Source organism: Thioalkalivibrio sp. ALMg11, assembly GCF_000377905.1.
Lineage (GTDB): Bacteria > Pseudomonadota > Gammaproteobacteria > Ectothiorhodospirales > Ectothiorhodospiraceae > Thioalkalivibrio.
The window spans coordinates 229,245-441,133 of record NZ_KB898874.1 but is presented as its reverse complement, the minus strand read 5'-3'; the positions used below and the strand labels follow the sequence as shown (position 1 = coordinate 441,133).

The 211,889-nt window shown below is 65.2% G+C and carries 190 protein-coding genes, 3 tRNA genes, 1 other RNA gene and 7 pseudogenes (1 of these 201 only partly in view); 147 read left to right on the top strand and 54 right to left on the bottom strand.

Annotated features, from left to right (window positions below):
- Positions 1-165 (bottom strand): annotated as a pseudogene (locus D578_RS15920) (IS256 family transposase); the annotation flags it as partial.
- Between the two features lie 108 nt (positions 166-273).
- Here D578_RS15920 and D578_RS0109575 point away from each other — a divergent pair.
- The 31 genes and pseudogenes from D578_RS0109575 to D578_RS0109440 all read left to right on the top strand — a co-directional run.
- Positions 274-576: pseudogene (locus D578_RS0109575) on the top strand (PIN domain-containing protein); the annotation flags it as partial.
- A gap of 249 nt (positions 577-825) precedes the next feature.
- Positions 826-1,080, top strand: a complete 255-nt coding sequence (locus tag D578_RS0109570; RefSeq protein ID WP_081617358.1) for a DUF4258 domain-containing protein — start codon at positions 826-828, stop codon at positions 1,078-1,080.
- Between the two features lie 2 nt (positions 1,081-1,082).
- Complete coding sequence (locus D578_RS0109565; RefSeq protein ID WP_018949743.1) at positions 1,083-1,274, top strand: DUF2283 domain-containing protein; 192 nt, start codon at positions 1,083-1,085, stop codon at positions 1,272-1,274.
- 717 nt (positions 1,275-1,991) lie between these two features.
- Positions 1,992-2,216 (top strand): DUF6290 family protein, encoded by a 225-nt coding sequence (locus tag D578_RS0109560; protein WP_018949742.1) that lies wholly within the window; start codon positions 1,992-1,994, stop codon positions 2,214-2,216.
- Positions 2,212-2,478 carry a type II toxin-antitoxin system RelE/ParE family toxin gene (locus D578_RS15520; RefSeq protein ID WP_081617357.1) on the top strand — a complete coding sequence of 89 codons (267 nt, stop codon included), beginning with the start codon at positions 2,212-2,214 and terminating at the stop codon, positions 2,476-2,478. Before D578_RS0109560 ends, D578_RS15520 begins: the two co-directional genes overlap by 5 nt.
- A 399-nt stretch (positions 2,479-2,877) precedes the next feature.
- Entirely contained in the window at positions 2,878-3,114 is a 237-nt protein-coding gene (locus D578_RS0109555; RefSeq protein WP_026289285.1) for an antitoxin, read from the top strand.
- Positions 3,115-3,117: 3 nt separating this feature from the next.
- Positions 3,118-3,525, top strand: coding sequence for a type II toxin-antitoxin system VapC family toxin (locus tag D578_RS0109550; protein WP_018938978.1), 408 nt, complete (start codon positions 3,118-3,120; stop codon positions 3,523-3,525).
- Positions 3,526-4,148: 623 nt separating this feature from the next.
- Entirely contained in the window at positions 4,149-4,499 is a 351-nt protein-coding gene (locus tag D578_RS0109545) for a MarR family EPS-associated transcriptional regulator (protein WP_018949740.1), read from the top strand.
- A 732-nt stretch (positions 4,500-5,231) separates the two neighbouring features.
- A pseudogene (locus tag D578_RS15915) lies at positions 5,232-5,369 on the top strand (capsular biosynthesis protein CpsI); the annotation flags it as partial.
- A 166-nt stretch (positions 5,370-5,535) separates the two neighbouring features.
- A complete protein-coding gene (locus tag D578_RS0109535) occupies positions 5,536-7,332 on the top strand; it encodes an ABC transporter ATP-binding protein (protein WP_018949738.1) in 1,797 nt (598 codons plus the stop codon).
- Positions 7,333-7,359: 27 nt separating this feature from the next.
- The gene (locus tag D578_RS15125; RefSeq protein ID WP_018949737.1) at positions 7,360-7,635 is read left to right on the top strand and encodes a polysaccharide biosynthesis protein; all 276 of its coding nucleotides are present in this window, start codon (positions 7,360-7,362) and stop codon (positions 7,633-7,635) included.
- Positions 7,636-7,864: 229 nt separating this feature from the next.
- Complete coding sequence (gene galE, locus D578_RS15505) at positions 7,865-8,857, top strand: UDP-glucose 4-epimerase GalE (RefSeq protein ID WP_081617355.1); 993 nt, start codon at positions 7,865-7,867, stop codon at positions 8,855-8,857.
- A gap of 36 nt (positions 8,858-8,893) precedes the next feature.
- Positions 8,894-9,997 carry a polysaccharide pyruvyl transferase family protein gene (locus tag D578_RS15500; RefSeq protein ID WP_081617354.1) on the top strand — a complete coding sequence of 368 codons (1,104 nt, stop codon included), beginning with the start codon at positions 8,894-8,896 and terminating at the stop codon, positions 9,995-9,997.
- On the top strand, positions 9,994-10,965 hold the full coding sequence (locus tag D578_RS15910) for a hypothetical protein (RefSeq protein ID WP_155996779.1): 972 nt from the start codon (positions 9,994-9,996) through the stop codon (positions 10,963-10,965). The genes D578_RS15500 and D578_RS15910 overlap by 4 nt, the downstream gene beginning before the upstream one ends.
- Positions 10,962-12,068: an N-acetylneuraminate synthase family protein gene (locus D578_RS15495; protein ID WP_081617353.1), complete on the top strand. Its 1,107-nt coding sequence runs from the start codon at positions 10,962-10,964 to the stop codon at positions 12,066-12,068. Before D578_RS15910 ends, D578_RS15495 begins: the two co-directional genes overlap by 4 nt.
- 3 nt (positions 12,069-12,071) lie before the next feature.
- Complete coding sequence (locus D578_RS15120; protein WP_081617352.1) at positions 12,072-12,752, top strand: cytidylyltransferase domain-containing protein; 681 nt, start codon at positions 12,072-12,074, stop codon at positions 12,750-12,752.
- 184 nt (positions 12,753-12,936) lie between these two features.
- Positions 12,937-14,346: a hypothetical protein gene (locus tag D578_RS0109505; protein WP_018949732.1), complete on the top strand. Its 1,410-nt coding sequence runs from the start codon at positions 12,937-12,939 to the stop codon at positions 14,344-14,346.
- A 68-nt stretch (positions 14,347-14,414) separates the two neighbouring features.
- Positions 14,415-15,100: pseudogene (locus tag D578_RS14900) on the top strand (transposase).
- Between the two features lie 414 nt (positions 15,101-15,514).
- Complete coding sequence (locus D578_RS15490) at positions 15,515-16,741, top strand: glycosyltransferase family 4 protein (protein ID WP_081617351.1); 1,227 nt, start codon at positions 15,515-15,517, stop codon at positions 16,739-16,741.
- A gap of 223 nt (positions 16,742-16,964) precedes the next feature.
- Positions 16,965-18,299, top strand: a complete 1,335-nt coding sequence (locus tag D578_RS0109495) for a hypothetical protein (RefSeq protein WP_155996778.1) — start codon at positions 16,965-16,967, stop codon at positions 18,297-18,299.
- Positions 18,300-18,840: 541 nt separating this feature from the next.
- On the top strand, positions 18,841-19,434 hold the full coding sequence (locus tag D578_RS16060; protein WP_196800680.1) for a glycosyltransferase: 594 nt from the start codon (positions 18,841-18,843) through the stop codon (positions 19,432-19,434).
- On the top strand, positions 19,434-20,606 hold the full coding sequence (locus D578_RS14890) for a glycosyltransferase family 4 protein (protein WP_018949729.1): 1,173 nt from the start codon (positions 19,434-19,436) through the stop codon (positions 20,604-20,606). Before D578_RS16060 ends, D578_RS14890 begins: the two co-directional genes overlap by 1 nt.
- 3 nt (positions 20,607-20,609) lie before the next feature.
- The gene (locus tag D578_RS0109480) at positions 20,610-21,665 is read left to right on the top strand and encodes an SDR family NAD(P)-dependent oxidoreductase (RefSeq protein ID WP_051076335.1); all 1,056 of its coding nucleotides are present in this window, start codon (positions 20,610-20,612) and stop codon (positions 21,663-21,665) included.
- The gene (locus tag D578_RS0109475; RefSeq protein ID WP_018949727.1) at positions 21,665-22,801 is read left to right on the top strand and encodes an NAD-dependent epimerase/dehydratase family protein; all 1,137 of its coding nucleotides are present in this window, start codon (positions 21,665-21,667) and stop codon (positions 22,799-22,801) included. Before D578_RS0109480 ends, D578_RS0109475 begins: the two co-directional genes overlap by 1 nt.
- The gene (wecB, locus tag D578_RS0109470) at positions 22,798-23,946 is read left to right on the top strand and encodes a non-hydrolyzing UDP-N-acetylglucosamine 2-epimerase (protein WP_018949726.1); all 1,149 of its coding nucleotides are present in this window, start codon (positions 22,798-22,800) and stop codon (positions 23,944-23,946) included. Before D578_RS0109475 ends, wecB begins: the two co-directional genes overlap by 4 nt.
- On the top strand, positions 23,918-25,168 hold the full coding sequence (locus D578_RS0109465; protein ID WP_026289282.1) for a glycosyltransferase family 4 protein: 1,251 nt from the start codon (positions 23,918-23,920) through the stop codon (positions 25,166-25,168). The genes wecB and D578_RS0109465 overlap by 29 nt, the downstream gene beginning before the upstream one ends.
- 120 nt (positions 25,169-25,288) lie before the next feature.
- Positions 25,289-25,715 (top strand): annotated as a pseudogene (locus D578_RS14885) (NAD-dependent epimerase/dehydratase family protein); the annotation flags it as partial.
- Positions 25,716-25,955: 240 nt separating this feature from the next.
- Positions 25,956-26,564 (top strand): sugar transferase, encoded by a 609-nt coding sequence (locus D578_RS0109455; RefSeq protein ID WP_018949723.1) that lies wholly within the window; start codon positions 25,956-25,958, stop codon positions 26,562-26,564.
- A gap of 254 nt (positions 26,565-26,818) precedes the next feature.
- Positions 26,819-27,127, top strand: coding sequence for a DUF1778 domain-containing protein (locus D578_RS0109450; protein WP_026289281.1), 309 nt, complete (start codon positions 26,819-26,821; stop codon positions 27,125-27,127).
- Positions 27,127-27,678, top strand: a complete 552-nt coding sequence (locus tag D578_RS0109445; protein ID WP_018949721.1) for a hypothetical protein — start codon at positions 27,127-27,129, stop codon at positions 27,676-27,678. The genes D578_RS0109450 and D578_RS0109445 overlap by 1 nt, the downstream gene beginning before the upstream one ends.
- Before the next feature lie 40 nt (positions 27,679-27,718).
- Positions 27,719-28,900 (top strand): DegT/DnrJ/EryC1/StrS aminotransferase family protein, encoded by a 1,182-nt coding sequence (locus tag D578_RS0109440; protein WP_018949720.1) that lies wholly within the window; start codon positions 27,719-27,721, stop codon positions 28,898-28,900.
- A gap of 483 nt (positions 28,901-29,383) precedes the next feature.
- Here D578_RS0109440 and nadS read toward each other — a convergent pair whose 3' ends face one another.
- Together nadS and D578_RS14880 are read right to left on the bottom strand one after the other, a co-directional pair.
- Entirely contained in the window at positions 29,384-29,668 is a 285-nt protein-coding gene (nadS, locus tag D578_RS0109435; protein WP_018143862.1) for a NadS family protein, read from the bottom strand.
- Positions 29,668-29,895: pseudogene (locus D578_RS14880) on the bottom strand (type II toxin-antitoxin system RelE/ParE family toxin); the annotation flags it as partial. The pseudogene D578_RS14880 and the gene nadS, both read right to left, overlap by 1 nt.
- Positions 29,896-30,323: 428 nt before the next feature.
- On the opposite strand from D578_RS14880, the pseudogene D578_RS14870 reads away from it, so the two are divergent.
- A pseudogene (locus D578_RS14870) lies at positions 30,324-30,644 on the top strand (sugar transferase); the annotation flags it as partial.
- 891 nt (positions 30,645-31,535) lie between these two features.
- On the opposite strand, the gene D578_RS0109420 reads toward D578_RS14870, so the two are convergent.
- The gene (locus D578_RS0109420) at positions 31,536-31,946 is read right to left on the bottom strand and encodes a DUF86 domain-containing protein (RefSeq protein WP_018949716.1); all 411 of its coding nucleotides are present in this window, start codon (positions 31,944-31,946) and stop codon (positions 31,536-31,538) included.
- Positions 31,931-32,329, bottom strand: coding sequence for a nucleotidyltransferase domain-containing protein (locus D578_RS0109415; RefSeq protein ID WP_018949715.1), 399 nt, complete (start codon positions 32,327-32,329; stop codon positions 31,931-31,933). The genes D578_RS0109420 and D578_RS0109415 overlap by 16 nt, the downstream gene beginning before the upstream one ends.
- 562 nt (positions 32,330-32,891) lie before the next feature.
- On the opposite strand from D578_RS0109415, the gene D578_RS0109410 reads away from it, so the two are divergent.
- Complete coding sequence (locus D578_RS0109410; RefSeq protein ID WP_018949714.1) at positions 32,892-33,098, top strand: AbrB/MazE/SpoVT family DNA-binding domain-containing protein; 207 nt, start codon at positions 32,892-32,894, stop codon at positions 33,096-33,098.
- The gene (locus tag D578_RS0109405; protein WP_018949713.1) at positions 33,095-33,466 is read left to right on the top strand and encodes a type II toxin-antitoxin system VapC family toxin; all 372 of its coding nucleotides are present in this window, start codon (positions 33,095-33,097) and stop codon (positions 33,464-33,466) included. The genes D578_RS0109410 and D578_RS0109405 overlap by 4 nt, the downstream gene beginning before the upstream one ends.
- A gap of 470 nt (positions 33,467-33,936) precedes the next feature.
- Here the strand turns inward: D578_RS0109405 and D578_RS0109400 are convergent, their stop codons facing one another.
- The gene (locus tag D578_RS0109400; RefSeq protein WP_018145905.1) at positions 33,937-34,251 is read right to left on the bottom strand and encodes a CcdB family protein; all 315 of its coding nucleotides are present in this window, start codon (positions 34,249-34,251) and stop codon (positions 33,937-33,939) included.
- Positions 34,251-34,499 carry a type II toxin-antitoxin system CcdA family antitoxin gene (locus tag D578_RS0109395; RefSeq protein ID WP_018949712.1) on the bottom strand — a complete coding sequence of 83 codons (249 nt, stop codon included), beginning with the start codon at positions 34,497-34,499 and terminating at the stop codon, positions 34,251-34,253. The genes D578_RS0109400 and D578_RS0109395 overlap by 1 nt, the downstream gene beginning before the upstream one ends.
- Before the next feature lie 409 nt (positions 34,500-34,908).
- Between D578_RS0109395 and D578_RS0109390 the strand changes: the two genes are divergently transcribed.
- Both D578_RS0109390 and D578_RS0109385 read left to right on the top strand, forming a co-directional pair.
- The gene (locus tag D578_RS0109390; protein ID WP_026289280.1) at positions 34,909-35,328 is read left to right on the top strand and encodes a nucleotidyltransferase substrate binding protein; all 420 of its coding nucleotides are present in this window, start codon (positions 34,909-34,911) and stop codon (positions 35,326-35,328) included.
- Positions 35,328-35,663, top strand: coding sequence for a nucleotidyltransferase domain-containing protein (locus tag D578_RS0109385; RefSeq protein ID WP_018949710.1), 336 nt, complete (start codon positions 35,328-35,330; stop codon positions 35,661-35,663). The genes D578_RS0109390 and D578_RS0109385 overlap by 1 nt, the downstream gene beginning before the upstream one ends.
- 469 nt (positions 35,664-36,132) lie before the next feature.
- Here D578_RS0109385 and D578_RS0109380 read toward each other — a convergent pair whose 3' ends face one another.
- From D578_RS0109380 to D578_RS0109360, 4 genes are all read right to left on the bottom strand, one after another.
- A complete protein-coding gene (locus D578_RS0109380) occupies positions 36,133-36,531 on the bottom strand; it encodes a type II toxin-antitoxin system VapC family toxin (protein WP_018949709.1) in 399 nt (132 codons plus the stop codon).
- Positions 36,528-36,755: a hypothetical protein gene (locus D578_RS0109375; protein ID WP_018949708.1), complete on the bottom strand. Its 228-nt coding sequence runs from the start codon at positions 36,753-36,755 to the stop codon at positions 36,528-36,530. Before D578_RS0109375 ends, D578_RS0109380 begins: the two co-directional genes overlap by 4 nt.
- Before the next feature lie 1,812 nt (positions 36,756-38,567).
- The gene (locus D578_RS0109365) at positions 38,568-38,774 is read right to left on the bottom strand and encodes a hypothetical protein (protein WP_018949706.1); all 207 of its coding nucleotides are present in this window, start codon (positions 38,772-38,774) and stop codon (positions 38,568-38,570) included.
- A gap of 54 nt (positions 38,775-38,828) precedes the next feature.
- On the bottom strand, positions 38,829-39,053 hold the full coding sequence (locus D578_RS0109360) for a hypothetical protein (protein ID WP_018949705.1): 225 nt from the start codon (positions 39,051-39,053) through the stop codon (positions 38,829-38,831).
- Between the two features lie 211 nt (positions 39,054-39,264).
- Between D578_RS0109360 and D578_RS0109355 the strand changes: the two genes are divergently transcribed.
- From D578_RS0109355 to D578_RS0109325, 7 genes are all read left to right on the top strand, one after another.
- Positions 39,265-39,762 (top strand): DUF302 domain-containing protein, encoded by a 498-nt coding sequence (locus D578_RS0109355; RefSeq protein ID WP_018949704.1) that lies wholly within the window; start codon positions 39,265-39,267, stop codon positions 39,760-39,762.
- Between the two features lie 309 nt (positions 39,763-40,071).
- Positions 40,072-43,392: an EAL domain-containing protein gene (locus D578_RS0109350; protein ID WP_026289278.1), complete on the top strand. Its 3,321-nt coding sequence runs from the start codon at positions 40,072-40,074 to the stop codon at positions 43,390-43,392.
- A 182-nt stretch (positions 43,393-43,574) separates the two neighbouring features.
- Positions 43,575-47,072, top strand: coding sequence for an exodeoxyribonuclease V subunit gamma (recC, locus tag D578_RS0109345; RefSeq protein ID WP_042798409.1), 3,498 nt, complete (start codon positions 43,575-43,577; stop codon positions 47,070-47,072).
- Positions 47,072-50,764, top strand: a complete 3,693-nt coding sequence (recB, locus tag D578_RS0109340) for an exodeoxyribonuclease V subunit beta (RefSeq protein ID WP_018949701.1) — start codon at positions 47,072-47,074, stop codon at positions 50,762-50,764. The genes recC and recB overlap by 1 nt, the downstream gene beginning before the upstream one ends.
- Positions 50,761-52,851 (top strand): exodeoxyribonuclease V subunit alpha, encoded by a 2,091-nt coding sequence (gene recD / locus D578_RS0109335; RefSeq protein WP_018949700.1) that lies wholly within the window; start codon positions 50,761-50,763, stop codon positions 52,849-52,851. Before recB ends, recD begins: the two co-directional genes overlap by 4 nt.
- Before the next feature lie 331 nt (positions 52,852-53,182).
- Entirely contained in the window at positions 53,183-53,449 is a 267-nt protein-coding gene (locus tag D578_RS0109330; protein WP_018949699.1) for a type II toxin-antitoxin system Phd/YefM family antitoxin, read from the top strand.
- Positions 53,433-53,819: a type II toxin-antitoxin system VapC family toxin gene (locus tag D578_RS0109325; RefSeq protein WP_018949698.1), complete on the top strand. Its 387-nt coding sequence runs from the start codon at positions 53,433-53,435 to the stop codon at positions 53,817-53,819. Before D578_RS0109330 ends, D578_RS0109325 begins: the two co-directional genes overlap by 17 nt.
- A gap of 142 nt (positions 53,820-53,961) precedes the next feature.
- Here D578_RS0109325 and D578_RS0109320 read toward each other — a convergent pair whose 3' ends face one another.
- A complete protein-coding gene (locus D578_RS0109320; RefSeq protein WP_018949697.1) occupies positions 53,962-54,609 on the bottom strand; it encodes an ERCC4 domain-containing protein in 648 nt (215 codons plus the stop codon).
- 205 nt (positions 54,610-54,814) lie between these two features.
- On the opposite strand from D578_RS0109320, the gene D578_RS0109315 reads away from it, so the two are divergent.
- The gene (locus D578_RS0109315; protein ID WP_018949696.1) at positions 54,815-55,186 is read left to right on the top strand and encodes a hypothetical protein; all 372 of its coding nucleotides are present in this window, start codon (positions 54,815-54,817) and stop codon (positions 55,184-55,186) included.
- A gap of 385 nt (positions 55,187-55,571) precedes the next feature.
- Here the strand turns inward: D578_RS0109315 and D578_RS0109310 are convergent, their stop codons facing one another.
- Together D578_RS0109310 and D578_RS0109305 are read right to left on the bottom strand one after the other, a co-directional pair.
- Complete coding sequence (locus D578_RS0109310; RefSeq protein ID WP_018949695.1) at positions 55,572-58,097, bottom strand: EAL domain-containing protein; 2,526 nt, start codon at positions 58,095-58,097, stop codon at positions 55,572-55,574.
- Between the two features lie 15 nt (positions 58,098-58,112).
- Entirely contained in the window at positions 58,113-59,696 is a 1,584-nt protein-coding gene (locus D578_RS0109305) for a PAS domain-containing methyl-accepting chemotaxis protein (protein ID WP_018949694.1), read from the bottom strand.
- Positions 59,697-60,007: 311 nt separating this feature from the next.
- Here D578_RS0109305 and D578_RS0109300 point away from each other — a divergent pair, with 311 nt between their 5' ends.
- Positions 60,008-61,327 (top strand): DEAD/DEAH box helicase, encoded by a 1,320-nt coding sequence (locus tag D578_RS0109300; RefSeq protein ID WP_026289276.1) that lies wholly within the window; start codon positions 60,008-60,010, stop codon positions 61,325-61,327.
- 210 nt (positions 61,328-61,537) lie between these two features.
- On the opposite strand, the gene D578_RS15900 is transcribed toward D578_RS0109300, so the two are convergent.
- Positions 61,538-61,723, bottom strand: a complete 186-nt coding sequence (locus D578_RS15900; protein ID WP_155996777.1) for a hypothetical protein — start codon at positions 61,721-61,723, stop codon at positions 61,538-61,540.
- Between the two features lie 85 nt (positions 61,724-61,808).
- On the opposite strand from D578_RS15900, the gene D578_RS0109295 reads away from it, so the two are divergent.
- Positions 61,809-63,038 (top strand): methyl-accepting chemotaxis protein, encoded by a 1,230-nt coding sequence (locus tag D578_RS0109295; protein WP_018949692.1) that lies wholly within the window; start codon positions 61,809-61,811, stop codon positions 63,036-63,038.
- A 124-nt stretch (positions 63,039-63,162) separates the two neighbouring features.
- Here D578_RS0109295 and D578_RS0109290 read toward each other — a convergent pair whose 3' ends face one another.
- The gene (locus D578_RS0109290; protein ID WP_018949691.1) at positions 63,163-64,716 is read right to left on the bottom strand and encodes a DUF255 domain-containing protein; all 1,554 of its coding nucleotides are present in this window, start codon (positions 64,714-64,716) and stop codon (positions 63,163-63,165) included.
- Positions 64,717-64,831: 115 nt separating this feature from the next.
- Here D578_RS0109290 and D578_RS0109285 point away from each other — a divergent pair, with 115 nt between their 5' ends.
- From D578_RS0109285 to lysS, 4 genes are all read left to right on the top strand, one after another.
- Positions 64,832-65,296, top strand: coding sequence for a phosphate-starvation-inducible protein PsiE (locus D578_RS0109285; protein ID WP_018949690.1), 465 nt, complete (start codon positions 64,832-64,834; stop codon positions 65,294-65,296).
- A gap of 170 nt (positions 65,297-65,466) precedes the next feature.
- The gene (locus tag D578_RS0109280) at positions 65,467-66,261 is read left to right on the top strand and encodes a hypothetical protein (protein ID WP_018949689.1); all 795 of its coding nucleotides are present in this window, start codon (positions 65,467-65,469) and stop codon (positions 66,259-66,261) included.
- A gap of 87 nt (positions 66,262-66,348) precedes the next feature.
- Positions 66,349-67,447, top strand: a protein-coding gene (prfB, locus tag D578_RS0109275) for a peptide chain release factor 2 (protein ID WP_155996776.1) whose coding sequence is annotated in 2 segments (ribosomal slippage) — positions 66,349-66,420 and positions 66,422-67,447 — 1,098 coding nt in all. Because the reading frame shifts where the segments join, the coding sequence is not laid out codon by codon here.
- A gap of 24 nt (positions 67,448-67,471) precedes the next feature.
- Entirely contained in the window at positions 67,472-68,962 is a 1,491-nt protein-coding gene (lysS, locus tag D578_RS0109270; RefSeq protein WP_018949687.1) for a lysine--tRNA ligase, read from the top strand.
- A gap of 104 nt (positions 68,963-69,066) precedes the next feature.
- Here lysS and D578_RS0109265 read toward each other — a convergent pair whose 3' ends face one another.
- Entirely contained in the window at positions 69,067-69,537 is a 471-nt protein-coding gene (locus D578_RS0109265) for a PepSY domain-containing protein (RefSeq protein ID WP_018949686.1), read from the bottom strand.
- A 552-nt stretch (positions 69,538-70,089) separates the two neighbouring features.
- Positions 70,090-72,303 (bottom strand): 1,4-alpha-glucan branching protein GlgB, encoded by a 2,214-nt coding sequence (gene glgB, locus D578_RS0109260; RefSeq protein WP_081617346.1) that lies wholly within the window; start codon positions 72,301-72,303, stop codon positions 70,090-70,092.
- Positions 72,304-72,391: 88 nt separating this feature from the next.
- Here glgB and glgC point away from each other — a divergent pair, with 88 nt between their 5' ends.
- From glgC to malQ, 3 genes are read left to right on the top strand one after another with little or no spacing between them, the layout of a single operon-like run.
- Positions 72,392-73,657 carry a glucose-1-phosphate adenylyltransferase gene (gene glgC, locus D578_RS0109255; protein ID WP_018949684.1) on the top strand — a complete coding sequence of 422 codons (1,266 nt, stop codon included), beginning with the start codon at positions 72,392-72,394 and terminating at the stop codon, positions 73,655-73,657.
- On the top strand, positions 73,647-75,395 hold the full coding sequence (locus D578_RS0109250) for a glycoside hydrolase family 57 protein (RefSeq protein ID WP_018949683.1): 1,749 nt from the start codon (positions 73,647-73,649) through the stop codon (positions 75,393-75,395). Before glgC ends, D578_RS0109250 begins: the two co-directional genes overlap by 11 nt.
- Before the next feature lie 3 nt (positions 75,396-75,398).
- Positions 75,399-76,874 carry a 4-alpha-glucanotransferase gene (malQ, locus tag D578_RS0109245; protein ID WP_026289274.1) on the top strand — a complete coding sequence of 492 codons (1,476 nt, stop codon included), beginning with the start codon at positions 75,399-75,401 and terminating at the stop codon, positions 76,872-76,874.
- A gap of 87 nt (positions 76,875-76,961) precedes the next feature.
- Here the strand turns inward: malQ and D578_RS0109240 are convergent, their stop codons facing one another.
- The 6 genes from D578_RS0109240 to mtgA all read right to left on the bottom strand — a co-directional run bounded on the left by D578_RS0109240 (position 76,962) and on the right by mtgA (position 82,793).
- Positions 76,962-77,552, bottom strand: a complete 591-nt coding sequence (locus D578_RS0109240; RefSeq protein ID WP_018949681.1) for a hypothetical protein — start codon at positions 77,550-77,552, stop codon at positions 76,962-76,964.
- 73 nt (positions 77,553-77,625) lie between these two features.
- Positions 77,626-78,141: an MOSC domain-containing protein gene (locus D578_RS0109235; protein ID WP_018949680.1), complete on the bottom strand. Its 516-nt coding sequence runs from the start codon at positions 78,139-78,141 to the stop codon at positions 77,626-77,628.
- Positions 78,138-78,788 carry a class I SAM-dependent methyltransferase gene (locus D578_RS0109230; protein ID WP_018949679.1) on the bottom strand — a complete coding sequence of 217 codons (651 nt, stop codon included), beginning with the start codon at positions 78,786-78,788 and terminating at the stop codon, positions 78,138-78,140. Before D578_RS0109230 ends, D578_RS0109235 begins: the two co-directional genes overlap by 4 nt.
- Positions 78,789-78,814: 26 nt before the next feature.
- The gene (locus tag D578_RS0109225; protein ID WP_018949678.1) at positions 78,815-79,501 is read right to left on the bottom strand and encodes a zinc metallopeptidase; all 687 of its coding nucleotides are present in this window, start codon (positions 79,499-79,501) and stop codon (positions 78,815-78,817) included.
- A 141-nt stretch (positions 79,502-79,642) separates the two neighbouring features.
- Positions 79,643-81,955, bottom strand: coding sequence for a mechanosensitive ion channel domain-containing protein (locus D578_RS0109220; RefSeq protein WP_018949677.1), 2,313 nt, complete (start codon positions 81,953-81,955; stop codon positions 79,643-79,645).
- Positions 81,956-82,070: 115 nt separating this feature from the next.
- Positions 82,071-82,793 carry a monofunctional biosynthetic peptidoglycan transglycosylase gene (mtgA, locus tag D578_RS0109215; protein ID WP_018949676.1) on the bottom strand — a complete coding sequence of 241 codons (723 nt, stop codon included), beginning with the start codon at positions 82,791-82,793 and terminating at the stop codon, positions 82,071-82,073.
- Between the two features lie 230 nt (positions 82,794-83,023).
- On the opposite strand from mtgA, the gene D578_RS0109210 reads away from it, so the two are divergent.
- From D578_RS0109210 to D578_RS0109200, 4 genes are read left to right on the top strand one after another with little or no spacing between them, the layout of a single operon-like run.
- Positions 83,024-83,353, top strand: a complete 330-nt coding sequence (locus D578_RS0109210; RefSeq protein ID WP_018949675.1) for a hypothetical protein — start codon at positions 83,024-83,026, stop codon at positions 83,351-83,353.
- Positions 83,346-83,759 carry a thiol-disulfide oxidoreductase DCC family protein gene (locus tag D578_RS0109205; protein WP_026289273.1) on the top strand — a complete coding sequence of 138 codons (414 nt, stop codon included), beginning with the start codon at positions 83,346-83,348 and terminating at the stop codon, positions 83,757-83,759. Before D578_RS0109210 ends, D578_RS0109205 begins: the two co-directional genes overlap by 8 nt.
- Position 83,760: 1 nt before the next feature.
- Positions 83,761-83,913 carry a DUF2256 domain-containing protein gene (locus tag D578_RS16305; protein ID WP_081617345.1) on the top strand — a complete coding sequence of 51 codons (153 nt, stop codon included), beginning with the start codon at positions 83,761-83,763 and terminating at the stop codon, positions 83,911-83,913.
- Complete coding sequence (locus D578_RS0109200) at positions 83,910-84,485, top strand: histidine phosphatase family protein (RefSeq protein ID WP_018949673.1); 576 nt, start codon at positions 83,910-83,912, stop codon at positions 84,483-84,485. The genes D578_RS16305 and D578_RS0109200 overlap by 4 nt, the downstream gene beginning before the upstream one ends.
- A 26-nt stretch (positions 84,486-84,511) precedes the next feature.
- On the opposite strand, the gene D578_RS0109195 is transcribed toward D578_RS0109200, so the two are convergent.
- From D578_RS0109195 to D578_RS0109180, 4 genes are all read right to left on the bottom strand, one after another.
- A complete protein-coding gene (locus D578_RS0109195; RefSeq protein WP_026289272.1) occupies positions 84,512-86,077 on the bottom strand; it encodes a TolC family protein in 1,566 nt (521 codons plus the stop codon).
- A 98-nt stretch (positions 86,078-86,175) separates the two neighbouring features.
- Positions 86,176-87,264 carry a transposase gene (locus D578_RS0109190; protein WP_231364109.1) on the bottom strand — a complete coding sequence of 363 codons (1,089 nt, stop codon included), beginning with the start codon at positions 87,262-87,264 and terminating at the stop codon, positions 86,176-86,178.
- Positions 87,265-87,281: 17 nt separating this feature from the next.
- Entirely contained in the window at positions 87,282-87,725 is a 444-nt protein-coding gene (gene tnpA / locus D578_RS0109185) for an IS200/IS605 family transposase (protein WP_018949670.1), read from the bottom strand.
- A 120-nt stretch (positions 87,726-87,845) separates the two neighbouring features.
- Positions 87,846-89,075 (bottom strand): efflux RND transporter periplasmic adaptor subunit, encoded by a 1,230-nt coding sequence (locus tag D578_RS0109180; protein WP_018949669.1) that lies wholly within the window; start codon positions 89,073-89,075, stop codon positions 87,846-87,848.
- 194 nt (positions 89,076-89,269) lie between these two features.
- Here D578_RS0109180 and D578_RS0109175 point away from each other — a divergent pair, with 194 nt between their 5' ends.
- The 3 genes from D578_RS0109175 to arsJ all read left to right on the top strand — a co-directional run bounded on the left by D578_RS0109175 (position 89,270) and on the right by arsJ (position 92,287).
- Positions 89,270-89,728: a TspO/MBR family protein gene (locus D578_RS0109175; RefSeq protein WP_042798407.1), complete on the top strand. Its 459-nt coding sequence runs from the start codon at positions 89,270-89,272 to the stop codon at positions 89,726-89,728.
- 302 nt (positions 89,729-90,030) lie between these two features.
- Positions 90,031-91,044 carry an ArsJ-associated glyceraldehyde-3-phosphate dehydrogenase gene (locus tag D578_RS0109170; protein WP_026289270.1) on the top strand — a complete coding sequence of 338 codons (1,014 nt, stop codon included), beginning with the start codon at positions 90,031-90,033 and terminating at the stop codon, positions 91,042-91,044.
- A 7-nt stretch (positions 91,045-91,051) separates the two neighbouring features.
- Entirely contained in the window at positions 91,052-92,287 is a 1,236-nt protein-coding gene (gene arsJ / locus D578_RS0109165) for an organoarsenical effux MFS transporter ArsJ (protein ID WP_018949666.1), read from the top strand.
- Positions 92,288-92,320: 33 nt separating this feature from the next.
- On the opposite strand, the gene D578_RS0109160 is transcribed toward arsJ, so the two are convergent.
- Complete coding sequence (locus D578_RS0109160; RefSeq protein ID WP_018949665.1) at positions 92,321-93,202, bottom strand: LysR family transcriptional regulator; 882 nt, start codon at positions 93,200-93,202, stop codon at positions 92,321-92,323.
- A 492-nt stretch (positions 93,203-93,694) separates the two neighbouring features.
- Between D578_RS0109160 and leuC the strand changes: the two genes are divergently transcribed.
- The 17 genes from leuC (at position 93,695) to iscR (ending at position 112,158) form a co-directional block, all read left to right on the top strand.
- Entirely contained in the window at positions 93,695-95,107 is a 1,413-nt protein-coding gene (gene leuC, locus D578_RS0109155) for a 3-isopropylmalate dehydratase large subunit (protein WP_018949664.1), read from the top strand.
- A 3-nt stretch (positions 95,108-95,110) separates the two neighbouring features.
- Positions 95,111-95,749 carry a 3-isopropylmalate dehydratase small subunit gene (gene leuD, locus D578_RS0109150; protein WP_018949663.1) on the top strand — a complete coding sequence of 213 codons (639 nt, stop codon included), beginning with the start codon at positions 95,111-95,113 and terminating at the stop codon, positions 95,747-95,749.
- 225 nt (positions 95,750-95,974) lie between these two features.
- Positions 95,975-97,048, top strand: a complete 1,074-nt coding sequence (gene leuB, locus D578_RS0109145; RefSeq protein WP_196800676.1) for a 3-isopropylmalate dehydrogenase — start codon at positions 95,975-95,977, stop codon at positions 97,046-97,048.
- Positions 97,049-97,094: 46 nt separating this feature from the next.
- Positions 97,095-98,120, top strand: a complete 1,026-nt coding sequence (locus tag D578_RS0109140) for an aspartate-semialdehyde dehydrogenase (protein WP_018145859.1) — start codon at positions 97,095-97,097, stop codon at positions 98,118-98,120.
- A 109-nt stretch (positions 98,121-98,229) separates the two neighbouring features.
- Positions 98,230-100,689 carry a FimV/HubP family polar landmark protein gene (locus D578_RS0109135; protein ID WP_018949661.1) on the top strand — a complete coding sequence of 820 codons (2,460 nt, stop codon included), beginning with the start codon at positions 98,230-98,232 and terminating at the stop codon, positions 100,687-100,689.
- Between the two features lie 195 nt (positions 100,690-100,884).
- Positions 100,885-101,553, top strand: a complete 669-nt coding sequence (locus tag D578_RS0109130) for a hypothetical protein (protein WP_018949660.1) — start codon at positions 100,885-100,887, stop codon at positions 101,551-101,553.
- 11 nt (positions 101,554-101,564) lie between these two features.
- Positions 101,565-102,416: a tRNA pseudouridine(38-40) synthase TruA gene (gene truA / locus D578_RS0109125; protein ID WP_018949659.1), complete on the top strand. Its 852-nt coding sequence runs from the start codon at positions 101,565-101,567 to the stop codon at positions 102,414-102,416.
- 71 nt (positions 102,417-102,487) lie between these two features.
- A complete protein-coding gene (locus D578_RS0109120) occupies positions 102,488-103,129 on the top strand; it encodes a phosphoribosylanthranilate isomerase (RefSeq protein ID WP_018949658.1) in 642 nt (213 codons plus the stop codon).
- Entirely contained in the window at positions 103,116-104,324 is a 1,209-nt protein-coding gene (gene trpB, locus D578_RS0109115) for a tryptophan synthase subunit beta (protein WP_018949657.1), read from the top strand. The genes D578_RS0109120 and trpB overlap by 14 nt, the downstream gene beginning before the upstream one ends.
- The gene (gene trpA, locus D578_RS0109110) at positions 104,321-105,154 is read left to right on the top strand and encodes a tryptophan synthase subunit alpha (RefSeq protein WP_018949656.1); all 834 of its coding nucleotides are present in this window, start codon (positions 104,321-104,323) and stop codon (positions 105,152-105,154) included. The genes trpB and trpA overlap by 4 nt, the downstream gene beginning before the upstream one ends.
- Before the next feature lie 36 nt (positions 105,155-105,190).
- Positions 105,191-106,156, top strand: a complete 966-nt coding sequence (gene accD / locus D578_RS0109105; RefSeq protein WP_018949655.1) for an acetyl-CoA carboxylase, carboxyltransferase subunit beta — start codon at positions 105,191-105,193, stop codon at positions 106,154-106,156.
- Positions 106,157-106,164: 8 nt separating this feature from the next.
- Positions 106,165-107,502 carry a folylpolyglutamate synthase/dihydrofolate synthase family protein gene (locus tag D578_RS0109100; RefSeq protein WP_018949654.1) on the top strand — a complete coding sequence of 446 codons (1,338 nt, stop codon included), beginning with the start codon at positions 106,165-106,167 and terminating at the stop codon, positions 107,500-107,502.
- 111 nt (positions 107,503-107,613) lie between these two features.
- Complete coding sequence (locus D578_RS0109095; RefSeq protein ID WP_018949653.1) at positions 107,614-108,213, top strand: SPOR domain-containing protein; 600 nt, start codon at positions 107,614-107,616, stop codon at positions 108,211-108,213.
- 79 nt (positions 108,214-108,292) lie between these two features.
- Positions 108,293-108,844 (top strand): CvpA family protein, encoded by a 552-nt coding sequence (locus tag D578_RS0109090; protein WP_018949652.1) that lies wholly within the window; start codon positions 108,293-108,295, stop codon positions 108,842-108,844.
- A gap of 360 nt (positions 108,845-109,204) precedes the next feature.
- Positions 109,205-110,713, top strand: coding sequence for an amidophosphoribosyltransferase (purF, locus tag D578_RS0109085; RefSeq protein ID WP_018949651.1), 1,509 nt, complete (start codon positions 109,205-109,207; stop codon positions 110,711-110,713).
- Between the two features lie 13 nt (positions 110,714-110,726).
- Entirely contained in the window at positions 110,727-111,314 is a 588-nt protein-coding gene (locus tag D578_RS0109080; protein WP_018949650.1) for a L,D-transpeptidase, read from the top strand.
- A gap of 364 nt (positions 111,315-111,678) precedes the next feature.
- Complete coding sequence (iscR, locus tag D578_RS0109075; RefSeq protein ID WP_018145846.1) at positions 111,679-112,158, top strand: Fe-S cluster assembly transcriptional regulator IscR; 480 nt, start codon at positions 111,679-111,681, stop codon at positions 112,156-112,158.
- 114 nt (positions 112,159-112,272) lie between these two features.
- On the opposite strand, the gene D578_RS0109070 is transcribed toward iscR, so the two are convergent.
- The 3 genes from D578_RS0109070 to D578_RS0109060 are packed head-to-tail and all read right to left on the bottom strand — an operon-like array spanning position 112,273 to position 116,266.
- The gene (locus tag D578_RS0109070) at positions 112,273-114,327 is read right to left on the bottom strand and encodes a DUF3488 and transglutaminase-like domain-containing protein (RefSeq protein WP_051076334.1); all 2,055 of its coding nucleotides are present in this window, start codon (positions 114,325-114,327) and stop codon (positions 112,273-112,275) included.
- Positions 114,324-115,346 carry a DUF58 domain-containing protein gene (locus D578_RS0109065; protein WP_018949648.1) on the bottom strand — a complete coding sequence of 341 codons (1,023 nt, stop codon included), beginning with the start codon at positions 115,344-115,346 and terminating at the stop codon, positions 114,324-114,326. Before D578_RS0109065 ends, D578_RS0109070 begins: the two co-directional genes overlap by 4 nt.
- Positions 115,328-116,266, bottom strand: a complete 939-nt coding sequence (locus D578_RS0109060) for a MoxR family ATPase (protein ID WP_018949647.1) — start codon at positions 116,264-116,266, stop codon at positions 115,328-115,330. Before D578_RS0109060 ends, D578_RS0109065 begins: the two co-directional genes overlap by 19 nt.
- Before the next feature lie 124 nt (positions 116,267-116,390).
- Between D578_RS0109060 and D578_RS0109055 the strand changes: the two genes are divergently transcribed.
- The 7 genes from D578_RS0109055 to D578_RS0109025 all read left to right on the top strand — a co-directional run bounded on the left by D578_RS0109055 (position 116,391) and on the right by D578_RS0109025 (position 121,671).
- On the top strand, positions 116,391-117,539 hold the full coding sequence (locus D578_RS0109055) for an MlaE family lipid ABC transporter permease subunit (protein ID WP_018949646.1): 1,149 nt from the start codon (positions 116,391-116,393) through the stop codon (positions 117,537-117,539).
- A gap of 3 nt (positions 117,540-117,542) precedes the next feature.
- Positions 117,543-118,346, top strand: coding sequence for an ATP-binding cassette domain-containing protein (locus D578_RS0109050; RefSeq protein WP_018949645.1), 804 nt, complete (start codon positions 117,543-117,545; stop codon positions 118,344-118,346).
- Positions 118,343-119,356: an MlaD family protein gene (locus tag D578_RS0109045; RefSeq protein ID WP_018949644.1), complete on the top strand. Its 1,014-nt coding sequence runs from the start codon at positions 118,343-118,345 to the stop codon at positions 119,354-119,356. Before D578_RS0109050 ends, D578_RS0109045 begins: the two co-directional genes overlap by 4 nt.
- Positions 119,357-119,360: 4 nt before the next feature.
- Positions 119,361-120,032, top strand: a complete 672-nt coding sequence (locus tag D578_RS0109040) for a membrane integrity-associated transporter subunit PqiC (protein ID WP_018949643.1) — start codon at positions 119,361-119,363, stop codon at positions 120,030-120,032.
- Positions 120,029-120,538: a glutathione peroxidase gene (locus D578_RS0109035; RefSeq protein ID WP_018949642.1), complete on the top strand. Its 510-nt coding sequence runs from the start codon at positions 120,029-120,031 to the stop codon at positions 120,536-120,538. The genes D578_RS0109040 and D578_RS0109035 overlap by 4 nt, the downstream gene beginning before the upstream one ends.
- A complete protein-coding gene (gene tadA / locus D578_RS0109030) occupies positions 120,528-121,022 on the top strand; it encodes a tRNA adenosine(34) deaminase TadA (RefSeq protein WP_018949641.1) in 495 nt (164 codons plus the stop codon). Before D578_RS0109035 ends, tadA begins: the two co-directional genes overlap by 11 nt.
- Before the next feature lie 85 nt (positions 121,023-121,107).
- Complete coding sequence (locus D578_RS0109025; RefSeq protein WP_018949640.1) at positions 121,108-121,671, top strand: RDD family protein; 564 nt, start codon at positions 121,108-121,110, stop codon at positions 121,669-121,671.
- A gap of 51 nt (positions 121,672-121,722) precedes the next feature.
- Here the strand turns inward: D578_RS0109025 and D578_RS0109020 are convergent.
- Positions 121,723-121,798: transfer RNA gene (locus D578_RS0109020), tRNA-Thr, on the bottom strand.
- 68 nt (positions 121,799-121,866) lie between these two features.
- Positions 121,867-121,953: transfer RNA gene (locus D578_RS0109015), tRNA-Leu, on the bottom strand.
- A gap of 104 nt (positions 121,954-122,057) precedes the next feature.
- Between D578_RS0109015 and queA the strand changes: the two genes are divergently transcribed.
- The 5 genes from queA to secF all read left to right on the top strand — a co-directional run bounded on the left by queA (position 122,058) and on the right by secF (position 127,505).
- On the top strand, positions 122,058-123,134 hold the full coding sequence (gene queA / locus D578_RS0109010) for a tRNA preQ1(34) S-adenosylmethionine ribosyltransferase-isomerase QueA (protein WP_018949639.1): 1,077 nt from the start codon (positions 122,058-122,060) through the stop codon (positions 123,132-123,134).
- Complete coding sequence (gene tgt / locus D578_RS0109005; RefSeq protein WP_018949638.1) at positions 123,124-124,239, top strand: tRNA guanosine(34) transglycosylase Tgt; 1,116 nt, start codon at positions 123,124-123,126, stop codon at positions 124,237-124,239. Before queA ends, tgt begins: the two co-directional genes overlap by 11 nt.
- Positions 124,240-124,323: 84 nt before the next feature.
- A complete protein-coding gene (gene yajC / locus D578_RS0109000) occupies positions 124,324-124,653 on the top strand; it encodes a preprotein translocase subunit YajC (RefSeq protein ID WP_018949637.1) in 330 nt (109 codons plus the stop codon).
- Between the two features lie 21 nt (positions 124,654-124,674).
- A complete protein-coding gene (gene secD / locus D578_RS0108995) occupies positions 124,675-126,543 on the top strand; it encodes a protein translocase subunit SecD (RefSeq protein WP_018949636.1) in 1,869 nt (622 codons plus the stop codon).
- Between the two features lie 14 nt (positions 126,544-126,557).
- Positions 126,558-127,505 carry a protein translocase subunit SecF gene (gene secF / locus D578_RS0108990; protein ID WP_018949635.1) on the top strand — a complete coding sequence of 316 codons (948 nt, stop codon included), beginning with the start codon at positions 126,558-126,560 and terminating at the stop codon, positions 127,503-127,505.
- 115 nt (positions 127,506-127,620) lie between these two features.
- Here secF and D578_RS0108985 read toward each other — a convergent pair whose 3' ends face one another.
- The 4 genes from D578_RS0108985 to D578_RS0108970 all read right to left on the bottom strand — a co-directional run bounded on the left by D578_RS0108985 (position 127,621) and on the right by D578_RS0108970 (position 131,254).
- Positions 127,621-128,139 (bottom strand): DUF302 domain-containing protein, encoded by a 519-nt coding sequence (locus tag D578_RS0108985; protein ID WP_018949634.1) that lies wholly within the window; start codon positions 128,137-128,139, stop codon positions 127,621-127,623.
- Between the two features lie 105 nt (positions 128,140-128,244).
- Positions 128,245-128,796, bottom strand: coding sequence for a C40 family peptidase (locus D578_RS0108980; RefSeq protein WP_231364108.1), 552 nt, complete (start codon positions 128,794-128,796; stop codon positions 128,245-128,247).
- On the bottom strand, positions 128,774-129,574 hold the full coding sequence (locus D578_RS0108975) for a hypothetical protein (RefSeq protein ID WP_018949632.1): 801 nt from the start codon (positions 129,572-129,574) through the stop codon (positions 128,774-128,776). Before D578_RS0108975 ends, D578_RS0108980 begins: the two co-directional genes overlap by 23 nt.
- A gap of 117 nt (positions 129,575-129,691) precedes the next feature.
- The gene (locus D578_RS0108970; protein WP_018949631.1) at positions 129,692-131,254 is read right to left on the bottom strand and encodes an AAA family ATPase; all 1,563 of its coding nucleotides are present in this window, start codon (positions 131,252-131,254) and stop codon (positions 129,692-129,694) included.
- 139 nt (positions 131,255-131,393) lie between these two features.
- Here D578_RS0108970 and mrcB point away from each other — a divergent pair, with 139 nt between their 5' ends.
- The 5 genes from mrcB to truD are packed head-to-tail and all read left to right on the top strand — an operon-like array spanning position 131,394 to position 138,042.
- The gene (gene mrcB, locus D578_RS0108965) at positions 131,394-133,748 is read left to right on the top strand and encodes a penicillin-binding protein 1B (RefSeq protein ID WP_155996775.1); all 2,355 of its coding nucleotides are present in this window, start codon (positions 131,394-131,396) and stop codon (positions 133,746-133,748) included.
- Complete coding sequence (locus tag D578_RS0108960; RefSeq protein ID WP_018949629.1) at positions 133,745-134,317, top strand: tetratricopeptide repeat protein; 573 nt, start codon at positions 133,745-133,747, stop codon at positions 134,315-134,317. Before mrcB ends, D578_RS0108960 begins: the two co-directional genes overlap by 4 nt.
- Before the next feature lie 19 nt (positions 134,318-134,336).
- Entirely contained in the window at positions 134,337-136,298 is a 1,962-nt protein-coding gene (locus D578_RS0108955) for an ATP-dependent DNA helicase (protein ID WP_018949628.1), read from the top strand.
- Positions 136,289-136,972 (top strand): tRNA (adenosine(37)-N6)-threonylcarbamoyltransferase complex dimerization subunit type 1 TsaB, encoded by a 684-nt coding sequence (tsaB, locus tag D578_RS0108950; RefSeq protein WP_018949627.1) that lies wholly within the window; start codon positions 136,289-136,291, stop codon positions 136,970-136,972. Before D578_RS0108955 ends, tsaB begins: the two co-directional genes overlap by 10 nt.
- 14 nt (positions 136,973-136,986) lie before the next feature.
- Positions 136,987-138,042 (top strand): tRNA pseudouridine(13) synthase TruD, encoded by a 1,056-nt coding sequence (gene truD, locus D578_RS0108945; protein WP_018949626.1) that lies wholly within the window; start codon positions 136,987-136,989, stop codon positions 138,040-138,042.
- A gap of 6 nt (positions 138,043-138,048) precedes the next feature.
- Here the strand turns inward: truD and D578_RS0108940 are convergent, their stop codons facing one another.
- From D578_RS0108940 to D578_RS0108930, 3 genes are all read right to left on the bottom strand, one after another.
- Positions 138,049-138,480 (bottom strand): PAS sensor domain-containing protein, encoded by a 432-nt coding sequence (locus tag D578_RS0108940; protein WP_018949625.1) that lies wholly within the window; start codon positions 138,478-138,480, stop codon positions 138,049-138,051.
- A gap of 223 nt (positions 138,481-138,703) precedes the next feature.
- Positions 138,704-139,312, bottom strand: a complete 609-nt coding sequence (locus tag D578_RS0108935) for a DUF3365 domain-containing protein (RefSeq protein ID WP_018949624.1) — start codon at positions 139,310-139,312, stop codon at positions 138,704-138,706.
- A 252-nt stretch (positions 139,313-139,564) separates the two neighbouring features.
- On the bottom strand, positions 139,565-140,122 hold the full coding sequence (locus D578_RS0108930; RefSeq protein ID WP_018949623.1) for a Smr/MutS family protein: 558 nt from the start codon (positions 140,120-140,122) through the stop codon (positions 139,565-139,567).
- 110 nt (positions 140,123-140,232) lie between these two features.
- Here D578_RS0108930 and surE point away from each other — a divergent pair, with 110 nt between their 5' ends.
- The 5 genes from surE to rpoS are packed head-to-tail and all read left to right on the top strand — an operon-like array spanning position 140,233 to position 144,180.
- Entirely contained in the window at positions 140,233-141,003 is a 771-nt protein-coding gene (gene surE / locus D578_RS0108925) for a 5'/3'-nucleotidase SurE (RefSeq protein WP_018949622.1), read from the top strand.
- Complete coding sequence (locus D578_RS0108920; RefSeq protein ID WP_018169643.1) at positions 140,993-141,658, top strand: protein-L-isoaspartate(D-aspartate) O-methyltransferase; 666 nt, start codon at positions 140,993-140,995, stop codon at positions 141,656-141,658. The genes surE and D578_RS0108920 overlap by 11 nt, the downstream gene beginning before the upstream one ends.
- Before the next feature lie 59 nt (positions 141,659-141,717).
- Complete coding sequence (locus D578_RS0108915; RefSeq protein ID WP_018949621.1) at positions 141,718-142,302, top strand: YqaA family protein; 585 nt, start codon at positions 141,718-141,720, stop codon at positions 142,300-142,302.
- 1 nt (position 142,303) lies between these two features.
- A complete protein-coding gene (locus D578_RS0108910) occupies positions 142,304-143,080 on the top strand; it encodes a peptidoglycan DD-metalloendopeptidase family protein (protein WP_018949620.1) in 777 nt (258 codons plus the stop codon).
- Positions 143,081-143,103: 23 nt separating this feature from the next.
- Entirely contained in the window at positions 143,104-144,180 is a 1,077-nt protein-coding gene (gene rpoS / locus D578_RS0108905) for an RNA polymerase sigma factor RpoS (RefSeq protein WP_018949619.1), read from the top strand.
- A gap of 21 nt (positions 144,181-144,201) precedes the next feature.
- Here rpoS and D578_RS0108900 read toward each other — a convergent pair whose 3' ends face one another.
- Complete coding sequence (locus tag D578_RS0108900) at positions 144,202-144,576, bottom strand: Mth938-like domain-containing protein (RefSeq protein ID WP_018949618.1); 375 nt, start codon at positions 144,574-144,576, stop codon at positions 144,202-144,204.
- A 470-nt stretch (positions 144,577-145,046) separates the two neighbouring features.
- Between D578_RS0108900 and alaC the strand changes: the two genes are divergently transcribed.
- From alaC to thrC, 3 genes are all read left to right on the top strand, one after another.
- Positions 145,047-146,270, top strand: a complete 1,224-nt coding sequence (alaC, locus tag D578_RS0108895) for an alanine transaminase (protein WP_018949617.1) — start codon at positions 145,047-145,049, stop codon at positions 146,268-146,270.
- A 74-nt stretch (positions 146,271-146,344) separates the two neighbouring features.
- Positions 146,345-147,658 carry a homoserine dehydrogenase gene (locus tag D578_RS0108890; RefSeq protein ID WP_018949616.1) on the top strand — a complete coding sequence of 438 codons (1,314 nt, stop codon included), beginning with the start codon at positions 146,345-146,347 and terminating at the stop codon, positions 147,656-147,658.
- A gap of 39 nt (positions 147,659-147,697) precedes the next feature.
- Complete coding sequence (thrC, locus tag D578_RS0108885) at positions 147,698-148,840, top strand: threonine synthase (protein ID WP_018949615.1); 1,143 nt, start codon at positions 147,698-147,700, stop codon at positions 148,838-148,840.
- A gap of 52 nt (positions 148,841-148,892) precedes the next feature.
- Here the strand turns inward: thrC and D578_RS0108880 are convergent, their stop codons facing one another.
- Positions 148,893-149,678: a RibD family protein gene (locus D578_RS0108880; protein ID WP_018949614.1), complete on the bottom strand. Its 786-nt coding sequence runs from the start codon at positions 149,676-149,678 to the stop codon at positions 148,893-148,895.
- A 149-nt stretch (positions 149,679-149,827) separates the two neighbouring features.
- On the opposite strand from D578_RS0108880, the gene ribA reads away from it, so the two are divergent.
- Positions 149,828-150,973, top strand: a complete 1,146-nt coding sequence (ribA, locus tag D578_RS0108875) for a GTP cyclohydrolase II RibA (protein ID WP_018949613.1) — start codon at positions 149,828-149,830, stop codon at positions 150,971-150,973.
- Positions 150,974-150,993: 20 nt separating this feature from the next.
- Here the strand turns inward: ribA and D578_RS0108870 are convergent, their stop codons facing one another.
- Complete coding sequence (locus D578_RS0108870) at positions 150,994-151,797, bottom strand: creatininase family protein (protein ID WP_018949612.1); 804 nt, start codon at positions 151,795-151,797, stop codon at positions 150,994-150,996.
- A gap of 45 nt (positions 151,798-151,842) precedes the next feature.
- On the bottom strand, positions 151,843-152,613 hold the full coding sequence (locus D578_RS0108865; RefSeq protein ID WP_018949611.1) for an FkbM family methyltransferase: 771 nt from the start codon (positions 152,611-152,613) through the stop codon (positions 151,843-151,845).
- 159 nt (positions 152,614-152,772) lie between these two features.
- On the opposite strand from D578_RS0108865, the gene D578_RS0108860 reads away from it, so the two are divergent.
- From D578_RS0108860 to D578_RS0108850, 3 genes are read left to right on the top strand one after another with little or no spacing between them, the layout of a single operon-like run.
- Positions 152,773-153,930: a ChaN family lipoprotein gene (locus D578_RS0108860; RefSeq protein ID WP_026289267.1), complete on the top strand. Its 1,158-nt coding sequence runs from the start codon at positions 152,773-152,775 to the stop codon at positions 153,928-153,930.
- Positions 153,931-153,935: 5 nt separating this feature from the next.
- Positions 153,936-155,900 carry a M1 family metallopeptidase gene (locus tag D578_RS0108855; RefSeq protein WP_018949609.1) on the top strand — a complete coding sequence of 655 codons (1,965 nt, stop codon included), beginning with the start codon at positions 153,936-153,938 and terminating at the stop codon, positions 155,898-155,900.
- A complete protein-coding gene (locus D578_RS0108850; RefSeq protein ID WP_018949608.1) occupies positions 155,890-156,312 on the top strand; it encodes an HIT domain-containing protein in 423 nt (140 codons plus the stop codon). Before D578_RS0108855 ends, D578_RS0108850 begins: the two co-directional genes overlap by 11 nt.
- A 27-nt stretch (positions 156,313-156,339) precedes the next feature.
- Here D578_RS0108850 and D578_RS0108845 read toward each other — a convergent pair whose 3' ends face one another.
- Positions 156,340-157,002, bottom strand: coding sequence for an OmpW family protein (locus tag D578_RS0108845; protein WP_018949607.1), 663 nt, complete (start codon positions 157,000-157,002; stop codon positions 156,340-156,342).
- A 94-nt stretch (positions 157,003-157,096) separates the two neighbouring features.
- Entirely contained in the window at positions 157,097-157,801 is a 705-nt protein-coding gene (locus D578_RS0108840) for an SDR family NAD(P)-dependent oxidoreductase (RefSeq protein WP_018949606.1), read from the bottom strand.
- 60 nt (positions 157,802-157,861) lie between these two features.
- On the opposite strand from D578_RS0108840, the gene D578_RS0108835 reads away from it, so the two are divergent.
- The 4 genes from D578_RS0108835 (at position 157,862) to D578_RS0108820 (ending at position 161,487) form a co-directional block, all read left to right on the top strand.
- The gene (locus D578_RS0108835; protein WP_018949605.1) at positions 157,862-159,373 is read left to right on the top strand and encodes a DUF1538 domain-containing protein; all 1,512 of its coding nucleotides are present in this window, start codon (positions 157,862-157,864) and stop codon (positions 159,371-159,373) included.
- Between the two features lie 3 nt (positions 159,374-159,376).
- Positions 159,377-159,724 (top strand): hypothetical protein, encoded by a 348-nt coding sequence (locus D578_RS0108830; RefSeq protein WP_018949604.1) that lies wholly within the window; start codon positions 159,377-159,379, stop codon positions 159,722-159,724.
- A gap of 11 nt (positions 159,725-159,735) precedes the next feature.
- The gene (locus D578_RS0108825) at positions 159,736-160,128 is read left to right on the top strand and encodes a CBS domain-containing protein (protein WP_018949603.1); all 393 of its coding nucleotides are present in this window, start codon (positions 159,736-159,738) and stop codon (positions 160,126-160,128) included.
- Between the two features lie 84 nt (positions 160,129-160,212).
- The gene (locus D578_RS0108820) at positions 160,213-161,487 is read left to right on the top strand and encodes a diguanylate cyclase (RefSeq protein WP_018949602.1); all 1,275 of its coding nucleotides are present in this window, start codon (positions 160,213-160,215) and stop codon (positions 161,485-161,487) included.
- Between the two features lie 108 nt (positions 161,488-161,595).
- On the opposite strand, the gene D578_RS0108815 is transcribed toward D578_RS0108820, so the two are convergent.
- Positions 161,596-162,357: a class I SAM-dependent methyltransferase gene (locus D578_RS0108815; protein ID WP_018949601.1), complete on the bottom strand. Its 762-nt coding sequence runs from the start codon at positions 162,355-162,357 to the stop codon at positions 161,596-161,598.
- A gap of 183 nt (positions 162,358-162,540) precedes the next feature.
- Here D578_RS0108815 and D578_RS0108810 point away from each other — a divergent pair, with 183 nt between their 5' ends.
- Both D578_RS0108810 and D578_RS0108805 read left to right on the top strand, forming a co-directional pair.
- Positions 162,541-163,884, top strand: coding sequence for a phosphomannomutase/phosphoglucomutase (locus D578_RS0108810; protein ID WP_018949600.1), 1,344 nt, complete (start codon positions 162,541-162,543; stop codon positions 163,882-163,884).
- 5 nt (positions 163,885-163,889) lie between these two features.
- Positions 163,890-165,320, top strand: coding sequence for a mannose-1-phosphate guanylyltransferase/mannose-6-phosphate isomerase (locus tag D578_RS0108805; RefSeq protein WP_018949599.1), 1,431 nt, complete (start codon positions 163,890-163,892; stop codon positions 165,318-165,320).
- A gap of 39 nt (positions 165,321-165,359) precedes the next feature.
- On the opposite strand, the gene D578_RS0108800 is transcribed toward D578_RS0108805, so the two are convergent.
- On the bottom strand, positions 165,360-168,518 hold the full coding sequence (locus tag D578_RS0108800; RefSeq protein ID WP_018949598.1) for an error-prone DNA polymerase: 3,159 nt from the start codon (positions 168,516-168,518) through the stop codon (positions 165,360-165,362).
- Between the two features lie 217 nt (positions 168,519-168,735).
- Here D578_RS0108800 and D578_RS0108790 point away from each other — a divergent pair, with 217 nt between their 5' ends.
- Together D578_RS0108790 and D578_RS0108785 are read left to right on the top strand one after the other, a co-directional pair.
- Positions 168,736-170,004 carry a phosphatidylserine/phosphatidylglycerophosphate/cardiolipin synthase family protein gene (locus D578_RS0108790; RefSeq protein WP_018949596.1) on the top strand — a complete coding sequence of 423 codons (1,269 nt, stop codon included), beginning with the start codon at positions 168,736-168,738 and terminating at the stop codon, positions 170,002-170,004.
- Positions 170,005-170,041: 37 nt separating this feature from the next.
- Positions 170,042-170,587 carry a cyclin-dependent kinase inhibitor 3 family protein gene (locus tag D578_RS0108785; protein ID WP_026289266.1) on the top strand — a complete coding sequence of 182 codons (546 nt, stop codon included), beginning with the start codon at positions 170,042-170,044 and terminating at the stop codon, positions 170,585-170,587.
- Between the two features lie 82 nt (positions 170,588-170,669).
- Here the strand turns inward: D578_RS0108785 and D578_RS0108780 are convergent, their stop codons facing one another.
- Positions 170,670-171,299, bottom strand: a complete 630-nt coding sequence (locus D578_RS0108780) for an SPOR domain-containing protein (RefSeq protein WP_018949594.1) — start codon at positions 171,297-171,299, stop codon at positions 170,670-170,672.
- A gap of 244 nt (positions 171,300-171,543) precedes the next feature.
- Here D578_RS0108780 and D578_RS0108775 point away from each other — a divergent pair, with 244 nt between their 5' ends.
- The 14 genes from D578_RS0108775 (at position 171,544) to rlmM (ending at position 189,354) form a co-directional block, all read left to right on the top strand.
- The gene (locus D578_RS0108775; protein WP_018949593.1) at positions 171,544-172,167 is read left to right on the top strand and encodes a class I SAM-dependent methyltransferase; all 624 of its coding nucleotides are present in this window, start codon (positions 171,544-171,546) and stop codon (positions 172,165-172,167) included.
- Between the two features lie 40 nt (positions 172,168-172,207).
- Entirely contained in the window at positions 172,208-172,840 is a 633-nt protein-coding gene (locus tag D578_RS0108770; protein ID WP_026289265.1) for a DUF429 domain-containing protein, read from the top strand.
- Between the two features lie 127 nt (positions 172,841-172,967).
- Positions 172,968-173,117 (top strand): hypothetical protein, encoded by a 150-nt coding sequence (locus D578_RS15895; RefSeq protein ID WP_155996774.1) that lies wholly within the window; start codon positions 172,968-172,970, stop codon positions 173,115-173,117.
- Positions 173,118-173,143: 26 nt separating this feature from the next.
- Positions 173,144-175,804 (top strand): AMP-binding protein, encoded by a 2,661-nt coding sequence (locus D578_RS0108760; RefSeq protein ID WP_018949590.1) that lies wholly within the window; start codon positions 173,144-173,146, stop codon positions 175,802-175,804.
- An 881-nt stretch (positions 175,805-176,685) separates the two neighbouring features.
- Entirely contained in the window at positions 176,686-178,011 is a 1,326-nt protein-coding gene (locus tag D578_RS0108750; RefSeq protein WP_018949589.1) for an acetyl-CoA carboxylase biotin carboxylase subunit family protein, read from the top strand.
- Between the two features lie 500 nt (positions 178,012-178,511).
- Entirely contained in the window at positions 178,512-179,642 is a 1,131-nt protein-coding gene (gene cfa, locus D578_RS0108745; protein ID WP_018949588.1) for a cyclopropane fatty acyl phospholipid synthase, read from the top strand.
- On the top strand, positions 179,639-180,976 hold the full coding sequence (locus D578_RS0108740; protein ID WP_018949587.1) for an FAD-binding oxidoreductase: 1,338 nt from the start codon (positions 179,639-179,641) through the stop codon (positions 180,974-180,976). Before cfa ends, D578_RS0108740 begins: the two co-directional genes overlap by 4 nt.
- Positions 180,977-181,192: 216 nt before the next feature.
- Positions 181,193-181,269 (top strand) — tRNA-Val (locus tag D578_RS0108735).
- A gap of 159 nt (positions 181,270-181,428) precedes the next feature.
- The gene (locus tag D578_RS0108730) at positions 181,429-182,991 is read left to right on the top strand and encodes a phospholipase D family protein (protein WP_018949586.1); all 1,563 of its coding nucleotides are present in this window, start codon (positions 181,429-181,431) and stop codon (positions 182,989-182,991) included.
- A gap of 49 nt (positions 182,992-183,040) precedes the next feature.
- Positions 183,041-183,589, top strand: coding sequence for an RDD family protein (locus tag D578_RS0108725; protein ID WP_018949585.1), 549 nt, complete (start codon positions 183,041-183,043; stop codon positions 183,587-183,589).
- Positions 183,590-183,638: 49 nt separating this feature from the next.
- Positions 183,639-184,826, top strand: a complete 1,188-nt coding sequence (locus tag D578_RS0108720; RefSeq protein WP_018949584.1) for an NAD(P)/FAD-dependent oxidoreductase — start codon at positions 183,639-183,641, stop codon at positions 184,824-184,826.
- Between the two features lie 153 nt (positions 184,827-184,979).
- Positions 184,980-185,984: a class I fructose-bisphosphate aldolase gene (locus D578_RS0108715; RefSeq protein ID WP_018949583.1), complete on the top strand. Its 1,005-nt coding sequence runs from the start codon at positions 184,980-184,982 to the stop codon at positions 185,982-185,984.
- Positions 185,985-186,442: 458 nt separating this feature from the next.
- Positions 186,443-188,176, top strand: coding sequence for a thiosulfohydrolase SoxB (gene soxB / locus D578_RS0108710; protein WP_018949582.1), 1,734 nt, complete (start codon positions 186,443-186,445; stop codon positions 188,174-188,176).
- Positions 188,177-188,277: 101 nt separating this feature from the next.
- Positions 188,278-189,354, top strand: coding sequence for a 23S rRNA (cytidine(2498)-2'-O)-methyltransferase RlmM (gene rlmM, locus D578_RS0108705; protein WP_018949581.1), 1,077 nt, complete (start codon positions 188,278-188,280; stop codon positions 189,352-189,354).
- A gap of 382 nt (positions 189,355-189,736) precedes the next feature.
- Here rlmM and D578_RS0108695 read toward each other — a convergent pair whose 3' ends face one another.
- The 4 genes from D578_RS0108695 to ssrA all read right to left on the bottom strand — a co-directional run bounded on the left by D578_RS0108695 (position 189,737) and on the right by ssrA (position 192,498).
- Positions 189,737-190,702 (bottom strand): YihY/virulence factor BrkB family protein, encoded by a 966-nt coding sequence (locus D578_RS0108695; RefSeq protein WP_018949579.1) that lies wholly within the window; start codon positions 190,700-190,702, stop codon positions 189,737-189,739.
- Positions 190,703-191,203: 501 nt separating this feature from the next.
- The gene (locus tag D578_RS0108690; RefSeq protein WP_018949578.1) at positions 191,204-191,422 is read right to left on the bottom strand and encodes a hypothetical protein; all 219 of its coding nucleotides are present in this window, start codon (positions 191,420-191,422) and stop codon (positions 191,204-191,206) included.
- A gap of 236 nt (positions 191,423-191,658) precedes the next feature.
- Positions 191,659-192,078 carry a secondary thiamine-phosphate synthase enzyme YjbQ gene (locus D578_RS0108685; protein ID WP_018949577.1) on the bottom strand — a complete coding sequence of 140 codons (420 nt, stop codon included), beginning with the start codon at positions 192,076-192,078 and terminating at the stop codon, positions 191,659-191,661.
- Positions 192,079-192,137: 59 nt separating this feature from the next.
- Positions 192,138-192,498, bottom strand: a transfer-messenger RNA (tmRNA) gene (gene ssrA / locus D578_RS15435).
- Positions 192,499-192,631: 133 nt separating this feature from the next.
- Here ssrA and purL point away from each other — a divergent pair.
- From purL to flhB, 19 genes are all read left to right on the top strand, one after another.
- Positions 192,632-196,507, top strand: coding sequence for a phosphoribosylformylglycinamidine synthase (purL, locus tag D578_RS0108680; RefSeq protein ID WP_018949576.1), 3,876 nt, complete (start codon positions 192,632-192,634; stop codon positions 196,505-196,507).
- A 59-nt stretch (positions 196,508-196,566) separates the two neighbouring features.
- Positions 196,567-197,103: a PilZ domain-containing protein gene (locus D578_RS0108675; protein ID WP_018949575.1), complete on the top strand. Its 537-nt coding sequence runs from the start codon at positions 196,567-196,569 to the stop codon at positions 197,101-197,103.
- A 93-nt stretch (positions 197,104-197,196) separates the two neighbouring features.
- Positions 197,197-198,576, top strand: a complete 1,380-nt coding sequence (locus D578_RS0108670) for a sigma-54-dependent Fis family transcriptional regulator (RefSeq protein ID WP_018949574.1) — start codon at positions 197,197-197,199, stop codon at positions 198,574-198,576.
- A gap of 211 nt (positions 198,577-198,787) precedes the next feature.
- On the top strand, positions 198,788-200,146 hold the full coding sequence (locus D578_RS0108665) for a sigma-54-dependent Fis family transcriptional regulator (RefSeq protein ID WP_018949573.1): 1,359 nt from the start codon (positions 198,788-198,790) through the stop codon (positions 200,144-200,146).
- 113 nt (positions 200,147-200,259) lie between these two features.
- On the top strand, positions 200,260-200,598 hold the full coding sequence (fliE, locus tag D578_RS0108660; protein WP_018949572.1) for a flagellar hook-basal body complex protein FliE: 339 nt from the start codon (positions 200,260-200,262) through the stop codon (positions 200,596-200,598).
- A 32-nt stretch (positions 200,599-200,630) separates the two neighbouring features.
- Complete coding sequence (gene fliF, locus D578_RS0108655; RefSeq protein WP_018949571.1) at positions 200,631-202,304, top strand: flagellar basal-body MS-ring/collar protein FliF; 1,674 nt, start codon at positions 200,631-200,633, stop codon at positions 202,302-202,304.
- Positions 202,294-203,304 carry a flagellar motor switch protein FliG gene (gene fliG / locus D578_RS0108650; protein ID WP_018949570.1) on the top strand — a complete coding sequence of 337 codons (1,011 nt, stop codon included), beginning with the start codon at positions 202,294-202,296 and terminating at the stop codon, positions 203,302-203,304. The genes fliF and fliG overlap by 11 nt, the downstream gene beginning before the upstream one ends.
- Positions 203,301-204,023, top strand: a complete 723-nt coding sequence (locus D578_RS0108645; RefSeq protein ID WP_018949569.1) for a FliH/SctL family protein — start codon at positions 203,301-203,303, stop codon at positions 204,021-204,023. The genes fliG and D578_RS0108645 overlap by 4 nt, the downstream gene beginning before the upstream one ends.
- Positions 204,020-205,399, top strand: a complete 1,380-nt coding sequence (locus tag D578_RS0108640; RefSeq protein WP_018949568.1) for a FliI/YscN family ATPase — start codon at positions 204,020-204,022, stop codon at positions 205,397-205,399. The genes D578_RS0108645 and D578_RS0108640 overlap by 4 nt, the downstream gene beginning before the upstream one ends.
- Complete coding sequence (gene fliJ, locus D578_RS0108635) at positions 205,396-205,842, top strand: flagellar export protein FliJ (RefSeq protein WP_018949567.1); 447 nt, start codon at positions 205,396-205,398, stop codon at positions 205,840-205,842. The genes D578_RS0108640 and fliJ overlap by 4 nt, the downstream gene beginning before the upstream one ends.
- 65 nt (positions 205,843-205,907) lie before the next feature.
- The gene (locus tag D578_RS0108630; RefSeq protein WP_018949566.1) at positions 205,908-206,996 is read left to right on the top strand and encodes a flagellar hook-length control protein FliK; all 1,089 of its coding nucleotides are present in this window, start codon (positions 205,908-205,910) and stop codon (positions 206,994-206,996) included.
- Between the two features lie 308 nt (positions 206,997-207,304).
- Entirely contained in the window at positions 207,305-207,802 is a 498-nt protein-coding gene (gene fliL / locus D578_RS0108625; RefSeq protein WP_018949565.1) for a flagellar basal body-associated protein FliL, read from the top strand.
- 10 nt (positions 207,803-207,812) lie between these two features.
- Positions 207,813-208,787: a flagellar motor switch protein FliM gene (gene fliM, locus D578_RS0108620; RefSeq protein ID WP_018949564.1), complete on the top strand. Its 975-nt coding sequence runs from the start codon at positions 207,813-207,815 to the stop codon at positions 208,785-208,787.
- Between the two features lie 10 nt (positions 208,788-208,797).
- Entirely contained in the window at positions 208,798-209,400 is a 603-nt protein-coding gene (fliN, locus tag D578_RS0108615) for a flagellar motor switch protein FliN (RefSeq protein WP_018949563.1), read from the top strand.
- Between the two features lie 2 nt (positions 209,401-209,402).
- Positions 209,403-209,849, top strand: coding sequence for a flagellar biosynthetic protein FliO (gene fliO / locus D578_RS0108610; RefSeq protein WP_026289262.1), 447 nt, complete (start codon positions 209,403-209,405; stop codon positions 209,847-209,849).
- Positions 209,849-210,601, top strand: a complete 753-nt coding sequence (fliP, locus tag D578_RS0108605; RefSeq protein WP_018949561.1) for a flagellar type III secretion system pore protein FliP — start codon at positions 209,849-209,851, stop codon at positions 210,599-210,601. Before fliO ends, fliP begins: the two co-directional genes overlap by 1 nt.
- 9 nt (positions 210,602-210,610) lie before the next feature.
- Entirely contained in the window at positions 210,611-210,880 is a 270-nt protein-coding gene (fliQ, locus tag D578_RS0108600) for a flagellar biosynthesis protein FliQ (RefSeq protein ID WP_018145748.1), read from the top strand.
- 4 nt (positions 210,881-210,884) lie between these two features.
- Positions 210,885-211,658, top strand: coding sequence for a flagellar biosynthetic protein FliR (gene fliR, locus D578_RS0108595; RefSeq protein WP_018949560.1), 774 nt, complete (start codon positions 210,885-210,887; stop codon positions 211,656-211,658).
- Position 211,659: 1 nt separating this feature from the next.
- A protein-coding gene (gene flhB, locus D578_RS0108590; protein ID WP_018949559.1) for a flagellar biosynthesis protein FlhB crosses the window boundary here: on the top strand, positions 211,660-211,889 show its beginning. It continues 922 nt past the right edge of the window; the window shows 230 of its 1,152 coding nt (coding positions 1-230); it begins with the start codon at positions 211,660-211,662; its stop codon lies beyond the right edge, outside the window.

The window sequence follows — 211,889 nt, the reverse complement described above, 5'->3', positions numbered from 1 at the left end:
ACCATCCGGCAAGCGATCCGCCGCGTAGGTCTCCATGAACGTCTGCAACTCCGCCTCCACCGCTTGCTTGATCAGGTCCCGCGCCCCGCGGCGCAGGAGCGCGGTCAACGGGTCATCGGGCGTGTCCGCTGGCCCGTTCGAAATCTCTGTCGTATCGTAGGTCATGGTGGCGTATCCCCCTTGGCTGGTTGGTTGCTGGTACTTCCATTCCAGCCGGATACGCCGCCTTTCTCAATCCCTCCCGTACACCACTTTTGACAGTAACTCCCCATGCTGGATGGCGGCTGCGTCTCGACCGTGAACTGGTCCGAAGTGATGCAGAAATCGCTCCAACGCAAGGTGAACATCCAGGGAATGCAGCAGGAATTTGCCGATGTCGGGCTCCTTTTCGAGCCCTTCACTGCGGAACAAGCCGCGTTGGCCGCACAGCTCTGGGAGCCATCCCGGCGGCACGGACTGTCGATGGCCGACCGGGCTTGTATTGCCCTGGCGATGGACAAGGCCCTCCCTGTGCTGACTGCCGACCGAGCCTGGGGTCAGCTGGACCTGGGGATCGCGATTCAGGTTTTGAGGTAAATCCCGCAAGCTCGTCGGGCCACTCGGTTTGATCGTTATCGCACATGCCGCCTCGCGTGGCGTCGCGCCGCCCAGGCTGGCCATGCTCGCTCCGGGCCTAGGCGTGAGAAAACATCTGTCCCCGGATTCTGCGGCTCCTACAGGGGCCACAGCGTGCGACGAGCCCAGCCCCTTGAGCGATGGGGTGCTGGCAATGCCCCAAAACGCTCAGAGATCTGACCACCGGAACTCGGACAAAAGGGGAATGGAATGCACTCCTCCCGATTTGATCGGCCGATCAACGTCACCCGCCATGCTCGAGAACGCATGGCGCAGCGCGAAATCTCGGAAAGTGAGTTGGCGGAATTGCTGGAAAATGGTGAGCTACGCTACAAGGATGACCGTCGGTTGTGGGCCGCGAAGCACTTTGAAGGCCGTTGTGACAACCTGATTTGTGCCGCTTTGGCGCTTGAAGAACAATTGGTGGTCAAAACCGTCATGCACCACTTTGACTGGGGAGAGTGACGATGCGCACGACCTATGACGAAGCCGACGACATTCTCGTCCTGCATCTGTCGGACAAGCCGATTGCGCGCGAGTGCTCACAGGACTGGAACACCCATGTGAGCTATGCCGAAGACGGAACGATTGTGGAAGTCGTGATTCTCGAAGCGTCCAAGCAAGGCGCCTGGCCGCTCCTGCGGTCGGAAGCTGCCTGAGCCCACCGGAACGCTTCAGCGGCATGCCAAGAGACAGTGGCCAGGGGCGCGGCTCGTATTCCCGGACCCCACACGGTGTAGGAGCCCAGCCTCTGGGCGATGGGCCCAACCAGCGCCCCAATCGCCGAGAGGCTCGGCTCCTACAACTCAAAGGCCCAAAGCCGTCGCCGCCCTGCGCTGCACGTCATCCCGGCCGCAGCGTCCTCCCACCCCGTCATCCCGGCCGCAGCGAAGCGAAGAGCCGGGATCTCCACCGGTGGGGCCGCCCGGGCGCACGAGATCCCGGATAACCGCTCCGCGGTTTCCGGGATGACAATGGGGTGGCACGGTTTCCGGGACGACGAAGAACACGCCCCGTCACCCGGCGCAGCGCTACCCCCACCCCGTCATCCCGGCCGTACGTCCTCCCACCCCGTCATTTCGGCCGTACGTCCTCCCACCCCGTCATCCCGGCCGTAGCGAAGCGAAGAGCCGGGATCTCCGGCGGTGGGGGCTGCCCGAGCGTGGGAGATCCCGGATAACCGCTTCGCGGTTTCCGGGATGACGGGCGTGGGGGTTTAGCGGTTCCCCGAATGACGAACCGTAGGGGCTGCGTGACTCCCCGGAGGAGAGGGCGCATGGCCGGTGCCGGTGAGATGATGTCGCTGGCATGGCCGCCGAGTTTGGGAAGCCCACCGCAGTGCTATACTTGTATAGCAAATTCTCGGAGGAGATCTCATGCTGGCTTTGCGTCTACCTGAAGATGTGGAAGAACGCCTGGCTGCCTTGGCCAAGGCCACAGGCCGCAGCAAGAGCTACTATGCGCGCGAGGCAATCGTGCAGCATCTGGAAGACCTTGAAGACATCTACCTGGCCGAACAGCGCCTGATTGACCACCGCAAGGGAAGCGGCGAGACAGTCTCCATGGATGAAATGAGACGTCACCTCGAGCTGGACGATTGAGTTCGACAAGCGCGTAGAGAAGGATCTCCGCGCACTGGACAAGCAGGCGGCCAGACGGATTCTGAAATACCTGAACGAGCGCGTTGCACCGCTGGACGATCCACGAAGGTTGGGCAAATCGCTTTCGGGGGATCTGGGCGACTACTGGCGTTACCGCGTTGGTCCGTACCGTGTCATTGCATCGATTGAGGATGACCGGCTACGGGTGCTTGTCGTCCGCGTGGCTCACCGCAATACGGTCTATCGCCAGGGGATGGTATAAGCGCCGCATAGCCATGGGCTCCGTCCTGTAGGAGCCCAGCCTCTGGGCGATGGGGCCCAACCACCACCCCGATCGCCGAGAGGCTCGGCTCCTACGGATCGAAGGCCCACGGGCTTCGATCTGCTTCGTCAGCCGTCATCCCGGCCGTAGCGAAGCGAAGAGCCGGGATCTCCACCGCTGGGGGCCGCCCCGAGGCAAGGGATCCCGGATAACCGCTTTGCGGTTTCCGGGATGACGGAGGGGGGCGGTTTCCGGGATGACGGAGTGGGACGAGCGGTGGTGGGGATGACGGAGGGCCGCGCTGGTTGTATGAGCCGAACCCACTGGGCGATGAGGCCTGGAAACACGCCGCTGGCTGGGATATGCTTTAGGCATATGCAGCCATTTTGGGGCTAGATAATGAAGCGACGCACGGCGAGTTTGTTTCGGAATGGGCGCAGTCAGGCCGTTCGGCTGCCGAAGGGATTTACGTTCGATTCAGATGAGGTGGTCATCGAAAAGCGCGGGGATGCATTGATCCTGCGGGCCAAGCCGCGGTCCTGGGATGATTATTTCCTGGGTCCTGCCGAGACCCTGCCCGACGACTTTCCCGATTCGATCGAGGATCGAATGGCCCAGGATCGCGAGGCGTTGTGATCCATGCGCTATATGCTGGACACGAACATCTGTATCTACATCATGAAACGCCGGCCGCCCGAGGTGCACGAACGGTTACGCCACGTGCCGGTGGGGGAGGTCGGCCTATCCGCCGTCGTCCTGGCGGAATTGCGTTACGGCGTTTGCCGGTCGAATCAGAAAGAGCGTAGCGAGGCCGCATTGGAGCGTTTTCTGGCTTTCACGCAGGTGTGCGACTGGCCGGAAGAAGCAGCCGATCATTACGGAGACATCCGGGCTGAGCTGGAACACGCTGGCGCCCCCATTGGCGCAAACGACCTTCTGATAGCGGCGCACGCACGGGCAACAGGAACCGTACTAGTGACGAACAATGGGCGCGAGTTTGAGCGTGTGCCCGGGCTGCAGGTGCAAAACTGGGTGTCTGCACATTGACCGCGCGCCGGTATCCCCGCGCCGACACGCGGCAGCGTTAGTCCGCGGCCGGAACGCTACACCCACCCCGTCATTCCGGCCGTAACCGCACGCCCGCCTCCTCATCCCGGCCGTAACCGCACCCCGTCATCCCGGCCGTAGCGAAGCGAAGAGCCGGGATCTCCACCGGTGGGGGCTGCCCAGACGCACGAGATCCCGGATAACCGCTACGCGGTTTCCGGGATGACGGGGTGAGAGGCGCGGCTGCCGGGATGACAGGGTGAGAGGCGCGGTTGCCGGGAAGAAACATACAAGCCCAGCCCCCTGGGCGATGGGGCCCAACCAATGCCCCAATCGCCGAGAGGGTTCGGCTCTTACAGTCAAAGGCCGCCTGCGCCAACGCCTTTCGCTACACGTCATGCCGACCACCGTCGCGGCGGGTGTGAACAATCAATCTGTCCCGTTTCCCTTTCTTGCACGCCCGTCCCATTGTCATGCGACCGGCCGATATGCTCTACTTTCGCCCTTCGTTCACCCCGTGAACGCACAGTCAGCAGCTTTTTCCAGGGCGGGCCCGCGAAAACTCCGGGTGCACCGTCCCGGCGGTAGCGTGCCCAAACGCTCCCCATGATCCAGATAACCCATTGATTGAAGACGACCTTCATCTGGAAGTGCTCCGCCTGCTAGAGCGCGAGCCGGACATGAGCCAGCGCCAGCTGGCCCGTGCCCTGGGCCTGTCAGTGGGCAAGACGCACTACGCGCTCAAGGCCATCCTCGACCGCGGCTGGGTCAAGGCGCAGAACTTCCGTCGCTCGGATAACCGCTCGGCCTACCTGTACAAGCTCACGCCGAACGGCCTGCAGGAAAAGGCCCGCCTGGCGTACGGCCTGCTCCAGCGCAAACGCGCCGAGCACGAAGCCCTGATGACCGAGATCGAACAACTCCGCACCGAGCTCCAGGGCACAGAGCCCGCGAAAGAGCCCCCGACCCCGTAGGACGGGGGAAGGAATGCCGAGCAGAGCGAAATCGACACCCGGGAGCCGGTTGTGGGAGCCGGTTGTGGGAGCGGGCCTGCCCGCGAAGCCCCAGCCAAAGCCGGACGGACTCATGCCATTCCTCCAGCCTGTCAGCCGGACCGCGACCCGGGCTCGTCACCCCAGCCGCGGCGCTACTCCGGCGCGTCACGTCGTCCGTCGTGCTACCCCGACCCCATTATCTGCGGCCGCAGCGCTACCCCACCCCGTCATCCCGGCCGAAGCGTGCCCCCACCTCGTCATCCCGGCCGAAGCGTGCCCCCACCCCGTCATCCCGGCCGCAGCGTGCCCCCACCTCGTCATCCCGGCCGTAGCGAAGCGAAGAGCCGGGATCTCCACCGGTGGGGCCGCCCGGACGCACGAGATCCCGGATAACCGCTCCGCGGTTTCCGGGATGACGGTCGGGTGGGGTAGTTTCCGGGATGATGGAGGGGCAGGGCGGTTTCCAGGATGACGGGCCTTGGGGCTTCGCGGTTTCCGGGCTGACGAAGAACACACCCCCGTCACCCGGCGCAGCGCTACCCCATCCCGTCATCCCGGCCGTAGCGAAGCGAAGAGCCGGGATCTCCACCGGTGGGGCCAGCCCGGACGCACGAGATCCCGGATAACCGCTTCGCGGTTTCCGGGATGACGGAGGAGCGGGCCCGCCCGCGAACAACCCATCGATCAACACACACCAGCACAAAGCACAAAATGAAAATTCTCATAGCCGGCTCGGCCGGCTTCATTGGCAGCGCCTCGAGCCTGCGCCGGCTAGAGCGCGGCGACCAGGTGATCGGCGGTGACACCCTGAACGGCGACTACGACGTTTCGCAGAAAGAGGCGAAGGTGCCGGGTATCTACCAGGCCGGGATCCTCGCCGTACCGCATCGAGAATTCGTGGCGGCGGTGGTGGACATCCGCGCCTTGGGCGCTGAGAACAGCGCACTGCCTGATGTGACATCTATGCTGCCCAACCAAGCGGGCGCAATGCGGCTCTAAGCCGCGAAAGATTCCCATGCTCCAGCGCCTCAGAGTCTTTTTCAGCCTCCTTACCCGCGAACAACGCGCGCGCCTGCTTCGCCTCCAGATCCTGGTCGTGCTGATGGCGTTCGCGGAAGTCGGTGGCGTGGTCGCCATCGGCCCGTTCATGGCCCTGGTCGGCGATATGAGCCGACTGGAAGGCGACGGAACGCTGGCACAGCTCTACGAGGCAAGCGGCTTCACAGACCCCGCCGATTTTCTGTTCTGGCTGGGCATCGCTGTCCTCATGGCGTTGGCAGCCGGGGCGGTCCTTGCCATGATCACCACATGGCGCTTGGCCCTGTACGCGAACCAGGTCGGCGCCGAATTGAGCTCCCGGCTCTACAAGCACTACATGCATCAGCCGTGGCTCTTTCACGCCGACGGCAGCAGCAGCCAGCTCACCAACAAGATCGCGCAGGAATGCCAGCGCATCACAAACACCATCCTCCGACCCTTGATGATGATGAATGCGAAAGTGGTGCTGGCCCTCTTCATGGCCATCGTCATCTTCGTCTACAACCCCATGGTGGCGCTGACCGGCTTGCTGATCTTTGCCGCTGCTTACCTGATTCTCTACCGTGTGGTGCGCGGACGCCTCGTAAGTAATGGGGCCACCATTACGCAGACCAATCAGCAACGCTTCAAGCTGATGAACGAAGGCTTCGGCGGGATCAAGGACACCCTTTTGCTGGGGCGGCAGGCCGATTTCAACCAGCGTTTCGAGGCCGCCAGCCGCCGTTTTGGACGGGCGCAGGGAACGACCCAGGCGCTCTCGCAGGTGCCTCGTTATGCCATGGAACTGATCGCCTATGGCTCGGTCATCTTCCTGGTGCTCTACCTGCTGGCCGCCCATGAAGGGAATCTGGGCGAGATCCTGCCCATGCTGGCGATCTATGCCCTGGCAGGTTTCAAGCTGCTGCCAGCATTCCAGCAGATATTCACCAGCGTCGCCCAGATACGGGGCAACCTGGCCGCGTTCGACAATCTAGAAGCGGATCTCAGAGACAGTCAGGATGCAAGCATCGGCGTCTCGGCAGAGCGATTCGGGCACTGGCGTCCAAAGGAAGAAATCCGTCTGGATGAGGTGACCTTCACCTATCCCGGTAAGGAAGAGCCAGCACTACAGGGCCTGGATCTAAGCCTGCCAGTAAACCACGTGGTCGGCCTGGTCGGGGCGTCCGGCTCCGGGAAGTCGACGGCCATCGATATCCTGCTTGGGCTGATTGAACCGCAAGAGGGGCGCCTCACCATTGATGGGCAGCCACTACAGCCCGAACAGAAGCGAGCCTGGCAGAACAGCATGGGCTTTGTGCCCCAGTCGATCTTCCTAGCCGACGCCAGTATCCGGGAAAATATCGCCTTTGGCTTGCCACCGGAACAGATCGACGAGGAGAGCGTTCGCCGTGCAGCCCGGATGGCCCACCTGGACCAACTCCTGGTCGATCTCCCGGAAGGCCTCGATACCCGTGTTGGCGAGCGCGGAATACAACTCTCTGGCGGTCAGCGGCAACGCATTGGCATCGCCCGCGCCCTCTACGACGATGCCGATGTGCTGGTGCTGGATGAGGCGACCAGCGCGCTGGATGGGATCACCGAGAAATTGGTCATGGATGCCATCCACGATTTTTCTGGGAAGAAGACCATCATCATGATCGCCCACCGACTGGCTACCGTGAAGCAGTGCGACAGCATCTACCTGCTGTCCGAAGGAAAGGTGGCGGATCACGGTTCCTATTCTCAGTTGGTCGCGCGGAACCCCACCTTCCGGCGTATGGCCGACCACGCATAACGATCGTCGAAAAGGAAAAGTCGACTCATGTTCAATGACTCATCCATCTTGGTAACCGGCGGCACGGGCTCGTTCGGTCATACCTTTATCCCCATGCTCCTGGAGCGATACAACCCCAGGCGAGTGATGATCTTCTCGCGCGACGAGATGAAGCAGTGGGAGATGGCCAACAAGTTCGAAGGCGATCCGCGCGTGCGTTTCTTCCTTGGCGACGTGCGCTCCCGCGAAAGTGTCTACTGCGCACTTGACGGAGGCGGCTACGTGACCCACGCAGCCGCCTCTAAGATCGTCGCGTCCGGCTAATACAACTCCTTTGAGTGTGTGAAGCCCAAGGTCCATGGCGCCCAAGACGTCATACACGCAGCGTTGGGCAAGGGGCGTTCAGATGATGATTGCGCTTTCCGCCGGCAAGGCGGCTAGGCCCATCAACCGGTAAGGTGGCACCAAGCTAGCGACGGACACGCGATTCGTCGTTGCGAACCGAGTGTCCGTAGGCCTCGATAGATTCTAGCTATGAGAAGGGAAACATGCCATGAGTATCCTTGTTACCGGTGGAGCGGGTTATATAGGAAGTCACATAGCCCTGGCACTTTTAGACGACGGTAGCGACGTTGTCGTTGCTGACAACCTGAGTACCGGATTGCGCGCGCTCGTCCCAGCAGGCGCAGCGTTTGAGCGGGTGGATTTGCGTGATCGAGAAAAACTGGCGGACCTTATGGTGGAGTACGGTGTTGAGGCTGTCATTCATTGCGCCGCATCTACCGTGGTACCGGATTCTGTGATGGATCCGCTAGGTTATTACGAAAACAATATTCTCGGTACGTTAACGCTCTTGCAAGCAATGCAGGCTGGCAAGGTGCGTCGCCTCATCTTTTCATCTACCGCGGCCGTCTACAACCCAGAAGGTCGCTCTCTGATTTCCGAGCACGAAAATCCGGATCCTGTATCACCGTATGGGGCCTCCAAACTAATGGCCGAAAGAATGGTGCGCGACATGGCGGTGGCGGGCGATGTCGACTTTACAATCTTACGGTACTTTAACGTTGCCGGCGCCGATCCGATGGGTCGTTCTGGCCAATCGACACCGGCGGCCACACATCTTATCAAGGTTGCCGCGGAGGTTGCTTGTGGCGCGAGATCGACGCTGACGATCTTTGGAACGGAATGGCCTACCCCTGACGGTACCGGCGTTCGTGACTACGTTCATGTTAGCGATTTGGCTCAGGCACATATTTCGGCGCTGAAAAGCTTAGATGGCCCTGCGCATAATTCCACTTTGAATTGTGGATACGGACGTGGAAGTAGTGTCCGTGACGTAATCCATGCCGTAGAGCGCGCTACGGGGGAGGTGTTGCCAGTAAACGTCGCCCCGGCGAGGCCCGGAGATTTGGCCGAAGTTGTTGCGGATGCCCGTGCTTTGCGGCGTGCGCTTAACTGGAAACCTCAGTACGACGACCTAGATGTTATTGTTAGACATAGTCTGGAGTGGGAATCTAAAAGGATGCTCAGCCAGTTGGAAAACTAGAGAGGCGTTGCTGTAAATGTTCCTGAAGGAGAGTAAATGTACACGATCGTGAATATTCGCCCGCTGGGGTATAATGTTGGAAATAACGCTATTCATTTTGCCCTCAGGCACATGCTGTATGAGGTGTTCGGTAGGCTTGTTTCTGTAATTGAATATCCGGCAACATCCAAACACGAAAGCACGGCCAAGGCCGGCCTTACGTCTGCTACAGTGCATGATATAAATCGTTTTGCGGACGGCGTAATTGTCGGCGGCGGCAATCTCTACGAAAATGACGAGATTGACGTCGATGCGCGCGCGTTGCGAGCGCTGAATCCGCCTCTAATGTTGTTCTCTAATTCACGTGGCCGAATATATGATCGGTATGGTCGGCTGACTGAGCGTTCGGATGTAATAGACGATAGTAAGCTGAAAGCATTGCTGTCTCGGGCAGATATGTCCCTTTCGCGTGATAGCGCGACACACCATTATCTCCGGTCCATTGATGCTCGTGATCGGCTGGGGTGGTGCCCCACCATCAACGTGAATCGTTATGCCGACAGGTTGCCCGTTCTTCCTGAAACCGAGGATGTGGGCACGCTAATTTCCGTGCGAACCCCAGGATTGATGAACGTTCCTTACCGCTTTCAGGCTCGCATCCAAGACCATATTGAGGCGGTGATTGACCGATTGAGAAAGGCAGGTCACAAGCGAATTCGTATTCTTTGCAATGACAGCCGAGATCTCGATTTTGCGGCATCGTTTCGTTACACAAAAAACGTCGATTCGATTTATACAAACGATGTTTATCTGTATCTTGCTTTATTGCGGCAGGCCAAGATGGTAGTCAGTTACCGGTTACATGCGACTTTGCCAGCTATCTCGTTTGGAACGCCAACAATAAATGTCGTATACGATGAGCGTGCCCAATCATTATTCGACGATCTGGGGATTTCGGGGGCTTACCTGGATATGGTTCAGATGGGTCACAATTTTAGTGAAGAGATGATGGCTCAGGTTCAAAACGGTGGTTATACGAAAAACGATCATGCGGTCTTGGACCAAGAGTGGGGCCGGATCGAAAAAAGCCAATTTGAGAGTTTCGCCGACTTTAAGGTGATGATGGAGCAGTACCTGATGAAAGGCGTACGTGGAGGGTGAATAACAAGGCCTCCATCCTGTCCGCGCCACCCAATCCCGTCACCTTTTATGTCCAGGCCGGATCGCACGTCGGGTTAGGGCATCTGTTCCGGAGTGCCGCGGTGATACGCGGACTGGCAGAGAAAGGGATTTCTGCTCGTGTTCGTCTTGACGCCGATACCCTTGGACAGGAGGAAGCCGCAGCATTGGGATTGGGTGGCGATTCCTTCTTTCATTCGGGTCCTGGCCCTGTAGTAATTGATGCAGTGTCTATCCCCGATGCCGCCGCTACTTGGCTAGCTGACTTTTCACTTCGTATTCTAATTTCGCCGGTCTGCGACAGGGCCGATCTTGCTACGCATGCGCTGGTGCGCGAGGCACCCGAAAAACTGCGAGGGGATCTGCCGGACCAATCGGAGTTAGTCACCGATTTGGCGTTTGGCTTTATCACGGCCCGGGGGCTTAGGGCGCAGCCGCGGGACTATGCCTCGCTGACTTTGGGTATCTGTCTCTCGGGCGGGGATGACAGGTTTGATTTAAATGGGTTGCTTGGGGAGCTGTCTTGGGTGCGTGGATTGGACGAAATACGCCTGTTGGATCGGCGTATCCCGGAGGTGCTTCCTGATTATGGTCCGAAACTAATGCATACCCAAAGCACCCGCAGACCTTGGGTGTTTTTGGGACCAGCGAATGTGTTTCTAGGCGGCGAGGGAGTGATGTTGGCCGAGGCGGTTGCGCAAGGCATTCCTGCCTTCTCACTTAGTGCGACTAGCGATGGTGGGAAAAATACTGCTTTAGTTGATACGGGATCCGTAAAACTCATTCCGCGTGCTCCTTTTGAGCCCGCGAGTTTGATATCAATGTTGAGTGATCGCAGAAGTTTGGAAGAGATGCACAAATCGGCCTTGCACAACGTCGGTGTCAATTCCGGCGAATCCTTGGTTGGACGCATCGTGGATTTACTGAGCGCAGGAGATTACCCTAAATGACTGATATAGCAATGCCTGAAATTATTGCCGAGGCCGGTAGCAACCACAATGGATCGATCAAGCGTGCGAAAACGTTGGTCGATCTAGCGGCCGACGTTGGGGCTAGTTCGGTTAAATTTCAGTTGATATTTTCTGAAGGGCTGTATCTGCCCCAATTGTTCAACGGGGTTGGCTATGTGGATAATCCGGTTTTTAGGCAGCGGAAGAGTGAAGAGCTATCCGAAGCCGAGTGGTCGGATCTGTGGGGATATGCTCATGAGCGAGGCATCTCGATTTCAGGCTCGGTGTTTTGCGAAAAAGGGGTGGACCTATTGGGCCGGCTTGGCGCGCCATATGTGAAGATCGCCTCGACCGACTTGACCAATCACGAGCTGATTGGTCGAGCCTGTGACGTTTTTGGACAGGTGATTGTCAGCACCGGGATGGCCACGCTCGAGGAGATCGCGGCCATGGTCAATTTTGTGCAATCCACACATCCCGGTACCGAGCTTCGTTTGATGCATTGTGTTTCTGCCTATCCCTGTGCGCTGAGAGATGCCAATGTTCAGCGAGTCGCAATGCTGAGTCGGTGTTTTGGCGTACCAGTAGGCTATTCGGATCATACGAGAGGTGAGGTTTCGGCTGGGATGGCGTTGGCGCACGGCGCTGAATTCTTCGAGAAGCATTTTACAACCGATCGGGATCTGCCCGGATTTGATCATGCGCACGCGCTTGATGGTCCTGAGTTGGCTTCATATGTACAGACCTTGCGTGATGGTGCGGCTAGCCTTGCGCGTCCGGCTAATGAGGGGTCCGCGCAAGAGCAAATTACGAAACTTCGCGCAAGGCGTGGTGTTTACGCCGCCCGCGTGCTGCCCGAAGGGCATGTTCTTAAACGAGAAGATTTGCTTTTTGTGCGACCGAGTACGGAATGTTCTTTCAATGGTCTGGCAGATCTGATTGGGTCACGCCTTCAAACGCCGGTTTCCCGTTATGCGGCCTTGGGTATTGATGCCTCGTCGGCGCGTATCGTGCAGTCGAATTGGGAAGGTGCCCAATCGTACTGGGGCCGGGAGATGGAGGAAAAAGGGATGGGCGATGGCACAGGGTCTGTTTCGGGGTGAGACATGCGTAGGTTTGTTTTTATTTATGCCCGCACCGATTCGCACCGCCTGCCTGGCAAGGTTCTTTTACCGCTTGGTGGGCGTGCGGTCCTGGATATAGTCTGTGATCGCGCCCGCCGAGTTCCAGTTGATGGATGGGCGTTGTTAACAAGCGCTCGACCTGTGGACGATGGGCTGGCTAGCCATGCTAAGGAAAGGGGTCTACGAGTGATCCGAGGTGATGCCAACGATCTAATTACGCGGACTCTACAGGCGATTACTGAAACTGAGGCAACATGCTTTCTTCGGCTGAACGCCGATTCGCCTCTTTTCGAGCCGAGCATGGCCGTTTGGGCGATGCAGCGCATGGGTCGCTATCGTCTTGTGAGTAATCTTTTTGAGCGGCGTTTTCCTTATGGGGTGGCTGTGGAGTGGGTGGACTCGGAACTTTATCGTGAGTTCGCGCGCCACGCGCAGAAAAAAGAAGTGGAGCACGTTACGCAGCATCTCTACCGGTTGGCGTCGGAGATCGAAACACTCTCGATTGAACAACGCCGGGACGATAGTGACTTGCGCCTAACACTAGACAACGCGGAGGACCGGTTGCGGTTGGGACGGTTAGTAGAAAAAGGGAACATTTCTGTTGATCCTTATTGGGCGCTTCTGGATCGGGAAGCGCCAACCTTCACGGCGAGGAAAGTTTAATTAGGCCATTAGGGTGTGTCTAGTAGTAAGTCGCCCTGTGAAGTTCCGTTTACGGTCTGCCAAGAAACTGGCGTAATTGTTTATCTAATGGTGGCAGCGTGCGCGCGGGGGCGTAAGCCTTATGACCGGCGAGCGACGCTAAGCCTGGACACTGTCGTCAGTATAAAGGTCGGCCATTTTCGAGGTGAAGCGTATTAAAGGTATTACGTCGTTCTATGAGGCGCTGGAGAAGTTTGAGCGCATGGAGATAGATCTGGATCTCCCAAGCTGGCAGATCAATGGGGTCTATGTCTGGAAGCTGGTGCGATTTACGCTATTTCGTCAGTTTAGGATGGATCACGGCCTGGCGGGCGATGCGCATCCGGAAGCGAAACGTTTGCGAAAGACAAAGGCCCAGCTGGTCAAGGAATTCCCTGGGCGGTTCATCAAGCGTAATCCCTATCGAGCGAGTCGGGGAAAGACGGACCGTATCATTATCCCACACAGCCGTAAGCACTCGATGGGCGATCGGCTGGTAGATCCGATATCGGCGCGAGCTTGGCTTGGCCAGATCGAAGCGCGAAGTCTTGTGCTTGACCGTACCTCGCCTTTGGATCCCGCTCCGTTGCCCGGGGCTGCGGACTATGACGTGATGGCTAGGCTGGGATGGATTGCTCGGCAATTTCGCCGGGTACGCTTTGATGAGGGCGACAAAACCCGCATTCGCTCTATTCAGCAACGGCTGGGTACAGACTTGGTGACTGATGGTTGGTCGTTGGATGAGCAGGTTCTTCGGGTGGTTCGGGGGTTTTTGGCGGAGCGAGCAATGTATCGTACGCTGTTTTGGAAAACGCAGCCGAGAGCATTGTATGTGGTCGCTGGCTACGGGCTAGAGGGTCCGATTGCGGCAGCCCAGGAGCGATGTATTCCCGTTGCGGAGTTCCAGCACGGCTCAATGGATCGAGGCCACTTGGCATACGATTATCGGGGCTGGGCACAGGTGCCTTATTTTGCCGACCATCTGTTGACTTGGGGTGGCGCTTGGCATCGCGATACGGCGTTGCCGCGGGAATGCATGGTGCACGCGGTGGGGGCACCGTATATAGAAACGTCGATGCGCCACACAGGTCAAGGGTGTGTTCGCCGCGAAAAGAGGCTGCTGGTGCTTTCTCAGGGATCTGTGGCAGCGAAGCTGATGGAGGCCGTCATTGTGTTTTCTCGCTTGCGACCGGATTGGGAAATCGTTGTTCGGCCTCATCCCAGCGAGAGCGTTTCCAGTCTTAGTTCGTACCTGCAGAGTCTCGGCGGCGACATTGGTGGGTTGATTCAATTCGAAAAGGAGACGTCCTTGGGACAGGCCTGCAATCAGGCGAGTGTGGTGTTCGGGGTGTGTTCGACAGCCATGGTGGAGAGTCTCTTGGGTGGGTGCAAGGTTGCGATGCTGCGCTTGCCCAGTGCGGGCTCGTATTTCCAATCGTTGCTGGATGATGGAGATGCACACGCTGTGCAAAGTGGCGAGGAATTGGCGGGTTGTATCGAATCCCTTCCAAAAGGGTCAGCGCGGAGCTATTTTTCCGATCCGGTCGAGGATGTCTGTCGCCTGGTGGAGGCATGATGAATTAACTAACGGGGCGGTTCAGTTCAGGCGGTGGGATGCGGCGGGTGTGATTCAGGAGAGAAGGTATGCCAAGGATGGCGCGAGTGGTGTTGCCGCATATGCCGCACCATGTGGTGCAGCGCGGGCATAATCGGCAGGTGGTGTTTGCCGGGGCCGAGGATTACGAGCGGTACCTGGAGGATCTGCGGGAGCTGAGCAGTGCGCTGGACATCCGGGTGTATGCGTACTGCTTGATGACGAACCACGTGCATCTGTTGTTGTGCCCCGGCGAGGAGGTGGCCGCCATGGGTCGTCTGATGAAGGCGTTAGCGGCCCGTGCGACGCGGTATCGCAATCGCGTCGAGGGGCGTTCGGGAACCTTGTGGGAAGGCCGTTATAAGTCCAGTCCGGTGCAGACTAGAGAGGTACCTGTACGCGGTACATCGAACTGAACCCGGTGCGGGCGCGCATGGTGCCAGTAGCCGGTGACTACGCCTGGTCCAGTTACCGGCAGCGTATCGGCGAGGAGGATCGTTGGATCGATCTGGACCCGGCGTACTTGGACCTGGCAGACAACGAATCCGATCGGCGTGCACGCTATACCCGCTTCGTGGAGCAGGGCGTACCGGAGCAGGAGCTGTCGCTGGTGCGCGAGGCCCTGCAGCGCGGCCAGCTCACGGGCAACCAGCGGTTCGTGGACGCGGTGGAACAGATCATCGGCTGCCGCATTGAGCGCCGCCGACCTGGCCGCCCGTCATCACGCCGGGCGTGAGAAAATAAATCTGTCCCCGTTTTCGATATCAAACCATGTGCACTCGTTGCGGGGCTCGAGCTCAGCGGTTGCCGGAACAGGGGCCGTATAATGAAGGCATTGACCGCCAGGACCCCATGGAAAGGGCGCTACAGGGTCCAGCCCAGTGCAAACGGCGACGTGCCTTCCGGCCTGCATACGGTACATCGAGCTCAGTGCCGTGTGTGCCTAAGAACGTCAATCGGTCCCTGTTTGCTACCGTCTTGGGTTTTAGTGCGGACGCCGCACGCTCCGAACGCTGGGCGGGCGACCTCCGCGGATTCCGACTTCCCGAGTAAGTCCATCTGAATCCGGAGAAAGCAGAGAGTTGTTATAGCCCCCATGCAACTCTCCCCACCGATTTAGTTGGCATGCACCATAACAGATACCGCCTAGATGATTTCAAGCCAAAAAATGGATAAAAATGTAGTCTTGTGTATTGCTTCTTTGTGGCCGAGTCGCAAGAATCAAAATAGTGCGACCCAGTTGGTTCAGCAAATTTCCGCCCGAAGTAAGTTCTGTAAGCTAATTGTTCTCGCTCCTCATAACGCATTCCGATCAAAAAAAATATGGCTAGAAAAGTGTACTCCAAAGCCATTTGCGTTTGTGTCGCCGACATTTCTTGGTGTCCCCATGGGCGGCACAAAATTAATTGTACTCCGCAATCTTTTGAACGAATTACTTTTCGCGGCATTCATGCTCCCAGTGATTCTCTATTATAAAGTAAAATGGAATGTTCAAATCATACATTTCCATGGTGACCGCGGTTATTTAATTCTAGCTCCTGCAGCAAAAAAAATGTTTCGCGTTTCGGTGGTTTTGACGTCGCACGGAATATCGCACAATATTGATTTTCGGAGCTCCGGGGCTACCTTGAACAAGATATCGGCTTCAGCTATGAACAATATTGATCGTATAATTATTGTTGGCGAACCTTTGAGGGAGCACTTATTAAATCTCGGGGTGGAAGGCGCGCGGATTACGAAGATTCAGAACGGTCATGACTCCGACACGGCTGTGCCGTCCATTGTCGCTGAAATTGCCGACCGATATCGTGGCAAATTTATCATTGTATCAGTTGCGAGAATGGTCAATTGGAAAGGGCTGGAGATTAATCTTAAAGCGCTTTCAAGGGTCAATGCAGCGATTGGCAGAGAAAGGTGGGTTTACCTCCATGTGGGCGATGGGCCAGATCGGGCGAAGCTTCAGGCGCTAACTGATAAGTTGGGGCTAGAAAACAATGTTCATTTCTTAGGGCATCTTAGTTACGAGGCGGCGATGTCTGTTGTGGCGAGCGGAGATCTTTTCGTGCTGCCTAGCTGGGGCGAGGCATTCGGAATTGTTTACTTGGAGGCGATGGCGAGAGGTGTGCCTGCTATAGGGTGTAAGGGTGCCGGCGCCGAAGAGTCTGTCGTGCACGCTGAAACGGGGTTTCTGGTGGATGCACAGGACTCCCAGGGGTTGGCGGATCTCATACTTAGGGTAATCGAGAATCCAGCTCTCCGGGAAAGGATTGCGTCGTCAGCGCGGCAGCATGCGGCATTCTTTACTTGGGAGCGTAATGCGGAACGTTATACACAGCTGTACACACAATTGATGCATGGTGGTCATCGGACAAGTTAGGAAGAGGCTGGATTAATAATGTGGTTAGTGGAAATCGTGTTGAGAGTGCGAAAACCGGGAAGCTTCTTCAGTCGTAAGGTGATAAGAGTTTGGCGGTCTAGGTTTTCTGGTCGATTGGATTCGAGCCCGGATAATATGGCTGGAAGCCAACGTGTCTAGGGGAAGAATAGAGGTCCGCAGATTTCCAGATCCTTCGCTTGGTCGAAGGGCGTTGACAGTGTCGATGGTTTTCGTATCGCTCGTAATTTCGTTGCGTTTTTCGGGCGGCCATGCAGCTGACGTAAGTTATATTCTGTTAGCTGGGTATGCTTTTCTCGGTCTGCCGCAGGTAATTCAAGCCCTTGTTTTTTCGTGGATGTTCACGATGATCAACCCCGGTATCACGCTGGGCGATCCTGCGTTCGGTGGGGTTGGGCGTAGTATCGTGGTTCTCTCCGCGTTTGTGTCTGTCATGATTCACACTAGGTTCTGGGAAAGCGCCTATAAAATTAGTCGAATGTCGCTCATTTTGTTTATCTTGGCGCTCTTTCTCGGGTTCCACTCGGCGTTTTTTAGCTCAATTCCAGATGTTTCGTTTCTGAAAGCAACCTTGTGGGTAACTGCCGCTGCTGCGTCATTTTCTGCTTGGATGAATATGTCGATCCTGGAGCGGGAGCAGACCGCTAGATGGGTGTTCGCAGTTCTTGTCACGCTTCTGGTGGTCAGCGTAGCGTTGATGTTTCATCCGGTCGGGTATTTTAGGCACCAGCATGTTTTTCAGGGTGCCATGACCCATTCGCAGACTTTAGGGCCAGTTATGGCGATCTTGGGCGTGTGGGCGGCCTCTCGTATCATTGGACAGGGTGAGGCTCGTGCTTGGCTTGTCTTGGTGGCGCTTTCCGCTATTGGTATGGTCTTCCTGTCCGGCGCGCGAACCGCTGGGGTCGCCATGGTTCTGGGGCTACTTGCTGCTGCCGCTGTTGGACTTGTGTTTAGTCGGTTGACGGCTCGGAGGTTTTTTTTCGGGCTAACGGACGCCCGTGTATTAATAGGGCTTATGAGTTTATTGGTTGGCGGGATTCTCTTCATTCCGATAGTCTCCTCAGTGTGGCAGGAGTTCTTGAATCAATATGCCTCGCAGCAAGGCGGGGTCATAAATCAGTATATGGCCTCTAGGGGGTTCTTGATGGACACAATGATCGAGAATATTCGACAGGGCCCTTTATCGGGGATTGGCTTCGGAATAGCATCGAATCCGGAGCAGATGGGAGTCGACCGTTTAGGGTTTCTTGGAATTCCGGTAAATGCACCAGTTGAAAAGGGTCTGGCGCCGTTAGCCGTTTTGGAGGAGTTGGGGATCGTTGGGGCGGTGCTTGTGGGCATTTGGGTGTTGATGTTGATTATTGGGTCTTCCCATGGAGGTCTAGCGCCGCTTGCGGTTGTGTTGTGTTTTCTCCTGATTAACCTGGGGGAGGCGTTCATGTTCGCTGCTGGTGGTAATGGCTTACTGATGCTGGTGTTGTTTGGCTGGGCATATGCGGCGGGCCGGATTCGGCGAAGGGGCGATTGTTTTGGATGATTCAATTTGGTTTTGGCAAAAAACAATCTCTCCGCATATGGCTGGGCTCGCTAGAGCGTTGGCTCATGAAGGGATATCGGTTACCTATGTGGCGGAGGAGAGCTTGTCAGAGGATCGAAGGGCTCAAGGTTGGATTGTACCCGAGCTTGGGAACGCCCGGTTGTTGCGGGTCCGGAATTCGAACGACGTGGAGCGTGCGGTGGGGAGCGCACCGCCTGGGAGTAGTCATCTGTGTCAGGGATTGCGGGCGAACGGCCTAGTGTCGGTGGCGGAAAGGATGCTGGCGCGGCGTGGCTCCTTTCTAGTGGTGATAATGGAGACGGTGGATGGACGAGGGTGGCGGGGCTTGGTACGCCGAGCTCTCTACCGCACGTTATTCTGGCGTAAACAAGGAGAGATTTCGGCGGTTTTGGCGATCGGCAAAGGGACTCCGGGTTGGATCAGTGCGCGGGGGATGCCACAGAATCGGATATACCCGTTTTCATATTTTTTGCCGTATCGCGTACCGGTACCGGTGAAGCGGCAAGGGGGAGCGGAGGCAGTGTTCCGTTTTATCTATGTAGGTCAACTCATTGAACGAAAACGGGTTGATATTTTGGTATCCGCGGTTGCGATGCTGAGTGATGTGGAATTGATCGTGGTTGGGTCGGGACCCTTGGAATCTTCTCTGAAACGGCAGGCAGAGGAGGAGATTCCGGGTTGTGTCAGGTTCATGGGGACTCGAAGGATGGAGGAAGTGCCAAGCTTTATGGCCGACTCCGACTGCTTGGTTCTTCCTAGCGATCACGACGGTTGGGGGGCGGTGGTATCGGAGGCGTTGATGGTGGGCACGCCGGCCGTTTGTTCGGATGCGTGTGGAGCGTCTGAAGTCGTCGAGGCCAGCGGTGTTGGAGGTGTATTTCGTAAGGGTGATAAAACGGGGCTGGCCGAGGTGTTAGCGAGTGTTAAGGGACAGGGACGGCTGTCTCGCCAGCGCCGTGAGGCTATCGCAAAGTGGGGGGGGGGCTTGGGTGATCGCGCGGGGGCACGCTATTTGATGGAGATCTTGGCGTATCAACGAGAAGGTGGATCTCGGCCGGGACCGCCATGGCAATGGAGCGGTGGAAAATTGGCCGGGATGGATGAGGTCAAGTGATGGACAAGCCGCGGATCCTCGTAGTTACGGGGCATTACCTCCCGGGTTTCAGGGCGGGCGGGCCGCTCCGAAGTGTTCTGAATCTCGTGAATAGCCTCGGGGCGGAGTTTGAATTCTTTATTCTTACGTCAGATCGCGATTTGGGAGACTCGGAATCTTATCCGGATATAAGGAAAGGGAAATGGCAGGATGTCGGCAAAGCGCGTGTGCGTTACCTTGGCCCCGCTGAGCGCGGAATTCGCGATGTCTGCCGAGCCATCGCCGATGTTGAACATGATCTGTTGTACCTCAATAGTTTTTTCTCGCCGTGGGGTTCGATCGCGCCGCTGGTAGGCAGGAGGCTTGGGCTGCTGTCGAAACAGCGGATTCTGATTGCGCCGCGAGGCGAGTTTTCCGAGGGGGCGCTTGCCCTGAAGCGCTTCAAGAAACGTAGCTATGTGCAGGTGGCTAGAGCGGTGGGGATTTTGCCCGGATTATTCTGGCACGCATCCAGCAGTTATGAATCTGGGGATATTCGTCGAGTCATACGGGCGCGTGTGGAGAAGGTGTATGTGGCATCGAATCTTTCAAGTCCGCCCGCGGCGCTTGGTCGGTTTGGGGATCGTAATGAGGATGCAGGGTTTCACGTGGCATTTTTGTCGCGTATATCGCCGAAGAAGAATCTGGAATATGCGTTAGATGTGCTTCGTGAAGTACGCGTTCCGGTGACGTTTAATATATACGGGCCGGCGGAAGATCAGGGATATTGGGTCCGCTGCCAGGAAAAGATCGCTCGTCTGCCTGCACATGTCAGTGCGCACTATCACGGTGCGCTGACACCGCGGCAGGTTCCGGCGGCAATGCGCGCAAACGACCTTTTTTTTCTTCCTACTCGCGGGGAGAATTTCGGGCATGTCATAGCGGAAGCACTTGGGGTGGGGACCCCGGTTCTGATCTCGGATCAGACTCCGTGGCGTGGGCTTCGTGATCAGGGGTTAGGGTTCGACTTTGCGCTAGATCAAAGGGAGCAGTTTGTCGAGGTGATTGAACGCTTTGGCGAGATGCCCCCAGAAGAAAGGACGCAGATTCGGCTGGATACCCATGCCGCTGTAGTGAAGCACTGGAATGATCGAGACGACGTGGCCGCCCATCGGGAGATGTTCCGACGTGTGATCGAAGCGGGAAATGGATAAAGCATGTGCGAGAGAACAGGAGGTAGGTGGGTGGCCGCAAGAAAGGTTTTGATTACGGGTGGAACGGGGTCGTTCGGGAGAACGATGGTTCAGGATCTGCTCGAAAAGCAAGCAGGGGAGGTCCGTATCCTCAGCCGCGACGAGGAGAAGCAGGACGCGCTGCGTAACGAGCTGGGTGATGCGCGTGTGCGGTTTTACTTAGGGGATATCCGCGACCGGGAGAGTGTCGACCGGGCGATGAAGGGGGTCGACAGCGTGTTTCACGCGGCGGCGCTCAAGCAGGTGCCTTCCTGTGAGTTCTTTCCCGTGGAGGCGGTGCGGACGAATATACTTGGGTCGGAGAATGTGGTGCGGTCGGCGGTGGATGCCGGGGTACGCAGCGTCGTGTGCCTGTCGACGGACAAGGCGGTGGCGCCGGTCAATGCCATGGGCATGTCGAAGGCGATGATGGAAAAGGTTGCCCAGAGTGTCGCGCGGTCCATGGATCCGGAAGAAGAGACGACGGTGTCGATGGTGCGGTACGGCAATGTGATGTACTCCCGTGGTTCTGTAATTCCGCTGTTTGTTCGCCAGATCCGTGCAGGCAAGCCGATCACGGTTACGGAGCCGACCATGACGCGCTTCCTGATGCCGCTTTCGGCATCCGTTGATCTGGTCCATTACGCGTTTGATCATGCCGAGCAGGGCGATCTCTTCATCCGTAAGGCACCGGCCTCGACGGTGGCGGACCTGGTACAGGGGCTCAAAGAGCTGTTCGAGGTGCCGGACCATCCGGTGGAGACGATTGGCTGGCGTCACGGCGAGAAGCTGTACGAGACGCTTGCTACGGCGCATGAGCTCGCCTACAGCGAGGACATGGGCGACTACTACCGTATCAGTATGGATCGGCGCGACCTGAACTATCAGGCGTTCTTCAGCGAGGGCGACCAGGAAACGGTGCACCATGAGGATTATCACTCGCACAATACGGAGCGCCTGGATGTTGCGGGGGGGAAGGAGCTTCTGCTTTCGCTGCCGGAGATCCGCGCCGAACTGGATGCCTGGGTGCGGGCGCGGTGATGAAGATCGTTGTTACGGGTGGCGGTGGGCTGCTTGGCTGGCACGCGGCCGCGCGTATCCACGCGCGCAACGCAGCGGCGCGATTTCGTGGCGAGGTGGAGCCATTCGAGCTGGTGGTGCTCAATCGCGCGGGCTTTTCGGATGCGGCACGCCTTCGCGAGGCGGTGCGCGGGGCGGCCGGGGTGCTGCATTTCGCGGGGGTGAACCGAGCACCGGATGACGAGCTCGAGCGGGGGAACCCGGCCATCGCCGAGGCGTTGCTGGATGCCTGCAGGGATGTGGCGGAGGACCCGCATATCGTGTATGCGAACTCGGTGCATGCGGGTGCTGATACGCCTTACGGGCGGTCGAAGCGCCGGGCGGGGGGAATTCTTGCTGCTGGGAGCACGCGGTTTACCGATCTGGTGCTGCCCCACATCTTCGGGGAACGGGCGCGGCCGAACTACAACAATGTGACGGCCACGTTCATCGACGCGGTGATTCGGGGCGAGAGCCCCGAGGTGAACCCCGATGGCGTGGTGGAGCTGCTGCACGCGGGCGAAGCGGTGGAAGCGGCGATTGCCGCAGTGACTGATGGCGTGACCGGGCGTCTGGAGCCTGAAGCGCGGCTAGTGCGGGTTCCCGACCTGCTGGAACGGATCCAGACGTTCCATGCGGGCTGGCAAGCGAACATCTACCCGGACCTGACCGATCCGTTCGACCTCGCACTGTTCAACAGCTACCGTTCGGCACTTTATCCGGATGGTTTTCCGCGTCCGCTGAAGGTCAATGCCGATGCGCGGGGCACCCTGTTCGAGGCGGTCAAGGGTGGGTGCGGCGGACAGACGTTCCTGAGCTGGACCGAACCGGGTGTGAGCCGAGGGGATCACTTTCACCTGCGGAAGGTGGAGCGCTTCCTCGTGCTGGAAGGCGAGGCGGTGATTCGGATGCGTCCTGTGCTAGGCGACGATATCTTGGAATACCGCGTATCCGGCGACGCGCCGGCGGCGGTGGATATGCCGACGCTGCACACTCACAGCATCGAGAACATCGGGGATCGGCCGTTGCTGACCCTGTTCTGGAGCCACGAACTCTTTGACCCGGATAACCCGGACACCTATGCCGATCCGGTACTCGGCGCCAGGGAAGAATCATGAAGGTTATGACCATTCTGGGCACCCGCCCGGAGATTATTCGGCTGTCCCGCGTGATGGCGGCGCTGGATCAGTTTGTTGAACACAAGATCGTCCACACCGGGCAGAATTACGACTACGAGCTGAACGATGTGTTCTTTGACGAGCTCGGCGTGCGGCGACCGGATCATTTTCTTGACGTGGACACGTCGTCGCTGGGGCGCAGCCTTGGGGAGATATTGATCAAGACCGAGGCGGTGCTGCTGGAGGAACGGCCGGATGCGGTGCTGGTTCTGGGCGACACGAACAGCGCGATCGCCACGCTGATGGCCAAGCGGATGAAGACCCCGACCTACCACATGGAGGCCGGGAACCGCTGCTTTGATGCGAACGTACCGGAAGAGATCAACCGCAAGATGGTGGACCATCTGGCGGATTTCAATCTGGTGTACACCGAGCACGCCCGCCGCCATCTGATCAGCGAGGGGCTGTCCCATCGCTTCATCTATTTGACCGGCTCGCCCATGCGCGAGGTGCTGGAGCACATGCTGCCGCGGATCCAGCAGTCGAAGGCGTTGGAAACCCTGGGTCTGGAGGCGGGGCGCTACTTCATCGTGAGTGTTCACCGCGAGGAGAACGTGGACAGTCGCGAGAACTTGAAGGAGGTGGTTGGAGGCCTCCAGGCGCTGCATGACACGTTTGGCTATCCAGTCGTGGTCTCCACGCATCCTCGGACGCGCAATCGCCTGGAAAAGCTCGGGCTTGCCGAGGACAGTGATGCGATCCGGTATCTCAAGCCGTTCGGATTCCTCGATTACAACCACCTGCAGATGAACGCCTTCTGCGCGATTTCCGACAGTGGCACCATTAGCGAGGAATCCTCGATCCTCGGGTTCCCCGCGGTCACGCTGCGGCGATCAATCGAACGCCCGGAGGCACTGGATACGGGCGCCATTGCGCTGACCGGGCTGGACCGGGACGTGCTCGTGGATGGCGTACGCATCGCGACGGCGGCCCGCGAAACGTTTTCGGGTGCTGAGCGCGAGACCCCGGAAGAGTACCTGGTTCGCAACACCTCCGAACGCGTCGTTCGACTGATCACCGGTACGGCCAAGCTGGCAAACCGCTGGCGCAACATGGATGAGTTCAGCCGCTATGACTGGGGCTAACGGGGCTGGCGGAGGAGCCCCCCCCCTCCGCATTCTTGTCGTCCATCGTTATTACTGGCCGGACACTCCTCCCTGCGCTTCGTTGCTTCGGCGAATCGCAGCGCATTTGAGGCAGGAGGGGCACCAGGTCCATGTTTTGTCTTCTCAGCCATCCTACCGGGCCACGGCCTCTAATGAACGACGTCCGAAGCGGGATGTCATTGATGACGTTACCGTTGAGAGGCTGAACCTTCCAACGGAGATCGGCCGTCCGGTCGTCCGGATCCTTAATGCCCTCCGGCTCGGAACGTCGCTGTTATACCGAGTCCTCACGCGACGTTACGACGTGATCGTGATTTCGACCGTGCCGCCTATTCTGGGAGGCTTTTCCGCAGCGCTTGCGGCGAGACTCTCGGGAGCCCGCTTTATTTATCACGCCATGGATATTCATCCGGAGATTGGAAGGATTTCCGGCGAGTTTTCTCAGCCGCTGGTCTTTAAAACGCTCCGAAAACTGGATAGCTGGAGTTGTCGGCAGGCGGATCCGGTCGTGGTGCTCTCCCGCGATATGGAGAAAACACTGCGGGGGAGGGCTGGCGGCGATCGGTTCCGGGTAGAAGTGCTGAATAACTTTCCGCTACCGGATGATGGGGGGGCGGGCAGCCCGGAAGAGATGGGCTCGGACCGGTTAACCGTGATTTACGCCGGAAACCTGGGGCGCTTCCAGGGCTTGCAGACGATTGTCGAGGCCATGGAAAAGTTGACTGAGCGAACGGACATCGAGCTCCTGCTGATGGGCGACGGTGTGGCGAGGAGCGAACTCGAAGCCCAGGCAAAACGGAGTGGGGCGAAGGTGCGTTTTTTGGGTACCCACCCAGTCGAGACCGCGAAGGCCGCGATGCGGCGGGCGGATATTGGGTTCGTGAGTTTGATTCCAGAGATGTACCGTTACGCCTACCCAAGCAAGACCATGGCATACCTTGAGCAAGGCTGCCCCATCATTGCTGCGGTGGAAGACGAGAGTGATCTGGCGAGGCAAATCCGGGACCAGAGATGCGGCTTCAGTGTGCCGCCGGGCGACTCGGACCGGTTGGCAGCGTTGCTTGCGTCCCTCGCCGACGATTCCAAATGGAAGGCGGAGATGAAGAAGAATGCTTCGCGTGTATTCGAGAGCGAGTTCTCGGAGGAGAAAATCTTGCGGCGCTGGTCAGACATGGTCGTCGAGGGGACGAGGAACGCATAGGAAGGTGCGTTCTCGTGGGTTGGCAGCGACGCAGGAGCCGGCTGCCAAGTGGCAGGCTCAAAACATGAACTCTCGAGAGTGGCAATGGGAAAGGTTCTGCTGACAGGTGCGACGGGCTTTGTGGGCGGTGCCGTGGTCGCAAGGCTGGCGAGGAGGGTCGCCGGGTTCCGGTAGCGGACTGTCGTCGTAGTGTCTCGGTGCCGGAGGGTGTGGAGCAGGCAGTGACGCCATCGCTTGGCCCCGACACGCGGACTGGAGCGGCGCGCTGCAGGGCGTGGAGGCGGTGGTGCATGCGGCGGCACGGGTGCATGTGATGGATGAGCCGGAGGGGGATCCGCTGGAGGCGTTCCGGGAGGGTGTGCGAGGCACGCTGCGGCTGGCGCGCCAGGCGGCTGAGGCCGGGGTGCGCCGGTTCGTGTTTGTCAGCTCGGTGAAGGTGAACGGCGAGGAGACTCCGACGGGTCGGCCGTTCCGCGAGGCGGATACGCCGGCGCCGGAGGACCTTTACGGTGTGTCCAAGCGTGAGGCGAAGGATGGGCTGCAGGCCTCGAAGGCGGGCCTGCGGGCGCGCTCGACGATCAGCCGGGATAATCCGGCTTCGTTGCGTTCTCACGAGGCGGTGGCGAAGTTCGAGATCGTGGCGGATCTGCCGAACGATTATCTGCTGATCGAGTTCCCGCCGGGGCGGCCGGAAACGCCGGTGCTGGAGGTGGGGTAGGGCGTCCCCGTGCTTGCAACTGACGGGGTCGAGTCAACCACGGAATTGATTCCAAGGATTGTTTGTTCGATGCAGGAAGGTTTGAGTACCGGGCAGGCCGCGCTGAAGCGCGGCTTTGACGTGTTTGGGGCAGCCGTGGGGCTGGCGCTGACGTTCTGGCTGATTGCGCTGGCGTGGCTGGCGGCGACGGTGGATACGCGCGCGAACGGGTTTTTTACCCAGCAGCGGGTGGGGCGCAACGGGCGGGTGTTCCGGGTAATCAAAATCCGCACCATGCGCGTGGGAACCGGGCTGGATACGACGGTGACGACCGGGCACGATCCGCGCATTACGCCGCTGGGGCGTTTATTTCGGCGGGCCAAGATCGACGAGCTGCCACAGCTGATCAATGTGCTGTTGGGGCAGATGAGCTTTGTCGGGCCGCGGCCGGATGTGCCGGGGTATGCCGATGCACTGGAGGGGGAGGATCGCGTGATCCTGACGGTGCGCCCGGGTATTACCGGGCCGGCCACGCTGAAATACCGTGACGAGGAGACGCTGCTGGCGGGGGTGGACGACCCCGAGCGGTACAACCGGGAGGTGATCTTTCCCGACAAGGTGCGGATCAACCGCGAGTATGTGCAGCAGTGGTCGTTGCGGAAGGATCTTGGGTATATCTGGCGTACCGCGTTCCGGTAGGGGCGTGGCGCCTTTGAGCGATGGGGCTGGTTCGGCTCTGATCGCCCAGGGGGCTGGGCTCCTACGGGGGTGTGGATTCCGGACGTGTAGGAGCCGAGCCTCTTGGCGATGGGCGTTGGAACGGCCCGATCGGCCAGAGGGCTGGCCTCCTACGGGGGTGTGGGGAGGGGGCTGGCCTCTTTGTCGGATGCATTGGTTTGTACGCTTGTCGGGCGTACACTTGAGCCGAGATCAATATGCGCGAGGGAGTCGCGATGAATCCGGTCAATGAGCAGCCTAACGAAGGGGACGAGCGTAATGACGCCCGGATGCACTTCCGGACCCGTCCCCGGATTAAGCAGGCGATCCACCGGGCAGCATCGCTGGCCGGCATGGATGATTCGTCGTTCGTGATCAATGCGGCCTATCACGCGGCTCTGGCGACGATCGCCACCCATGAGCGCACGGTGCTGAGTGCCGAGGACCACGCGGCGTTTTTCGCGGCCCTGGACGAGCCGCCGGAGCCGACGGAAGCGTTGCGCGAGGCCGCTCGGCGCAGTCGCGCGCGGACGGTTTCCGGGTAGTGTCGGGGGCCGTTGAACGGCCCTTCGTCATTGAGCCGTTCGATCCCGAGCGGCACGATCGGAAGGGATTCCGCTGCGGCGTTACCGCCGTCGACAACTATTTCCACCACACTGCGAACAAGCTGGCGAAAGCCGGCAACGTCCGGTTGTATGTCATGGCAGCGCCCGATGGCGCGGTTGCCGGGTTCTACACGCTCAATGCCCACGCCGTGTGCTACGAGGCGCTGCCTGCACACTACGCCCGAACCCGCCCCGCGCACGGTTCGATACCCGCCGCGTTCATTTCGATGATGGGTCGCGACGAGCGTTATCGCGGGAGCGGTTATGGTGGCGATCTGCTTGTCGATGCCCTGACGCGCATCGCCCGCGCGGCCGACCAGATCGGTATTGCGGTCGTGATGCTCGACGTTCTGGATTGTGGTGACCCGGAGCGGGTGGCGCGACGGCAGACGCTATACGAGGGGTATGGGTTTACCCCGCTTCCTTCCAATCCGCGGCGGCTTTTCCTGCCGGTTGGAACTGTGAAGCGGCTTGTGGATGAAGCAGGTTAGAGAAAGGGGCCACTCCCATTTGGATTAAAGGAATACCTCGGTGGTAACAAGTTCTTGGCCGCAACATGAAGACGATGAGCTGGCTGTGGTGCAGGGTGTACTGCGTTCCGGCCGCGTGAACTACTGGAATGGTAGCGAGGGGCGCGAGTTCGAGCGCGAGTTCGCGGCGTTTCATGGGGCGGCGTACGGGATTGCCGTGGCGAACGGCACGCTGGCGCTGGAACTGGCGTTGATGGCGCTGGGTGTGGGCGAGGGCGACGAGGTGGTGGTGACGCCGCGGACGTTCCTGGCCTCGGCTTCGGCGATTGTGATGCGCGGGGCGCGGCCGGTGTTCGCGGAGGTGGACCGCGAGTCGGGCAACATCACGCCGGATACGGTACGCGCGGTGTTGACGCAGCGCACGCGCGCGGTGATCGCCGTGCATCTGGCGGGATGGCCGTGCGATATGCAGGGTCTGCGGGCGCTGGCGGACGAGCAGGGACTGTTCCTGGTCGAGGATTGTGCGCAGGCACACGGGGCGACGCTGGATGGCCAGCCGGTTGGATCGTTCGGGGATGCGGCGGCGTTTTCCTTTTGCACCGACAAGATCATGTCCACGGGTGGCGAGGGCGGCATGCTGCTGGTGCGGGACGAGGCGGTGTGGCGCCGTGCCTGGAGCTACAAGGACCATGGAAAGGCCTGGGATGCGGTGTACAACCGCGAGCATGCGGCGGGGTTTCGCTGGTTGCACGAGTCGTTTGGCACCAACTGGCGGCTGACGGAGATGCAGTCGGCCATTGGCCGGGCGCAGTTGCGCAAGCTGCCGCAGTGGCTGACGCAGCGCAGCGCCAATGCGCAGGTACTGCTTGAGCGGTTGTCCGGGCTACCGGGTCTGCGGGTTCCCGCGGCACCGGCGCGTGCGGGGCACGCCTGGTACAAGTTCTACGCCTATGTGGAGCCGGAGTCCCTGGCCGATGGCTGGGACCGCGACGCCGTGGTGGCGGCCGTCCAGGCCGAGGGCGTGCCGTGCCTGCATGGTGGCTGCAGCGAGGTGTACCTGGAGAAGGCGTTTGACGGCACGGACTACCGGCCGGCGCAGCGTCTGCCCATCGCGCGTGAGCTGGGCGAGACCAGCGTCATGTTCCTGGTGGATCACACGCTGAGCGAGGCGGATATGCACACCGTGGCGGATGCGGTGGGGCGGGTGATGTGGGCCGCCGCCGAAGGCTACAGGGCTGGATAATCGCCGAGAGGGCGCTGCGTCTTGGCCTTCGAGCACCCGCATCACGCCCCCTCGCAGAGTTTCCGCATCCCCCCGGACAGCCAGGTCCCATTCTTCGTCATCCCGGAAACCGCGTCGCGGTTATCCGGGATCTCGTGCGTAGGTGGTAGCGCTGGCGTTTGGTGTGCCTTCGACGTGGGAGATCCCGGCTCTTCGCTGCGCTACGGCCGGGATGACGAGGTGGGGTGGTGCTGCGGCCGGGATGACGTTGTAGTGGTGGCGCTGCGGCCGCGATGATGGATCGGGTGCGAGGGTGGCTCGTGGAGATCGCCGCGTCGCTTTGCTCCTCGCGATGACGGGGGAGGCGAGGCGCTTGCGTTCGCCGTGTGGTGGGCGTCGGAGTGAGACTCGAAACCTATAGGCGTTCCGCCACTACGCGGGCGAAGGTCGGCTTCGTGCGTTGAGAGGTTGGGCGAAGGGGTCGAGCTTTGCCCGTCGCTCGGGTCAGTGCGAGGCGAGTTCGGCGAAGTAGCTCGGGTTGGTCTGGATCGTTGCCAGTACCTTGGCTGCCAGGCCGGTGGGGTTGCGCCGTTTGGCTTCCCAGCTTTTGATGGTGTCGACGCTCGTTCCCATGGCTTTGGCAAATTCCGCCTGGGAAACGTGCAAGCTGGCCCGAATCGCCTTCACGTCCGCCACTTCGTGGCGGGTGACGCGGCTAGCCTTTGCCTTGCCCTGTTTGATATCGACTGCTTCCTGCAGTGATGTCTGGAGTTCGTCGTAGATATTCATCAGGAGGCTTCCTCCCTCAACTGGTCGGTGAGTATTTTTAATGTAGCCCTTTCGGCAGGCGCCAGGTTGTCTTTCGCGCTCTTGGGGTAGGCCAGTATCAGGTAGATGGTCTCTGCGCTGACCAGGAAGTAGATGACGCGAGCGCCGCCACGCTTTCCCTGATGGCCTAACCCCATACGGATCTTGCGCAGCCCACCGGTTCCCTGGATTACGTCGCCTTTATCGGGTTAAGGAGACGCTGATTGAATCGCGCGCTCGCGTTGGTGCCCCCTGTTTCCCGAGACAAGGCGCGTCGTGCAGCGGGTAGTGGTTCTACCCGCAAGCGGCGCAACGTAGGATCGGGGAACAGGGGGCACCAACCCCGAAGGGGCTCGGCCGCTTTTGCGCGCGCACGGCGTTGCGGCTCCCTTGTGCAGAATGACTGCACGGCAGTCACCGCGCCTTGTTCGCACGCAAAAGCGACTCGAGCGCGAGCGCGCGATTCAATCAGCGTCTCCTTAAGCGATGAGCACGCGCTGGAGTTCTTTCAGTTCATCATCTGTGGCGATCGCCTGGAATTGTCGGGTGAAGGTTGGGGTCTCAATGAATTCAATGGCATGGCTTACTTGAGGCATATCCTTATGCCGGTTCTCGTTGGTGTACAGGGTACGCGTGGGGCCACTTCCAGCGCAAGACGCAGCTGGATCAGCTGCCGCAGTTGTGGAATGTGCTGAAGGGCGAGATGAGCCTGGTGGGGCCGCGGCCGGGGCTGTTCAACCAGGAAGAGCTGCTGCAGGAGCGTGCATCGCGTGGGGTGCTGGATGTGCGGCCGGGGATTACCGGGCTGGCACAGGTTCGTGGGATCGATATGTCTACGCCGCGCGAGCTGGCCGAGGTGGACCGGCAGATGCTGGATGCCCTGACGCTTCGGGCGTATTTCCGGTATCTGGTGCTGACGGTGCTGGGGCGCGGATCGGGGGATCGGGTTGGGCCTTAGCGCTGAGTATGGCGGTGGGCATTTTCGGGGCCGGTGGTTGGGGTCAGGCGATTGGGGTGTTGGGTCATGCCCCATCGGCCAGAGGCTGGCCTCCTACAGGTTTGGCCACCGGTGTTGTAGGACGCCAGCCCTCTGGCCGATTCGGCGTTGGCCGGGCCCCTCAAACCGGGCGCTGCGTCCTTTGCTTTCTAGCACCCGGATCACGCCCCTCTCTTCGGCTTCTCGAACCGTCGAAAAGCCATATCTCCATCCTTCGTCATCCCGGAAACCGCGTCGCGGTTATCCGGGATCTTTGGCGTGGGGGTTGTACTGGCGTTTGGTGTTGGTCCGACGTGGGAGATCCCGGCTCTTCGCTGCGCTACGGCCGGGATGACGAGGTGGGGTGGTGCTGCGGCCGGGATGACGTTGTAGTGGTGGCGCTGCGGCCGGGATGACGGGGTGGGGTGGTGCAGCGGCCGCGATGATGGATCGGGTGCGGGGGTGGCTCGTGGAGATCGCCGCGTCGCTTCGCTCCTCGCGATGACGGGGGAGGCGCTTGCGTCCGCCGTGTGGTGGGCATCGGAGTGAGACTCGAAACCTAGGGAAACACTGATTCATGTACACACTCGCGTTGGTACCCCAGGTTTTCCGAGACCAGGCGCGTCGTGCAGCGGGTAGTGGTTCTACCCGCCCGTTTTTGATGGATTCGGGGCGCAACGCAGGATCGGGGAACCTGGGGTACCAACCCCACAACCTATTGAAAGACGCGGCTCGGTCGCCCGTTGTTGACGAAAACGGGCGCGCGCACGGCGTTGCGGCTCCCTTGTGCAGAGTGACTGCACGGCAGTCGCCGCGCCTTGTTCGCACGCAAAAGCGACTCGAGCGCGAGCGTGTACATTGATCAGTGTTTCCCTAGAGGCGTTCCGCCACTACGCGGGCGAAGGTGCGGAAGTCATCCAGGTGGCGTGAGCATACGGCGTGGACGATTTCCCAGTTGATACGCTCGTAGTTGTGGACAGCGATGTTGCGAAAGCCCACGGCCTTCTTGAGTCGGTCGGCCAGGCTGGAATCGATGATCTGGCCTTCGGCGAGTCGGTCGAAGGTTTCGCCCATGGTGCCCGGAGGCGTTAGGTCGAGTGATGTGACGAGATGGGCGCCGATGTCCACGCATTGCTGCACAGCCCGGGAGAGGTTGAGGGCAATGATGTCCTGGCGATCTAAATCTTGAAGCAGGTCGGCAGGCTCCGCGGGACAGCGTTCGGCAACGCGTTGCACGCAGTACCGCAGGGTTTCGAGCTTTTGTTCGATTATCCGCCGATCCATGACTTCCTCCGTTCGGCCAGGATGCGGTCCCGATAGGGAAGAAAGTCGGCCTGTTCGATCAGGTGGCGGGTGAGAAAGCGGGCGTGGGCCTCGTCACTGCCTGTCAGACGCACGCCGCTCGTGACGATTTCACCCAGCAGGGGTTCGCCGGCCCGCGCAAGGTCCACGAGGTCCACGGGACGCCCGGTGGCTGCGGCGAGTTCTTCGATCAGGGTGATCCGTGCGTCCGCGGACAACGGCCCCCTTGCGCTGACCGCGAGGTCCACGTCGCTGTCGGGGCCTGCCGTGCCGCGAGCCAGCGATCCGAACAGGATGGCGAGTTCCAGTTCGTCATGGCGTTGCACAGTGGCGCGTATGCGGTCGATGTCGGTGCTGGCGGTCATGCTGTCTAGTCTACTGGTGAAAGCGTGCGTTGACATGGTCGTGTAGCCGAAGGAAGCGGTTGGGCGGCGCGATCCGCGGTCATGCCTGGCTATGGAGTCGGATTGGGCCGAAGCGGTGTGTTCCAGTGATCGGGGATTGCCCCGGTCCCTGGATCCCGCCGGACTTTATATCCTCACCGGAAAGCGATATCCCCATCCCTCGTCATCCCGGAAACCGTGTAGCGGTTATCCGGGATGACAGGCGTAGATGGTGGCACCGGCGTTTGGTGTTGTTCCGGCGTGGGAGATCCCGGCTCTTCGCTGCGCTACGGCCGGGATGACGTTGTAGTGGTGCGGGATGACGGGGTGGGGTGGTGCTACGGGCGGGATGACGTTGTAGTGGAGGCGCTGCGGTCGGGATGACCGATAGGGGGGGCTGCAGCTGAAGATGGGGTGTTGATGCGGCCGGGATGGTGGCACCCCGGCGCTTTGGGGTATCAGGAAGCGATGTTGTCAGTGCGCCTCGGTGTTTTGATCGATCCTGGGTTGGTAGTACGATTGGTTGATCGATCCGGGAGGCAGCATGGACACATTGACGATTTCTCCGAAGTATCAGGTGGTGATACCCAAGGCCGTTCGGGAGGCGTTGCACCTGCGGGCTGGCCAGCAAGTGCAGGTGATTGCGTACGATGGCCGCATTGAGCTGATCCCCGAGCGCAAGATGCAGGATATGCGCGGATTCCTGGCGGGAATCGACCTCTCGATTCCAAGGGAAGGGGATCGCGTGTGAACGTGGTCGACTCGTCGGCCTGGCTGGAGTATTTCGCGAACGGGCCGAATGCCGATTCCTTTGCGGAGCCGATCGAGGCGACCGGCGAACTGATTGTTCCGGTGATCTCCTTGTATGAGGTCTTCAAGCGCGTTTTGCAGCAGCGCGACGAGGGGGCGGGGTTACAGGCGGTCGCATTAATGCAACAGGGGATGGTCGTGGAGTTGTCGTCGTCGATTGCGCTGTCGGCGGCGCGGATTGGTGCAGAGAAGCGGTTGCCACTGGCGGACAGCATCATTTATGCCACGGCGATGGACCGGGACGCGACGCTCTGGACGCAGGATTCGGATTTCGAGGCACTCCCCGGCGTGCGCTATTTCCCCAAGTAGCAGTCTAGCCCCGGACGATCGGGGTTGCCCTGGCCCGGGTCCCCGGGGATTTTACCTCCACCGGAAAGCCATATCTCCATCCTTCGTCATCCCGGAAACCGCGTCGCGGTTATCCGGGATCTCTGGCGTTGGGGGGTTGTACTGGCGTTTGGCGTTGTTCCGGCGTGGGAGATCCCGGCTCTTCGCTGCGCTACGGCCGGGATGACGGGGTGGGGTGGCTGCGGCCGGGATGACGGGGTGGGGGCTGCGGCCGGGGTGACGGGATGGGGGCGCTGCGGTCGGGATGACGGAAGGTTTGGTCAATATCGAGGCCATGAGGTTCTGGTTCCGGCTGCTTTTGCAGGATCGGCTCTGAGCGAATACAGGGATGCGGAGACGTGCGGGCCTCTCGTGGGAAGGAAACGGACACAGGTGGATTGTCACCTTGAAGAGGCGGGCACAGAACACGATGGGCGGTGCGTGGGCCTCGCTCAGATGCCCGTAAACAGGAAGTCGCAGGCGGCCATGATGGTGTCTCGTTCGCCGCCGAGGGAGAGGACTTCTTCGCCTAACGTGGTCCGGGAGACCCCGGCAAGCTCGGCGGTGGACAATACCACCCGGTGACCTTCGATAGTGAAGGCGGGGTTGAGGATGTGGGCGGGGAGGCCAAATGACTCCGCGTGTATCAGCGGGGCCACGACCACGGTGCTGATCTCCGCGAGCAGGTCGTTCTGGAGTACCAGCAGGTACGGTACCCAGGATGCGGTATCGGCTGATGGGTTGCGGTGGACCGAGAACTGGGCCATCAGAAGCGGCGAGCGCGGTCACCGAAGCTGCCACGCTCGGCAACACGCTGGTTGTATTCGGCCAGGGCCTGGCGGTTCTCGGCGATCCAGGCATCGCGGCGCGCTTCTCGCACGGCCTGGACTAACTGCTGCTCGAAAAGGGCCGAGAGGTTGATGCCCAGTTCACGCGCCTGAGCCAGAAGGTCGGAATTGACGGTGAGGTTGGTGGCCTTGCGCGGGGCGTCGGTGTTGTAGGGCATGAGGTTCATGGTGTCTCCCGGTCTGTTCATATGCGATGCGCATAGAATGTGCGCATTCATCATATGGGTCAATTACGGTCATTTGAGAGCTGGTGATGCGTTCGGGGTTTCGGTTGTAGCGGTTGTCCTGGATCTCAGGTGTAGATGGTGGCACCGGCGTTTGGTGTTGGTCCGGCGTGGGAGATCCCGGCTCTTCGCTGCGCTGCGGCCGGGATGACGTTGTAGTGGTGGCGCTGCGGTCGGGGTAATGGGCTGGCCTTTGGGGTAGTCCGTGGAGATCGCCGCGTCGCTTTGCTCCTCGCGATGACGGGGTGGGCTGGTCCTGCGGTCGGGATGATGGGAGCGGGCCAGGATTTCGCTGCGTGAGGCAGGATGCGTTGTCACGTAGCGTTGAGGCTGGGTGTCGATGGAGTTTCTGATGACGGATGTGGATGTACGCTGGAAACAGCGGCTGGCGAATTTTCGGCGGGCACTGGAGCAGCTGGAAGGAGCGGTCGAGCTGGCTGGCCAGCGCGAGCTTTCGGACCTGGAGTGTCTAGGGCTGATCCAGGCATTCGAGTTCAACCACGAGCTGGCCTGGAATGTGATGAAGGACTATTTCGCCTGGCAGGGGAATACGGCGATTACCGGTTCGCGCGATGCGGTTCGGGAAGCTTTTGGCAAGGGGTTGATTGAGGATGGTGAAGGCTGGATGGAGATGATCCACAGTCGGAATCTCACGGCCCATGCCTACAACGAGAAGGTCGCGCGGGAGATCTCGGATCAGGTGGTCGAGCGCTATTGCGTGCTTTTTCGTGCATTTGCGACGGGCATGGGCGAATTGGAGGCGCGTGCGTGATGGCGGTCGCGGCGGATACGAAATTCGGGCTCCCGCGTCATGTGGTGGCGCGGTTGTGCCAGGTGTTTGACGGCTGGCCGGAGATCTCTGCGGTCTGGTTGTACGGTTCCCGTGCGAAGGGCACGTTTCGAAAAGCGTCCGATATTGATCTGTGCGTGCAGGCAGATGCTCTGGGTGTGACGGATCTGCTGAAGATCGAGGGCAAGATCGACGACTTGTTGTTGCCCTGGAAGGTGGATCTTTCGTTGTGGCACCAGATCGATGCCCCCGACCTGCGCGACCATATTCGCCGAGTCGGGGTGGACTTCTGTCGGGCGGGTGCGGTTAGCGGTTGAGCCGGTCCTGCGCGGTTCGGGGGTCTGCGTGTGAGCGGCGCCATCGTCCCTGTGTGATCCAGCCCGTCGTTTCCCCTTTCTTGTCATCCCGGAAACCGCGTCGCGGTTATCCGGGATCTCTGGCGTGGGTGGTGGTACTGGCGTTTGGTGTTGGTCCGACGTGGGAGATCCCGGCTCTTCGCTGCGCTACGGCCGGGATGACGGGGTGGGGTGGCGCTACGGCCGGGATGACGGTGCGGGGGATGCGCTACGGCCGGGATGACGGGGTGTCGGCAGGATGACGGGCGGCCGGGACAGTCGTGCAATGGCGAGTGCTGGCGGGGGCTTCGCGGGCGAGCCCGCTCCCACAACAGCGGTGGCAAGGTCGGTCGTTGGGGCTGACCGTGGAGATCGCCGCGTCGCTTTGCTCCTCGCGGTGACGGGGTTGTAGAGGGGTTTGGGGGGGGGGCGGCTGGAGGGGCTTTGCGGGTCAGGTGAACCAGTCGGCGAGTGGGAGACTGGGGACGCGTTGGAACTCGGCGATGTTGTGCGTGACGAGGGTGGCGTTGCAGGCGAGGGCGGAGGCGGCGATCAAGGTGTCCATGGGGCCGATGGGTGTGCCCTGCTGTTCGAGGTGGGCGCGGATGCCGGCGGCATGGCTGGCCGTGGGTCGGTCAAACGGGAGGACGGTGACGACGTCGAGTAGCTCGGCCAGCTGCTTTTTGCGCTTTTCGGGCTCGCTGGACTTGGCGATGCCGGTTTCGAGCTCGTACACCACAATGGCGGGAATGAGGACGTCGGAGGGTGCCGTGGCTAACAGCTTTTCGGCGACCTTGCCCTGACCCTTGAAGAAGTAGATGAGGGTGTTGGTGTCCAGGGCGTATTTCACAGTGTCTCCCGGCGGCTGTCCGGGGGCGTGTCGCGCAGTTCCTCGGCGCTGGGGAAGTCTTGCCATTGACCGGCCAGGGTGCGGACGGAGTCGGGCCACACGGTTCGGGTGTTTTCTTCTATTAGCCTTGCGACGTACCGGCTGACGGGGATGCCGGCCGATCGGGCCGCGCGCTTGAGGCGCTGTTCGTGTTCATTGTCGAGGTAGATGGTGACTTGGCCCATACGTTCCTCCTGTTAAGCATATAAGCGGGATTATATGTGTCAGTGCGTTGTCTGGCCAATGGTTCCGTGAACACGGGATGCATCGGGAATGCTCTTGGTGGGGATTCTAGAGCGCGATGCGGCTTGCAGTTTTGCGGGTGCTTCGTCATCCCGGAAACCGCGTAGCGGTTATCCGGAATCTCGTACGTTGGGGTGGCTCACGCGTGGGAGATCCCGGCTCTTCGCTGCGCTACGGCCGGGATGACGGTGTGGGGTGGTGCTGCGGCCGGGATGACGTTGTAGTGGTGGCGCTTCGGCCGGGATGGCAGGGGAGGAGTAGCGCAGTGGCCGGGATGAAGGGGTGGGGGGAGCAACTTGAGGATGTTGCGGGGATTCGTCCCGGCCAGGAGCCGGGCGGGGTAGCGCGTGTGTCACGGCCGGGGCTGGGCGCCCGCAATCCTGGGATGCGGGATAGGGGAAACTGGTAGGGGCGGGACTGTGTGGGCCCCTGAGACCATGAGAATCTACCGCTGACAGGCGGGCATGGACCGCTGGCGAGTTTTCTTCTGCGGGGCTGGAATCCTCTACTTGATGTGCTAGTTTCTGTCGCGGGGACACGGACGTTCCCGAAAGAGCCGCCCGGGCAAGGATGCTGGGGTGGCTCTTTCTCGTTCTGGGTGTTGTGAAGGAAGCCCGCCTTTCGGGCAGGTCGGCCCGCGACGGCTGGCCCTTCGGCGGCTATGCGGGGTCTTCGGCATTGGGGGTGTTCCTGGCGCTGGAGATCCCGGCTCTTCGCTGCGCTGCGGCCGGGATGACAGGGTGGGGGTAGCGCTGCGGCCGGGATGACAGGGTGGGGGTAGCGCTGCGGTCGGGGTGACGGGGGGCTGCGGCCGGGGTGACATTGTAGTGGTGGGGCTGCGGCCGGGATGTCGGGTGGGGGCGCTGCGGTCGCAGGTAATGGGCGGGCGTTGGGGTAGCTCGAGGAGATCGTCACGTCGCTTTGCTCCTCGCGATGACGGGCTAGGGCTGCCCCCGGAGTGACGGGGTAGGGATGCGGTTTCGGGGTGACGGGGTTAAGCCTGGTGCCCTGGCGGCTGACCGGTGGTTCGGGTGGTGCGGTGGGGAAGTGCGCGTGGAAGAGGTGAGTTGCGTCGTAGGTCAGGGGCTGTGACGGGAGCCGAAACTACCGCTCAGGGGTGGAAATCGACCGCTGACGTATTTTCCGGGTGTGTGGATGGAATAATTTTGTCGGTGTGTTAATTTTTGCCGCGGTGACAAGGATGTCGCCGAAAGAGCCGCCTGGGCATGGACGCCGAGGTGGCTCTTTCTCTTTGTGGGGCTGGTGAAGAGCGAGGCTCTCTGGCTGGTGATCGGAGGGTGTGGTTCGGCGGCCCGTTCTTCTGTTCCTCGCCGGGCATGCAGGCTTCGCGCGCGCACTTTGAGGCGGGCGGACGGGCACCAAGTGGAGGGTGCGCGCGATACCTGCGGTGATGCCCGGAATGCGGACCGCGGCCGGGTCCTCAGTGCGAAGCCGGCCGTCTTTGGGTGGCAGGTGGGGATGGTTGGGGCCTTGGCGGGCGAGCATTTCTGCGCGTAATCGGCAATGCGCGGGCTCGTGACGCTTGCCGGGGTGATTGTTTGCTGGCGGGCCCCATAGGGAATCACGGGTATGGGGGTGTTGTCTGGCGCGGGCGGGGGCTTCGCGGCCAGGGCCGCTCCCACAGGGTCTGATCCCACAAGGGCCGTATCCGTTGGGGCGATGCAACTATGCGGTTGCCAGAGGGGGGTCTCCGGCGAGAAGCCGCCCCACGGGGTTGTGGGGCGGCGCTTGGTTTAGTGGTCGGCGGGGGGCATGTATTCGTGGCGGATGTGGTCTTCCGGTTCCGCGAGCTGGACGCCGGCGTTTTCCAGGGCCTCGGTTAGCTCCTCGCATTCGTCGAGGTCGTCGGCGCGCTTCTTGAGCGTGGCCAGGGTGTCGGCGGCCTCGGCTTCGGGCATGGTGATGACGAGTTCCCCGTTTTCCGCTTTTTCCAGGTGCATGTGCTGCTCCTTAGTGTCTTGTTGTGACTCGATGATGCCTTTGCGGCGGCTGGTTCAGTCCTCGATGGAGGGCTGCTTGGGGGCCTGCTCGTCGAAGGCATGCGGCGGCTGGCGGAATTCGTTTTCCAGCTCGTAGATGCCGTCCTGTAGCACGGAGCCCAGTGCCCGTGCGCCGTTGCTGATCTCGCCTTTGAGCTCGGTGATGTTGCCGGCGATGTCCTTCGCGGTCTTCTTGTCGATCTTCAGGGTGACCGTTCCGTCCTTCAGTGTGGCTTCCATGTCGATCTCCTGGTTGGTTGCGATGTTCGTGTCGTCGATTGCACCCGTCTGGAACGGGTCTGATTCGCGTTCGGTTGACCTGCATCAAGAGGGCCGGGTTCGTTTGCCGTTATCCTTCTAAGCAGGTTCTGCCCTAACGTAACCAAGAGGCAGGCCATTACGACGATTCCCGCTTATCGGGAAAGGAGAAACCATGATGCAGTCTAAATTGATGACCATGCGCCACGGCCCGCGGTTCCTCGCGCTGGTGACGATGCTGATGGCGCTGGCGTTCGCCGGTGCGGTGCAGGCCGGTAGCCATGGCGGCGAACAGCCGGACATGGTGAAGGTGACGCCAAGCCCGCATTCGTTCCCGCAGACGCTGGAAGCGTTCGAGCGCGAGGCGTCCGAGGCCGGCTGGAGCATCCTGAACCGCAACAATATGGCCGGAACCCTGTCCGAGCGCGGGTTTACCATTGATCCGGTGGTGATCCTGGATGTGTGCAGCGGGCGCTACAGCGCGCAGATCCTGGAAGAGGATGCGTATCGGCCGGTGTCGGCCTTCATGCCATGCCGGGTGAGCATCTACCAGGACAGCCAGGGTGATGTATTCATCTCGCGGATGAACGTGCCGGGCTTCCTGCCGATGATGCCGGAAGGCGTGGCCGAGGTGATGGAAAAATCCTCGGAAGAGATCGAGGCGATCATCGATCGGGCCATCGCCGAGTAACGCAATCCGGTACAGTCCAGTACCGCAGGCCGGGCGTCAGGCTGGTTTGGATCTGACGTTGCCGGTGCAGTGGGGCCCGCTTCGGCGGGTTCCTTGTTGTTGGGGCCGAGGGGATGGCGGCCCGCCGGTTCCCCTGGAATGTGGATTGATCGCTTGAATGGAGACGGGGTGTCCCCCGATGCAGATGCCGTTGGCATTGACGAGAAACGACGCGACCAGCAGTGATTCGGCCCGATGGGGCGCCGCGCAGACCGGAAACGGGGCGCGGCGCTTTTTTGCGTCCGCGTCGCAGACGAGCGGGGCCGGCCGATGACGCCCCGTCGTCCAGTGTCGCGGCGCTTCGCGGCCGGGTTGGTCGTGGGCGCCTATGTCGTGCTGGGGCTGCTGTGGATTGCCCTGTCCGACGTGGCACTGGCCTGGTGGACGGGGACGGACGTGACGACCGCGCTGGCCCGCGTGAGCCTGGGCAAGGGCTTTGGGTTTGTACTGGTCTCCGGGGTGCTGCTGTATCTCGCGATGCGCTGGCTGCCGGCCTGGCGTGACGAGGCGTCGGGTACGGGTGCGCGCGAGGAGCTGGCGCGTTTCGGCTACTGGCCATGGCTGGTGCTGGCCGTGGCGGTGGCCGCCTCCACCGCAGGCGTAGGGCTGGGGACGTGGCATTTTCAGGGGGCCGCCGCCGAGTCGCAGGCGCGTGAGGATCTGCAACGCGCTGCTTTTTTGAAGGGCGGCGTGATCGACCAATGGCTGGCGGAGCGCACCGGCGACGCGATGGTTCTGGGCGAGGCGCGTGGCTTTAACCTGTTCGCGGTAACGGCCCTGGAGCGGCGTTCGACGCTGGCGCTGGAGCAGGTGCGCGATCGGCTGGAGCTGATGCGCACGGCTTATGATTACGACAGCGTGGCCCTGCTGGATGCCGACCGTCAGCCGGTGATCGAACTGGGCCGCAGTGCCCTCGACGAGGCCGTGATGGACGCGGTGCTGCGCGAGGTGCGTCGCAGTGGCCAGACCAGTGAGCCAATCCTGCACGCGGACTCGGACCGGCGCCCGCGGATCAGCTGGGCGGTGCCGGTGCGCGACCGTGCGGCGCCGCAGGATCCGGTGGTGGGGCTGGTGCTGCTGTCATCGACGCTCGAGAACCTGCATCCGTTGCTGACACTGACCGAGAATCGCAACGGCGTGGATGCCCAGGCGCATATCGTGGTGCGCGAGGGCGACCAGCGTGCCCTGATTGCCCGGATCACCGAGGCGGGGGGCCTGATTATCCCGGCGCCTGCGGCCTTCCCCCGGCTACGCGAGCGGGTCCTGGATCATCCCCGCGCCGAGGTCGTGGTCGAACGCTTTGATGACGCGGCCAGCCCTTTCCTTGCCGGTGTGCAGGGGCTCGCACCCGCTGGCTGGGATCTGGTGCTAAAGCGCGATATCGACGCCCTTCAGGCGCCGCCACGGCAGCAGGCGGCGTGGGCGGCCGGGGCAACGCTGTTCGTGTGGCTGGTCGTGCTCGGGGCGGGGGCGTTGCTGTGGCGTCAGCAGTGGTTGCGGCGCAACCTTGCCCTGGTGCGGGCCCACGCCGATCAGGATCGGCTGCTCGGGATCTTTTTCGATATGCCGTTTGTCGGCATGGCGATTTCCGGGCCGCGGGGTCAGGGCTGGGAACGCGTGAATGCGTGCCTGGCCGACATGCTGGGTTATGCACCGGACGAGCTGGCGGCGATGGACTGGGACCGCCTGGCCATACCCGGGGATCGTGGCTGCGAGGCGGCGCTGGACGCCGAGATGCGCCGCGGCGACCGTTCGGGCTACAGCGTCGTGAAGCGCCTGTTGCGCCGCGATGGCCGAGTGATGGTCGCGGATATCGACGTCAAGTGCAGTCGCACGCCGCAAGGCGAGCTGGACCGGGTGGTGGCGACGGTCGAGGACATCACCGAACAGCGCGAACAGGAAGAGCGCCAGCGCCTGGCCTCGGTGGTGTTCGAGAATACCCGCGAGGGCGTGGTGATTACCGATGCCACCGCCCATATCCTGTCGGTGAATCGCGCCTTTACCCAGCTGATGGGATATACCCAGGACGAGGTGGTGGGACGCACGCCGAAGATGTTCCAGTCCGGGCGCCACGACCAGGTGTTCTACAGCAGCATGTATCACGAGCTTCTGACGAACGGTCACTGGCAGGGCGAGATCTGGAACCGGCGCAAGAACGGCGAGATCTTCCCGGAATTGCAGAGCATTACCGCGGTGCGCGACGAGCAGGGCCACCTTACACACTACGTGTCGGTGTTCGCGGATATCTCGCGGATCAAGGCCTCGGAGGCGGAGCTCGACTTCCTGGCGCATCACGATCCGCTGACCGAGCTGCCCAACCGCCGGCTGCTGCGCGCGCGCTTGACGCACGGCATCTCGCTGATGCGCCGGCGCCAGGGGCACCTGGCGCTGCTGTTCGTGGATATCGACCGCTTCAAGGACATCAACGATAGCCAGGGCCATGCCGCGGGCGACCGCTTGCTCAAGATCGTTGCCGAACGGCTGCAGGTCGGACGGCGCGGGACCGATACCGTGGCGCGCCTGGCGAGCGACGAGTTCGCGGTGCTGGTGGAGAACCTGGGGCATGTGGACGACGCCGCGCTGGTGGCGGAGAACATCATCCGCGAGGTGGGCTACCCCTGCGACCTCGGCAACGGGGTGGAGATGGAGGTTGCCGCGACGATTGGCATCGCGGTCTTCCCCGACCATGCGGCGGATGCCGACACCCTGTTGCAGCAGGCGAGCACCGCGCTGTCGCAGGCCAAGATGGACGGGCGCGGCAGCTACCGTTACTACTCCGACGAGTTTACTCGTGCGGCGCGCGAGCGCATCGACCTGTCGGCGCGCCTGCGTCGCGCCATCGAGGCGGATGCGCTGGAGGTCCACTACCAGCCGCAGTACAACGTCGAGGACGGGCGACTGCTGGGGGCGGAGGCGCTGTTGCGCTGGACCGATCCCGAGCTGGGCCCGATCTCGCCGGGGCGCTTTATCCCGCTGGCCGAGCAGACCGGGCTGATCGTGGAGCTGGGGGGCTGGGTGCTGCGCCGGGTGATCGAGCAGGGCCATCAATGGCGCGCGGCCGGGTACCCGCCGATCCGCCTGGCGGTGAACGTCTCGGCGCTGCAGTTCCAGCGCGTGCCGATCGACCAGCAGGTGGGCCAGTTGCTGGAGGACTTCGAGTTCCCGGCGGATCAGCTGGAACTGGAGATCACCGAGTCCGCACTGATGGCGGACCCAAGCCGTGCCCGGCGCATCCTGCTGCGCCTGCGCGAGCGCGGGGTGCACTTCGCCATCGACGACTTCGGCACCGGGTACTCCTCCATGGCGCAGCTCAAGCGCTTCCCGGTGGATACGCTCAAGATCGACAAGAGCTTCGTCGACGGCCTGGCCGAGGACGATATGGCCGGTAGCGCGGATGACCGCTCGATTGCCCGCTCCATCGTCGGTCTGGGCCACGGCCTTGGGCTGACCGTGCTGGCGGAAGGCGTGGAGACCGCCGAGCAGCTTGCGGTCCTGCGCGAGCTGGGCTGCGACCACTATCAGGGGTTCTACGCCAGCCGCCCTGTGCCGGCGCTCGAGTTCGAGGCCTTGCTGGCTGCGCCTCGGGCCTGAAGCCTGTTGCCTTGAGGATAGCCCGGATTTCACGCCGTAACGGTGAATACCGCGACGGGGATCGTCGCTTGGGGATGGTAGGGTAGGCGCATCTGGACCACGCGGGCCTTGAGGCCTTGCGCGGCATTTCCTGAATGGATCGAGGAGCCGGGTTGGTGGAGTCGCGCGAGTTGCAGCCAGGGATGGTGGTGCTGCATGGCAATCACCTGGAGTCGCTGCGTACGCTGGCGGTGGAATGGATGCGCCGCGCACCGCTGGCGCCGCTGGAGAACGAGACCATCCTGGTGCAGAGCAACGGCATGGCGCAGTGGCTGCGGCATGCGCTGGCCGCGCCGCCGGACGCCGACCCGCCAGGCTGCGGAATCGCGGCCGCGCTGGACATGCAGCTGCCGTCGCGCTTCGTGTGGTCGGCCTATCGCGCGGTCCTCGGGGCCGAGGCGGTCCCGCTGGAATCCCCCTACGCCAAGCGCCCGCTGACCTGGCGCCTGATGCGCCTGCTGCCGGAGTGCCTGGCGCAGGAGGCCTTCGCGCCGCTGCGCCAGTTCCTGCAGGACGACGACCCGGGCCAGGGTGGTGATCTGCGCAAGCGCTTCCAGCTGGCCGAGCGTCTGGCGGACCTGTTCGACCAGTATCAGGTGTACCGTGCCGACTGGTTGACCGATTGGGCGGCCGGGCGCGACATCCTGCGCGACCCTCGTGGTCAGGAGCGCGAGCTGGCGCTCGGGCAGCGCTGGCAGGCCGAGCTGTGGCGCCTGCTGCAGGCGGATATCGGTGTGGCGCGGGAGGCGGTCAGCCGCTCCGCGGTGCATGGGCGCTACATGGACGCGGTGCGCGCGCTGGAGCAGCGCCCGGCCGGTCTGCCCCGGCGGATTATCGTGTTCGGTATCTCCTCGTTGCCGGGGCAAATCCTGGAGGCGTTGGAGGGCCTGGCGCGGTTCTGCCAGGTGCTGGTCTGCGTGCACAACCCCTGCGAGTACTACTGGGCCGACATCGTGGCCGACAAGGACCTGCTGCGCGCCACGCGCCGGCGCCAGGCGCGCAAGGCGGGGATGCCGGAGGCCCTTGACGAGGCGGAGCTGCACAACCATGCCCACCCGCTGCTGGCGGCCTGGGGCAAGCAGGGCCGCGACTACATCGGGCTGCTGGACGAGCACGACGACCCCGAACACTACGGCCGGGTGCTGCGGACGCTGGACTGGGAACGCGTCGATGTCTTCGAGCCGCATGGCGTGCGCGGGCCCGAGGACTGCCTGCTGCACCAGCTGCAGGACGACATCCGCGAGCTGCGCCCGCTGGCGGAGACCCGGGCAGCCTGGCCCGCCGTTGCGGCCGAGGATCACTCCATCCAGTTCCATGTGGCGCACAGCCCGCTGCGCGAGGTGGAGCTGTTGCATGACCGTCTGCTGGACCACTTCGAGCGCGACCCCGCACTGCGCCCGCGCGACGTAATTGTGATGGTGCCGGACATCGATCAGTACGCGCCGCATATCGAGGCGGTGTTCGGTCAGCCGGAGACCGATGATCCCCGGTTTATCCCGTACACGCTGTCCGACCAGGGCCCGCGCGGCCGCGACCCGGTACTGATCGCGCTGGAGCAACTGCTGTCGCTGCCGGAGAGCCGGGTGGGCGTCAGCGAGTTGCTGGACCTGCTGGATGTCCCGGCGGTGCGTCGGCGCTTCGGGATCGCGGAGGAGGACCTGGGGCAGCTGCACCGCTGGGCCGAGGGGTCTGGCGTGCGCTGGGGGCTGGATGCCGCGCAGCGCGCCGGGCTGGGCTTGCCCGAGGGGCTGGAGCAGAACACCTGGCGCTTCGGCCTGCGGCGGATGCTGCTGGGCTACGCGATGGGCGATCAGGGGCCGTGGCAGGGCCTGGAGCCCTACGACGAGATCGGCGGGCTGAGTGCCGCGCTGCTGGGGCCGATGGATGCCCTGATCACCGCCCTGGAGGATGCCTGGGCGTGGCTGCGCCAGGCGCATACGCCGGAGGACTGGGCCGTGCACCTGGGCGGGCTGCTGGAGCAGTTCCTCGCGGCCGAGACCGATGCCGAGCTGTTCACCCTGGAGCAGCTCGGCGAGGCCCTGGATCAGTGGCGCGAGGATTGCGCGGCGGCGGGCCTGGAAGAGGCCCTGCCGCTGGCGGTGGTGCGCGAGCAGTGGCTGGCGAGCCAGGACGATTCCGGGGTTGGTCAGCGCTTCCTGGCCGGGCAGGTGAATTTCTGCACCCTGATGCCGATGCGGGCAATCCCGTTCCAGGTGGTCTGCCTGCTGGGGATGAACGACGGCGACTACCCGCGCAGTCCGACGCCGGTCGACTTCGACTTGATGGCGAACGATTACCGCCCGGGCGATCGTTCGCGCCGCGAGGACGACCGCTACCTGTTCCTGGAGGCGCTGCTCTCCGCGCGGCGCCAGCTGCATGTGAGCTGGGTGGGGCGGCATGTGCGCGACAACGAGCCGCGCCCGCCGTCGGTGCTGGTCGGCCAGCTGCGCGATCACCTGGCCGCGGGCTGGGGACTTGTCGAGACCGACGGGCCGGAGGCTGGCCCGGCCCTGGTGAAACACCTGACCACCTGGCACCCGCTGCAGCCGTTCTCGCCGGTGAACTTCCCGGCGGCGGACGCCGCCGGCGATCGGCACTTTACCTACGCGCGGGAATGGGAGGCGGTGCACGACACGGTGTCGGCCCCTGCGGCGGATGCCGATGGTGGCGCCCCCGCGGCCGTGCCGCTGCTGGAGGCCGAGCGCGAGCCGCGCGCCCTGGGGCCGGAGGCGTTGACGCGTTTTCTGCGCTTTCCGGTGGAGGCCTTCTTCCGCCATCGCCTGGGGGTGTTCTTCGACGAGGAGGAAGAGGCCGGCGACGACCTGGAACCCTTCGGACTGGCCGGGCTGGAGCAGTGGCAGGTGCGCCAGCAGCTGGTCGCGGCGGCACTGGAGACGACCGACGACGCGGAGGCCTGGCCGGCGATCCTGGAGGCGGAGTCGGGTCGATTGCAGCGCGCGGGTCGCCTGCCGCTGGGGGCGGCGGGCGAGCTGGAGCGCGGCGCGATGGTGGAGGAGGCCGCGCGGCTGCTGGAGCGGATCGGGGAGCGCTATGCGCTGTACCCCGAGTGGTTGCCGGCGGCGCGGCCCTTGCGGCTGGAACACGAGCACTGGGGCCTGGAGGGGGTGCCGCCCGCCCTGCGCAGCGACGGGCAGGCGCGGGTGTGCCTCGACTACACCGCGAGCCGCATCGGGGATGGCAAGAAGTGGCGCTTCGACAAGCTGATGGCGCCCTGGGTGATGCATCTGCTGGCGAATGCCGGCGCGGGCGGCGTGGGTTCCGAGCTGGTCGGGCTGGACAAGCGCCTGGAGCTCCCGGGGCTGGAACCGGGGCTGGCCGAGGAGTTGCTGGGCACGTTGCTGGAGGCCTGGGTGGCGGGGCAGGCACGGCCGCTGCCGCTGGCCTGTGGTGCGGCCTTTGCCTGGCTCGCGGCGGAAGACGGATCGAAGGATCCTTATGAAGAGGCCGTGAAGACCCTGCGCGGGAACGACTTCGTCGCGGGCGAGTGGTCGCGCAGCCCGGCGCTGGCGCGCGCCTGGCCCGACCCTGAGACCCTGCTGGACGATCCGGACTTCGCCTTCTGGCGCGACCGGATCTACCGGCCGGTGTACGTCGTCGTGGGCCAGGCGGAGACCTCTTGATGACCGGTTTTGCACACAAGCTGGATCTGCTGGCGCTACCCCTGCACGGCAGCCGCCTGATCGAGGCGAGTGCCGGCACCGGCAAGACTTACACCATTGCCGCGCTGTACCTGCGCCTGGTGCTGGGCCACGGCGAATTGCCGGAGGGCACCGATGCCCTGACGCCGCCGCAGATCTTGGTGATGACCTTTACCGAGGCGGCGACCCAGGAGCTGCGCGAGCGCATCCGCGACGCGCTGGCGACCGCGGCGCGCGTGTTCCGCGCGGAAGACCCGGACGCAGTGCCGGGCGTCCAGGACATCCACAAGCAGTTGCGCAACGAATACACCGAGGCGGAGCGCCCGGGTGCCGCGCGCCGGTTGGAGCTGGCGGCAGAGTGGATGGACGAGGCTGCGGTCTCCACCATCCACGGCTGGTGCTACCGCATGTTGCGCGAGCACGCCTTCGACAGCGGGAGCTTGTTTACCCAGGACCTGGCGAGCGACCAGCAGGAGCTGCTGGCGGACGCGGCACGCGACTACTGGCGCCGCTTTGTCTATCCGCAACCGCCGGAGCCACTCGCGCTGCTGCGCAACGCCTTCGGTGCCGATCCCGACACGCTGCTGCAGAAGATCCGGCCGCTGGTGGGGCATCTCCCGCCCAGCGCGGCGGATGCCGAACTGGAGACGCCGGAAGGGCTGACGGCCGCCCTCGGCCATCGACTGGCGCGGCTGGAGGCCATGAAGCGGCCCTGGCGCGAGGCGTTCGCGGCGGTGGCCGAGCAGTTCGAGACGCTGCGCGACTCGGTGCTGAACAAGCAGAAGTACAGCAACCCGGAAAAGCTGCTGGGGGCGATGCGCGACTGGGCGGAGGACCCCGGCGCGTTACGTCCAAGCGGGGTCTCGGGCGACTCGCCGTTGGTGCGCTTCAGTGCGGCTGGCATGCAGGCGCGGCTGAAGGCCGGGCAGGCGCTTCCGGACGATCTGCATCCGGCCTTTGCGGGGCTGGACGATCATGCCGAGGTCTGCGTGGATGACCGCGAGCGCCTGTTGCAGGCGGCCGCGCGGCAGGTGGACGCGCGGTTCCGTCAGGCGCAGCGGCAGCGCGCGCAGATGGGTTTCAATGACCTGCTGACCCGGCTGCGCGATGCCCTGGACGGACCCGGCGGCGAGCACCTGGCGGCGACCCTGCGCGCCCAGTTCCCGGTGGCGCTGGTCGACGAGTTCCAGGATACCGACCCGGTGCAGTACCGCATTTTCCACCGCGTCTACCGCATCGACGAGAACCCGCGCGATCAGGGCGTGCTGCTGATCGGCGACCCCAAGCAGTCCATCTATCGCTTTCGCGGGGCGGATATCCATACCTATCTCGCCGCGCGCGCGGCCACCGCCGGGCGGCACTACACGCTGGAGCGCAACTTCCGTTCGACCGAGGCCCTAGTGAAGGGCGTGAACCGGCTGTTCCAGCACGCCGAGGGCTGGGCGGACGGGGCCTTCCTGTTCCGCTCGGGCACGGACAACCCGCTGCCGTTTCTGCCGGTGGACGCGAACGGTCGATCGGAGGTCTTCGAGAGTGGCGGGCAGGCGGTGCCGGCCGTCACGCTGTGGAGCTTTGATCCGGGCGAGCCGGTGCCCAAGGGGGCCTACCGCGACCGCATGGCGCAGGCCTGTGCCAGCTACATGGTGGAGCTACTCAACGGCGGGGAATCGGGTACCTGTGGTTTCCGCAAGGGCGAGGCGCTGGCGGCGCTGCGCCCGCGCGACATGGCCGTGCTTGTGCGTGGACGTGGCGAGGCGGATGTGATCCGGGCCGAGCTGCGCCGGCGCGGCGTGCGGAGTGTGTACCTATCAGATCGCGAGTCGGTGTATGCGACCGCTGAGGCCGGGGACCTGCTGCGCTGGTTGCGGGCCTGCGCCGAGCCGACCAGCGAGCGTCTGCTACGCGCGGCGCTGGCGACCGCGACGCTGGGGCAGTCGCTCGCCGAGCTGCACCGGCTGACGGTGGACGAGCTGGCGTGGGAGGTGCGCGTCGAGCAGTTCCGCGACTATCGGCGCCTGTGGCAGTCCCGCGGGGTGTTGCCGATGCTGCGACGGCTGCTGCACGACTTCGAGGTCCCGCGTCGGCTGCGGGCCACGGCCGAGGGCGAGCGTGCCCTGACCAACCTGTTGCATCTGAGTGAGCTGCTGCAGCAGGCGGCCGCCGAGCTGGACGGCGAACAGGCCCTGATCCGGCACCTGACCGAACATCGCGGTGGCGAAGGCGAGACCGGCGAGGAGCAGGTCCTGCGTCTGGAGAGCGACGAGGACCTGGTGAAGGTGGTCACGCTGCACAAGGCGAAGGGGTTGGAGTATCCGCTGGTGTTCCTGCCGTTCGTCTGCAATTTCCGCCAGACGGATACGAAGAAGGACGTGCCCTACCGCGACCATCCGCCGCAGGGCGGGGCGCGCTGGGTGTTCCGCATGGACGACGAGGTGTTCGAGCGGGCCGAGCGCGAGCGCCTGGCCGAGGACCTGCGCCTGCTGTATGTGGGCATGACCCGGGCGCGCCATGCCTGCTGGCTGGGGATTGCGCCGATCGTCTCGGGTACCAGCAAGACCAACCACTTCGACCGCACGGCAGCCGGATATCTGCTGGCCGGAGCCGCGGGGGTGCCGGATGGCGGGCTGGAGGCCGCGCTGCGGGAGGCAGCCGGCGGCGAGACGGCGATCCATGTGGGCCCGTTGCCGGAGGTGCGCGCGGTGGCCGCGCAGATGGGCGGTGCCGCGACCGTTACCGGGCCGGCCCGGGTGCCGCCGTCGCGCCGCTTCGAGCGCTGGTGGGTGGCCAGCTACAGTGCGATTGCCGCGCATGACGAGGGGGTGGCGCCTGTGGCGCCCGACTCGGCGCGCGAGGATGTGCTGCGCGAGGGGGTCGCGGATGCGAGCCGCCCGCTGGTGGAGGTGCCGGAGCCCGAGCCGCGCGTGGCCAACGGGCTGCACGCCTTCCCGCGCGGGCCGGGGCCCGGCACCTTCCTCCATGGCCTGCTGGAGTGGGCGGCGGAGCAGGGACTGGCCGCGCAGGCGGCGTATCCCGAGCGGATGGCGCAGGAGGTAGCGACACGCTGCGAGCGGCGAGGCTGGGGCGAGTGGTCGGCAACGGTCGACGACTGGATGCAGCAATTGCTCGGGGTCGCCTTCCCGCTGGAGGACGGCGAGCACTTCAGTCTGGGTGGCCTGACCACCTATCAGCCGGAGCTGGAGTTCCTGTACCCGACGCTCAATCTATCGGCGGCTGAGCTGGATCAGGGGGTACGCGCGCAGATCCTGCCCGGACAGCCGCGCCCGCCGCTGGGGAACGTGACACTGAACGGGATGTTGAAGGGGTTCGTCGACCTGGTCTTCGAGCACGACGGGCGCTATTACGTGGCGGACTACAAGTCCAACTGGCTGGGGACTTCGGCGCAGGCCTATACCCCGGAACGCCTGCAGGCGGCCGTGCTGGAGCACCGCTACGACCTGCAGTTGGTGCTCTACACCCTGGCGCTGCATCGCCAGCTCGCCGCACGCCTGCCGGGCTACGACTACGACCAGCATATGGGCGGCGGGGTGTACCTGTTCCTGCGTGGCGTGGATGCGCCGGGGCACGGGGTATTCCACCACTGCCCGCCGCGCGCACTGATTGAATGGCTGGATCACCGGATGGCGGTTGGCCCGGACCGGGAGGCGACGGCATGAGCGCGGTGATGACAACGGGCCCTCTGGCCTCGGCGGAGGCCGTGCTCGAGCTGCTGCGCGAGTGGGAAGACGCCGGCTGGCTGCGCGGCGTGGACCGGGCGCTGGTGCGCTTCCTGCACGAACAGGCCCCGGCGGCGTCGCCGCTGGCCCTGCTGCTGGCGGCGCTGGCCAGCCATCAGGTCGGGCGCGGCCATGTGTGTCTGGAACTGGACGCATTGCTGCAGGCCCCCGACGCCACGCTGTCCCTGCCGCCGGAGGGCGAGCCGGGTTCGCGGCCCCCGCCGCGGCCCTCGTCGGTGCTGCAGGGGGTGTCCGCCGCCAAGGTCGCGGAGGCCCTGCAGGGCAGTGGCCTGGCGGGACCGGGCGAGGCGGGCGGAACGCCGCTGGTGTACACGGGGGAGCAGGTCTATCTGCGCCGCTACTGGGAGAGCGAGCGCCGCATCGGGCAGGCGATCCGCGCGCGTCTCGCGGACCGCGAGGCCTGGCAGGGTGCGCTGGACGAGCAGGCAGCGCGGGACTGGCTGGATCATCTATTCGGGCCGCCGGCGGAGGCCACCACCGATCCGGACTGGCAGCGCCTGGCCTGTGCCCTGGCGGCGGGTTCCGGCTTCAGTGTGATTACCGGCGGGCCGGGGACCGGCAAGACCACCACGGTACTGCGGCTGCTCGCGCTGCTGCAGGGGTTGCAGGGTCCGGAGGACCCGTTGCGCATCCGCCTAGCCGCGCCGACCGGCAAGGCGGCGGCGCGCTTGAATGCGTCGGTCAGCGGGGCGCTGGATCGCCTGGGGCTGGACCAGTTGCCCGATGGCGATGCGCTGCGCCGGAACCTGCCGGCCGAGGTGGTGACGGTGCATCGCCTGCTCGGGGCGCGGCCGGATACCCGGCACTTCCGGCACGGGGCGCGCAACCCTCTAGCGGTGGACGTGCTGGTGGTGGATGAGGCCTCGATGATCGACCTGGAGCTGATGGCCAGCCTGGTCGAGGCCGTGCCGCGCACGGCACGCCTGATCCTGCTGGGGGATCGCGATCAGCTCGCCTCGGTGGAGGCCGGCGCGGTGCTGGGCGAGCTGTGCCACCGCGCGGGCGGCGGCCACTACACGCCGTCGACCGCGCAGTGGCTGGAGGCCGTGACCGGGATGGCCGTGCCGGAGGCCATGCAGGATGCGGCCGGCCAGGCCCTGGACCAGCACATCGTGATGCTGCGCGAGAGTCATCGCTTCGGCGCGGACAGCGGGATCGGGCGGCTGGCCGCCGCGGTGAATAGCGGCGAGGCGTTGAATGCGCCGGACGGGGACGATGCCGTCCTGCAAAAGGTGCTCGCGGGGCCCGAGGACCCGGCCCTGGTGACCCTCGCGGTGGACGGGCGCGCCGACACGCTGGAGGGCGAGGCGGTGGGCTATGCTGGGTATCTGGAGGGCCTGCGCGCGGCCCGGCCGGCCCCGGCGGCGCCGCGCGCGGCCTGGGAGGACTGGGCGCGCGACGTGCTGGCGGCGCACGGGCGATTCCAGCTCCTGTGCGCGGTGCGGCGCGGCCCGTGGGGGCTGGAGACGCTGAACCGCCGCATCGCCGCAGCGCTACAGGCGCGCGGGTTGCTGGAGGGCGATGCGGGCCGAATCGACGGGCAATGGGTCGAGGGGCGCCCAGTGATTGTCACGCGCAATGACTACGCGCTGGGGTTGATCAACGGCGATATCGGCATTGCCCTGGCGGTCCCGGCCTGGCTGGCGCGGGGCGAGCCGGAGGCGGGAGCGGACAACGGAGATGCCCCGGTGCTGCGAGTAGCCTTCCTGGCCGCCGGGGACGGCGGTCGTGTGCGCTGGGTGCTGCCCAACCGCCTGGAGGCCATCGAGACCGCCTTTGCCCTGACCGTGCATAAGGCCCAGGGTTCGGAGTTCGAGCATGTGGCCCTGGTCCTGCCGGAGGCGGACAGCCCGATCCTGACCCGCGAGCTGGCCTACACCGCGATCACCCGCGCCAGCCGCTGGTTCAGCCTGCTGGAACCCCGTGCGGGCACGCTGGCCGCGGCCAGCCAGCGCCAGATCCGCCGCAGCGGCGGCTTGCGCCAGTGGCTTCGTGACTCGCCGTAGGGTGCGTTGAGCTTCGCGAAACGCACCGGTCTTGTGGCAGCGCCCACCCCCTGATGCGATTCGCTTCGCTCATCACATCCTACGTCCGTTGTCCGACGTCCGTTGTCCGAGGCCGCTTTCGGCAGCATCGTAGGATGCGATGAGCCCCGCGAATCGCATCACTTCGCCGGATCGCCCGTGAACGATGCGATTCGCAAGGCTCTTCGTATCCTACGGTGCTGGGCGATTCGCCGTAGCTACGTTCTTGCCCTTCGGTGTGCCAGGCAAGTAATGGCGAGTGCGGTCCTTGTGCGTTAGTCTGATCAATCGGACTAACCTTGTCGGGGGCACCATGACCGAGACTGTCAACATTCATGAGGCAAAGACGCACTTCTCCAGGCTGCTGGAGAAGGTCAGTCGGGGCGAGCCGGTAGTGATCGCTCGGGCGGGCAAGCCCATTGCGCGTTTGTCGCGTATTGAGGCGTCGCCAGAGTCCGCTTCGGACCGGATCGGTTTCCTGAAAGGGCAGCTCGAGATCCCGGACGATCTGGATCGGATGGGCGAGGCGGAGATCGCAGCGCTGTTTCAGGGTGATAAGCCGAATGCACCTGCTTCTTGATACGCATCTGCTGCTCTGGGCGGCGGCCGATTCCCCGAAATTGCCCGCCAGTGCTCGCGAGCTCATCCTGAATCCGGAGAACGCAATCGCGTTTAGTGCGGCGAGCTTGTGGGAGATCGTGATCAAGCACGGGCTGGGGCGCAGGGATTTCGTGGTCGAGCCCCATGTCCTTCGTCGCGAGTTGCTGGAGCATGGTTACGAGGAGCTTGCGATCACCGGTCCACACACCCTGGCGGTCACCCATTTGCCCGATATTCACAAGGACCCATTCGACCGCATCCTGATTGCCCAGGCGGAAACGGAGGGGTACACGCTGCTGACCAGTGACGCCCACGTTGGCCGTTACCCAGGTCCCATTCAATTCGTATAGGAAGGCGTGGTGACCGCTGTGCAGTCATTCTGCATAAGGGCGCCGCAACGCCGTTCCCGCGCACGTTTTCGTCAACAACGGGCGGCCGAGCCCCTCCGGGGTACCAACTCGAGTGTGTCCATTACTCAGTGTTTCCCTAGGTTCAGCTGGTGCGGCTGCCGTAGGTGACGACGGATTCGATGCGTTCGGCGCGTTCTGCGTCGAGGCCGTCGGCTTGGGCGAGGGTGGCGGCGTCGGCGTTGATGATGTCGCGCACGCTGCCGATGTCGCGGAGCAGGTCGCGGGCCTGGTCGGCCTCGACGCCGGGCAGGCCGCTAACGATGAATTCGGCGGCCTTGCGCCGGGTGTCCGGCTTGGTCGGGCGGTCAGACGGGTCCGGCTCGATCTGTGCGTTCAGGCCCAGCAGGTAGATCAGCATGCCGCTGTTGTCGGCATCGGAGCTGGGCAGGACGCTGATGCCGAGGGCGATTGTCAGGTGGGCCAGGGCGCGGTGGATGTCCAGCGCCTGCTGGTGGAAACGCGGTTCGTAGAGGTCCCCCTCCACGATGTAGACGACCTGCTGGTAGTTGGCCTTCAGCTTGGCGGCGCTCTCCCACAGGGTCTTGTCGACGACGCTGAGCACCATGTCGGTGGCGGATTTGCGTTCGACCACGACGCCGTTCGGCAGCAGGTAGTCACCTACGTCGAGGTCGGTGAATTCCAGTTCGACTCCCTCCAGGCGTTCGATGCGCTGAATGATCTTGCCCTGTTCGCGGCGGTCTGCGCGGATTGGCAGGTGAACGTTTTCCATGGGGGCTCCGGTTGGTTGGCAAACTCAGGGCACTCTAGGGCGTGCCGCGGGCCGCTCCAAATGGCCGGATGGCGGGCGGGGCGAGCCGGGCGTACGGGTTGGCGTGCGTGGACGCCGCACATGGCCTACAGTCGGGGAGCGTGCCCGGCGGTGGCAACCGTGGGCATGCAGGGAAACAACAAAAATAGAAAAGGATGGAGTGCATATGTCGATTCAGATTGCAGTGGTGGGGCTTGGCCGGGTGGGCGGCCGTTTCCTGGAGATGTTGCTGGAGACCGGCCTGCCGGGGATGACGATCTGCGCGGCCTCGGAGCAGGGCGAGACCGAGGGCCGCCGGCTGGCCGAGGCGAAGGGGATCCCGCTGGAGTCAGTCGCGGATCTCGTGGCACGCGGGGATCAGGTGGATGTGATCTTCGATCTGACCGGGCAGCCGCAGGTCCGCCAGGAGCTGCGCGAGGGGATGCAGAACAGCGGTAACCGGCATACCGTGGTGGCGCCGGAGGTGATGGCGCACATGACCTGGGCCATGCTGACCCGCGAGGCCCCGCCGGACGTGCACGGCAGCACCGGCTACTAGCAAGGCGACGCGTCGCCGACTTGATGGCGGCGCGAACGGTTCGCTGCTTCAGCAAAGGCCGCCTTCGGGCGGCCTTTCTGTTTCTGGTTGGGACGTTTGCTTTGGACCCGATGAGGAGCGCGACTCGGGAACTGATCCCCTGGGCGTCAGCGATGGTGGCTGGCATTTGGCGGGATGGATGCGTGACTACCCCACATGTCGTCATCCGGGCCGAAGCGTAGCGCAGAGCCGGGATCTCCGGCGTTGGGGGTTCCCCGGCCTGGGAGATCCCGGATCACCGCTACGCGCTGTCCGGGATGACGGGGTGGGGTTGGGCGGTGTGCGGGATGACGGGGTGGAGTTGGGCGGTGTGCGGGGTGACGGGGTGGTGTGGGGCTAACCTGCTTCAGACCCGAGTTGTCTGCAGGCAGTCGGACAGTGCGAGGGGTGGCATGGCCCTGGAGTGGAGCCAGCCCTGATAGACGTCGCAGCCGATTTCGTGCAGGAAATCGCGCTGTGCCGGGGTTTCCACGCCCTCGGCGACCAGGGTCAGGCCCAGGCTGTGGCCGAGGTGGACGATGGAGCGCAGGATCATGTCGGATTCCGAATCCTGGCCGATGTCGGCGATGAACGAGCGGTCGATCTTCAGCTTGTCGATCGGCAGCGACTTCAGGTAGGCGAGCGAGGAGTAGCCGGTGCCGAAGTCGTCCAGTGCGACCCGGATGCCCAGGGCCTTCAGGCCGCGCAGCTGATCGCGGGTCAGCGCGACGTCCGCCATGGCCACGGTCTCGGTGACCTCGATCTCGAGACGCTCGGGCGGGGCGCCGGTGGCCTTGAGTGTCGCGTCCAGGCGTTGGACGAGGTCGTGCTGGCGGAACTGCATCGCGGAGACGTTGATGGCGACGCGGAGCTCGAGACCCGCACGGGACCACTGGGCGAGCTGCTCGCAGGCCTCGCATATGACCCAGTCGCCCAGTGGCAGGATCAGGCCGTTGCCTTCGGCGCTGGCGATAAAGCGGGCTGGGGCGACCGGGCCGAGTTCGGCGTCCGTCCAGCGGGCGAGGGCCTCGACGCCGATGATGCCATTCGACGCGACATCGAGCAGGGGCTGGTAGTGCAGCTCGAGTTCGTGGTTCTCGAGGGCCTGCTGGAGGCGTTGCTGCAGGCGCTGTTCCTCATGCACCTGGGCGTCCAGGCGCTGCGAGAAGAAGGCGTAGGTGTTGCGTCCGGAGTGCTTGGCCTCGTACATCGCCATGTCGGCGTAACGCACCAGGGTGCGTTCGTCGCAGGCATCGCGCGGGAACAGGGCGATACCGATGCTCCCGGTGGAGGCGAGGTTGCGCGCGTGTTCGGTCTGGAACGGGCTGTCGAAGATGCCGAGGATGCGCTGGGCGACCTGGCCGATGGCCTGTTCGTCCTTGACGTTGGTCAGCAGGATCATGAACTCGTCGCCGCCGAAACGCCCGATCGTGGCCTCCTGATCCAGTGCGCCCTGCAGGCGCGCGGCCACGGCCTTCAGCAGCTGGTCGCCCTCGTGATGGCCGAAGGTGTCGTTGACCATCTTGAAGTTGTCGAGATCCAGCAGCATCACCGCGATCGGGTGGCCGTGACGTTCGGCCTGGGCGATCCCCTGGGTCAGGCGGTCGTGCAGCAGCCAGCGGTTGGGCAGTTCGGTCAGGCTGTCGTGGGTGGCCTGGTGCTGGATGCGCGCCTCGCGGCGCTGACGGTCGGTGATGTCGCGGATGAAGGCGGTAATGCGGCGGCCTTCGGTGCCGTCGAAGACGTTCAGGTTGATGTCGACCGGAAACTCGGTGCCGTCGATGCGTCGGCCGCGCAGGTGGGGCACCTGGCCCATGGTGCGGCGGTTGATGGTGTGGGCATGCGTTCGCCGGTGCATGCGGTGGCATTCACGCAGCCGCTCCGGGACCAGGCGTTCCACCGGTTGGCCAATCAATTGCTGGCGTGGATATCCGAACAGGCGTTCGATGTTGCGGTTGGCCATCACGATGCGGCCTTCCATGTCGGTGACCAGCACGCCGTCGGGGGCCGTCTCTACCAGTTGCTGGTAACGCTGCTCGCGCATCTCGATATCGCGGTGGGCCTCGTGTAGGCGCTGCAGTGGCGAGCGCACGCTCTCCAGGAACAGGCCCTGGTAAATCAGGAGGTAGGCCGCGAGCTTGTACAGATGTCCCAGGACGAAGGGTGTGTCGGTCAGGTCTTCGTAAAACATGAAGAACATCCCGCTGCCCATGCTGATGACCAGGGCGGCGGCGACCAGCGGCATGCCCGGTCGTTGCAGCAGCTCGGGTCGCAGGGCGAGCAGGGCCAGGGTGACCAGGTGCAGTGCGATTACCAGGGCCTCGAACCCCACCTTGATGGGCGTGAGGCCGCTGACCGGGTCGAACAGGGGCGGGATGATCCCCGCATGCCACAGCCCGACCCACGTCAGCAGGGCGACCAGAAGCAGGCTCCCGATCAGGTAGGCATGGCGTGGCGGTCCGTCGGTATGCGAGACCATGGGCAACGCCACGTAGGCCAGCAATGCCGCAGCCGCGACCAGACGCGCGGCCAGCCAGAAAAATAACGTCTGCTGTGGTGAGTTGGGGGTGATGAAGTCCGGCATCGCCGGATAGGTCATCAAGTGCAGGAAGTCCAGTGCCGCGACGGTAAGGAATGCGCAGGCCAGCAGGAGAGAGGCGACGACGCGACGGCGATCGATGACGTGGTAACCGACCGCGAACACGAGAGAGGCGACCACCACGGCGAACAGCTCGGCCCCGGTGTGAAAGGCGGTCAGGTGCTCGCGCGGGACGATGCGCGGGAGCTCCAGGCCAAGCATCCAGATCACTATGGGTGCCAGCAGCAACGCCAGTAACACGCCGATGGCGAGGGTCGCGTGTCGGCGCAGCAGCTTGTCGGAGTCGGAGATCATGGCAGTGCAGCCCCGTCAGCGATGGTGCGCCCAGAATTGCTGCGCGAGGCTTTGCAGGCGGGTCGCCAGGCGTGCGACATCGCGTGCCGCGGCCTCGCTCTGATCGGCCCGGTTCGCGGTGGTATCAGCTGCGCTGCGTATGGAGTCGACGCCGCGGCGAATCTCCTCGCCGGCCGTCCCCTGTTGTTCCACGGCCGCCGCGATCCGGGTGCTCATGTCGCGGATCTGGCCGACGCCCGAGGTGATGTTCTCCAGCGCCGAGGCGGCTTGGCGCGCCTGCTCGACGCTGGCTTCGGCCTGGTTCCGGCTTTGCTCCATGGTGTCCACGGCGGCTCGCGCCCGGTCCTGAAGGCGCTCGATCATTTGCTGAATCTCGGCGGTGGAATCCTGCGTGCGGCTGGCGAGAGTGCGCACCTCGTCCGCGACCACGGCGAAGCCACGCCCCTGTTCGCCGGCACGCGCGGCCTCGATCGCCGCATTCAGGGCGAGCAGGTTGGTCTGCTCGGCGATCCCGCGGATCACGTCCAGTACGCTGCTGATGTCCTGGCTGTGCCGGTCCAGTTCGGTCATCACCCCGGATCCGTGGCGAATGCGTTGCCCCAGGTCTTCGATCGCCCGTGTGCTGTCGCGGACGACGTCGCCCCCGGAACGGGCCTCGTGGTCGCTCCGGTCCGCCGCGTCGGCGGCCCCCTGGGCGTTCCGCGCGACTTCCTGCACGCTGTTCACCATCTGCTGGGTGGCACCTGCCACCTGCTCGGTCTCGGTCTGTTGATGATTGCAGGCGTTGCGGCTTTCGCCGACCGCCGTGACGAGTGCGTCGGCGGTCCCGGTTAGGTGATCGGCCGCATCCCCCATGCGCCCCACGAGCGCGCCAGCCTCTGCCTCTAGCATTTGCATCGCGAAGGCGATCTCGCCAGCCTCGTCGGTGCGCCCGGTATAAATGTACTGGCTCACCGGATTGGTCGCGATACGACGGGCATGGGCGACCGCTCGGCACAGCGGCGTGAGGCTGGTCCAGATGAACAGACTGCCGACCAGCAGGGTGGTCAGGACGAACACCAACGCGCTGCCCCAGGCGATGGTCGTCAACGCCGCACTGGCGATCAGGCCAGCCAGGACGCCGCCGGCGATCGAGGCGATGGCCTTGGTCTTGATGCCAATCGGTGGCAGGCGCAGGGCGAGGGGTTTGCGGCCCCGGAGAAGGGCGGCGTAGACCGATTCGGCCATCTCCACATGTTCGCGACGGGGTTTGGTGCGAACGGACTGATACTCGACGGTCTGTCCGCCTTCGGTGACCGGCGTTACGTATGCGCTGACCCAGTAGTGGTCGCCGTTCTTGCAGCGGTTCTTGACCATGCCCATCCAGGACTGCCCTCCCTGGACAGTCTGCCAGAGCTCGCCGAACGCGGCGGGCGGCATCTCCGGATGGCGGACGATGTTGTGGTTCTTGCCCAGAAGCTCCTGTTCCTCGAATCCGCTGATTTCGACGAAGTCCGGGTTGACGTAGGTAATGGCACCCTTGAGGTCGGTGGTGGAGAGGATGTTGGCGCTCTCCGGATACTCCGCCTCATTCCCTGTGACGGGCAGATTGCATTTCATGTTGTAACCCCTGTAGGCCGATCGTGGTTGTTGCGGGTCGCGTCGGCCCCACCGGCGCTCCTTGGGCGCCGGCTTGTCTTGTTTGGGTGAAGCTAGCGGATATTCCCCCACAAAACAAATATATATCCGATCGGGTATGGAGCGGTGTCTTTTCATTGACAAAAGGCGTATAGTGCCCGGATCGAACGCCCCGCCCGTCAGCGTCCGTTCATTTGATCCTGAGCCTTCCGGCTCGCAGTGATCCCCCTGATTTCGTTTCCCCCGATGGGTGCTCTGTGTTGAACGAGTGGCGGGTGGCGTTGGAGCATTCCATGACTGATACGACCTTTGCCGACCTCGGGTTGGCCGATACCCTTTTGCGTGCGCTGGAAACCTCCGGGTACCAGCACCCGACCCCGATCCAGGCCCAGGCCATCCCGGAAGTCCTGAAGGGAGGCGACCTGCTGGCCGCCGCCCAGACCGGCACCGGCAAGACCGCCGGCTTCACCCTGCCGATCCTGCAACGCCTTTCCACCTCGGATGCGCCGCAGGCCGGCAATGGCCGCCCGCGCTGCCTGGTGCTGACCCCGACCCGCGAGCTGGCCGCGCAGGTTCACGAATCCGTGAAGACCTACGGGCGCAATCTGAAAATGCGCTCGATGACGATCTTCGGTGGCGTGAACATGAACCCGCAGATCAAGGCGCTGCGTGACCGCATGGACATCGTGGTGGCAACACCGGGACGTCTGCTGGATCACGCCAACCAGAAGACCATCGACCTGTCCGGTGTGGAGATCCTGGTCCTCGACGAGGCCGATCGCATGCTCGACATGGGCTTTATCCGCGACATCAAGAAGTTGATCGCGATGATGCCGAAGAACCGCCAGAACCTGATGTTCTCGGCGACCTTCTCCGACGAGATCCGCAAGCTCGCCAACGGCCTGCTGACCAACCCCGCGGAGATCGACATTGCCCCGCGCAACACGGCCGCCGAGGGCGTGGAGCAAAGTGTGCACCTGGTCGAGACGAGCCAGAAGCGCGAATTGCTGAGCCACCTGATCCGTACCAACAACTGGGAACAGGTGCTGGTGTTTACCCGTACCAAGCACGGCGCCAATCGCCTGGCCGAGAAGCTGTCGAAGGACGGCGTGCGCTCCGAGGCGATTCACGGCAACAAGAGCCAGGCGGCCCGTACCAAGGCGCTGAAGCAGTTCAAGTCCGGTCAGGTGCCGGTCCTGGTGGCCACCGATATCGCCGCGCGCGGGCTGGACATTGACCAGCTGCCGCAGGTGGTCAACTTCGAGCTGCCGAACGTGCCGGAGGATTACGTGCATCGCATCGGTCGCACCGGGCGTGCCGGCTCCGCCGGTGCCGCGCTGTCGCTGGTGGATGGCGAGGAGATCAAGCTGCTGAAGGGCATCGAGCGCCTGATCAAGCGTCCGATCGACCGCATCGAGACCGAGGGTTTCGCCACGCCGAAGCCCGCCGCCAATGACGGCAACGCGAATGGCCGTGGCGGTCCGGGTGGCAAGCCGGGCGGTGGTGCCCGCAGCGGCGCCCCGCGCAACGGTCGCGGCGGCAAGCCCGGTGGTGGTCGCGGCGGCAACGGTCGCCCGTCCGCCAACGGCAACCGCGCGGCTCGCAGCCGGTAAACCGACCCGCTAACGCAGTACCGCGAACCCGCGGTCCCGAGTTTCGGGGCCGCGGGTTTTTTGTGTCTGGGTATCGGGGGTGAGGCGAGCGCCCGCTCAAGGGCTTTATTCACCACGAACCGCACGAAGGCACGAAGAAGTTCAAGGGCAGCAACCATTCACACGAAGATCAAAAAGCGGGTAGGCACATGGTGTTGCACGCCGGGTGGATCACGGGCGGCGCGATGCCGGTTTCGGCGCATCGGCTGCCCGGGCGCCCCACAAAAAGCTTTTCTGACGTCGCGTCTTCGTGCGCTTCGTGGTGAACCTGTCGTTTTTCCTCTTGGTGCCCTCGGCGCTCTCTGTGGTGCAACGCTTTTGAACTTGCAGCCAGGGGTTCGGATTGAGCTTGATCATGATGTAGCTGCGAGGGCTGACGGATACTGCGCCGGACTCAAGGCCGGGGCCTGGTGGTCGTTAACGATCCCAAAGGAGGACGTCGATGAAGATAGGGAATCTGGGGGGGCTGCGGCTAAAGCTCATTATCCTGGTGATCGTGGTCAGCACGGTGCCGTTGTCCATCATGGGCGGGGTGACCTTCCACACCATGAAAGGCGATCTCGCCGCGGGTGTGGACGCGGCGCTGGTGACCCAGTTGTGGTGGCTGCTATGGGCGCTATGGATCATCGCGTTCGTGGTGGCGCTGGGTATTGGCTGGTTCTACGCCAATGTGCTGACGCGCCCCATGGAGCGCCTGGCCGAGGGTCTGGAGGCGATCGGCGAGGGCCGCGCGGATCTCGGGCACCGGGTGGAGGTGACGACCGACGACGAGATCGGGCGCACCGGCGCGGCCTTCAACACGGTGATGGGCCGGCTCTCGGGGCTCATTCGCCAGGTTGCGGACGCGGCGGACGGGATTGCCGCCTCGGCGCGGCAATTGGATGGGCGCAGCAATGAAATGACGCGTGCCACCCACGAGCAGCGCGGTGATGTGGAGCAGGTGGTCACGGCGATGAACCAGATGTCTGCCACGGTGCAGGAAGTCGCCAACAATACGCAGAGCACGGCCGAGAGCGCGGGGCAAGCGACCCGTGCGGCGGAAGGCGGGCGCACCGTGGTGCAGGCGACCCAGGGTGCGATCAACACGCTGGCCGGCGAGATTCGTCAGGCGAACAATGTGATCGTCGAGCTGAAGGGTGACAGCGACAACATCGGCACGATCCTGCAGGTGATCGAGGAGATCGCCGAGAAAACCAACTTGCTGGCGCTGAACGCGGCCATCGAGGCGGCGCGGGCCGGCGAGGCCGGACGGGGCTTTGCAGTGGTGGCGGACGAAGTACGTCACCTGGCACAACGCACCAACAACTCGACCGGGGAGATCCGCGAGATCATCCAGCGCCTGCAGGGCGGGGCCACCCGCGCGGTGCAGGCGATGGAGGTCAGCCAGCAGCATGCCGAGACCTCGGTGGCGAAGGCGGGCGAGGCCGGTGAGACCCTGGAGTACATCCACGACTCGGTGACCGCCATCGACGATATGACCCGCCAGGTGGCCAGCGCGACCGAGGAGCAAAGCCAAGTGGCGGAAGAGATCAACCGCAACATCCACCACATCAACGACATCGCCGTGCGCAATGCCGACGGGGCGAACGAGATGCAGCAGGCGGTGGAGGCCCTGGAGGCCCTGGCGCAGAAGCTACAGAGCGAGGTCGCGGGCTTCCGTCAGCAGGCGTAACGGCCGAGCCAGGCACACCGCAGGTTCGGCTCGCCGTCCTGCGGAATCGGGGCCGGTGTGGTGACCATGTGTTGCATCTCGCGGTGACGCGGGGTGAGCGACCGCGAGGGCTTGCGCCGGGGCTTTAGAAGCCCCGGCGCAGGGCATCGAAGCCCAGGGCGACGTCGTCGGGGTCGGCACCGGGTTCGATGCGAAGGCCTTCGCGGACCCTGTCGCGATTGATGTGTGATTCCGCGATGGCAGCGTCCGGCAGGTGGTAGAGCCACCAGGCCAGCGCCGCCTGGGTGCGGGTCTCCGACCAGGGTTCGAGGTCGGTGCCGATACGCTCGGCGTGGGCGCCCAGCTCTTCGTTGAAGAACGGTTCCAGCCGATCTAGCGCCGCGCCCGGGTCGGGCATCTCCGGTTGCTCGCCGTCCAGTGCCTCCGTGGCGCGCGCCAGTTCCTGGCGGGCGATCTCCGGCCAGATCTGCGAGGGCAGGTAGCCCTCCATCGCCGGGCGGCCGGTAGCGGAGATGCCGTGGAGGTACCCCTGTTCGGTCTGCAGGTAGCGATCCAGCGCCCGCAGGGCCTCGTGTGCCCACTCCAGTGTGTCCCTGTCTTCCAGCACCCGCGCCATGTTGGCGAGGGCGGCGATCGCCTGGCCTGAGGTGTCGGCGTAGGTGTTGCGGTCGACCTGCGGCGGGTCGGTTTGTGTGCGCGTCTCCGGGTCCAGCTGGTAGTAGTCGCGGTCGGCGTACTGACTGTTGCCGAAGCGCAGCTGGCGGCTGTCCCACAGGTGGTCGTGCAGGTAATCCCGGATGCCGCGGGCGATCTCGGCGTAGCGCTCGTCGCCGATGGCGTCATGGGCCTCGGAGAACAGCCACAGGAATGCGGCGTTCTGGTCCAGGCGCTTGGAGGTCTCCAGTGCCAGGACCGGGTCGCGCTGGTCCGGGTCGTGAAAGAAGAAGAAGCCGCCTTCGACCTCGTCGTAGAGGTCGTCCGCGATCTGGTCGAGTAGCCCGGGCATGCGGTCCTGCCAGTCTTCGGCGGTGAGCAGGAAGCGATAGGTCCAGGGCTGCGGGCGCTTGCTGAGGGTGCCGAAGGTGGCGCTGCCGCTCAGGCGGTCGGCGCGGGCGTCATAGACCTCGTCGAGCATCTCCATAAAGGGATCAAGATCGTCGATCGCGGCGTCGTCCGGCGTGATCTCGCGCCCGGTGACCGAGAACATGTCCCGCTGGGCCACCAGGATGCTCTGCAGGTCGCGGGGATTCACGTGACCGGTGAAGCGGGTCAGCATTTCGTCCTCATGGTTCACGATGACCACGAAGGGCAGGCCGCGGCCGCCGTAGCGCCGGAACAGGTCCGCACGTTCGTCCAGATCGACCAGGACCGGGATGTAGTGCTGGTCAATGGTGTCCACCACGTCGGGGTTCTCCAGCGATTCGTCCTGGAAGTCGCGGCACCAGGTGCACCACTGGCCGTGGAAGTAGAAGAAGATCGGCCGCTCGCGCGCCTCGGACTCCTCGAACAGTTGGCTGTCCCAGTCCTGCCAGTCGATCGCGGAGTCGGCGGGGTAGTCCTCGGCGTTGCTCGGCAGCGCGAGCGCCAGCAGGGCGAGTCCCGCGACGAAACCGCGTGCGGCGGACCACTGGATGCGGTGCGTAGCGGACGGGCTTTTGATGTGGAGAGGTTTAGGCATCGCGGGTGCTTCAGATCGTTGTGTCTAATGGTATAGACCAATGGGAGGATTGAGCGTTCGTGCCCGGGGCGAGTGGTAGGATGGCCAGACTTATTGGGGCAATTTTGGTGAGTGAATGAACGTCGAACGCGCCGGGCGCCGCGCCCTGCATCATGTCGAAGTGGCCGTGCTGGTGGTGATCGCCGTGGCCACCGTGATCGCGATCTTGCAGGAAATTGCCGCGATGATCTCGGCGATGTGGGTGGGGCTCGCCGACCTGTTGTTGCTGTTCATCTTTCTCGAGGTACTGGCGATGGTCGGGATCTACCTGCGTTCCGGACGTCTCCCGGTGCGCCTTCCGATCTACATCGCGATCGTCGCGCTGGCGCGCTACGTGATCATCGACATGAAGGACATGACGGTTTGGGAGCTGATCGCGGTCACTGCCGGGGTCCTGATCCTGGCAGGCGCGGTGCTGGTGCTGCGCTATGGTCATGTCCGGCTTCCGTATGACGACGAAGGCCGCATTACGCCCGGCATCGAGGATGATCCGGGGAAGGAACGCGATGCACCGAAGGGGCGCTACGGATCCGATCAATGACACGGCCGGATGCAAGTCGCCGGGTGATCCACCTGCTGCCGGGCCTGTGGGCTTCGCCCGGGGGCATGGCGCCGGATGCGCCTCCTACCTCGGTGAAACGTCTGGCGCGTTGGCTCGGACGAGCGCGGAGCGTGGACACAAGCAAGACAGCACCGGGGTGGGAGGCCGCGTTGGCCGATCGGCTGGGATACCGGCAGCCCGAAGCCGGGTGGCGCACCTGGCTGGCCCAGCCGGTGCAGCTGACGCCCGGGATGAAGGACCTGGTGGCGTATCCGGTGGATACGGTGTCGGAGACCGAGCGCGAGGCCTTGTGGTCGGCTGCACAGCCGGAGCTGGAGGCGGCCGGGGCGACCCTGGCGCTAAGTGATGACGGCTTGTGGGAGTTGCGGATGGACGCCGAGGGCGACGCGTCGGGCCCGCCACCGTCGATCGGTATGGGGCGCGCCATGGTGGCGCCGTCGATGAAGGGCGATGTCGCGCGGCGGCTGCAGGTGCTGGGGAATGCTCTGCAAATGGCCTGGTTCCAGCAGCCGGTGAATCTGGCGCGCGAGCGGGAGGGGCGCGGGGCCGTGCATGGCCTCTGGCTGTGGTCGCCCGGGCATCCCGGTGGCCCGACGGGCGTGCAGCGTGTGTGCGGCGGTGGGGTGGTCGCGCACTGGCTGGCTCGGGGTGCCGGCATCGACTGGGCGGCCGCCCCGGCGGCCGCCCCGGCAGAGTCGGGGAATACCGTTGTCGTCGTCGAGGCGCTGGAGGCGCCCCCATCGCTCGAGCGCCGGTTCGAGCTTTTGGAGTCGGTTGCCGACGACGTGGTGGCGCCGAAGCTGCGGGCTCTGCTCCGTGGGGGGCTGGGCACGCTCGAATTTGTTGATCCGCAATCCGCGGCCGGGTCGGGCGCGGATTGCGGCGCCCTGGTGCTGGAACGCCGCGACGCGCTGGCGTTCTGGCGCCGTCCCCGCCGGCCCTGAAGCCGCTGTCGGGTGTTATACTGCGCGGCTTTTCTCGCCACGTGATCGAACCTGCCGTGTGCGCCACGGCACCCGACGGAAACTGCCATGGAACTGAACGCGCTGTATTCCCTGATCGATGACCTGAAAGGCCGCCTGGAAGGCCTTAGGGGGTATCTTTGACTACCCTGCCAAGGAAGAACGGCTAGAGGAAGTCCAGCGCGAGCTGGAACAGAACCCGGATATCTGGAACGACCCGGAGCAGGCCCAGGCCCTGAACAAGGAGCGGGCCCAGCTCGAGGGCGTGGTGGACAACATCCGCGAGATCGGCACCCAGCTGGACGAGAGCCGGGATCTGCTGGAGATGGCCGAGGCGGATGACGACCAGGAGACGGTGACCTCGGTCGAGGCCGATGTCGAGGCACTGATCGCGCGCATCGAGGGCCTCGAGTTTCGCCGCATGTTCTCCGGCGACATGGACGAGGCCAATGCCTACCTCGATATCCAGGCCGGTTCCGGGGGCACCGAGGCCCAGGACTGGGCCAACATCCTGCTGCGCATGTACCTGCGCTGGGCCGAGCACAAGGGCTTCAAGGCGGAGGTCACCGAGCTCTCCGAGGGCGAAACCGCCGGGATCAAGAGTGCGACCGTGCACATCCAGGGCGAATACGCCTTTGGCTGGCTGCGCACCGAGACCGGCGTGCATCGGTTGGTGCGCAAGTCACCGTTCGATTCCGGCAACCGCCGGCACACCTCGTTCGCGTCCGTGTTCGCCTCTCCGGAGATCGACGAGAACTTCGAGATCGAGATCAACCCGGCGGATCTGCGGGTCGATACCTATCGCTCCTCCGGTGCCGGCGGCCAGCACGTGAACACCACTGACTCGGCGGTGCGCATTACGCACGTCCCGACGGGTGTGGTGGCGGCGTGTCAGGCCGGGCGCTCGCAGCACAAGAACCGCGAGATGGCGATGAACCAGCTGCGCGCCAAGCTGTACGAGCGCGAGTTGCAGGAGCGCAACGCCGAGCGGCAGGCGGTGGAGGACACCAAGTCCGACATCGGCTGGGGCAGCCAGATCCGCTCCTACGTGCTGGATCAATCGCGGATCAAGGACCTGCGCACCGGCGTCGAGGTCGGCAACACTCAGGGCGTGCTCGACGGCGACCTCGACCCCTTCATTGAAGCCAGTCTCAAGAGTGGCTTGTAAGTCTACCTATTGCATGGATTTCTGATGACCGAAACCACTGACGAGAACAAGCTGATCGCGCAGCGCCGCAGCAAGCTGAACGAACTGCGCGCGGACGGTCCGGCATTCCCGAACGACTTCCGCCGCGATGCGCTGGCCGGTGCGCTGCACGCCGCGCATGACGAGACCGAGGGCGAGGCGCTGGAGGGGCAGGGGATTCGCGTGACGGTCGCTGGACGCATGGTCGGCAAGCGCGTGATGGGCAAGGCAAGCTTCATCCGCCTGCGCGATCAGTCGGGCGACATCCAGTTGTTCGCGCAGCGCGACAGCCTGCCGGAGGGCGTGTACCCGGCGTTCAAGCAGTGGGATCTGGGCGATATCGTGGGAGGTCAGGGCACGCTGTTCAAGACCAAGACCGGGGAGTTGACGGTCCAGCTCGATGAGCTGCGTCTGCTGACCAAGAGTCTGCGTCCGCTGCCGGAGAAGTTCCACGGCCTGACCGACCAGGAGCAGCGCTATCGCCAGCGGTACGTGGACCTGATCACCAGCCTGGACAGCCGCGAGCTGTTCCGCACTCGTACCCGTATCGTGCGTTACATCCGCGAGTACTTCGAGGATCACGACTTCATCGAGGTGGAGACACCGATGATGCAGGTGATCCCTGGGGGCGCGACCGCGCGGCCGTTCGCGACCCACCACAACGCGCTGGACATGCCGCTGTACCTGCGCGTCGCGCCGGAGCTGTATCTCAAGCGCCTGGTGGTCGGCGGCTTCGAGAAGGTCTTCGAGATCAACCGAAATTTCCGCAACGAGGGGCTGTCCACGCGACACAACCCCGAGTTCACCATGCTCGAATTCTACGAGGCGTTCGTGGACTACCGCGCGCTGATGGACCGCACCGAGACGCTGCTGCGTGGTCTGTGCGAGGACGTGCTGGGCACGACCACCATCGAGTACCAGGGCGAGACCTACGATTTCGGCAAGCCGTTCACGCGCATGAGCGTGCGCGAGGCGATCCTGGCCCACAACGCCGAGATCGCGGAAGGCGACCTGGACGACATCGAGAAGGTACGCGCGCACTGCGAGCGCCTGGAGATCCCGATCAAGCCGAGCTTCGGTCTGGGCAAGCTGTGGACCGAGATCTTCGAGTACACCGCCGAGAACCAGCTGCGTCACCCGACGTTCATTACCGCCTATCCGACCGAGGTCTCGCCGCTGGCGCGGCGCAACGACGACGATCCGTTCGTCACCGATCGCTTCGAGCTGTTTGTCGGCGGGCGCGAGATTGCCAATGGCTTCTCCGAGCTGAACGACCCGGAAGACCAGGCCGAACGCTTTCAGGCCCAGGTCGCGGAGAAAGACGCTGGCGACGACGAGGCCATGCACTATGACGCCGACTACATCCGAGCGCTGGAATATGGCCTGCCGCCGACCGCCGGCGAGGGCATCGGCATCGACCGCCTGGTCATGCTGCTGACCGACAGCGCCTCGATCCGCGACGTCCTGCTGTTCCCGCACCTGCGCCCTGAGGCCTGAACGACGCCAGCGCGTCGGTCATTTCGACCGAGGGCGGCTCGAGGGATGCGAGTAGTGGGTTGGCCTCTGGGGCTGACTGTTATGTCGAAGGGGTCAGCGTCGCTTCAATCGCGTTCGAGTGACAGCAGCGTAAAATCTTCGCCATCGAGTCGTATATTCAGCTCGTCGCCGTCTTCGGTGATGCCCTCGAGTTCGATGACGCCGTCGTCTTCGAACTCGATTTCCTTGAAGCGGAGCATGCCGTGATCCCGCGCGACGGCCGCTGAGCGGAGAATCATCTGGGCGGTCATGCCCGACGCGTGATCGGGGTCGCGTACGCTTTCTTCGCGAAGCAATTCGCCATCCAGATTGAACCGGGTCTCCATGCGAAGCTGTGCATTGTCCCAGCCCTTGAGGACGAATTCCCAGTCGCTTTCCGCTTCCAGTTCCTCGAAGGTCTCGAAACCGTGTTCCTGGCCGATGTCGACGATGGCCTGAATCGAATCGAGCGGGATGGTGTCGGATTGACCCGGGCTACACGCGGCCAGAAGAAGGAGGGCCGGGGCAGCGGCAAGCGAGAGAAAGCGAAGATTCATGAGTTCGAGACCTGATAGTGCGTTGGGGCCGATACAGGTGAGTTTAGTTCTACGAATGCGAGGCAGCCAGCGCGCGTCAGGGAAAATGCACATTCATCAGTGTCTCCCCAGGGAGGCGCTGATGTAATCGCACGTTCGCGCTCGAGTCGCTTTTGCATTCGCACAAGGGAGCCGCAACGCCGTGCGCGCGCCCGTTTTCGTCAACAACGGGCGGCCGATCCCCTTCATTCAATACGTTGCGGGGTTGGTGCCCCCTGTTCCCCGATCCTGCGTTGCGCCGCTTGCGAGTAGAACCACTACTCGCTGCACGACGCGCCTTATCTCGGGAAACAGGGGGCACCAACGCGAGCGCGCGATTACATCAGCGTCTCCCTAGGTTCGATCGCGCTTGAGTTTCAGGATCGGGAAGCCCTCGATACTCAGTATGATCTCGATTTCCGTGTCCCGCGAAGTCTCGAGCTCGTTGGCGTTCCAGCCTTCCAGTTCAAAGCGACGGGCACCCTCGTCTACTCGATCTCTTTTGGGTATCGATGTAGACGAGGCACCCTGAAGTCAGTCTCCGACCGGTTCCAGCAGCAGCGCCGCGAGCGGCGGGAGGTGCAGGTAGAGCGTGGCCGGGTGGCCGTGACGTTCGATCGGCTCGGCGTAGGCCTCTGCCGGCCCGCGTGAACCTCCACCGTAGACTTCCGCATCCGTGTTCAGGGTGACCCGCCAGCGCCCGGCATGGGGTGCGGGTACCGGATAGGCCGCGCGCTCCATGGGTGTCATGTTCAGCACCACGACCACCTGGCGCCCCTGGTGATCGCGGCGCACGAAGCTGATCGTGGAGTGTTCGGCGTCGTCGCAGTCCAGCCAGTCGAAGCCGTCCGGCTCGAATTCACGGGCGTGCAGGGCCGGGTCTTTGCGGTACACGCCGTTCAGGTCGCGCACCAGATTCTGCAGGCCCTGGTGCAGGGGGTACTGCAGCACGTACCAGTCCAGCTCGCGTTCCTCGGACCATTCGGTGCCCTGGCCGAATTCCTGTCCCATGAACAGGAGCTTCTTGCCGGGATAGAGCCACTGCCAGCTGTAGAGCAGGCGCAGGTTGGCGTGTTGCTCCCACTCGTTACCGGGCATGCGGCCGCGCAGGCTGTGCTTCCCGTGCACCACTTCGTCATGCGAGAACGGCAGGACGAAGTTCTCGCTGTAGGCGTAAAGCTGGCCGAAGGTGAGCTGGCCATGGTGGTGGTTGCGGTAGATCGGGTCCATGCCGAAGTAGGTGAGGGTGTCGTGCATCCAGCCCATGTTCCACTTCATGGTGAAGCCCAGCCCGCCCATCGACGGCGGTCGGCTGACACCCGGCCAGGCGGTGGATTCCTCGGCAATCATGGCGACGCCGGGGTGGCTGGTCTGGACCGTCTCGTTCAGGTGCTTCAGGAAGTCGATGGCCTCGAGATTCTCGTTGCCGCCGTGGATGTTCGGCAGCCAGTCCTCGCCCTCGCGGTCGTAGTCGCGATAGAGCATCGAGGCCACGGCGTCCACGCGCAGACCGTCGAGGTGGAAGTCCTCGATCCAGCACAGGGCGCTGGAGAGCAGGAAGTTGCGGACCTCGGGGCGGGAGTAGTTGAAGATCAAGGTGCCCCAGCCGCGGTGCTCGCCGATGCGCGGATCGGCATGTTCGTACAGCGCGGTGCCATCGAAGCGTGCCAGCGCGAACTCGTCGCGCGGGAAGTGGCCGGGGACCCAGTCGAGGAGCACGCCCAGCCCGGCCTGGTGGGCCTGGTCGACGAAGTGGCGAAAGTCGTCGGCGTCGCCGAAGCGCGACGTAGGGGCGAAAAAGCCGGTGCTCTGATAGCCCCAGGAGCCGTCGAACGGGTGCTCGGTGATCGGCAGTAGCTCGAGGTGGGTGAAGCCCATGTCGCGCGCGTAGGGCACCAGGCGCTCGGCCAGTTCGCGATAGTTGGGCCATTCGCCCTCGGGGCTGCGCTGCCAGGAGCCCAGATGCACCTCGTAGATGCTCATGGGCCGGTGTTTCCAGGCCTCGGGGTCGCGATTGCGCATCCAGTGGTCGTCGTCCCAGGCATAGGAGCTGGCGGGCTGGATGCGCGAGGCGGTCTCGGGCCGCACCTGGTAGGCGCGAGCATAGGGGTCGGTCTTCAGGTGCAGGCTGCCGTGCTCGCGGTTGCGGATCTCGAACTTGTACAGCGTCTCCGTGGGCAGACCCGGTATGAACAGTTCCCAGATGCCGCTGCCGGAGTGAACGGTCATCGGGTGGCAGCGGCCGTCCCAGCGGTTGAAGTCACCCACGACCGAGACACGCTCGGCGCTGGGGGCCCAGACGGCAAAGCGCACGCCGTCGATGCCATCGCGGGTGAGCGGATGGGCGCCCAGCATGCGGTGGGCATGCCAGTGGCGCCCCTCGGCGAAGATGTGACGGTCAAAATCCGGCAGATCGGGGGCGAAAGACCAGGGGTCAACGTGGTGTAATGTCTCTGTGCCACCCTCGGGCACCCACTGCAGGACCGGGTGTTCGGGGAGTTCGTCGCCCGCCCCCTGCCACAGGAATACGCCCGAAAGGCCGGGTGCCGCCTTCAGGGGCAGCACTCGATCGTCGGAAAGCGCGATGGATGCCTCGTTTGCGTGCGGTAGCCAGGCACGGTAACAGGCGGTTTTTTGATCCAGCGCATGGCGTCCCAGGACGCTATGGGGATCATGAAGCCGAGCCTCGGTCAGACGTGCTAACGGGATGTCGACGGAACGGGTGCATTTGTCGGGGGCTGTTGCCATACTCGGATCCAACTCGTATTTCGTATGTGGAACGACGGGGTTCGGGTTTACGGTCCCTAGTACAACACGACTAAGCAAGGAAGGGTGCATGACTCCGCAACCGCAACGCTACGTTAGCCGCCTGACCCGGGAGACCCTGGCCCTGATCCTGGCCGGCGGGCGTGGCTCGCGACTGAAACAACTGACGCTTTGGCGGGCCAAGCCGGCCGTGCCCTTCGGGGGCGAGTTCCGCATTATCGATTTTCCCCTGTCCAACTGTATCAACTCGGGCATCCGCCAGGTGGCGGTGGTCACGCAGTACAAGGCCCATTCGCTGATCCAGCATATGCAGCGCGGCTGGAGCTTCCTGCGCGGGGAGTTCGGCGAGTTCATCGAGCTACTGCCGGCGCAGCAGCGTATCGAGACCTCCTGGTATGCCGGGACGGCCGATGCGGTCTATCAGAACATCGACATCATTCGGCAGCACAATCCGAGCTACGTGCTGATCCTGGCCGGGGATCACATCTACAAGATGGACTACGGCCAGATGATCGCCTTCCACGTGGAGAGCGGCGCGGACATGACCGTGGGCTGCCTGGAGGTGGAGCGCGAGCATGCCAGGGCCTTCGGGGTGATGGGTGTGGATGCCTCCAGCCGCATCACGTCGTTTGCCGAGAAGCCGGAGGATCCGGCGCTGATCCCGGGCAGCAAGACCCACTCGCTGGCCTCCATGGGGATCTACGTGGTCAATACACAGTTTCTGTTCGATCAGCTGGTCAAGGATGCGGACGACACCTTTTCCAGCCATGACTTCGGCAAGGACATCATCCCCGAGATCATCGAGCGGCATCAGGTGATGGCCTATCCGTTCCGCGACGAGCAGGGCGTACGCCAGAGCTACTGGCGCGACGTGGGGACGATCGACTCCTACTGGAAGGCCAATCTGGAGCTGATCGGCGTGACCCCGGAACTGAACCTGTACGACTCGGAATGGCCGATCTGGACCTACCAGGAACAGCTGCCCCCGGCCAAGTTCGTGTTCGACGACGAGGACCGCCGCGGTATGGCGATCGACTCCATGGTGTCCGGCGGTTGCATCATTTCCGGCAGTACCGTGCGCCACTCGCTGCTGTTCTCCAACGTGCAGGTGAATGCCTGCGCCACGGTCGAGGATTCGGTGATTCTGCCGAGCGTCACCATTGGCGAGAACTGCGTGATCCGCAACGCGGTGATCGACAAGGGCTGCAAGGTGCCGGACGGGACCGAGATCGGGGTGGATGACGAGGCGGATGCCCGCGACTACTTCGTCTCCCCGGGCGGTGTCCGGGTGGTGACGCCCGAGATGCTGGGCCAGGCGACACACCATGTCCGCTGAATCCGGCAGTAGCACTGCGCTCGCCACCCAGCCGCCGCAGCTCGATGTGGTGCTGTGCTGGCACATGCACCAGCCGCAGTATTTTGATTCCGGTAGCGGCGAATACGTGCTGCCGTGGACCTACCTGCATGCGCTGAAGGACTACACCGACATGGCCGCGCACCTGGAGGCCTGCCCCCAGGCGCGCGCGGTGGTGAACTTCGCCCCGATCCTGCTGGAGCAGATCGCCGATTACGGCGAGCGGCTGGAGAACGGCATTGGCAACCACTCGAGCTTCGGCGATCCGGTGCTGGACCTGTTGCAGATGGACATCGTGCCGGTGGACCCGGTGCAGCGCCGCGAGATCCTGCGGGTATGCCTGCGGGCACATGCCCCACGCATGATCGAGCCGTTCCCGTTGTTCGAGCGCCTGGCGGCCCTGGCGCGCCAGGCGCTGGAGGACCCGGTGCTGCTGGCGCACCTCGACAATCGCTATTTCCAGGACCTGGCCACCTGTTACCACCTGGCCTGGCTGGGCGAGACCGTGCGCCGGGCCTATCCCGAGGTGCAGGGCTGGCTGAAGGTCGATACCGCCTTCAATCGCGATGTCCGGGGGCGGTTGCTGAAACTGATCCGCGACGAGGTCAAGGGGATCCTGCCGCGCTACCGTGAGCTGGCGCAGCAGGGGCGGGTGGAGTTGTCGTTTACCCCGTATGCCCATCCGATCGTGCCGTTGCTGCTGGATCTGGATTCCGCTCGCGATGCGATGCCGGATATTGCCCTGCCACAGGCCCCGACCTACCCGGATGGTGAGGCCCGAGTGCGCTGGCACATCGAACGCGGGCTGGAGGTGTTCGAGCAGTATTTCGGCTTCCGTCCGCGCGGCTGCTGGCCGTCGGAAGGCGGTATCAGCGAGGCGACGGTACGCTTGCTGGACGACTACGACATCTGCTGGACCGCCAGTGGTCAGACCGTGCTGGGTAACAGCCTGGCCGCAGCCGGGCAGACGGCCGAATCCAACACCGGTTCGGCGGAACAGGAGGGCTGGCTGCACCGACCCTACCGTCTTGCGGATGCCAAAACCGAGATCTTCTTCCGTGATGACGGGCTGTCCGACGCCATCGGCTTTCGCTATGCCGACTGGCATGCCGACGATGCAGTGGGCGATTTTGTTCATCACCTGGAAAACATCGCCGCGGTGTCGCCCGAGGGTGGCGTGGTGGCGGTGATCCTGGATGGCGAGAACGCCTGGGAGTATTACCCAGACAACGGCTTCCACTTCCTGCGGGCGTTGTACGAGCGCCTGGCCGAAAACCCGCGACTGAACCTGTGTACCTTCTCCGACGTCTGCCAGCGCAGCGGGCCGCGCGCGGATCGCGGCGAGCTGCCGGGCATGGTGGCCGGGTCCTGGGTCTACGGGACCTTCTCCACCTGGATCGGCGACCCGGACAAGAATCTCGGCTGGGACCGCCTGATCGAGGCCTGGACGGCGGTGGATCAGGCGATCGCGCGGCGCCCTGCGCTGGATACGCCGCAACTGCGCAAGCAGTTGGCGGTCTGCGAAGGGTCCGACTGGTGCTGGTGGTTCGGGGAATACAACCCGGCCGGTTCGGTCAGCGACTTCGAACAGCTCTACCGGCGTCATCTGGCGCGGCTGTACCAGCTGGCGGACCTGGAAGTGCCCGAGTCGCTGGGCGAGGTGCTTTCGGTTGGCGGTGGCGATCCGGCTGCGGGCGGGACCATGCGCAAGGGGCAGTAGTCGATGGTGACGGGAGAAGATCACTGTAATCCGTTGATGCAGCGCCGCCGGGCTGGCGTGCTGCTGCATCCCGTTTCGCTGCCGGGCCCGGGCGCGGTGGGTACCCTCGGGCACGAGGCGTTTCGCTTTCTCGACTGGGCGCGCGACGCCGGGTTCAGCCTGTGGCAGATCCTCCCGTTGCATCCGCCGCAGGAAGACGGTTCCCCCTACGCCAGCATCTCTGCCTTTGCCGGCGACGTACGCCTGATTGATCCACAACGGCTGGCAGAACGGGCGGGCCTGGATGCGGACGGCGTGCCGGTCGAGACCCTGCTGCAACAGGCGCGGGAGCGGCTGGAGCAAGCGGGCGAGGGCTGGGCGCAGGCCTACCAGGCCTTCCGTGATGCCCAGGGCCCGGTCTGGCTGGATGATTTTGCGCGCTTCGTGGTCATCTGCGCCCGCGAGGACGGTCGCCCCTGGTGGGAATGGCCGGCCGCTTTGCGCGACCGCGATCCGGACGCCCTGGCGGCCGTGGAGGCTGAAGCGGCCGATGCCCTGGAGGCCGTGCGCTTCGCCCAGTTCGTGCTGTTCGACCAGTGGCAGGATGTGCGCGAGCATGCACGCAAGCAGGACATCCTGATCCTCGGTGACATGCCGATCTTCGTGGCCCACGACTCCGCCGAGGTCTGGGCCCATCGCGACCTGTTCGACCTGGACGCCACCGGGCATCCGCAGACCGTTGCCGGGGTGCCGCCGGATTACTTCTCCGAGACCGGGCAGCGCTGGGGCAATCCGCATTATCGCTGGGATCGTCTCGCCGAGCGCGGGTACGACTGGTGGGTGGAGCGCATGCGCTGGACGCTGGAGACAGTGGATGCCGTGCGCATCGACCACTTCCGCGGCTTCGAGGCGAGCTGGGCGGTGCCGGCTAGCGAGCCGGATGCGACTCAGGGCCACTGGGTGCCCGGGCCGGGTGACGACTTCTTCGAGCAGCTGCAGGCCCGCCTGGGCGTGCTGCCGCTGCTGGCGGAGGACCTGGGCGTGATTACCCCGGAGGTCACGGCGTTGCGCCTGCGCTTCGACCTGCCGGGCATGCGCATCCTGCAGTTCGCCTTCGAAGGCGGCGACGACAACCCCTACCTGCCGGCGAACCACGATGAACTGAGTGCGGTGTATACCGGGACCCATGACAACGACACCACGCTGGGCTGGTTTCGATCCCTGGAGCCGGCCATGCAGGAGCATGTGATCGGGACACTGGATGAGGGCCCGGCCGAGGAGATGCCCTGGCCGCTGATCCGTGCGGCCTGTCGTTCACCGGCGCAGCTTGCGATCCTGCCGATGCAGGACGCCCTGCACCTCGAGTCGGAGGCGCGCATGAACACCCCCGGCACGGTGGGTAACGGCAACTGGCGCTGGCGCTTTGACTGGAGTCAGTTGCCCGATGGGCAGACCGAGGCCTTGCGAGCCCTTGCGATGGAGACACGGCGTCTCGACTGACCGCCAGACGCGCGTACAGCGGACATGAAAAAAGCCCGGTCCCTTTGCAGGGGCCGGGCTCTCTTTGTAGCCGGGGACGTTGCGCGATTAGCGCATCATGCCGCCCTGGCCACCCTGTTGCTGCTGCATCTGCTGCTGCATTTGCTGCATGCGCTCGATCACGTCGTCGATATCGGCGTTTTCCTGGCGCATCGCGGCCATCAGCTCCTCACGCAGGGATTCCTGCGCCTGACGGATTTCCTGGTCTTCCGCGACGGCCTGCTGGGCTTCCTGCAGGTTCATCTGAGCCTGCTGAACGTCCTCGGACTGAATGACTTCCTGACGCTGCTCCGAGCTCAGGTCCGGATCGCGCAACCGGTCTTCGGCGGACTCGAGGGTCTCCAGATCCCGGCGCGGCTGATAGCCGGCGGACTCCATCTTGTCGAGCACGAGGTTCTCCAGTTGTTCACCCTTTTGTTCCAGCTGGGGGTTGTTCTCGATGGCCTGCTGCTGGGTCTCGGCGAGGGTCTGCTGGAGCTGCTGCATCTCCATCTGCGGGTTGCCGCCCTGGCCACCCTGCATGCCCATGCCGCCCTGACCTTGCCCCTGGCCCATGCCCTGGGCCATGGCGAGCGGGCTGGCCAGCGCGAGCGCGGCGGCGGCAATCAGTCCGGCGAGGGACTGGGAACGAATCTTCATAAAGTTTCTCCTCGTGAATACATGTCTATCGTAATCAATGGCACTTAACCCCAGCTTAACAAGCGTGGCCGAATCATGCGGGACCACCCGGGTGCCAGCTCACCCGGTCGCCGACGCGAAGGGCCCCGGAATGCACGACTTCAAGGCAAATCCCGCTGTCGAGACCGAGGGCTCGTGCGAGGTTGTAGCCCACTAGCTGGTTGAGATACCCACAGGGCGGGCGTGGACGACCGACCGTCAGGACGGCCTCTCCGATCCGAAGAAAGCCCCTCTGGCGAGGTATGCGGTACCAGTCGGAGACCACGAGGTTGCGGCGATGTTCCCCGGGGGCGATCGGGCGGCCGCGGCGGTGTGACGCCCGTTGTAGTTCCGGCGATGTGATCAGGGTGACCGGGCAGCTCTCGACCGCGTGCCAGTGTCCGCGATGGGTGGCATAGCGATCGCCCTGGAGTCCGCTGCCGGCAATGGCTTCAATGGACTCTACCGAATCCATCGGGTCGCCAGCAGCGGCACAGACGTGGATCGCCTGCAGGTGCGCGATGGTCAGACCGAACCACTCCGGGCGCCAGGTACGCAGTCGGTTGATCATTGCGGGCGGTCTCCTGTACGTGTGAGCAGGGCGATATCGGGGGCAGGCAGGTCCAGCCTGCATCCCAGGCGGGAGGCAATCCACTGGAGTGTTGCCGGACCGTAGAAGGCGACATGGGTGGGGTCGCGGCGATAGTGCCAGCGACGAAAGCCGGCCGCCGCAGGCGGCCATTCGGTCATCACGGCAAGGACCCCGCCGGGGCGCAGTCCGGCGACCATGGTTCCCAGCGTGTTCATGGGCTTGTGCAGGTGTTCCAGGACCTCGGTGCAGGTGAGGAAGTCCCAGCCGTATTCGGGCGGATCGGGTTGTGCGGGGGCAAAGGCCGGGTCCCAGAACTCCATCGTGTAGCCGCATTCTCGTAACAGCCCGGCGAGTACCGGTTGCGGGCCGCAACCCCAGTCGAGGCCGTGGGCCGGGGGTGGCCGTGCCTTGACCAGTGGTTCGGTCAGCCGCTGCAGATGGGCACGGTAGCCGGGATCATCCGGCCGGTTCTCGTGGGTGCGGTAATACGCCCGCTCCACCTCGCGGCAGGGCCAGGCGTTGCGTTCCAGCGCGATCACGCCGCAGTGCCGACAGCGGCGATAGTCCCCGGGTGAGGCGTCGCCGATCCCGCGATGGTGAAACGGATGGGTGGGCTGCCCGCACAACGGACAGGCGTCCGGGGCGGGAACTTTCATCGGCGCAGGTACCGGAACCACGAGGCGATGTTCAGTAGGCTCATCAGCGATTGCGACAGGTAGGTATAGGCCGCCGCCTTCAGGATGCGTTCGGCATGCGGATAGTCGGGCGGGTGCAGGTAGTTGCCCTCGCGCAGCATCGGCATGGCACGACGGAAGCTGGCGTCGAACTCGGTAGGCAGGGTGATGAAGTGGACCAGTGCGGCCAGGCCCATGGACAGCACCCCGGCCAGGAAAAACAGGATCCCCGGCGCCGGATGCCGCGCCAGCAGCGTAATGAACGGAATGGCGATCAGCAGCCAGGCGCCGATTTGCTGGCCGTAGCGCGTCAGACCGACCAGTGTGCTGCGCATGCGCAGTGGCGCGTAGCCCTGAGCGTGCTGCACTGCGTGGCCGACCTCGTGGGCGGCCACGGTAATCGCCGTCAGCGAGTGGCCGTCGTGGTTCTCCGGTGACAGGCGCACGGTGCGGGAGGCAGGGTCGTAGTGATCCCCGTCCTTCGTGGTTTCCACCTGGACCTTGTGCAGCCCGTGGCGGTCCAGCAGCTCGCGCGCCAGTTCCGCGCCGGAGCCATCGTAGCGGTCCGCCGGGCGATGGTATTTCTTCATGGTGTGGCGGACCCACCAGCCGGGTGCCCAGGCAACGAGCAGGAGCAGAGGCACAAGAAGGATCAGCAGACGCATATGTTCATGATCGCCCGAAGTCCCGGGCGCCGAAAAGAGCCAGCAGGATTGCTGGGAGCGAGTTCGCCCACGAAGCCCTCGCTAGCGACCTGGCGGTAGCAGGGGGTGGGCGTGTGCGAGCCTCGCTCACGGACAAGTGCTTCAGTCGTCGGCCTCGTCGTAGTCGCCCTTGCGCTTCGGATTCGGCCGCGCCCGCTGGTCATCCGAGTAGTCCTCGTCATCCTGCTCGTTGGCGGGTTTCTCCTGCAGAAGTCGTAGGTTGGCCGCCGGGGCGCCGCCGTCCTTCTCCTGACCGAAGTAGATGGTCTGGTGCGGGAACGGGATCTCGATGCCGGCTGCGTCGAAGTGCTTCTTGACCAGGCGGTTGAACGCGCGGCCCAGGCCGAACTGGGTCCCCGGCAGGGCCTTGATGCGGATGCGCACGTTAACCGAACTGTCGGCCAGCGAGGTGACGCCGTGCACCTCCATCTCGTCGAGGATGTTCGGCCCCTGCACCGGATCTTCCTTGAGTTCTTCGAAGGCCTCGCGCAGGCGCACGATGACCTCGTCGATGTCCTCGCGGTAGGCCACGCCGTATTCGCCGACGTGATAGCCGTATTCGCGCATGTAGTTGGCCACCGCATCCACGGACGAGAACGGGATCAGGTGATAGGTCCCGGACAGGTCGCGCACGCCCAGCGAGCGGATGGTCAGGCGCTCGACCACGCCGGTGGTGCCGGCCACGGTGACCACATCGCCGACGTTGATCGCGTTTTCCAGCTGGATGAACACGCCGGTGATCACGTCCTGGACTAGCTTCTGCGCACCGAAGCCGATCGCCAGGCCGAGGACACCGGCACCGGCCAGCAGCGGGCCGATATTCACGCCGATCTCGGCGAGCACGATCATGGTGGTCAACACGATCAGCACGATGGCCATGGCGTTGCGGAAGATCGTCAGCAGGGTGGTCTCGCGGGCGGTCGGCCCGCCGCCACCGGTGTTCGGGTTCATGCGGTGCTCGACCCAGCTGGCAAAGACCAGCCAGACGGCCAGCACGCCCAGCAGGATCAGCGCCACCGAGATCGCGGTGCCCAGTACTGCCATGCCGATATCCGAGGCCAGCCAGGTGGTCAGGCTGAACACACCCCAGGCATCCGCGACCACGGCCAGCACGATCAGCAGGATCACCAGGCGCATCACCCTCAGCGCGTTGGGGATGTAGGAGTTCAGGCGTGGCTCCAGCGACGGGAATTTCTCCCGGGTCTCTTCGGGCACCCGAATCTGGCGGCCGATCAGCTGGGTCAGCAGGTTGGCGACGAAGATGCCCACGAAGATGGCGAGCAGGGTCTGTCCGGTCGCCTTGGCCATGAAGGGGAGCGCATCTTCCGGTCGGGTGATGCTGACCACGGCCAGGGCCAGGAAGTAGACCAGAGCGATCCAGTGCCAGAAGTTCGCCAGCAACGAGATCAACATGCGGGTGAAGGCGTACTGCGCCTTGTTGGCCAACCTGATCAGGCGGTCATGCACCCGGGTGCGGTTCTGCAGGATGATTACGGCGGCGTACAGGAACGCCGTCAGCATCACGATCAGCCCCAGCGAGCGGCCCGCCTCGGAGGAGATCTGGTTGTTGGTGATCGGGACCAGCAGCAACAGGCCGTAGCCGATATACCCCACGATGCGGGCCAGCCAGGCGTTCCAGTAGGCGGCCTCGTCCCCGGCCATCGGCAGCAGGCGCAGGCCGTGGTAGCGGCTGGCGAAGATCAGGCGCAGCGCCGCCTTGGTCACCTCGATCAGCAGGAAGGCGTTCAGGAACAGCGAGTGCCGGGTGTTCATCTCGCCCGAGTCGCCGAGCACGAACAGGGCCAGTGCATAGCCGGCCAGCCAGGCGAGGATCACGACGAGGAAGTCGATGGCCGCGGCCAGGACCACGGCCGGCAGCGCCCGCATGAGCCGCATATGCTCGGCCGCATTCAAGGCCCAGCGATCAAGTCGGGTAAACCATGGCGCGCCCAGTTTTCGCAGCACCAAAAACACCACCACGGTGAACACGATGATGAAGGCGAGATCCAGGACAGCCAGCCCGAATACGGTGGGCTCGACTGCGCGAACGCGCTCAACGATATCCACTGCGATGTCGTTCAGGGCCCGGACCTCGGCGACCGTGCCCTCGGCCAGTGACTGGGTCAGCTGGGCAATCTGGCGCGCGGCGGATTCACTCTCGCCGGTGTCGATCGGCGGATCATCCGTAGCGGAGTCCTCGGCACTGGAGCCGCTGTCGGCGCGCAGGGCCTCGAGCAGGTCCTCCCGGGCCTCCTCGTTCTCCAGCGCGTCGATGAGCATTTGCCGCAGATCGCCGCCGGAATCTTGCTGGCCGGCACCCTGCGCGGATGCGGCCCCGAGGGGCAGAAGCAGTAGCAGAGCGACAAGGACGAGCAGGTGGGAGAAGAAAATACGCGGCGCGCGCAGATGGGTCACGGCAAACCTCAATGTCTGGGAGGGGCGTCCTTGCATGCCCCCGGTGCAGGTCAGTCGGAGGCAGTCTAAAGGCTGGAAGTTCCGTGCCACAATTTTGGTGGCCTGCGCGCAGGCTTTATTCCAGCAGCATCGGATCCAGCCATGCGATGCCCAGCTGGGCCATCTGCTGCTCGACCCAGACGATCCGCCGATCAAGGTTGGGCCCCGGGCGTACCGGGTTCATGCGCCCGGGGCTGGGCAGGATGGCGGCCAGGCGCGCGGACTGATGGCGATCGAGCTCGGTGGCGGAGACCCCAAAGTAGTGCTGGGCGGCGTTCTCGATGCCATAGATGCCGGGACCCCATTCCGCCAGATTGAGGTAGATCTCGAGGATTCGCCGCTTGGGCCAGAGGGTTTCCATGCCGAAGGTGAACCCGGCCTCCAGCGTCTTGCGTGCCCAGGAGCGGCCGTGCCACAGAAAGAGGTTCTTGGCGGTTTGCTGGCTGATGGTGCTGGCTCCGCGCAGGCGTCCGCCGCGCGCGTGATCGCTGAGCGCCTGGCGCACCGAGCCCCAGTCGAACCCTTTGTGATTGGGGAAGTGTTGGTCCTCGGCCGCGATCACCGCCAGCATCAGGTGGCGGGGCAGGTCGTCCAGGCGTTGCCAGTCCGGGCGCCGGTTGGAGGCGGTCTGCCAGTCGGTGGCCACCACCATGGCCATGCCGTAGGGCGGGTCTACACGGGCAAACAGCACCACCAGGGCCAGGATCGCCCCGATCCCCAGCGCCAGCAGGAACGCGAGCAGCCCACCGGTCCAGTACAGCAGACGACGGAGCGGGCGCCGCTTGCGGCGAGCGGCCATTACGGTGTCAGCACTTTGCATCGGGCGTGCACAGAGATGGCGGTCCGGGAATGGGTCCTCATGGGGCGCAAGGATAACGCTTGCGCTCGCCGGGTGGGATAGGCGTTCGCCAAAGCCCTCGTCGGCGCGCGTCGAACTGTTTGGCCATTTCGTGGCCCAATGACGAAGGGGGTTAAAGGCCGCCCCCGAAATTCGCCGTCATCCCCCAACCGTTCGCGAAGGAGAAAGCCATGGACGTATTGCCCTATCGCTATGTCACCCCGAGCGGCGAGGCCGTGTCCTTCGACTTCCGTCTGCACCCCGAGACCGGTTCCGCGGTGCGGGTGCAACAGTTGCTGGATCGCCTGACCGACACCCTCGACAACGAGATCGGCGTGCTGGGGGATACCTGCAACGGCGACGTGCTCCAAGCCCTGGCAATGGCCCTGGCCGTGCGCACCGAGATGATCCCGGCCCACCCCGAGATGACGCAGGATCTGGCGCGTGATGTGGTCGAGCGGGCACTGAACTCCCTCGATGATGCCCGGCACCAGCAGACGGGGCCGGTGGGGCATGCCTGAAAACCACCTAGACCAACGCCCCGAGGCGCCGGGAAGGCCGGTCGTGTTCTTCGACGGCGGCTGTCCGCTTTGCCGGCGCGAGATCGGCCACTACCAGCGCCTCGATACCGCGGGCGCGATCGATTGGCGCGATATTTATGCCGATTCCGCGCCGCTGGAAGCCTGGGGGATTACCTGGGATCAGGCCATGCAGCGCATGCATGCCATCAGCAGCGACGGGCGCATTCGCAGCGGCGCCTGGGCCTTCGTGCTGGTCTGGCGGCACCTGCCGTATTACCGCTGGCTCGGCGGTGTGCTGCATCGCCTGCCGCCGATCGTCTGGCTGATGGATCGTGTTTACAACGTGTTCGCGCGTTACCGCTGGCGCTCGCGTTGCGACGACGGGGTCTGTAACCCGGACCGCTGACATGGCGCACGCGAAACCGCATCTGCTGGAGAAGACTTGCGCGGTCTGCGGTCGGCCGTTTGCGTGGCGGCGCAAGTGGGCTCGGTGCTGGGATGAGGTGCGTTATTGCTCTGACGCCTGCCGGCGTCATCGTTCGAGGAAATCGGCGTCATGAAGCGCTTTGTCGTTCTGGTGTTCTGGATGGCGGTGTTCGCGGTGACTCCGCCGCTGTTGGCGGGCGACCTGGCGGAGGAACGTGCGATCGTGGCGCAGTTGCAGGAGCCTCATCGCATCCTGCTGATGCGCCATGCCATAGCGCCGGGGATCGGCGACCCTTCGGGATTCGACGTTGGGGACTGTTCCACCCAGCGCAATCTCTCCGAGGAGGGCCGGGCGCAGGCTCGCGAGATCGGCGAACGCCTGAGGGCGGCCGGCCTGGAGGAGCTTCGTGTGTTTTCCGGACCCTGGTGCCGCAACCGGGATACTGCAGCGCTTCTGGGCTTTGGTGAGCCGGAGGTGCTGGAGGCCATGGGCTCGGTGTTCCGGGCCAACGAACAGCACCGCGAGCGACGCATGCGTGGCTGGCGCGAGCACCTGGCCGAGGAATATCGGCAAGCGGAAGGGCCGGCGGTCTACGTGACCCACCGGGCCAACATCATGGATCTATCCGGACGCAGCATCGGAGCCGGGGCCATGCTGGTGGTGACCATCGATGCCGAGGGCAATGCGCGCCCGGTCGACGAATAGCCCCGCAGGGCTGGAACCGCGGTCCCCTACAGCCGTAGCTCCACGCGATCGGCACCCGGGGCATCGATGCCGCGGTGCAGCAGGAGGGTGCCGCTGGCGTTCAGTAGTTCGGTCGTGAGCTGACGGAAACGCACCACCGTCTCGGTCAGGTTGAGTCGGCTCTCGAGCAGGTCGCGCTGGGCCTGGGAGACGCCAAGGGCGGTACCGGCGCCGACCCGGAAGCGCGTCTGCTCCACGCGCAGCAGCTCTTCCTGCAACTCGACCGTTTCCTTCTGTGCCTGGATCTGTTCGCGGATGCGTGCCGCGTCAATCCAGCGCGCGCGGACATCCTCGATGGCCAGCTGTTCAATATTCGCCAGGGTCTCCTGGATCTGCAGGCGGGTGAGCCGTGCGCGGGTGTGCGCGGCCTCGGCGGAACGGTTGCCGATCGGCATCTCGAAGCGCAGACCGGCGGCCAGGTCATAGCCGTCGCCCTGGCTGGCTCGGAAGGTCTGGCCGAAGCTCTCGGCATAGCCGGACTGGCCAACGCGCACAAAGAAGTCCAGGCGCGGCAATAGCCCGTTACGGGTGCGGATGACCTCCAGCTCGTCGCGCTGGACGCGTAGCCGGGTCTCGTTGAGGTCGGCGCGGTGATCGCGGGCGAGAGCGACATAGGTATCGAGTGGCTCGAGATGGTAGCGCTCCAGGTCCGGCTCCGAGCGGGCCTCCAGGCGGGTATCCCACAGATTGCCGTCCCCTTGTATCAGGCGCGCCAGCGCATCCTGTGCGAGGGCCCGTTCGCTACGGGCATCGATCAGTCCCTGGCGACGCAGTGCCACCTCCGCGCGGGCCGAGACGGCCTCGGTCTCCGGGCGGTCCCCGGCACGGATACGGCGTTCTGTCTCGTCAAGCTGCTGGCTCGCGACGGCCAGGGCCTCTTCGAAGATCGCGATCTGTTCGTCGGTCAGTACGAGGTCCCAGTAGCGGCTTTCCACATCGGTGATCAGTTGTTCGACGAACCCGCGCACCTCGTATTCCGAGGCCTCCGCGTCCAGGCTGGCCTGCCGCAGGCGCACCAGGTTGGACTCGATCCGCCCCCCGCGCAGTAATGCCTGAGTCAGGCTCAGGCCGGCGCGGGTAGTGTATTCGCTCTGGTCTTGAAAAGAGCTGTTGGCACGAGAGCTGCGAACGGACAGGGTTAGGTCTGTGCCCGTAGGCAGGGACTGTCGTAATCCGACTTGCCCCCGTCGCTCGCCAAAGAAGAAATCCCGTGTAGGGCCCTCGGATTCATCAGTCTCTCGGTCGCGATAGATATCGATGTCGGCAAATAGCGCTGGATCGAAAACCGCACGTTCCTGAGCCTCGAAGGTACCGGCGATTGCCGTTTGCAGCCGCTCGGCGCGCAGCCCCCGGTTGCCTTCCAGGGCGCGCGCTACGGCCTCTTCAAGGGAAAGGCTCTGTTCCGCCACTTCGCGGCGGGCGAACGGGCGTTGTTCCAGCAATTCTTCGGCCGACAGCGTCAGACGCAGGCCGTCATCGGTCGTGTCCTCCCCGTAGGCCGGCGCGATCAGAGCCAACATGAGGAGCGGAAGGGCAGAGATAAGGCTAGGCATGGTCGACGGGCATCCGGTAGACGGGTTCATGGCCGTGCTGTTGGCTTCGACGGTGGTACAGCGTCGGGATCAGCACCAGGTTGACACCCTCCCCACGGCTAAACCCGGGGGATTCCTCCTGCGAGACGCTCGTGCCCGAGCGCGAGAATGTTCCTTGCGGCATTGATGTCGCGGTCATGCGCGGTACCGCACGCATGACAGGTCCATTCTCTTATTCCAAGGCCTGCTCTACCTTTCGGACTGTTGGGGCCGATAGCGCCGCAACACGAACAGGCTTGGGTGGTATAGGCTTCGTCGACTTCCTCGAACCAAACCCCATGCGCGATCGCCTTGTACTGGAGTTGGGTTCGGAGCATGGACCACCCGGCGTCCAGCACGGACTTCGCCATGCGGGTTTTGGCCAGATTGGAACTACTCACGTTGCCGACGAAGATCGCAGCGTTCTGTTTAACGAGGCGGCTGCTGAACTGGTGTAGCGCATCCTTGCGCTGGTTTTTGATCTTGGCGTGGATGGCTTTGGCGCGCTGCTTTTTGCGCGCACGCTGGGCGATGCCCAGCTTCTGCTCCAGCGTCCGATAGGGCTTTCGCCCTTCGAGCCGGGTGCCGTCCGAACACGCAGCGACATCCTTGAGCCCAAGGTCGATGCCGATGGCCCGGGTGCCTTCGGAACGGGGCTGAACCGGCGCCTCGACCTGGACATTGAAGTACCAGCGTCCGCGCGCGTCCTGCGCAAAACTGCCGGCCCGGAACTGGAAGTCATCGAGGCCGTAGCTGTCCCACACGGAGAAGCTCTGCCCGGCGAAGCGGACCTTCCCGCCCTCGAACCGAGCGGCTCGGGACTTGAACGGGATCCAGCCCAGGCTACGCTTCGCGCCCCGGGAGACCCGCCAGCGCAGCTTGCTGCGTTTGAACTGGTTTCGGGACTTCCCATGCACGGCGATGATTTCCTGAATGACGGCGGAGCCGATCATCCAGCCACGCTGCTTGTTGATGCCGGCCATCGCCTTCTGGATGTCGAAGGCAGACCGCCATATGCCCTGGATCCAGCCCACGCCCGGCACCGGCACATGCCATGCCTCATAGGCCATTTCATTGGCGAGGTTCCAGACCTGGTTGGTCTCGATCGCCATCCGATCCAGCACCCTGGCGTGCCGGTCCTTCACCCGCACGCTGAGGGTCTTGATCACGGTTTGGGTCGGTGCGGTCAATCCAGACCCTCAAGATAACGCGCCCACTTCTCACGCTCTTTCGGGCGCTCGGAGGTCGGCTGGTTTTCGATGTACTGCTTGACCATTGCCAAAGGCGCCCCGCCGACCGTTGAGACGAAGTAGCTGTTGCTCCACAGCGTGGGCAGCTTGCTCCGCAAGGACGGGAACTCCGCCCTCAGCATCCGGGAGCTGCGTCCCTTGAGCGTCTTGACGAAACGGGCAATGCCCCACTGGGGGTCAACGCTGACCAGCAGATGGATGTGATCCCGATCCGTTTCCATCTCGATGATCTCCACATCGCTTTCAGCCGCCACGTCCTGGGCAATGACCTTCAGCCGCTCGCTCACCTCGCCGACCAGCACTTTCCGCCGATACTTCGGACAGAAGATGACATAGTACTGGCAGGCAAACACCACGTTGCGGTTGGATCGATACTCCATAGAGAGGTATTATCCAGAGCAATACCGGTTAGCACAACCCGAATACGGAAAACAGGCGCTATCCCTCCCCATGGCTAAAGCCAGGGGCTTCTCGCGCCTTTTTGGTGAGACGGGCTGGGTTCACGGCGTTTCCGGCTCGATCGCTTCGGACGCGCCGTCGCCGACTGGCACGTTGCGTGGGTCGGTCAGCCGCAGCGGGGTGCCGTCCGCGAGCAGGTGCTGGCCGAGAACCACGACCTCGGTCCCCTCCGCCAAATCCGGTTGCAGCAGTTCGACCCAGTCGCCATCACGGATGCCGGTGACGGCCGGGTGGCGGCGGGCCTGCGGGCGTTCGCCGCTGGGGTCCACACTGAACACGGTGGGGCCGGCCTCGCGCTGGATAATCGCGTCGCGCGGGATGGCGCGGACGGCGTCGCGCTGCCCCAGCGTGATGGCGGCCTCGACGAACATGCCCGGGCGCAGCAGGTCACCTTCGTTGGGGATCTCCACCTCGACCCGAGCCTGACGCGATCCGGGGCGAAACTCGGGAGCGATCCGGGCGATGGTTCCGGCAAATCCCTTGTTGGGGTAGGCGGCGGTGTGCACCCGGGCCTCCTGGCCCGGCGACAGCCGACCATAGTCCGCCTCGGTAACGGCCAGGATGGCGCGCACCGGCTGCAGCCGGACCAGGGCCAGTGCGGGCTCGTTGGCGCTGATGACCGTGCCGGGATCGACGTGGCGTTCCGCCACCCAACGGGCGCTGCCGGCCATACCAGCCTCGATGCGGGTATAGCCCAGCTGGATTTCGCGGGTACGCAGCGCGGAGCGCCGCTGCCGTATCTGAGATTCGGCCAGGGCGACGCGGGTCTGCGCCAGGGCCACCTCGGTTTCCGCGGCCTCCAGCTCCGAGCGCGAGGCGATGCCCTGATCGCGCAATTCGCGGGTGCGCTGCAGCTCGCGCCGGGTCGCATCGCGGCTGGCCAGGGCCTCGGCCAGGCTGGCCTCGGCGACTTCCAGTTCCGCCGCCGCCTGGGCCACGTCCTGTTCGAACTCCTCGGTGTCCAGCTGCAACAGGGGATCGCCGGGTTCCACGCGGTCCCCCAAATTCACGAAGATATTGGCCACACGTCCGCCCACACGGGGGGTGATTTCGATTCGATCCGCGCCCTCGATGCTGCCGGTGAAGCGCCGGCGTTCGACCAGGCCGCGTGCCTCGATGCCGGCAACGGCTACCGCGACCGGTCGGGTCTCGCCGCCGCCGGGGCGATCGCTTGGCGCGGTGTCGTCTTCCGGGCCCAGCAGCATCCAGCCGAGGATGCCGGCGGCCAGGAGAAACAGGGTCGCGGTGATCAGGGTTGCGGGGCGGGGCATTGCAACTCGCTTGTATCCAGGGTTGTCAGGTGAGAGTGTCGCGTGGGTGACTGAATCCCGCATGAATTCCCTTCGGATTCCGTCGCCGACTCGATCGAACCCGCAGTGGGGCCCCCGAGCACAAGGAGAATTCCGTGACGACATCCGATCCGGCCAGTCCCTCCCGCCCACCCCGGCGTTTCTTCGCTATGGACATGCTCGGGCTGCTGGCCTGGATGGTGTTGGTCTTTGCAGTGGCCGGGCTGGGTGGCTGGGCGACCAGTCTCTCGGTCGGCGACTGGTATCCGACGCTGGCGCGCCCGCCGCTGAATCCGCCGGACGCGGTGTTCGGCCCGGTCTGGAGTGTGCTGTTCGGCCTGATGGGCCTCGCCGCCTGGCATGTCTGGCGCCGCGTCGGCCTGACCGGCGCGCCGATTGCGCTGGGCCTGTTCCTGGCTCAGCTCGCGCTGAATCTCGGATGGTCGGTGCTGTTCTTCGGCCTTCAGCGCCCGGATCTGGCGCTCGCCGAGATCCTGATCCTGTGGCCGCTGATCCTGGCCACTTTGATTGCCTTCTGGCGCATCGACCGCATCGCCGGAGCCCTGCTGGTGCCGTACCTGCTGTGGGTCGGCTTCGCCATCTACCTCAACGCCGGAATCGTCTGGCTCAATTGATGGTTTGCCGCCAAAACTGACAGGCAAGCACAAAGCCCACGAAGACGAAGAAGAACAAAGGCCTGTTGTCAAAGAGTGCCCGGAGGACACAAGACGAATAGCGAAGGGAATTGGCGCACGTTCTGGGGTGGCGACAGCGGGCAGAACGACCGCCAGCGTTTCTCGATCCCTCTTGCTGTTCAGCCTCGGCCCTTCTTCGTGTCTTCGTGGGCTTCGTGGTTAAACGGGTTTTGGCGGTCGGGCGTCATGCGTTTGTCATGTGAGCGGGGTATCCTGACGCGATTTTTCGCGGGAGTGGCTCCATGGCAGTGCGCGTAGGCATTAATGGGATGGGGCGGATTGGTCGGTTGGCGCTGCGCGCCGCCTGGGACCGGGACGACATCGAGGTCGTGCACCTGAACGAGGTCGCGGCGGACGGGACCGTCACTGGGCATCTGCTGGAGTTCGATTCCGTGCACGGGCGCTGGGGCCGCGAGCCCGTGGCCGAGGCGGAGCGCATTCGCATCGACGGGCGCGAGGTGCGGCACACGAGTTTCGCAGAGCCGGCCGACGTGCCGTGGGGCGAATCCGACGTGGAGATCGTGATCGACGCCACTGGCGCCTTTCGGAGCATCGAGACTCTAGAGCCGCATTTCGTGGCCGATGTTCGCAATGTGGTCGTGGCGGCGCCGGTGAAGGACGAGCGCGCGCTGAACGTGGTGATGGGCGTGAACGATGCGGCCTACGACCCGCAAAAACACCACGTAGTGACCGCCGCCTCCTGCACGACCAACTGCCTGGCGCCGCTGGTCAAGGTGCTGCATCCGGCGCTGTCGATCCGCCACGGGACCATCCTGACTGTGCACGACATGACCGCCACCCAGTCGCCGGTGGACCTGCCGCGCGACAACCTGCGTCGGGCCCGTGCCGCCGGGCTGAATCTGATCCCGACCACCACCGGCTCGGCCAGGGCGATCGGCGACATCTTCCCCGAACTGAACGGGCGGCTGAACGGCCATGCGGTACGCGTGCCGCTGATGAATGCGTCGCTCACGGATTTCACCTTCGAGGCCGCGCGCGAGACCACGGTGGAGGAGGTCAACGGCCTGCTGCGCGAGGCGGCGAGTGGCGATCTGAACGGCATCCTCGGCTATGAGGAACGCCCGCTGGTCTCCAGCGACTTCCGCACCGACCCGCGCTCGTCCATCGTGGATGCCCAGTCCACGATGGTGGTCGACGGCACGCAGGTGAAGGTGCTGGCCTGGTACGACAACGAGTGGGGCTACGCAAACCGGCTGGTCGAGCTGGTCGCCCGCGTCGCCAAGCTGGGGGGTTGAGGCGGACGTGAGCGGAGCGGCCGACCAGCCAGACCCGGGCGGACCGCCCACCCTGGGGCTGGGCGCCTACGCGCGGATCACCGCGAACTACTGGGCGTTTACCGTGACCGACGGCGCGATCCGCATGCTGGTCGTGTTGTTCTTCCACCAGCTGGGCTACAGCCCGCTGGAGATCGCCTTCCTGTTCCTGTTCTACGAGCTGTTCGGGGTGATCACCAACTTGACTGGCGGCTGGCTGGCCGCACGACTGGGGGTGAACACCACGATGATTGGCGGGACGCTGTTGCAGGTGGCGGCCCTGCTGATGCTCACGGTGCCCGAGGCGTGGCTGGGCGTGGCCTACGTGATGTTTGCGCAGGCCCTGTCCGGGATCGCCAAGGACCTGAACAAGATGAGCGCGAAATCCGGCGTGAAGCTCATCGCCGGGACCGGGGAGGGGCGGCTGTTCCGCTGGGTTGCGGTGCTGACCGGCTCCAAGAACGCGCTGAAGGGTGTCGGCTTCTTCGCCGGTGGTGCGCTGCTCTACACGGTGGGCTTCCAGATGGCGCTGGTGATCCTCGCCGGGATGCTCGCCGTGGTGATGCTGTTCTCGGTGGTGGGCCTGCCGCGCGGTCTCGGCAAGGTCGGTGGCAAGCCGAAGTTCACCCAGATGTTCTCCAATTCCGCCGCGATCAACGTGCTCTCGGCGGCGCGCTTCTTCCTGTTCGGCGCGCGTGATGTCTGGTTCGTGGTCGCGCTGCCGGTGTTCCTCAGCGCCACGCTGGACTGGAACCACATGCAGGTCGGCGCGTTCCTCGCGCTGTGGGTGATCGGCTACGGCATCGTGCAGGCCTCCGTGCCACGCCTGCTGGGCAAGGGCGGGGTGCACCCGACCGGCCTCACTGCGCGGCTTTGGGCCTTCATCCTGATGCTGCTGCCCATCGCCATCGTGATCGGTCTGGAGGTGGGCCTGGACCCGGCCTGGGTGCTGATGGTCGGCTTGGGCGTGTTCGGCGTTGTGTTCGCGATCAACTCGGCTGTCCACTCCTTCCTGATCCTCGACTATGCCGACGCTGACCGCGTCGCGATGAAGGTCGGCTTCTACTACATGGCCAATGCCGGCGGCCGGCTGGTCGGCACCGTCGCCTCCGGTGCCATCTTCATGGTTTGGGGCCTGGAAGGCGCTTTGATCGCCTCCACCCTGTTCATCTTCGCCACCTGGATGATCTCGTCCCTCCTCCCGCGCGAACGCGCACGCATCTGAAAGAATCGAAATCGGGTCGGTCACCTCATTCTTTCAATCCGCTACCTCTAATTCCTCGATGACGGCCGCAAGGGTGCGGGAGCGGTAGCGGTCGGCGTGGCGGACCCAGCCGAGGTGGCGGGTAATGGGCGCGCCGGGCCAGTCGAGTACCGCGAGGTCGGCAGTGGCCATGGTGCGGGGCAGGAAGCCGATGCCGAGGCCGGCGGTGATCATCATGCGGATGACTTCGAGGTAGGGGCTTTCCTGGGCGGCGGTGGGGTGCAGGCCCTGCGCGGCCAGCGCCTGATCGATCTGGCGGCGGGTGGTGGAGTCGACCGGTGGCAGGATCGCCGGCCAGTCGTGCAGGCGTTGGAGCGTATCCAGCGGGGTATCCTGGGCCCGGTTGCGGGCGGTCATCGGAACCAGTTGGTCGGTCCAGACGGTGTGGGCCTCGGCGTTTTTTGGCAGTTCATGCGGCAGGGTAGCCAGGGCCAGGTCGGCGTCGCCGTGCATTACGGCCTCGATGCCGGCCTCCGAATCCATGAACGCGAGTTCCAGTTCCAGCTCCGGGTAGCGCTCGCGCAGGGCCGACAGTGGTGCGGGCAAGCGGTGCAGGGCGATGTGGTGCGAGGTGGCCAGGCGGATGCGTCCGCGCACGACCTGATCGAGGTCGGCCACCTGCTGCTCGATGGCGCGCAGGCGGGCGAGGATCTCGCGGGCCTCGGGCAGCAGGCGCTCCGCGACCTCGGTCGGGCGTACGCGGCGGCCCTGGCGCTCGAACAGGGGGCGTTCCAGCGTGGCCTCCAGGGTCTGGATGCGCTTGCTGATCGCGGGCTGGGTCAGGTGCAGCCGCTCGGCCGCGGCGGAGAAGGCGCCAGTGTCGACGACCGCCACAAAGGCCTGCAGGGATTCGACGCTGAGTTGTTCCGGGCGCATCGGTGTCTCTCCAGTCCCTGCGTGAGATAATGCTCAGTTCGATGGCCGGACTCGGCGTGGTCCGGCGCCCCTTGTATAACTGTATGGAATGATACGGATAAGAAATCGGATTTGAAAGAATACCGGGGCGGGCCCAGACTCTAGATCAACGGGCGTCATGAAACGACGTCATTGCGAGGCGCTGGAGAAGGCACCGTCATGGCGAGGCATTGCCAGATGCACCGTCATTGCGAAGAGCGTAGCGACGCGGCACAAAAGCGCGAAGCGCGTTGAACGGCCGCAGGCAGGCCCGAAGGGCGAGCGCAGCGAGTAACCTCCTGAAGCTGGCAGAGCGCCGGTATCAGGAATCCGGTGGTTCCGGACGGAGGTTGCCGCGTCGCCTTCGGCTCCTCGCAATGACGGTGCTTGTGGCGACGCCGTGCAAGGGCGGGCCTGTATAGCGCCGGTGGAACGCAAGAACGATAGAACGCGGCACGGCCGCGGGAGTAAGGAATGGCAGGCAAGACCCTGTACGACAAGTTGTGGGAGGCGCATGTGGTGCGCGAGGAGCCGGATGGCTCGACGCTGCTCTATATCGATCGCCACCTGGTGCACGAGGTGACCAGTCCGCAGGCCTTCGAGGGGCTGCGGCTGGCCGGGCGCAAGCCGTGGCGCGGGGATTCCGTGCTGGCGGTGCCGGACCACAACGTGCCCACGGAGAACCGCGACCAGGGGATCGCGGATCCGGTCTCGCGCATCCAGGTGGAGACCCTGGAGGCCAACGTCACGAGCCTCGGACTGAAGTTCTTCCCGATGGCCGACGTGCGCCAGGGCATCGTGCACGTGATCGGCCCGGAGCAGGGCGCGACCCTGCCGGGGATGACCGTGGTCTGCGGAGACTCGCACACCTCTACCCATGGCGCGCTGGGCGCGCTGGCCTTCGGCATCGGCACCTCCGAGGTGGAGCATGTGCTGGCCACGCAGTGCCTGTGGCAGAAGAAGACGAAGGCCATGCAGGTTCGCGTGGAGGGCGAGTTGCGCCCGGGCGTGACGGCCAAGGATGTGGTGCTGGCGATTATCGGTCGCATCGGCACCGCCGGTGGTACGGGCTATGCGATCGAGTTCGCTGGCTCGGCGATCCGTAGCCTGTCGGTGGAGGGGCGGATGAGTGTCTGCAACATGTCGATCGAGGCCGGGGCCCGGGCGGGCATGGTCGCGGTGGACGAGGAGACCATCGAATACGTGCGTGGCAAGCCGCAGGCGCCGACCGGCGAGATGTTCGAACGCGCCGCCGAGTATTGGCGCAGGCTGGTCTCCGATCCGGACGCCGAGTTCGACGCGGTGGTGGAGCTGGATGCCGCCGCGATTGCCCCGCAAGTGAGCTGGGGCACCTCGCCGGAGATGGTCGCGCCGATCGACGGCCGGGTGCCGGACCCGGCGGCCGAGAGCGATCCGGTGCGCGCCGAAGGCATGCAGCGGGCGCTGGAGTACATGGGCCTGAAGCCGAATACCCCGATGACGGAGATCCGTCCGGACAAGGTGTTCATCGGCTCCTGCACCAACTCGCGCATCGAGGACCTGCGCGCCGCCGCCGAAGTGGTGAAGGGCCGCAAAAAGGCCGACAACATTACGCTGGCGATGGTGGTGCCGGGCTCCGGGCTGGTGAAGCAGCAGGCGGAGCAGGAAGGGCTGGACCGCATCTTCCTGGACGCCGGATTCGAGTGGCGCGAGCCGGGCTGCTCGATGTGCCTGGCGATGAATGCCGACCGCCTGGAACCGGGCGAACGCTGTGCCTCCACCTCCAACCGCAACTTCGAGGGCCGTCAGGGGCAGGGTGGACGCACGCATCTGGTCAGCCCTTCGCTGGCCGCCGCGGCCGCGGTGGCCGGGCACTTCATTGAACCGTCTGCTTTGAAGGAGGCGTAAGCGATGCAGGCCTTTACCGTAGAGAAGGGGATCGTCGCGCCGCTGGACCGCTCCAACGTGGATACCGACGCGATCATCCCCAAGCAGTACCTGAAGTCGGTCAAGCGCACGGGCTTTGGCCCGAATGCCTTCGACGACTGGCGCTACCTGGACCCGGGCGAGCCGGGCATGGACGGCTCGAAGCGCCGGCCGAACCCGGACTTTGTGCTGAATCAGGCGCCGTTTGACGAGGCGACCATCCTGCTGGCGCGCAAGAACTTTGGCTGCGGCTCCTCCCGTGAGCACGCGGTCTGGGCGCTGACCGATTTCGGTTTTCGTGCGGTGATCGCGCCGTCGTTCGCGGACATCTTTTTCTCCAACAGCTGCAAGAACGGGCTGCTGCCCGTGGTGCTGGCCGAGGACGAGGTGCAAAGCCTGTTCGACCAGGTGGAGGCGAACCCGGGTGCCCAGGTCGAAGTGAACCTGGAAGCGCTGACCGTGACAGCGCCGGACGCGACGGTATTCCGCTTTACGCTCGACGAGGATCGCCGCCATCGCCTGCTGAACGGGCTGGACGACATCGCCCTGACGCTGCAGTTCGCGGAGGACATCCGTGCCTACGAGGAGCGCCAGCGTCAGGAGCGGCCGTGGATGGCGTCGTAGAGGGTGAGGTTTAACCTGTAGGAGGCCAGCCCTCTGGCCGATTGGCCGCGCCCGGAAGCCCCCTCGCCGAGAGGTTTGGCTCCTGCGCGCTCGGGGCCATGGAGGTTTACGAGCCTGTCCTCGGGCCGCCTAGGGCTTACCGGAGGCCCCATCGCCGAAGGGGCTCGGCTCCTACAGGGGGCGATGAATGAATTTGAATATTAATCCGATGGTTGGGAGTCGTTTGTGAGCCGAATTCTTGTATTGCCTGGAGACGGGATCGGGCCCGAGATCGTGGCCGAGGCGCTGAAGGTTCTGGAGCGCGTGGGCGAGATCGGCGGGCTGGATCTGGAGATCGAACAGGGCCTCATCGGGGGCTCGGCGCACGACGCGGCGGGTCACCCGTATCCGGAGGCGACCCGCGAGGCGGCGCGCCGCGCCGACGCGATCCTGCTGGGTGCGGTCGGCGGGCCGCAGTACGAGTCGCTGGAGCGCGATCTGCGCCCGGAGCGCGGGTTGCTGGGAATCCGTTCGGATCTGGGCCTGTTCGCGAACCTGCGCCCGGCGATCCTGTATCCGCAGTTGGCCTCGGCGTCCACGCTGAAACCGGAGGTGGTCAGCGGGCTGGATATCCTGATCGTGCGCGAGCTGACCGGGGGGATCTATTTTGGCCAGCCGCGCGGGATCGAGGAGCGAAACGGGGAACGCTACGGCTTCAACACGGCGGCCTACAGCGAGTCGGAGATCGAGCGGATCGCGCGGGTCGGCTTCGAGGCGGCAATGAAGCGGGGCAAGCGCCTGTGTTCGGTGGACAAGGCCAACGTGCTGGAGGTCTCCGAGCTGTGGCGCGAGGTGGTCGAGCGCGTCGGGAAGGAATTCCCCGAGGTCGAGCTGTCCCACATGTATGTGGACAACGCCGCGATGCAGCTGGTGCGCGATCCGAAGCAGTTCGACGTGATGGTCACCGGTAACATGTTCGGCGACATCCTGTCCGATGCGGCGGCGATGCTGACCGGCTCCATCGGCATGCTGCCGTCCGCCTCGCTGAACAGCGAGGGCGTAGGTCTGTACGAGCCGATTCACGGTTCGGCGCCGGATATCGCGGGGCAGGGCAAGGCCAACCCGATGGCGACCGTACTGTCGGTCGCGATGCTGCTGCGCCACAGCCTGAACCGCAACGACCTGGCGGAGCGCATCGAGGCCGCGGTGGGTCGGGTGCTGGATCAGGGCCTGCGTACGCCGGACATCTTCGGTGAAGGCATGAAGCTGGTGGGTACGCAGGGTATGGGCGACGCCCTAGTAGCTGCACTGGACGACTGATAGTTTATCAGACCCTTGAAGAATAAAGTTCAACCAGGAATTAACAATGAGTGACCGCAAATTTGACGTGGCCGTGGTCGGTGCAACCGGCGCCGTCGGCGAGGCCCTGCTGTCCATCCTGGCCGAGCGCGACCTGCCGATCGGGCGCGTGCATGCCCTGGCCAGCTCGCGGTCGGTGGGCAAGACGGTCGACTACGGCCGGCGCGAGCTGGAGGTCGAGGACCTGGCGACTTTTGATTTTTCCACGGTGCAGATCGGGCTGTTCTCGCCGGGTGCCTCGGTGTCCGCGGAATATGCGCCCAAGGCGGCGGCGGCCGGCTGTGTCGTGATCGACAATACCTCCCAGTTCCGCTACGACCCGGAGATCCCGCTGGTGATCCCGGAGGTGAATCCGGATGCGGTGGGCGATTACACGAAACACGGGATCATCGCGAACCCGAACTGCTCCACCATCCAGATGCTGGTGGCGCTGAAGCCGCTGCACGACGCGGTGGGCATCGAGCGTATCAACGTGGCGACCTATCAGGCCGTGTCCGGTACCGGCAAGGAGGCGATCGAGGAGCTGGCGCACCAGACGGCGGCGTTGCTGAATGGCCGTCCGGTGGAGTGCAATGTGTATCCCAAGCAGATCGCGTTCAATGCCCTGCCGCACATCGACGTCTTCCAGGACAACGGGTACACCAAGGAAGAGATGAAGATGGTCTGGGAGACCCGGAAGATCATGGGCGACGAGTCCATCCTGGTGAACCCGACCGCCGTGCGCATTCCGGTGTTCTACGGGCATTCCGAGGCCCTGCATATCGAGACGCGCGAGAAGATCAGTGCGGAGAAGGCGCGCGAGATCCTCTCCGGCGCACCGGGAATCACGGTGCTGGACAAGCACGAGGACGGGGGCTACCCGACTGCGGTGACCGAGGGTTCCGGCAAGGATGCAGTGTTCGTCGGGCGCATCCGCGAGGACATTTCGCACCCCCGTGGGCTGAACCTTTGGGTGGTCTCGGACAACGTGCGCAAGGGGGCCGCGCTGAACACGATTCAGATCGCGGAGGTTTTGATCCGCGATTACCTGTGATTTAATCCGGGAAAACGCCGGGGACACTACCCGGTACATCCGTGGCCAGGGGGTCGTCGGCCGTGTCGGCCGGGGCATTAAGGCCACGTGGCATTTTCAGGGGGAATTCGTGCGCAAGTTATTGGTTGGGTTTTTGTTCTTGCTGCTGGTGGCCCCGGCGTCCTCGAACTCCGTGGGCTTCGGCGAAATCAATCTTCAATCCTTCCTGAATCAGCCCTTGCGGGCGGAGATTCCCTTGCGGGGAACGGCGGCCGCCGGCGATTCGCTGCGAATTCGCCAGGCATCCGAGGATGCGTACCGCCGCGCCGGTCTGAACCGTGGCGGTGTTCCGGGGGACCTGAACATCCAGGTCGAGGGTGACCGCATCATCCTGACCACACGCCGGCCGGTGCGTGAGCCCTATGTGGGCATGTTGCTGGAGGCACGCTGGGATGGCGGGCGCGCCATGCGCGAGGTCTCGCTGTTGCTGGACCCGCCCGGTACGATGCCTTCCGGCACTTCCGCGCCGGCCGTGAGCCGGGACTCCGGCGCAGTACCGCGGGCGACCCGCGAAGGCGAAACCATCCAGGTGCGCAGCGGCGACACCCTCTACGCGGTGGTGCGCCGCAGCGGTGTCTCGGGATACAGCGACGAGCAAGCCATGCTCGCGTTCCTCGATGCCAATCCGCAGGCCTTCATGGGCAACAACATCAATTCGCTGCGCGCGGATGCGGAATTGCGTACGCCGTCCCGCGAACAGTTGGAGGCGCGCAGTACCGCCGAGGCGCGGGCCGAGGTTGCCGACCAGACGCGCTCCTGGCAGGAATCCACTCGTGTCGCCCGCGAAGAACCGGAGCCGGCTCCGACCGCGGCTGAGGAGGGTGTCGAGGGCGAGGCGTTGGCCGAGGACGAAGAAGCGGCTGTTTCCGAGGATGCTGCCGCGGCGGTTGAGGACGACCAGTCCGCGGTGGCCGATGCGGAATCGGCCGTGACCGAGGACGAAACGGCGGTGGGCGACGAGGCCGCGACCGACGAAGTGGCGGCCGAAGATCGCCTGGAGATCGTCGCCGATCTGCTGCCGGAAGGTGCCGAAGCCGGGGCAACCCAGGGCGGTTCCGAAGAGCTGCTGCAGGAAGCCCTGCTATCCCAGCGCGCCGAAATGGAAGGAATGCGCGACGAGCTCTCCGAACTGCGCGAGGAGCTTGGCGAGCGTGGCCGTCTGGCCGAGGTGTCCAGCGAGAACATGGCTGGGCTCGAGGAACAGCTGAGCCAGCTGCGCGCCGAGCGCGAACAGCTGCGCACCCGTCTGGATCGCGCGGATGCCGAACGCAATGCCCCGCTGCACGAACGCATCATGAATGATCCGTTACTGCTGATGATGGCGATTGCGCTGGTCATTCTGCTGCTGCTGGTGTTGCTGGCTTTTGCCCGCGGCGGCCGCCGCGAGGTGATGGTCGACGAACATGGTTCCGGCCTGAAGCCGCGCGCGGACAACAGCAAGGTGCAGGCGACCGGCTCCGATGCCCGCGGTTACGAGACCGGGGGGATGGGTTCGTCCGAACGCTCGGCGACGGGCGCGGCCGCCGCCACCGTGGTTGGCACGGCCGCGGCGACGGGTGGCGCGGAACGCGATGATACGCAACAGGAAGAGTCTTCCCACCTGTCGTCCGAGTCGGGGGAAGAGGTTGGCGAGGTCGTGGTCGCCAGCACCAGTCAGAATGGAGGCGAGGCGACCGATGACGTACTGGCCGAGGTAGATGTCTGCCTGGCGTACGGCATGAACGATCAGGCGGTCGAGACGCTCAATGCGGCGATCGAGCGCGACCCGGATAACAACCAGTACCGCCTGAAATTGGTCGAGGCACATCTCGCGCTTGAGGATGAAGAGAGCGCAAGGCAGGCGGCCGGTGCGCTGCGCGATCGGCTGGATGCGGGTGATACGACTACGCGTGATCGCCTGTCCGATCTTGAATCCCGGATTGGTCAGGGGGCCGGCCTTGGCACCGCTGCAGCCGGTGGCGCGATGGCCGGTGATCTCGGCGATGCGCCTTCGACGGAATCCGACAGCAATGAGATCGATTTCTCGGGTCTGGAGCTTCCCGAGACCGACGAGGCAACGGAAGGTCCGGGGAGCGAGCCGGGTACGGATGATCAGGGCCTGTCGTTCGACCTCGACGAGAATCTGGAAGCGGATCTGGCGAACGCCGCGGAAGGTAATGTTTCCAGCGAGGATTCAGCTGGGGACCTCAACAATCTCGCGTTCGACCTCGACGAGAACGAGCTGCCGGAGACGGATTCCATCTCGAGTGGCGGAGAGGAGACGGCGCAGGAACCTGGCCTGGATCTGGACGAGGACCTGTTTGGCCCGGGTGATTCCGGAGCGCCGGCTGCCGGTCAGGGCGAAACCGCGGATGGTTCCGCAGGAGCGGACGCGGACGAGAATGTTACGCGTCTGAGCCTGGCCCAGGCCTATGCCGACATGGGGGACCAGGAAGGCGCTCAGGAGTTGATCGACGAGGTCCTGGCTTCGGGCACCGACGATCAGAAACGCGAGGCCGAGGGGATCCGCGAGCAGATTCAGGGCTCGTGATCGTCGGGAAGTCGAGGTTCTGGACGGGATATTCCCGGTCCGGTCTCGGCTGACTCCCGCAGTGTGAAGACCGGCCCCGCCCGGGGGCAAAACCCCGGGCGGGGCCTTTTTGGTTCCATCGATCGCTGCGAGGGCGGTTCACGCTTGGTCAAGACCTGCGAATTGCCGACAGAATCGGAACCGCACCCGCCGGGCGTGGTGTTGGCGGTGTGGGCGTTGCTGGGGGTGCTGGCAGCTTCTGCTGCGCTGGTATCGGCCGAGCCGCGGGTACTCGTGGTAATGGCCGCGCTCGTGGGCGGCCTGGCGTGGCCCGGCGGGTTTGCCTGGGGCCGAGCCGGTCGCTTGATCCTGCGCATGAAGTGGTTCTACCTCTCCCTGCTGGTCTTCTATGGCCTGTGGCCGATGGAGGGTGGCAATCTTGCTGCTGGGCTCCAGGAGGCCGGGACTCGTATCCTCGCCCTGGTCCTGGTGTTGCTGCTGGTGGTCTGGCTCACCGAGCGGTTTTCAAGGCCTGTGCTCGTACGCAGTCTCGGGTTGGTTCTTGGGGGACCTTGGCAGGTGTTCGGTGCCTGGGGCGAGCGTTTCGCCCGGCGACTGTTCCTCGCGCTGGTTTATTTCGAGGGTGATCGGCCGGCGACCAAGGCGCGTCGGGACGCGCTTGGGGGAGCGAGAAAGGCTCGGCTGGAAGCGGTGCGCGAGTGGCTGGTGCAGCGTCTGGATCAGGCCCTTTCCGGGCAGTGGGGCGCGGAGGATGGCCCGGCGGAGCATGGGCATGGGCCGGAGAATCGGGCGGTTCCCTGGACGCCAGTTATCGGCTTGTGGGCCGGGGTGCTGGCCGCCTGGCTCACTTGGTGGTTTTTTTGAGGAGCGGGACTTTGACCGAGGCGCACGCACAATTGGGCTTCAACGACGCGGGTGAGCGGGTACAACGCTGGGCGCTGGGGGTCGAATATGACGGGCGTGGGTTGTTGGGCTGGCAGCGTCAGAAGGACGGTCCCAGCGTGCAGCAGCATTTGGAAGCGGCGCTGGGGTTTGTGGCGAATCATCCGGTCGAGTTGAGTTGTGCGGGGCGCACCGATGCGGGAGTCCATGCCACGGCGCAGGTGGTGCATTTCGATACCCCGGCGCAGCGCGAACCGCGGGCATGGATCCTGGGCGCCAACAGTCGGCTGCCTGACGCCATTGCCGTGACGTGGGCGCAACCGGTTCCGGAGGCGTTTCACGCCCGGTTTGGCGCATTTGGCAGACGGTATCGCTACGTCATTGCGAATCGAGCGGTGCGTCCGGCGCTGGAGGCCGGGCGAGTGTCCTGGTGGCGGCGTCCGCTGGATGCGGAGCGCATGCACCGTGCGGCTCAGACCTTTGTTGGCGAACATGACTTCAGCAGCCTGCGGGCGGCGGCTTGCCAGGCGAAATCGCCGGTGCGGCGCGTGCATTCGCTGTCGGTCATCCGGCGCGGGGCACTTGTGATCCTGGACATCCACGCGAATGCCTTTCTGCATCACATGGTGCGCAATATCGCCGGCGTGCTGTTGGCCGTGGGGGATGGGCGGGCCGATCCGGGCTGGCCGCAGGAGGTTCTGGCGGCGCGCGATCGGCGCGCGTCGGGGATCACCGCGCCGGCCGGCGGACTCTATTTCGTGCATGTGGATTATCCGGTGGAGTTCGAGCTGCCGATCGCCGCGGGGCCGGTTCTCGACGGCGTCCCGGGGAATGGGCCGGGGTGATTGCGGGAAAGCCGGATAGCGCGCCGGGTTCTGGTAGGCTTTGCGACCGGATATGAGGAGGCCGGCGGCGCATGCGTTATCGGGTGAAGATCTGCGGAGTGACGAGCCCGGAACAGGCACGCGCCGCGGCGGCGGCTGGGGCCGATGCCATCGGGCTGGTGTTTCATGCAGCGAGTCGGCGGGCGGTTGAGCCGGCGCAGGCCGCGGTCATCGCGGCCGCGCTGCCGCCGTTCGTGACCACGGTGGGTCTGTTCGTGGACCCTGAACCGTCCCGGGTCGAAAAGGTGTTGCAGACAGTAGGGCTGGATTGCCTGCAGTTTCACGGGCACGAGACGGCGCCGTTTTGCGCGCGCTTCGGGCGGCCTTATCTGAAGGCCATCGCCATGGGCGAGGGGCAGGATCCACGCCCGGCGATGGAGCAGCACCCGGATGCCCAGGGGTTTCTCCTGGATAGCCATGGTGGGGGGCGCAGCGGCGGGTCGGGGCATCGCTTCGACTGGCAGCGCGTCCCCGATGCCCTGGAACGGCCCTGGCTGCTGGCCGGGGGGCTGGACGCGGACTCGGTGCGCGCTGCGCTGGAACACCTGCGCCCGTACGGGGTCGATGTGAGTTCCGGGGTGGAATCCGCGCCCGGGGTCAAGGATGCACGACGCATGCGGGCCTTCGTGCAGGCGGTGCGTCAATGCGAGGTGGAGACTGATGAACAAGATTGACTGGGCGGCTTTCCCGGATGCCCGTGGGCATTTCGGGCCGTATGGCGGGCGCTTCGTGTCCGAGACCCTGATGGGGGCGCTGGACGAGCTGCAGGCGGTGTACGAGCAGTACATGCAGGATCCCGACTTCCTGGCGGAGCTGGATCATGACCTGAAGCAGTTCGTTGGGCGGCCCAACCCGCTCTATCACGCCGAGCGCATGTCGCAGGAACTGGGTGGTGCGCAGATCTACCTCAAGCGCGAGGACCTGAACCACACCGGCGCGCACAAGGTGAACAACACCATCGGCCAGGCCCTGCTGGCCAAGCGCCTGGGCAAAAAGCGGATCATCGCCGAGACCGGTGCCGGACAACACGGCGTCGCGACTGCGACCGTGGCCGCACGGCTGGGGCTGGAATGCGTGGTCTACATGGGCGAGGAGGACACCCGGCGCCAGACACAGAACGTCTATCGCATGCGCCTTCTGGGTGCCGAGGTGGTCGCGGTGAAATCCGGGACCCGCACCCTCAAGGACGCGTTGAACGAGGCGATGCGCGACTGGGTAACCAACGTCGACGACACCTTTTACATTATCGGCACCGTGGCGGGCCCGCATCCGTATCCGGCGATGGTGCGCGACTTCCAGGCGGTGATCGGCCGCGAGGCGCGCGAGCAGCACCTGGAGATGACCGGCCGCCTGCCGGATACCCTGGTGGCCTGCGTCGGCGGGGGGTCCAACGCGATCGGGTTGTTCCATGCGTTCCTCGGTGACGAGTCGGTGGAGATGGTCGGGGTCGAGGCCGGGGGCGATGGTGTCGAGACCGGGCGGCACTCCGCACCGCTGTGCGCCGGGCAGCCCGGCGTGCTGCACGGTAACCGCACTTACCTGATGGAAGACGAGAATGGTCAGATCATCGGTACGCACTCGGTCTCGGCGGGTCTGGACTACCCGGGCGTGGGTCCGGAGCATGCGTGGCTGAAGGATATCGGCCGGGTGAACTACGTGTCGGTAACGGATGACCAGGCGCTGGCCGGCTTCCACCGCATGACCCGCACCGAGGGCATCATTCCGGCACTGGAGACCAGTCATGCGATTGCCCATGTGCTGGATCTGGCTCCGCAGATGCGTCCCGACCAAAGCATCATCATCAATTTGTCCGGTCGCGGCGACAAGGACTTGAACACCGTGGCCGAACGCGAGGGGATTACGCTATGAGCCGCATCGAGCAGCGTTTTGCCGAACTGCGCAAACAGAATCGCGCGGCGTTGATCCCGTACGTGACTGCGGGCGACCCGGAGCCGGGGGCCACCGTGCCCCTGATGCACGCACTGGTGGAGGCCGGGGCCGACCTGATCGAGCTGGGCGTCCCGTTTTCCGATCCGATGGCTGACGGCCCGGTGATCCAGAAGGCCTGCGAGCGGGCCCTGCGCTTCGGGACCGGGCTGCGCGATGTGCTGGCCATGGTGGCGGAGTTCCGCAAGACTGATACCACCACGCCGGTGGTCCTGATGGGCTACCTGAATCCGGTGGAGCGCATGGGGTACGAGACCTTTGCCCAGACCGCGAAGGCAGCCGGGCTGGACGGGCTGCTGACGGTGGACCTGCCGCCGGAGGAAAGCGAGGACGTGGTGGGGCTGCTGGAGCAGGCCGGCATCGATCCAATCTTCCTGATCGCGCCTACGACCTCGGAGGCACGTATCGATCATGTGGCCCGGGCGGCGCGCGGCTTCGTTTACTACGTATCGCTCAAGGGCGTGACCGGTTCGCAGACCCTGGATACCTCGGCACTGGCCGCGCGCCTGGAAGGTCTTCGCCGCCACACCGGGCTGCCGCTGGGCGTGGGCTTCGGCATTCGTGATGCCGAGACTGCGGGGAAGGTCGCGCAGGTGGCCGATGCCGTGGTGGTGGGCAGCGCGATCGTGCGCCTGGCCGAGGAGCACGACGGAGATGCCGACGGCTTTGCCCGTGCGGCGGCGGTGGTGGTCAGTGAGATGCGTCATGCCATGGATGCGGCGCGCTCCCCGGGCGCGGCAGCCACGGTGTAGAATGCGCGGCGCCGATTCGAATTACGGGGAGACGGCATGAGCTGGTTCGAGAAGTTGATGCCTTCGCGCATCCGCACCGACAACGCGACCAAGCGCGGGGTCCCGGAAGGTCTATGGGTCCGTTGCGAGGGCTGTGACGCGACGCTTTATCGCCCCGAGGTGGAGCGCAACCTCGATGTCTGCCCGAAATGCAGTCATCACCGCCGGATGAGCGCACGCCGGCGCCTGGAGACCTTCCTGGACGCCGAGGGCCGCGAAGAGATCGCGGCGAATATCGAATCCTCCGACGTCCTGAAATTCCGTGATTCCAAGAAGTACAAGGATCGCCTGGTGGCTGCCCAGAGGGCCACCGGTGAACGCGATGCCATGGTGGTGATGCAGGGCCAGCTTCTGGGGCGCCCCTTGGTGGCCTCTGCCTTCGATTTCCGCTTCATGGGCGGTTCCATGGGCTCGGCGGTGGGCGAGCGCTTCGTGCGCGGGGCCAACCGCTCGCTGGAACTGGGCATCCCGCTGGTGTGCTTCAGTGCCTCCGGCGGTGCGCGCATGCAGGAGGCATTGTTCTCGCTGTTGCAGATGGCCAAGACCAGCGCGGTGCTGGCGCGCATGCAGGAAGAACGCATCCCGTTCATCTCGGTGATGACCGATCCGACCATGGGTGGCGTGTCCGCGAGCCTGGCCATGCTGGGTGATCTCAACGTGGCCGAGCCGAATGCCCTGATTGGCTTTGCCGGGCCGCGCGTGATCCAGCAGACCGTGCGCGAGACCCTGCCCGAGGGCTTCCAGCGCTCGGAGTTTCTGGTCGAGCATGGTGCAATCGACATGATCGTCGATCGCCGCGACATGCGCAGTCGTCTGGCTGCGGTGCTGGGCATGCTGACCCACGCCCCGGCGCCGGGCGCCGACCCGACCGCGGATGAGGCGGAAGGCGAGGGGGCCGTCGAGGTGATCAGCCCCGAGAACGGCGAGGACGTCGAGCGCGTCGACTCGCCGCGCGCCTCCTGAGGCAGTCGGTGCGCTTCACGACCCTGGCGGAGTGGCTTGCCTTCCAGGAGCAACTGCACCCCGTGGGGATGGATCTGACCCTGGAGCGCATTGCCCTGGTGGCCGATCGCCTGGGGCTGCGCGGGGCCGGTGGACCACCCACCGTGATCGTGGCCGGGACCAACGGCAAGGGCACGGTGGTGACGCGTACCGCGGCCCTGCTGCAGGGCCAGGGGCTGAAGGTGGGTCTGTTCACCTCGCCACATCTGCTCCACTACAACGAACGTATCCGGATCGACGGCGAGCCCGTCTCCGATGCCGCCCTGTGCCGTGCCTTCGAGGCGATCGACCAGGCCCGCGGCGAGGATTCGCTGACCTATTTCGAGTTCGGTGCACTGGCGGCGGCCTGGCTGTTCCGCGAGCAGAATGTCGCGGTGCAGGTGCTGGAAGTGGGTCTGGGCGGGCGCCTGGATGCCGTGAATATCTGGGATGCCGACGTCGCTGCGATCACGGCGGTGGACCTCGACCATCAGACCTGGCTGGGCGACAGTCGCGAGGCGATCGGACGCGAGAAGGCCGGTGTCATGCGCCCCAGTCGCCCGGTAGTGCTGGGTGAGCCCGAACCGCCGGCCAGCGTGCTGGAGCATGCCGAACAGTTGGGGGCGCAGGTCCTGCGCAGCGGGCGTGATTTCACCCTGACGCGCGATGGGACCACGCTACGATGGCAATGGCAGGGGATGGAGCGCGAGTGGCGAGTCGAGGGCGCAGCCGCCCGGATCGACGGTGCGGCGCTCCTGAACACGGCGACGGCCCTCGCGGTGGTCGAATCACTGGGACTGGCCCGGGGGCTCGACGAAGGTGTCGTCAGTCGGGCCCTGGCGGTCTCGGCGCCGGGGCGTCTGCAGGTGGTGCACGGCGAGCCGGAATGGCTGCTGGATGTTGCCCACAACGTGCATGCGGTGGGCGAACTCGCCCGCTGGCTGGAGGCGCATCCCGTCCCGGGCGCGGTGGTGGCCCTGGTCGCCGTGATGGCGGACAAGGAGCGTGCCGCTATGTGGAGCCGTCTGGATGGCCTCGTCGATGCCTGGGTGCCGGTCCCGCTGGATTTGCCGCGGGCATTGCCCGCCGCGGCGCTGGCCGACGAGCTGGAGGCGAGCGGGCAACGCCCGGTGTCTCGCGTGGACGACGTCGCGCTCGCGATCGCGGAAGCAACGCGTTGCGCCGGACCCTGTGGCCGGGTGGTGGTGTTCGGCTCGTTCTACACCGTGGCGGCCGTGCTGGAGCAGTCGCAGGATCTGGCCGACGTGGCACTTTCCGGGCAGGCCGAGGCGCTCAGTGGCGCGGGCGAGGTTGTATATGCCCTTTGAGCATCAGGAGCGTCGTGCCCGCCGGCTTGCGGCGCCGGCGGGAGCCGGCGTACTGTCACAGGCGCGTAGTGTTTCCTTAACTGGCCCTGGCAGCCGCTCTCGGGTGACCGCATGACCAGCGACAATCCCATCCGCTTTCGCCTGGTTGGCGCGGTCATCCTGATCGTGCTGGCGGTCATCTTTCTGCCCTGGTTGTTCGACGGGGCGGGTTACGAGTACATGAGCGGGATCGATGACCCGGTGCCCGCGGCGCCCACCTTTGCCGAACCCGATATCGCCCTGCCATCGGAGCGTCCCACGCCGCGCCGGGACAAGGCGCCGCCCGCCCCGGCAGCGGAACGTGACCGGCCGGTTGCCGAGTTGCACAGCCTGGATAATGGCGAGGGCGCGCGGGCGGCCGACGCGGATCCGGAGGATTCGGGGGCCCGCCGGGAGGCAGCCCCGGTGCGCCCGGTGGAACCGGACGAGCCGGTGCAGGCCGGCTGGGCGGTGCAGGTCGGGAGCTTCCGCAGCGAGGACAACGCCCGCGAGCAGGCTGCCCGCCTGCGCGACGCGGGCTGGCCCGCCTTCATCGATGACTCCATCGCCGATGGCCGCCCGATCTACCGGGTGAAGGTCGGACCGCTGGCCCAGCGCGAGGAGGCCGTGAAGCTGGGCGCACGCCTGCAGGACGAGTTGGAGCTGTCCGGCATTGTGGTGGCACACCCCTGATGGCCATGACCGGGGCGCCCTGCGAGGAACCGATGGCTGGGGTAAACTACGCGCCCTTTCAGCACGCGATGCCGACCCCGTGAACTGGATCGACCTCATCATCATCGCCCTGATCGTTGTGTCGGGGCTGATCAGCCTTTTCCGTGGCTTCGTGCGCGAATCCTTTTCGCTTGCCACGTGGATCGTGGGTGTGTGGCTGGGTATCCGCTATGCGGCCGAGGTGGCGGAGCAGATTCCCCAGGCGGTTTCGGATGCCACCCTGCGCCTGGGGATCGGCTTCGCCCTGATCTTCATCGGTGTCCTGATCGTGGGCGGCATCCTCGGCGTGGTGGCCAACCGCCTGGTGAAGGGGACCGGGCTGACCGGTACCGACCGCTCGCTGGGCGTGATCTTCGGACTGCTGCGCGGCGTGCTACTGGTGGCGGTACTGATCTTCCTTGCCTCGCTGACGCTGATGCCGGACGAGTCCTGGTGGGAAAACAGCCGCCTGATCCCGGAATTCGAGCGCCTGGTGGATTGGCTGATTGCCCAATTGCCGGAAGGCTGGCAGGAACAGATCCATGATCTACTGGCGAGCGACGAGCCGGTAGAAGAAGTGATCCCCGACGTCGACGAGCCGGCGACGCCCTAGGGAAACACGGATTAATGTACACGTTCGCGTTGGTGCCCCAGGTTTTCCGAGACAAGGCGCGGCCCGCAGCCGGTAGTGGTTCTACCGGCAAGGGGTGCAACGCAGGATCGGGGAACCTGGGGCACCAACCCGACAAGCTATTGAATGAACGGGCTCGGCCGACCGTTGTTGACGAAAACGGGCGTGCGCACGGCGTTGCGGCTCCCTTGTGCAGAGTGACTGCACGGCAGTCGCCGCGCCTTGTTCGCGCGCAAAATCGACTCGAGCGCGAACGTGTACATTAATCAGCGTTTCCCTAAAAGCAAGCTGTAAACGGCGTTTGCAGCGCAGCGTTTGCAAAACCCTGGAGCCTGAAACCGTATGTGTGGAGTTGTCGGAATCGTCGGGCGCAGCCCGGTGAACCAGCCCCTTTATGACGCCCTGCTGGTATTGCAGCACCGGGGCCAGGATGCCGCGGGCATTGTGACCTGTGACGATGACGGGCGGCTGCATCTGCGCAAGGACAACGGTCTGGTGCGTGACGTGTTTAACAACCAGCATATGCAGAGCCTGACCGGCCATATGGGTATCGGCCACGTGCGCTACCCGACGGCCGGTTCGTCCAGCTCCGCCGAGGCGCAGCCGTTCTACGTGAACTCGCCATTCGGGATTACGCTGGGACACAACGGCAACCTGACCAACGCCCGCGAGCTCAAGCAGGCGCTGTACGCCACTGATCGCCGGCACATCAACACCGACTCGGACTCCGAGATCCTCCTGAACGTGTTTGCCCAGGAGCTGCTGCGCTTCCTCGACAACGGGTTGACCCCGGATTCGGTATTCGATGCCGTGGAGCGCGTGCATCAGCGGGCAGAAGGCGCCTATGCGGTGGTCGCGATGATCGCCGGGGGCGGCCTTCTGGCGTTCCGCGATCCGCACGGCATTCGACCCATTGTTTACGGCTCGCGCGAGGCCGAAGAGGGTGGGCGCGAATGGATGGTGGCTTCCGAGAGTGCCGCGCTGGAGTCCCAGGGCTTTGATCTTGAGCGGGACCTAGCACCGGGGGAGGCGGTATTCATCACGCCGGACGGCGAGGTCAGCACGCGTGTGTGTGCCGAGGGCACCCGCCTGAACCCCTGCATCTTCGAACATGTGTACTTCGCGCGCCCGGACTCGGTGATCGACAACGTGTTCGTGCACCGTGCCCGCATGCGCATGGGGACCGCGCTGGGTGAAAAGATCCGGCGCATCTGGCCGGACCATGACATCGACGTGATCGTGCCGATCCCGGATACGGGCCGCACCGTGGCGCTGGAGATGGCGCACGAGCTGAACATCAAGTACCGCGAGGGGTTCATCAAGAACCGCTACATCGGGCGTACGTTCATCATGCCGGGCCAGACCAAGCGGCGAAAATCCGTGCGCCAGAAGCTCAACGCGATATCGCTGGAGTTCCGCGGCAAGAACGTGATGCTGGTGGACGACTCCATCGTGCGTGGCACGACCTCGCGCGAGATCGTGATGATGGCGCGCGAGGCGGGAGCGAAGAAGGTCTATTTCGCCTCGGCGGCGCCGCCGGTGCGCTTTCCCAACGTGTACGGGATCGACATGCCGGCCGCCGACGAGCTGATTGCCCACGGTCGGGATGAGGCCCAGGTGTGCGAGGCGATTGCCGCCGACCGCCTGATCTACCAGGACCTTGAAGACCTGCAAAAGGCCGTGCGCCGCGGCAACCGGAACATCCAGGAGTTCGATTGCTCGGTCTTCACCGGGGAGTACGTGACCGGACTGCCTCCGGACTACCTGGAGCACCTCGCGGCGCTGCGCGGCGATGGGCTGATGAACACGCCGGTCGCGGGCGAGGTGCTGGATCTGGCCAACAAGAAGTAGACGCGAGGTGCTCTTGCCCAGTCTCCAATGGATCGAACCCGTCGTCCGGGATGCCCGCGAGCGAGCCCCCAATGCGGATGATGTCCCGGTGGTGGTGGTCCGGGTGGACCAGCAGCGGCTGTACGTCTGGGAGGCCGGGCGGGTGACGGATATCTTCGATGTGTCCACCTCGGCGCGCGGGGTGGGCTTCGAAGAGGGCACCTTCAAGACGCCGCTGGGCCTGCATCGGATTGCCGAGCGCTTCGGTGACAGCGCGCCGCGGGGCACGATCTTCCGTGCCCGCGGCAACACCGGCCAGATCGCGGAAATCCTGACCGAACCGGGCGCGCAAAGCCCGCGCGACAACATCACCTCGCGGATCCTCTGGCTGGAAGGGCTGGAGCCGGGCATCAATCGGGGCGGCAATGTGGATTCGCTGCGCCGGTACATCTACATCCACGGGACCGACGAGGAGGGGCGCATTGGCGAACCGGCCTCGGTGGGCTGTGTGCGCATGCGCAACGATGAAGTGATCGAGCTGTTCCCGCGCCTGCCGGTCGGGACGCTGGTGATGATTCTCGATGGCCCGGCCGTGTCGGACCTCAGCCAGCCGCACGGCTGACAACCCAAGTGCCCGCACGGGCGCATCCGTCATCTCCGGTGCCCATCTGCCCGAGCGGGTCTCCGCTCGGGCAGATTATCTCTTCGTTCCTCCCTCCCCAATGCCTCCTGCCAGTGCGAGCCCGTCGCCGACGCGGTCTTGTGCCGGGGAACTCCGCGGCATGGAACGGTTCTGAATACCTACGTTAGCATTCCGTGATCTTTGCTCATTCGCCTGCTAGAATAAGGGAATTATTCCCGACTACCATTGTCAGGTAAGTAAGGAATTATTCCTGACAGGCACTGTCAAGAATTAAGAATGGATGCGAGCCTGCGAACGGATGTCGAGCAGGACACATACTCAAGGTTATTCGGAGGCAACAAGCATGAAACTCTCAACCAAGGGCCGCTATGCAGTGACGGCCATGATGGATCTGGCGATTCACGACCGGATCGGTCCCGTGACGCTTGCCGACATCTCGCAGTGCCAGGGCATTTCGTTGTCCTACCTCGAGCAGCTGTTCGCCAAGCTGCGCAAGGCCGATCTGGTGGAAGGCGTGCGGGGCCCGGGTGGCGGTTATCGCCTGGCCAAGCGGGCGGACCAGATCAGCATCGCCAACATCATTACGGCGGTGGATGAGTCGGTCGACGTGACGCGCTGCAAGGGTCACAAGGACTGCCAGGACGGCGATCGCTGTCTGACCCACGAGCTGTGGGACGACCTGAGCCAGCAGCTCTATGACTTCCTCGACGGGATTACCCTGGCGCAGTTCGCCAACCGTCCGGAGGTGCAGAAGGTCGCGCGGCGTCAGGACGAGCGGCGCGGTGCCCGGCACCACTTCATCTTCCGCAACGACGCGGCATAAGGCGTCACGCGGGACGATTCGCTAACGCGGATCGTGGACAGGAAACGGGGCCGGCCGGGTCAGAAAGACCGGCTGGCCCCGAGTCGTTTGGGGCGCCGGAAACACGGGCGCGCACTATGCGTGGACGGGGTCCGGCTTGGGCGCGGGCGGCTTCCCGCGCGGCACCGCGTGCAGCAGGGTACGCAGGTGGCGCAAATCATCCCGGCGTTGTTCGGGCGTCAACGGTGCGAAACGCTGGCGGTTGTAGGCCTTTGCGAAGGCCATTAAGGATTCACCCAGATCGGGACGCGCCAGTATGACGCGGCGGGACCAGGCATCGACTGTCTCGTGGGGCTGGCGCGCCAGGCCGCGGTCGTGGCGTGCGATGCGGCGCGATAGCCGCTGCAGCATGCGATCGGCGGGTGACCGCCGCTGGCGCGGCCGGCGCAGCCATACCCAGGCCAGGGCGATCAGGGCCAGGCTGCCGAATCCGGCTCCCAGCGCGATCAGTACCGAGCGCCAGTCCTGCGAGTCCAGCCCCAGACGGGCGAACAGCTCGCGCTGGCGCTCGGGGTCGAAGGCCAGCACCCAGCTCTCCCAGCGAAAGCGCACGAAGTCGCCCCAGTCGTCCATGCCGAAGCGAGCCCGCTGCAGCCAGGAGAGCCCCTCCCCGCGGCGGAGAAAGCCGGGCATCTCCTCGCCGGTGTCGCTGGCCAGGCCGGGTAGCCCCTGTTCGATGCGTTCGGGTGCGATGGCGGCGGTGGGGTCGACCCGGGTCCAGCCTTCGCCATCCAGCCAGACCTCGTTCCAGGCGTGGGCATCGGCGTTGCGCAGGCGCAGGTATTCGCCGCGTTCCTGCCACGCACCGCCCTGGTAGCCGGTGACCACGCGGGTCGGAATGTCGGCCGCGCGCATCAGGACTGCAAACGCGGAGGCATAGTGCTCGCAGTAGCCGGCCTGGGTCTCGAACAGGAAGGTGTCGGTGGAGTCGTCTTCCAGTCGTGGCGGCTGGAGGGTGTAGCGGTATGGCTCGGCGCTGAAGCGTTGCAGGGCCTCCTGGATAATGGCGCGATCGTCGTCTCCGTGAGTGGCGCGCCACAAGGCGACCTCGGCCCGTGAACGCGGCGCGGCGGAAGGCGGCAGGTGCAACGCGCGGGTGCGCTCCTGTGGGTCCAGTGTGGGTTCGCCCGCTCCGGGTGGCGTGGTCAGGGCTGCCCCGGCGCTGTACTGGATGCGGCTAGTCACGGGGCGATCGCGCAGGACCTGGTAGTTCGCGCGCAGCTCGGCATCCTCGGGCAGGGCGCTTGGGTAATCCAGCATCGGCAGATAGCGCGCTCGCGTGGGTTCCAGGGTGGCGGTGTAGCGGATGACGTTGTCGGCGTCGCTGGCCGCCGGCTGGATCACCGAGCGGTTTTCGTCAGCGGACCAGCGCCGGCCATCGAAATCCGTCATGACCAGGGCGCGCCAGTACTGCGCCCGCAGGGGCGGCACCTGGCCGTCGAACTCGACCCGCAGCGCGGTCGATTCGTCCTGCAGCAGGTTGGCGATATCGCCGGGATTGAGCTCGCCGGACAACCCGGTGCGCGCGGTCTGTTCGCGTTGCGGATCGCCCCACAGCGGACCCTCGACGCGCGGGAAGACAAAGAACAGGATCAGCATGAAGGGCAGGGCATGCAGCAGCATTGCGCCCGCCTGCCGCGCGAGGCGCGGGCGGGGGATCACGCGTCCGGCGTGCACCTGGATCAGCGCGGCCGTGAGCAGCCAGGTGGCCAGGAGGGAATAGGCCGCGATCAGGATGGATTGGTCAAAGAAATAGGTGGTAACGACAACGAAGTAGCCGAGAAACAGTGCGATCACGATGTCCCGGCGGTTGCGGGTCTCCAGCAGCTTGAAGGCGATCATCACCAGCAGCAGCGCGGTGCCGGCCTCCTGGCCGAATACGGTGCCGAACTGGGCGAAGGTCAGGCCGCCGGCGATCACGGCCAGCACGCTCATCACACCCAGCGAGGGCGCGGGGCGGCCCGTGCCCAGCAGCCACGCCCGCGCGACGATGGCGAGCACGACCAGCGCGGTGATCCACGGCGGCTGATGCCAGACGTGTGGCAGGGCGGCGACCGGCAGGGCGACCAGGGCCAGCTCCAATCCGCGCAGATCCGTGCGGCGTGGAGGTGAGGGGGTCTTGCCCCTCATCGGCCCGCCTCCGGATTCAACTCGACCGGTTTGCTGCGGAATCGCGCAAGGGCCTGCAGGCAGTGATCGCGGTGAATGACGCCCTGGGCCGGCTCCAGGGCCTGGTCGGGCAGGCGCAGGCCGAAGACGCGGCCCTCCGCGTGGGCCGCGAGTACTTGATGGCACAGCATGGACAGGCGGGTCTCGGTATCCGAGGCGGGCATGGCCTTCCATTCCAGCCACAGGCGATCGCCCTGGCCGCTGGCGAATTCGCGTACATGCAGCTTGCCGCTGCGGGCGAAGGCCTTCCAGATGATGCGACCGGGTGGGTCGCCCGTGCGGTAGGGGCGGATCTGGTCGGGCGCATCCCCCTCGCGCCGGTCGTGCGCCCCGGCGGCGTCTTCGCCATCGCCCCCGGCGGTGTGCCCCGGATCGATCGGCGTTGGGTAGACCACGATCTCGGGCGCCAGGGTCAGCCAGCTCCAGGCCTCCAGAATGCCCAGCGGGTAGCGCGTGTCCAGCCGCTGACGTGGCAGGCGGTAGACGCCCCGCGCGAGGACGGGGAGTTCCAGCTGTGCGGTGTGGGTCCCCTGTGCCGGGACCGGAAAGGGAGCGGTGGCGCGCGCCCCGATGCGCAGGATCAGGGCCTCGCGGGCCCGTCCGGCGGTTTCGGCCAGGCGCAGCGGGAGGGTCAGCGGCTGACCGGCAAATACCGGAGGGACGGGGAGGGTGGAGATCTGCAGCCCCAGCAGGTTGCGATGGGTGTACCACATGGCGTTATGGCCAATGCCCACCAGCAGGAAGGTCAGCAGGAATGCCATGTTGTTGGAGTAGTTGATCGACCCCAGGAGCATCACCAGGATGATGCCGAGCAGGGTGTACCCGGCACGCGTGGGCAGGATGTAGATGCGGTCGCGCCCGAGCCGGGCCTGGTCGCCATCGTGCGCGTGACGCCGGGTGATCCAGCGGATCGCGTCGTCGCGCAGGCGGGCCGTTCGGCTGCGTGAGCCGGCGCGGCCGGTCACGGAGTGGGGACGCATTCCATGAGGCGCGCGACCGTGCGTTCGGGGGCCTCCGGCTCGCGTGCCCGCACGCGATGCCCGGCGACCGACGGCAGCACGCGGGCGACGTCGTCTGGGGTGGTGTAATCGCGACCGTCGAGGAAGGCATGGGCCCGCGCCGCGCGCAGCAGCCCCAGTCCGGCACGCGGTGACAGGCCATGGGCGAAGCGCGCACGGTCGCGGCTGGCGCTTAGCAGGCCCTGGAGATAGTCGAGGACCGCGGCGTCGGCGTGGACCTCGGCCACCCGGTCCTGCCACTCGCGCAACTGGTGCGGGGCCACCAGGGTGGGCGGGTTGGGGTGGGTCTCCGCCACCGGTGCGGCCGCGGGGGCTGGACCGCTGCGTTCCAGCAGGGCCCGTTCGGCACCGGCGTCCGGGTAGCCAAGCTGGATGCGCATCAGGAACCGGTCGAGTTGCGATTCCGGCAGCGGGTGAGTGCCGACCTGTTCCTCTGGGTTCTGGGTGGCGATGACGAAAAACGGCACCGGCAATTCGCGGGTGGCGCCCTCCACGCTGGCCTGACGCTCTTCCATCGCTTCCAGCAGGGCACTCTGGGTCTTCGGGGGCGCGCGGTTGATCTCGTCGGCCAGCAAGACCTGGGTAAAGATCGGTCCGGGGTGGAAGCGGAACTGGCCGCTGCCCTGCTCGAAGATGGAGACGCCGAGGACATCGCCAGGCAGCAGGTCACTGGTGAACTGCACGCGCTGGTACTCGAGGTTCATCGCCCGGGCCAGCGCGTGGGCCAGAGTGGTCTTGCCCACCCCGGGCACGTCTTCGATCAGCAGATGCCCGTTGGCCAGCAGGCAGGCCAGCGCCAGACGCACCGGCTCGGGTTTGCCAAGGAGGACATCGTTAAGTGCGCGTTCTACCTGTTGCAGGGCGTCCTTGGCCGATGACATTCGAGCCTCGTTGTTGGTTGCGGCGGATGGGTTGGCAGTCTGCCTTGAGGAGTTCTTCACCGGCGAATGGTTCCAGGTACCAGGATGCGGCTACCATGAAGGCTCGTTCTCCGCGAGTTACGCGATGGATTCCTCGGCCGCCAGTGCGGTACCCCCGTTCGAATATGATGCCACAGTTGATCCCGCGCCCCGGTTGCGCCTGTCGGGGCGGCTGGATGTGCACGCGGTGGAACGGCACTGGGGCTCGCTGCGGCGTCGTGCCCGCGATCTGGGGCAGCAGGCGACTGGCGCGGTGTTGGTTGACCTGCGGGGCGTCGATTACTGCGACGGGGCCGGAGCGGCGTTGCTGCATGCGCTGGAGCAAGACTTCGCGCGCGCCGACGCCGAGGTCCAGTTCGAGGGTATGGGCCGGATGGTCGAGGAGCAGCTTGCCCCTTATCGCGAGCTGGATGCGGTCGAGCCGGCTCGGGCTGCGGACGGGCGCGGTTGGTGGCAGGGGTGGATGGACGGCGTGGACCGGGTGGGGCGTGCGGCGCACTCGCAGTTCAGCTTTGTCGGCGAGTTGACCCAGGCCGTCGGCAGTGCCCTGCGCCACCCGCGTCAGGTGCGTTGGGGCGATACCTTGCGGGTGGCGGAGGCAGCGGGCTTCCAGGCCTTGCCGATCGTCTCGTTGATCGCCTTCCTGCTGGGCGTGATCCTGGCGTTCCAGTCGGCGATCGCGATGCGCCAGTTCGGGGGCGAGATCTTCGTCGCCAACCTTGTGTCGGTGTCGCTGTTCCGCGAACTGGGGCCGTTGATGATGGCGATCCTGCTGGCGGGCCGCTCGGGGGCGGCCTTTGCGGCCGAGATCGGCACGATGAAGGTGAACGAGGAAGTCAACGCCCTGAAGACGATGGGGCTGGATCCGGTGCGCTTTCTCGTGCTGCCGAAGGTGCTCGCGGGGTTGCTGGTTGCGCCTCTACTGGCGCTGTACGCGAACATGATCGGGCTGATCGGAGCCGCGGTGGTGATGCAGGGCTTTGGGATCCCCTGGGTGGCGTTCTTCAATCAGGTGACGTCCGCGCTGACACTGTCCGATCTGTTCTCCGGCCTGGTCAAGGCGGTGGTGTTCGGTCTGGTGGTCGCCACGGTCGGCTGCCTGCGCGGATTGCAGACGGGCAGCGGGGCCGCCTCGGTGGGGCTTTCGACCACCAGCGCGGTGGTCACGTCCATCATCCTCATCGTGGTGCTGGATGGCGTCTTCGCCGTGCTTTTCTACCACCTGGGGGTCTGAGGGATGACCGGTGTGGCCGCGACGAACCCGGATAACGCGCAAGGTGAAGTGGTCATCCGTGTTCGCGGGCTGACCATGGGCTTCGACGACCTCGTCCTGATGCGCAATCTGAACTTCGAGGTGCGCCGGGGCGAGATCTTCGTGATTCTCGGTGGCTCTGGTAGTGGCAAGAGTACGCTGCTCCAGCACATGATCGGGCTTTACCGGCCTCAGGCCGGCCATATCTGGGTCGCCGGTGCGGATATCACCGAGGCGGAGGGCGCGCAGCGCGAGGCGATCCTGCGCCGGGTCGGGGTGATGTACCAGATGGGGGCGCTGTTCGGGTCAATGACGCTGCTGGAGAACGCGCGCCTGCCACTGGAGGTGCACACCGATCTCCCGCGCGAGGCGATGGATGCGGTCGCGCGCGCCCGTCTGCAATTGGTGGGGCTGGGGGCGTTCGCCGATTTCATGCCCTCGGAGATCAGCGGCGGCATGCAGAAACGCGCGGCCATTGCCCGCGCCATGGTGCTGGACCCGGAGGTTCTGTTCCTGGACGAGCCCTCTGCCGGCCTCGACCCGATCACCTCGGCGGACCTGGATCGGCTGATCCAGCGCCTGGCCCGGACCCTGGGCATGACCATCGTGATCGTGAGTCACGAACTGGCCAGTATTTTTGCGATTGCCGACCGGGTGATTATGCTCGACAAGGAAAGTCAGGGGATTGCCGCCGAGGGCGACCCGGCCACCCTGCGTGACACATCAGATCATCCGTGGGTGCAGCGCTTCCTGCGGCGGACGGATTCCGACCAAGAGAGGTCCGCATGAGTGCCCGACATCATTTCCGACTGGGGTTGTTCATCCTCGGCGGGCTAGCGGCCCTGGTGGCGGCGTTGCTGATCCTGACGGCGGGTAATCTGCTGCGCCCGTCCATCCAGATCGAGACCTACATGGATTCCTCGATCCAGGGCCTGGAGATCGGGGCGCCGGTCAAGTTTCGCGGCGTGAACATCGGCGAGGTGACCGACCTGACCTTTACCTCGGTGGTCTACGAATCCGATGTGCGCCCGCGGGATCGCCGGCGCTACGTGATGGTGCGGGCGCGGCTGTACCCGGACCGCTTTGCCGCCAGTGCGCGGGAAGGCGAGTTCGAGACCCGTATTCTCGAAAATCTGGTCGACGCGGGGCTGCGCGTGCGCATGGCGGCACAGGGAATCACCGGCATGAGCTACCTGGAGACGGATTTCTCCGAGCCGGGAACCCATCCGCCACTAGCCCATGACTGGGAGCCACACTCGATCTATGTGCCGTCTGCGCCCAGCACCGCAATGCAGTTCCTCGAATACGCGGAGAACCTGCTCAAGCGCATCGACGAGCTGGATATCGAGGGCGTCGTGGACAACCTGACCAACCTCCTGGTGACCGTGGATACCACGCTTAACGAACTGGATACCGGGCGCCTGGCGGAGCAGGCCGATGAAATGATCGACGAACTCAAGACCACGACCCGCACGGCGACCCGGGTGATGGAGTCGGTCGAGCGTCTGGTCGAGCATCCGGATACCCAGGCCCTGCCCAGCGAGACCCGCGCCGCGCTGCGCGAACTGCGCGAGACCGCCGAGGCGGCCGATGTCGGGCGCCTGGTGGACCGGATGGATGCCATGGTGGAGCGACTGGACCGGGGTATGGACGTCAGCGAGAGCAAGCTGCTGGAGACTCTGGACGAGCTGCAGGCTACGATCACCGGCTTGCGCAGCCTGTCGGACGATGTTCGCCGCAATCCCGGAGGTGCGCTGTTCGGTGCCCCGCCGCCGCGCAGTTCGATGGACGAGGAGTAAACCGATGACCCGATGGACCCTTCCCGCGCTTCTACTGATGGCCTGGACGCTGGGCGGCTGCACGCTGATTCCCGAGCGCGATGCGGTGGACCGCGCGTGGTTCCTGCTGGAACTCCCGGCCGATCCGGCCCCGCGAATGGCCGAGACGAGCGAACCGCTGGCCGTGGAGCTGGGGTCGGTGCGGGTGGCGCCGGCGTATGGCGGGAAGGGGCTGGTCTACCGACTGGGAGATCACCGCTACGAGTCGGACTACTACAACGAATGGTTCCTGGCGCCGGCGGAGCAGGTCGAGCAGCTGCTGCGGGAACGCTGGACGCGCCACGGGGCGGCCATCGAGCTGGTCGACAACGCCTCCGCTGCGCGCGCGCAAGGACGTCCGGCCGTGCAGCTGCACATCCTGGTGACGGCCCTGTACGGCGATCTCGATACCGCGAATCTGGAAGAGCTGGGCGAGGTGGGTCCCGATGACCCGGTGCGCGGGGTCGGTCGTGTAGGCCTGCGCACCCAGCTGCGCTTTGCCGAACACGCCCGCCTGGCACACATGGAGGCGGAGCGCAGCATCGACCGCCGCTCGGCCTCGCGCCTGGTGGCGGCGCTGTCGCAGGCGACCGCGGAGGTGCTGGCCGGGCTGGAAGACGAACTGCTCCGCGAGGCGGAACGGGCGGGCGACGAATGAACGATGTCTTTGACTTTGCCGCGCCGCTTCCGGACGGCGAAGAACAGCCACTGGCGGCCTGGCGCGGGGATGTCCTGCTGATCGTCAACGTGGCCAGCGAGTGCGGGTTCACGCCGCAGTACGAGGGCCTGCAGGCGCTGCAGGAGCGCTATGCCGAGCGTGGGTTCCGGGTGCTGGGGTTTCCATGCAACCAGTTCGGCGGGCAGGAGCCCGGGGATGCCGACCAGATCCGCGCCTGCGGGCTGCGCTTCGGAGTGTCGTTCCCGGTGTTCGCCCGCATCGAGGTGAACGGGGATGCGGCGTATCCCCTGTACCGGCATCTGAAGGACCAGGCGCCCGGGGCGCTCGGCACCCGGGGCATCAAGTGGAACTTCACCAAGTTTCTGGTCGGGCGCGACGGCCGCGTGATCGACCGCTTCGCCCCGCAGAAAAAGCCGGCTGATCTGACCCGTGCGATCGAGGTGGCGCTGGACGAACCACGCCCGAGCGCGGCGAATGGATCCTAGCGGCGCCGGTCCCGCGCCGGATCACGCAGGGGCCGATGACTACTGGATGGAGCGGGCGCTGGAACAGGCCGAACAAGCGGCACAGGTCGGCGAGGTCCCCGTGGGGGCGGTGCTGGTGGCCGCCGATGGCACGTGCCTGGCGGCCAGCCACAACGCGCCGATCGGGCTGCACGACCCGACCGCGCACGCCGAAATCCGGGCGCTTCGGGCCGCCGGTGAGCGCCTGGAGAACTACCGGCTCCCGGGTGCGACGCTCTACGTGACCCTGGAACCCTGCAGCATGTGTGCCGGTGCAATGATCCACGCCCGCGTAGCGCGCGTGGTATTCGGTGCCAGCGACCCCCGCACCGGGGCAGCCGGAGGCGCCCTGGAGCTGTTCGACCACCCTGCGCACAACCACCGGGTCGATGTGACAGGCGGAGTGCTAGGGGACGTGGCCGGAGAACGACTGCGCCGCTTCTTCCGCGAACGGCGGGACAAGTGACGCGTCGCGCGTTTCAGGCGGACGCCAGGCCAGAGGGAAGGCCTTCAGACGGGCCCGGGAACGGGCATGACACAAGGAGAGTGAGATGTTTTGTATGCAATGTGGACAGGAAGTCCACGAGGAAGCGCGTTTCTGTCTCGGGTGCGGTGCGGCGCTAATGCCGCAGGCGTCGGGCGCCGAGGGTGAGGTTGCGACGTCCCTGGCTTCCGCCCAATACGCCGGCTTTTGGTATCGGGCGCTGGCGTTGTTGATCGATTGGGTGCTCGCCAACATCCTGGGGATGCTGGTCGTGCTGCCCCTGAGCTTTATCCTGGGCATGACGATGGTCGGCCATGAACCCGAGGTGATTGCGGGCGCCGGGGCCTTGCTGGGGATCCTGGTCGGGACGGCCGTGTTATGGCTTTACTTCACGGTTTTCGAGTCGTCCGGCTGGCAGGCGACACCGGCCAAGCGGATGCTGGGGTTGCGAGTAACGGATGCTGATGGCCAGCGGATCGGCTTTGGGCGAGCCAACGCTCGCTACTGGTCGAAGATCCTCTCCGCCATGACCCTCTACATCGGCTTCCTGATGGCCGCGTTCACCGAACGCAAGCAAGGGCTGCACGACATGGTGGCATCCACTCTGGTGGTTCGACCGGCACGGCAATGAGGTGCGGATTGCGGACGACCCGGCCGATGCCGGGGTGTTGCCCGAGAAAAATGGAGCCGGTGACAGGAGTCGAACCCGCGACCCTCTGATTACAAATCAGATGCTCTACCAACTGAGCTACACCGGCCTGGTGCCAGGGAAGCGCTCAATAGTGCTTCCCTGAGTTTCGGGCCTGGCGGAAGGCCCGAGAAAAATTGGTGCCGGGAGCGAGAATCGAACTCGCACTCTGTTTCCAGAACCGGATTTTGAATCCGGCGCGTCTACCAGTTCCGCCATCCCGGCTTGTGGGGCGGTAGTGTAGCGCAGGTTCCCTGTGGCACAAACGGGGCAGAGCGATCGGCGGCATCCCGCGCTACATCGAGTGGTGCGTGGTAGGATCGCGCGCCATGCGTGTCGCCGACTTCGATTACGAGCTCCCGCCGGAGCTGATTGCACAGTATCCGCTACCGGACCGGGCGGGTTCGCGCCTGCTGGTCCTGGAGGAAGAGCGCCCGCGGGACGCTCGCTTTGCGGAGATCGAGGATCTTCTGCGGCCGGGTGACCTGCTGGTGCTGAACGATACCCGGGTGATTCCGGCACGCGTGTTCGGGCGCAAGGAGAGCGGGGGGCAGGTGGAGGTCCTGGTCGAGCGAATCGAGTCGCCCGGCCGGGTGCTGGCGATGGTGCGCGCCAGCCGGGCGCCGAAGGTCGGGACCCGGCTACGCCTGGCGGATGCCTTCACTGTGGAAGTGACCGGCCGCGAGGGCCCGTTCTTCCGCCTGGCCCTGGTTGATGCCGACGATGTGCTCGCGTTGTTGCGCGTGCATGGGCACATCCCGCTGCCGCCATATATCGAACGCGCCGACGAGGCGCATGATGCCGATCGCTATCAGACGGTGTTCGCGGCGCGCGAGGGTGCGGTTGCCGCCCCCACGGCGGGCCTGCATTTCGACGATGCCCTGCTGGGGCGCCTGCGCTCGGCGGGGGTGGAGACGGCGACGGTCACTCTGCACGTCGGGGCGGGGACCTTCCAGCCGGTGAAGGTCGAGGATACCGCGGCGCACGAGATGCATGCGGAGTGGCTGGAGGTGTCGCCCGAGGCCTGCGCGGCGGTAGCGGCCTGCAAGGCGCGTGGCGGGCGTGTGGTTGCGGTCGGTACGACCTGCGTGCGCTCGTTGGAGACCGCGGCCGCCGGGGGAGAACTGGCGCCGTTCCAGGGCGAGACGCGGCTGTTCATCCAGCCGGGGGATCAATTTCGGGTGGTGGACCGGATGGTGACCAATTTTCATTTGCCGCAGAGCACGCTGTTGATGCTGGTGGCGGCATTTGCCGGCTATCGCCGGATCCTGGATGCGTATGCCCATGCGGTGGCGCAGCGCTACCGGTTTTTCAGTTACGGCGACGCGATGTGGCTGGCGCCGGGGCAGGGCGATGATCTGCCCCCGAGTGTGACCACCGCCGCGGGAGAGTCCGATGGAGTTTGAGAACCTGGCTGCCGATGGCGCGGCGCGCCGCGGCCGTCTGCACTTCCCGCGCGGGACGGTGGAGACCCCGGCCTTCATGCCGGTGGGAACCTACGGCACGGTCAAGGCGATGACGCCGGAGGAGCTGCGCGAGCTGGGCGCGGAGATCATCCTCGGGAATACCTTTCACCTGATGCTGCGCCCGGGCACCGAGGTGATCCGGGCGCATGGCGACCTGCACGACTTCATGCACTGGGAAGGCCCGATCCTGACCGATTCCGGCGGATTCCAGGTCTTCTCGCTCGCGGAGATGCGCAAGATCACCGAGGAGGGCGTGCGCTTCCAGTCGCCGGTGGACGGCTCGAAGGTACTGATGACGCCGGAGTCCTCGATGCAGGTGCAGCGCGAACTGGGCTCGGACATCGTGATGATCTTCGACGAGTGCACGCCATACCCGGCCACCGTGGATGAGGCGCGCCAGTCGATGGAGCTGTCACTGCGCTGGGCGGCGCGTTCGCGCACGGCACACGGTGACAACCCGGCGGCGTTGTTCGGCATCGTGCAGGGCGGGATGTACCCGGACCTGCGGCGGGAGTCGGCCGAGGGGCTACAGGCGATCGGCTTTGATGGTTACGCGATCGGCGGGCTGTCGGTAGGCGAACCGGAGGACGAGCGCCTGCAGACCCTGAATGCGACCCTGCCGCTGCTGCCGCAGGAGCGTCCGCGTTACCTGATGGGGGTGGGGCGGCCGGAGGACATCGTCGAGGCCGTGCGGCGCGGCGTGGATATGTTCGACTGCGTGATGCCGACCCGCAATGCCCGCAACGGTTTCCTCTATACCCGCGAGGGCGTGCTGCGCATCCGCAATGCGCGCTTCCGTGAAGATGTCGGCCCGATCGATCCGGAATGCGGGTGCTACACCTGTCGCCACTATTCGCGGGCGTATCTGAAGCACCTGGACAAGTGCAACGAGATCCTCGGTTCGCGCCTGGCGACGACCCACAACCTGCATTATTACCAGGACTTGATGCGCGGATTGCGCGAGGCGATCGCGGCCGCTGCCCTGAATGAGTTCGTGGCCGATTTCTACAGTCGACGCGGCATGGCGATCCCGCCTGTGCCATAATCCGCGCGGTATTTTTTTCGCTCGCCGGGTGTGGCCTGACCTCCCCGGTAGCGTCCGAATCTGAACCGAAGACGGAGTGTTTCGATGGACTTTCTGATTTCTGCAGCGCATGCCCAGGAAGGTGGAGCGGCCGGTGGCGGCATGATCGAGTTCCTGATCATGATCGTTATTTTCTTCGCGATCATGTATTTCCTCATCATCCGTCCGCAGAGCAAGCGCGCCAAGGAGCACCGCTCCATGGTCGAGGCCCTGTCCAAGGGTGACGAGATCGTCACCAATGGCGGTGTGGCCGGCAAAATCACCGAAGTCAGCGACGACTTCGTCAAGGTCGACATTGCCGACGGCGTGAACGTGGCCGTACAGAAGCAATCGGTCGCCTCCGTGATGCCCAAGGGCACGCTCAAAGATCTCTAAACGCCCTTCAGGGTCCTCGATATGCGCAATTCCTATCCGGCGTGGTTGTACGCCCTGATCGTCGTGGTCGTTCTGGGCGCGGGGCTGTACGCCCTACCCAACCTGTTCCCGGAAGACCCGTCGGTGCAGATCGGCAATCCGGTGACCGGCGAGATCGACGAGAACATCCGTGACCTGATGGGCACCATCCTGGGTGCCCAGGGTGTGACGCCGAAACAGGTCGATGAGCAAGACGACGGGCAGCTGCTGCTGCGCTTCGAGACCAGCGACGAGCAGTCGCTGGCCGCCGAAATCCTGCGTAACGCGCTGGATGACAACCACACGGTCGCCCTGAATCTGGCCCCGGCCACGCCGAACTGGTTGCGCGCAATCAATGGCCAGCCGATGGCGCTGGGTCTGGACTTGCGCGGCGGGGTGCACTTCCTGATGGAAGTTGATCTGGATGCCGTGATCGGCACGGCGATGGAGCGCTACACCAACGAGTTGCGCGGGCGGATGCGCGACGAACGTCTGACGTTCGGCACGATCGAGCGCAGTTCCAGCGATCTGACGGTGATGTTCGCGAACGAGGAAAACCTCGCGGCGGCCGAGAGTTGGCTGACCCGCGAATATCGCGGCGAGCTGGAATGGGAGATCCGTGGGAGCGGCGAAACCAGCCGCATGGTGGCCACCCTGAGCGATGACCACCTGACCGAGCTGCGCCGCCAGGCCCTGCAGCAGAACATCTCTACCCTGCGTTCGCGCGTGGATGAGCTGGGCGTGGCCGAGCCGATCATTGCCCAGCAGGGCGAGCACCGGATCGTGGTGCAGCTGCCGGGCGTGCAGGACACCGCGCGGGCCAAGGAAGTGCTGGGTGCGACCGCCACGCTGGAGTTTCGCCTGGTCTCCGAGGCCGGCGACCCGATGGAGGCCGACCAAACCGGCCGCGCGCCATCTGGCACACGCCTGTACCACGAGCGTGACGGAACCCCGGTGCTGCTGCAGCGTCAGGTGATGCTCACCGGTGATTATATTACCGACGCCTCTTCCGGGATTGCCCAGGATAGCGGCGGCCCGGCCGTGTTCATCAATCTCGATGGCCAGGGGGCGCGCATCTTCTCGCGCGTGACCTCGGATAACGTGGGTCGCCTGATGGCGTCGGTGTTCATCGAGACGACCACCGAGACGGTGGAGGAAGACGGCGAGCAGGTCATACGCACCTCGCGCAGCGAAGAGGTCATCAACGTTGCGCGCATCAACGAGCCGCTGGGCCGACGCTTCCAGATCTCGGGTCTGGACACCACGCGTGAGGCGCGCAACCTCGCGCTGCTGCTGCGCGCCGGTGCGCTAGCCGCGCCAATGTCGATCGTCGAGGAACGCACGGTGGGTCCGAGTCTGGGCCAGGAGAACATCGATCGCGGCATGCAGTCCGTGGTGATCGGATTCATCCTGGTGATGATCTTCATGGTCCTCTACTACCGCGCCTTTGGACTGATCGCGAACGTGGCGCTGGCACTGAACCTGATCTTCATCGTCTCGGTTTTGTCGATGCTGCAGGCGACCCTGACCCTGCCGGGGATTGCAGGGATCGTGCTGACCGTCGGCATGGCGGTGGATGCGAACGTGCTGATTTTCGAGCGTATACGCGAGGAAATTCGCAATGGACTGTCACCCCAGGCGGCGATTTCGTCGGGCTATGACCGAGCGTTCACGACCATCGCGGACGCCAACGTGACCACGCTGATCGCGGCCCTGGTGCTGTTCCTGTTCGGCACCGGGCCGATCAAGGGCTTTGCCATCACGTTGTCGATCGGGATCATCGCGTCGATGTTCACCGCGATCATCGTGACCCGCGCAATCGTCAATCTGACCTACGGGCGCCAGCGTCGGCTGACGCGCCTGGCCATCTGAGCGCGGAGAAAACCATGCTTCCGCATCTGAATTTCGCTGAATCGAACATCGATTTCCTCGGCAAGCGCAAGATCACGATCGCGATCTCGCTGGTCCTGATCATTATCTCGGTAGCGCTGCTGGCCACCCGCGGGCTGAACTTCGGGATCGACTTCACCGGGGGGACCCTGGTGGAAGTGGGCTACCCCGAAGCGGTGGAGCTGGATACGATCCGCGAGACCCTGTCGGCGGGCGGCTATGCGGGGGCGCAGGTGCAGACCTTCGGCACCTCGCGCGATGTGTTGATTCGCCTGCCGCCAAGCGAAGACGACGACAACCCGGCGATGTTGTCCAACCGGGTGTTGAATGCCCTTCGGGATGGCGGGCCGGCTGATCCGGATCTTCGCCGGGTGGAGTTCGTCGGTCCGGCAGTCGGTGAGGAGCTGCGCGAGCAGGGCGGTCTTGCGATGATCTATGCCCTGGCTGGCATCCTGATCTATGTGGCCGTGCGCTTCGAGTGGCGCTTCTCCATTGGGTCGGTGCTGGCGCTGGTGCACGACGTGCTGATTACGCTGGGGATCTTCTCGCTGCTGCAGATGGAGTTCGATCTGGGGGTGCTTGCAGCCGTGCTGGCGGTGATTGGCTACTCGCTGAATGACACCATCGTGGTGTACGACCGAATACGCGAGAACTTCCGTGTGCTGCGCAAGCAGGGCACGGAACAGGTGATGAACAACGCGGTGAACAAGACCCTGGCGCGGACGATCGTGACCAGCATGACCACCTTGCTGGTGTTGTTCTCGCTGGCCATCCTCGGCGGCGCTGCGCTGCAGAACTTTTCCATCGCGTTGATCATCGGGGTGATCGTCGGGACGTACTCGTCGATCTTCATTGCGGCGACCGCGGCCCTCCTGCTCGGCGTGGACCGTCAGGTTCTGCTGCCGGTGAAGAAGGAAGGGGCGGAAGAGGATCAGACGCCCTGAGTTCCGGTCACGCCTGGTCGAATGAGCCTGCCAGAGGCACATAAGGCCAGGGCCCAAAAAAACGCCCGGTGGCCTTGCGGCCCCGGGCGTTTTTCGTTGCGGACCGGGCTGCAGGTTAGAAGGCGAGGGCTTCCTTGATGATGCGCTCGACCAGTTCGTTCACGTCCCGCAAGCTATTCTTCGAGTCCTTGTCGCCCACCTCGGGGACCGGGGTGTAGCCCATGTAGACCGTTCCCGGTTCGTCGGAGAGTTCGTAGACAGTGATGATGTAGGGGCAGAAGAGCATGTTGTGCGGATCGGCCTCCATGGTCGCTCGCGAGTAGGTGGCACTGCAGAAGTCGACCGACTGCCCGTTGAGGTAGATGCCTTCGCCGCTTTCCTGTCCCGCGGTGCGGTCCAGCATGTTGGCGATGTAGCCGACGTTGTTGATGACCAGGCCCTCGGCGGCGATGGCCTCTTCGACCATCTCGAAGTAGAAGTCGTACTCCCCTTCGGTCTTGAAGATGACGCGTTCGTCGGTCTCCATGAAGGTTTCGTAGGCGCTGGCTGTGCCACCGACGGCGAGACCGAGCCCGAGGCCGATCGCCAGGGCGGAGTGGCGCAGAGTGCGCGAGATACCGGTGAGTGTCTTCATGGTTCCTTCCTCTATTGTGGTTCCAGGTCTGGCAGGATGGGGTTGTAGGCGTGCCGTCGGCGTCGCAGCCGGCGCTGACGCGCGGGCTCTGTATGTATTTGGCGGTCAGTCGAAGAAATGACCGGCAAAGCGTGTTCGGGGCGCCCAGTACGGGTTGTCCAGATGCTCAATACGTACCTGGCCGCGGGCGCTGGGTGCATGCACGAAGCGGCCGTCTCCCACGTAGACCCCGACGTGGTCGATTTGATTCCCGTTGATGGCGAAGAACACCACATCGCCCGGGGTGGGCGAGCCGTCGCGCCGCGTCGCGGCCCGGGCCTGATCGCGCGTAGTGCGCGGGACGGCGCGCCCGACCTCGCGGTAGGCGCGCTGGACGAGGGCCGAGCAGTCCAGCCCGGTGGCATCGGTGCCGCCGTACTGGTACGGGGTGTCGAGGTGACCGAGGGCGGTCAGCACGACTTCGGAGCGTTCGAGGCCAGCCTCGGGCGTGGGGCTCATTGGGCCGTCCGCAAGGCCTTCGGGTATGGCAACGGGCACGGTATCCCCGCCGCGGGGTTCGGGTCCCGCGCTGCAGGCCGCAAGCAGCAGAAGCGCGGGACCGGTCAGGGCCAGGGGAAGCCGGCTGCGCCAGGTGTCAGAAAAGGTCGCGTTCGGCATAGCTGTCGGGGACGGTGAAGAGCTCGGCGCTGAGGTCGTCGGTGGAGATGCCCGCAAGGCGCGTGGTCACGCCGCCCTTTTCGCTGACCTGCAGCGGGATGCCGTCGACGCGAGGCAGCAGGGAGGCGCCCATCTGCGAGGCCATCGGCCCACCGGCCTCCAGGGCGCTCAGGGACAGCTCGTACAGGCGATCCATCAAGGCGCCCAGGGTCGCGAAGTCAGCGCTGCCCAGGCCCAGGGTATCCGGCTCCGTCACGCAGACCGTGCTTTGCACCTGTCCGTCGATCAGCACCTCGTAATCGTCGCAGACGAAGTCCCCGATCGTGCGTTGTTCGCCGGTGGCACGGGTGTCGATTTCGGCATCGAAACCCTCTGCCCCGATGCCCAGCTGGTCCTCGAGCTGCTGGCGCACCTCGGGTGGAAGCTGTTCCATCTGCCGGCGCAGGTCACTGACCATGTCGGTCATGGCGCGCATTTGCTGGTCCATCACCTCGCGGGTCAGCGGGGTGTAGGTCTGCTCGCTGTCATCCACGACCGTGAGCTTGTCGGTCGTGGCATCGAAGAGCATGTAGCCGGAGGTTCCGCTGATGGACTCGTTGAGTTCCATGCGCACGGTCTCGCCCCGCACCAGGATCTGGCTCTCCAGCCCCTCGTCGTCGACGTAGTGCAGCAGGGCATCGGCCTGGGCGGTGGAGCCGATGGCGAGCAGCCCGCCTAGAGCGATGGGCATGAGGGCGCGGCGAATTCGGTCGAGCGGGCCGGGGCGGCGATGATGCATGGGGGCTCCTGCAGGTTGCTGGACGGGTTCGGATCTCGAGGGCGAGCGTGCCAGTTCGTACGTAGCGAAGTTGACGGAGTATCCGGTGTCTGTCTATCGCTGATTGTAGCCCGTCGCTCAGGTTGCGACGGGTTGCAGCAACTGGCGGGCGAGCGCGTCCGGATCCAGCGGTGCCTCCGGAGCGACCTCGATGCGGCCCTCCTCTGGGGCGGGCCATTCCTGCTGCGGCTGTTGCTGTTCCATCACCTCGACGCCGGCATCCGAGGCATCACGGGCCGCGCGGGTGCGTGCCTCGAGTCGTTCGCGCAGCACCTCATCACGGGCGCGGCAGGCAACTACTGCAAAGCCGGCCGCCTGTTCCTGCGCCAGGCGCTGGAATGGGGCGCGCTGGTCGCGGGTGAGGAAGGTGGCGTCGACCACCACGGTCAGGCCGAGCGCCAGCAGGTGTTCGGCGCGCTCGCGCAGATGCGCGTAGATCCGGGCCCGGGCGTCCGCACTGTAGGAGACGGCGTCGGACATGCGCTTGCGTTCGATGTCGGAGCGCAGGCGCACGGCACCCAGGGCTTCGACGATCTGCGTGCTGATCACGGTCTTGCCGCTGCCGGAGACGCCGTGCATCAGGATCAGCCGGGGCGATCCGCGTTCGGTCAGGCGCTCGGCCAGGGCAAGATAGCGCCCCATCTCGGCCTTGTGGGCCGCCTGTTCATCGGAGGGGAGCTGTGCCTCGGTCCCGTGAATGCCCTGGACCTTGGCCCGGATCAGTGCACGGTAGACCTGGTACAGCGGCAGGAGCGCGAGGCCGTCGAAGTCTTCGCGCCCGTCCAGATAGGCATTCAGCAGTCGCCAGGCGTGGGCGCGCGACTGACGGGCCAGAAGATCCATGGTGGTAAAGGCGATCTCGGAGATCACGTCGATCCAGCGCAAGGCGGGGTCAAACTCGATCGCGTCGAAGGCGACCGGCACTTCCTCGCCGTTCTCGTCATCGACATAGACCAGGTTGCCCAGGTGCAGGTCGCCATGGCCATGGCGTACGAACCCTTCGTCATGCCGAGCCTGAAGTACATCATGCAGTCGATGGATTTCCGAGCGAGTCCACTGTTCCAGCCGTTCCAGGCGTGCCCGGTCCGATGCGCCACGCACGGTCTCGTCGAGGGCCGGGAAGTTGTCCAGCATCGGCTGGGTGGCGGCCTCTGCGGTGCCGTATTCGGACTGCGCATCGGTGCGTTCGGTGCGTTCATGAAAGGCGGCGATGTAGTGGCCCAGTGTATCCATGGCGGCGGCGGGTAGTTGGCCCTTGTCCAGCAGATGGTCCAGTTGGCGGGCGCGGTCGAACCGGCGCATGTGCACGGCGTAGTCGAGGATGGGGCCTTCGCCGTTGATGACGGGGTGGGCATCGTCGCCATTGAGGGTGGCGAGCTCCAGATAGATCTGGGGCGCCAGACGGCGATTGACCTCCAGCTCGGTCTCGCAGTAGTGGCGGCGAGCCTCCAAGGTGGAGAAGTCGAGGAAACCGAGGTTCAGTGGCTTCTTGAACTTGTAGGCATCCTCGCCCGCGAGGATCACGGTGGAGATATGGGTTTCGATGGTGCGCACGGAGTTCGCATCCGGCACCGGGGCGGGAAATCCACCGCTCTCGACCAGTTGGCGCAGGCGGTTATGGTGCTGTTCCAGTTCGCTCATCGGGGCTCCGCAGTAGGACGTGGGGTGTTGGGCATCCGGATCCGCATCTTTTTCCCGGAATCGCTGGCTATGCACCCGTTTTCGCTTACCCATCAGGTTACCATTGCTGCCGTTTCGGTCACGTCGCCCATCACACGCCATGCCGCGAAAAGCCACTTCACGTCCCCGCAAGCGAAGCGCGCCCCGAAGGGGCCGGCTCCGGCGCCTGTTCGGTGCGGGCAGTTGGACCCTGGCGGGGCTGCTGCTCGCCGGGCTTACGGTGGGTGGCATCTATGTCCATCAACTGGACCGCGAGATCCGTGAACGGTTCGAGGGTCAGCGCTGGGCGTTGCCGGCGCGGGTGTATGCGCGGCCCCTGGAGCTCTATGCGGGTCGGCCGTTGACCGCGGATGCGCTGGAGACCGAGCTGCGCACTTTGAACTATCGCGAGACGCCGGATGGCGCCGGGCCGGGCGAGTTCCGCATCGAAGGCAGTAGCGCGCGAGTGACCACCCGGCCGTTCACCTTTGGTGACGGTCCGGAGCCGGCGCATTCGGTGCGGGTACGTCTGTCCGATGGCCGCGTGGAGTCGGTCGCCGAGCAGTCGAGTGGGCGCAATGTTGACCTGATGCGGGTGGAGCCGCTGCTGATTGGCAGCATCTACCCGACCCATGGCGAGGACCGCATCCTGGTCGATATCGACGAGGTGCCGCGCGAGCTGATCGGGGCCTTGCTGGCGATCGAGGACCGCCGCTTCATGTCCCACCGCGGGGTCGACCCGGTCGGCATCGGGCGGGCCGCGGTCGCGAACCTGCGGGCCGGACGCACGGTGCAGGGCGGCAGTACCCTGACCCAGCAGCTGGTGAAGAACTTCTACCTGACCCGTGACCAGACGCTGACCCGCAAGCTGAACGAAGCGGTGATGGCCCTGCTGCTTGAGCACCGGTATGACAAGCGGGAGATCCTCGAGGCCTACCTGAACGAGGTGTTTCTGGGGCAGACCGGTGAGCGGGCGATTCACGGCTTCGGTCAGGCTGCGCAGTTCTACTATCAGCGCCCGTTGAACGAGTTGCGGCTGGACCAGTTGGCGCTGCTCGTGGGGCTGGCGCGCGGGGCCAGTTACTATGATCCCCGACGCTATCCGCAACGTGCCACGCAGCGCCGGGACCGGGTGCTGGAGGCGATGGCCGAGACCGGACTGGCCGAACGCGACCGGGTGGACCGGGCGCTGGCGACGGCACTGGATGTCTCCCCGGTGATGCCGGAAGGACGCAGCCGCTTCCCGGCATTCCTGGATCTGGTTCGCCGGGAGCTGCGCGCCGATTACGCGGACGAGGACCTGCGCAGCGAGGGCCTGCGGATCTTCACCACCATGGATCCGGTCGTCCAGATGCGTCTCGAGGAACGGCTGGTACGTGGCGTGGACGACCTGGTCCGGCGTCGTGGGGGTGGGAGCGACCTGGACGATCTGCAGGCCGCGGCCGTCGTGACCGACCCGCAGGCCGGCGAGGTGCTGGCGGTGGTCGGGGATCGCAACCCGCGTTATCCCGGCTATAACCGCGCGGTGGAGGCCCAGCGTCAGGTCGGCTCGGTGATCAAGCCGTTCGTGTACCTCGCGGCCCTGACCAACCCGAACCGATACACCCTGGCGACGCTCCTCGACGACAGCCCGCTGACCCTGCAGCTGCCGCATGGAGAGCCCTGGACACCGCGCAACTTCGACCGCGAACACCGGGGGCCGGTGACCGCGTGGGAGGCCCTGGTGCAGTCCTACAACATTGCTACCGTGCGCCTGGCCGAGGATATCGGGATTTCGCAGGTGATCAGCCTGATGCAGACGCTGGGGCTGCAGCGCACGCCGGCCCCGCTACCGTCGCTGGCCCTGGGGGCCATCGAGCTCTCGCCGCTGGAGGTGGCCGGGCTCTATCAGGCACTGGCGAATGGTGGCTACGCCACCGGAACCCGGGTCATCCGGGATGTGCTGGATCAGGACGACGAGATGCTCTCGCACTACGGGCTGTCCCTGCAGGGGGCGGTGTCGGACGGTGCGGTTCGCGTGTTGAGCCACGCGCTGCATGACGTGACGCGCGAAGGTACTGGGAGCCGCATCAATGCCCGCCTGAACGGTCAGGTCGTGGCCGGCAAGACCGGTACCACCAACAACTTCCGCGACAGTTGGTTCGCCGGTTTCGATGATCGCCACGTGGCGGTCGTCTGGCTGGGGATGGACGACAACCGTCCCACCGGTCTGACCGGTGGGGTGTCCGCGGCGCCGGTGTGGGCGGAGATCATGGCGGGCATCGGGGTGCAATCCCTGCGTCTGGAGGGCCACCCCGGTGTCGACTATCAGGGGATCGATCTCGCCTCCGGGTTGCGTGTGGAAAGTGATGATCACGCCTGCGAGGCGGTGAAGACGCTGCCGTTCTGGCAGAATTCGAGCCCCGAGACACGCGCCGAGTGTGATCTGCGCAGTGAGTCCAGCCCGCAGGGCTGGTTCGAGAGGCTATTCCGGTGAAGATGTTCAGTACCGCACGATCCCCGTTTCGCGTCGCGATGCCCGCCGGTCCGGCATGGCGTCCGGGGCAGTGGCTGGGTGCTGTCGCCCTGGCCCTGCTGCTCGCAGCCTGTGCGACGCCAGCGCCGCGGGATGCCAGCGCCCCGGTGCCCGACGACGGGGATGTAACCGGGGAGGATGCGCCGCCCAGCGAAGATCGGGCCGAACCCCGCGAACCGGAACGCGCGCCGACACCCGCCGCGGCCCTGAACCTGGCGCAGCAGGCCGAGTCCGCGCGCCAGGCTGGAGATACGGCTCGGGCGGAACAGCGCCTGGAGCGTGCCTTGCGGATCGCGCCGCGGGATGCCGGGCTGTGGCACCAGATGGCCGCGCTGCGCATGGAACAACGGCAGTACCAGCAGGCCGAGCGCCTGGCCAGTCGCTCATTGCAGATAGTGGGCGCCCATGACCGCGAACTGGCCCTGGAGAACTGGCGACTGATCCTGAAGGCCCGCGAGGCGCAGGGCGATACGGCCGGGGCCGACGAGGCCCGCGAGGCGATCCGCCGTCTGGAAGCCGACATTGTCTGAGTCGCCGAACGCTGTAGCGGTGGAGTCGGCGGCGGTACGGGCCCTGAGCCCGGGCGGGGACCTGGCATCCGCAGTCGAAGGCTTCCGCCCGCGCGAGCCCCAGCAACGCATGGCCGTGGCGGTGGAAGAGGCACTGGCGACCGCGCCAACCGCTCTGCTGGTCGAGGCGGCGACCGGGGTGGGCAAGACCTTCGCGTACCTGGTGCCGATCCTGCAGTCGCGCCGGCGGGCACTGATCTCCACCGGGACCAAGACCCTGCAGGACCAGCTCTTCGATCGCGACCTGCCGGTGGTCTGCAAGGCCCTGGGATACCGCCCGCGGGCGGCGCTTCTGAAGGGCCGCGCCAATTATTTGTGCCACTACCGCCTGGAGCTGGCCGCGGCCGAGGCCGGCGGTGCAACCGGTGGCCCCGTGCGCCGCGATCAACTGCCGGTGATCGAGGCCCTGCAACGGTTTGCGCGTACGAGCCCCACCGGTGACCTGGGGCAGGCCGGAATCCTCGCGGAGGACTCGAGGCTGTGGCCGCAGGTGACCTCTACCGTGGACAACTGTCTGGGAGGGGAATGCCCGAGCTACAACGACTGCTTCGTGGTGCAGGCCCGCAAGCGGGCGCAGGAGGCGGACGTGGTGGTGGTTAATCATCACCTACTGCTCGCGGATATGGCCCTGAAGGAAGAGGGCTTCGGCGAACTCCTGCCGGAAGTCGACGCCGTAATTGTCGACGAGGCCCATCAGCTGCCCGACATTGCCGGGTCGTTTTTCGGCATTGCGGTTGGCACGCGGGCGTTGCGCGAACTGGCACGAGACACCCGGCGCGAGCAGGAACAGCATGCGCCGGAGATGCTGGATATCCGCCAGCGCATCGCGGAGCTGGAGGCGAGCGTGGCCGAGCTGCTGGACGCCTCGCGGACCTGGGAGGGCCGCTCCAGCTGGGATGCCGTCAGTCCGGCCGGCGAGCTCGATCCGTTGCTGGATCGCCTCGATACGAACCTCGGTTTTGTCGGGGACGCACTCGAGGCCGCGGCCGCTCGGGCGCCGGGCCTCGAGCAGCTGCGCGGGCGCAGCGCTCTGCTGCTGGAACGCCTGCGCGAATGGCGCGAAGAGAGCCCGGACACGGTGGCCTGGGCGGAGCGCTTCAGCCAGAGTCTGATCCTCCACCGCACGCCGCTGGATGCGGCACGGCCGCTGGCCCAGCGGCGTGCCGCACGGCCCGCCGCGTGGATCTTTACCTCGGCTACCCTGGCGGTGGGCGAGGATTTCGGCCATGCGGCGCGCCGGCTCGGTCTGCCGGCCGATGTTGCCAGCGAACGCCTGGACAGCCCGTTCGATTTCCCGAATCAGGCCTGTCTGGTGCATCCGCAGCCGCCGCTGCCCAACCCGAACGATCCGGGTTATACCCGAGCGTGTGTCGCCTGGGCCTGGCCGTTGCTGCGCGACAATCCGGGTGGCGGGTTCTTCCTGTTTACCAGCCACCGCGCCCTGCAGGAGGCGGCAGCGATCCTGCGCGCGGAGCTGCCGCGCGATCGCGAACTGCTGGTGCAGGGCGAACAGCCGCGGGGCGATCTGCTGGCGCGTTTTCGCGAGTCGGGCAATGCCTGGCTGCTGGGGGCGCACAGTTTCTGGGAAGGCGTCGACATCCGCGGCGAGGCCCTGTCGATCGTGATTATCGATCGCCTGCCGTTTGCCGCCCCGAACGACCCGGTGCTGCAGGCTCGCGCATCCGCGTTGGAGGCGGAGGGGCGTTCCCCGTTCATGGAGTTCACCCTGCCGCAGGCCGTGCTGGCACTGAAGCAGGGGGCCGGACGACTGATTCGGGACGCCGACGATGCGGGCATCCTGGCACTGTGCGATCCGCGGCTGACCGGAAAAGCCTATGGCCGGCGGTTCCTGGCCAGCCTGCCGGCGTTTCACCGTACCCGGGAGCCGGCCGCGGCGCTGCGTTTTCTGGAGCAGGCCCGGGGACGCGACACATGCGCTTGATCGCACTGGAGACGGCTACCGAGCAGTGTTCGGCAGCTCTTTATCTTGATGGCGAAATCCATTGCGTGCGCGAGCGCGCGGCGCGCCGGCATGGCGAGCTGATCCTGGGGCAGATCGAGCAGTTGCTGCGCGAGGCGGATGTGCCGCGTAGCAGCCTTGACGGCGTGGCCGTCGGACGGGGGCCGGGTGCGTTTACCGGCGTGCGCTTGGGTCTGGGCGTGGCGCAAGGGATTGCCTTCGCCCTGGACCGCCCCGTGGTGCCCGTGTCCACGTTGCAGGCCCTGGCCCAGCAGGCGCTGCGTGGTGATCGCCGGCCGGCGTCCGTGCTCGCGGCGCTGGATGCGCGCATGGGGGAGGTGTACTGGAGCCTTTGTCCGGTTCAGGGCGAGCGAGTGTGCCTTGGGGCGGAGCAGGTGGCCGCGCCGGAGAGCCTGGCGGTGGCCTGGCCTGTGGGCGAGCGGTACGGGCTGGGGTCGGCATTCGCCGCCTTCCCCGATTTGGCCGCCGCGCAGGGGCTGGCAATCGATGCGGTGGACGCTGACGCGCTGCCGGACGCGCTCGAGGTGGCGTTGCTGGCGGTGGATTCCTGGGAGCGTGGCGAGGCCGTGGCACCCGAAGACGCGCAGCCGGTGTATGTGCGCGACGATGTGGCCCGACCGGCCTCCCCCCGATGACTCAGGAACCCGAGATGAACACAACCCCGTACCCCTGGCACCCGCCACTGACTGCGACGATCAAGGCCTGCCCGGAAGATTTCCGGGTCAAGGAATTGCCGGCGACCCTGCCCGAAGGCCACGGCGAACATGTCTGGCTGGAGATCGAAAAGCGCCTGTTGAACAGCGAGGACGTAGCCGTCTGGCTGGCGCGCGAATCGGGCGCGGGCCGAGGCAAGGTCAGCTACGCCGGGCGCAAGGATCGCCAGGCGGTGACGCGCCAGTGGTTCAGCGTGCAGTGCCCGCCGGAGTCCGAGCCGGATTGGGCGGCCCTGGCCGAGGCCTGGAATGCCGCGCAGGAAATCGGGGAGGAGGCGGGCCGGATGCGGGTGCTGCAGGTGGTTCGCCACGCGCGCAAGCTGCGAACCGGGCACCTGGCCGGCAATCGCTTCGAGATCCGTCTGGGTGATGTACAGGGCGATCGCGAGGCCGCGGAACAGATCCTGGAGGCGATCCGTAGCGGGGGCATCCCCAACTATTTCGGGGCGCAACGCTTTGGCCGCGACAACCTGGCCAAGGCGCGCGCCTGGCTGGGGGGCGGCCGCGCGCCGCGCAGCCGCAATCAGCGCAGTCTGCTGTTGTCCGCTGCCCGTTCCGCGATCTTCAACGCGGTACTGGCCGAGCGGGTCCGCCGCGGGGACTGGGATCGGTTGCTGCCGGGCGATGTAGCCAATCTCGAGGGCTCGGGCAGCGTGTTTCCGGTGGCGGAAGTGGATGCCGAGCTGGAGGCGCGCGCCGCCCGGCTGGATATCCATCCGACTGGGCCGCTGTGGGGCAAGGGCGCGATGCAGACTGAAGGCGAGGTTCAGGCGCTGGAGGCGACGATGGCCGCTGGCGAGCCGGCCTTGGCGGAGGGGCTGGTGAAGGTGGACGTGAAGGCGGCTCGCCGCGCCCTGCGCATGGTTCCGGGGGCGGTGGACTGGCGCTGGGAGGGGGATGACCTGTGGCTGTCGCTGGAACTGGGGGCCGGCGAGTATGCGACCGGCCTGCTGGAGGCGATTTGCGTCCCACGGGACGCAGATCGCGCCTGATTCGCGTCAGGCGGAGTTCTTGAGCTTGCGTTCGGCGCGTTCGGCGCGCTGCTCGGCTTCCACGCGGGCGGTGATGTCCTTCTGGATGCCGATGTAGTAGGTGAGCCGGTCCTCGTCGTTGAACACCGGGGTCAGCGACAGCTCGTTCCAGAACAGGCTGCCGTCCTTGCGGTAGTTGCGCAGGGTCACACGGCAGGGCCGGTTTTCGTCGATGGCCGCACGAATCTCCTGGCGCACGTCCTGGTCGGTGTCTTCACCCTGCAGGAAGCGGCAGTCGCGATAGAGGATCTCCTCGGACCGATAGCCGGTGAGTTCCTCGAAGGCGTGATTCACGTAGATCAGGATGTTGTCGTCGCCTTCGCGCTCGGCGATGACGATGCCGTCATTGGAGGCATCTACGGCGAGGGCAAGCAGTTCGGCGTCTATCGTTCGCGTCATATAAGGCGTTTCGGTCGGGTCTGCGGGATGTGCCACACGGAGGGCCCGTTTCGGTGGCCCGCCTCTCGGCTTCTATGGCCAAAAATAGCACGTTCCCGTGTGATCGTGCTCGAAAATGGGTCATGTGGCGGGCGGCCCTGAGGGCGGATAGGCCACAAAAAAGGCCGCCCGGAGGCGGCCTCTTCAGATGGGCCCGGGACTCGGGCCGGATACCCCTGGATGCCTACATTTCCTGGGTCACGGTGAAGGCACCGCGCACGTCGCCCTCGCGGAAGCCGGTAGCTTGATCATCGGGGTAGAGACGTTCCAGCGCGTGCTTTACGTCCCCACTGACGTCGGAGCCGTGGCAGGACAGGCAGGCGCCACCGGTTGGGATGGCCGCCATGAAGCGGAATTTCGGGTCACCATCATCGGATTCAACGACGCCGAAGCGTGGCGGCAGATCCGGGGCCGGGGTGCCGGCCGCATGCTGGGCCTCGAAGCCCTGCAGGGTCAGGCGTTCCCAGCGGTCGGGTGCGTTGTCCTGATTGCGCAGCTTCAGGCTGGTGCGTCCGATCTGGATGCCGGTTTCCGCCGAGATGTCACGTGCGATTGCGGGAGCGCGCTCGTTGCACACCTGGATCGCTTCGGTGGGGCCGCCGGACTCCATGGCGGACATCAGTTCGCCCTGTAGGGTGCTGGCAAATTTCTGAATGGCGTCACGATTGGCAGCGATGCGCTCCTGCAGGTCGTCCTGAGAGAGCTGCGGCATGCTGTCTGCGCTCGCTTGGCCGCTGGCGGCAGAGAAGGCGATCAGGCCGAGGGCCAGGGGGGCAAGCTTCCAGTTCTTCATGGCAAATACCTCGCAGTGCAGAGTCCGTTGCGTCCTGTATATGTACAAGACCTGTACAAAGAGTGGACCGATCGTGAATAAAGTGCAAGGACGGTCATCACCGAATGATAGATGAATCCCGCTCAGGATTCCGGGTGCCGCCTCGCGAGTCTGGAGCCAGTCTAAGCATCCAAATCGCAAAATGCGAATATATCGAATGGCGCATGTGAGTGCGCCGTTTGGCGCCTTTAAGAGTGCTTCTGGATACCGCTTTCAGCGGCCCGAGCCAGTGCTCCGGGGTCGCTTGAGGAGGACGTAGACGGCACCGGTACCGCCGTCGGCCGGCCGCGCGGAGCAGAACGCAAGGACATCGTCGCGCTGGCGCAGCCAGTGATCGGTCAGGCCCTTGAGAACCGGCCCTTGCTGGCGCGAACGCAGGCCCTTGCCGTGCACGATCCGCACGCACAGGGCGCCGCCCCGGCGGGCATCATCGAGGAACAGGCCGATCGCGCGGCGTGCCTCGTCGGCGAACAGGCCGTGCAGGTCGATCTCGTCCTGGATGCGGTAGTGCCCGCCCCGCAGCTTGCGGAATACGCGCTGGCTGATGCCGGGGCGGGCAAAGCGGAGCTCATCGCCTGGTTGGAGGTCAGCGGCATTGAGCGGATCGCTGAGCCAGTCGGCGTGGGCGCGAGCCTCGTCGGCCTCTCGCTGGCGGGCCCGGGCGGCGGGAGGCGGGGGGCGGACATCGGCCTGATCACTGTGCAGCCGTCGCACGTTGCCAACGGCCTGCAGGAATTCGTCGAAATCGTTGGGATCATCCCCGGAGTTCATGGCAGGATACTCGCACTTTTCGGGGGGCAGGCGCGATCGAGTCGATTCGAGAGCGTCTCCCTGGACGGTTTCCAGTATATTGAGTGCCCTCCCAACGGCCCTGTTCCTGCATGCGCATTCTGGTTAGCAACGACGATGGAATTCACGCCCCGGGCATCCAGTGCCTGGCGACGCACCTGCGGCGGATTGCCGAGGTGCACGTGGTGGCCCCGGACCGGGATCGCAGCGGTGCCAGCAACAGCCTGACGCTGGTGCGGCCGCTGCGGGCGCGCCACCTCCAGAGCGGTGATGTACAGGTTGACGGGACCCCGACCGACTGTGTGCACCTGGCGATTACCGGGCTGTTGAAGAAGGAGCCGGACCTGGTGATCTCGGGCATCAACGCGGGCGCCAACATGGGGGATGACGTCCTGTATTCGGGGACGGTGGCGGCCGCGATGGAGGGGCGCTTCCTTGGTCTTCCGGCGATCGCGGTGTCGTTGGTGGGTCCGGACCTGCAGCACTACGATGCCGCGGCGAGCGTGGTAGTCGAGTTGCTGGACCGGATCAATCGTGTGCCGTTGCCGGCGGCCACCATCCTGAACGTGAATGTCCCCGATCTGCCGCGTGACGAGATCCGCGGCGTGCAGGCCACGCGTCTGGGGCATCGCCACAGGGCCGAGCCGATGATCGCCGACGAGGATCCGCGGGGACGGCCGATCTACTGGGTCGGGCCTGCGGGTTCCGAGCAGGATGCCGGGCCCGGCACGGACTTCCACGCGGTACGCGAGGGGTATGTCTCGGTGACACCGATCCAGGTGGACCTGACGCGCTTCGACGCGATCGACACGGTGGGGCGCTGGCTGGACGACTCCCTTCCGGAGGCTGGGCATGGTTCCTGACGCCACCGGCGCCGGTCTGACCTCGCAGCGTGCCCGTGACCGACTGGTCCGGTTGCTGGAGGGGCAGGGCATCCGCGACCCGCGAGTACTGGAGGCGATCCGCTCGATTCCGCGCCACCTGTTTGTCGAAGAGGCGCTGAGTCATCGCGCCTACGAAAACACGGCGCTGCCGATCGGCCATCGTCAGACCATCTCCCAGCCCTTTATTGTCGCGCGCATGACCGAGGCACTGCTCGAGGGCGAGCGCCCCCGGACGGTGCTGGAGATCGGAACCGGCTCCGGCTATCAGGCGGCGGTGCTGGCGCAGATCGTGGACCGGGTGTTCTCGGTGGAGCGCATTCAGGCGCTCAGCCGGAACGCCCGCGAACTGTTGAGCCGGCTGGGCATTAACAACGTGAATCTTCGCCACAGTGACGGGGCCGACGGCTGGCCGGACAAGGCGCCGTTCGACGGCATCATCCTGACCGCAGCGCCGAAGGAGGTCCCCGAGGCGTTATTGACCCAGCTGGCGCTGGGCGGGCGTCTGGTCGCGCCCGTGGAAGGCCCGGACGGGCGTCAGCAGCTGGTCCGCTATACCCGGACGGAAGAGGCCTATGTGCGCGATATCCTGGATGCGGTGATGTTCGTGCCGATGCTGCCGGGGGCCGAGCAATGACGGCGGACCCTGCATGTCGAGGCGTTTGTGACTGAATCGGTGGCTGCGGTACGGCATCGATGAAGTTCTTCGAGCCGCTCTACGACCGGGTGATGGCCTGGTCCCGCCATCGCCATGCGCCGCGTTACCTGGCCGGGCTCTCGTTTGCCGAGTCTTCCTTCTTTCCGATCCCCCCGGACGTGATGCTTGCGCCGATGGCGGCGGCGCAGCCGCGTTCTGCCTGGCGGCTGGCCGCGCTGACCACCCTGTTTTCCGCGCTTGGCGGCTTGCTGGGGTACCTGATTGGGTGGCTGGCGTTCGAGTGGATCGGGCCCTGGCTGCAGCAGATTGGATATGGCGAGGAGTTAAGCCAGGCCGAGGCCTGGTTTGACACCTGGGGGGTCTGGATCGTCCTGATCGCGGGCTTTTCACCCATTCCCTACAAGCTGTTCACCGTGACCGCCGGGGCGCTTTCGATGGCCCTGTTGCCGTTCTTTATCGCGTCGCTGGTGGGGCGCGGGCTGCGGTTCTTCCTGGTTGCGCTGTTCATGGCCTGGGCGGGGCCGCGCGCGGAGCGGCATTTGCGACCGTATATGGAGCGTGTGGGCTGGGCCGGCGTGATCCTGCTGGTCGCGGCGATGACGATCTATGTGGTAATGGGCTGACATGCGCCGGCGCATGGTTCAGGGATTGCTGGCCGCGCTGGTGCTGGTCCTGGTTGCGAATGTCCTGGCCGGTTGTGCGGCGCGTGCGCCCAGCGGGGCCTCGATGCCGGATACCCACGTGGTGCAGCGCAACGAGACGCTGTACCGCATTGCCCAGCGCTACGGCGTGGAATGGCGCGATCTGGCCCGGCGCAATGCCATCGGTGCCCCTTATGTAATCCATCCCGGTCAGCGCCTGCGGCTGCGAGGTGCGGCGCGCTCGTCGTCGCCCAGCGCGCCGCAGGCCTCCTCGCCGCCGAGCACGCGGCAGCCATCCTCGGGCGCTTCTGGCCGCGACAGCAGTGCCGGGGGCGGGGCCTCGTCCGGGTCCGCCTCAAGCTCGTCGACTTCGAGTCCGCCGCCTTCCGATCCGGGTGGCTGGCAATGGCCGGCGGCTGGCGAGGTGCTGCGCGGATTCTCCAGCAGCGGCACGCGGCGGGGGCTTGCGATCGGCGGCGAGCGGGGGGATCACGTTCGGGCAACGCGGGCCGGCGAAGTGGTCTATGCAGGTGGCGGACTGGTGGGGTATGGTCGATTGATCATCCTCAAGCACGACGCGCGGTTCCTTAGTGCCTACGGGCACAACGATGAATTGCTGGTGAGTGAGGGTGACCAGGTGCAGGCAGGCGACACCATCGCGCGTCTGGGGTCATCGGGGGCAGAGCGCCCGATGTTGCACTTCGAGATCCGGGTAGACGGGACGCCGGTAGACCCGGCGCGATACCTCCCGGACCGCTGACTCGATCGAGAGCAGGAAACTACATGGCCAAGACCCGGCAACCGGCCGCTCCGGAACTGGACAACGACACCCTGACCCACGATCCGGTCCTGGAGGAGGCGGCCCAGGTGCCCGAGGATCTGGCCCGACCGGTCGAAAAGATCGAGGAATCCGAGGATCCGGAAGATGACCCGGAGGCGGTGCTACCCGAGGTCACGGCCGGCCTGAAACCGGAAAAAGGCGCTCCGGTACGGCCGAAAACGCTGCGCGACGCCCGTCCCGCGGAACTGGATGCGATCCAGATCTACCTGCGCGATATCGAATACCGCCCACTGCTGACCCCCGAAGAAGAGCGCAAGTACGCGCGTCTGGCGCGCGAGGGCGATGAGGGCGGTCGCCGGCGCATGATCGAGTGCAACCTTCGGTTGGTGGTGAAGATCGCCCGGCGCTACCTGAACCGCGGCCTGCCGCTGCTTGACCTGATCGAGGAAGGCAATCTCGGTCTTATGCACTCGGTGGAGAAATTCGACCCGGAGCGGGGCTTTCGTTTTTCCACCTACGCCACCTGGTGGATCCGCCAGACCATCGAACGGGCCCTGATGAATCAGGGGCGGACCATCCGCATTCCGGTGCATGTAAGCAAGGAACTGCGCATGCACGCACGGATTGCGCGCAACCTGACGCAGGAACTGGGCCGCGACCCCACCGAGGAGGAGCTGGCGGAGCGCCTGGGCAAGCCGGTGGCGGAGATCCAGAAGCTGCGCGCGATGTCCGAGCCTTCCACCTCGATGGATCTGCCGTCGGGGCCAGACGGCGATCGCTCGCTGGCCGATATCCTTGCCGACGTGAATGCGCCCGAGCCCTCCGCGTTGCTGGAGGGTCAGGATCTTCACCATCTGGTGGATGCCTGGCTGGAAGAGCTCGACTACAAACAGCGCGAGGTGCTGGTGCGTCGGTTCGGGCTGCACGGATTCGAGCGCTCGACCCTGGAGCAGGTGGGGGCGGAGATCGGGGTGACCCGGGAGCGGGTGCGGCAGATTCAGATGGATGCGCTGAAGCGGCTGCGCAAGCTGCTGGAGTCACGCGGGATGAAGGGCGACGAGGTCCTGCCGAACTCCTGATCAGGCTGCCGGAGCAGGGGCTTATCCGTTGATGATCAGGGCCGCGGCGACGTCGCGGCCCTCGGCCATGATCAGGTTGTACGTGCGGCAGGCGGCCGCGGTGTCCATGATCTCCACCCCGAGGCCCTGCGAGCGCAGATGACGCCAGACGGCGCGGTCCGGGAATTGCTGGACCGTACCGGTGCCAATTAGCAGGACCTCGGGCGGCGCGTCCAGTATTGCTTGCAGGTGATCCACGCTCAGTTGTTCGATCGACTCCACTGGCCAGTCGGTGCGCAGTTCGTGCGGGCGTACGATCAGGCTGCGGTTGTGCGCAATCTGGTTGATTCCGACGCGCCCGGACTCGTAGCCGGTCACGATGTAGGAGTCTTCGCTGGTGACTTCGGAAAACAGCATTCCCTTACGCTACTCCGAGCCCGGGATATGCTCAAGATTCCATCCGCCCTTGGGGGAGTGCCCAAGCCTCGATTCGTTGACAGCCGAGGGCCCGGGTTATACTTTGGCGCGCTTTCCGGTGCGGCATCCGGAGGGGCCGTTTGGCCCTGCAAAGCGACCGTTAGGGAAACACTGATCAATGTACACGCTCGCGTTGGTACCCCAGGTTTTCCGAAACAAGGCGCGTCGCGCAGCGGGTAGTGGTTCTATCCGTAAGCGGCGCAACGCAGGATCGGGGAACCTGGGGTACCAACCCCACGAACTATTAAAAGCAGGGGCTCGGCCGCTTTTGTGCGCGCACGGCGTTGCGGTTCCCTTGTGCAGAATGACTGCACGGCAGTCGCCGCGCCTTGTTCGCACGCAAAAGCGACTCGAGCGCGAGCGGGTACATTGATCAGTGTTTCCCTAGCCCCAACCAGGACCCAGAATCCGTGACCGACGTCTTTCCCCGTATCGAGCGCCTCCCGCCCTACGTCTTCAACATCGTGAATCAGTTGAAGGCCGAGGCCCGCGCCCGTGGCGAGGACATCATCGACTTCGGCATGGGCAACCCGGACCAGCCGACCCCACAGCACATCGTGGACAAGCTGTGCGAGGCCGCGCAGCGTGGCGATACCCACCGCTATTCGGTCTCCAAGGGGATCCCGCGGCTGCGTCGGGCGATCACGCGCTGGTACAAGACCCGGTTCGACGTCGATCTGGACCCGGAGACCGAGGCGATCGTGACGATCGGCTCCAAGGAAGGCCTGGCGCACCTGGCGCTGGCGACCCTGGGCCCGGGCGACGCGGTACTGGTGCCGAATCCGGCCTATCCGATTCATCCCTATGGTTGCGTGATTGCCGGTGCAGACGTGCGCCATGTGCCGCTGACGCCGGATGTCGACTTCTTCGCCGAGCTGGAGCGGGCGATTCAGGACTCCTGGCCGAAGCCGAAGATGCTGATCCTCAACTTCCCGGCGAATCCGACCACCCAGTGCGTGGATCGGGAGTTCTTCGAGCGGGTGGTGGCGATCTGCAAGGAACATGGCATCTGGATCGTGCACGACCTGGCGTACGCAGAGATCAGCTTCGACGGCTACAAGGCGCCTTCGATCTTCGAGGTGCCGGGGGCGAAGGACATTGCGGTGGAGTTCTACACCCTGTCCAAGACCTACAACATGCCGGGCTGGCGCGTGGGCTTCATGTGCGGAAACGCGACCCTGGTCGCGGCCCTGGCGCGGATCAAGTCGTATCTCGACTACGGCACCTTCACCCCCATCCAGGTCGCTGCGATCGCGGCGCTGGAGGGCCCGCAGGACTGCGTGGAGGAGATTCGCGAGCTCTACCGTGTGCGCCGTGATGTCCTCTGCGAGGGGCTGAACAAGCTCGGCTGGCAGGTGGAGAAACCGAAGGCGACCATGTTCGTCTGGGCGCCGATCCCCGAGCCCTATCGCGAGATGGGCTCGCTGGAATTCGCCAAGAAGATGCTGCGCGATGCCAAGGTGGCCGTCTCGCCGGGAGTTGGCTTCGGCAACTACGGGGATGACCACGTGCGCTTCAGCCTGATCGAGAACGAACAGCGCACGCGCCAGGCCCTGCGCGGGATCAAGGCGATGCTGCGTGCGGACTCGATCCTGGCCGACGCCCCCGTGGAGAATCCGGGTTCGGGTAGCTGACACGCTCGCCGCAGGCTCCGAATGCAATCAACACCGGGCGCCACACGGCGCCCGAAGTCAAGGACAGCGAGGCTATGACGCCGGTAAAGATCGGAATTCTGGGACTGGGAACCGTCGGCTGCGGGACGATCAACGTGCTCGCGCGCAACGGCATCGAGATCGCCCGCCGCGCGGGTCGCGACATTCAGGTCGTGGCGGCTGCCGCGCGCGACATCCAGCGCGAGCGTGAGTGCGACTGCTCGCAGATCCGCCTGACCACCGATCCGGCCGAGGTCGTCAACGATCCGGAGGTCGAGGTCGTCGTCGAACTGATGGGCGGGACGGATCCCGCCCTGAGCCTGGTGCTGGCCGCGATTGACGCGGGCAAGCACGTGGTCACCGCCAACAAGGCCCTGATCGCGCTGCATGGCAACGCGATCTTCGAGCGTGCCCAGCAAAAGGGCGTGATGGTGGCCTTCGAGGCGGCAGTGGCCGGCGGTATCCCGATCATCAAGGCCATCCGCGAAGGTCTGGCCGGCAACCAGATCGAGTGGCTGGCCGGGATCATCAACGGCACCGGTAACTTCATCCTCAGCGAGATGCGCGACAAGGGTCGCGACTTCGAGGACGTACTGGCCGAGGCCCAGGCACTGGGCTATGCCGAGGCCGATCCGACCTTCGACGTGGAGGGCATCGACGCCGCGCACAAGCTGGCGATCCTGGCCTCGATCGCCTTCGGCATCCCGCTGCAGTTCGACCGTGTCGCGGTGGAGGGGATCAGCGATATCACCCGCGAGGATGTCGGCTTCGCCGCCGAGCTGGGATATCGCATCAAGCACCTGGGTATCGCCCGGCGCACGTCGAAGGGCTACGAGCTGCGGGTGCACCCGACGCTGATCCCGGAACGCCGGCTGATCGCGAACGTCGACGGCGTGATGAATGCCGTGCTGGTGAATGCCGACGCCGTCGGCCCGACGCTTTATTACGGCGCCGGGGCCGGGGCCGAGGCAACCGCCTCCGCAGTGGTGGCCGATCTGGTCGACGTGGTGCGTGCCCTGACCACGGATCCGGAGAACCGCGTGCCGCATCTGGCGTTCCAGCCGGATGCGCTGTCGGACAAGCCGGTCCTGGATCTTGCCGAGGTGGAGACCTCCTTCTACCTGCGCCTGCGCACCCAGGACCGGCCCGGCGTGCTGGCCGACATTACCCGTATCCTGGGCGAGCACGGCATCAGCATCGAGGCGATCCTGCAGCGCGAGCCGGACCCGGAGCGCGGCGAGGCCACGATCATCATGCTGACGCACAAGGTCCGCGAGGGCGCGATGAACGAGGCAATTGCCGCGATCGAGGCCCTGGATCACCTGTTGACCCCGATTACCCGTATCCGCATGGAAGGACTGGCGCGCTAGTCGGCGCGTTTTGCCTTTCGCAACGACGAAGAGAACACCATGGCCTTTGGACATCGCTATACCGGACTGATCGAGCGCTACCGTGACCGCCTGCCGGTGCACGACGACACGCGCATCATCTCGCTGGGCGAGGGCAACACGCCGTTGATCCGCCTGAACAACATCCCGCGCGAGCTCACGCGCGAGGTCGAGATCTACGTCAAGTTCGAGGGGCTGAACCCGACCGGATCGTTCAAGGATCGCGGTATGACCATGGCCGTGACCAAGGCCATCGAGGAGGGTTCGCGGGCGATTGTCTGCGCCTCCACCGGCAACACCTCGGCCGCCGCCGCCGCCTATGCGGCGCGCGCCGGCATTACCGCGTTCGTGGTGATACCGGACGGCAAGATCGCCCAGGGCAAGCTCGCCCAGGCGATGATGCACGGCGCCACGGTGATCCAGATCGAGGGCAACTTCGACGACGGCATGCGCCTGGTCAAGGAGGTCGCCTCGAACACGCCGGTGACGCTGGTGAACTCGGTGAATCCGTATCGCCTGCAGGGCCAGAAGACGGCCGCCTTCGAGATCGTCGAGGAGCTGGGCCGCGCCCCGGACTACCACTGCCTCCCGGTGGGCAACGCGGGGAACATCACCGCGCACTGGATCGGGTACAGCGAGATGGCGGCCAAGAGCAGCGACGACGTGACCGCCGCCTGTTCCTATTGCAAGGGCCACTGCAAGTACGCCGGTGGCGGCATGGTCGGCAACCGTCCGCACATGGTCGGCTATCAGGCGGCGGGATCCGCACCGTTCATGCGTGGCGCGATGGTCGATAACCCGGACACCGTGGCGACCGCGATCCGTATCGGCCATCCGCAGTCCTGGGACATGGCCTGGAAGGTCCGCGAGGAATCCGGCGGCTGGTTCGACGAGTGCCAGGACGACGAGATTCTTGCTGCGCAGAAGCTGCTGGCGGAAAAGGAAGGCGTGTTCTGCGAACCGGCTTCTGCCGCGTCGCTGGCCGGTGCGCTGCGCGACATCCGCGATGGCAAGATCCCGGAAGGCTCCACCGTGGTGTGCACGCTTACGGGTAACGGCCTGAAGGACCCGGATACAGCCATCGCCCAGAGCGTGGTTCAGCCAGCCAAGGTTCCGGCGGAGCTGGACGCGGTCTCCCGCGCGATTCGCGACAACCTGGTTTGAGGCGTCCCGCCATCGTGCGTGGCGCGATGGCGAAGAGCGAATCTGGCTCGAGTCAGGGCTTGCTGCGCAGGTCCAGGTCGAACAGGGTGTCGCCCCCCAGCCGGAAGATACGGCAAGGCGGGCGTAACGCCTGATCCAGCGAATCGATCTCCGGCAGGGTCACACCCGGTCGCCCGGAACCGATCAGCATGGGCGCAACGGTCAAGTGCAGCCGGTCCAGGGTGTCGGCCTCGAGAAAACGCGAGACGGTCTGGCCCCCGCCTTCGACCAGCAGGCGATGGAGGCCCATATCCGCAAGGCGACCGCGGATGTCGGCCGGGTCGAAGCGGCCGTCGGGCCCGGTGGGCATCTCGAGACATTCGACTTGTTCGGGCAGTCCGCAGGGCCCATACCCGGCTGCGTGCAGCACGATGGTGCGAACCTCGGCGTTTTGGAATACCTGGGCATCGGCGGCGATACGGCCGTCGGGGTCCAGGATCACGCGCACTGGATTCGGGCCTTCCGTCTTGCGCACGGTCAAGCGGGGGTCGTCGGCGACGACCGTGCCGGCGCCGACGATGACGGCATCCACCAGGGCCCGCAGCCGGTGCAGGCGCTCGATGTCCTCGGGGCCAGTGACGTAATGCGAATTGCCGCTCGCGGTGGCGATGCGTCCGTCCAGGCTCTGGCCCAATTGGGCCACGGTGATACTGGGGGCCTCGACGATGGGGCCGTAGAGATCCAGCAACTCGTGGGCCCCCGGCGCCAGCGGACCGGGCAGGGGGCAGCAGCCAGGATCGGCCCGCTGCGCCAACAGCCAGCGCCAGGCCTGCTCCTCGGTTACCGGATAGGCCGTCATGCCGCAATCCCCGGGGTTACGGGACCGCAAGTAGCCAGTTGGGGTAGGCTATTGCCGTCTTCGACCTGCCTGGCCAAGCCGGGGGCCGCATCCGGGGAATTCGCGGTTTGCGGGCTGGTCATAAACAAAACTCCGTATGGAAGCACCCGATGCACAACGCCGATCGCGGGATCTTTGATCTTCGCCGGGGCCATCCGGTCCTGGTGAGTGGTTCGCAGTCGAGTGTACTCGTTGCGGCTGTCGAGGGTCTGACCCCTGTGTTGCTGGATCGCCTGACCCACATGACCGGGTCCGCGCCTCGACTGATTCTAACCGCGCACCGCGCCTCTGCAATGGGCTGGTCGCAGCCGCTGCAGGAAGGCTGGGAAGGTGTGGCCCTGGAATTCGCGCCGAATACCGATCCCGAGGCCCTGTTTACACTGGCCAGCGCACCCGAGGCCTCGAACGAGGCTACCCATCCGGACGCCGCGATTGGCCAGCCCACGGTGGTTCGTGCGCTTCCCGCAGAGGTCGCGGCGCTGGAGCTCGTGCGTGCGGGGCGTCTGTTGCCGGCGGTGGTGGCCGCGCCGGTCCCCGAGCCGCTGCCGGAGGCCATTCGCACCGCCCTGGCGGATGGCATGTTCCTCGACGTGGACGAGCAGGAAGCGCGCGCGGTGGCCAAGCACCCGCGCCTGGAACTGGCCTATGTCAGCGAGGCCCCGGTGCCGCTGGCGGACGCGCCGGTCACCCGGTTCATGCTGTTCCGCGAGGGCAACGGGATCCTGGAGCACGTCGCGGTGCTGATTGGGGAGCCCAGCGAATGGCCGGATGCGGTACCGGTCCGGCTGCACTCCGCCTGTCTGACCGGGGATCTGTTCGGCAGCCTGCGCTGTGACTGCGGCGATCAGCTGCGCCTGGGCGTGAAGACCATCAACGACTCGGGTGGAGGCGTCCTGTTGTATCTGGCGCAGGAGGGTCGTGGCATTGGCCTGGCCAACAAGCTGCGCGCCTACACCATGCAGACGGCCGGGCTGGATACCATCGATTCCGATTGCCAGCTGGGGTTCGAGGCCGATGGCCGACGCTACGATGCGGCCGTGGAGATGCTGGAATTCCTCGGCATCGACAGCGTACGGTTGTTGACCAACAATCCCGGCAAGATGGATGCCCTGCGCGCCGGTGGCATCGACGTGGTGGCACGCGAGCCGGTGCATGGCAAGCTGAATCCGCACAACCTGCGCTATCTCAGCACCAAGGCCGACCGTGGCGGCCACTGGCTTCAGGAGCTTCTGGCTTCGGAGGCCGAGCGCGGCTGACGCGCGACTCTACGTCTCTGTCAGGGGGCGAGGCGCGTCAGGTCGAACCGGACCGCGTCGCGGATCGTGGCGGCCAGCGTGCCGGCGTAGTGTTCCACCAATTGCTGTCCCAACTCGGCAGTTGCGCCGCGGGCATCTCCGACCACGCCGGACGGGTGGAGGTCGCCCGCCATCCAGGCGAACGCCGCGCGTCCTTCGGGCTCCAGCACTTCCAGTTCGTTCTCCAGGCTCGCGCCCAGCGACGGTGCGTCCGCGGCCGCTTCCATGCGCACGTGCTCCGGAGCGAGGAACCGCATTATCGCGGTCTCGATCAGCCCGCCGTGCAGGCCATGGCGAAGCTCCGCGGGCGCGATTCCGACTGCCTTTGGCGGGGCCTGGGTGAAATAGTGATGCTTGACCACAAGCATGCCGTGGGCCCGGCGCAACTCCAGGGAGGCCAGATCGCAGATCGCGGTATTGCCGCCATGACTGTTGACGAGCAACAGGCGCCGCAGGCCGCTGCGGGACAAGCTGTCGCCGAGGTCGCGCAGGGCGGCCAGGGCGGTTTCGGGCTGCAGGGACAGGGTGCCGGGGAAGCCGGTGTGTTCGGTGCTGGTGGCGATCGCCATCGGCGGCAGGACCGCGATCGGAAGGTCCTCCGGCATGGTCTCGCAGGCGGCCTGCAGAAGGCCCAGTCCGATGCGATAGTCGGTATCCAGCGGCAGGTGGGGGCCGTGTTGTTCGATGGCCGAGAGGGGCAGGATCGCGACCGCGTCGCGAGCGGCGAGCGCGGCGATCCCGTCGCTCGTGTGGTGTTGCCACCAGGGGAGGTTGTCGGCGTTCATTCGCTCAGCCTTGCCGCTCGGACCGGTTCCGTCAAGGCGACCCCATCAAGTGTCGTGTCGGCGGGCGTACAGGTCGCCCGAACCCAGGCGTTCGCCGTGTTGTTCCAGCCAGGCAAGGATCGCCGCACCGGATTGCCAGTCTGCGAATTGATACTCGCGGCGTTCGCCGCGGATCAGGTTGTATTCGTACGGGCCCAGTTCCGCGATCTGCTCGAGGCAGTCGCGGGTGACGTCCAGCGCGCCGGCTACGAACTCGAAGGACAGGGCGGAGATGGGGTGGCTCAGGCCGCGCAGAACCTCGGCCTCCATGCCCTCGACGTCGATTTTGCAGAAGGTCGGGAGACCGTATTCGGCGATGAGCTGGTCGAGGGTGACCATGGGCACCGCGATCTCTTCGTCCCAGCGTACGTGTTCAAAGCTGCGGTTGCGGGTGCGCAGTGATCGCACCCAGGAACGCGAGGCGGAGGAGACGGTCGGGTGACGGCGGCTGACCTGCAGCTGCGCGGTACCAGGGCGTGGCCCGGCCACCTCGCGCCGGATCGAGATGCCCGGGCGCCCTCGGACCGCGCGGCGCAGCCAGGGGAGGAGCTGCGGTTGCGGTTCCAGGGCGACGACGCGCGCGCCGAGGTCCGCAAACGCTCGGGTGCGGTCGCCTACATGGGCTCCTATGTCGAACACCAGGTCCCCGGACTGAATAAACGGGGCATACATATGCTGCAGTCCGCGCTGGCGTCCTGGGCGACGATAGATGATCAGGGATCGCAGGACGCCAATGGCCTGGTCCAGCCAGCGCGGACTTTGCGTGAGAATGCTCATCCCCGCAGGCTAACCGAGCAGGCGCTGCGGGGGAACGCCTGGGGCGCGGTGGGGTCTTCTGGGTAGTTCGCCCGCTGGGCCATTTGCAAGCAGATTCGCGGGAAGATGCTCGCCGGAAAAGCGGTGTCCGCATATGGCGTTCGAGACGAGGAGTGATGCATGCAGGCAGGTTTTCGGGTTGGGACATGGGCGGGTGCTGTTGGCCTGCTGGCGACGTTGATGGCGGGTACCGTGCAGGCGGACGGCGATTGTCCGGCTCCCGGGGCCTGGTCCACGCCGGCGGGCGAGCCCCTGAATGCCGCCGAGCTGTATGTCGACCTTGCCACCCGCGAGGCGGTGTTGCTGGGTGAGCGCCACGACCGGATGGATCATCATCGCTGGCAACTGGGCACGCTTTCAGCGCTGCATGGGCAGCGTCCGGACATGGTGATCGGGCTTGAGATGCTGCCCCGCTCCAGGCAGCCGGTGCTGGATGCCTGGGTCGCCGGCGAGCTGGCGCCGGAAGAATTTCTGGAGGAGAGCGGCTGGTATGAGGCCTGGAGTTTCGATCCGGAGTTGTACTGGCCGATCCTGCACTTTGCCCGGGTCCACGACGTACCGCTGCTGGCGCTGAACCTGGAGCGGGAATATATCCAGCGCCTGGGGCATGAGGGCTGGGAAGCCGTGGACGCGGCTACTCGGGACGGCGTCTCGGCGCCGGCGGAGGCGAGCGAAGGTTATCGGGACTATCTGGAGGCTGTGCTGGAGCGCCATCCGGCGGGCATGGGACCCGATCCGGAGCGGTTCATCGCGACGCAGTTGGCGTGGGACCGGATGATGGCCGGCGGCATTGCGGCGCGGATCGAGGCGGGGGGCGAGCCCCCGCCACTGGTGGTCGCGATCATCGGGTCCGGCCACCTGGAATACGGGTATGGGGTGCCCCATCAACTGGTGGATCTGGGCGTCACCGAGGCCGCAGTGTTACTGCCGCGCGAACCCGGCGATTGCGCGGACAGCGATCCGGCGCTTGCGCATGCGATCTTCGGTGTCCCGCACGACGAGCGTTTTGAACGTTCGGGATCGATGCTGGGAGTCCATCTGGAGTCCGATGGCGATCCAGGTATTCGCATTCTCCGGGTACAAGAGGGTTCGGTCGGCGAGGCCGCCGGGCTACAGGCCGGCGATCGGGTACTGCAGGCGGGCGAACGGACGATCCGTGCAACAAGCGATCTGCAGCGGGTGGTGCAGGCAACTCCACCGGGGACGTGGCTGCCGCTGGAAATCGAGCGTGAAGGCGAGCGGCTCGAGCGCGTAGCGCGCTTCCCGCGCGAGGACTGACGCATATGCGCCTGGGTGTGTTGCTGTGCAGCGCCGTCTTGTGGGTGGCCGGTGGCGTTGCGCTGGCCAGCGAGACCTTCGAGGGCATCACCCTGGAGGTTGAACTGGACCCTGGGACGTCACGGCTGGAGGGGCGTTTCGAGGTGGACCCGGGGCAGCTCGATCCAGCCTCTCTGCGGCGGTTTCGGCTCGATCCGGGTATCGCCGTGGATGCCGTTACCCTGGGCGGCCAAGCGGTGGAGTTCTACCGCAGCGGGGATGGCTGGCTGGAACTGGCGCGCGACCCGGCAGCGGATGCGGGGCCTTTGGCGATTCGCTATGGCGCGCGTCTTCCGCTGCCCGCCGAGGCGCGTCCGGGGAGCGGGTATCTGGGCCCGGACGGCGGGTATCTGCCGCCAGGGGCCGACTGGTATCCGCGCCGCCCGGACGCCGAGCCCCATGCAGTACGCATCGAGTTGAAGAGTCTCGGTGGCCATCTCGGCGTGACTTCCGGGTCGCGAGTGGCCGAGGAGCGACGCGGTGACGAATACCAGGCCACGTTCGAGCACCCGGCCGGTCGCGCCCTGGCAGTGGCCACCGGCCCCTGGGAATCGGCCGAGCAGAGGGTCGGCGAGGTGGAGGTGCGCACCTTGTTCCCAGCCGGCCTGGAACAGCGATTCGGGGAGACCTATCGCGAGCAGGCGGCCAAATACCTGCAGCGCTTCAATGACGAGATCGGGCCGTACCCGCTTGCGACCTTCACGATCGCGGCGAGTCCGCAGCCCGTGGGGCTGGCGTTCTCCGGCTTCACGCTGTTGGGGGAGCGGGTGATTCCGCTGCCGTTTATTCCGTATACCTCGCTGGGCCACGAGGTCCTGCACGCCTGGTGGGGAACCGGGGTGTACGTGGACTATTCGGGCGGCAACTGGTCGGAGGGTCTGACGACCTACATGGCCGACTATCAGTTCAAGCGCGAACGCGGCGAAGGGCGGGAGGAACGGGGCCAGTGGCTGCGGGACTACGCGGCCTTGCCGGCCGGGGAAGATCGCGCGCACGGGAGCTTCCGCGGCGGCAATTCCGGGGCGGCCCGTATCGCCGGTTACCACCGCGGCGCGATGTTGTGGCGGATGCTGGAGGACCGGATCGGCCGCGAGGTATTCCTGACAGGCGCGCGCGCCCTCTACGACGAATGGCGCTTTGTTGAGGCGGACTGGGATGCCGTGATCGGGGCATTCGACGACGTGACGGACGAAGACCTGCGGCCGTTCTTTGCCCAGTGGGTAGAGCGTGCCGGTGCGCCTGAGCTGGAACTGACGGAACTGCACCGCGGGGCGCGGGGAGACGGTTGGCGAGTACAGGGCCGGCTGCAACAACGCGACGAGCAGGCCCCTTGGGAGCTGTATGTCCCGCTGGAGCTGGAAACCGAGAACGGCCGCGAGACGCATTGGGTCGAGCTGAATGAGGTAGAGAAGGGGATTTCGCTGGAGACCTCCAGCCGACCCCTGGCCATTGCCATCGACCCCGACTGGCGAATGTTCCGCCATCTGGCAGCGGACGAATCGCCCGCCATCCTGCGTCAGGGTGCCCTGGACCCGGAAGCCCGGGTTGTGGCGCTGGACGACGCCGAGGCCTCCGAGGTCGCCCCCTGGCTGGGTCGGGTGCCGGGTTCCGCGGACGATGCAGAAGGCACGCGGATCGTGCTGGGCTCGCATTCCTCTGTGGCGGTCTGGCTGGAGAGACGTGATCTGCCGAACGACCCGGCCGTACTGGCGAACGCAGGCGAAATGGGTCCGGGTGCGCGGGCCTGGGCCGTACCGGATACCCGGTTGATCGTCGTCAGTGGCGCGGACGCGGATGCACGACGCGAGGCCGCGGCCGCACTGCGGCATCGATCGCACTACAGTTACCTGTTGCCCGGCGCGAAGGGCGCGTGGCAGACCGGCCTTTGGGCCCAGCCGGGAATATGGCAGGAGCTTGCCGATGACGAATGAATTTCTGCTGGATCCACGCCTCGAGGCAGATACCTGGGCGGCGGCCGAGTGGCCGCTATCGCGGCTGCGGTTGATGGATCATCACGACTATCCCTGGTTCATCCTGGTGCCGCGTCGCGCCGATGTGCGCGAACTGCATCAACTGGCCCCCGAGGATGCCATCCAGCTGGCTCGCGAGTCCGGTGCACTGGCGCGGGCGATGGAGCAGGCCTTCGCTCCGAAGGCGCTGAACGTGGCCAAGCTTGGCAATATCGTGGAGCAGCTGCACCTGCATCATGTAGCGCGCCGCGAGGGGGACCCGGCGTGGCCCGGCCCCGTGTGGGGTGCCCCAAAATCGCGCGGGCTGGAAACGCAAGAGGCCGAGGACCGCATTGCGCGGGTCCTCGGCCTCGTCGGAGACGTCGGCGGTTAGGCCGGCGTCAGACGGTCGTGGCTAGCCTCAGAAGCGGTAGCCGACGTTCATCCCGAAGGTCCAGGGATCGATCTTGACCGTGCCCAGGTCGGCGCCGCCCAGCGACACGTCGGTTTCGATGTCGATCCAGCGAACCTCGGCGTTGACGAACCAGTTTTCGTCCACGGCGAAGTCGATTCCGGCCTGCACCGCGGCTCCCCAGGAATCATCCAGGTCGATGTCCTGCCCCGTCACGTCAGCCGTATCTTCGTCGAAGAAGTGGGTGTAGTTGATGCCCGCGCCGACGTAGGGCCGAACGGCCGTCCCGGTGTTGAAATGGTACTGGAGGCTCAGGGTCGGCGGCAGGTGGCGCGTGCTGCCGATGTCCACCCCGCCGACGTTCAGGTCATGCTTGAACGGGATAGCGACCAGAAGCTCCAGGCCCAGGTTGTCGGTCATCATGTAGGTGATGTTGCCGGACGGGCGGGTGTTGGAGCCGACATCGGCCGGCGCGTTGGCACTCAGGCCCAATCCGCTTGCATCCAGATTGCCGTTGTCGGACTTGGGGGCCACGTGGGTCAGGCCGCCGCGCAGCAGCCAGTCGCCAGCGGAGACATCGGCGTTGGCAGCGGTGGCGTGGGCCGGAATCATGGCCGCGGGGGCCAGCAGGCCGGCCAGGGTCAAAGCGCGAAGGGTGGTGGAACGTCGCATGTCGAGTCTCCGAGTTAGTGTCTGTTCACAGGCACTATCCCGCCACCGGTATTAGCGGTTGTTGATGCAGATCATGGTTGTGGCGGGTGAGCGCTCAGAAAGGCAGGCGCTGGCCCTCGAAGTCGTGGAAGCTGCCGGACTGGTCGGCCCCCAGATGGTCCAGGACACCGAGGAGGCGTTCGCTTGCGTATTCGGGGCTGAGAACCTCCGGGGCGCGTGACCGGTACGGCTCCGACAGGCGGGTGTCGCAGGTGCCGGGCTGAAGTGCGATCACCAGCGCATGGCGATGGCTGAAACGCAGTTCCAGGGCCGCGGTGCGTACGATCTGGTTGAGCGCGGCCTTGGAGGCGCGATAACTCACCCAGCCGCCCAGGTGGTTGTCCTCGATGGAGCCGACCCGGGCCGAGAGGGTTGCCAGGATGCCCTTGCGGCCACGCGGGAGCAGGGGTGCCAGGTGTTTGAACAGCAATGCCGGGCCGATGGCGTTGATGGCGAAGGACCGGGCCATGATCGCCGGGTCGAGATCGCGCAGGCGCTTCTCCGGGCCGTGGCCGTCGATCGTCAGGATGCCGGTGGCGTCCAGGATCAGGTCCCACTCGGGTGCCTGGTCTCGCAGCCAGGCGGCGGCGTTTTCGATGCTGGCCTCGTCGAGCAGGTCCACGGGCGGGGCGCTTTGGCGCCCGAGGCCGACTACGCGCTCGCAGTTCGGGTCGTTTTCCAAGTGTTCGACGAACGCGGCACCGAGGCCGCCCGTAGCGCCGATGACCACGGCACGATAGGGTATCTGCAGGGATTTCATGGACACTGTGACCGAAACATTGGCGATTGATTCCGGGGCCGCGCCTCGGTTAGGGGGCGCATGAACTTTCTCCACACCCTGGGCCATGCGGCACGCAACCTCGCTCCGATCGTGATCGTGGTGGCGGTGTTCCAGGCGCTGGTGCTGCGCACGGTGCCGGATGGCCTGCTGTCGATGGTGGTCGGCCTGGCCATCGTGGTGTTCGGCGTGGCGCTGTTCCTGCAGGGGCTGGAGATGGGGATCTTCCCCATCGGCAAGAACCTGTCCAACGCGCTTGCACGCCGCGGATCGTTGCTGTTGTTGATGGCCTTTGGCTTTACGCTCGGGTTTGCCACGGTGATTGCGGAGCCCGCGCTGATCGCGGTGGCGGAGCAGGCGGAGGTGATCAGTGAGGGCCGCATCGAGGGCATGGTGCTGCGGCTGATCGTCGCGCTGTCGGTGGGGGCCGTGGTGGCGCTGGGGATCCTGCGTACGGTGATGGGCCACCCGCTGCATTGGTACATCCTGACCGGCTACGTGCTGGTGGTCCTGGTGACTTTCTTCGCCCCCGAGGAGATCGTGGGCCTGGCCTACGACTCGGGCGGGGTGACCACGAACATCGTGACGGTGCCGCTGGTGGCGGCACTGGGTCTGGGGTTGGCGGCCTCCATCAGCGGGCGCAACCCGCTGCGCGACGGCTTCGGGCTGGTGGCGCTGGCGGTGATGGTGCCGATGATCACGGTGCAGCTCTACGGGATCATCGTGTTTGCCGGTGCGGAGGTCGCGGCCCCGGGCAATGGCGAGACCGTGGCCATGGACGCGGACACGGGCCTCCCGGGCACTGGCGAGCGGCACTGGCTCTCCGCGATGGGTATGGATCTGTTGCTGATGCTGCGTGACGTGGCGCCGATCATCGCGGTGATCGTGGTGTTCCAGTACTTCGTGCTGCGCAAGCGCATCCCGTATCTGCCGCGGGTGATGTTGGGTTTTGTGCTGGTGGTCCTGGGGCTGTACGCCTTCGTGGTGGGGCTCAAGCTGGGGCTGTTCCCGATCGGCGAGAGCATGGCCGAGCAGCTGATCACCAACGAGCTGTTCCTGTGGGTGTACCTGTTCGCCTTTTCCATCGGGTTCGCGACCACCATGGCGGAACCGGCGCTGATCGCGATCGGCCAGAAGGCCGAGGAGGCCGCGCGTGGTTCACTGCGGGGTAACGTGATCCGTCTTCTGGTGGCGCTGGGGGTGGCCATTGGCATCACCATCGGGGTGCACCGCATCCTGGCGGGGGATTCCATCCACCACTACATCATGGGTGGGTATCTGCTGGTGATTGTGCTGACGCTCCTGGCGCCCAAGCAGATCGTGGCGCTGGCCTTCGACTTGGGCGGGGTGACCACCTCGGAGGTTACGGTGCCGCTGGTGACGGCTCTGGGGATCGGTCTGGCCACGCACCTGGAGGATCGCAACGTGCTGATCGACGGGTTCGGCCTGATCGCGTTTGCCTCGATTTTTCCCATTGTCACGGTGATGCTCTATGCGATCGCCGTGGATCTTTATGAACGCTGGTTCGCGCGTGAAAAGCGACAGGAGGAGTGAGCAATGAGGTTTTCTGCACTGGTGGCCGTCCTCTCGGATGATCTGGAGGAACAGGCGATTGCCACGGCGAAAAAGGCCGGCGCAGGTGGCGTGACCATCATGGATGCGCGCGGCATCGGGGCCGAGGCGCGCAGGACATTTCTTGGCATGACCTATGAGGGCAGCCAGTCCGTGTTGCTGTGGGTGCTGGAGAAGAAACTGGCCCTTCATGTACTCAAGTCCATCTCGAAGGAGCTGGACCTGGCCAATGACCCGCGAGGCGTCGCCTTTACCGTGGATGTGGCCCACCTCGCCGGGATCGGGCGCAATCAGATCGAGCAGTTCCAGGAACAGGTCAAGGAAGAACTCTGACGGAGAGCAACATGCTGGTAAGCGAAATTCTAAGACCCAATGTCATCACCGTATCGCCGCTGGCACCGCTGCGCGAGGCGATGCAGCTCATGCGCAAGCATGGCGTTAAGTCGCTGGTGGTGGAGAAGCAGCACGCCCACGATGCTTACGGCATCATCACCTACACGACCATCCTCAAGACGATCGTGGCGGAGGAGGGCGATATCGACCTCTCGAATGTCTATGATGTCTGCACCAAGCCGGTCATCACGGTACCCGCGGAGATGGACGTGAAGTACGTCGCGCGGCTGATGGTGAGCCAGGGGATTCGGCGGCTGGTGGTGCTGAAGGACAACGAGCTGGAAGGGATTGTGACGACCAGCGACATTGTTGGATCGATCCTCGAAATGGCGGACATGGACTGAACCCCGCCGCCGCAAGCGGGTCGGATTTCAGTCACCTCGCGCATGACCCCGTGTCGTGCGTTCATTTTTTGCAGAAGGCCCGATATGGCGTCCGTGTCGATCATCGAGGGGTTCGAGAAACTCCGACTGCTGGATGCCGCTATCGAGCAATCGTACAACTCGGTCGTCATTACAGACGCGGATCTGGACGCCGGTCCGCGGATTGTTTACGTCAATGCCGGTTTCGAGCGCATGACCGGGTATTCGCGGGAGGAAGCCCTCGGAAAAACCCCGCGTATCCTTCAGGGCCCAGCGACCTCGCGCGCCGTTCTGGACAGGTTGCGCGGGGCGCTCGTCAGTGGCGAGTATTTCGAGGGCGAAACGGTCAACTACCGCAAGAATGGCTCCGCGTACGAGGTTCGCTGGCATATCTCGCCCGTATACGCCAGGGATAACGACCGTGACATCACCCATTTCGTCTCGGTGCAGAAGGATGTTACCGAGGAGCGGCGGCGGGATGACGAGCTGCGGCTGCTGTCGACCGCGCTAGAGGTGTCAGTGGACCCCGTGCTGATCACCGACCCGGAAGGCACGATCACCTATGTGAACGCCGCCTTCGAGGAGCAGACCGGGTACAGCCGGAATGAAGCCGTAGGCAAGAATCCGCGGATCCTCCAGTCCGGTCAGCAGGAGGCCGGGTTCTATCGCGGGATGTGGGAAACCCTGGAACGGGGCGAAGCCTTCCGTGGCGAGTTCGTGAACCGGCGCCGCGATGGTTCCCTGATGAACATGGAACAGAGCATCAGTCCGGTGACCGATGCCCATGGTCAGGTGACGCACTACGTGTCAATCAGCAAGGATGTGACCGATCGTGTGCGGATGGAGGACGAGATCCGGCGCCTCGCTCACACCGATTGGCTGACGGGCCTGGCCAACCGCCTGAGTCTGGGCAACACGCTGGAATCCGAGATGGAACGCAGCCGCCGCTACGGCCGGCCCCTGTCCCTGATCATGTTCGACATCGATCGTTTCAAGGGTTTCAACGACGACTACGGCCATGAGACCGGAGACGACGTCCTCAAACGGCTGGCCGACACGGTTCAGGGCGCGCTGCGCGAGGCAGACGCCCTTGGGCGCTGGGGCGGGGAGGAGTTCATGGTCGTCGTGCCGGAGACCCCTGGCGCGGGCGCCGAGGCCATGGCCGAAAAGCTGCGCAAGGCGGTGGCGGCGATGGAAACGACGTGTCCGGTGTCGGTTACGGCGAGTTTCGGGGTGACAGAGATGCGCCAGGGAGATACCCCCAAGACCTTCGCCCGCCGAGTGGACGAGGCGATGTACCAGGCCAAGGAGGCGGGTCGTAACCGCGTCGTCCTGCTCTGAAGGTATGCTGCCGGGGCCTGGGTGCGCCCCTAACGAAAACGGGCCGGCCCCGAAAGGGCCGGCCCGTCCAGTCGGGGGTGCAACGCCCCGGTGTTGGCAGAGTCGGGTCTACGCGCGGCGGCGCAGCACCCAGATTTCCAGCAGGGCCCAGTCTTCGCCCGGATAGTTCTCCTGTTCCAGCGGCGACAGGCGACGGTGGCGGCTGGCAGTACTGCCGACGAATTCCAGGTGGTCCAGCAGCAGGCGCTTGGTCGCGTCGGCCTTCTCCAGGGCGAAGGGGTTGAGGAAGTTGACCAGCATATAGCCCTCGCGCGGGGTCTCGGCGAAGGAGCGGATCAGCGTCTCGATCGCCGGCGGGTCCAGATAGACCAGCGACGCGGTGGAGATCACGATGTCCGCGTCGGCCATGGACTTTTCGATCGCGGCCTGGGTCTCCGGGGCGGGCTGGTTCAGATCGGCCTCGAAGGTTTCGTCGAACAGCCCGGCGCTCTTGCCATAGGCCAGCGCGTTGCCCGAGATGTCGATGCCGGTGGTCTTCATCGGCAGACGGCGCGGGGCGGCGACGGTCTTGCAGGCCTCTTCATTGGCCCAGTTGGCGCGGATCGCTTCGACATCCATATTGTGGATGGCGGCCATGGTGGTGTTGCCAAAGCAGCAGCACAGGTCCACGTAGTTCAGGGTCTTGCCGGCGGCGGCCTGCTTCTCGGCCCAGGGCAGGATCAGCCGGTCGAAGGTTTGCCGGTTGAAGTCGTCGGAGATGTAGTCGAGCGCGTCGATAATGCGCTCCTTGAACGGCACCGGGGTCTCGGCAACGTAGATATCGTCGAAATGCTGTTTCTTCTCCTCGGTCTTCACTTGCGGCTCACTCATCGGCTTTTCCTCGTTGTATAAACCCACCATGCTCGGGGGTATGCGCGCAAAGCGTCAAGTAACGGCACTCACGCCATTGATGCTGGCATCGCCTCGCGGAGCCCTTTGGCTATGTATCATGAAGGTATACGCAGCGGGTTTCCGTCCGATGCGGGAATCGAATGATGCCGGTAAGGGGCGTGCATGAAGATCGACTGTTTCAAGGCCTACGACATACGTGGCCGGGTGCCGGACCAGCTCAATCCGGAGGTGGTGCGAGCGATCGGGCGGGCCTTTGCCGAGGAGATCCGGCCGGGACGGACGGTCGTCGGGCACGACATCCGCCTTTCCAGCCCGGAACTGGCGCGGGCGCTCACCGAAGGACTTACGGCGGGCGGGAGTGACGTTGCCGATATCGGCATGTGTGGCACCGAAGAGGTGTATTTCGCCACCGCCCACTACGGGGCCGGTGGCGGGATCATGGTGACGGCCAGCCACAATCCGCTGGACTACAATGGTCTGAAGCTCGTGCGCAGCGACGCGCGCCCGATCAGCGGGGATTCCGGGCTGCAGGCGATTCGCGCTCGCGCAGAGCGCGGTGATTTCCGGCCCATGCCCCACGGGCAGGTCCGGCACCTGGATCATCGGGCGGACTATATCTCCCGGCTGCTGGCCTCGGTCGACCGCGATACCTTGCCGAAACTCAAGGTGGTCGTGAACCCCGGGAACGGGGGGGCGGGGCCGGTGCTGGAGGCCCTGGAGCCGCACCTGCCGTCTGAGCTGATCCGTGTCAACTTCGAACCGGATGGGCATTTTCCCAATGGCATTCCCAATCCATTGCTGCCGGAGAACCGCGCGGCCACGGCAGAGGCGGTGCGCAAGCACGGCGCCGATCTGGGTGTGGCCTGGGACGGCGACTTCGATCGCTGCTTCCTGTTTGACGCCCAAGGCAACTTCATCGAGGGGTACTACATCGTGGGCCTGCTGGCCGAGGCTTGCCTGGAGGGGCACGCCGGCGAGCGCATCGTTCACGACCCGCGCCTGACCTGGAACACCATTGAAATGGTGTGTGCCGCGGGGGGCGAACCCATCCAGTCAAAGACTGGACATGCCTTCATGAAGGAGCGGCTGCGCCACGAGGATGGGATTTACGGGGGAGAGATGAGTGCTCACCACTACTTCCGGGACTTCTACTACTGCGATACCGGGATGCTGCCCTGGTTGCGGGTGGCCGAGCTGATGGGCCGGCGCGGTCAAACGCTGGGCGAGATGGTGGCCGAGCGCATGGCGCGCTTCCCCTGCAGCGGCGAACTGAACTTCGAGGTCGAGGACGCCGCTGCCGCCACCGATCGGGTGATGCAGGCCTACGCGTCGGAAGCCGTGGGGCTGGATCATACGGATGGCGTCAGTCTGGAATTCGCGGACTGGCGCTTCAATCTGCGCAGTTCCAATACCGAGCCGCTGCTGCGGTTGAATGTGGAGACCCGCGCCGATCCGGCCCTGCTGGAACGCCGCGTGGATGAGATTTCCCGCCTGATACGGGGGTAAGGCCGATGGAACACACGCAAAGCCGGACCGAACTGCAGCCGGTGATCCTGGCCGGCGGATCGGGCACCCGCCTGTGGCCGGTGTCGCGCAGCCGCTATCCCAAGCAGTTCCTGCCCCTGACCGGGGAGCAAACGCTGCTGCAGCAGACGGCGCAGCGTCTGGACGGCCTTGGGGCAGCGGCGCCTCTGGTGCTGGCCAACGTCGAGCATCGCTTCCTGGCGGCCGAGCAGTTGCGGGCGGCCGGTGTGGAGCATGCCCGCATCGTGCTGGAGCCGGAGGGGCGCAACACCGCCCCGGCGATCGCCCTGGCGGCGTTGCAGGCGCAGGCGGAAGGGCGCGACCCACTGTTGCTGGTATTGGCGGCGGACCACCACATCGGTGATCCCAAGGCCTTCCAGGCCGCCGTGGCGCGAGCCATGACGCTGGCGGAGGCGGGCCACCTGGTTACCTTCGGGATCGTACCTACTGCTGCGGAGACCGGTTATGGCTACATCCAGCAGGGTGAGTCCCTGGGGGATGCCGGTGCGCGAGTGGCGCGTTTCGTCGAGAAGCCGGATGCCGCCACCGCGCGCGAGTACGTCGACAGTGGCGATTACCTCTGGAACAGCGGCATGTTCGTGTTCCGCGCCTCGCAGTACCTGGAAGAGCTGCAACGTTTCGAACCGGGCATCGTCGAGGCTTGCCGCGCCGCGCTGGAGGGCGCCCGCGAGGACCTCGACTTCCTGCGGGTGGACCCGGAGGCCTTCGCCGCGGCCCCGAATATCTCGGTGGATTACGCCGTGATGGAGCGCACCAAGCACGCCGCCGTCACACCGCTGGCCGCCGGGTGGAGCGACATCGGCTCGTGGTCCGCTCTGGCGGGCGTGCGTGGCATGGATGAGCAGGGCAACACCCTGCGCGGCGACTGCCTGCTGGAAGATAGCGAGGGCTGCGTGGTGGATGCCGACGGCCTGCTGGTCGCCGGCATCGGCCTGCGCAACCTGGCCGTGGTCGCCACCCGTGACGCCGTACTGGTTGCCGACCGCGACCGCGTTCAGGACGTCAAACTCATCGTGGAGCGCCTGAAAGCGGACAACCGCAGTGAACACGTGGATCACACCTCGGTGTACCGCCCATGGGGGTGCTACGAATGCGTCGACGTGGGGCACCGTTACCAGGTCAAGCGGATCACCGTAAAACCGGGGGCGAAGCTCTCGCTGCAGATGCATCACCATCGCGCAGAGCATTGGGTGGTGGTCAGCGGTACTGCGAAGGTACGCAACGGCGAGGAGACCTATCTGGTGACCGAGAACCAGTCGACCTACGTGCCGATCGGGCAACTGCACTCGCTGGAGAATCCGGGATCGATCCCGCTGGAACTCATTGAGGTCCAGTCGGGCGGCTACCTCGGCGAGGACGACATCGTGCGGTTGGAGGATCTTTACGGCCGCGTTTGATGGATATGCCCGCAAGGGTTTGCGTCCGACAGCCCGGAATTAGCCGAAGTCGCGGGAGTGGGTGGCGAGTTCACCGAGCCAGGTGCTGCGGTCGATCAGGCGCTGCACGATCAGGTGGCCGACGCCCTCGCTGTACTGCCATTCGCCGTGGGCCTCCAGCAGGCGGCCGTGCAGGACCTCGGCGCGAAAGCGCTCCACGCGGTCCGGCCAGACGATCAGGTTGAGCGTGCCGGTCTCGTCCTCCAGGGTCAGGAACACCGTGCCATTGGCCGAACCGGGGCGCTGGCGGGTAATCACGAGGCCGGCGTAGCGGGCGCCACCAAAGCCGGGCTGTTCGAGCAGCCGGGCGGCGGTGGATAACCGGTGCTGCTTCAGAAACGGGCGCATCAGCGCCAGCGGGTGCGGGCCCAGGCTCAGCCCGGTGGTGGCATAGTCCTGCACCAGATCATCCACCGCATCCGGGCGTGGCAATAGCGGGGTCACGTCGGCCTCGCGCACGGTCTCGCCTGGCCCCTCGGCGAACAGTGGCAGGGGTTCCTCCACCGCCTCCGTCGCCCAGCGCGCCTGGTGGCGGTTGCCGGCCAGGCCCTTCAGCGCGTCGGCGCGCGCCAGGCGATTGGCCTGGGCGCGGGTGAGGGTGGCGCGGGCCACCAGGTCCGGCACGTCCGCGAATGGCCGCTCAACGCAGGCGGTGACCACGCGCTCGGCCACGTCGCGGGCCAGCCCGCCAACGCGGTTCAGGCCCAGGCGCAGGGCCAACGCACCGCTTCCGGCCAACGGCTCCACCGTGCAGTCCCACTCACTGTGGCGCACGTCCACCGGGCGTACCTCGACGCCGTGGCGGCGGGCGTCGGCGACGATCTGCGCCGGGGCGTAGAAGCCCATCGGCTGGCTGTTCAGCAGGGCACAGGCGAAGATCGCCGGTTCGTGGCACTTGAGCCAGGACGAGACATAGGTGATCAGGGCAAAGCTGGCCGAGTGCGACTCGGGGAAGCCGTATTCGCCGAAGCCGAGGATCTGCTTGTACAGCTGCTCGGCGAATTTCTCCGGGTAGCCACGTTCGCGCATACCGTCCATCAGGCGTTCGCGGTAGCGCGCGAGCTGGCCGGTGCGGCGCCAGGCGCCGATCGCGCGGCGCAGCCCGTCCGCCTCGCCGGCAGAGAAGCCGGCCGCGACCATCGCCAGCTCGATGACTTGCTCCTGGAAGATCGGCACGCCCAGGGTGCGCCCGAGAACGCGTTTCACCTCGCTATTTGGGTAGTGCACCTGTTCCGGGTGGGCGCGGCGCTTGAGATACGGGTGCACCATCTCGCCCTGAATCGGGCCGGGGCGCACGATGGCGATCTCGATGACCAGGTCGTAGAAATTTGCCGGTTTCAGGCGCGGCAGCATGCTCATCTGCGCGCGCGACTCGATCTGGAACACGCCCAGGGTGTCGGCCCTTTGCAGCATGCGGTAGACCGCCGGGTCCTCGGCGGGGATGTCGGCCAGGCCCCAGTCGCGGCCCCGGTGGCGCGCCATCAGCTCCAGTGCGCGGCGTACGCAGGAGAGCATCCCCAGCGCCAGCACGTCGATCTTCAACAGCCCCACCGCGTCCAGGTCGTCCTTGTCCCACTGGATCACGGAGCGCTCCGGCATCGCCGCGTTCTCGATGGGTACCAGCTCGTCCAGACGCCCTTCGGCGATCACGAAGCCGCCGGTGTGCTGCGACAGGTGGCGCGGGAAACCGAGCAGCTCGGCGGTCAGCGTCTGCCACTGCCGGGCCAGGGCGCCATCCGGGTCCAGTCCGACCTCGCGCAGGCGCTCGGCGGGGATGCCGTCGTCCCACCAGGCGAGGTTCGCAGTCAGCGCGTCCAGCCGTGCGCGCGAGATGCCCAGCGCCCGACCGACGTCGCGCAGGGCGCTGCGACGGCGATAGCGGATCACCGTGCAGGCCAGCGCCGCGCGCTCGCGGCCGTAGCGCCGGTAGATGTACTGGATGACCTCTTCGCGGCGCTCGTGTTCGAAGTCGACGTCGATATCCGGCGGTTCGCCGCGCTCGGCGGAGATGAAGCGCTCGAACAGCATGCTGGAGCGCGACGGGTCGACCGCCGTGATGCCGAGGGCATAACAAACCGCCGAGTTCGCGGCGGAGCCGCGCCCCTGGCACAGGATCCCGCGGCTGCGGGCAAAGCACACGATGTCGTAGACAGTCAGGAAGTAGGGCTCGTAGCCGAGCTCGTGGATGATCCCGAGTTCGCGTTCGATCTGTTCCCGTACTTTCGGTGGCATGCCGTCGGGCCAGCGCTGGCGCGCACCGTTGAGGGTCTCCTCGCGCAGGTAGGCGGCCGGGGTCATGGTCTTTGGCAGCGGGTCGGTGGGGTAGCGGTAGGTGACCGCGTCCAGCGAGAAGTCGCAGTCGCGCGCGATCTGCACGCTGGCCTTGAGCCAGGCAGCGGGGTACAGCGTGGCCAGTTCGGCGCGCGGGCGCAGGCAGCGTTCGCCGTTGGGGAAGCGCGCCGGCGCCGCCTCCGCGACGGTGGTGCGCAGACGCAGGGCGGTCAGCACGTCCTGCAGGGCGCGCCGGCCGCGCCGGTGCATGTGCACGTCGCCACAGGCGACGACGGGCAAGCCGCTGTCGGCCTGGAGCTCCCGGGCGCGGGCTGCCAGGTGGGCATCCTCCGGCGTGCGCAACTGGCTGACGGCCAGGTGGGCCTGGTCTGCCGCGGCCCATTCGATCAGCCAGCGGGCGGCGTTGGTGAGCATTGCCTTGGTGGCTTCGGGTTCGATCCTCAGCAGGACGTGCCAGCCGGCGCGGGCCTCGGCGGGCAGGGCGTCGAGATCGGCCTGTGTCAGACAGTAGTGGCCCTTGTCCGCGGCCCCGCGCGCCCGGGTGATCAGGCGGCACAGGGCCCGGTAGCCCGCGGCGTTACGTACCAGCAGGGTCAGGGTGGCGCCGTCCGTGAGCCGGAAGGTTGCCCCCAGGATCAGGTGCAGGCCGCAGTCCTTCGCCGCCGCGTGGGCACGCACCACCCCGGCCAGCGAGGCGATATCGGTCAGCGCCAGCGCGCGATAACCCAGCGCCTGCGCGCGCTCGACCAGTTCCTCCGGGTGCGAGGCCCCGCGCAGGAACGAGAAGTTGCTGAGTGTCGTCAGTTCGGCATAGGCCGGGGCTGCGTCAGGATGCTTGTGGGTGGGGGTATGGGCTGCGGATTCCATATACTGTCGATATATACAGTATATGGAATCCGTTCCACAATGACCGCAGGGATCGCCCACCCATTACGCTTGAAGGGGGTGGCGGGATATGCGGATGTGAACGAGGAGGACGTTCCGGGCTACCTGATCCCCTGACGAACCGCTCCCCGGTTTGTTGTAATCGGTTGTGTACACTGCGGCAAAGCTCTCACCTACCCCCTGGCTGCCTGGAGACCCTGTGCGCTACGTCTTGCTCTCGATGGTGCTGATTGCCCTGATCTTCGCGCTGGGGAATGTGGTGCTGTTCAATACGCTGCCGAAACCGGACCGGCTGCAAGAGCCGCTGGTGCTGGATTACGGGACTTCGTCGGATCAGTTCCGGCGGGACATGGGCCTGCTCCTGCAACAACCGGTCGTGAGCGGCAACCGGATTGATCTGTTGCAGGACGGCGAGGCCATCTACGCAGCGAAGCTTGAGGCGATCGAAAACGCCAAGCATTCGGTCACCTTCGAGGTCTACGAGTACTGGGGCGAGCAGGCCGCGATCTTCTCCGAGGCCCTGGCGCGGGCGGCGGAACGCGGGGTCCGGGTGCATGCCGTGCTGGATTTCCTTGGCTCGCGCAACGCCGACCCCGAAATGTTCGAGCGCATGGAGGACGCCGGAGTGGAACTGGTGCGCTGGAGCGCGCCATCCTGGTATCAGATGTCGCGTTTGAATTACCGCACCCATCGCAAGCTATTGGTGGTGGATGGGCATATCGGCTTCATCGGGGGTGCCAACGTGGCGGATCCCTGGGTTGACGGTGACGACCGTGATGGTTATCGCGACAACCACTTCCGTATCCAGGGCCCGGTGGTCGGTAATCTGCAGGCGGTGTTCATGGAGACCTGGCTGGACGCCACGGGGCGGATGCCCACCGGCGAGGCGTATTTTCCCGAGCTGCCAGAAATGGGGGATCGCGACGGCCAGGTGGTTAACAGTGCCCCGCGCAGGGGGCGTCATCGGGTACGCCAGATGTTTCTGCATGCGATCGTCGCGGCGGAAGAGCACATCACCATCGGCACGGCCTATTTCTATCCCGACCCGCGGTTCCTGGAGGTGCTGGAGGAGGCGGCCGACCGGGGCGTCCGTATTCGCGTGCTGGTCCCGGGTGACAGCATGAACTTCGGCTTCTTCCGTCATGCATCGGTCAATCGCTGGCGGCCGATGCTCGAATCCGGGGTGGAGCTGTACGAATATCATCCGCGCATGTACCACTCCAAGCTGATGGCGATCGACGACCGCTGGGCCAGCATTGGCTCGGCCAATCTGCACAATCGGTCGTTTCGCTTCAACGACGAGGCCAACCTGAACATCTGGGACGAGGATTTCGCCCGCGAGATCCGCGAGTTGATCGAGTCGGACAAGGCCGATGCCGAACGCCTGACCATCGAGGACTGGGAGAACCGGCCGCTCCGGCGACGCCTGGCGGGGTGGATCACGCACCTGATTGGTCCCTATCTCTAATGCACCACCGATCTACATCCCCTGGCAGGAGCGCGCCATGACACCCCCCACGGCTGGCCAGACCCCTTCGCTCGACATCGGGGTCATTCATTTGCCCGAGGGCGGGGCGATTGGCATGACTCGCTGCCCCGGTAAGCGGCCGGATGGAACGCGTTGCGAGGTGCAGGATGTGCAGGCGGATTTGGCGGCGCTGCGGGATTGGGGTGCGAACGTGCTCGTGACCCTGAATCAGGCGCCTGAGCTAAGCGATCTGGGTGTCCCGGATCTCGGGCAGACCGTCCAGGCGGCGGGCATGCACTGGCTGCATCTTCCGATCGGCGATATGGCAGCCCCCGGTCGCCCATGGGAGGAAGGCTGGCGGGTGGTGGGCCCGCAGATACACCAGCGGTTGCGGTCCGGCGAGCGCGTGGTTTTCCACTGCGGCGGAGGGCAAGGCCGCGCCGGGACCATTGCCGCCCTGACACTGATCGAACGCGGTTACGTGCCGGAGGATGCCATCCGGGAGGTCCGTGCGGCTCGCCCCGGCGCGATTGAAAGCCCCGACCAGGCGCGCTACCTGTGCGGCCATCCGCGCACGGCCTGAAGCCTTTCGCTATCGAAGCGCGGTGTCGGCGCCGCACCGTCCCGCAGGGGGCGTTGCCTGTATGTCTGTTCTGTGGGGCCGGTCAGGAACGGTTCAGCGGCCGCGTCACGATGAAGGCTCCTGGAAGTGCGTCCCGATCGTGTGCCTCGAGGGTGGCCATCGCGGCGGTACGGGTGGCGAACAGCCCGATGCGAACCCGGTAGTGCTTGGAAGCACCTTCCGGGCCGTCGACCACCTCCAGACGGCTGGAAAGGCCCTGGGCCTTCAGTGTCCGATCAAGTTTCCGGGCGTTCGCCAGTTCCGCGAATACGCCGGCCTGGATAGAGTACAAGCGGTCGTGCGCGGGGTTGTCTCCCGCCGGGGCGTGCTTGCTTGCGAGGGTGGCTTCCTGGGGCGTCTCCCGGCTTTCCCTTTCAATTCGGACCGAGTGGCGAGCGCGCGAGAAAGGACGGATCGCGGGTTCCGTAACGGCCTCGCTGTCCTCGATGGACAAGGGCATCGCTGCGTCCAGGATCGAAGGAGTGACGTGTTCGGCTTCCAGAGGCTGGCTCGCGTCTTGGCTAGCCGATTGGTCCGGCTCGGCGGCGAGGGGCCCCGGGGCTCCGATCGCGGCGCCTGAATAGACGCCCAGAACGAAAAGCAGGATGGTGGCCAGCGGGGTGCCCACCACCAAAATAAACAGTTGGCGTCGGGTAAGGAACAGATTGATCATCTTGTGACCCTCCTTGGCAGGGTGTTTGCCGTTACGTCCTCGAGGGGCGATTCCATCTGTGTGTGACGGAAAAATGGCGTTCCCGCCCCTCTGATGGAGGGATAAGCAAACAAGATGCCAGTTTGCGGCGGCGGTCGGCATGGCGATTCGGTGTCCGCGGGCGCATGCCACCTTTGGGCACCCATTCCGGGGGTATCCACGTCTCGCCTGAATATTCGGCCACGGACCAATTCAAGGGGAAGTGATGCGCAGTGCCCTTTACGACCGTTTTATTCTCAAGCTCACCACGCCCTGGTATGCCGCGGTCTTGCAGCGCCTGGCCGAGGATGCGGTGGTCCTGGATGTCGGTGTCGGGACGGCCGGTGCGCTTCTGGCGAATGCCGACGCCATTCGTGACAAGCACCTGCACGTGGTCGGGATCGATGTTGACGCGGACTACATCGCGCATGCCCGGCGCAGGCTCCATGGCTCCGGGCTGGAGGACCGGGTGGAGCTGCGGCAGGAGTCTGTCTATGACCATCAGGGCGGGCCGTATGAGGCGGTGTATTTCTCCGCCAGTTTCATGCTTCTGCCCGAGCCGGAACGCGCACTCACCCATTGCTGCAGAATGCTCAAGCCGGACGGACGGATCTACTTTACCCAGACCATCCAGCAACGCCCGGCGCGCTGGCTGGAACGGCTCAAGCCGATGCTCAGGCGCATCACGACCATTGACTTTGGTCGGGTGACCTACGAGGCGGATTTCCGTGCCCACATCCGCAACGCGGGTCTCGAACTGGAAGAATTCACCGTGCTTGCTCGTCACGGCGGCCGGGCCTCCTGCATCGTCGTCGTACGTCCCCCGGTTGCCGACATGAGCACGCCATAGGACACCATCCGGTGTTCACACACGCCTCGGGAGACAGAACTTGAGTGGATGGGTTGCCGGTGTCGACCTTTCCGGGCCGGGGAGCGCGCAGCATACGTCCGTTGCGGTCTTTCGCCCCCGGGGAAGCGCGTTGGAGCTGATGGAGCTGGTTGCTGGCGCGGATGACGCCCGAATCCTGGAACAGGTCCCGGAAGGCGCGGTAGTCGGTTTGGACGCGCCCTTGTCGTATTCGGCCACCGGCGGTAGCCGCGAGTCGGATCAGGCCTTGCGCCGCCGGGCCGTGGGGCTGGGTCTCCCGGCAGGGACCGTGATGGCCCCATCGGCGCCACGCATGGCCTACTTGACGTTGCGCGGCGTGGCCGTCAGCCGGATGCTCGGTCTGGAACGCCCGGATGCGCGAGTGGTCGAGGTGCATCCCACCGTGGCCATGGCCCTGCGAGCGGCCCCCGTCGCCGTCTTGCGGGCCATGAAGAAGGACCTGGCGGCGCGGCAGACGCTGCTGGACTGGCTTCAGCTGCAGGGACTGACAGGTGTGCAGGACCTTGTGGACGCCAGCGACCACTCGGTGGCGGCCTGTGCCGCGGCCCTGGCCGCCTGGCAGTGGAGCCAGGGCAAGCCCGCGTGGATCTATCCGGCGCAGCCGCCGTTGCATCCTTTTGACTTCGTCTGCTGAACGGATCTCGTCACATCAGAAGCGAGGGAAGGACTGATGACTGTAGACGTTCGCGCTTGAGTCGATTTTACGTGCGCGAGTATGACCACCACTATGCCAATGTGGTGTTCGGGTTGGGGGTATCGACGTGTCTACGTGGTCAATCATGGTCGCCTACCGCGGTCATTACCGGGAGTTGGTACCTGGCGACGACTGCCGCTTCCGGCTGCTGAAGCCGGAGAAACACGTGCGCGACGAGAATCGCATTGGCGAGGCCGACCCCGACGTGGCGCATTGATCCCTGTTTCCCTGGAGGTTTCCGACATGACTGCCCAGACCATCGACGAACTCTTCGCCTCACGGTCGCCGGAAGAGGGGCAGGTGGCGGTTGTCGCCATGACCCGCGATGGCCTCGACACCACTTCACGGGCGGATCTGCTCGAGCGAGCCGGCCGTTTGGCGGCCGGACTCCGGGAGGCCGGCCTGGAGCGCGGGGACCGGGTGGTGCTGTTCGCCCCGAACAGTCCGGAGTGGGTCATCGCGGCGCTGGGCGTGATGAGCGCGGGGGGCAGCCTGGTGCCCCTGGACACGCAGATGCCCTCCGAGGATCTGCAGCACGCCCTGTCCGATTCGCGTCCGCGCTTCGTCTTCACCACCTCGAGGCTGGAACAGCGCCTCCCGGACGACTTGGGCGAGGTGCGCACCTGTCTCTTCGATGCCGAGCCGGAGACATCGAAGGCGTGGGAGAAGCTTCTGAAGCAGGATCCGGCATCGTCGGTTGCGCGACACGACGATATAGCGGCGGTCTTCTACACCTCCGGCACCACCGGACCGCCGAAGGGCGTGCCGCTGACCCACCGGAACCTGACCAGCAATGTCGAGGCCCTGTGTGCGGAGGAAATCGCGGACCATCGCGACCGGGTCCTGGTCCCGCTGCCGTTCCACCACGTCTATCCCTTTACCGTTGGCCTCCTGGTCCCCCTGACCCTCGGGGCCCCCATCATCGTGCCGTTCTCCCTGGTAGGGCCGCAGATCGTGCGCGGCCTGCGCGACGGCGAGGCAACGGTGATGCTGGGGGTGCCGCGGCTCTACGAGGCCGTATGGAAGGCCCTGGAGGATCGGGTTGCGGGGCGTGGGTGGATCGCGGCGCTGTTGTTCCGGCAGATGCTGGGGCTGTCGAGACTGGCGCGCCAGCGATTCGGGCTGCGCCTGGGTCGCAGGCTGTTCAAGGGCCTGCACCAGCGGCTCGCCCCGCGCCTGCGCCTGGTGGTTGCCGGGGGTGCCGCGCTCGACCCTAACCTCGCGCGCGACCTGCAGGCGCTGGGCTGGGAGGTGGGTACCGGTTACGGTCTCAGCGAGACCGCGCCGATTCTCACGTACAACCCGCCGGACCGGTTGCGACTGGAGGCCGCGGGCCTGCCCCTGCCGGGCGTCGAGCTGGCCATCGACGACGCTGAGTCCCGCGACGGGCGCGGCGAGGTAATGGCCCGGGGCCCGAACATCTTTGCCGGCTACCTGAATCTTCCGGACAAGACCGAGGAGGTCCTCGACGAGGACGGCTGGTTCCGCACCGGGGACACGGGCGAGATCGACGACGATGGCTACCTGCACCTGCACGGTCGCGAGTCCTCGATGATCCTGCTCTCCGGGGGCGAGAACGTCGATCCGGAACGGGTAGAGGGCGCCCTGCAAGGCATTGACGAGATCCGCGAAGCCGGCGTGCTTGCGCATGACGATCGCCTGGCGGTGGTCGTGGTTCCGGAGTCGGGGCTGTTGCGCGAGGTCACCGGCGAGGACCTGGAGAAACGGGTGAAGGATGCGGTCAAGCGCGCGGCAGAGGAGCTGCCGAGTCATCACCGCCCGGGCGTGGTGCGCATTGCGCTCGACCCCCTGCCGCGCACGCGTCTCGGCAAGCTGCGCCGGCACAAGCTCGAAGAGCTTTTCAAGGAATTAGGCAAGGAAGATGCCGTTTCCGAGGCGCGACCGGAGCCGGTCTCTCCGGAGTCGATGGCCCCCGAGGACCAGCAGCTGCTCTCGGACCCGGGCGCCGAACGTACCTGGAACTACCTCGCCGAGCGCTTTGCTGATATCCGCGTTACGCCGGACAGTAGCCTCGCCGAGGAGCTCGGGATCGATTCGCTCAGCTGGGTCGACCTCACGCTTGCGCTGCAGGACCGCGCCGGGATCGACCTGGATGATTCGGCGATCGAACGCGTCGAAACGGTCCGGGATCTGCTGCAGGAGGCGGCCGGGGCCTCCGGAGCCAAGGAGGGCCGGGGCGAACTGAAGGCGCAACTCGAAGATCCGGAAGCGCTGCTCGCCGAAGACCAGAAAAAGGACCTGGAGCCCCCCGGCACGACCCGCCGCGTGGTCGGCGGCCTGCTACTGGTTTTTGCGCGGCTGCTCTCGCGGTTGCTGATGCGCGTGGAGGTGCAGGGCAGTCTTCCGGCCGACGGTCCTTACCTGCTCGCACCCCGCCATCTGAGTTTCGTCGACCCCCTGGCGCTGCTGCCCGCCCTGAGCAGGCGGGATCTTGAGTCGCTGTACTGGGCCGGTCTGGAGGATTACTTTTTCTCCAACCGGTTATATGGAGCCCTCAGCCACACTGCGCGCGTCCTGCCGATCGACCCCGGGTCCGCGCCGCGTAGGAGCCTCGCTCTGGCGGCGGCCAGTGTGAAGCGGGGACACAGCCTGATCTGGTTTCCGGAAGGCCAGCGCTCCCCGGACGGCACGCTCCAGAGACTGCGGCCCGGTATCGGGCTCGTGCTCGCGGCACAACTCGTCCCGGTGGTGCCCGTGTGGATCGAAGGCACGCGCGAGGTGTTGGCGCCAGGCAAGCATTTCCCGCGTTTCGGCGGAAGGGTGCGCGTGGTCATTGGGGAGCCGGTTCTTCCGGAGCATTACGGTACCGACGAGCGAGAGATTGTCCGCACCCTGCAGTCCGCGCTGGAGGAACTGGGCGCTGCGGAAGAACCCGGCAGGTGACCACTACGTTGACCGATAGGGGGTGAGGGTGTGTCTGGCGTCCACTACGCTGGCTGGCGGCTGAAGAGTCATCGGGGGTGCGGCGCGGTATGCCGTCGCCACGGGTGCCGCCGCGCGATTAAATCAGCGTCTCCTTAAGGAAACACTGATTAATGTACACGTTCGCGTTGGTGCCCCAGGTTTTCCGAGACAAGGCGCGGTCCGCAGCCGGTAGTGGTTCTACCGGCAAGGGGCGCAACGCAGGATCGGGGAACCTGGGGCACCAACCCCACAAGCCATTGAATGCAGCGGCTCGGCCACTTTTGCGCGCGCACGGCGTTGCGGCTCCCTTGTGCAGAATGACTGCACGGCAGTCACCGCGCCTTGTTCGCACGCAAAAGTGACTCGAGCGCGAACGTGTACATTAATCAGTGCTTCCTTAAGCGAAGGAACCGTGATGTGCCGTGCCGAGGATGTCGAGCGGTGGTTTCGGGACGCTCGTGGTGAAGACAACGGTCGGTCCGGCCTGGACGATCTCCCGTAACCGGTGGACGTCAGCATGAGAGACGGCCTGGAAAGAGGCGATTCTCGTTGAAACACTGAGCCTTGGGGCGACTCAGCCCCTGTGTGTCCTGATCTCCGGGCCGTGGATGATGATCAGCCGCTTCGCGAACTCTCGATTGGCGGATCACGCTGACAAACCCCTCTCACCGCGACAGTCGGGACGGCCATCGGGGGCGGCCCCCGAGCTTGCTATCTGGTCGGCACGATCTAATCTCGGGGTAATGCCCTCATGTGACAGGGCGAGCGTTTTGGCCAGCCCGGCTCTGTAATACCTGCACTTGGTCTGGTGCAGGCCAAGGCGATTGTGTTCTGTATCACTTCGCCGTGGAGGAATTTAAATGGCCAAGAATATTTTCATCGTTGGGGCCGACCCTTTCAACATGAAGAAGATCAGGGCGGTTGATATCGGCGTCGACTATAGACTCCATGAACTATTGAGTTTTGATGAGGTGAAAGCCAAAGGGTTTTATCCTGTCGAAGAATGCCTCGATAAGGCACGCGAACGTCTCCACGAATTCGACGGTTCGATCGACGGAATTCTCGGTTATTGGGATTTTCCAGTGACCACGATGGTGCCGATCCTCTGCCGCGAATATGGACTTGCCTCGCCCTCGCTCGAGAGTGTCCTCCGCTGCGAGCACAAGTACTGGAGTCGGCTGGAACAGCACAAAGTCATCCCCGGCATGGTCCCGCGATTCGATGTCGTGGACCCGTTCGATGATGCCGCCATCGACGCCATAGACGTTCCCTTTCCCTTCTGGATCAAGCCGGTTAAGGGGATGGACTCGCTACTTGCATTCAGGGTAGGCAACCAGCGCCAACTGAGCCACGCCATTGGCCAGTTCCGCGCGCGCATTGATCGCATCGCCGGACCCTTCGACCAGATCCTTTCGTATGCAGATCTCCCTGAGGAGATTGCCGCCATCGGCGGCCGGAACTGTATCGTTGAACAGGCTGTCGGCGGGCGCCAGTGCACGATAGAGGGTTACGTGTTTGCCGGGAAACCGCAGCATTACGGGATCATCGATTCGATCAATTATCCCAACCGTTCGTCGTTTCTTCGCTATCAATACCCGTCTAGCCTTCCGAAGCGGGTGAAGAACAGGATCAGTGAGGCGACCAACAAAGTATTGCTACACTTTGGCTACGACAATGCGACCTACAACGTGGAGTTTTTTTACCGGCCGAAGACCGAGGAACTTACGTTGCTGGAAGTCAATCCGCGACTGTCGCAATCACATAGCGATATGTTCGAAAAAGTGGATGGGGCTTCTAATTTCCAGATCATGCTGGAACTGGCCTTGGGAAGGGCACCGGATTTCCCGTTACGGCGCGGCCGCTATGGGTGTGCCGCGAAGTTTCACGTGCGCGTGTTCGAGGACGGAATCGCCACGCATGTTCCCAGCGCCGGCGATATCGAGCGTATCCAGGAGGAATTTCCGGATACGCTGATCGAACTCAAGGTCGAGCAGGGGGCGCGGCTCTCGGACCTGCTGGAGCAGGACAGCTATAGCTACGATATCGCCCATGTCCATACGGGCGCAGAGGATCGCAAGGCATTGCTGGAGAAATACAATCGCATTCTGCAGGCCCTGCACTTCGAGTTCGGTTCTGTTCCAGAGACGTCAGGCAAGGCCCCGGAGGTGCAGAATGCTGTGTCCTGAGATGCGGCCTTCGCTACGGGGTTGGAATCGGAAATGGCCCGGGGGTGTGCGAGTGTGCGCGGCCGGGTTTTCCTCTTTGCACGGGATCCGGCTTGCGCGCATGGCGTGAAGGGCGATCCTGTTCAAAAAAGCAGTGTTCGGTAGCCCCGGCGCGTATGAGTGGGACAATCAGTCGCGTTTGCGGACCTGCGGCAGGCGGTCTGATGAGGCAGCCCGGCACCGTGGGGCGGCTTTCGGACGTAGCGGCGCGGCCCTGGTCTGGTCTGGCTTGGCCGCACATCTTCTGGGTACGGGCTGTGATGTGCGTTGGCTTATCCCGTCGCAGGTCTTTTTGGTGGCGGACGGTTCATGCACAACGGCGGAAGTCGGGTGAACGAGCGGGCCGGGTCCGGAGGAGAACGGACCATTGCGAACTTGGGGCTAGCTCCTGATTATGGCTAAAGTGATGGGATTGATCGCGGCCGGACCCCGGCCATCCGATTCCTGCAAGGAGCGCGAGCATGTCAGCAAGACAACAAGTCACGGAACTGCTGCGCCGCGCTGACGTCGATGCCGGCGGCGAGCGGCCCTGGGATCTGCAGGTCCACGACGAGCGCCTGTATCAGCGGATTCTGGCCGAGGGCTCGCTCGGCGCCGGCGAGGCCTACATGGACGGCTGGTGGGACACCGAGCGGCTCGACGAGTTGTTCTTCCGGTTGCTCCGGGCCAGCCTGGACGACAAGGTCCGTACGCCGTCGGTACTGGGCCAGGTGTTGCTGAGCTGGCTCGGCAACGAGCAGAGTCGCAGGCGCTCGCGGCGGGTCGCGGAGCAGCATTACGACCTTTCGAACCGGCTCTACGAGGCCATGCTCGGGCCGACCATGCAGTACACCTGCGCCTATTACGGCCCCGACGGGGCCGACACGACCCTGGACGAGGCCCAGCGTGCGAAGCTGGACCTGATCGCGCGCAAGCTGCACCTGGAACCGGGCATGCGTGTCCTTGAGCTGGGCGGCGGATTCGGCGAGCTGGCCCGGTTTCTGGCCGCGGAGCACGGGTGCGAGGTGGACAGCTACAACATCAGCAGCCAGCAGGTGGAGTACGCGAGAGGGCTTTGCGAAGGCCTGCCGGTCGACGTTCGGCAGCAGGACTACCGCGAGGCGGCCAATGAATCCCGGCAATACGACCGGGTCCTGAGTGTCGGTCTGATGGAGCACGTCGGGCCGAAGAACTTTCGCGCCTTCTTCGACCTGGCCCGGGCCCGCCTGAAGCCCGGCGGCCTGGCGCTGGTCCACACCATCGGCGGCAACATCAGCCGCACCAGCACCGACCCCTGGATCGCGAAATACATTTTCCCCGGTGGCGTGATCCCGGCCGAGGCTCAGCTCACCCGGGCCAAGGAAGGTCTGTTCGTGCTCGAGGACTGGCATAACTTCGGCCCGGACTACGACCGCACCCTGATGGGCTGGGACGACAATTTCGTCGCCGCCTGGCCGGAGCTGCAACAAAGCGACGGGCTGGACGAGCGCTTCTACCGGATGTGGCGCTATTACCTGTTGAGCTGTGCCGGCGCCTTCCGGGCGCGCAACCTGAATCTCTGGCAGCTCGTGCTCAGCCACGGCGATCTGCCGCGCTATGAGCCCGTCCGATGAGCAAGGCCGCCTGGGACGCCCACCGCGATCGCGTGCAGGCGATGGCCACGGCGCTGGCCGAATCCGACGGGCCGGTGCGCCTCCGGAAGTCCACCAGCAACCTGTTCAGGCCGCGCGAGGAGGCCCGCCGGACCGCGATCGACGTGGCTTCGCTCAACCACGTCATCGCGATCGACGCCGAGGCCTGTGTCGCCGAGGTCGAGGGCATGACGACCTATGCCGACGTGGTCGACGCAACCCTGCCATACGGCCTGGCACCGGCCATCGTGCCGGAACTCAAGAGCATCACGGTCGGCGGCGCGACCACCGGGATCGGCATCGAGTCAGGCGCGTTCCGCTACGGCCTGGTGCATGACATGGTGGAAGAGCTCGACGTCATGGTCGCCGACGGCCGCGTGTTGACCTGTTCGCGCGAGCAGCGCCCGGAACTGTTCTACGGCTTTCCGAACTCCTACGGCAGCCTCGGTTACGCCACGCGGGTCCGCCTGCGTCTGATTCCGGTGCAGCCCTATGTCCGGCTCGAGCACATCCGTTTCCGGGACCCCGGAGAACTGTTCGCCGCGATCGACGAGGAATGCGCGCACCCGACCTGCGCGTTTCTCGATGGCGTGTACTTCGCCCCCGGCGATTTCGTGCTGACCCGCGCGCATTTCGTCGAATCGCTGCCAGCGGGCATCGAGGCCAGCGACTACACCTGGATGCGCCAGTACTGGCAGAGCCTGCGCGAGCGGCGCGAGGATTATCTGAGCATCCACGACTACCTCTGGCGCTGGGACACCGACTGGTTCTGGTGCAGCAGGAATGTCGGGGCCAACCTCAAGCCGGTGCGGCTGCTTCTCGGGCGCAAACGCCTGTCGAGTGTCACCTACCAGAAGATCATGCGCGCCAGCCGCCGCTGGCCGCTGAGCCTGCTCCAGTCCATTCAGCCGCGCACCGAGGCGGTGATCCAGGACGTCGACATCCCGATCGCCAACGCCGCGGCATTTCTGGAAGATTTCGAGGCCGAAATCGGCATCCGCCCGGTGTGGATCTGCCCGTTTGTCGTTCCCGACGCCGGGTTCTCGTTGTTCCAGTTGCGTACTGATACCGCGTACATCAACTTCGGCTTCTGGGACATGGTCCGCTCCAGTGAGCCCGATGGCTACTACAACGCCCGGGTCGAGGAACTGGTCGCGAAGCACGGCGGCAAGAAGAGCCTGTACTCGCGCAGTACCTACGACGAGACCACGTTCTGGCAGAACTACGACCGCCCGGCCTACGAGGCCCTCAAGCGCGAATGCGACCCCGACGGGCGCTTTCCGGGGCTCTATGAAAAGGCGGTAAAACGGGGCTAAGGCCGGTTTTGTCTCCGTGCGGAAAATGCTGGTCCAGCCCTGGCGGGTTGCGCGCCGGGAAAGCGCGGAGACCGGCAAGATCGCGATCGACTGTCAATGCTTCGTCGCGCGTCCAGGGTGCCGTGGGCTGACCCCATTAACGCGGCACGCAAAATGAGTTAACGGATGCTTTGACAGGGGGCGGGGAGTCGGTAGAATACGCCACTCGAAGACGACAGGCGCGTAGCTCAGTTGGTTAGAGCACTACCTTGACATGGTAGGGGTCGTTGGTTCGAGTCCAATCGCGCCTACCAATTTGTTGAAAAAAGCGAGCCAGGGTCCGCCCGGCTCGCTTTTTTTATGCCCGGGCGGTCGGCGGATGTCCCGGATCGACAGGGCGCGTACGCGGCGTCAGGCTGGTACCGGGCGTGCTATTCGATAAAGGGGGCATCGCGTCGGGCGATTGCTTGTTCATGCGTGATCCATATCGGTTTTCCTGGCTTCTGGCAGTGCTGTTTCTGGCACTCGCGGCGGGTTGTGCGCCGTTGCAGCCGGCGCCGGAACGCGGATGGCAAGCGTTGGAGCTCCCCGCCTCAGAGGGGCCGCTGGCGGAGTGGCTGGAAGGGTTCGCGCCGGCTCGCGAGCAGGGGAAGACGGGGTTCCGACTGCTGGACGAGGGGGCCGAGGCCTTCCGCTGGCGGGTGATGAGCGTGCGCATGGCGCGCGAGCGGATCCAGGTGCAGGCTTATATCTGGCGCGACGATGCGGCCGGCCGGGTACTGATGGGCGAGTTGCTGGCGGCGGCGGATCGCGGCGTGCGGGTCTCCTTGCTGCTGGATGACATCGACGCGCGCGGGCGTGACGCGACGCTGGCCGCGATTGCCCAGCATCCGAACGTTGAAGTTCGGATCTTCAATCCCTTCCGTACGCGCGAGGGTCTGCTGCGGGCCAGTGTCGAGTTCTTCTTTCGCGGCAGCGACCTGAACCACCGGATGCACAACAAGGCCTGGGTGGTGGACGGGCGCCTGGCGATTACGGGCGGGCGCAATGTCGGGGACGAGTACTTCGAGGCGAGCCCCGATTACAATTTTGCGGATCTGGATCTGGTGGTGGTGGGGCCGCTGGTCAGGGAGATCGACCGGTCGTTCGTGGAATTCTGGAACAGCCCTGGCGCGATCGGGGTCGAGCGCGTTGCGCGAGAGGCCGGTTCGCCGGAGCGCCTGGCGCTGCAGCAAGGGTCCCTGCGGGCCTGGCTGGCACAGAATCACACCCACCCGCTGATGCAGATGGAACCCCTGAATGGGCAGCCGGTGCCGCAGCCGATTGCCGATGCGGCGGCATATGTGTGGACGACGCGCGCGGAGTTCGTGGTCGATGACGAGGCCAAGGCGCGTGCACGAGGCGATGGCTCGCGCGTCGCGGACGCCCTGGGTGAGCGGCTGCTGGGTGTGGAGCAGGAACTGCTGATCGTCTCGCCGTACTTTGTTCCGGGGCGTGACGGGACCGCCCAGCTGTCGCGGATGAGCGAGTCGGGGGCGCGTGTACAGGTGCTGACGAACTCGCTGGCGGCGAACGATGTGGCCTTTACCCATGCCGGCTATGCGCGGCGTCGACATGCGCTGCTGGATGCCCGGGTCGAGCTGTTCGAGCTGCGCCCGACCGGGCCGCCGCGCTGGGCGCGCCTGGAGCGCGATCGCGGGATCGAGCCCTCGCAGGCCAGCCTGCATTCCAAGCTGCTGGTATTCGATCGCGAGGAGGCCTTTGTTGGCTCGTTCAACCTGGACCCGCGCTCGGCGCAAACCAACAGCGAGTCGGGTGTGTTCTTGTCCGAGCCGGTTTTGGTGGAACGGCTGGCCGCACTGCATCAACGGGGGATTCGGCCGCAGGTGGCCTACCGGGTGGAGCGGGATGCATCCGGTGGTCTGGTATGGCGGGACGGTTCCGGAAATGCCTACCGTCAGGAGCCCAAGGCGGGTTTGTGGCGGCGGTTTGTGTCCGGCATGACCCGGATCCTTCCCGTCGAGCCGTTACTGTAGGCGGTCGATCCTGGCGAGAGCGCACAACATAAAGGGATAGCGAGACATCATGGATTGTGGACAGTGTGGCAAGCAGAACCCGCCAGAGGCGCGGTTTTGTATTCAGTGTGGTGCACCGCTGGAGGCCGGAGCCGGTGCTCACGATGGCCCGCCCGAGGCGCGTTCGGCCTACGGTGGCTTCTGGGTACGCGTGGGGGCCTATCTGCTGGATGCGGTGATTATCGGTGTGCCACAGATCGTGGCGCAGGCGCTGATCAGCCCGGAGACACTGGCCGCGCGCGGGCCGGATGACCCCGTGCCGCCTGGGGAGGCGGCCTGGTTTCTGGTGAATGTCGTGGTGGCCTGGCTGTACTGGGCCGGCATGCACAGCTCCCAGTACCAGGCGACGCTGGGCAAGATGGTGTTTGGCCTGCGGGTGGTGGACTTCCAGGGCGAGCGGATCTCGTTCCTGCGCGCGACCGGGCGGCATTTCGCGACCATCCTGTCCGGGCTGATCCTGATGATCGGCTACATCATGGTGGCCTTTACCAAGCGTCGTCAGGCCTTGCACGACCTGATCGCGCAGACCCTGGTGGTGCGCAAGGAGTGGGTGCGCTGAGTGTGCCAGGGGCTACGCACAACTCCCGATTCGAGCCGCAGCGCGCGCCATGAGTGACGCGGCGAAGCATATCGATGTGGTCGTGATCGGTGGCGGGGCGGCCGGGCTGATGTGCGCCCTGACCGCGGGCGGGCGTGGGCGCCGGGTGCTGGTACTGGACCATGCCAACCGGGTCGGGAAGAAGATCCTGATGTCGGGCGGCGGCCGCTGCAACTTCACCAACATGTACTGCGAGCCGGAGAATTTCATCTCCGCGAACCCGCATTTCGTGAAGTCCGCGCTCAGCCGCTACAGCCAGTGGGACTTCATCGCCCTGGTGGAAAAGCACGGCATTCCCTACCACGAAAAGAAGCTGGGGCAGCTGTTCTGCGATCGCTCCTCGAAGGACATCGTGCAGATGCTGCTGGACGAGTGCGCCGCGGCCGGGGTCACGGTACGCACGGATACGCCGGTGGCGGACGTGGAGCCAGGTGCGCCGCACCGGCTGATGGCCGGCCAGGAAGCGATCGCCTGCGAGTCGCTGGTGATTGCCACGGGGGGTTACTCCATTCCGCGCATGGGGGCCACGGGCTTTGGCCTGGATCTGGCCCGCTCACTGGAGCTTCCGGTACAGCCGACGCGGCCGGCGCTGGTCCCGTTCACCTTGAGCGGGCGGCCCCTGGAGGAGCTGGAGGGGCTGTCGGGTGTGGCGCTGGATACGGTGACGACGGCCGGGGGCGTGGGGTTTCGCGAGAATCTTCTGTTCACGCATCGGGGGCTGAGCGGTCCCGCGGTGTTGCAGGCGTCCTCCTACTGGGAAGAGGGGCAGCCGGTGGCGATCGACCTGTTCCCGGGCATGGATCTGGCGGCGCACCTGCGCGAACTGCGCGAGCAGCGTCCGAAGCTGGAACTCAAGAGTGTGCTGGGCGAGCAGCTGACGCGCCGGGTTGCGCAGCGCTGGTGCGAGCTGTGGGTGGAGAACCGGGCACTGGAGCACTTGAGTAACGCGGATATCGAACAGGTGGTAACCGTCTGTCAGCCATGGACGGTGTGGCCCGCGGGGACCGAGGGCTATCGCACCGCGGAAGTCACCCTGGGCGGGGTGGATACCGCTGCGCTGTCATCCAAGACGATGGAGTGCCGAACGGTGCCGGGGCTCTATTTCATTGGCGAGGTGGTGGACGTGACCGGGCATCTGGGCGGGCACAACTTCCAGTGGGCCTGGGCCTCCGGGCACGCGGCGGGCGAATACGCCTGAGCGGTTTACAAGCGCCGTGGACACGGCCTTTCGTGCTTTGCCCGAAACTGTGGTGGGGTCTTTCCTGTCGGGTTGGAAGAACCTGCGGAGGGTGACTACTCTCCGAAGACAGCCCACGCACAGCAGAAATGCGCAGAAATCCAAGGAGCAGGCATGAAGATCGATCAGTTGGTAGAGACGGCCGAAGCGATGGTGGAGCCCGGCAAGGGCATCATCGCCATTGATGAATCCACCGGGACGATCGGCAAGCGCCTGGGCGCGGTCGGTGTCGAGAACACCGAGGAGAACCGCCGCACGTACCGCGAGTTGTTGCTGACCACGCCGAAGCTGAAGGAATACATCTCGGGCGCGATCCTGTACGACGAGACGCTTCGCCAGTCGACCCGCGACGGCAAGCCCTTTGTGGATGTGATGAACGAGGCCGGCATCCTGCCCGGTATCAAGGTCGATACGGGCGCGAAGGATCTGGCCGGCTTCCCCGGCGAGAAGGTGACCGAGGGCCTGGACGGGCTGCGCGAGCGGCTCGAGGAGTACGCCAGCATGGGGGCCCGCTTCGCCAAGTGGCGCGCGGTGATCACCATTGGCGAGACCATGCCCACCGATACCTGCATCGAGTCGAATGCGCACGCCCTGGCGCGGTATGCCGCGCTGTGCCAGGAGCACGGGATCGTGCCGATCGTAGAGCCAGAGATCCTGATCGACGGCGACCACGACATCGAGACCTGCTACGGCGTGACCGAGGCGACTCAGAGGGCCGTGTTTCGGGCGCTGTACGAGCATCACGTGCTGCTCGAGGGCACGATCCTCAAGGCCAGCATGGTGCTCCCGGGCAAGGACTGCCCGGAACAAGCGACTGTGGACGACGTCGCCCATGCGACGCTGCGCTGCCTGGAATCCGCCGTGCCGGCGATCCTGCCGGGGGTGGTGTTCCTCTCGGGCGGGCAGAGCGACGCCGATGCCACCAACCACCTGGACGCCATGAACCAGATCGGCGGGACCCCGTGGCCGCTCTCGTTCTCCTATGGCCGCGGCATGCAGCAGGCGGCGATGGAGCTTTGGGGCAAGGATCCGGCCGCCAATTTCGAAAAGGCCCAGCAGACCGTCTTCGAACGCGCGCGCGACAACGGGCTGGCGGCCCAGGGGAAGTACGGGGCCTGAGTTCGCCGCCTACCAGCCGCGGTGTGCAATCGCGGCAAACGGATTGCCGTATCTATTGATCTGGATCAAGAAAGACCGCCGGAAGGCTGACTAGCCTGAGATCGTCGGATTCGATCCTCGGCCCAGCAAGGGATGCACGACCCCCCAGCGTGCGGTGCGGGCCGGTTGCTTCCGACGGTGTATGTCGCGTCTTGGCCTGCTATCTCCGGATAGCAGGCTTTTTTGTGTCTTTTTCGGGCGAAATGTGATCTTTTCCTCAACGGGGGAGAAATTCGCCAACGCTCAGGAACTGCCCCCATTCATTCTTGATCTCCTTTGAATGCTTCCGAACATACCGTTGTAGGGCGTCTTGATGCCGGGTCCTGTGCGGAACATTTCACGCCGTGGTGCGTCGTGAGCTAGGTGAGGTAAGCCTCCGGGCGCCCTGAAAACACGATAAAGCCACGAAGGAGATGCACATGAGTCTTACGCGGAGAGAGTTTCTCGAAGCCATGGTCGCGGCCAGTGCCGCCGGGTTCTCGATGAATGCCTGGGCAGGCGAGAAGGGATCCTGGAAGCCGGCCGACGGGAACATGTACGACCTGCCGAAGTTCGGCAACGTGTCGCTGCTGCACTACACCGACTGCCACGCGCAGCTGAAGCCGGTGTATTTCCGCGAGCCGGACGTGAACATCGGCGTGGGCGACATGCAGGGCAAGCCGCCGGTGCTCGCCGGGAAAGACATGCTCGAATATTTCGACCTCAAACCGGGCACGCCGCTGGCGCACGCGGTTACCCATATGGACTTCAAGTACGCGGCCGAGAAATACGGGCGCCTGGGTGGCTTCTCCCATCTGTCCACGTTGATCCAGAAGTTGCGCGCCGAGCGCCCGAATTCGCTGCTGCTGGATGGTGGTGATACCTGGCAGGGCTCCGCCACGTCGCTGTGGACGAACGGGCAGGACATGGTCGATGCGCAGAAGCTGCTGGGCGTGGACATCATGACCGGCCACTGGGAGTTCACCTTCGGCGACGACCGGGTGATGGAGATCATCGAAAACGACTTCAAGCCCAACAACATCGATTTCCTCGCGCAGAACGTCGAGGATCGCGACTGGGGCGACCCGGTGTTCGACCCCTATACCATTCGCGAGATGAACGGTGTGGCGGTCGCCGTCATCGGGCAGGCCTTCCCCTACACCACGGTTGCGAACCCGGACTACAAGATCCCGGATTGGAGCTTCGGCATCCGCGACGAGCACATGCAGCGCATGATCGACGAGTGCCGCGGGAAGGGCGCCAAGGTCGTAGCGATCCTGTCGCACAACGGCATGGTCACCGACATGGAGATGGCCCGCCGTCTGCGCGACGTGGACATCATCATGGGCGGTCATACGCATGACGCGGTACCGGGCGCGATGGAGATCGAGAATGCCGGCGGCGAGACCACGCTGGTCACCAATGCCGGTTCCAATGGCAAGTTCGTTGGCGTGATGGACCTGGACGTGACCGACAACGGTATCCGCGACTACAAGTTCACCCTGCTGCCGGTGTTCTCCAACCTGCTCGAGGCGGATGCCGAGATGGAGGAGCACATCCGCACGGTGCGCGAGCCCTATGAGGACAAGCTGAACGAAGAACTGGCCGTAACCGACGGTGTTCTCTACCGCCGCGGCAACTTCAACGGCACCTTCGACGAGGTCATCATGGACGCGATGATCAAGGAGATGGATGCCGAGGTGGCCCTGTCGCCTGGCTTCCGCTGGGGCGTGAGCGTGCTGCCGGGTTCGCCCATCACCTTCGAGGAGTTGATGACGCAGACCGCGACCACCTACTCGGAGACGCAGCGCAATGAAATGACAGGTTCGCAGCTGAAGAACGCCCTGGAAGACGTGGCCAACTCGATCTTCAACGCCAACCCCTACCATCACCGCGGCGGGGACATGGTGCGGACCTCCGGCATCGAGTACAGCATCGACCCGCACGAATCGATGGGCAGTCGTATCAGCGACATGCACATCAACGGCAAGGCGCTGGACCCGGACAAGAAATACGTGGTGGCCGGCTGGGCCAATGTGCACGAACCGCTGGACACCGATCCGGTGTGGGATGTCGTCGCCAGCTATCTGCGCGATCGCGACACCATCAGCCCCGGCAAGCCCTACCTGCCGAAGCTGAAGAACGTCGCAGGTGATCCCGGCCTGGATCGCTGATTGGCGTTTGGCTTGGCCCGCGCGAGCGGGCCGGGTAGTCTCGCAGCCGCTGTGCACCATTCCGGTGTGCGGCGGCTTTTGTATGGGAGAGGGGTTCTGGAATGGGAACGACCGGATCAGGCTTTTCCGGCCTGCTGCTGTATTGCCGCGCGGGCTTCGAGGCGGACCTCACTGCGGAGCTGACCGATCGCGCGGCCCGGGCAGGCCTGGGCGGGTTTGCGCGGGTGCAACCAGGCAGCGGGTACGTCCATTTCGAGCCGGCCGGCTGCACGGTGGAGGCGCTGGCGCGGGCATTGCCCTTCGAGGAATTGATCTTTGCGCGGCAGGTGTTCCCGGCGTTGCCCGCGCTCGAGGGGCTGGATCGGGCGGATCGACTGACGCCGATCATCGAGCAGGCGTTTGCAGCCGGTTGCCCGGTGGATTCCATCTGGCACGAGATGCCGGATACCAACGAGGGCAAGGGTCTGCGCCGGTTGATCAAGGCCGTGGAACGGCCGCTGGCCTCCGTCCTGCGCAAGCGCGGGGTGCTGCGTTCGCAGGCAGGCGGGGTGCGCCTGCATGTCTTCTGGCACTCCGGCGACTGCGTGCAACTGGGCCTCAGCCGGCCCGGCGAGCGCAGCGAATGGCCGGGCGGCATCCTGCACCTGCGCTCGCCGCGCGAGGCACCCAGCCGGTCGACCCTGAAACTGGAGGAGGCCTGGCACACCTTCATCCCGCGGGACGCCTGGGACAGGCGCCTGGCGCAGGGGATGCAGGCCGCGGACCTGGGGGCGGCCCCGGGCGGCTGGACCTGGCAGCTGGTGCGACGCGGCATGTACGTGCATGCAGTGGACAACGGGCCGATGGACGCCCCGTTGATGGCAACCACCCAGGTGGAACACCACCGCGAGGACGCCTTCTCCTGGGTGCCGCCGAAATCGGTCACCTGGCTGGTCTGCGACATCGTGGACAAGCCCTCACGGGTGGCCGCACGCATGGCGGACTGGCTGGAGGCCGGCTGGTGCCGCGAGGCCATCTTCAATCTGAAGCTACCGATGAAACAGCGCTGGCAGACCGTGTACGACTGCCTCGACCACATCGAGGAACGCCTGCTGGATGCCCGAATCGCCCACCGCATGCGGGCGCGACAGCTCTATCACGACCGCGAGGAGATCACGGTGCATGTGGAGCGAAGCTGAGCGGGCTTTTACTCGCCCGGAACCGTAATCCGTGGAGTCCCCAGGTTCAGACCTTCCCTTTTGGCCGGCCTGCTAACTCCGAAGGTAGACCCCGGAGGCATGAAGTTGCTTTGGGGGGGGCAGGGTGGCTTTTCAGTGGAAAGGGGGAGGGTATACTTCCTAGACTTCAGCTCGCCGGCGGGCCCTGTACATACGAGGGCATGGACATGGAAAGCGCGCATTTTGCGCTCGACATCACCGCAGCCGAGTTCAATGCTCTGGTCGAGGATTTTCAGCGGGACATGCGCTGAAACGATATTTCCTACGGACTGGAAAACCAGGTCCTGGCCCTGCTGGTGCCGATGAAACCGACGTTATTCGGCAGTAGTGCGCGGGCATGAGGTCAGGAGCCGCCGGGCGGTGGCTCCTCGACCAGCTCGCGATGAACGATCACGGCGTTCGCGCCCGGCCGGATGTGTTCGCCACGCGCCTCGAAATGCGCACGAGTGACCGCTGCCCCGTAGAGCAGGATCAACGAGGAATAGTTGACCCAAATGAGCAGTAATGCCAGCGAGCCGGCCGCTCCATAAGTGGAGGCAGTCGCGGTATTGGCGATGTACATCGCGATCAGCGAACGGCCCACGGTGAACAGGATCGCGGTAATAAAGGCGCCGGCCAGCACATCGCGCCAACGCAGTACAACATCGGGAAGGACCTTGAAAATCGCGGCGAACAGCAGCGTGACGATGATGAGGGAAACGAAGATTTCCATGCCTTCCATGGCCCAAATCGGCACCGGCAGCCACTGGTCGGCAAAGTTCATCACGACATGCATCGCCACGCTGAGCAGCAGCGACACCATCAGCACGAAACCGATAGCCAGCACGATGGTTAGCGACAGTACGCGTGCCTTGAAAAAGATCCACAGGCTGTTTTTCGACGGGCGCGGTGCCACGTCCCATATCTGGTTGAGCGATTGCTGCATCTGGGCAAAGACAGTGGTCGCACCGACGACGATCGCCACAATGCCCAGCAGCGTCGGCCAGATGCCGCTCTGCTCGATCTGGGAGTTGACGACTGCAGTCTGCACCACCTCGGCAGCCTGCGGCCCCAGCACTTCCTCGAGCTGGGCCATTAGTTCGCCCCTGGCAGCCTGCTCGCCCAGCACCAGCCCGACGATGGCCACCACAACGATGATGACCGGGGCGATCGAGAAGACGGTAAAAAATGCCAGAGCAGCGGCATAAATGAAGGCCTGGCTTTGCAGCCAGTGTCCTGCCGCCGCAGCAAGGATTGCCCCCCAGTATCGCAGCGGCGAGGGAATCTTTTGCACGATGCGCTCTTTGATGAGCCTGATACGCTCTTTCATGACCCAAGCATCTCGTAGATAACGGGGTCGGACCATGTTAACTGATGGAAACGGCGAAGGAAGACGCCGAATTGGGGCCCGAGTTTTGGCTTAAAACTGCAATTTCTGTCTTCAAATGGCCATTCCAGGGAGGGAGGCCACAAAGGTCTCCGGGCCGCAACCTTGGCGTTTGCCCTTTCTGAAGCGGATGTACGCCGAGCCGGTGATTGTTTCCTCTCAGGATCGGGTGCGATCCAGACTCCGTGGCGGTACCTGTTCTCCGTGCCCTGGGTGTACCAGGGAATGGAGTCGGAGTTGGCTCGCGGTGCATTGGAGTCGGATCGGATCCAGGGACGGGCGGCGGACCTGCGAGCGCGCAAGGGGGTCTAGGCTCGGATTTGTCAGGCCGGCATACGGGCAGAAGGCAATGGCATAAGGTGGGGGTTGCCCCCGGGTACGCTGGTTCGCTTTCTCGGGGCGTGCATCAAACGATAACCGGCGTGGGAGTCAGATCCGGGCGGATTAGTCGTCGGCGTTGTCATCCTTGTCTTTCTTGCCGCTCGGGGTGATGGTCCGTCCGACAGCGGCTGCGGTCTTGCCGGTTGCCTTGACGGTCCCGGTAGTGACACTGACGGCGGCGCTGCCGGCCGTGCTGGCGACCTTGACTGCCGTGCAGCCACTGGCCATCGGCAGGGTCACGGCGAGGATGATGAGCGCGCGCGTGAAATGGTGCTTTGGCATTGGGAAGCCTTTCGGCATGGATATGGGCAACAGGTTAGACCGATCCCCGGAACCTGAAAAGGGACGTGTAACCACCAAGTAGCGATGTGCCTTTCCGGGACATGCCCGCCGTGACTCCGCGGGCCGCCGCCAGGGGCGGTTCGGCTCGGGTCTGGTTCCGGCGGGGTGGGCGGCAAGGGCGGATCGAGCGTTTTGGAGGAGCTCACGGTGCATGTGGAGCGGGGCTGAGTCGGGTTCTACTCGCCTTGCACCGTGATCGTAAGCTTGCGCGTGTGGGCGGCGTAGCGGTGTTCCCAGAGGAAGAGGCCCTGCCACTGGCCGAGGATCAATCGGCCCTGGCCGACCGGCACGGTCAGGTCGTTGTGCGTGAGCATGGCGCGGGCGTGGGCGGCCATGTCGTCGTCGCCTTCCATGTCGTGGCGGTAGGCGGGGTCGCCGTCCGGCGCCATGCGTTCGATCAGGGTCTCCAGGTCATGGCGGACGTCGGGATCGGCGTTCTCGGTGACGAGCAGGGAGGCGCTGGTGTGATGCTGGAAGACGTGGCAGGTGCCGGTGGTGATGCCGGAGGCGCGCACGATGTGCTCCACGGCGGTGGTGATGTCGTGGGTGCCGCGGCCTCGGGTCTGCTGGGTCAGGGTGTCCTGGTAGACGGCCATGCGCTTCCTCGAATGCAAACAAAAAAGCGCCCGTAGGCGCTTGATTGGTCGTTCTAAATTGGTGGAGGCGGCGGGAATCGAACCCGCGTCCGCAAGACCTCCGCCTTCGGCTCTACATGCTTATTCTGTCTTTTAATTTAACCAGCGACTACCCGACAGGCAGGGAATGTAGCTGGCGATCCCGGTTTAGTTTTAATGGATCCACGCCGGGCGCGCTTCACCACGAGCTTATGAGAGTCGACGCCCGATACTGGACGCATAAGCACGGCTCCAGTCGGACGGCATCTACCGGTTTTTAAGCGGCGAGTGCGTAGTTGTCGTCGTTGGCAACTATTTTTTTGCAGTGGTTTTTACGAGGTCCACTACAGCCTCGGCATGCACCTCAGGTTTCGCGACCCGCGTCGAAGCCATGTCGCCCCCAAGTACTACATGGACAGGGTAACGCATCGGGAGTTCCTCAACCAGCGCAATTGCGGTCACGTACCGGTCCCGCGCGGCAGGCGCCTCCGGTACAATGCGCGGCTTTCGGTACGTCCGGTTTCGAGGAAGCGCAATGCGGGTTGTGGAAGGGGGCGCGGCGGTCTCGCCGTTTCGGCTGCGGGCTCTGGAGGCAGGGCTGCGGGCAAGCGTACCGGGCGCCGGCCCGCTGGCGGCACGGTTTATCTATTTCGTGGAGACGCGCCGCCGGCTGGGGCCGGACGAGGAGGCGGTGCTGGCGCGCCTGCTGCGCGAGGGCGACGCCTGGGAGGCCCCCGAGTTTGCGGTGGAACGCGAACTGGTGGTGATCCCGCGCTTTGGCACGATCAGCCCGTGGTCGTCCAAGGCCACCGAGATCGCCCACCATGCCGGGCTGGAGGACGCGGTCGAGCGGATCGAGCGCGGCATCCACTGGCAGATCGGGGGCGAAGCGGCGGCGAGCGCAGATCTGGAGGCGCTGGCCGACCTGCTCCACGATCGCATGACCGACGCGGTGATCGAGGACCCGGCGGCCGCCGCCCAACTCTTTCACAACGAGACGCCACGGTCGTTGGGGCGTGTGGAGCTGGGCGAGGATGCCCGCGCGGCGCTGGAGCGCGCCAATGGCGAGCTGGGCCTGGCACTGTCCCCTGACGAGATCGATTACCTGGCCGATGGGTTCTCCGCGCTGGGGCGCGCGCCGACCGATGCCGAACTGATGATGTTCGCGCAGGCCAACTCGGAACACTGCCGCCACAAGATCTTCAATGCAGCCTGGGTGCTGGACGGTGAGGCGGATGAGCGCACGCTGTTCGGCATGATTCGCCAGACCCATGCACGCCATCCCGAGGGCGTGTTGTCCGCCTACAGCGACAATGCATCGGTGATCGCCGGGCATGAGGGGGCGCGCCTGACGCCGGATGCGATTACCGGCGAGTATCGTCGCGAGTCGCTGGATCTGGCGATCCTGATGAAGGTCGAGACCCACAACCATCCGACTGCGATCTCGCCGTTTCCCGGGGCTGCGACCGGCTCCGGTGGCGAGATTCGCGACGAGGGCGCCACGGGGCAGGGGTCCAAGCCCAAGGCGGGGCTGACCGGGTTCTCCGTGTCCAACCTGCGGATCCCGGGCTTCGAACAGCCCTGGGAGCGGGATTTTGGCCGTCCTGGCCGGATCGAGAGCGCGCGCCAGATCATGCTGGACGGCCCGATCGGCGCGGCTGCGTTTAATAATGAGTTCGGGCGGCCGGCGCTGGCTGGCTACTTCCGCACCCTGGAGATGGCGCTGCCGGATGCCGCGGGTGGCGAGACCCTGTACGGCTACCACAAGCCGATCATGCTGGCCGGCGGGGTCGGCTCGATCCGGGGCGAGCATGTGCACAAGCAGGATGTGCCGGCCGGTACCCCGATCGTGGTCCTGGGCGGTCCGGCGATGCTGATCGGCCTGGGCGGCGGGGCGGCCTCGTCCATGGCGAGCGGTGCGAGTTCGGAGCAGCTGGACTTCGCCTCGGTGCAGCGCGGCAACCCGGAGATGGAGCGGCGCTGTCAGGAAGTGATCGACCGTTGCACCGCCCTGGGTGCCGGCAACCCCATCCTGTCGATCCACGATGTGGGTGCGGGCGGCTTGTCCAACGCCATTCCGGAGATCCTGGATGACGCCGGGCGCGGCGGGGTGATCCAGTTGCGCGACCTGCCGACGGCCGAGCCGGGGCTGTCGCCGATGGAGCTGTGGTGCAACGAGGCGCAGGAACGCTACGTGCTGGCGATTGCCAGCGAGCATCTGGAGACCTTCCGTACCCTGGCGGCGCGCGAGCGCGCCCCGTTCGCGGTGGTGGGCGAGGCCACGGACGAGGGGCACCTGAAGGTCGAGGACGACCTGTTCCACGAACCGCCGGTGGACATGCCCATGGGCATGTTGCTGGGCAAGATGCCGTTAATGACCCGCGAGGACCAACGCCGGGCGCCGCCGGTGACGGACTTCGAGCCGGAGGCCTGTCCGTTGGCGGAGGCCCTGGAGCGCGTGCTGCACATGCCTTCTGTCGCGGCCAAGCACTTCCTGATCACGATCGGGGATCGCAGCGTGGGTGGTCTGGTCGCGCGCGATCAGATGGTCGGTCCCTGGCAGGTGCCGGTGGCGGACTGCGCCGTCACGCTGACGGATTTCGATGGGTATACCGGCGAGGCGATGGCCATGGGCGAGCGCACGCCGCTCGCGATCCTGTCGGCGCCGGCCTCCGGGCGCATGGCGATCGGCGAGGTGGTGACCAACCTGGCCGGGGCCGATATCGACGGCACGCAGGCGATTCGCCTCTCGGCCAACTGGATGGCGGCCGCCGGGGTGCCGGGCGAGGACGCCAACCTGTTCGACACCGTGCGCGCCATTGCCGAGGACCTGTGCCCGGCACTGGGGATCTCGATCCCGGTAGGCAAGGACTCGCTGTCCATGCGCACGGTATGGGAGACCGAGGACGGGCAGGCGCGGCACATGCACGCGCCGGTATCGCTGATCGTGTCGGGCTTTGCCCGGGTCGCGGATGCACGCCGGACCCTGACGCCGCAGCCTGACCCGGCGGCGGATGACCGGCTGTGGCTGATCGATCTGGGCGAGGGTCACGCGCGCATGGGCGGCTCGGCGCTGGCCCAGGGTTACGGGCATGTCGGCGAGACCGCTCCGGACGTGGTGGACGCCGGTCGTCTGCGCGCCTTCTTCGACGCCATCGGCACCCTGCGCCGCAATGGCCTGTTGCGCGCCTACCATGACCGCTCCGACGGCGGACTGGTCACCACGTTGCTGGAGATGGCCTTTGCCGGGCGTTGTGGGCTTGATGTGGAGATCCCCGGTGGCCAGCCGGTAGCGGCCTGGCTGTTTAACGAGGAACTGGGTGCGGTGGTCCAGATGGCCGCAGGCGCCGAGTCGGCGCTGCGCGACGCCCTGGCGGAGGCCGGGCTGGAGGCGCACCTGCACCCGGTGGCGCGCCTGCGCGAGGATGAGCAGATCGTCATCCGCCAGGACGGGCGGGATCTGTTCGCCGGTGACCGTGCCGGTCTGCAGCGTCAGTGGCAGGCGACCTCGGCGCGGATGCAGCGGCTGCGTGACGATCCGGAGTGTGCCGACGAGGAGCTCGCACGGGTGGAGGCCGATGGTGGTCTGCAACCGCGGGTGAATTTCGATCCGGCCGAGGATGTCGCCGCGCCGATGATCGCGCGCGGCGAACGTCCGCGCATTGCGATCCTGCGCGAGCAGGGGGTCAACGGGCAGCTGGAGATGGCGGCGGCGTTCGAACGCGCCGGGTTTGCCCCGGTGGACGTGCACATGACCGACCTGCTGGACGGGCGCCAGGACCTGGGTTCGATGCAGGGGATGGCGGTCTGCGGCGGGTTCTCTTACGGCGACGTGCTGGGTGCCGGTGGTGGCTGGGCGCAGACCATCCTGAATCATCCGGCCCTGCGGGATGCGTTCCAGGGCTTCTTCGAGCGCCCCGAGACCTTCACGCTGGGGGTCTGCAACGGCTGTCAGATGCTTTCGCATCTCGCACCGCTGGTCCCGGGGGCCGATCACTGGCCGCGCTTCGTGCGCAACCGTTCCGAGCAGTTCGAGGCGCGCCTGTCGCAGGTGCGCATCGAACCAGGCCCGGCGGTGCTGCTCGATGGAATGGCCGGCTCGGTGCTGCCGGTCGTGGTCTCGCACGGGGAGGGGCAGACCCGGTATGCCGATGGGGTCCCGGTTCACGATCAGGCCGCGTTGCGCTACGTAGAGGCCGATGACACCCCGGCAACGGTTTATCCGGCCAACCCGAATGGCTCCGCCGGCGGGGCCACGGGGTTCGCCAGTGAGGATGGGCGCGCGCTGATCATGATGCCGCACCCGGAACGGGTGTTCCGCGGCGTGCAGCACAGCTGGCACCCGGCGGACTGGGGCGAGGATGGCCCGTGGTTGCGGCTGTTCCGTAATGCCCGGGTGTTCGTTGGCTAAGGCCTCGATGGTCTATAACGGAAACATTTGTTCCGGCGACGAGGGAGGCGGGAGCGCACATGGATGACGCCAGTCAGGACGAGTTCCTCGGAGATGACCTGCGTGTGACGACCGCGCTGATGATCGGTCCGTCGGCCCGGCCCGCTACCGATCCGGTGCTGGCGCAGCGCCTGATCGAGAGCCTGGACCTGTTCGACGACGCGCACCCGCGCGGGGCGATGCCGCATGAGGACGAGTCCTCGCCCGAGGTGCAGCGCCTGGAACACAAGCTGGATCTGTTGTTGCATCTGGTCGCGGAGTCACTCCACCCCGATCGCCCCGATCCGGTAGAGGTGACGCTCAGTGGTCACGGGATTGCGCTGCCAGCGGGCACGTTGCCGGAAGATTGTGACCGCGTGGAGGTCTATCTCAGCCGCCTGTTGCCCCAGCCCTGCGTCCTGGGCGTCGAAAGTCCGACGACACGCGGAGGCCTGCAGATGACTCGCTGGACAGGGGTTGAAGGTCCCCTGGAAGAGGCGATTGGTCGCTGGATCTTCCGGTTGCATCGCCGCGAAGTCGCCGAGAAACGCCAGAAAGTTGACGGCAATCGCAAATAGGCTGGATACTGTGAACTCGATCACACCATTGGATGCCGGCCGGGACTTTTCTCGGGTGGGGGCATCCGTTCGCGGCAATCGGGGCACAGCGGTATGCGGGATGCGGGGGAACAACAGCAGGCGATGCGCATTGCACTCAGCGGCGATGCGGGAGCCGCGGACGCAACACGGGCGATCCTGAACTGCCTCGGTTGCGTGGCCGAGACCCACAGCAACCCCACTGACCTGATGGACGGCACGTCCGCCGCAGCCGTGTGGCTTTGCGGGCCCGCCGCCGACCTCTCCGCGCGGCTGCAGGGACCGCGCGGCGATTCGGCGCTGATTGTCGTGCAGCCGACTGATGGTGGCCAGGTGCAGGCCGACGGAGTGGACTGCATCGTCGAGCATCCGCTCTCGATTGGCCGGGTTTCTCAGGTCCTCCAGTGGCTGCGCTTCGGTCGCGAGCCGGGGTACGACGATATCCCCGGGCTGGTTGGGTCGCATCCGACCATGCAGGCGGTCAAGCGCCTGGTCGGGCAAGTGGCGCGGACCGATGCCACCGCGCTGATCCTGGGCGAGACCGGATCCGGCAAGGAGGTCGTGGCCCGCGCGATCCACAATGCCTCCGAGCGCGCGGACAAGCCGTTTGTGGCAGTCAACTGCGGCGCCATCCCGGCGGAACTGCTGGAGAGCGAGCTGTTCGGCCACGAGAAGGGGGCATTTACGGGCGCCTTCACCGCGCGCGCCGGCCGTTTTGAACTGGCCGAGGATGGCACGCTGTTCCTGGACGAGATCGGCGACATGCCGTTGCCGATGCAGGTGAAACTGCTGCGCGTATTGCAGGAGCGGGTGTTCGAACGGGTCGGCTCCAACAAGTCGATCCCGGCCCGCGCGCGAATCATCGCGGCCACCCACCGGAATCTGGATGACGCGGTGGCGGATGGCAGCTTCCGGCAGGATCTTTTTTTCCGCTTGAGTGTATTTCCGATCGAGCTGCCGCCGCTGCGCGAACGCACCAGCGACATGCCGCTGTTAATCGCCGCTCTGGAAGACCGGCTGCGCGAACAGGGCATGGCCCCCGCCCATCTGACGCCGGCGGTGGTTGCCCACCTGGGGCAACTCGAGTGGCCGGGCAATATCCGCGAGCTGGCGAATCTGCTGGAGCAGATGGCCATCATCTATCCGGATTTACCGGTGGACCTGGCGCAGCTGCCACGGCGGGTTCGTCCGGACGGGATCGAGGATCTGACCCTGCCGCCGACCACGCCGAAGGGTCTCGAAGGTGGCTCCGCTGCGGGCGCGAACCTGCTGGCCGGTGGTCTGCCACCGGAGGGCGTCGATCTGCGCAGTTTCCTCAACGACCTCGAACGCGACATGATCACCCGCGCCCTGGACGAGACCGGGCACGTGGTGGCGCGCGCCGCACGCCGTCTGGGCATGCGTCGGACCACCCTGGTTGAGCGCATGCGCAAGTTCGGGCTGGGCAAGGCCTGAGAAGGCGCGGATGCGGGCGTGAACGCACCCGGAAATCGGTGTTTTCAATGGGACGGAATCCCGTCACCTGATGGAGCCGAAACCGGCAACCCTCGCGTCATAGGCTTGACGGATCCCGCGTCGAGCCAGAAAAAACCTATATAACTCAATAGCCTGTTTGAATGGCTCGATTTTTGCTGGATCTCTCCCGAATCGATACGGGAAGACCTTCATGTCGCGAGCCACGATCCTGCTGGTGGATGCCGAACCCGTGCTGCGAGAGGCCGTGGTCCAGGTGCTGGCCACGATCCCGCGGGTGCGTCTGCAAACGTGTACTGCCGATGAGCTGGTGCAATCTGTGGAGGTGTCCGCCCCGGCGGTCATCCTGCTGGCGCACCCTGCGGAGCTGTCCCTGGATGCCCTGCCGCATGCCACGGCAACTCTGGCGGCAGTCAGCCGCGAGGCGAGCCAGGATCAGGAACTGGCCGCAATGCGACACGGGCTGGAGGCCCACTTCGCGCTGCCGCTTATGGCGGAGGAGCTGGCCGGGTGGCTGCGACCGCGGGTGCGGCCGGAGCCGTCGCTCGAGGTCCCTGCATTGGTGACACGCAGTGCCGTGATGCGCGGGATCGATCGCTTCGTTACGCGAATTGCCGGCAGCACGGCGACGGTCTTTGTTACCGGTGAGTCGGGGGTGGGCAAGGAAGTCCTGGCGCGTCAGCTGCACGCGCGCTCGCCGCGGCGGCGCGGACCATTCGAAGCGATCAACTGTGCCGCACTCCCCGAGGCGATGCTCGAGGCCATGCTGTTCGGGCATGCCAAGGGGGCCTTTACCGGCGCGGTCGAGGCGCGACCAGGCAAGTTTGTGCGCGCCGACGGCGGCACGCTGCTGCTGGACGAAGTGACGGAGATCCCGGTGCATTTGCAGGCGAAGCTGCTGCGTGCGCTGCAGGAGCGCGAGGTCGAGCCGCTGGGTGGGCGGCGCCCACAACGCGTGGACGTGCGCGTGATCGCCACCTCCAATCGGGATTTGCGCGAGGCCGTGGCCGAAGGGCATCTGCGCGAAGACCTGTACTACCGCCTGAACGTGTTTCCCCTTTGCATCCCGCCACTGCGCGAGCGTGCGGAGGATATCGTGCCCTTGGCCGAGGCCTTGCTCCGACGTCTGAGTGGCGGTCGGCTCCAGGCCCTGGACGACGGCGCACAGCGACGGCTGCGCGAACACGACTGGCCGGGCAACGTGCGTGAACTGGCGAACGTGATGGAACGCGCGGTCACGCTGCATGACAGCGCGGATCCGCGGGTGAGTGCGGAGTCGGTTTGGCTTGATGCGGACATGGTGAACCCCTGGAGTACCGGGGCGGGCGAGGTGACCACCGGGGCGCATTCGATGCCGGATGACGAGAACCCGACACCGATGCTGGAGCAGACCCTGCAGACGCAGGAGAGCCGGGTGATTATGAACGTCCTGCGCGAATCCGGTGGGCGCCGCAAGGAGGCCGCCGACCGGCTGGGAATCAGCCCCAGAACATTGCGTTACAAGATTGCGCGTCTGCGCGAGCACGGCTTCGCGGTGCCCGCGTCGGGCTAATGTTTGGCCGTCTGGCATATGGATTGCTTGAGAGTTTCCATCGAATACGAGAATACGACGGGCCCGTCCTGGTCGGTCGACCGGCGTAACGAGACGCCCCGGGGGTAGTGATCATGAGCGAGATGCAGATCCAGAACGTCCTGCAGCAGATGCGTCAGCTGACGCAGGCCAACGGCGTGGACAACGCGAATGCGGCCCAGCAGACGCGCGAACCCCAGCGCGCCGGCGGCGCGGACTTCCAGAATGTCCTGACGGAGTCGCTGCGGGGTGTCAATCAGGTGCAGCAGCAGGCGACCGATCTGCAGACGCGCTTCGAGCTGGGCGACGAGAATGTGAGCCTGCCGCAGGTGATGACCGCGATGAGCAAGTCCGGTATCGCCTTCGAGGCGACCAACCAGGTGCGCAACCGTCTGCTGACGGCGTATCAGGAAATCATGCGGATGCAGGTCTGATCGGCCGATCGGGCTGAGGGAGAGAACGGACGATGGCCGACAATGCACAATCCCTGCCCGCGGTGGTGACCGGCGGGATCAAGGAGTTTAACGGGATGTCTGCGGGCCGCCAGCTGGCCCTGATCGGCATGCTGGCGGGTGCCATTGTGGTGATCGTGGCGCTGCTGTACTGGGCGCTCCGCCCGACCTACGTACCGCTGTTCCCGCGCATGGATGCGGAGGATGCGGCGGAGGTCGTGCAAGTCCTTTCGCAGGCCGGTATCCAGTATCAGGTCGATTCCATGACGGGGCAGGTGAAGGTGCCCCAGGGCGAGGTGGCTGGCGCGCGGCTGCAGTTGGCCGGCGAAGGGTTGCCGCGTTCCGGCGACATGGGCTTCGAGCTGCTGCAGGAGGATACCGGCCTGGGTACCAGCCGGATGATCGAGGGGGCGCGCCACCACCGGGCGATGGAGGGCGAGCTGGCGCGTACCGTGGCATCGCTGGACGCAGTGGACCGGGCGCGTGTGCACATTGCCGAGGGTGAGCAGTCGGTGTTCGTGCGTGATCGGCGCCCGGCCAGCGCGTCGGTGGTCGTGCATCTGCGCGGCGGGCGGTCCCTGAGCGACTCGCAGGTCGGCGCGATCGTGCATCTGGTCGCGTCCAGCACCTCTGATCTGGATCCCGATCGGGTCACCGTGGTGGACCAAAGCGGAAGGCTCCTGACCCAGGATGGCGGCGAGGCGGGGATGGGTGGTAGCGGCGACCGTCTGAGTTTCACCCGCGACGTGGAGACCCGCTATACCGACCGTATCCGTGACCTGCTGATTCCGATTGTCGGGCGCGACAAGGTACGGGTGCAGGTAAATGCGGACATCGACTTCTCGAGTGTCGAGCGCACCGAGGAACTGTATGACCCCGAGACGATTGCCCTGCGGTCCGAGCAGACCCGCGAGGACGAGCGCACGGGGCCCGAGGGCGGGATCGGCGGTGTCCCCGGGGCGCTGACCAACCAGCCGCCCGCTGGCGGGGTTGTTGGCGAGGAGGGCGAGGAGGGTGATGGCCCGCCCGCGGCGCTCCCGGGCAGCCGCAGCACCAATATCACCCGCAACTACGAGGTGGATCGCCGCATTAACCATATCCGCGAGATGCCGGGTGGCGTGCAGCGCGTGTCCACGGCCGTGGTGGTGGACTTCCGTCAGGACGTCAACGAGGACGGCGAGACCGTGCAGGTGGCGAGGGATGCGGAGGAACTGCAACGGATCGAGGCGCTGGTGCGCGAGGCGGTTGGATTCAATGCCGAACGCGGGGATACGATCAATGTGGTGACGGCCCCGTTCGAGGCGCCCATCGAGGCGCTGCCGGCGGACGAAATCGCCTTCTGGGAACAATCCTGGTTCCTCGAGGTGGTCAAGATCGTGGCGGCATTGCTGCTGGCTCTGATCATCCTGTTGACGGTGGTGCGTCCGGCGATGAAACATTTGATGAAGCGGCCGGCCCCGCCGCCGCGGCGCGAGGAAGAACGCGAAGCGCTGACCGACGAATCCGGGGGCGGCGCGATGGGCATGGGGATGGGCCAGGGCGAGGGTTCGGCCGTGGCCGCGCTGACGGGTCCCAAGGGTCCGGATCAGCAGGAGATGGATCTGGATGCCGTGCGCGAGATGGTCCGCGAGGACCCCAAGCGCGTGGCACAGGTGATGAAGACGTGGTTGGGTGACGATGGCCGCTGACAAGAACGCCAAACAGGAAGGTGCCGAGCGCGCCGCCGTGTTCATGATGAGCCTCGGCGAGGAGGCCGCGGCCGAGGTCATGCGCCATATGGGGCCCAAAGAGGTGCAGAAGATCGGCACCGCCATGGCCGCGATGGACCGGATCTCCCGTAGCGACGTCAACGCCGCGCTGCACGAGTTCTCGACCCACGTGCAGGAGCAGACCGCCCTCGGTGTGGGAGCGGACGAATATGTACGCAGCGTCATGGAGAGCGCGCTGGGTGACAAGGCCTCGGGCCTGATCGACCGCATCCTGCTGGGGCGCAACTCCAAGGGGATCGAGGCACTCAAGTGGCTGGACCCGCGTGCGATCGCCGACATGCTGCGCAATGAACACCCGCAGATCGTTGCCATCGTGTTGTCGCATCTCGACTCCGACCAGGCATCGGACACCCTGCAGTACCTGCCGGGCCGCGTGCAGTCGGACATCGTGATGCGGATTGCGACCATGGACGGCGTGCAGCCTCAGGCCCTGCAGGAGCTGGACGAGATCCTCGACCGTCAGCTTTCCGGCAATGCCGCGAGCAAGACGTCGATGCTGGGCGGCGTGCGTTCGGCGGCCAACATCATGAACCTGATGGAGGGCTCGCGGGAGGCGGAGATCATGGACACGATCAAGGAGTCCGATTCCGATCTGGGTTCGCGCATCGAGGAAGAGATGTTCGTGTTCGAGAACCTGGTGGAGATCGAGGACCGCGGTATCCAGACGCTGATGCGCGAGATCCAGACGGAATCGCTGGTGCTCGCCATGAAGGGTGCCGACGACGACATGAAGGACAAGATCTTCCGCAACATGTCCAAGCGCGCCGCCGAGATGCTGCGCGAGGACCTCGAGGCCAAGGGCCCGGTCCGGGTCAGCGAGGTCGAGGCCGCACAGAAGGAGATCCTGTCCGTAGCCCGCCGGCTCGCGGAGAACGGCGATATCGTGCTGGGTGGCGGTGGTAGCGAGGCGATGTTGTGACCGACGCCCCGGCGGCCAGGCTTTACACCGACGCGGCGGCATCGCGGTGGGAGCCGCCGGAGATTGGCGACAATGGGATCCATCCCCCGCGTCGCCTGCCCACGGCCGCCGAGATCGAGGCGATCGAGGACGAAGCACGCAAGAACGGGTTCGAGGGTGGCTATGCCGAGGGGCATGAACTTGGCAAGCAAGAAGCCGAGAAGGCCACCCGGGCGCGCGAGGACAAGAAACTGCGGGAGACGGTGGCCCAGCTTGAATCCGTGGCCGGGGGGCTTGCCGACCCCCTGGCGGATGCCGCCGATGCCCTGGAGCCGGAGTTGCTGGCGCTGGTGACGGCGCTGGCGCGCAAGGTGGTCCAGAGCGAGCTGGAGACGCGACCGGAGCAGATCCGGACGGTCCTGGAGGGGGCATTGGCCCAGCTTCCGGGGCGCAACCAGGAGGTGCGGGTGCACTTGAACCCGGAGGACCAGGCGCTGGTCGAGGCCTACGGCGAGCGGGCGGATGCGCGGATCACCTGGGTCCCGGACCCGGGCCTTGCGCGCGGTGGTTGTCGCCTCGAGTCGGGCGCGGCGAGTGTCGACGCAAGCCTCGAGCGGCGGCTGCAGCACGCGGTGGAAGCCCTTTGGGATGGCGAGTATCCGGAGACGGATGGCGCGCCGGATGAGGAAGATAATCAGCCCGCCGATTCCGTGGACAGCGCGGCCCCGGAGGATTCATGAGTACCCCGATCGACGAGGTGCGCCGCAAGGGCCGCGAACGGCTGAGTAGCGGCCTGCTGGACCGTCTGCAGCAGTCGCGCGGGCGGGTCGAGCGGGTCAATCCGCCGCAGTCGGAGGGCCACCTGTCGCGCCTGACCGGCCTGACGCTGGAAGCGGAAGGCCTGCGCTTGCCCATTGGGGGGCGCGCGCTGATCCACGGCGAGAACGGAGACACGGTGCCGGCCGAGGTCGTCGGCTTCCAGAATGAGCGTACCTTCCTGATGCCCGAGGAACTCGCGGCGGGCCTGACGCCCGGCGCGCGCATCGAGCCGCTGGACAACCAGCGTCAGATTCCGGTCGGGGAGGGGCTGCTGGGCCGGGTGATCGATGCCAACGGGCAGCCGCTGGACGGGAAGGGCCCGATCCGTACCCATGATTTTGGCCTGCTGGCCGGCCGGCCGATCAACCCGCTGCAACGCGCACCGGTGCGGGAGCCGCTGGATGTCGGGATCCGTGCAATCAATGGCCTGCTGTCGGTCGGTCGTGGTCAGCGCCTAGGTCTGTTCGCCGGATCCGGGGTCGGCAAGAGTGTGCTGCTGGGGATGATGACCCGCAACACGACGGCGGACGTGATCGTGGTGGGCCTGATCGGCGAGCGCGGGCGGGAGGTGAACGAGTTCATCCACGAGATCCTCGACGAGGAATCGCGCACGCGCACGGTGGTGGTCGCGGTGCCGGCCGACCAGTCGCCGCTGTTGCGCCAGCACGGGGCCTGGGTGGCCACTGCGGTTGCGGAGCATTTCCGCGATCAGGGCCTGCACGTGCTGTTGCTGATGGATTCCCTGACCCGCTTTGCCCAGGGCGCCCGAGAGATCGCGATGGCGATCGGCGAGCCACCGGCTTCCAAGGGCTATGCGGCATCGGTATTCGCGCGCCTGCCGCAACTGGTGGAGCGTGCCGGCAACGGCGACGTAGGTGGCGGCTCGATTACCGCCTTCTACACCGTGCTGGCCGAGGGCGATGACCAGAACGATCCGATTGTGGACGCCGCGCGCGCGATCCTGGACGGCCACGTAGTGCTCTCGCGCGAGGTGGCGGAGACCGGGCGTTACCCGGCGATCGACGTTGGCGCATCGATTTCGCGCGTGATGTCCTCGCTGATCTCGCCGGAGCACGAGCGCGCAGCGCGGCGCTTCCGCGACCTTGCCACGACCTACATGCGCAACCGCGATCTGATCGCGGTGGGGGCCTATCGCAAGGGCGCCGACCCGCACCTGGACGAGGCGGTGGTGATGCACGAACGCCTGGAGGCGTATTTGGCGCAGGGTCGCGAAGAGGCCATCGGCTTTGACCGGTCGCGGGATGACCTGTTGGCGCTGGTCGGCGGGGCGGCATGAACCCGAAGCGCCTGGAACGACTGTTGCGCCTGCGCCGGATCGAGGAAAGCGAGGCGACCCGGCAGCTGGGCGAACGTCTGCAGCAACTGGATGGCATCGCCGGTCAGCGCGAGCGCCTGGAAACCTATCAGCGCGAGTATCTGCAGGCGACCCTGCCGGATGACGCCAACGCCCTCAAGTGGCTGGCGGGCATGCGCGACCAGTTGCGCTCGGCGCTGGAGCAGCAGGATCTGCGGATCCAGGCGGCGGAGTCGCAGGTGGAGACCGCGCGCCAGGAGTGGCTGGAGCGTCACCGCAACAGCCTGTCGCTGGAGAAGCTGCTGCAGCGCCGGAAGGCCGAGACGGCGCTGCACGACGCCCGGCGCCAGCAGACCGAACAGGACATGTGGGCGACCCGCCAGGCCTATGCGCGCGAGGAAGACGCCCGTTGGCAGGGTTCTTGAATGGACCGTGAATATCGATTGAGGCAAGGGCCCGGGGATGACCCCGGTATACCGAGGATCCGGACATGATCGCGACACAGAACACCGGTCAGGGCATGCTGCCGCTGCTGCAACTGCTGGGCGGTGGGGGCTCACTGCAGGACCTGGACGAACTGAAGGGGCTGAAGGGCAAGGACGGGGAGGGGTTCCTCGCGGTCCTGGAGCCGCAGATGGAGGCCTTGCTGGCGAACTTGGGCGTGCCCGCGGACGAGCTGGAAGGGCTGGATCTGGAGGCCATGCTGGCGCGACTGCAGAATCTCCTCGACGGGCAGGAGTTCGCCGCGGGCGACGAGGCGGGTGGCAAGGGCTTGCCGGTGGCCAGCCTGATGGCAGCAGTGCAGGAACCGGGGCGTGTGGACGCGGCCCGCGGGGAGGCGGGCGCCTCTGGCCGCGGTGGCGCCGAGGGCCAGGCGTTGCCGGTCAAGCCCCTGCCTGCGGCCGTCATGCGCCTGTTTGTCGAGGCCAGCCAGGCGGCGGGCGGTCGCGACGGCCTGGCCGCATTGAAGCCCGAACTGCTTGGCGTCCAGGGCGGGTTGTCGCGGGAGAACGTGCTCGATGTCCTCGCCCAGTGGATGACCCAGGGCGGGGACGACGAGTCGCGCCGCGGGCGTACGGATCCACTGGGTGGCGTCCTGCCGGCCCTCGCCGGTGGGCAGGCCGAGGGGGCGGAGGCCGCGCGCGCGTTGCCGCGACTGGACCTGACCCGGCTCCTGCAACAGCCCAATGGGGCCCGCGAGCTGGCCGACCAGGTGCGCATGCTCGCCCAGGCACAGGGTGGGCGAACCGAGCTCAAGCTGCATCCCCCGCAGCTGGGCAGTCTGGATATTCGGGTGCTGGTCGAGGGTGACCGCACAAGCATCCAGTTCATCAGTGCCAATCCGGTGACCCGCGAGGTCCTGGAGGCGGCCATGCCGCGCTTGCGCGACAGCCTGGCCGAAAGCGGGCTGATGCTCGAGGACGCGACCGTTTCTGACCAGGCGGCCGAGGAGCAGGCCGAGCAGGATGAACGCCAGGCAGCCGCCGAGGCCGCTTCGGAGCTGGCCGAGGCGGAAGACAACGAGAATGAGGGCAGCACGCTCTCGATGCTGAATCGGCGCCTGGATCTGTTTGCCTGAGTCGCGCCGGGCGCCGCCCGGTCTCGTGATATCGGGTTGGCCGCCAACGGTGTAGTTTTTGCCCCATGCGGTACATGTTCGCTGCCGTAGCGCTTTCCCGCGACTGCCGCCAAGATTCCGTCTTTCCCGCGCGGCGGGCGGCCGATTCTTGACGTTATCGGCCGTGCCTTTCCCCGAAGTGTCCTTCCGCCCCCTCCAGTATTGGCTTCTAACTATCGGATAATGCGATAGAAAGACTATGCTGGCATCCGCCTTGCTAAGGTCTTTGCCGAGAGCAAATCCTCGGTTTACCGGACAGCGAGTGCGACATGGCGGATAAAGAAGTCAATCTGGACGACGACGAAGGCGGCGCCCCCAAGAAGGGCGGCATGGGCAAGCTGATTCTGCTGTTGCTGATCGTGATCCTGCTGGTGGGTGGTGGTGCCGCTGCGGCCTGGTTCTTCCTGGTTGCGGGCGACGATGACGCCGAACAGGTCGAGGAAGGCCCCCCCGAGCGCTTCTACACCAGCCTGGAGCCGATGACCGCGAACATTGATGCACCGGGCCGCATCCGCTATCTGCGTGCCGAGGTGAGTCTGGTGACCCACGATGCGCCGGTGATCGAGGCGTTGGAGCGGCATATGCCGGCGATCCGCAACGACATCCTGGGCATCCTGTCGGAACAGCGTTACGAGGATCTCAATACGCGTGGTGGCAAGGACGCGCTGGCGGAGGAGCTGAAGGAAGCGATCCGCGGGATTCTGCGCTCGCGGGATGCGCCGGACGCGGTCGAGGCCGTGTTGTTCAACGAACTGGTGATGCAGTAGGAGCCCGGTTATGGCGCAGGCGGATATCCTTAGCCAGGACGAGATCGATGCCCTTCTGCATGGTGTGGACGACGGGGACGTCGAGACCGAAGACCCGTATCCGAGTGACGGTGAGGCGCGGGACTTCAACTTTGCCACGCAGGATCGGATCGTCCGTGGGCGCATGCCCACGCTGGAGATGATCAACGAGCGCTTTGCGCGTCAGCTCCGGGTCCGTCTGTTCAACGTGCTGCGCCGCTCGGCCGAGATCTCGGTGGTCGGTACCCGTATCACCAAGTTCTCCGAGTACATGCACTCGCTGTTTGTGCCCACCAGCCTGAACCTGGTGCGTGCGCATCCACTGCACGGCACCGGGTTGTTCGTGTTCGACCCCAAGCTGGTGTTCATCCTGGTGGACAACTTCTTCGGCGGCGACGGTCGCTACTACACCCGCATCGAGGGGCGTGACTTCACCCCGATGGAGATGAAGGTGGTCCACGGCGTGCTTGAAGGCGCCTTCGAGGACATGCAGAAGGCCTGGCAGCCGGTGATGGAATTAAAGTTCGAGTTCCTGAACTCCGAGGTCAACCCGCAGTTCGCGAACATCGTCTCGCCGACCGAAATCGTGGTCATCAGCGAGTTCCACATCGAGCTCGACGGCGGCGGCGGCAATCTGCACGTGACCCTGCCGTACTCGATGATCGAGCCGATCCGCGAGCAGCTGGATACCGGGATCCAGTCGGATCGCTCCGATGTGGACCAACGCTGGATGCACGCGCTGCAGGAGGAGATCCAGACCGCCGAGGTCGAGATCAGCTCCATGCTGGCGCAGACCGAGGTCACCGTGCGCGAGCTACTGGATATCCAGCCGGGCGACATCATCCCGGTAGACCTCCCCGAGAAGATCACCTTGCAGGTCGAAGACATCCCGATGTTCCGCGGGAAGTTCGGCGTATCCAATGGCATGAATGCGATCCAGGTTTCGGAACGCATCATCAAACGATAGAGGGCGCAGCATGGCTGACACCGACGATCCCAAGCAGGACACCCGCACCCCGGATGAAGAAGGGGTGGAAGAACAGACCACGGCCGAGTCGGAAGGCGGTTCCGACGACCAGGCGCTGGCCGACGAATGGGGGGCCGCCCTGGCCGAACAGTCCGCCCTGGCCGAACAGAAGGGCGACGAAGAGGCCGCCGACCCGGACGCCCTGCTGAACGAGGCGCAAGGCGGTGGGGGTGCCGCGTCCGCGCAAGAGGCGCCGAAGACCGAGAAGAAGGAACGCAAGCACAAGCCGGATTCGGCCGCGGAGGCGCTGCAGCCTGAACAACTGTCGGGCGTGGTGCAGGGCGACGGCGAGGAGATGAACCTGGAGATGGTGCTGGACGTCCCGGTGACCATCGCCATGGAGATCGGTCGCACGCGCATCCCGATCCGCAACCTGCTGCAGCTGAACCAGGGCTCGGTGGTGGAATTGGACCGTCTGGCCGGGGAGCCGCTGGACGTGCTGGTGAACGGCACGCTGATCGCTCATGGCGAGGTCGTGGTGGTCAACGAGAAGTTCGGTATCCGGCTGACCGATGTGATCAGCCCCAGTGAGCGCATCCGCAAGCTTAAATAGCCATGAATCCACGTAATACGCGCATATCGGCCGTCGTCCTGGCGGCCGTCACGGGGACCCTCTGGCCTTTGACTGCCCTTGCGGAGGGTGGCAGTGGCGGGGCCGCGGCCTATCTGACCCAGTTAATCGGCGGTCTGGTACTGGTGATCGGCGCCATTGTGGTGCTGGGCTGGATCCTGCGCCGGACCCAGGGCGGGTTGAACCGCGGCTCGCAGGTGATCGAGATCGTCGCGGCACGCTCGGTGGGCACGCGCGAGCGTCTGGTGCTGGTCCAGGTGGGCGATGAACAGGTGCTGGTGGGCGTGGCGCCCTCAGGCATGCGCACCCTGCACACGATGCGCGAGCCCGTGGTGGCGCCGGCAGGTGAGACCCCGGACTTCTCCAGTGCGCTCAAGCGCGCCGTGACCCGCCGGGCTCCGCACGGTAGCAGCGAGCGGGGGCAGTCGTGATGGCGCTGTTCCTGCGGTTCGCGCTGGCACTGGGCCTGCTGCTCCTGCCGGGCCTCGCCGGGGCCCAGGTGGCGCAGGGCATCGAGGCCCTGACGGTGACCACCAACGGAGACGGGGGCGAGACCTACTCGGTCACGCTGCAGATCATCCTGTTGATGACGCTGCTGACCCTGCTGCCGTCGATCCTGATCATGATGACCTCCTTCACCCGGATCATTGTGGTGCTGGCGATCCTGCGCCAGGGCCTGGGCACGACCCAGACACCCTCGAACCAGATCCTGATCGGTTTGGCCTTTTTCCTGACCCTGTTCGTGATGGCCCCGGTGCTCGACGAGATCTACGAGACCGCGTTTGTGCCCTACGTGAACGAGGAGATCGGGACGGAGGAGGTGATCGAGGCGGGGGTGCAGCCGTTGCGCGAGTTCATGCTGGTGCATACCCGCGAGAGCGATATCGCGATGTTTGCCGAGATCAACGGGATCGACGGATTCGAGGAGGCGGATGACATCCCGTTGAACCTGCTGGTGCCGGCGTTCATTACCAGCGAGCTGAAGACCGCATTCCAGATTGGCTTCCTGATCCTGATCCCGTTCCTGATCATCGACCTGGTGGTGGCCTCGGTCCTGATGTCGATGGGGATGGTGATGCTCTCCCCGCTGATTATCTCGCTGCCGTTCAAGGTGATGCTGTTCGTTCTGGTGGACGGCTGGGCGCTGATGATGAACACCCTTGCCACCAGTTTCTTCGTGTAGGAGAGCGCGATGACACCCGAACTCGTTGTGGACATCGGTCGCGAGACGCTGACCGTGGTGGTCCTGCTGGCCGCGCCGCCGCTGCTGACGGCGCTGGCCGTGGGTCTGACCATCGGGATGCTGCAGGCAGCGACCCAGATACAGGAAATGACCCTGTCGTTCATCCCCAAGCTGCTGGCGATGTTCGCGGCGCTGCTGATTAGTGGGCACTGGATGCTGGCGTTGTTGATCGACTACACCGAGCGCCTCTACGAGGGTGCGCCGGGGATGGTGGGGTAGGCGTATGACCCTGGCGGCGGAACAGCTGGTGCTGTGGGTGGGGGCGGTCCTGTGGCCGTTCGCCCGCATTGGCGCCATGCTCGTCGCCATGCCGATCTTCGGGGCGGATACGGTCAATGCGCGGGTGCGCATGGGGCTGGCGCTGCTGCTGGCGATCTTCGTGGCCATGCAGGGCCCGGTCCTGCCGGATATCGATCCGCTCAGCCTGGAGGGCGTGCTGGTCACCCTGCACCAGATCGCGATCGGCGTGTTCATGGGTTTCATCCTGCAAATGGTGTTCTCGGCCGTGACCCAGGCGGGCGAGGTGGTCGCACTGGGCATGGGCCTGGGTTTTGCCTCGATCATGGATCCGGCCCAGGGCGTGCAGGTCCCGGTGGTCTCCACCATCTTTGTGATCTTCTCGACCCTCCTGTTCCTGGCGATGAATGGCCATCTGATCGCTCTGGAGCTGATGCTGACCAGCTTCGAGACCATGCCGATCGCGCCGACCGGTCTGAACGCCGAGGCCTTCTACGCCCTGGTGGGCTTCGGCTCCACGATGTTTGTGGGAGCGGTGCTGGTGGCGTTGCCGGCGGTTGCCTCGCTTCTGTTGGTGAATATCTCCATGGGGGTCATCACTCGCGCGTCCCCGCAACTCAACATCTTCGCGGTGGGTTTCCCGATGATGATCCTGATCGGGTTCGTACTGATGATGTTGATCCTGCCGGGCCTGCCCGAACGCTTCGGCGAGCTGATGCTCGAGGGCTTCAACCTGATGCAGACCCGGATGGGCTTCTGAGATGGCCGAGAACGAGAGCGGACAGGAAAAAAGCGAAGAGCCCACTCCGAAACGCCTTCGCGAGGCGAAGGAGAAGGGTCAGGTCCCGCGCTCGCGCGAGCTGAGCACCTTTCTGGTGCTGATGGCGGGCGGGAGCTTCCTGCTGATGTACGGCCCGAATATGGGCGCGCAACTTACTGAACAGATGAGCAGTCGCCTGGATTTCGAACGCGAAATGGCCTACGACTCGTC

What these genes read in the sequence shown, in the direction of transcription:
- D578_RS0109570 (WP_081617358.1), top strand. Translation starts at nt 826, where the DNA reads ATGCACTCCTCCCGATTTGATCGGCCGATCAACGTCACCCGCCATGCT.
- D578_RS0109565 (WP_018949743.1), top strand. Translation starts at nt 1,083, where the DNA reads ATGCGCACGACCTATGACGAAGCCGACGACATTCTCGTCCTGCATCTG.
- D578_RS0109560 (WP_018949742.1), top strand. Translation starts at nt 1,992, where the DNA reads ATGCTGGCTTTGCGTCTACCTGAAGATGTGGAAGAACGCCTGGCTGCC.
- D578_RS0109555 (WP_026289285.1), top strand. Translation starts at nt 2,878, where the DNA reads ATGAAGCGACGCACGGCGAGTTTGTTTCGGAATGGGCGCAGTCAGGCC.
- D578_RS0109550 (WP_018938978.1), top strand. Translation starts at nt 3,118, where the DNA reads ATGCGCTATATGCTGGACACGAACATCTGTATCTACATCATGAAACGC.
- D578_RS0109535 (WP_018949738.1), top strand. Translation starts at nt 5,536, where the DNA reads ATGCTCCAGCGCCTCAGAGTCTTTTTCAGCCTCCTTACCCGCGAACAA.
- D578_RS15125 (WP_018949737.1), top strand. Translation starts at nt 7,360, where the DNA reads ATGTTCAATGACTCATCCATCTTGGTAACCGGCGGCACGGGCTCGTTC.
- galE (WP_081617355.1), top strand. Translation starts at nt 7,865, where the DNA reads ATGAGTATCCTTGTTACCGGTGGAGCGGGTTATATAGGAAGTCACATA.
- D578_RS15500 (WP_081617354.1), top strand. Translation starts at nt 8,894, where the DNA reads ATGTACACGATCGTGAATATTCGCCCGCTGGGGTATAATGTTGGAAAT.
- D578_RS15495 (WP_081617353.1), top strand. Translation starts at nt 10,962, where the DNA reads ATGACTGATATAGCAATGCCTGAAATTATTGCCGAGGCCGGTAGCAAC.
- D578_RS15120 (WP_081617352.1), top strand. Translation starts at nt 12,072, where the DNA reads ATGCGTAGGTTTGTTTTTATTTATGCCCGCACCGATTCGCACCGCCTG.
- D578_RS15490 (WP_081617351.1), top strand. Translation starts at nt 15,515, where the DNA reads ATGATTTCAAGCCAAAAAATGGATAAAAATGTAGTCTTGTGTATTGCT.
- D578_RS0109495 (WP_155996778.1), top strand. Translation starts at nt 16,965, where the DNA reads ATGGTTTTCGTATCGCTCGTAATTTCGTTGCGTTTTTCGGGCGGCCAT.
- D578_RS14890 (WP_018949729.1), top strand. Translation starts at nt 19,434, where the DNA reads ATGGACAAGCCGCGGATCCTCGTAGTTACGGGGCATTACCTCCCGGGT.
- D578_RS0109480 (WP_051076335.1), top strand. Translation starts at nt 20,610, where the DNA reads ATGTGCGAGAGAACAGGAGGTAGGTGGGTGGCCGCAAGAAAGGTTTTG.
- D578_RS0109475 (WP_018949727.1), top strand. Translation starts at nt 21,665, where the DNA reads ATGAAGATCGTTGTTACGGGTGGCGGTGGGCTGCTTGGCTGGCACGCG.
- wecB (WP_018949726.1), top strand. Translation starts at nt 22,798, where the DNA reads ATGAAGGTTATGACCATTCTGGGCACCCGCCCGGAGATTATTCGGCTG.
- D578_RS0109465 (WP_026289282.1), top strand. Translation starts at nt 23,918, where the DNA reads ATGAGTTCAGCCGCTATGACTGGGGCTAACGGGGCTGGCGGAGGAGCC.
- D578_RS0109455 (WP_018949723.1), top strand. Translation starts at nt 25,956, where the DNA reads ATGCAGGAAGGTTTGAGTACCGGGCAGGCCGCGCTGAAGCGCGGCTTT.
- D578_RS0109450 (WP_026289281.1), top strand. Translation starts at nt 26,819, where the DNA reads ATGAATCCGGTCAATGAGCAGCCTAACGAAGGGGACGAGCGTAATGAC.
- nadS (WP_018143862.1), bottom strand. Translation starts at nt 29,668, where the DNA reads ATGAATATCTACGACGAACTCCAGACATCACTGCAGGAAGCAGTCGAT.
- D578_RS0109420 (WP_018949716.1), bottom strand. Translation starts at nt 31,946, where the DNA reads ATGGATCGGCGGATAATCGAACAAAAGCTCGAAACCCTGCGGTACTGC.
- D578_RS0109415 (WP_018949715.1), bottom strand. Translation starts at nt 32,329, where the DNA reads ATGACCGCCAGCACCGACATCGACCGCATACGCGCCACTGTGCAACGC.
- D578_RS0109410 (WP_018949714.1), top strand. Translation starts at nt 32,892, where the DNA reads ATGGACACATTGACGATTTCTCCGAAGTATCAGGTGGTGATACCCAAG.
- D578_RS0109400 (WP_018145905.1), bottom strand. Translation starts at nt 34,251, where the DNA reads ATGGCCCAGTTCTCGGTCCACCGCAACCCATCAGCCGATACCGCATCC.
- D578_RS0109395 (WP_018949712.1), bottom strand. Translation starts at nt 34,499, where the DNA reads ATGAACCTCATGCCCTACAACACCGACGCCCCGCGCAAGGCCACCAAC.
- D578_RS0109390 (WP_026289280.1), top strand. Translation starts at nt 34,909, where the DNA reads ATGACGGATGTGGATGTACGCTGGAAACAGCGGCTGGCGAATTTTCGG.
- D578_RS0109385 (WP_018949710.1), top strand. Translation starts at nt 35,328, where the DNA reads ATGGCGGTCGCGGCGGATACGAAATTCGGGCTCCCGCGTCATGTGGTG.
- D578_RS0109375 (WP_018949708.1), bottom strand. Translation starts at nt 36,755, where the DNA reads ATGGGCCAAGTCACCATCTACCTCGACAATGAACACGAACAGCGCCTC.
- D578_RS0109365 (WP_018949706.1), bottom strand. Translation starts at nt 38,774, where the DNA reads ATGCACCTGGAAAAAGCGGAAAACGGGGAACTCGTCATCACCATGCCC.
- D578_RS0109360 (WP_018949705.1), bottom strand. Translation starts at nt 39,053, where the DNA reads ATGGAAGCCACACTGAAGGACGGAACGGTCACCCTGAAGATCGACAAG.
- D578_RS0109355 (WP_018949704.1), top strand. Translation starts at nt 39,265, where the DNA reads ATGACCATGCGCCACGGCCCGCGGTTCCTCGCGCTGGTGACGATGCTG.
- D578_RS0109350 (WP_026289278.1), top strand. Translation starts at nt 40,072, where the DNA reads ATGACGCCCCGTCGTCCAGTGTCGCGGCGCTTCGCGGCCGGGTTGGTC.
- recC (WP_042798409.1), top strand. Translation starts at nt 43,575, where the DNA reads ATGGTGGTGCTGCATGGCAATCACCTGGAGTCGCTGCGTACGCTGGCG.
- recB (WP_018949701.1), top strand. Translation starts at nt 47,072, where the DNA reads ATGACCGGTTTTGCACACAAGCTGGATCTGCTGGCGCTACCCCTGCAC.
- recD (WP_018949700.1), top strand. Translation starts at nt 50,761, where the DNA reads ATGAGCGCGGTGATGACAACGGGCCCTCTGGCCTCGGCGGAGGCCGTG.
- D578_RS0109330 (WP_018949699.1), top strand. Translation starts at nt 53,183, where the DNA reads ATGACCGAGACTGTCAACATTCATGAGGCAAAGACGCACTTCTCCAGG.
- D578_RS0109325 (WP_018949698.1), top strand. Translation starts at nt 53,433, where the DNA reads ATGCACCTGCTTCTTGATACGCATCTGCTGCTCTGGGCGGCGGCCGAT.
- D578_RS0109320 (WP_018949697.1), bottom strand. Translation starts at nt 54,609, where the DNA reads ATGGAAAACGTTCACCTGCCAATCCGCGCAGACCGCCGCGAACAGGGC.
- D578_RS0109315 (WP_018949696.1), top strand. Translation starts at nt 54,815, where the DNA reads ATGTCGATTCAGATTGCAGTGGTGGGGCTTGGCCGGGTGGGCGGCCGT.
- D578_RS0109310 (WP_018949695.1), bottom strand. Translation starts at nt 58,097, where the DNA reads ATGATCTCCGACTCCGACAAGCTGCTGCGCCGACACGCGACCCTCGCC.
- D578_RS0109305 (WP_018949694.1), bottom strand. Translation starts at nt 59,696, where the DNA reads ATGAAATGCAATCTGCCCGTCACAGGGAATGAGGCGGAGTATCCGGAG.
- D578_RS0109300 (WP_026289276.1), top strand. Translation starts at nt 60,008, where the DNA reads ATGACTGATACGACCTTTGCCGACCTCGGGTTGGCCGATACCCTTTTG.
- D578_RS15900 (WP_155996777.1), bottom strand. Translation starts at nt 61,723, where the DNA reads ATGATCAAGCTCAATCCGAACCCCTGGCTGCAAGTTCAAAAGCGTTGC.
- D578_RS0109295 (WP_018949692.1), top strand. Translation starts at nt 61,809, where the DNA reads ATGAAGATAGGGAATCTGGGGGGGCTGCGGCTAAAGCTCATTATCCTG.
- D578_RS0109290 (WP_018949691.1), bottom strand. Translation starts at nt 64,716, where the DNA reads ATGCCTAAACCTCTCCACATCAAAAGCCCGTCCGCTACGCACCGCATC.
- D578_RS0109285 (WP_018949690.1), top strand. Translation starts at nt 64,832, where the DNA reads ATGAACGTCGAACGCGCCGGGCGCCGCGCCCTGCATCATGTCGAAGTG.
- lysS (WP_018949687.1), top strand. Translation starts at nt 67,472, where the DNA reads ATGACCGAAACCACTGACGAGAACAAGCTGATCGCGCAGCGCCGCAGC.
- D578_RS0109265 (WP_018949686.1), bottom strand. Translation starts at nt 69,537, where the DNA reads ATGAATCTTCGCTTTCTCTCGCTTGCCGCTGCCCCGGCCCTCCTTCTT.
- glgB (WP_081617346.1), bottom strand. Translation starts at nt 72,303, where the DNA reads ATGGCAACAGCCCCCGACAAATGCACCCGTTCCGTCGACATCCCGTTA.
- glgC (WP_018949684.1), top strand. Translation starts at nt 72,392, where the DNA reads ATGACTCCGCAACCGCAACGCTACGTTAGCCGCCTGACCCGGGAGACC.
- D578_RS0109250 (WP_018949683.1), top strand. Translation starts at nt 73,647, where the DNA reads ATGTCCGCTGAATCCGGCAGTAGCACTGCGCTCGCCACCCAGCCGCCG.
- malQ (WP_026289274.1), top strand. Translation starts at nt 75,399, where the DNA reads ATGGTGACGGGAGAAGATCACTGTAATCCGTTGATGCAGCGCCGCCGG.
- D578_RS0109240 (WP_018949681.1), bottom strand. Translation starts at nt 77,552, where the DNA reads ATGAAGATTCGTTCCCAGTCCCTCGCCGGACTGATTGCCGCCGCCGCG.
- D578_RS0109235 (WP_018949680.1), bottom strand. Translation starts at nt 78,141, where the DNA reads ATGATCAACCGACTGCGTACCTGGCGCCCGGAGTGGTTCGGTCTGACC.
- D578_RS0109225 (WP_018949678.1), bottom strand. Translation starts at nt 79,501, where the DNA reads ATGCGTCTGCTGATCCTTCTTGTGCCTCTGCTCCTGCTCGTTGCCTGG.
- mtgA (WP_018949676.1), bottom strand. Translation starts at nt 82,793, where the DNA reads ATGGCCGCTCGCCGCAAGCGGCGCCCGCTCCGTCGTCTGCTGTACTGG.
- D578_RS0109210 (WP_018949675.1), top strand. Translation starts at nt 83,024, where the DNA reads ATGGACGTATTGCCCTATCGCTATGTCACCCCGAGCGGCGAGGCCGTG.
- D578_RS0109205 (WP_026289273.1), top strand. Translation starts at nt 83,346, where the DNA reads ATGCCTGAAAACCACCTAGACCAACGCCCCGAGGCGCCGGGAAGGCCG.
- D578_RS16305 (WP_081617345.1), top strand. Translation starts at nt 83,761, where the DNA reads ATGGCGCACGCGAAACCGCATCTGCTGGAGAAGACTTGCGCGGTCTGC.
- D578_RS0109200 (WP_018949673.1), top strand. Translation starts at nt 83,910, where the DNA reads ATGAAGCGCTTTGTCGTTCTGGTGTTCTGGATGGCGGTGTTCGCGGTG.
- D578_RS0109195 (WP_026289272.1), bottom strand. Translation starts at nt 86,077, where the DNA reads ATGCCTAGCCTTATCTCTGCCCTTCCGCTCCTCATGTTGGCTCTGATC.
- tnpA (WP_018949670.1), bottom strand. Translation starts at nt 87,725, where the DNA reads ATGGAGTATCGATCCAACCGCAACGTGGTGTTTGCCTGCCAGTACTAT.
- D578_RS0109180 (WP_018949669.1), bottom strand. Translation starts at nt 89,075, where the DNA reads ATGCCCCGCCCCGCAACCCTGATCACCGCGACCCTGTTTCTCCTGGCC.
- D578_RS0109175 (WP_042798407.1), top strand. Translation starts at nt 89,270, where the DNA reads ATGCTCGGGCTGCTGGCCTGGATGGTGTTGGTCTTTGCAGTGGCCGGG.
- D578_RS0109170 (WP_026289270.1), top strand. Translation starts at nt 90,031, where the DNA reads ATGGCAGTGCGCGTAGGCATTAATGGGATGGGGCGGATTGGTCGGTTG.
- D578_RS0109160 (WP_018949665.1), bottom strand. Translation starts at nt 93,202, where the DNA reads ATGCGCCCGGAACAACTCAGCGTCGAATCCCTGCAGGCCTTTGTGGCG.
- leuC (WP_018949664.1), top strand. Translation starts at nt 93,695, where the DNA reads ATGGCAGGCAAGACCCTGTACGACAAGTTGTGGGAGGCGCATGTGGTG.
- leuD (WP_018949663.1), top strand. Translation starts at nt 95,111, where the DNA reads ATGCAGGCCTTTACCGTAGAGAAGGGGATCGTCGCGCCGCTGGACCGC.
- D578_RS0109140 (WP_018145859.1), top strand. Translation starts at nt 97,095, where the DNA reads ATGAGTGACCGCAAATTTGACGTGGCCGTGGTCGGTGCAACCGGCGCC.
- D578_RS0109120 (WP_018949658.1), top strand. Translation starts at nt 102,488, where the DNA reads ATGCGTTATCGGGTGAAGATCTGCGGAGTGACGAGCCCGGAACAGGCA.
- trpB (WP_018949657.1), top strand. Translation starts at nt 103,116, where the DNA reads ATGAACAAGATTGACTGGGCGGCTTTCCCGGATGCCCGTGGGCATTTC.
- trpA (WP_018949656.1), top strand. Translation starts at nt 104,321, where the DNA reads ATGAGCCGCATCGAGCAGCGTTTTGCCGAACTGCGCAAACAGAATCGC.
- accD (WP_018949655.1), top strand. Translation starts at nt 105,191, where the DNA reads ATGAGCTGGTTCGAGAAGTTGATGCCTTCGCGCATCCGCACCGACAAC.
- D578_RS0109095 (WP_018949653.1), top strand. Translation starts at nt 107,614, where the DNA reads ATGACCAGCGACAATCCCATCCGCTTTCGCCTGGTTGGCGCGGTCATC.
- purF (WP_018949651.1), top strand. Translation starts at nt 109,205, where the DNA reads ATGTGTGGAGTTGTCGGAATCGTCGGGCGCAGCCCGGTGAACCAGCCC.
- iscR (WP_018145846.1), top strand. Translation starts at nt 111,679, where the DNA reads ATGAAACTCTCAACCAAGGGCCGCTATGCAGTGACGGCCATGATGGAT.
- D578_RS0109070 (WP_051076334.1), bottom strand. Translation starts at nt 114,327, where the DNA reads ATGAGGGGCAAGACCCCCTCACCTCCACGCCGCACGGATCTGCGCGGA.
- D578_RS0109065 (WP_018949648.1), bottom strand. Translation starts at nt 115,346, where the DNA reads ATGCGTCCCCACTCCGTGACCGGCCGCGCCGGCTCACGCAGCCGAACG.
- D578_RS0109060 (WP_018949647.1), bottom strand. Translation starts at nt 116,266, where the DNA reads ATGTCATCGGCCAAGGACGCCCTGCAACAGGTAGAACGCGCACTTAAC.
- D578_RS0109055 (WP_018949646.1), top strand. Translation starts at nt 116,391, where the DNA reads ATGGATTCCTCGGCCGCCAGTGCGGTACCCCCGTTCGAATATGATGCC.
- D578_RS0109050 (WP_018949645.1), top strand. Translation starts at nt 117,543, where the DNA reads ATGACCGGTGTGGCCGCGACGAACCCGGATAACGCGCAAGGTGAAGTG.
- D578_RS0109045 (WP_018949644.1), top strand. Translation starts at nt 118,343, where the DNA reads ATGAGTGCCCGACATCATTTCCGACTGGGGTTGTTCATCCTCGGCGGG.
- D578_RS0109040 (WP_018949643.1), top strand. Translation starts at nt 119,361, where the DNA reads ATGACCCGATGGACCCTTCCCGCGCTTCTACTGATGGCCTGGACGCTG.
- D578_RS0109035 (WP_018949642.1), top strand. Translation starts at nt 120,029, where the DNA reads ATGAACGATGTCTTTGACTTTGCCGCGCCGCTTCCGGACGGCGAAGAA.
- tadA (WP_018949641.1), top strand. Translation starts at nt 120,528, where the DNA reads ATGGATCCTAGCGGCGCCGGTCCCGCGCCGGATCACGCAGGGGCCGAT.
- D578_RS0109025 (WP_018949640.1), top strand. Translation starts at nt 121,108, where the DNA reads ATGTTTTGTATGCAATGTGGACAGGAAGTCCACGAGGAAGCGCGTTTC.
- queA (WP_018949639.1), top strand. Translation starts at nt 122,058, where the DNA reads ATGCGTGTCGCCGACTTCGATTACGAGCTCCCGCCGGAGCTGATTGCA.
- tgt (WP_018949638.1), top strand. Translation starts at nt 123,124, where the DNA reads ATGGAGTTTGAGAACCTGGCTGCCGATGGCGCGGCGCGCCGCGGCCGT.
- yajC (WP_018949637.1), top strand. Translation starts at nt 124,324, where the DNA reads ATGGACTTTCTGATTTCTGCAGCGCATGCCCAGGAAGGTGGAGCGGCC.
- secD (WP_018949636.1), top strand. Translation starts at nt 124,675, where the DNA reads ATGCGCAATTCCTATCCGGCGTGGTTGTACGCCCTGATCGTCGTGGTC.
- secF (WP_018949635.1), top strand. Translation starts at nt 126,558, where the DNA reads ATGCTTCCGCATCTGAATTTCGCTGAATCGAACATCGATTTCCTCGGC.
- D578_RS0108985 (WP_018949634.1), bottom strand. Translation starts at nt 128,139, where the DNA reads ATGAAGACACTCACCGGTATCTCGCGCACTCTGCGCCACTCCGCCCTG.
- D578_RS0108980 (WP_231364108.1), bottom strand. Translation starts at nt 128,796, where the DNA reads ATGCCGAACGCGACCTTTTCTGACACCTGGCGCAGCCGGCTTCCCCTG.
- D578_RS0108975 (WP_018949632.1), bottom strand. Translation starts at nt 129,574, where the DNA reads ATGCATCATCGCCGCCCCGGCCCGCTCGACCGAATTCGCCGCGCCCTC.
- D578_RS0108970 (WP_018949631.1), bottom strand. Translation starts at nt 131,254, where the DNA reads ATGAGCGAACTGGAACAGCACCATAACCGCCTGCGCCAACTGGTCGAG.
- mrcB (WP_155996775.1), top strand. Translation starts at nt 131,394, where the DNA reads ATGCCGCGAAAAGCCACTTCACGTCCCCGCAAGCGAAGCGCGCCCCGA.
- tsaB (WP_018949627.1), top strand. Translation starts at nt 136,289, where the DNA reads ATGCGCTTGATCGCACTGGAGACGGCTACCGAGCAGTGTTCGGCAGCT.
- truD (WP_018949626.1), top strand. Translation starts at nt 136,987, where the DNA reads ATGAACACAACCCCGTACCCCTGGCACCCGCCACTGACTGCGACGATC.
- D578_RS0108940 (WP_018949625.1), bottom strand. Translation starts at nt 138,480, where the DNA reads ATGACGCGAACGATAGACGCCGAACTGCTTGCCCTCGCCGTAGATGCC.
- D578_RS0108935 (WP_018949624.1), bottom strand. Translation starts at nt 139,312, where the DNA reads ATGAAGAACTGGAAGCTTGCCCCCCTGGCCCTCGGCCTGATCGCCTTC.
- D578_RS0108930 (WP_018949623.1), bottom strand. Translation starts at nt 140,122, where the DNA reads ATGAACTCCGGGGATGATCCCAACGATTTCGACGAATTCCTGCAGGCC.
- surE (WP_018949622.1), top strand. Translation starts at nt 140,233, where the DNA reads ATGCGCATTCTGGTTAGCAACGACGATGGAATTCACGCCCCGGGCATC.
- D578_RS0108920 (WP_018169643.1), top strand. Translation starts at nt 140,993, where the DNA reads ATGGTTCCTGACGCCACCGGCGCCGGTCTGACCTCGCAGCGTGCCCGT.
- D578_RS0108915 (WP_018949621.1), top strand. Translation starts at nt 141,718, where the DNA reads ATGAAGTTCTTCGAGCCGCTCTACGACCGGGTGATGGCCTGGTCCCGC.
- D578_RS0108910 (WP_018949620.1), top strand. Translation starts at nt 142,304, where the DNA reads ATGCGCCGGCGCATGGTTCAGGGATTGCTGGCCGCGCTGGTGCTGGTC.
- rpoS (WP_018949619.1), top strand. Translation starts at nt 143,104, where the DNA reads ATGGCCAAGACCCGGCAACCGGCCGCTCCGGAACTGGACAACGACACC.
- D578_RS0108900 (WP_018949618.1), bottom strand. Translation starts at nt 144,576, where the DNA reads ATGCTGTTTTCCGAAGTCACCAGCGAAGACTCCTACATCGTGACCGGC.
- D578_RS0108890 (WP_018949616.1), top strand. Translation starts at nt 146,345, where the DNA reads ATGACGCCGGTAAAGATCGGAATTCTGGGACTGGGAACCGTCGGCTGC.
- thrC (WP_018949615.1), top strand. Translation starts at nt 147,698, where the DNA reads ATGGCCTTTGGACATCGCTATACCGGACTGATCGAGCGCTACCGTGAC.
- D578_RS0108880 (WP_018949614.1), bottom strand. Translation starts at nt 149,678, where the DNA reads ATGACGGCCTATCCGGTAACCGAGGAGCAGGCCTGGCGCTGGCTGTTG.
- ribA (WP_018949613.1), top strand. Translation starts at nt 149,828, where the DNA reads ATGCACAACGCCGATCGCGGGATCTTTGATCTTCGCCGGGGCCATCCG.
- D578_RS0108870 (WP_018949612.1), bottom strand. Translation starts at nt 151,797, where the DNA reads ATGAACGCCGACAACCTCCCCTGGTGGCAACACCACACGAGCGACGGG.
- D578_RS0108865 (WP_018949611.1), bottom strand. Translation starts at nt 152,613, where the DNA reads ATGAGCATTCTCACGCAAAGTCCGCGCTGGCTGGACCAGGCCATTGGC.
- D578_RS0108860 (WP_026289267.1), top strand. Translation starts at nt 152,773, where the DNA reads ATGCAGGCAGGTTTTCGGGTTGGGACATGGGCGGGTGCTGTTGGCCTG.
- D578_RS0108855 (WP_018949609.1), top strand. Translation starts at nt 153,936, where the DNA reads ATGCGCCTGGGTGTGTTGCTGTGCAGCGCCGTCTTGTGGGTGGCCGGT.
- D578_RS0108850 (WP_018949608.1), top strand. Translation starts at nt 155,890, where the DNA reads ATGACGAATGAATTTCTGCTGGATCCACGCCTCGAGGCAGATACCTGG.
- D578_RS0108845 (WP_018949607.1), bottom strand. Translation starts at nt 157,002, where the DNA reads ATGCGACGTTCCACCACCCTTCGCGCTTTGACCCTGGCCGGCCTGCTG.
- D578_RS0108840 (WP_018949606.1), bottom strand. Translation starts at nt 157,801, where the DNA reads ATGAAATCCCTGCAGATACCCTATCGTGCCGTGGTCATCGGCGCTACG.
- D578_RS0108835 (WP_018949605.1), top strand. Translation starts at nt 157,862, where the DNA reads ATGAACTTTCTCCACACCCTGGGCCATGCGGCACGCAACCTCGCTCCG.
- D578_RS0108830 (WP_018949604.1), top strand. Translation starts at nt 159,377, where the DNA reads ATGAGGTTTTCTGCACTGGTGGCCGTCCTCTCGGATGATCTGGAGGAA.
- D578_RS0108825 (WP_018949603.1), top strand. Translation starts at nt 159,736, where the DNA reads ATGCTGGTAAGCGAAATTCTAAGACCCAATGTCATCACCGTATCGCCG.
- D578_RS0108820 (WP_018949602.1), top strand. Translation starts at nt 160,213, where the DNA reads ATGGCGTCCGTGTCGATCATCGAGGGGTTCGAGAAACTCCGACTGCTG.
- D578_RS0108815 (WP_018949601.1), bottom strand. Translation starts at nt 162,357, where the DNA reads ATGAGTGAGCCGCAAGTGAAGACCGAGGAGAAGAAACAGCATTTCGAC.
- D578_RS0108810 (WP_018949600.1), top strand. Translation starts at nt 162,541, where the DNA reads ATGAAGATCGACTGTTTCAAGGCCTACGACATACGTGGCCGGGTGCCG.
- D578_RS0108805 (WP_018949599.1), top strand. Translation starts at nt 163,890, where the DNA reads ATGGAACACACGCAAAGCCGGACCGAACTGCAGCCGGTGATCCTGGCC.
- D578_RS0108800 (WP_018949598.1), bottom strand. Translation starts at nt 168,518, where the DNA reads ATGGAATCCGCAGCCCATACCCCCACCCACAAGCATCCTGACGCAGCC.
- D578_RS0108785 (WP_026289266.1), top strand. Translation starts at nt 170,042, where the DNA reads ATGACACCCCCCACGGCTGGCCAGACCCCTTCGCTCGACATCGGGGTC.
- D578_RS0108780 (WP_018949594.1), bottom strand. Translation starts at nt 171,299, where the DNA reads ATGATCAATCTGTTCCTTACCCGACGCCAACTGTTTATTTTGGTGGTG.
- D578_RS0108775 (WP_018949593.1), top strand. Translation starts at nt 171,544, where the DNA reads ATGCGCAGTGCCCTTTACGACCGTTTTATTCTCAAGCTCACCACGCCC.
- D578_RS0108760 (WP_018949590.1), top strand. Translation starts at nt 173,144, where the DNA reads ATGACTGCCCAGACCATCGACGAACTCTTCGCCTCACGGTCGCCGGAA.
- D578_RS0108750 (WP_018949589.1), top strand. Translation starts at nt 176,686, where the DNA reads ATGGCCAAGAATATTTTCATCGTTGGGGCCGACCCTTTCAACATGAAG.
- cfa (WP_018949588.1), top strand. Translation starts at nt 178,512, where the DNA reads ATGTCAGCAAGACAACAAGTCACGGAACTGCTGCGCCGCGCTGACGTC.
- D578_RS0108740 (WP_018949587.1), top strand. Translation starts at nt 179,639, where the DNA reads ATGAGCAAGGCCGCCTGGGACGCCCACCGCGATCGCGTGCAGGCGATG.
- D578_RS0108730 (WP_018949586.1), top strand. Translation starts at nt 181,429, where the DNA reads ATGCGTGATCCATATCGGTTTTCCTGGCTTCTGGCAGTGCTGTTTCTG.
- D578_RS0108725 (WP_018949585.1), top strand. Translation starts at nt 183,041, where the DNA reads ATGGATTGTGGACAGTGTGGCAAGCAGAACCCGCCAGAGGCGCGGTTT.
- D578_RS0108720 (WP_018949584.1), top strand. Translation starts at nt 183,639, where the DNA reads ATGAGTGACGCGGCGAAGCATATCGATGTGGTCGTGATCGGTGGCGGG.
- D578_RS0108715 (WP_018949583.1), top strand. Translation starts at nt 184,980, where the DNA reads ATGAAGATCGATCAGTTGGTAGAGACGGCCGAAGCGATGGTGGAGCCC.
- soxB (WP_018949582.1), top strand. Translation starts at nt 186,443, where the DNA reads ATGAGTCTTACGCGGAGAGAGTTTCTCGAAGCCATGGTCGCGGCCAGT.
- rlmM (WP_018949581.1), top strand. Translation starts at nt 188,278, where the DNA reads ATGGGAACGACCGGATCAGGCTTTTCCGGCCTGCTGCTGTATTGCCGC.
- D578_RS0108695 (WP_018949579.1), bottom strand. Translation starts at nt 190,702, where the DNA reads ATGAAAGAGCGTATCAGGCTCATCAAAGAGCGCATCGTGCAAAAGATT.
- D578_RS0108690 (WP_018949578.1), bottom strand. Translation starts at nt 191,422, where the DNA reads ATGCCAAAGCACCATTTCACGCGCGCGCTCATCATCCTCGCCGTGACC.
- D578_RS0108685 (WP_018949577.1), bottom strand. Translation starts at nt 192,078, where the DNA reads ATGGCCGTCTACCAGGACACCCTGACCCAGCAGACCCGAGGCCGCGGC.
- purL (WP_018949576.1), top strand. Translation starts at nt 192,632, where the DNA reads ATGCGGGTTGTGGAAGGGGGCGCGGCGGTCTCGCCGTTTCGGCTGCGG.
- D578_RS0108675 (WP_018949575.1), top strand. Translation starts at nt 196,567, where the DNA reads ATGGATGACGCCAGTCAGGACGAGTTCCTCGGAGATGACCTGCGTGTG.
- D578_RS0108670 (WP_018949574.1), top strand. Translation starts at nt 197,197, where the DNA reads ATGCGGGATGCGGGGGAACAACAGCAGGCGATGCGCATTGCACTCAGC.
- D578_RS0108665 (WP_018949573.1), top strand. Translation starts at nt 198,788, where the DNA reads ATGTCGCGAGCCACGATCCTGCTGGTGGATGCCGAACCCGTGCTGCGA.
- fliE (WP_018949572.1), top strand. Translation starts at nt 200,260, where the DNA reads ATGAGCGAGATGCAGATCCAGAACGTCCTGCAGCAGATGCGTCAGCTG.
- fliF (WP_018949571.1), top strand. Translation starts at nt 200,631, where the DNA reads ATGGCCGACAATGCACAATCCCTGCCCGCGGTGGTGACCGGCGGGATC.
- fliG (WP_018949570.1), top strand. Translation starts at nt 202,294, where the DNA reads ATGGCCGCTGACAAGAACGCCAAACAGGAAGGTGCCGAGCGCGCCGCC.
- D578_RS0108640 (WP_018949568.1), top strand. Translation starts at nt 204,020, where the DNA reads ATGAGTACCCCGATCGACGAGGTGCGCCGCAAGGGCCGCGAACGGCTG.
- fliJ (WP_018949567.1), top strand. Translation starts at nt 205,396, where the DNA reads ATGAACCCGAAGCGCCTGGAACGACTGTTGCGCCTGCGCCGGATCGAG.
- D578_RS0108630 (WP_018949566.1), top strand. Translation starts at nt 205,908, where the DNA reads ATGATCGCGACACAGAACACCGGTCAGGGCATGCTGCCGCTGCTGCAA.
- fliL (WP_018949565.1), top strand. Translation starts at nt 207,305, where the DNA reads ATGGCGGATAAAGAAGTCAATCTGGACGACGACGAAGGCGGCGCCCCC.
- fliM (WP_018949564.1), top strand. Translation starts at nt 207,813, where the DNA reads ATGGCGCAGGCGGATATCCTTAGCCAGGACGAGATCGATGCCCTTCTG.
- fliN (WP_018949563.1), top strand. Translation starts at nt 208,798, where the DNA reads ATGGCTGACACCGACGATCCCAAGCAGGACACCCGCACCCCGGATGAA.
- fliO (WP_026289262.1), top strand. Translation starts at nt 209,403, where the DNA reads ATGAATCCACGTAATACGCGCATATCGGCCGTCGTCCTGGCGGCCGTC.
- fliP (WP_018949561.1), top strand. Translation starts at nt 209,849, where the DNA reads ATGGCGCTGTTCCTGCGGTTCGCGCTGGCACTGGGCCTGCTGCTCCTG.
- fliQ (WP_018145748.1), top strand. Translation starts at nt 210,611, where the DNA reads ATGACACCCGAACTCGTTGTGGACATCGGTCGCGAGACGCTGACCGTG.
- fliR (WP_018949560.1), top strand. Translation starts at nt 210,885, where the DNA reads ATGACCCTGGCGGCGGAACAGCTGGTGCTGTGGGTGGGGGCGGTCCTG.